160 protein-coding genes, 2 tRNA genes, 3 pseudogenes and 3 riboswitches (1 of these 168 only partly in view) are annotated in these 172,237 nt (G+C 65.6%); of the genes and pseudogenes, 102 read left to right on the top strand and 63 right to left on the bottom strand.

The features are described 5' to 3' along the window. The 8 genes from BLW40_RS04060 to BLW40_RS04025 all read left to right on the top strand — a co-directional run. Positions 1-399: electron transfer flavoprotein subunit beta/FixA family protein (locus BLW40_RS04060; RefSeq protein ID WP_139305481.1), on the top strand; the 399-nt coding region annotated here is incomplete at its 5' end. Position 400: 1 nt separating this feature from the next. Beyond that, positions 401-1,333, top strand: coding sequence for an electron transfer flavoprotein subunit alpha/FixB family protein (locus tag BLW40_RS04055; protein WP_074765758.1), 933 nt, complete (start codon positions 401-403; stop codon positions 1,331-1,333). 52 nt (positions 1,334-1,385) lie between these two features. After that, on the top strand, positions 1,386-2,264 hold the full coding sequence (locus BLW40_RS04050) for a 3-hydroxybutyryl-CoA dehydrogenase (RefSeq protein WP_074765756.1): 879 nt from the start codon (positions 1,386-1,388) through the stop codon (positions 2,262-2,264). Between the two features lie 96 nt (positions 2,265-2,360). Continuing rightward, positions 2,361-3,488: a DNA-processing protein DprA gene (gene dprA, locus BLW40_RS04045; protein WP_074765754.1), complete on the top strand. Its 1,128-nt coding sequence runs from the start codon at positions 2,361-2,363 to the stop codon at positions 3,486-3,488. Between the two features lie 33 nt (positions 3,489-3,521). Then, on the top strand, positions 3,522-6,278 hold the full coding sequence (gene topA / locus BLW40_RS04040) for a type I DNA topoisomerase (RefSeq protein ID WP_074765751.1): 2,757 nt from the start codon (positions 3,522-3,524) through the stop codon (positions 6,276-6,278). Positions 6,279-6,337: 59 nt separating this feature from the next. After that, on the top strand, positions 6,338-9,259 hold the full coding sequence (gene addB, locus BLW40_RS04035) for a double-strand break repair protein AddB (protein ID WP_074765748.1): 2,922 nt from the start codon (positions 6,338-6,340) through the stop codon (positions 9,257-9,259). 71 nt (positions 9,260-9,330) lie between these two features. Continuing rightward, the gene (locus BLW40_RS04030) at positions 9,331-9,999 is read left to right on the top strand and encodes a lipid-binding SYLF domain-containing protein (RefSeq protein ID WP_074765746.1); all 669 of its coding nucleotides are present in this window, start codon (positions 9,331-9,333) and stop codon (positions 9,997-9,999) included. A gap of 35 nt (positions 10,000-10,034) precedes the next feature. Continuing rightward, positions 10,035-12,236 (top strand): mechanosensitive ion channel domain-containing protein, encoded by a 2,202-nt coding sequence (locus BLW40_RS04025; RefSeq protein WP_074765744.1) that lies wholly within the window; start codon positions 10,035-10,037, stop codon positions 12,234-12,236. A gap of 150 nt (positions 12,237-12,386) precedes the next feature. Here the strand turns inward: BLW40_RS04025 and thiC are convergent, their stop codons facing one another. From thiC to BLW40_RS04005, 4 genes are all read right to left on the bottom strand, one after another. Further along, complete coding sequence (gene thiC, locus BLW40_RS04020; protein ID WP_074765742.1) at positions 12,387-14,228, bottom strand: phosphomethylpyrimidine synthase ThiC; 1,842 nt, start codon at positions 14,226-14,228, stop codon at positions 12,387-12,389. A gap of 52 nt (positions 14,229-14,280) precedes the next feature. Next, positions 14,281-14,394, bottom strand: a riboswitch (TPP riboswitch). Between the two features lie 85 nt (positions 14,395-14,479). After that, on the bottom strand, positions 14,480-16,168 hold the full coding sequence (locus BLW40_RS04015) for a methyl-accepting chemotaxis protein (RefSeq protein WP_074765740.1): 1,689 nt from the start codon (positions 16,166-16,168) through the stop codon (positions 14,480-14,482). 171 nt (positions 16,169-16,339) lie between these two features. Next, the gene (locus BLW40_RS04010) at positions 16,340-18,091 is read right to left on the bottom strand and encodes a SpoIIE family protein phosphatase (protein WP_244511036.1); all 1,752 of its coding nucleotides are present in this window, start codon (positions 18,089-18,091) and stop codon (positions 16,340-16,342) included. 12 nt (positions 18,092-18,103) lie between these two features. Beyond that, a complete protein-coding gene (locus tag BLW40_RS04005; RefSeq protein WP_074765739.1) occupies positions 18,104-18,646 on the bottom strand; it encodes a regulatory protein RecX in 543 nt (180 codons plus the stop codon). Between the two features lie 15 nt (positions 18,647-18,661). Here BLW40_RS04005 and BLW40_RS04000 point away from each other — a divergent pair, with 15 nt between their 5' ends. From BLW40_RS04000 to BLW40_RS03980, 5 genes are all read left to right on the top strand, one after another. Beyond that, positions 18,662-19,477 (top strand): ABC transporter permease, encoded by an 816-nt coding sequence (locus BLW40_RS04000; protein ID WP_074765737.1) that lies wholly within the window; start codon positions 18,662-18,664, stop codon positions 19,475-19,477. 180 nt (positions 19,478-19,657) lie between these two features. Continuing rightward, positions 19,658-20,836: an aspartate aminotransferase family protein gene (locus tag BLW40_RS03995; protein ID WP_074765735.1), complete on the top strand. Its 1,179-nt coding sequence runs from the start codon at positions 19,658-19,660 to the stop codon at positions 20,834-20,836. Further along, positions 20,833-21,750 carry an ornithine carbamoyltransferase gene (gene argF, locus BLW40_RS03990; protein ID WP_074765733.1) on the top strand — a complete coding sequence of 306 codons (918 nt, stop codon included), beginning with the start codon at positions 20,833-20,835 and terminating at the stop codon, positions 21,748-21,750. The genes BLW40_RS03995 and argF overlap by 4 nt, the downstream gene beginning before the upstream one ends. Then, positions 21,747-22,679 carry an Hsp33 family molecular chaperone HslO gene (hslO, locus tag BLW40_RS03985; RefSeq protein ID WP_074765731.1) on the top strand — a complete coding sequence of 311 codons (933 nt, stop codon included), beginning with the start codon at positions 21,747-21,749 and terminating at the stop codon, positions 22,677-22,679. Before argF ends, hslO begins: the two co-directional genes overlap by 4 nt. 62 nt (positions 22,680-22,741) lie before the next feature. After that, entirely contained in the window at positions 22,742-23,341 is a 600-nt protein-coding gene (locus BLW40_RS03980; RefSeq protein WP_074765729.1) for a hypothetical protein, read from the top strand. Between the two features lie 372 nt (positions 23,342-23,713). Here BLW40_RS03980 and pyrF read toward each other — a convergent pair whose 3' ends face one another. From pyrF to metX, 9 genes are all read right to left on the bottom strand, one after another. Beyond that, positions 23,714-24,430, bottom strand: a complete 717-nt coding sequence (gene pyrF, locus BLW40_RS03975; protein ID WP_074765727.1) for an orotidine-5'-phosphate decarboxylase — start codon at positions 24,428-24,430, stop codon at positions 23,714-23,716. 25 nt (positions 24,431-24,455) lie between these two features. Further along, entirely contained in the window at positions 24,456-24,752 is a 297-nt protein-coding gene (locus BLW40_RS03970; protein ID WP_074765725.1) for a LapA family protein, read from the bottom strand. Further along, positions 24,749-25,042, bottom strand: coding sequence for an integration host factor subunit beta (gene ihfB / locus BLW40_RS03965; protein ID WP_074765723.1), 294 nt, complete (start codon positions 25,040-25,042; stop codon positions 24,749-24,751). The genes BLW40_RS03970 and ihfB overlap by 4 nt, the downstream gene beginning before the upstream one ends. 95 nt (positions 25,043-25,137) lie before the next feature. Continuing rightward, positions 25,138-25,635, bottom strand: a complete 498-nt coding sequence (locus tag BLW40_RS17320) for a hypothetical protein (RefSeq protein ID WP_074765722.1) — start codon at positions 25,633-25,635, stop codon at positions 25,138-25,140. A 2-nt stretch (positions 25,636-25,637) separates the two neighbouring features. Then, complete coding sequence (locus BLW40_RS03955; RefSeq protein ID WP_074765719.1) at positions 25,638-26,639, bottom strand: NAD(P)H-dependent glycerol-3-phosphate dehydrogenase; 1,002 nt, start codon at positions 26,637-26,639, stop codon at positions 25,638-25,640. A 68-nt stretch (positions 26,640-26,707) separates the two neighbouring features. Continuing rightward, complete coding sequence (locus BLW40_RS03950; protein WP_074765717.1) at positions 26,708-27,676, bottom strand: glycosyltransferase family 2 protein; 969 nt, start codon at positions 27,674-27,676, stop codon at positions 26,708-26,710. A 24-nt stretch (positions 27,677-27,700) separates the two neighbouring features. Beyond that, positions 27,701-28,129 carry a cobalamin biosynthesis protein gene (locus BLW40_RS03945; RefSeq protein WP_074765715.1) on the bottom strand — a complete coding sequence of 143 codons (429 nt, stop codon included), beginning with the start codon at positions 28,127-28,129 and terminating at the stop codon, positions 27,701-27,703. A 2-nt stretch (positions 28,130-28,131) separates the two neighbouring features. Beyond that, positions 28,132-28,758, bottom strand: a complete 627-nt coding sequence (metW, locus tag BLW40_RS03940) for a methionine biosynthesis protein MetW (RefSeq protein ID WP_074765713.1) — start codon at positions 28,756-28,758, stop codon at positions 28,132-28,134. Next, the gene (gene metX / locus BLW40_RS03935) at positions 28,755-29,948 is read right to left on the bottom strand and encodes a homoserine O-acetyltransferase MetX (RefSeq protein WP_074765834.1); all 1,194 of its coding nucleotides are present in this window, start codon (positions 29,946-29,948) and stop codon (positions 28,755-28,757) included. Before metX ends, metW begins: the two co-directional genes overlap by 4 nt. Before the next feature lie 142 nt (positions 29,949-30,090). On the opposite strand from metX, the gene BLW40_RS03930 reads away from it, so the two are divergent. The 12 genes and pseudogenes from BLW40_RS03930 (at position 30,091) to BLW40_RS03875 (ending at position 47,199) form a co-directional block, all read left to right on the top strand. Further along, entirely contained in the window at positions 30,091-30,972 is an 882-nt protein-coding gene (locus BLW40_RS03930) for a chorismate mutase (RefSeq protein WP_074765711.1), read from the top strand. 38 nt (positions 30,973-31,010) lie between these two features. Further along, positions 31,011-32,120 (top strand): histidinol-phosphate transaminase, encoded by a 1,110-nt coding sequence (gene hisC / locus BLW40_RS03925; protein ID WP_170834518.1) that lies wholly within the window; start codon positions 31,011-31,013, stop codon positions 32,118-32,120. Beyond that, positions 32,117-33,004, top strand: coding sequence for a prephenate/arogenate dehydrogenase family protein (locus BLW40_RS03920; protein ID WP_074765709.1), 888 nt, complete (start codon positions 32,117-32,119; stop codon positions 33,002-33,004). Before hisC ends, BLW40_RS03920 begins: the two co-directional genes overlap by 4 nt. A 63-nt stretch (positions 33,005-33,067) precedes the next feature. After that, positions 33,068-35,224, top strand: a complete 2,157-nt coding sequence (ligA, locus tag BLW40_RS03915; RefSeq protein ID WP_074765707.1) for an NAD-dependent DNA ligase LigA — start codon at positions 33,068-33,070, stop codon at positions 35,222-35,224. Beyond that, positions 35,221-36,384 (top strand): cell division protein ZapE, encoded by a 1,164-nt coding sequence (gene zapE, locus BLW40_RS03910; RefSeq protein WP_074765704.1) that lies wholly within the window; start codon positions 35,221-35,223, stop codon positions 36,382-36,384. Before ligA ends, zapE begins: the two co-directional genes overlap by 4 nt. A 232-nt stretch (positions 36,385-36,616) precedes the next feature. Continuing rightward, positions 36,617-37,576 (top strand): malate dehydrogenase, encoded by a 960-nt coding sequence (mdh, locus tag BLW40_RS03905; protein ID WP_074765702.1) that lies wholly within the window; start codon positions 36,617-36,619, stop codon positions 37,574-37,576. Between the two features lie 15 nt (positions 37,577-37,591). Further along, positions 37,592-38,797, top strand: a pseudogene (gene sucC / locus BLW40_RS03900) (ADP-forming succinate--CoA ligase subunit beta); the annotation flags it as partial. A gap of 2 nt (positions 38,798-38,799) precedes the next feature. Further along, a complete protein-coding gene (sucD, locus tag BLW40_RS03895) occupies positions 38,800-39,675 on the top strand; it encodes a succinate--CoA ligase subunit alpha (RefSeq protein ID WP_074765698.1) in 876 nt (291 codons plus the stop codon). A 156-nt stretch (positions 39,676-39,831) separates the two neighbouring features. Further along, a complete protein-coding gene (locus tag BLW40_RS03890) occupies positions 39,832-42,780 on the top strand; it encodes a 2-oxoglutarate dehydrogenase E1 component (protein WP_074765696.1) in 2,949 nt (982 codons plus the stop codon). A 36-nt stretch (positions 42,781-42,816) separates the two neighbouring features. Continuing rightward, the gene (gene odhB / locus BLW40_RS03885; RefSeq protein WP_074765694.1) at positions 42,817-44,004 is read left to right on the top strand and encodes a 2-oxoglutarate dehydrogenase complex dihydrolipoyllysine-residue succinyltransferase; all 1,188 of its coding nucleotides are present in this window, start codon (positions 42,817-42,819) and stop codon (positions 44,002-44,004) included. A gap of 5 nt (positions 44,005-44,009) precedes the next feature. Continuing rightward, entirely contained in the window at positions 44,010-45,419 is a 1,410-nt protein-coding gene (lpdA, locus tag BLW40_RS03880; protein WP_074765692.1) for a dihydrolipoyl dehydrogenase, read from the top strand. Positions 45,420-45,825: 406 nt separating this feature from the next. After that, positions 45,826-47,199, top strand: coding sequence for a DNA recombination protein RmuC (locus BLW40_RS03875; RefSeq protein WP_074765690.1), 1,374 nt, complete (start codon positions 45,826-45,828; stop codon positions 47,197-47,199). Positions 47,200-47,239: 40 nt separating this feature from the next. Here BLW40_RS03875 and BLW40_RS17865 read toward each other — a convergent pair. Next, a pseudogene (locus BLW40_RS17865) lies at positions 47,240-47,560 on the bottom strand (integrase core domain-containing protein); the annotation flags it as partial. On the opposite strand from BLW40_RS17865, the gene BLW40_RS17310 reads away from it, so the two are divergent. Further along, positions 47,553-47,861 carry a hypothetical protein gene (locus tag BLW40_RS17310; protein ID WP_139305479.1) on the top strand — a complete coding sequence of 103 codons (309 nt, stop codon included), beginning with the start codon at positions 47,553-47,555 and terminating at the stop codon, positions 47,859-47,861. The pseudogene BLW40_RS17865 and the gene BLW40_RS17310 sit on opposite strands and share 8 nt — an antisense overlap. A 72-nt stretch (positions 47,862-47,933) precedes the next feature. Here BLW40_RS17310 and glgC read toward each other — a convergent pair whose 3' ends face one another. Further along, the gene (glgC, locus tag BLW40_RS03865) at positions 47,934-49,217 is read right to left on the bottom strand and encodes a glucose-1-phosphate adenylyltransferase (protein ID WP_074765829.1); all 1,284 of its coding nucleotides are present in this window, start codon (positions 49,215-49,217) and stop codon (positions 47,934-47,936) included. A 227-nt stretch (positions 49,218-49,444) separates the two neighbouring features. Between glgC and BLW40_RS03860 the strand changes: the two genes are divergently transcribed. Genes BLW40_RS03860 through BLW40_RS03845 form a run of 4 tightly spaced genes read left to right on the top strand, consistent with a single transcriptional unit; the run spans position 49,445 to position 52,185 of the window. Beyond that, positions 49,445-49,861 (top strand): bacteriohemerythrin, encoded by a 417-nt coding sequence (locus tag BLW40_RS03860; protein ID WP_244511035.1) that lies wholly within the window; start codon positions 49,445-49,447, stop codon positions 49,859-49,861. Beyond that, positions 49,849-50,856: an alpha/beta hydrolase gene (locus BLW40_RS03855; protein WP_074765685.1), complete on the top strand. Its 1,008-nt coding sequence runs from the start codon at positions 49,849-49,851 to the stop codon at positions 50,854-50,856. Before BLW40_RS03860 ends, BLW40_RS03855 begins: the two co-directional genes overlap by 13 nt. Before the next feature lie 58 nt (positions 50,857-50,914). Next, a complete protein-coding gene (locus BLW40_RS03850) occupies positions 50,915-51,541 on the top strand; it encodes a hypothetical protein (RefSeq protein ID WP_244511034.1) in 627 nt (208 codons plus the stop codon). Between the two features lie 5 nt (positions 51,542-51,546). Continuing rightward, on the top strand, positions 51,547-52,185 hold the full coding sequence (locus BLW40_RS03845; protein ID WP_074765681.1) for a hypothetical protein: 639 nt from the start codon (positions 51,547-51,549) through the stop codon (positions 52,183-52,185). A 14-nt stretch (positions 52,186-52,199) separates the two neighbouring features. On the opposite strand, the gene BLW40_RS03840 is transcribed toward BLW40_RS03845, so the two are convergent. Further along, positions 52,200-53,459, bottom strand: a complete 1,260-nt coding sequence (locus BLW40_RS03840) for a DUF3422 family protein (protein WP_342027650.1) — start codon at positions 53,457-53,459, stop codon at positions 52,200-52,202. Positions 53,460-53,604: 145 nt separating this feature from the next. On the opposite strand from BLW40_RS03840, the gene tldD reads away from it, so the two are divergent. Continuing rightward, on the top strand, positions 53,605-55,038 hold the full coding sequence (gene tldD, locus BLW40_RS03835) for a metalloprotease TldD (RefSeq protein WP_074765677.1): 1,434 nt from the start codon (positions 53,605-53,607) through the stop codon (positions 55,036-55,038). Positions 55,039-55,213: 175 nt separating this feature from the next. Here tldD and pgi read toward each other — a convergent pair whose 3' ends face one another. Beyond that, positions 55,214-56,860: a glucose-6-phosphate isomerase gene (pgi, locus tag BLW40_RS03830; RefSeq protein ID WP_074765675.1), complete on the bottom strand. Its 1,647-nt coding sequence runs from the start codon at positions 56,858-56,860 to the stop codon at positions 55,214-55,216. Positions 56,861-57,002: 142 nt separating this feature from the next. Next, a complete protein-coding gene (gene mtnA, locus BLW40_RS03825) occupies positions 57,003-58,103 on the bottom strand; it encodes an S-methyl-5-thioribose-1-phosphate isomerase (protein ID WP_074765673.1) in 1,101 nt (366 codons plus the stop codon). A gap of 121 nt (positions 58,104-58,224) precedes the next feature. Between mtnA and cmk the strand changes: the two genes are divergently transcribed. From cmk to BLW40_RS03810, 3 genes and pseudogenes are all read left to right on the top strand, one after another. Then, a complete protein-coding gene (gene cmk, locus BLW40_RS03820) occupies positions 58,225-58,863 on the top strand; it encodes a (d)CMP kinase (protein ID WP_074765671.1) in 639 nt (212 codons plus the stop codon). A gap of 136 nt (positions 58,864-58,999) precedes the next feature. Continuing rightward, positions 59,000-60,700, top strand: coding sequence for a 30S ribosomal protein S1 (gene rpsA, locus BLW40_RS03815; protein WP_021132533.1), 1,701 nt, complete (start codon positions 59,000-59,002; stop codon positions 60,698-60,700). A 189-nt stretch (positions 60,701-60,889) separates the two neighbouring features. Continuing rightward, positions 60,890-61,105: pseudogene (locus BLW40_RS03810) on the top strand (transposase); the annotation flags it as partial. Between the two features lie 14 nt (positions 61,106-61,119). Here the strand turns inward: BLW40_RS03810 and BLW40_RS03805 are convergent. The 5 genes from BLW40_RS03805 to BLW40_RS03785 all read right to left on the bottom strand — a co-directional run bounded on the left by BLW40_RS03805 (position 61,120) and on the right by BLW40_RS03785 (position 65,754). Beyond that, entirely contained in the window at positions 61,120-61,650 is a 531-nt protein-coding gene (locus tag BLW40_RS03805; protein ID WP_074765669.1) for an invasion associated locus B family protein, read from the bottom strand. 95 nt (positions 61,651-61,745) lie between these two features. Continuing rightward, a complete protein-coding gene (locus tag BLW40_RS03800) occupies positions 61,746-62,780 on the bottom strand; it encodes an OmpA family protein (RefSeq protein WP_074765667.1) in 1,035 nt (344 codons plus the stop codon). Positions 62,781-62,999: 219 nt separating this feature from the next. After that, positions 63,000-63,803, bottom strand: coding sequence for a CDP-diacylglycerol--serine O-phosphatidyltransferase (gene pssA, locus BLW40_RS03795; protein ID WP_074765665.1), 804 nt, complete (start codon positions 63,801-63,803; stop codon positions 63,000-63,002). Continuing rightward, positions 63,803-64,684, bottom strand: coding sequence for a phosphatidylserine decarboxylase (locus BLW40_RS03790; protein ID WP_074765663.1), 882 nt, complete (start codon positions 64,682-64,684; stop codon positions 63,803-63,805). The genes pssA and BLW40_RS03790 overlap by 1 nt, the downstream gene beginning before the upstream one ends. A gap of 140 nt (positions 64,685-64,824) precedes the next feature. After that, positions 64,825-65,754, bottom strand: a complete 930-nt coding sequence (locus tag BLW40_RS03785) for a LysM peptidoglycan-binding domain-containing protein (RefSeq protein WP_074765662.1) — start codon at positions 65,752-65,754, stop codon at positions 64,825-64,827. 153 nt (positions 65,755-65,907) lie between these two features. On the opposite strand from BLW40_RS03785, the gene BLW40_RS03780 reads away from it, so the two are divergent. From BLW40_RS03780 to ychF, 4 genes are all read left to right on the top strand, one after another. Next, positions 65,908-66,606 carry a cytochrome b/b6 domain-containing protein gene (locus BLW40_RS03780; RefSeq protein WP_074765660.1) on the top strand — a complete coding sequence of 233 codons (699 nt, stop codon included), beginning with the start codon at positions 65,908-65,910 and terminating at the stop codon, positions 66,604-66,606. 233 nt (positions 66,607-66,839) lie between these two features. Continuing rightward, positions 66,840-67,460: a 50S ribosomal protein L25/general stress protein Ctc gene (locus BLW40_RS03775; RefSeq protein WP_074765657.1), complete on the top strand. Its 621-nt coding sequence runs from the start codon at positions 66,840-66,842 to the stop codon at positions 67,458-67,460. Between the two features lies 1 nt (position 67,461). Continuing rightward, entirely contained in the window at positions 67,462-68,178 is a 717-nt protein-coding gene (pth, locus tag BLW40_RS03770; protein ID WP_074765655.1) for an aminoacyl-tRNA hydrolase, read from the top strand. Positions 68,179-68,184: 6 nt separating this feature from the next. Beyond that, the gene (gene ychF / locus BLW40_RS03765; RefSeq protein WP_074765653.1) at positions 68,185-69,288 is read left to right on the top strand and encodes a redox-regulated ATPase YchF; all 1,104 of its coding nucleotides are present in this window, start codon (positions 68,185-68,187) and stop codon (positions 69,286-69,288) included. A 206-nt stretch (positions 69,289-69,494) separates the two neighbouring features. Here ychF and BLW40_RS03760 read toward each other — a convergent pair whose 3' ends face one another. Next, complete coding sequence (locus BLW40_RS03760) at positions 69,495-69,692, bottom strand: hypothetical protein (protein ID WP_074765827.1); 198 nt, start codon at positions 69,690-69,692, stop codon at positions 69,495-69,497. 61 nt (positions 69,693-69,753) lie between these two features. On the opposite strand from BLW40_RS03760, the gene BLW40_RS03755 reads away from it, so the two are divergent. The 7 genes from BLW40_RS03755 (at position 69,754) to BLW40_RS03725 (ending at position 74,980) form a co-directional block, all read left to right on the top strand. Continuing rightward, positions 69,754-71,340, top strand: coding sequence for a peptide chain release factor 3 (locus BLW40_RS03755; RefSeq protein WP_074765651.1), 1,587 nt, complete (start codon positions 69,754-69,756; stop codon positions 71,338-71,340). Between the two features lie 128 nt (positions 71,341-71,468). Then, entirely contained in the window at positions 71,469-72,176 is a 708-nt protein-coding gene (locus BLW40_RS03750) for a DUF2076 domain-containing protein (RefSeq protein ID WP_074765649.1), read from the top strand. 270 nt (positions 72,177-72,446) lie between these two features. Next, complete coding sequence (locus BLW40_RS03745; protein WP_074765825.1) at positions 72,447-72,800, top strand: AtpZ/AtpI family protein; 354 nt, start codon at positions 72,447-72,449, stop codon at positions 72,798-72,800. 12 nt (positions 72,801-72,812) lie between these two features. After that, positions 72,813-73,556, top strand: coding sequence for a F0F1 ATP synthase subunit A (locus BLW40_RS03740; protein WP_074765647.1), 744 nt, complete (start codon positions 72,813-72,815; stop codon positions 73,554-73,556). 54 nt (positions 73,557-73,610) lie between these two features. Then, on the top strand, positions 73,611-73,835 hold the full coding sequence (locus BLW40_RS03735) for an ATP synthase subunit C (RefSeq protein WP_002730311.1): 225 nt from the start codon (positions 73,611-73,613) through the stop codon (positions 73,833-73,835). A 120-nt stretch (positions 73,836-73,955) separates the two neighbouring features. Continuing rightward, a complete protein-coding gene (locus BLW40_RS03730; protein WP_074765645.1) occupies positions 73,956-74,450 on the top strand; it encodes a F0F1 ATP synthase subunit B family protein in 495 nt (164 codons plus the stop codon). Continuing rightward, positions 74,447-74,980: a F0F1 ATP synthase subunit B family protein gene (locus tag BLW40_RS03725; protein ID WP_074765643.1), complete on the top strand. Its 534-nt coding sequence runs from the start codon at positions 74,447-74,449 to the stop codon at positions 74,978-74,980. The genes BLW40_RS03730 and BLW40_RS03725 overlap by 4 nt, the downstream gene beginning before the upstream one ends. A gap of 294 nt (positions 74,981-75,274) precedes the next feature. On the opposite strand, the gene BLW40_RS03720 is transcribed toward BLW40_RS03725, so the two are convergent. The 4 genes from BLW40_RS03720 to BLW40_RS03705 all read right to left on the bottom strand — a co-directional run bounded on the left by BLW40_RS03720 (position 75,275) and on the right by BLW40_RS03705 (position 81,794). Next, the gene (locus BLW40_RS03720) at positions 75,275-78,745 is read right to left on the bottom strand and encodes a chromosome segregation SMC family protein (protein ID WP_074765641.1); all 3,471 of its coding nucleotides are present in this window, start codon (positions 78,743-78,745) and stop codon (positions 75,275-75,277) included. A 21-nt stretch (positions 78,746-78,766) separates the two neighbouring features. Next, positions 78,767-79,375: a DsbA family protein gene (locus BLW40_RS03715; protein WP_074765640.1), complete on the bottom strand. Its 609-nt coding sequence runs from the start codon at positions 79,373-79,375 to the stop codon at positions 78,767-78,769. Between the two features lie 69 nt (positions 79,376-79,444). Next, positions 79,445-81,157 carry a stimulus-sensing domain-containing protein gene (locus tag BLW40_RS03710; protein ID WP_425283697.1) on the bottom strand — a complete coding sequence of 571 codons (1,713 nt, stop codon included), beginning with the start codon at positions 81,155-81,157 and terminating at the stop codon, positions 79,445-79,447. Then, positions 81,096-81,794: a response regulator transcription factor gene (locus BLW40_RS03705; RefSeq protein ID WP_074765639.1), complete on the bottom strand. Its 699-nt coding sequence runs from the start codon at positions 81,792-81,794 to the stop codon at positions 81,096-81,098. The genes BLW40_RS03710 and BLW40_RS03705 overlap by 62 nt, the downstream gene beginning before the upstream one ends. 75 nt (positions 81,795-81,869) lie before the next feature. Then, a riboswitch (cobalamin riboswitch) is annotated at positions 81,870-82,093 on the top strand. 89 nt (positions 82,094-82,182) lie between these two features. Here BLW40_RS03705 and BLW40_RS03700 point away from each other — a divergent pair. The 6 genes from BLW40_RS03700 to grxC all read left to right on the top strand — a co-directional run bounded on the left by BLW40_RS03700 (position 82,183) and on the right by grxC (position 85,785). Continuing rightward, positions 82,183-82,836 carry an energy-coupling factor ABC transporter permease gene (locus BLW40_RS03700; protein ID WP_074765637.1) on the top strand — a complete coding sequence of 218 codons (654 nt, stop codon included), beginning with the start codon at positions 82,183-82,185 and terminating at the stop codon, positions 82,834-82,836. After that, entirely contained in the window at positions 82,833-83,108 is a 276-nt protein-coding gene (locus tag BLW40_RS03695) for an energy-coupling factor ABC transporter substrate-binding protein (protein WP_074765635.1), read from the top strand. Before BLW40_RS03700 ends, BLW40_RS03695 begins: the two co-directional genes overlap by 4 nt. Beyond that, positions 83,105-83,839, top strand: a complete 735-nt coding sequence (gene cbiQ / locus BLW40_RS03690; protein WP_074765633.1) for a cobalt ECF transporter T component CbiQ — start codon at positions 83,105-83,107, stop codon at positions 83,837-83,839. Before BLW40_RS03695 ends, cbiQ begins: the two co-directional genes overlap by 4 nt. Beyond that, positions 83,827-84,618, top strand: coding sequence for an energy-coupling factor ABC transporter ATP-binding protein (locus tag BLW40_RS03685; protein ID WP_074765631.1), 792 nt, complete (start codon positions 83,827-83,829; stop codon positions 84,616-84,618). Before cbiQ ends, BLW40_RS03685 begins: the two co-directional genes overlap by 13 nt. Further along, a complete protein-coding gene (locus tag BLW40_RS03680; protein ID WP_074765630.1) occupies positions 84,615-85,352 on the top strand; it encodes a ComF family protein in 738 nt (245 codons plus the stop codon). Before BLW40_RS03685 ends, BLW40_RS03680 begins: the two co-directional genes overlap by 4 nt. A gap of 166 nt (positions 85,353-85,518) precedes the next feature. Next, a complete protein-coding gene (gene grxC, locus BLW40_RS03675) occupies positions 85,519-85,785 on the top strand; it encodes a glutaredoxin 3 (RefSeq protein ID WP_074765629.1) in 267 nt (88 codons plus the stop codon). A 137-nt stretch (positions 85,786-85,922) separates the two neighbouring features. Here grxC and BLW40_RS03670 read toward each other — a convergent pair whose 3' ends face one another. The 4 genes from BLW40_RS03670 to BLW40_RS03655 form a co-directional block, all read right to left on the bottom strand. Beyond that, positions 85,923-86,855, bottom strand: coding sequence for an L-lactate dehydrogenase (locus BLW40_RS03670; RefSeq protein WP_074765627.1), 933 nt, complete (start codon positions 86,853-86,855; stop codon positions 85,923-85,925). A gap of 199 nt (positions 86,856-87,054) precedes the next feature. After that, positions 87,055-89,049, bottom strand: a complete 1,995-nt coding sequence (rpoD, locus tag BLW40_RS03665; protein ID WP_074765625.1) for an RNA polymerase sigma factor RpoD — start codon at positions 89,047-89,049, stop codon at positions 87,055-87,057. 82 nt (positions 89,050-89,131) lie between these two features. Then, entirely contained in the window at positions 89,132-91,000 is a 1,869-nt protein-coding gene (gene dnaG, locus BLW40_RS03660; protein ID WP_074765623.1) for a DNA primase, read from the bottom strand. A gap of 63 nt (positions 91,001-91,063) precedes the next feature. Next, positions 91,064-91,522, bottom strand: a complete 459-nt coding sequence (locus tag BLW40_RS03655) for a GatB/YqeY domain-containing protein (RefSeq protein ID WP_074765621.1) — start codon at positions 91,520-91,522, stop codon at positions 91,064-91,066. A gap of 285 nt (positions 91,523-91,807) precedes the next feature. Between BLW40_RS03655 and carA the strand changes: the two genes are divergently transcribed. The 7 genes from carA to BLW40_RS17305 all read left to right on the top strand — a co-directional run bounded on the left by carA (position 91,808) and on the right by BLW40_RS17305 (position 101,811). Then, positions 91,808-93,013 carry a glutamine-hydrolyzing carbamoyl-phosphate synthase small subunit gene (gene carA, locus BLW40_RS03650; RefSeq protein ID WP_139305476.1) on the top strand — a complete coding sequence of 402 codons (1,206 nt, stop codon included), beginning with the start codon at positions 91,808-91,810 and terminating at the stop codon, positions 93,011-93,013. A 38-nt stretch (positions 93,014-93,051) separates the two neighbouring features. Further along, a complete protein-coding gene (carB, locus tag BLW40_RS03645; protein ID WP_074765619.1) occupies positions 93,052-96,309 on the top strand; it encodes a carbamoyl-phosphate synthase large subunit in 3,258 nt (1,085 codons plus the stop codon). 65 nt (positions 96,310-96,374) lie between these two features. Continuing rightward, positions 96,375-96,848: a transcription elongation factor GreA gene (greA, locus tag BLW40_RS03640; protein WP_074765617.1), complete on the top strand. Its 474-nt coding sequence runs from the start codon at positions 96,375-96,377 to the stop codon at positions 96,846-96,848. Between the two features lie 99 nt (positions 96,849-96,947). Further along, the gene (locus BLW40_RS03635) at positions 96,948-98,192 is read left to right on the top strand and encodes an AAA family ATPase (RefSeq protein WP_074765615.1); all 1,245 of its coding nucleotides are present in this window, start codon (positions 96,948-96,950) and stop codon (positions 98,190-98,192) included. 7 nt (positions 98,193-98,199) lie between these two features. After that, a complete protein-coding gene (locus BLW40_RS03630; RefSeq protein WP_074765613.1) occupies positions 98,200-98,838 on the top strand; it encodes an RloB family protein in 639 nt (212 codons plus the stop codon). Positions 98,839-98,953: 115 nt separating this feature from the next. Beyond that, positions 98,954-100,654, top strand: a complete 1,701-nt coding sequence (locus BLW40_RS03625; protein WP_074765611.1) for a heparinase II/III domain-containing protein — start codon at positions 98,954-98,956, stop codon at positions 100,652-100,654. Between the two features lie 47 nt (positions 100,655-100,701). Continuing rightward, positions 100,702-101,811 (top strand): PLP-dependent aminotransferase family protein, encoded by a 1,110-nt coding sequence (locus BLW40_RS17305; RefSeq protein WP_074765609.1) that lies wholly within the window; start codon positions 100,702-100,704, stop codon positions 101,809-101,811. Between the two features lie 5 nt (positions 101,812-101,816). Here the strand turns inward: BLW40_RS17305 and BLW40_RS03615 are convergent, their stop codons facing one another. Both BLW40_RS03615 and BLW40_RS17585 read right to left on the bottom strand, forming a co-directional pair. Continuing rightward, entirely contained in the window at positions 101,817-102,890 is a 1,074-nt protein-coding gene (locus BLW40_RS03615) for a site-specific DNA-methyltransferase (RefSeq protein ID WP_074765819.1), read from the bottom strand. A 31-nt stretch (positions 102,891-102,921) separates the two neighbouring features. After that, positions 102,922-103,071: a hypothetical protein gene (locus tag BLW40_RS17585; protein ID WP_170834516.1), complete on the bottom strand. Its 150-nt coding sequence runs from the start codon at positions 103,069-103,071 to the stop codon at positions 102,922-102,924. A 223-nt stretch (positions 103,072-103,294) separates the two neighbouring features. On the opposite strand from BLW40_RS17585, the gene BLW40_RS03610 reads away from it, so the two are divergent. Further along, complete coding sequence (locus tag BLW40_RS03610; protein ID WP_074765607.1) at positions 103,295-104,350, top strand: flagellar basal body P-ring protein FlgI; 1,056 nt, start codon at positions 103,295-103,297, stop codon at positions 104,348-104,350. A gap of 6 nt (positions 104,351-104,356) precedes the next feature. On the opposite strand, the gene BLW40_RS03605 is transcribed toward BLW40_RS03610, so the two are convergent. Further along, positions 104,357-104,884 carry a hypothetical protein gene (locus BLW40_RS03605; RefSeq protein WP_074765605.1) on the bottom strand — a complete coding sequence of 176 codons (528 nt, stop codon included), beginning with the start codon at positions 104,882-104,884 and terminating at the stop codon, positions 104,357-104,359. Between the two features lie 60 nt (positions 104,885-104,944). Between BLW40_RS03605 and BLW40_RS03600 the strand changes: the two genes are divergently transcribed. The 4 genes from BLW40_RS03600 to BLW40_RS03585 all read left to right on the top strand — a co-directional run bounded on the left by BLW40_RS03600 (position 104,945) and on the right by BLW40_RS03585 (position 108,101). Continuing rightward, positions 104,945-106,393 (top strand): cryptochrome/photolyase family protein, encoded by a 1,449-nt coding sequence (locus BLW40_RS03600; protein ID WP_074765602.1) that lies wholly within the window; start codon positions 104,945-104,947, stop codon positions 106,391-106,393. Between the two features lie 31 nt (positions 106,394-106,424). Beyond that, entirely contained in the window at positions 106,425-107,198 is a 774-nt protein-coding gene (locus tag BLW40_RS03595) for a formylglycine-generating enzyme family protein (RefSeq protein ID WP_170834515.1), read from the top strand. Positions 107,199-107,321: 123 nt separating this feature from the next. Further along, positions 107,322-107,408, top strand: a tRNA-Leu gene (locus tag BLW40_RS03590). 81 nt (positions 107,409-107,489) lie between these two features. Then, on the top strand, positions 107,490-108,101 hold the full coding sequence (locus BLW40_RS03585) for a ribonuclease D (RefSeq protein ID WP_074765600.1): 612 nt from the start codon (positions 107,490-107,492) through the stop codon (positions 108,099-108,101). Positions 108,102-108,633: 532 nt separating this feature from the next. On the opposite strand, the gene BLW40_RS03580 is transcribed toward BLW40_RS03585, so the two are convergent. Both BLW40_RS03580 and BLW40_RS03575 read right to left on the bottom strand, forming a co-directional pair. Further along, positions 108,634-109,149 carry a hypothetical protein gene (locus BLW40_RS03580; RefSeq protein WP_139305475.1) on the bottom strand — a complete coding sequence of 172 codons (516 nt, stop codon included), beginning with the start codon at positions 109,147-109,149 and terminating at the stop codon, positions 108,634-108,636. Between the two features lie 10 nt (positions 109,150-109,159). Next, the gene (locus tag BLW40_RS03575) at positions 109,160-109,837 is read right to left on the bottom strand and encodes an endonuclease/exonuclease/phosphatase family protein (RefSeq protein ID WP_139305474.1); all 678 of its coding nucleotides are present in this window, start codon (positions 109,835-109,837) and stop codon (positions 109,160-109,162) included. A 674-nt stretch (positions 109,838-110,511) separates the two neighbouring features. Between BLW40_RS03575 and BLW40_RS03570 the strand changes: the two genes are divergently transcribed. From BLW40_RS03570 to BLW40_RS03550, 5 genes are all read left to right on the top strand, one after another. Further along, entirely contained in the window at positions 110,512-112,113 is a 1,602-nt protein-coding gene (locus tag BLW40_RS03570) for a recombinase family protein (protein ID WP_074765595.1), read from the top strand. A 101-nt stretch (positions 112,114-112,214) separates the two neighbouring features. Next, positions 112,215-112,511: a type II toxin-antitoxin system TacA family antitoxin gene (locus tag BLW40_RS03565; RefSeq protein WP_074765594.1), complete on the top strand. Its 297-nt coding sequence runs from the start codon at positions 112,215-112,217 to the stop codon at positions 112,509-112,511. A 7-nt stretch (positions 112,512-112,518) separates the two neighbouring features. After that, a complete protein-coding gene (locus tag BLW40_RS03560; RefSeq protein ID WP_074765592.1) occupies positions 112,519-113,049 on the top strand; it encodes a GNAT family N-acetyltransferase in 531 nt (176 codons plus the stop codon). A 195-nt stretch (positions 113,050-113,244) separates the two neighbouring features. Then, complete coding sequence (locus BLW40_RS03555) at positions 113,245-116,397, top strand: type ISP restriction/modification enzyme (RefSeq protein ID WP_074765591.1); 3,153 nt, start codon at positions 113,245-113,247, stop codon at positions 116,395-116,397. A 309-nt stretch (positions 116,398-116,706) separates the two neighbouring features. After that, the gene (locus tag BLW40_RS03550; RefSeq protein WP_074765589.1) at positions 116,707-118,422 is read left to right on the top strand and encodes a hypothetical protein; all 1,716 of its coding nucleotides are present in this window, start codon (positions 116,707-116,709) and stop codon (positions 118,420-118,422) included. Between the two features lie 168 nt (positions 118,423-118,590). Here BLW40_RS03550 and BLW40_RS18045 read toward each other — a convergent pair whose 3' ends face one another. Next, on the bottom strand, positions 118,591-118,722 hold the full coding sequence (locus BLW40_RS18045) for a hypothetical protein (RefSeq protein WP_280139890.1): 132 nt from the start codon (positions 118,720-118,722) through the stop codon (positions 118,591-118,593). A gap of 79 nt (positions 118,723-118,801) precedes the next feature. Beyond that, positions 118,802-118,877, bottom strand: a tRNA-Glu gene (locus BLW40_RS03545). A gap of 138 nt (positions 118,878-119,015) precedes the next feature. On the opposite strand from BLW40_RS03545, the gene murJ reads away from it, so the two are divergent. The 6 genes from murJ to BLW40_RS03515 all read left to right on the top strand — a co-directional run bounded on the left by murJ (position 119,016) and on the right by BLW40_RS03515 (position 124,966). Beyond that, a complete protein-coding gene (murJ, locus tag BLW40_RS03540; RefSeq protein WP_074765587.1) occupies positions 119,016-120,566 on the top strand; it encodes a murein biosynthesis integral membrane protein MurJ in 1,551 nt (516 codons plus the stop codon). Between the two features lie 60 nt (positions 120,567-120,626). Beyond that, a complete protein-coding gene (gene trpS / locus BLW40_RS03535) occupies positions 120,627-121,625 on the top strand; it encodes a tryptophan--tRNA ligase (protein WP_074765585.1) in 999 nt (332 codons plus the stop codon). Then, a complete protein-coding gene (locus BLW40_RS03530; RefSeq protein WP_083386601.1) occupies positions 121,622-122,638 on the top strand; it encodes a DUF2333 domain-containing protein in 1,017 nt (338 codons plus the stop codon). The genes trpS and BLW40_RS03530 overlap by 4 nt, the downstream gene beginning before the upstream one ends. A 128-nt stretch (positions 122,639-122,766) precedes the next feature. Next, positions 122,767-123,699, top strand: a complete 933-nt coding sequence (locus BLW40_RS03525; protein WP_074765583.1) for a sulfite exporter TauE/SafE family protein — start codon at positions 122,767-122,769, stop codon at positions 123,697-123,699. After that, positions 123,696-124,478, top strand: coding sequence for a TIGR02186 family protein (locus BLW40_RS03520; protein ID WP_074765581.1), 783 nt, complete (start codon positions 123,696-123,698; stop codon positions 124,476-124,478). The genes BLW40_RS03525 and BLW40_RS03520 overlap by 4 nt, the downstream gene beginning before the upstream one ends. Positions 124,479-124,498: 20 nt before the next feature. Then, positions 124,499-124,966: a universal stress protein gene (locus BLW40_RS03515; protein ID WP_074765578.1), complete on the top strand. Its 468-nt coding sequence runs from the start codon at positions 124,499-124,501 to the stop codon at positions 124,964-124,966. 56 nt (positions 124,967-125,022) lie between these two features. On the opposite strand, the gene BLW40_RS03510 is transcribed toward BLW40_RS03515, so the two are convergent. After that, a complete protein-coding gene (locus BLW40_RS03510) occupies positions 125,023-125,667 on the bottom strand; it encodes a hypothetical protein (RefSeq protein ID WP_074765576.1) in 645 nt (214 codons plus the stop codon). Positions 125,668-125,972: 305 nt separating this feature from the next. On the opposite strand from BLW40_RS03510, the gene BLW40_RS03505 reads away from it, so the two are divergent. The 9 genes from BLW40_RS03505 to BLW40_RS03465 all read left to right on the top strand — a co-directional run bounded on the left by BLW40_RS03505 (position 125,973) and on the right by BLW40_RS03465 (position 132,515). Beyond that, on the top strand, positions 125,973-126,434 hold the full coding sequence (locus tag BLW40_RS03505; RefSeq protein ID WP_139305473.1) for a hypothetical protein: 462 nt from the start codon (positions 125,973-125,975) through the stop codon (positions 126,432-126,434). A gap of 6 nt (positions 126,435-126,440) precedes the next feature. Next, on the top strand, positions 126,441-126,803 hold the full coding sequence (locus tag BLW40_RS03500) for an HMA2 domain-containing protein (RefSeq protein WP_211656706.1): 363 nt from the start codon (positions 126,441-126,443) through the stop codon (positions 126,801-126,803). A gap of 26 nt (positions 126,804-126,829) precedes the next feature. After that, positions 126,830-127,096 carry a hypothetical protein gene (locus BLW40_RS03495; RefSeq protein ID WP_074765573.1) on the top strand — a complete coding sequence of 89 codons (267 nt, stop codon included), beginning with the start codon at positions 126,830-126,832 and terminating at the stop codon, positions 127,094-127,096. Next, positions 127,093-127,434, top strand: coding sequence for a hypothetical protein (locus BLW40_RS03490; protein WP_074765571.1), 342 nt, complete (start codon positions 127,093-127,095; stop codon positions 127,432-127,434). Before BLW40_RS03495 ends, BLW40_RS03490 begins: the two co-directional genes overlap by 4 nt. Then, positions 127,409-127,729, top strand: coding sequence for a hypothetical protein (locus BLW40_RS03485; protein ID WP_083386600.1), 321 nt, complete (start codon positions 127,409-127,411; stop codon positions 127,727-127,729). Before BLW40_RS03490 ends, BLW40_RS03485 begins: the two co-directional genes overlap by 26 nt. After that, a complete protein-coding gene (locus tag BLW40_RS03480; RefSeq protein ID WP_074765568.1) occupies positions 127,726-129,858 on the top strand; it encodes a heavy metal translocating P-type ATPase in 2,133 nt (710 codons plus the stop codon). The genes BLW40_RS03485 and BLW40_RS03480 overlap by 4 nt, the downstream gene beginning before the upstream one ends. Positions 129,859-130,015: 157 nt before the next feature. Next, complete coding sequence (galU, locus tag BLW40_RS03475) at positions 130,016-130,888, top strand: UTP--glucose-1-phosphate uridylyltransferase GalU (RefSeq protein ID WP_074765566.1); 873 nt, start codon at positions 130,016-130,018, stop codon at positions 130,886-130,888. Positions 130,889-130,908: 20 nt separating this feature from the next. After that, entirely contained in the window at positions 130,909-132,216 is a 1,308-nt protein-coding gene (locus tag BLW40_RS03470) for a UDP-glucose dehydrogenase family protein (protein ID WP_074765564.1), read from the top strand. Positions 132,217-132,251: 35 nt separating this feature from the next. Further along, positions 132,252-132,515 (top strand): hypothetical protein, encoded by a 264-nt coding sequence (locus BLW40_RS03465; RefSeq protein ID WP_074765562.1) that lies wholly within the window; start codon positions 132,252-132,254, stop codon positions 132,513-132,515. Positions 132,516-132,546: 31 nt separating this feature from the next. Here BLW40_RS03465 and folE read toward each other — a convergent pair whose 3' ends face one another. From folE to metZ, 3 genes are all read right to left on the bottom strand, one after another. After that, complete coding sequence (folE, locus tag BLW40_RS03460) at positions 132,547-133,185, bottom strand: GTP cyclohydrolase I FolE (protein ID WP_074765560.1); 639 nt, start codon at positions 133,183-133,185, stop codon at positions 132,547-132,549. A gap of 20 nt (positions 133,186-133,205) precedes the next feature. Then, positions 133,206-133,598: a Co2+/Mg2+ efflux protein ApaG gene (gene apaG / locus BLW40_RS03455; protein ID WP_074765558.1), complete on the bottom strand. Its 393-nt coding sequence runs from the start codon at positions 133,596-133,598 to the stop codon at positions 133,206-133,208. A 117-nt stretch (positions 133,599-133,715) separates the two neighbouring features. Continuing rightward, the gene (metZ, locus tag BLW40_RS03450) at positions 133,716-134,921 is read right to left on the bottom strand and encodes an O-succinylhomoserine sulfhydrylase (RefSeq protein WP_074765556.1); all 1,206 of its coding nucleotides are present in this window, start codon (positions 134,919-134,921) and stop codon (positions 133,716-133,718) included. A 76-nt stretch (positions 134,922-134,997) separates the two neighbouring features. Beyond that, positions 134,998-135,076, bottom strand: a riboswitch (SAM riboswitch). Between the two features lie 129 nt (positions 135,077-135,205). Between metZ and BLW40_RS03445 the strand changes: the two genes are divergently transcribed. Then, the gene (locus tag BLW40_RS03445) at positions 135,206-136,294 is read left to right on the top strand and encodes a TRAP transporter substrate-binding protein (RefSeq protein ID WP_074765554.1); all 1,089 of its coding nucleotides are present in this window, start codon (positions 135,206-135,208) and stop codon (positions 136,292-136,294) included. A 49-nt stretch (positions 136,295-136,343) separates the two neighbouring features. Here BLW40_RS03445 and BLW40_RS03440 read toward each other — a convergent pair whose 3' ends face one another. After that, on the bottom strand, positions 136,344-137,795 hold the full coding sequence (locus BLW40_RS03440) for a TRAP transporter large permease (protein WP_139305472.1): 1,452 nt from the start codon (positions 137,793-137,795) through the stop codon (positions 136,344-136,346). Continuing rightward, positions 137,792-138,355, bottom strand: a complete 564-nt coding sequence (locus tag BLW40_RS03435; RefSeq protein ID WP_083386599.1) for a TRAP transporter small permease subunit — start codon at positions 138,353-138,355, stop codon at positions 137,792-137,794. The genes BLW40_RS03440 and BLW40_RS03435 overlap by 4 nt, the downstream gene beginning before the upstream one ends. A 260-nt stretch (positions 138,356-138,615) precedes the next feature. Here BLW40_RS03435 and BLW40_RS03430 point away from each other — a divergent pair, with 260 nt between their 5' ends. Then, positions 138,616-141,390, top strand: a complete 2,775-nt coding sequence (locus BLW40_RS03430; protein ID WP_074765549.1) for a [protein-PII] uridylyltransferase — start codon at positions 138,616-138,618, stop codon at positions 141,388-141,390. Between the two features lie 25 nt (positions 141,391-141,415). Here the strand turns inward: BLW40_RS03430 and BLW40_RS03425 are convergent, their stop codons facing one another. The 4 genes from BLW40_RS03425 to BLW40_RS03410 are packed head-to-tail and all read right to left on the bottom strand — an operon-like array spanning position 141,416 to position 146,520. Continuing rightward, positions 141,416-142,975 carry a sensor histidine kinase gene (locus tag BLW40_RS03425; RefSeq protein WP_083386598.1) on the bottom strand — a complete coding sequence of 520 codons (1,560 nt, stop codon included), beginning with the start codon at positions 142,973-142,975 and terminating at the stop codon, positions 141,416-141,418. Positions 142,976-143,007: 32 nt separating this feature from the next. Next, on the bottom strand, positions 143,008-144,900 hold the full coding sequence (gene cobT / locus BLW40_RS03420; RefSeq protein WP_074765547.1) for a cobaltochelatase subunit CobT: 1,893 nt from the start codon (positions 144,898-144,900) through the stop codon (positions 143,008-143,010). A gap of 4 nt (positions 144,901-144,904) precedes the next feature. Next, a complete protein-coding gene (gene cobS / locus BLW40_RS03415; RefSeq protein WP_074765545.1) occupies positions 144,905-145,906 on the bottom strand; it encodes a cobaltochelatase subunit CobS in 1,002 nt (333 codons plus the stop codon). 38 nt (positions 145,907-145,944) lie between these two features. Next, complete coding sequence (locus tag BLW40_RS03410; protein ID WP_244511032.1) at positions 145,945-146,520, bottom strand: J domain-containing protein; 576 nt, start codon at positions 146,518-146,520, stop codon at positions 145,945-145,947. Positions 146,521-146,707: 187 nt separating this feature from the next. Here BLW40_RS03410 and pstB point away from each other — a divergent pair, with 187 nt between their 5' ends. Both pstB and phoU read left to right on the top strand, forming a co-directional pair. Beyond that, positions 146,708-147,487, top strand: a complete 780-nt coding sequence (gene pstB / locus BLW40_RS03405; RefSeq protein ID WP_074765541.1) for a phosphate ABC transporter ATP-binding protein PstB — start codon at positions 146,708-146,710, stop codon at positions 147,485-147,487. A 12-nt stretch (positions 147,488-147,499) separates the two neighbouring features. After that, positions 147,500-148,228 carry a phosphate signaling complex protein PhoU gene (gene phoU, locus BLW40_RS03400; RefSeq protein ID WP_074765539.1) on the top strand — a complete coding sequence of 243 codons (729 nt, stop codon included), beginning with the start codon at positions 147,500-147,502 and terminating at the stop codon, positions 148,226-148,228. A 146-nt stretch (positions 148,229-148,374) separates the two neighbouring features. Here the strand turns inward: phoU and BLW40_RS03395 are convergent, their stop codons facing one another. From BLW40_RS03395 to hisB, 6 genes are all read right to left on the bottom strand, one after another. Then, positions 148,375-148,740 carry a histidine triad nucleotide-binding protein gene (locus BLW40_RS03395; protein WP_074765537.1) on the bottom strand — a complete coding sequence of 122 codons (366 nt, stop codon included), beginning with the start codon at positions 148,738-148,740 and terminating at the stop codon, positions 148,375-148,377. 32 nt (positions 148,741-148,772) lie between these two features. Beyond that, a complete protein-coding gene (locus tag BLW40_RS03390) occupies positions 148,773-149,105 on the bottom strand; it encodes a phosphoribosyl-ATP diphosphatase (RefSeq protein ID WP_074765535.1) in 333 nt (110 codons plus the stop codon). Between the two features lie 105 nt (positions 149,106-149,210). Further along, entirely contained in the window at positions 149,211-149,969 is a 759-nt protein-coding gene (gene hisF / locus BLW40_RS03385) for an imidazole glycerol phosphate synthase subunit HisF (RefSeq protein WP_002729137.1), read from the bottom strand. 6 nt (positions 149,970-149,975) lie between these two features. Beyond that, the gene (gene hisA, locus BLW40_RS03380) at positions 149,976-150,695 is read right to left on the bottom strand and encodes a 1-(5-phosphoribosyl)-5-[(5-phosphoribosylamino)methylideneamino]imidazole-4-carboxamide isomerase (RefSeq protein WP_074765533.1); all 720 of its coding nucleotides are present in this window, start codon (positions 150,693-150,695) and stop codon (positions 149,976-149,978) included. Positions 150,696-150,698: 3 nt separating this feature from the next. Beyond that, a complete protein-coding gene (hisH, locus tag BLW40_RS03375; protein WP_074765531.1) occupies positions 150,699-151,349 on the bottom strand; it encodes an imidazole glycerol phosphate synthase subunit HisH in 651 nt (216 codons plus the stop codon). Continuing rightward, on the bottom strand, positions 151,346-151,945 hold the full coding sequence (gene hisB, locus BLW40_RS03370; protein ID WP_074765529.1) for an imidazoleglycerol-phosphate dehydratase HisB: 600 nt from the start codon (positions 151,943-151,945) through the stop codon (positions 151,346-151,348). Before hisB ends, hisH begins: the two co-directional genes overlap by 4 nt. A 175-nt stretch (positions 151,946-152,120) precedes the next feature. Between hisB and BLW40_RS03365 the strand changes: the two genes are divergently transcribed. The 3 genes from BLW40_RS03365 (at position 152,121) to trmB (ending at position 155,230) form a co-directional block, all read left to right on the top strand. After that, positions 152,121-153,149: a DUF3426 domain-containing protein gene (locus BLW40_RS03365; RefSeq protein ID WP_083386607.1), complete on the top strand. Its 1,029-nt coding sequence runs from the start codon at positions 152,121-152,123 to the stop codon at positions 153,147-153,149. A gap of 163 nt (positions 153,150-153,312) precedes the next feature. Then, positions 153,313-154,506 carry a methionine adenosyltransferase gene (gene metK / locus BLW40_RS03360; protein ID WP_425283696.1) on the top strand — a complete coding sequence of 398 codons (1,194 nt, stop codon included), beginning with the start codon at positions 153,313-153,315 and terminating at the stop codon, positions 154,504-154,506. Between the two features lie 10 nt (positions 154,507-154,516). Further along, a complete protein-coding gene (gene trmB, locus BLW40_RS03355; RefSeq protein ID WP_074765527.1) occupies positions 154,517-155,230 on the top strand; it encodes a tRNA (guanosine(46)-N7)-methyltransferase TrmB in 714 nt (237 codons plus the stop codon). Positions 155,231-155,308: 78 nt separating this feature from the next. Here the strand turns inward: trmB and BLW40_RS03350 are convergent, their stop codons facing one another. Then, the gene (locus tag BLW40_RS03350) at positions 155,309-156,379 is read right to left on the bottom strand and encodes a MaoC family dehydratase (protein ID WP_074765525.1); all 1,071 of its coding nucleotides are present in this window, start codon (positions 156,377-156,379) and stop codon (positions 155,309-155,311) included. Further along, complete coding sequence (locus BLW40_RS03345) at positions 156,376-157,272, bottom strand: HpcH/HpaI aldolase/citrate lyase family protein (RefSeq protein ID WP_074765523.1); 897 nt, start codon at positions 157,270-157,272, stop codon at positions 156,376-156,378. The genes BLW40_RS03350 and BLW40_RS03345 overlap by 4 nt, the downstream gene beginning before the upstream one ends. Before the next feature lie 105 nt (positions 157,273-157,377). Between BLW40_RS03345 and pdxY the strand changes: the two genes are divergently transcribed. Together pdxY and BLW40_RS03335 are read left to right on the top strand one after the other, a co-directional pair. Then, positions 157,378-158,241, top strand: coding sequence for a pyridoxal kinase PdxY (pdxY, locus tag BLW40_RS03340; protein WP_074765521.1), 864 nt, complete (start codon positions 157,378-157,380; stop codon positions 158,239-158,241). A 73-nt stretch (positions 158,242-158,314) separates the two neighbouring features. Further along, entirely contained in the window at positions 158,315-158,944 is a 630-nt protein-coding gene (locus BLW40_RS03335; RefSeq protein ID WP_074765519.1) for a LysE family translocator, read from the top strand. A 167-nt stretch (positions 158,945-159,111) separates the two neighbouring features. Here the strand turns inward: BLW40_RS03335 and gluQRS are convergent, their stop codons facing one another. Further along, positions 159,112-159,933: a tRNA glutamyl-Q(34) synthetase GluQRS gene (gene gluQRS, locus BLW40_RS03330; RefSeq protein ID WP_074765517.1), complete on the bottom strand. Its 822-nt coding sequence runs from the start codon at positions 159,931-159,933 to the stop codon at positions 159,112-159,114. Between the two features lie 121 nt (positions 159,934-160,054). On the opposite strand from gluQRS, the gene BLW40_RS03325 reads away from it, so the two are divergent. Together BLW40_RS03325 and BLW40_RS03320 are read left to right on the top strand one after the other, a co-directional pair. Further along, the gene (locus BLW40_RS03325; protein WP_074765515.1) at positions 160,055-160,735 is read left to right on the top strand and encodes an alpha/beta hydrolase; all 681 of its coding nucleotides are present in this window, start codon (positions 160,055-160,057) and stop codon (positions 160,733-160,735) included. A 77-nt stretch (positions 160,736-160,812) separates the two neighbouring features. After that, positions 160,813-161,373, top strand: coding sequence for an HNH endonuclease (locus BLW40_RS03320; protein WP_074765513.1), 561 nt, complete (start codon positions 160,813-160,815; stop codon positions 161,371-161,373). Between the two features lie 3 nt (positions 161,374-161,376). Here the strand turns inward: BLW40_RS03320 and rlmH are convergent, their stop codons facing one another. The 5 genes from rlmH to BLW40_RS03295 form a co-directional block, all read right to left on the bottom strand. Next, positions 161,377-161,835 carry a 23S rRNA (pseudouridine(1915)-N(3))-methyltransferase RlmH gene (gene rlmH, locus BLW40_RS03315; RefSeq protein ID WP_074765511.1) on the bottom strand — a complete coding sequence of 153 codons (459 nt, stop codon included), beginning with the start codon at positions 161,833-161,835 and terminating at the stop codon, positions 161,377-161,379. After that, complete coding sequence (gene rsfS / locus BLW40_RS03310) at positions 161,835-162,182, bottom strand: ribosome silencing factor (RefSeq protein WP_280139892.1); 348 nt, start codon at positions 162,180-162,182, stop codon at positions 161,835-161,837. The genes rlmH and rsfS overlap by 1 nt, the downstream gene beginning before the upstream one ends. Before the next feature lie 67 nt (positions 162,183-162,249). Next, positions 162,250-162,891 carry a nicotinate-nucleotide adenylyltransferase gene (locus BLW40_RS03305; RefSeq protein WP_074765507.1) on the bottom strand — a complete coding sequence of 214 codons (642 nt, stop codon included), beginning with the start codon at positions 162,889-162,891 and terminating at the stop codon, positions 162,250-162,252. Between the two features lie 3 nt (positions 162,892-162,894). Next, positions 162,895-163,368: a DnaJ domain-containing protein gene (locus BLW40_RS03300; protein ID WP_074765805.1), complete on the bottom strand. Its 474-nt coding sequence runs from the start codon at positions 163,366-163,368 to the stop codon at positions 162,895-162,897. Positions 163,369-163,411: 43 nt separating this feature from the next. Further along, positions 163,412-163,714, bottom strand: coding sequence for an STAS domain-containing protein (locus BLW40_RS03295; protein WP_074765505.1), 303 nt, complete (start codon positions 163,712-163,714; stop codon positions 163,412-163,414). A gap of 154 nt (positions 163,715-163,868) precedes the next feature. On the opposite strand from BLW40_RS03295, the gene pip reads away from it, so the two are divergent. From pip to lysA, 8 genes are all read left to right on the top strand, one after another. Next, positions 163,869-164,810: a prolyl aminopeptidase gene (pip, locus tag BLW40_RS03290; protein ID WP_083386596.1), complete on the top strand. Its 942-nt coding sequence runs from the start codon at positions 163,869-163,871 to the stop codon at positions 164,808-164,810. Positions 164,811-164,927: 117 nt separating this feature from the next. Further along, complete coding sequence (gene rfaD, locus BLW40_RS03285; RefSeq protein ID WP_074765804.1) at positions 164,928-165,914, top strand: ADP-glyceromanno-heptose 6-epimerase; 987 nt, start codon at positions 164,928-164,930, stop codon at positions 165,912-165,914. After that, positions 165,911-166,723, top strand: a complete 813-nt coding sequence (gene lgt / locus BLW40_RS03280) for a prolipoprotein diacylglyceryl transferase (protein WP_074765501.1) — start codon at positions 165,911-165,913, stop codon at positions 166,721-166,723. Before rfaD ends, lgt begins: the two co-directional genes overlap by 4 nt. A 161-nt stretch (positions 166,724-166,884) precedes the next feature. Continuing rightward, entirely contained in the window at positions 166,885-167,976 is a 1,092-nt protein-coding gene (locus tag BLW40_RS03275) for a class I SAM-dependent methyltransferase (protein WP_074765499.1), read from the top strand. Then, a complete protein-coding gene (gene pgeF, locus BLW40_RS03270; RefSeq protein WP_074765497.1) occupies positions 167,973-168,743 on the top strand; it encodes a peptidoglycan editing factor PgeF in 771 nt (256 codons plus the stop codon). The genes BLW40_RS03275 and pgeF overlap by 4 nt, the downstream gene beginning before the upstream one ends. Before the next feature lie 6 nt (positions 168,744-168,749). Then, entirely contained in the window at positions 168,750-169,577 is an 828-nt protein-coding gene (locus BLW40_RS03265) for a hypothetical protein (RefSeq protein ID WP_139305471.1), read from the top strand. 66 nt (positions 169,578-169,643) lie between these two features. Continuing rightward, on the top strand, positions 169,644-171,059 hold the full coding sequence (gene argH / locus BLW40_RS03260) for an argininosuccinate lyase (RefSeq protein WP_074765493.1): 1,416 nt from the start codon (positions 169,644-169,646) through the stop codon (positions 171,057-171,059). Positions 171,060-171,261: 202 nt separating this feature from the next. Beyond that, positions 171,262-172,237: the 5' portion of a diaminopimelate decarboxylase gene (lysA, locus tag BLW40_RS03250; RefSeq protein WP_074765490.1), read on the top strand. Its footprint extends 296 nt past the window's final position; only the first 976 of its 1,272 coding nucleotides appear in the window; its start codon is at positions 171,262-171,264; its stop codon lies off the right edge, out of view.

Below are 172,237 nucleotides of genomic sequence, written 5' to 3'. Positions count from 1 at the left end.
CAGGCGATCGACGACGATTCGAACCAGACCGGCCAGATGCTGGCGGCGCTGCTGGGCCGTCCCCAGGGCACCTTTGCCTCGAAGATCGCGGTCGCCGACGGCACGGTGACGGTGACCCGCGAGATCGACGGCGGCCTGGAGACGGTGGCGCTCGAGCTTCCGGCGGTGGTGACCGCCGATCTGCGCTTGAACGAGCCGCGCTATGCCAGCCTGCCCAACATCATGAAGGCGAAAAAGAAGCCGATTGCGACGATGGCGCCGGAGGATTTGGGTGTCGATGTCGCGCCGCGCCTGATCACGCTATCGGTCGAGGAACCGGCGAAGCGTCAGGCCGGGATCAAGGTGGCCGACGTCGCCACCCTGGTCGAGAAGCTGAAGTCCGAAGCGAAGGTGATCTGAGATGAGCGTCCTTGTCCTCGCCGAACACGAAGCCGGGGCGCTGAAGCCCGCCACGCTGAACACCGTCACCGCCGCCGCCCGGCTGGGGGGCGAGATTCACCTGCTGGTCGCCGGATCGGGGGTTGGTCCGGTTGCCGCCGCCGCCGCCCAGGTCGCGGGAATCGCCAAGGTGCTGGTGGCCGAGTCCGAGGCGTTGGCCCATCCGCTGGCCGAGCCGCTGGCGGCGCTGATCGTCGCGCTGGCCCCCGCCTACGCCCACATCCTGGCCCCCGCCACCACCACCGGCAAGAACGTGCTGCCCCGCGTCGCCGCCCTGCTCGACGTCGCCCAGGTGTCGGAAATCGTCGCGGTGGTCGCGCCCGACACCTTCGTCCGTCCGATCTATGCCGGGAACGCGCTGGCGACGGTGCGCTCGACCGATCCGATCAAGGTCGTCACGGTGCGCTCAACCGGGTTCGAGCCCGCCGCCGCCACCGGCGGGGCCGCCGCGACCGAAGCGGTTGCGGTGCCGGGCTTGCCCGCCCAGTCGCGCTTTGTCGAGGCCCAATTGTCGAAGTCGGAGCGGCCCGAACTGACCAGCGCCCGGATCGTGATCTCGGGCGGTCGCGGCATGCAATCGGGTGACAATTTCCACCTGCTCGAAGCGATCGCCGACAAGCTGGGTGCCGCCGTCGGGGCCTCGCGCGCCGCCGTCGATGCCGGGTTCGTTCCCAACGATTTCCAGGTCGGCCAGACCGGCAAGATCGTCGCCCCCGACCTCTATATCGCCGTCGGCATTTCCGGCGCGATCCAGCATCTGGCGGGCATGAAGGATTCGAAGGTGATCGTCGCGATCAACAAGGACGAAGAGGCCCCGATCTTCCAGGTCGCCGATTACGGCCTCGTCGCCGATCTGTTCAAGGCTCTGCCCGAGCTGTCGGCCGCCCTCGACTAACCACCCACTCACCCCACCCCAGCCAACGCCCCTTGCGCGGGAGAACATGTCCATGGCCGTCATCAAACATATCGGTGTCATCGGTGCAGGCCAGATGGGCAGCGGCATCGCCCAGGTTTGCGCCGCCTCCGGGTTCGACCTCGTCCTGCTCGACATCAGCGACGAGGCGTTGGCGAAGGGAATGGCGGTGATCGGCCGTAATCTCGACCGCGCCATCTCGAAGGGCAAGATCACCGAGGCCGACAAGACCGCCACCCTGGGGCGGATCAAGACGACGCGGGATTACGCCGATTTCGGCACCTCGGATCTGGTGATCGAGGCGGCGACCGAAGACGAGAAGATCAAGCGGGCGATCTTCCAGCAATTGTGTCCGATGCTGCGGCCCGAGACGTTGGTTGCCACCAACACCTCGTCGCTGTCGATCACCCGCCTGGGCGCATCGACCGACCGGCCGTCCCGCTTCATGGGCATGCATTTCATGAACCCGGTTCCGGCGATGCAACTGGTCGAACTGATCCGCGGCATCGCCACCGGCGAGGACACCTTTGCCCAGGTCCGCGAGATGACCCTGACGCTGGGCAAGAAGCCGGTCGCCGCCGAAGATTTCCCCGCCTTCATCGTCAACCGCATCCTGCTGCCGATGATCAACGAGGCGGTCTATACCCTGTACGAAGGCGTCGGCTCGGTCAGCAGCATCGACACCGCGCTGCGCCTGGGGGCCAACCACCCGATGGGGCCGCTGGAACTGGCCGATTTCATCGGGCTCGACACCTGCCTCGCGGTGATGCAGGTGCTGCATGACGGTCTGGCCGACACCAAATACCGCCCCTGCCCGTTGCTGGTGAAGTATGTCGAAGCCGGTTGGCTTGGCCGCAAGACCGGGCGCGGCTTCTACGATTATTCGGGCGAGACCCCGGTCCCGACCCGCTGATTGCGACGGGGGACGGGCCAGCCCCGTCCCCCTGCGTCACCCCCACATCCCATCCGCCCCCTTGACCGCCTCCATCCCCTCGGCCATGCTCGCCGGATGGATGTGACGCCCCGCGTACTCTCGGCCACTGAACGACTGGACTGGTTGCGTCTGATCCGCAGCGAGAATGTCGGCCCGCGTACCTTCTCCCGATTGCTGGAACGGTTCGGTTCGGCTGCCGCCGCGCTCGATGCCCTGCCCCATCTGGCGGCCAAGGGTGGTCTGCGCCGCGCCATCCGGCTGTGTCCCCGCGCCGAGGCGGAACGCGAAATCGCCGCCGCCGAACGGATCGGTGCCCGCCTGATCGCCTGGATCGAACCGGCCTATCCCCGCCTGCTGGCCGAAATCGACGATGCGCCGCCGCTGATTTCGGTGATCGGTGCGGTCAGCCTGCTGAACCGGCCGACGGTAGCGATGGTCGGTGCCCGCAACGCCTCGCTGAACGGTCGCAATCTGGCCCGCCGCCTTGCCGCCGATCTGGGACGGGCCGGTCTGGTGGTGTCGAGCGGTCTGGCGCGGGGCATCGACACCGCCGCCCATGAAGGCGCGCTGGGCACCGGCACGGTGGCGGCCCAGGCGGGCGGCGTCGATATCGTCTATCCGCCGGAAAACGCCGGTCTGTGGAAACAGATCGCCGAGGCCGGAGCGCTGGTTTCGGAAATGCCGCCGGGGACCGAGCCGCAGGCCAGCCACTTCCCCCGCCGCAACCGGATCATCTCGGGCCTGGCCCTTGGCGTGGTGGTGGTCGAGGCCAACGCCCGCTCCGGCTCGCTGATTACCGCCCGGCTGGCCGCCGACCAGGGGCGCGAAGTATTCGCGGTGCCGGGCTCGCCGCTTGACCCCCGCGCCGCCGGTCCGAACGATCTGATCCGCCACGGCGCGACCCTGACCGCGTCGGCCGACGACGTGATGGCGGTGCTGTCCGACCTGATCCGCCGTACCCTGTCCGAGCCGGATCGGGGCGGATTTCGTCCCGCAACCGCCCCGCCGCCGGGCGAGGACGAGGCGGCACAGGCCCGCCTGTCGATCACCGAGCTGTTGGGTCCGACTCCGGTGACGGTTGACGAAATCATCCGCCAGTGCCAATTGTCTCCCTCCGTGGTGTCTTGGGTGCTGCTGGAATTGGAACTAGCTGGCCGCCTCGACCGCCACCCCGGCAATCGGGTGTCGCTTTTGATCGGGTGATCCGGGCGGCCTTGCCAAGGTGATTGGGTTCGGATGAAAATCGTCGTCGTCGAGTCTCCGGCCAAGGCCAAGACAATCAACAAGTACCTGGGAAGCGATTTCCAGGTGGTGGCCTCGTTCGGCCATATCCGCGACCTTCCCGCCCGTGACGGCTCGGTCCGTCCCGACGAGAATTTCGCGATGGATTGGGAGATCGACCCCAAATCCGAACGCCACGTCAAAGAAATCACCTCCCTGGTCAAGGGCGCGGATCATCTGTTCCTCGCCACCGATCCGGATCGCGAGGGCGAGGCGATTTCGTGGCATGTCAAACGGGTGCTGGAAGACCGCAAGGCGCTGAAGGGCGTCGAGGTCAAGCGGGTGGTGTTCAACGAGATCACCAAGACCGCCGTGCTCGACGCGATGCGCAATCCGCGCGACATTGATCAGGAACTGGTCGATGCCTATCTGGCCCGGCGCGCGCTGGATTATCTGGTCGGCTTTACCCTGTCGCCGGTGCTGTGGCGCAAGCTGCCGGGCTCGCGTTCGGCCGGGCGAGTGCAATCGGTGGCGCTGCGGCTGATCTGCCAGCGCGAATCCGAGATCGAGAGCTTCACCGCCCGCGAATATTGGACGCTGGCCGCCGACTTCCTGACGCCGAAGGGGGCGCTGCTGTCGGCGGGTCTGACCCATCTCGACGGGCGCAAGCTCGACAAGTTCGATCTGCCCAACGAAACCGCCGCCCGTGCCGCCGAGGCCCGCGCCGCGACCGCCGCCTACAAGGTGTCGGAGGTCGAGCGCAAGCGGGCCAAGCGCCATCCCTTCCCGCCCTTCACCACCTCGACCCTGCAACAGGAAGCCAGCCGCAAGCTGCATCTTGCCGCGGCGCGGACGATGCAATTGGCCCAGCGCCTGTACGAAGGCGTCGATATCGGCGGCGAGACGGTCGGTCTCATCACCTATATGCGTACCGACGGCGTCCAGATGGCCGCCGAGGCGATCGCCAGCGCGCGGGCCGTGATCGGGGCGACCTTTGGCGATGCCTATGTCCCCTCGGCGCCCCGCGTCTACAAGACCAAGGCCAAGAACGCGCAGGAAGCCCACGAGGCGATCCGCCCGACCGATCTGTCGCGGCGCCCCGAGGACGTCGCCCGTCATCTCGACCGCGACCAGTTGCGGCTGTACGAACTGATCTGGAAGCGGACCCTGGCCAGCCAGATGGCCTCGGCCGAACTCGATCAGGTCGCGGTCGATATCGACGGCGACAACCGCGCTGTGGTGTTCCGCGCCACCGGTTCGGTGGTGGTGTTCGACGGCTTCTTGAAGGTCTATCGCGAAGACCGCGACGATTCCGACGACGAGGACGCCGAGAAGCTGTTGCCCGACGTCACCGAGGGCGATGCGATGGAGCGCAAGGATCTGCGCGCCGAACAGCATTTCACCCAGCCGCCGCCCCGCTTCACCGAAGCCAGTCTGGTCAAACGGCTGGAGGAATTGGGGATCGGGCGTCCCTCGACCTATGCCTCGATCATTTCGGTGTTGCAGGACCGCGATTACGTCCGGCTCGACCAGCGTCGCTTCGTGCCCGAGGATCGCGGCCGTCTCGTCACCGCCTTCCTCGAAAGCTTTTTCGGCCGCTACGTCGAATACAATTTCACCGCCGAACTGGAAAACCAGCTCGACGACGTCTCGGGCGGACGGATCGACTGGAAGACGGTGCTGGAGGGCTTCTGGAAGGCGTTTTCCGCCTCGGTCGAGGACACCCGCGACCTTCGCGTTGCCCAGGTGCTCGACGCGCTCGACGAATTGCTGGGGCCGCATTTCTTCCCCGACGACGGGTCGGGTAAAGACCCGCGCGCCTGCCCGACCTGCCATACCGGCCGCCTGTCGCTGAAGCTGGGCAAGTTCGGCGCCTTCATCGGCTGCTCGACCTATCCGGAATGCCGCTTCACCCGCCCGCTGACCTCGGGCGGCGACGGCGAGGACGAAGTCCGCGAGGGGCCGAAGGAACTCGGCACCGATCCGGCCAGCGGCCTGCCGGTGACCCTGCGCAAGGGGCCTTACGGCCATTACGTCCAGTTGGGCGACGAGGCCAGCCTGAAGGCGCTGGCCCCGCCCGAGCCCGCCCCCGAACCGGACGTGGTCACCGAACCCGATGCCGCCCCGGCCAAGGGCAAGGCGAAGACCAAGGTTGCCAAGGCCCCGAAGAAGCCCAAGGCGGCCAAACCCGCCGCAGCGCCGAAGCCGAAGCGGGTGTCGCTCTATCGCGGGCTGGAACCGGCCGACGTGACGCTGGACATTGCCTGCCGCCTGCTTGAGTTGCCGCGCCAGATCGGAACCCACCCCGAGACCCAGAAGACGATCAGCGCCGGGGTCGGACGGTTCGGCCCCTATCTGCTCCATGACGGTGTCTATAAATCGCTGACCAAGGACGACGACGTCCTGGCGATCGGGATGAACCGCGCCGTCGAATTGCTGGCCCAGCCCAAGGGCGGACGCGGTGCCGCCGCGCCGTTGAAGACCCTGGGCGAGATGGACGGCAAGCCGGTGACCCTGCATCAGGGCCGCTATGGACCCTATGCCTCGTGCAACGGTGTCCACGCCACCCTGCCCAAGGACAGCCCGGCCGAGTCGGTGACGCTGGACGAAGCGATTGCCCTGATCCGCGCCAAGGCGGCCAAGGGCCCTGCTCCCAAGGGCGCGGCGGCAAAGAAACCGGCGGCGAAGAAGGCTGCCCCGGCCAAAGCCGCGACCGCGAAGAAACCGGCCGCGAAAAAGGCTCCGGCCAAGAAGACGACCGAACCGGCCTGATCGCCCCAGGCGGCGGGAGCGGAAGGACCTGACCACACTGGATTCGGAGGGAACCTCTCGTGACCGCCGTTTTCACCCTTCCGCCCGGCCTGCCTTTCGTCGAGTCCCTGGCCGCGTCCCTGCTGGCCGAAGCCGGGGACGATCCGCTGGTGCTGGCCGGGTTCGAGGTTCTGCTGCCGACCAGGCGCGCCTGCCGCGCCTTGTCCGATGCTTTCCTGCGCCTGACCGAGGGGCGGCCGCTGCTGCTGCCGCGCCTGACCCCGCTCGGCGACCTTGAGTCCGACGAGCCCGACCCGGCCGGAGCGGCCGAAGTGCCCCCGGCCCTGCCCGCGCTCGACCGCCGCCTGATCCTGACCCGGCTGGTGCTGGCGATGCAAGCGGGCCGGGGCGGCCAAACCCCGTTGCCCGATCAGGCGCTGCGGCTGGCAACCGAACTGGCCCGGCTGCTCGACGAGATCGGGGCGGAGCGGCTGGACCCCGCCGGGCTGGCGGCGCTGGTTCCCGAAGAACATGCCGCGCATTGGCAGGTCACCCTCGATTTCCTCTCGATCCTGACCGAGGTCTGGCCCCAGATCCTGGCCGAACGCGGCGCGATCGAGCCTGCGGAGCGGCTGAACCGGATCGTCGCCGCCCGAATCGCCGCCTGGGCGCGGACCCCGCCCACTCACCCGATCATTGCCGCCGGATCGACCGGATCGAACCCGGCGATCGCCGATCTGCTGGCCGCGATTGCCGCGCTGCCGCAAGGCCGGGTGGTGCTGCCCGGCCTCGACACCGAGATCGACGAGGCGAGTTGGACCGCACTCGATCCCAGCCATCCCCAATATGGCTTCAAGGCAGTACTGAGCCGGATCGGGATCGCGCGAAGCGCGGTGCGGCCGCTGCTCGCCACTCCCGACCCGCGTGCCGAGCGGGTGCGGCTGCTGGCCGAGGCGCTGCGCCCCGCCGCCACCTGCGAGGCGTGGCGCGATCTGGTTGCCCTGCCGCCCGAAACCGTCGCGGGGGTGACCCGGCTTGATGCCCCCGGCCCGCGCGAGGAAGCGGGTGCGATCGCCCTGATGCTGCGCGAGGCGCTGGAAATCGAGGGCCGCACCGCCGCCCTGGTTACCCCCGACCGCGCCCTGGCCCGGCGGGTCGCCGACGAACTGGGCCGCTGGAACATCCGCATCGACGATTCGGCCGGCCGCCCGCTCGGCCTGACCGAGCCGGGGGCGTTCCTGCGCCTGTCGGCCCGGATGGTGGCCGAGGATTTCGCCCCGATCGAGTTGCTGGCCTGTCTCAAACATCCGCTGGCGGCGGGCGGGCGCAATCCCGCCGCCTTCCGCGCCCTGGTGCGGCGGCTGGAGATCGCGGTGCTGCACGGCCCCCGCCCCGCCGCCGGAACCGCCGGGCTGCGCGCCGCGCTGAAGGACAAAACCCCGGCGTTGACCGGGCTGATTGACGATCTGGAAATTCTGGCCGGGCCGTTCGTCACCCTGCTGGAAGCCCCCGAAGCGACGCTGGCCGACCTTGCCCGCGCCCATCTCGACTTCGCCGAGGCACTGGCCACCGCCGACGACCGGCCCGGTCCGTTGCGGCTGTGGGGCGGCGAGACCGGAGAGGCCGCCGCCCGCTTCGCCGCCGAGTTGGTCCTGGCCGCCCCGGCGCTGGGAACCGTCGCCGGGCGGCATTATCCGGCGCTGCTGGAAGAAGTGATGGCGGGCGCGGTGGTGCGCTCGGCCTGGGAGACCCACCCCCGCCTCCACATCTGGGGACCGCTCGAAGCGCGGCTGCAACAAGCCGATCTGCTGATCCTGGGCGGGCTGAACGAGGGCACTTGGCCCGGCGCCGCCGAGGCCGATCCGTGGATGAGCCGCCCGATGCGGGCCGCCTTCGGCCTGCCTCCGCCCGAGCGACGGATCGGACTGGCCGCCCATGATTTCACCCAGGGCTTCGCCGCCCCCCGCGTCGTGCTGACCCGGGCGCGCCGGGTCGAGGGCACGCCGACGGTGCCGTCGCGCTGGCTGACCCGACTCGACGCGGTGATGGCGGCCTGCGGGCTGTCCTTTGCCGAGGACACCAGCCAATGGCTGGACTGGCACGACCGGCTTGACCGCCCCGGGGCCTGGGTCCGCCCCAGCCCGCCCGCGCCGCGTCCGCCGCTCGATGCCCGGCCCCGGCACTTGTCGGCGACCGAAATCGAGACCTGGATGCGCGACCCTTACGCGATCTATGCGCGGCGGATTCTGTCTCTGAAAATTCTGGACCCGATCGATGCCGACCCCAGCGCCGCCGAATACGGCACCATCGTCCACGAGGCACTCGAACGATTCCTGAAGGCGTTTCCCGACCGGCTGCCTCCCGACCCCGTCGCCGAACTGATCGCAATCGGGCGGGCACGATTCGCCGAAGCGGCGGTCTCGCCCGCGGTGGCGGCGTTCTGGTGGCCGCGCTTCGTCGCCATCACCCAATGGGTCGCGGCGCGCGAGGTCGAGCGGCGGCCCGATCTGGCCGCGATCCATCCCGAGGTCAAGGGGGCGCTGGAGATTGATGCCCCCGCCGGACCGTTCACCCTGACCGCCAAGGCCGACCGGATTGATTGCCGCAAAGACGGGACGCTGGACCTGATTGATTACAAGACCGGCCAGCCGCCGACGATCCGCGAGGTTGCCGCAGGCTATGCGCCGCAATTGCCGCTGGAGGCCGCGATCGCCCGCCATGGCGGCTTTGCCGGGATTGCCGCCGCCGAGACGGCCCGGCTGCTGTACTGGCGGCTGAAAGGCGGCGAGCCGGGCGGCGAGGAGCGCTCCGCCGGAGCCGACCCCGCCACCCTGACCGACGAGGCGCTGGACGGTCTGCGCGCGCTGGTCGCGGTGTTCGACGACGAGAGCACGCCCTATGCCGCCCGCCCGCATCCCGACCACGCGCCGAAATATTCCAATTATCTGCACCTCGCCCGGGTGCGCGAATGGGCCAGCGGCGGCGAAGAAGACGGGGAATAGGCGAAATTTACCTTTTGCTAACCCTGACCGTGCTTGCTGTATCCTCTCGATCCAAAATGTGGAGAACGACGATGCGGCGAGTGATCGCGTTGGCGCTGGCTTGCTGGCTGTCGCCGGTAGCGGCGATGGCCCAGACCGTCACCGACCAGAGCGTGATGGTCAATCGGGCGGTAACGACGGTGGAACGGCTGCGGGCCGATCCCAGCATGGCCGACTCGATGAACGACCTGCTGCCCAAGGCGCGGGGCGTGCTGGTTATCCCCGATCTGGTCAAGGGCGGCTTCTTCCTTGGCGCGCAATACGGCACCGGCCTGTTGCTGGTCCGCGACCGCAACGGCGGCTGGAGCGCCCCCGCCTTCTTCTCGATCGCGGCAGGCAGCTTCGGTCTCCAGATCGGGCTTCAGGACGCCGAGGCGGTCTATGCCATCATGACCGACGGCGGCTTGAACGCGGTGCTGGAAAACCGCTTCAAGACCGGAGCCAGCGCCGGTGTCGCGGTGACCGTCGTCGGCGCCGGAGCCGAGGCGGCGACCACCACCCATGTCGGCGCCGACATCTATGCCTTTTCCCGCGCGGTCGGGCTGTATGGCGGCCTGACCCTCGACGGCGCCGGAATCCTGCCCCGCCATTCCTGGAATGCAGCCTATTACGGCGGCAACCCGACGATCCAAGACATCTTGTACAACCGCGCGGTCAACAATCCCCAATCCGACCGTCTGCGCTCCATCCTCTCCCGTTAAGTTCGCCTTTTCCCGCCTCCAGGACATTTCCCCTCATGGTCCATCGTCCCTGTTTCGCGCCGCTGCGGCGGCTGTTTTCTATGCTGACATTGGCGGTTCTGCTGGCCGGTCCGGTCGCCGCCCTCGCCGCGGAGTCCAATCCGGCCGACACCCGCGACCTCGAACGGCTGGTCTCGACCCTGGAGGACGAGTCCGCCCGCGCCCGGCTGGTCAGCCAGTTGAAGACCCTGATCGCCGCCCAGAACGCGACCGACGACGAGACCGAGGATTCCCTACTCGGCCGCTTGACCGCGCAGGTCGGCGCCTTTGGCGATCAGGCGATGGAGGCGGTCGATAGCGTCCGCGACGCCCCCGAACTGGCCGCCGCGATCGGTCAGCGTCTGGCCGACCAACTGACCCGCCAGCGGATGGGACAGATGCTGTCGCTGCTGATCGGGCTGCTGGCGGCGGGCATTTTCGCCGACCGGATGGTGGCTTTCGCGATTCGCCGCTGGCGCAAAGCCCATCCGCCCGGTCCCGTCGGTCCCGGCCTCGCCCCCGTCCTCCATGCCCTGACCGGGCGATTGCTGCGCGACCTCGCCCCGCTGGCCGCCTTCGGTCTGGCCGCCTGGGGAACGGCCTGGGCGATGGAGATGAAGGGCAACGCCGCCAACGCCGCCCAGACGGTGATGGTGGCCTACGCCTCGGTGCGGCTGGTCAATATCGCGGCGCGGCTGGTCCTGTCGTCGCGCAGCCCGCTCAGGCGGCTGGTGTCGTTCGACGATGAGACCGCCGAATACGTCAAGATCTGGGTCCAGCGGGTCACCGTCGTCGGCGTGTTCGGCCCGCTGGCGGCCAGCGCGCCCCGATTGCTGGGGATGCCCGCCGGGGCTGCCTTCCTGACCCTCAAGATCATCGGGCTGGCGATGACCGCCCTGGTGGTGATCTTCATCCTGCAAAACCGCCGCGCCGTCGCCGCCCTGCTGCGCCGCAGTTCGGACGAGCCGATGTTCGGCCAGCATGTCCAGATGCTGAGAACCCGGCTGGCCGACATCTGGCATGTGCTGGCGATCTTGTGGGTGGTGGCGATCTATCTGGTGTGGGCGATCCAGGTCAAAGGCGGCTTCGAGTTCATGCTGCGCGCCACGATCCTGACCCTGGTGATCCTGGTGGTGGCCGGGCTGGTGACCTCGCTGCTGCGCCGCGTGATCGAGCGCGGCTTCGCCGTCAGCCAGGAGGTGCGCGAGCGCTATCCCCTGCTCGAAGCCCGCGCCAACCGCTATCTGCCGCTGATGCACCTGCTGCTGCGCGGGACGGTGGCGGTGGTGACGGTTCTCGCCCTGGCCCAGACCTGGGGGCTGCAATCGCTGAAGCTGCTGACCTCGCCCGCCGGGCGTCAGGTGCTGTCCTCGGCAATCAGCATCACCCTGGTGCTGGTGGTGGCGCTGGTGCTGTGGGAGACGCTGAGCAGCGCGATCGAGCGCTATCTCAGCGCCACCGATTCCGATGGCAACCAGCTCCAGCGCTCGGGCCGCGCCCGCACCTTGCTGCCGCTCGCCCGCAATGTGGTGATGGGCGTCCTGGTGATCGCGGTCACCCTGATCGTGCTGTCCGAACTGGGGGTCAACATCGCCCCCCTGCTGGCCGGTGCGGGCGTGCTGGGCATCGCGATCGGTTTTGGCTCGCAAAAACTGGTGCAAGACATCATCACCGGAGCCTTCATCTTGTTCGAGGACACCATCGCCGTCGGCGATGTGGTCAAGATCGGCGAGCATTCCGGCGTGGTCGAGGCGATCTCGATCCGCGCCATCCGCCTGCGCGACGTCCAGGGCTCGGTTCACACCATCCCGTTCGGAGCGGTGACGACCGCGATCAACCTGACCAAGGGCTTCAATTACGCTCTGTTCGACATCGGGGTGTCGTACAACGCCGATTGCGACCGGGTCGGCGTGGTGCTGTCGGACATCGCCGCCGAGATGCGGGCCGAGCCGCGCTGGCAGAGCGCAATCATCGACCCGATGGAGGTCCAGGGGATCGACCGCTTCGATGCCTCGTCGGTGGTGATCCGGGCCCGGCTGAAGACGGTGCCGGCAGAGAAATGGGCGGTGATGCGCGAGTTCCACCGCCGCCTCAAGAAGCGGTTCGAGGTGGAGGGAATCGAGATCCCTTTTCCCCAGCAGCAGATCTGGATCGGTCGCCAGGACGCGGCCGAGCCATCGGTGGCGATCCCCGCCGTCCCGATGCCCCCGGCGCGCTGAGCCAGGAGCGGAAACGAAACCAGCCCCGGGACGCGGTCCCGGGGCTGCCCGTCACGATCAGACTGTAATACATGCGGTACGGATCGAACCAGATCGCCGGGATTGCCTCAATCGCCGAGACGCCGCCATCCCTTTCCCCGCCCGAAGCGGTTACTCCGCCGCCGGTTTCTCGGTTTTGTAGATCTCCCCGCCCTCGGCGAGGAATTTCTCGCTCATGCTGTCCATTCCGGCCACCGCCTCCGCCTCGGCGTTGGCGGCGTCGCGGACTTCCTGGCTGATCTTCATCGAGCAGAATTTCGGCCCGCACATCGAGCAGAAATGGGCCAGCTTGGCCCCGTCGGCGGGCAAGTGCTGGTCGTGGAAATCCTGGGCCTTTTCCGGATCGAGCGACAGGTGGAACTGATCCTTCCAGCGGAACTCGAAACGGGCGCGGGACAGCGCGTCGTCACGCAGGCGGGCGGCGGGATGTCCCTTGGCCAGATCGGCGGCATGGGCGGCAAGTTTATAGGTCACGACGCCTTCGCGGACGTCCTGGCGGTCGGGCAGGCCGAGATGCTCTTTCGGGGTGACGTAACACAGCATCGCGGTGCCGAACCAACCGATCATCGCCGCGCCGATCGCACTGGTGATGTGGTCGTAGCCGGGAGCAATATCGGTCACCAGCGGCCCCAGGGTGTAGAACGGCGCTTCGCCGCACAGGGCCAGCTGCTTTTCGACATTGACCTTGATCTTGTGCATCGGCACATGGCCGGGGCCTTCGATCATCACCTGGGCATCAAGCGCCCAGGCGCGGTGGGTCAGTTCGCCCAGCGTTTCCAACTCGGCGAACTGGGCGGCGTCGTTACCGTCGGCGATCGAGCCGGGGCGCAGCCCGTCGCCCAGCGAAATGCCGACGTCATAGGCGGTCAGCAGCTCGCACAGCTCGTCGAAATGGGTGTAAAGGAAGTTTTCGCGGTGGTGAGCCAGACACCACTTCGCCATGATCGAGCCGCCCCGGCTGACAATCCCGGTGACCCGCTTCGCGGTCAGCGGAATGTGGGCCAGCCGCAACCCGGCATGGACGGTGACGTAATCGACCCCCTGCTCGGCCTGTTCGATCAGGGTGTCGCGGAAAATCTCCCAGGTCAGATCCTCGGCCTTGCCATCGACCTTTTCCAGCGCCTGATAGATCGGCACGGTCCCGATCGGCACCGGGCTGTTGCGGATGATCCATTCGCGGGTAGCGTGAATGTGCCGCCCGGTCGATAGATCCATCACGGTGTCGGCGCCCCAGCGGATCGCCCACACCATCTTCTCGACCTCTTCCTCGACCGAGGACGCGACGGCGGAATTGCCGATATTGGCGTTGATCTTGGTCAGGAAGTTGCGGCCGATGATCATCGGCTCGGCTTCGGGATGGTTGAGATTGGCGGGCAGAATGGCGCGGCCGCGCGCGATCTCGGAGCGGACGAACTCAGGCGTGATGATGTCGGGAATCTCGGCCCCGAAGGATTCACCGTCGCGCGGTCCACTGGCGATCGCGTCGGCCCGGCGCAGGTTTTCGCGGATCGCGACATACTCCATTTCAGGAGTCACGATCCCGGCGCGGGCATAGGCCAGCTGGGTCGGACGCAGGCCCGGCTTGGCCCGCAACGGCAGGCGGCCGCCGCGATCGAAGACCGGAACGCCGATGGTTTCGCCCGGCTTTAACCCGTCATCCTCGGGGCGGTGGGGACGGCCGGGATAGGTCTCGACGTCGCCCCGTTCGGCGATCCAGGCCGCGCGCAACGGCGGCAGGCCACGGGTGATATCGACGCTCGCCGCCGGATCGGTGTAAGGCCCGGAACAATCGTAGAGGCGGACCGGCGGTTCCGCCGCATTGGGGGCCAGATCGATCTCGCGCATTGCGACCCGCAGGTCGGAACGCGAGCCCTCGACGTGAATCTTCCGCGATCCCGGCAGGGGGCCGGTGGTGACCCGGGGAGAGACCGGGGGGGCAGCTTGGTCGGACATCCTCGCCTCTTTCCTGTAACGGATGTTGCGGGTCGGGCGGCGAAGTGGGGAGGATGGCGGTGATTCCGATCCCTTCGCCGGCATGACCCGGATCAGGTTCCAAGGGTCGCCGGCGCATCTGCCGACCTCTCAGCCTCCCATCGCGGAGGCTCCCCTTCGGTCTGTCAGGCAAGAGTGCGTGGCGGGCCGGGCCAAAGTCAAGCCCGGCGCTCGCCCTGGGGGTTTCCCCCGTCCGTCCGCGCCCGATCGGATCAGGCGCGGATCCCGTCGAGGAAGCGGGCCACCGCCTGTTTCAGAGCGGCGGAATCCCCCGCCAATTGTCCGGCCTGAACGCGGACGTCCTGGGCCGACTGCCCGGCTTTCGAGACGGCGGAGGCGACCCGCCCAACCGTCTGGGTGACGATTCCGGTGCCGGTCGCCGCCTGTTGGGTGTTGCGGCTGATTTCCTGGGTCGCCGCCCCCTGCTGCTCGACCGCCGAGGCGATCGCCGCGCCGATCCGGCTGATTTCCTCGATGGTGCTGGCGATGCCGCTGATGGCGGTCACCGCCTCGCGGGTGGCGCCCTGGACGCCAGACACCTGCTGGGCGATTTCGTCGGTGGCGCGGCCGGTCTGGTTGGCAAGGTGCTTGACCTCACCCGCGACGACGGCAAAGCCCTTGCCGGCGTCACCGGCGCGGGCGGCCTCGATGGTGGCGTTCAAGGCGAGCAGGTTGGTCTGCGAGGCGATGTCGTTGATCAGATTGACGACGTCGCCGATCTTCTGTGCCGCCTCGGACAGACCGCGGACGATGCTGTCGGTGTGGCGGGCGGCATCGACGGCGGCGCTCGAAATCGCCGCCGACTGATTGACCTGACGCGAGATTTCGGTGATCGAGGAACTGAGCTCCTCGGTGGCGGCGGCGACGGTCTGGACGTTGGCCGAGGCCTCTCCGGTGGCGGTGGCGACAGTATCGGACTGGCGGGTGGCATCGTCGGTGTCCGCCGCCATGCTTTCGGCGGTCGAACTGAGACGCCCCGCCGCGTTCGACACGTCTTCGACCACCCGGTTGACCGAGCGTTCGAATTCCTCGGCCAGCGACAGCAGCAGGGCGCGGCGCTGGGATTCGGCCTGACGCTGCGTTTCCTCCTGGGCTTCGGTGAGGCGGCGGATTTCGGCGGCATTGTCCTTGAAGATCTGGACCGCGGCTTGCATTTCGCCGATTTCGGCTCCCTGGTCGCGGGTAATCTCGACCGAGAGGTCGCCCCCGGCCAGGCGGCGCATCTCGCCGGTCAGAGTCCGCAACGGGCGGGCGATGGCGCGGCCGATCAGCGCGGCGAGCAGGACCAGCAGGGCCAGTTCGGCCAGGGCGCGCGCGCCTTCGCGCAGGGTCAGCGCCTGCACCGTCGCGGCGATGTCGTCGGTATAGACCCCAGTGCCGATGGCCCAGCCCCATTCGGGGATGCCCTTGACGAAGCTCAGTTTGGGTTCGGGAATGCTCGACCCCGATTTGGGCCAGTGATATTCGACCGAGCCTTCGCCCTTTTCGCGGACCACCTTGATCGTTTCGGCGATGAAGGCGATTCCGTTGACGTCTTTGAGGCCGATCAGGTTCTTGCCGACCAGCCCGTCGTTCGAGGGTTGCAACTGGACCACGCCGTCGAGGCTGACGATGAAGACGTATTCGTTCCCGGCGTAGCGCAGATCGTGGATCGCGGCCTTGGCGGCCTCCTGGGCCGCCTCGGTGGTCATTTCCCCCTTCGCGGCGCGGGCGGCGAAGTTGGCGGCGATCGAATGGGCCGCTTCCACCGCGGTCTTGACCCGGTCGAGGCGCGCGCTGTGGATCATGTCGGAATATTGTCTCAGGCTGCCGACCAGATCGAACATTGTGATGACGACAGCAACGATGACGATCAATCCAAGGCGGATATAAATAGGCATCCGCCGCAATTCGATAGCCATAAAGTGTGCTCCCCCGAAACGCGACATCCTGCGGTAGGGTTGCATATCATTCAGGTCACGGCTACCAGACCTTGCTGCATATGTAATCAGGGATAGTCTTGTGCGCGGATATTAGACATCGCCAATAAGTGCGGCGATTATTAATCTAAATATTAGATGTAATTTTACCTTTTACCGTGCGGCCTCGGGCGGGGCGTCATCAGTCTTGTGCGGACGGAAGGCGACGAAGGTCATGTCGTCGCGGCGCGGCTGCTCGCCCCGCCAGAGGTCGAGTTCGGCCAGCAGGAAGTCCTTTTGTTCCTCCAGCGGCCGGTCGCCGCAGCGGGCCAGTGCGTCTTGCAGGCGCTGCCGTCCGAACAGGCGGCGGCTGGGACCGCCGATCTGATCGGTGACGCCGTCGGTGTAAAGATAGAAGGTGCTGCCCGGCACGATCTCGACGACATGGCTGGTGAAGCCGCGCACCGGGCGGGTTTCGCGATAGCCCAGACTGCGGCGGTCGCCCCGGATCGAGCGGATGGCGCCGTTCTCCCAGATCGTCAGCGGCAGGTTAGCCCCGGCGAAGGACAGGCGACGGCCATCGGAATCCAGAACGCAGATTGCCGCGTCCAGCCCGTCGTCGGCGGGGCCGTCGCCGCGATCCTGACGCAACGCGGTGCGGACCAGCCCGTCGAGCAGGCCGAGGATGGTGGCGGGATCATCGTGGCCGTGATGGTGAAGGATGCGGGCGAGGATCGACGACACCACGGCGGTCATGAAGGCTCCGGGCACGCCATGGCCGGTGCAATCCATCACCGCGATTACCGCTTTGTCGCCGAAACGGCCGATCCAGTAATAATCGCCGCCGACAATGTCGAACGGCCGCCAGCCGATCACGATCTCATCGACCAGACCTTCGAGCGCGGCCGAGTCCGGCAACAGCGCTGTCTGAATCCGGCTGGCATAGCGGATGCCGTCGGAAATGAAGCGATTGGCCTTTTCCAGTTCGGCGTTGGCCCGCTCCACCCCCTGCTTTTCGCGCTCCAGTTCGGCGGTGCGGTCGACCACCCGGCGTTCAAGATCGCGGGCCAGCGCGGCCAGTTCGGCCTCGGCGGAATCGCGCTGGTCCAGACCGCGCTGCGACGCCGACAGCAAAGCGTTGACCGTCTCGCCCAGCCGCCCCAGCTCGTCATTGTGGTGACGGCGGGGCAATTCGATCGGAAACGCGCCGGGCCGGGCCGGATCGACCCGGGCGATCATGGCAATCAGCCGCAGCAGGGGCTGGGTGATCAGCCCATAGAACACCGCGACCACCAGCAGGCACAAGACGATGGTGCGGGCGGCTCCGGCGGCGGCGTTGCTGGCGATATGGCCGAGATAGCGGTTGAGCAGCCGACCGGGATCGAGCCGCAGGTCAAGCCGTCCGACCTCGGACATCGCTCCGCCGGTTCCATTGCGTAAGCCCAGCGAATGGGGGACCAGATCGCCGAACAGGGTTTGGGCCAGTTTGGGAAACGCCACCGACTCGGGCGGGCGGACATGCAGGGCCAGCACGCCGCCGAAATTGTCGGTGATGCGGATTTCCGCCGCCAGCGGGTCGAGCGACAGGCCATCGACGACCTCGCGGGCCAGATCGCCGTTCAGCATGAAGGCGGCTTCGGCGGCCATGCCGCGCACCAGCGCCATCTCGGCGGCAACGCCGGTGGAGACATCGGCGCGCAGGCGGCGGTAATCCGACACCATGTCCCAGGCACCGGTCACCACCCCCAACCCCAGGGCGATCACCAAGGTCGCCACCGCCTGTTTGAACGACAAACCGCGCCAGACCGCAACGGGACGACGGAGAGGGGAAGGTGGGGGAGGCGTCTCGGTCACCGGCATGATCCCGTAGAGGTCAATCGTGTCGGCGTCCATGATAGACCGGGTGGCGGCGCTGTCACGCCCCAAGCTGAGCTTTCTCTAGTTAAAATCGGGTTCGGTCCCGTCGCCGTCGATCACGGCGCGGGCGATCTCCCATGAAAATCCGGCGCGGCCCAGCGAGGCGAGATCGCGGTTGCGATGATCGGCGCGGGCCTCGGGCTGGCGGAAGGGGCCAAGGCGACGGCGGCGGGCAAAGGCCAGGGCGGCGGCGCGATCGGGATCGGGGCCAAGCTCGGTCAAGGCGGCGGCGACGGTTTCGGACTCGACCCCCTTGGCCGACAGCGTGGCGCGGATGGCGCGGACCGAACCGCCGCGCCGGGCCAGCCCGCGCACCTTGAGATCGGCATAGGCGGCATCGTCGAGATAGCCAAGCCCCATCAGGCGGATGATCGCCGCATCGACGATCGCCTCGGCCTCGGCCATCTCGCCGCCCCAATGGGCCAGCGAGCGCCGCACCTTGCCCATCAGCACCCGGCGCAGGTTGGCTCTGGACGAGGCGAAGCGTTCAAGATAATGCATCGCTGCATTCTCGATGTAGGATGCGGTGATCTGGGGCGGTATCCGCCCGGCCCTGCCGGTCATGGAGATGATCCTAACATGAATGACGACCCGACGCGCGGCCTGCCGCCCTGTCCCCGCCGTTACGGCGCGGTCAACTGGCTGGGCACCTGGACCCTGTTCATGAAGGAGGTCCGCCGTTTCCTCAAGGTCCATTTCCAGACGATCACCGCGCCGGTGGTGACGACCCTGCTGTTCCTCGCCGTGTTCACCCTGGCGCTGGGGCCGGTGGCGGCCCGCGTCGGCGGGGTCGATTTCACCGAATTCCTTGCCCCCGGTCTGGTGATGATGGCGATGGTGCAAAATTCCTTCGCCAACACCTCGTCCTCGCTGATCATCGCCAAGGTTCAGGGCAACATCGTCGATATGTTGATGCCGCCTTTGACCGGGGCCGAGATGACCGTCGCGATCGCGGCGGGTGGCGTCGCCCGCGGTGTGCTGGTCGGGCTGGTCGTCGCCCTGGCGATGGCGCTGTTCGTGCCGATGCACATTCATTCGATCGGGCTGATCCTGTTTCACGCGGTGATGGGCTCGTTGATGCTGTCGCTGCTCGGCATGATCGGCGGCATCTGGGCCGACAAGTTCGACCACATGGCGGCGGTGACCAATTTCGTGGTGACGCCGCTGTCGTTCCTGTCCGGCACCTTCTATTCGATCGAGCGGCTGCCCGAGCATTTTCACGCCTTCGCGCTGGCCAACCCGTTCTTTTATATGATCGACGGCTTCCGCGCCGGGTTCATCGGCCATGCCGACGGATCAATCGCGGTCGGGCTTGCGGTGGTGACGCTGACCGATCTCGTCCTTGGCCTGGTGACCTGGAAGATGCTTGCCAGCGGTTACAAGCTGCGGGGATAGCCCGGCCGGACCGGGCGGCGACGGGGGAAAAACGACAGGTCAGCGCCGCTGTCTTGGTCACAATGATTGACAGAACGGGAATTCGCGCCGATATTCTGCCGCTTTCCATGAGCGCGTCGGCTATTCCGCTCTCGCAGCGGGGCTACCGGCATTGCGGAAGGAGCGTTCCGGAGAGCTGCCATGGTTGCTGTCGTTCTGCCGACCTATGCGCGGGCCGATCTCGCCTTTGACCGGGGTGAAGGGGCCTACCTGATTGCCACTGATGGCCGTCGCTATCTCGACTTCGCTGCCGGAGTCGCGGTCAACGCGCTCGGACATTGCCACCCGCGCCTTGTCGCGGCGCTGACCGCCCAGGCGGGAAAGCTGTGGCATTGCTCGAACCTGTACCGCGTGCCGGGACAGGAGCGGGTCGCCACCCGTCTGATCGAGGCGAGCTTCGCCGACACCGTCTTTTTCTGCAATTCCGGCGCCGAGGCGATGGAATGCTGCATCAAGATGGCGCGGCGGTATCATTATGTCGGCGGCCATCCCGAACGCTATCGCATCATCTGCGCCGAGGGGGCTTTTCACGGCCGGACCCTGGCGACGATCGCCGCGGGCGGGCAGAAAAAGCATCTGGACGGCTTTGCCCCGGCGGTCGAGGGATTCGATCACGTTCCGTTTGGCAACCTCAACGCGCTCCGGGCCGCGATCACCGCCGAGACGGCGGCGATCCTGGTCGAGCCGGTGCAGGGCGAAGGCGGCATCGTTCCGGCCGAGCCCGACTATCTCCGCCGCCTGCGCGAGACCGCCGACGAGTTCGGCATCCTGCTGATGTTCGACGAGGTTCAGACCGGCATCGGCCGTTCGGGCAAGCTGTTCGCCCATGAATTGTCGGGGATCACCCCCGATATCATGGGGATCGCCAAGGGCCTGGGCGGCGGCTTCCCGGTGGGCGCCTGTCTGGCCACCGAAGCGGCGGCGCGCGGTATGACCGCCGGTACCCACGGTTCGACCTTCGGCGGCAATCCGCTGGCGATGGCGGTGGCCGAAACGGTGCTGGACGTGGTGCTGGAACCGGGCTTCCTGGCCGAGGTCGATCGGATCGCCGCCCTTCTGCGCCACGAGATCGAGGCGGTTGCCGCCCGCTTCCCCACCCTGATCGAGGATGTGCGCGGCCTGGGGCTGATGCTGGGGATCAAGCCCCGCATCCCCAATGGCGAGCTGATCGCCCGGTTGCGCGCCAACGGATTGCTGGCCGTCGGGGCTGGCGACAATGTGGTGCGGCTGGTGCCGCCGCTGATTATCCGCGAGGCCGAGGTCGCTTTGGCGGCCGAGATCCTCTCCCGCACTCTGAGCGAGCTGGTGGCCCCCTCATGACGTCCCAGACCAAGGCTGGCGGCCCTCGCCATTTCCTCGACCTCGACCGCTTCGAGTCCCAGACCCTGCGTCAGCTGATCGACCTCGGCAAGGCCTACAAGGCCGGTCGTACCGTCAACCGCCCGCTGACCGGCAAGTTGCTGGCGATGATCTTCGAAAAGCCCTCGACCCGCACCCGCGTGTCGTTCGAGGCCGGGATGAAGCAATTGGGCGGCGACGTCATCGTGCTGACCCGGGGCGATACCCAATTGGGCCGTGGCGAGACCGTTGCCGACACCGCGCGGGTGCTGTCGCGCTTCGTCGATGCGATCATGATCCGCACCGACAGCCCGGCCAAGCTCGACGATCTGGTTCGTTACGCGACCGTGCCGGTCATCAACGGCCTGACCGACGAATCCCATCCCTGTCAGGTGATGGCCGACGTGATGACCTATGAAGAGCATCGCGGCACCCTGGCCGGGAAGGTGGTGGCCTGGATCGGTGACGGCAACAACGTCGCCGCCAGTTGGATTCACGCCAGCGCTCATTTCGGCGCGACGATCCGCCTGGCCTGTCCCGACTCGCTGATGCCGTCGGAGAAGGCGGTGGCGTGGGCGCGCGAACGCGGCGGCCGGGTCGATCTGATGACCGATCCTGCCCAGGCGGCGGCGGGGGCCGATCTGGTCGTCACCGATACCTGGCTGTCGATGGGGTGCGGCGACGAGAACCGGGCGAAGATTCTCGCCCCCTATCAGGTCAACGAAGCGCTGATGGACCGTGCCGCGCCCGATGCCCTGTTCATGCATTGCCTGCCCGCCCATCGCGGCGAGGAAGTGACCGACGCGGTGATGGACGGTCCCCGCTCGGTGGTGTGGGACGAGGCCGAGAACCGGATGCATGTCCAGAAGGCGATTCTGACCTGGTGTCTGGCGTGACCGGCGCGGCCGCCGTAGCGACGGCGACCGCCGATCTGGTTTTGCCGTTCACGATCGAGGACGGTCTGGTGCGCGGTCGGCTGGTCCGGCTGGGACCGGCGCTCGACTCGATTCTCGACCCGCGCCACGATTACCCGCTGCCGGTGGCGACCCTGCTGGCCGAAATCTGCGCCCTGGCCGCCGCTCTGGCGGCGATGCTGAAGTATGACGGCGTCTTTACCCTTCAGGTCCAGGGCGACGGCCCGGTGCCGCTGGTGGTCGCCGACGTCACCAGCGAAGGGCGGCTGCGGGCAATGGCCCGTTTCGACGCGGTCCGGGTCGCGGCCGTTGCGGCCGAGGCTCCGGCGCGGGCCCTGCTGGGCCAGGGACACCTTGCCTTTACTGTCGATCAGGGCGCGGGCACCGAGCGCTATCAAGGCATCGTCGCGCTGGAAGGCGAGACCCTGGCCGATGCGGTCGGCACCTATTTCCGCCAGTCGGAACAGCTCGATACCGCCGTCGTCACCGCCGTCCGTCCCCCTGCTGACGGCTTGGGCTGGGCTGCCCAGGCGGTGATGATCCAGCGTCTGCCGCCCGGATCGGGCCGGGCTCCGATCCTGCTGGCCGAAGAGGCCGACGAAAGCTGGCGCCGCGCCGAAATCCTGCTCGGCAGTCTGACCGTCGCCGAAATGCGCGATCCGACCCTGATGCCGGAACATCTGCTCTATCGGCTCTATCACGCCGAATCGCTGGTGCTGTTCGATCCGCGCCACCTTGTCGCCGCGTGCCGCTGCTCGCGCGAGCGGGTGGTCGAGACCCTGGCCTCGCTGCCCGCCGACGAAGTGCCGTCGCTGGCCGATGCCGAGGGCAACATCACGGTGACCTGCGAATTCTGCCGCACCGACCATGTCGTCGCCTTGACCGAACTGGCCCCCGCCGTCTCGCCTTGACGTCGGCGGGTCCGCCGCAGACAATGTCCTCTGGACGTCCTCCAGCCAAGGGAACCCTCGCGATGCGCGCACGGCACTTTCGTCTGGCGGTAGCTCTCGCCGCCGCCCTGGCCGCCACCGCTTGCCAGAACGCCCCGCCGATGCAGAAGCTGCCGCCGATCAGCTTCGCCGACCGTCAGCCTTTCCGCCTCGACGTCGCCGAGTTGGAAATCCTGTCCGATTATCAGCCGCCGGGACGGTTGCCCAACATCGAACACCTGATGCCGGTCTCGCCCGGCGCGGCGATCGAGCGCTGGGCTCAGGACCGGCTGCGGCCGATGGGCCAGCGCGACAGCGGCTCGGCCCGGGTCGTGATCCGCGACGCCCGCGTCGTCGAAGTCCCGCTGAAGACCGACACCAGCATTTCCGGCGCCTTCAAGAAAGAGCAGGAGATGCGCTACGACGCGACGCTTCAGGTCGCGGTCGAGATCCTCGACGCCCGGCACATGACCGTTGCCGACGTCGTCGCCACCGCCCAGCGCTCGCGCACCGTGCCCGAGGGTCTGACCGTCAACGAGCGCGAACGGATTCAGTACGACATCACCGACGGTCTGGCCCGCGATATCGACCGCCAGATGGAACAATTGATCCGCAATTATCTCGGCCGCTGGCTGATCCGATAACGGTTCCAGACCGGGAGCACGACGAAAAACAGGGGCCGCACGGCCCCTGTTTTGTTATGCGCGGGCGAGTTGGTCAGTCGGTCGTGAAAAAGTCCTTCGGCCTTTGGCCTCAGTGTACTTTTCCCCGGTCCAAAAAGAATCCCCGTGCTCAATCAAGCTTTCCGCGCGGGGATGGATTTGGTTTCCTCCGAAGCCGATGGGCTTTGCCCACGGCATCGGAGGCGGGTTTTCACCAGATTTGCGCGCTTGTGCTTCGCAAAGCTGGTGAAACGAATGACACGAAAAATGGGCGCAGGGCCGCCCCTAGCCCATTTTTCTCCTTTTAGTCCAACGGGAAAAAGTACAGCGAGGGACTTTTTCACGGGAGACTGGTCAGGACAGGCCGAGTTCGTCGAGAATCCGTGCCGCGGCGGCGGCGGGATCGGCGGCGGTGGTGATCGGGCGACCGATGACCAGGACGTCGGCACCCGTGTCGCGGGCTTCGGCCGGGGTCAGGAACCGCTTCTGATCGCCGGTTTCGCTCCAGGCGGGGCGAATGCCGGGAACGACCAGGGTGAAGTCCGGGCCGCATTCGGCGCGGACGGCGGCGATTTCCAGCGGCGAGCAGACGATGCCGTCGGCCCCGTTTTCCTGGGCGAGACGAGCGAGGCGGCGGACCTGATCATTGACCGCACCAGAGAAACCGACCGCTTCGGCGGCGGCCTGGTCAAGGCTGGTCAGGATCGTCACCGCGATCACCTGGGGCCGGATCACGTTGTATTTGGCCGCGGTCTCCGTGGCGGCATCGGCGGCGGCGCGGATCATCTCGGCCCCACCCGAGGCGTGCAGGGTGGTGATCGAGACGCCGAGGCGGGTAACCGAGCGCATCGCAGCGGCGACGGTGTTGGGAATGTCGTGCAGCTTGAGGTCGATGAACAGCGGCAATCCAAAATCTTGGATTGCGGACAGACCGGCCGGGCCGTTGGCGGTGAAATATTCCAGTCCGACCTTCAGACCGCCGACCTTTCCGGTCAGGGTGCGGGCCAAAGCGGCGGCGGAGTCGGGCTCGGTGGTGTCGAGGGCGACGAAAACGGGATTGGCGGCGGTCATCTCAAATACTCGAAGGAAGGGGGGCTCAACCGCCGTCGGGACGGCCTTTGATCGCGCCAAGCTGACGTTCCAGGCTTTCGATCCGACGGGCCTGTTCGCGGGATTTGCGACGGACCGGGGTGGCGGCAAGCCAGGACAGCGTCATGCCGCCGATCAGCCCGAGGGCGAGGGGGATCAGCACGACCAGGAAGGCGGGCAACGCGACCGGTTCAATCGGCAACGGCCACAATTCCAGGGGAACCGAGGTGCGGTTGGAAATCGCGAACACGGCCGCCAGCAGGCCCAACGGCAGCCCGATCGCCCAACCGAGGAAACGGTTCATTCGCCGTCTCCGCCGACATTGAGGCGTTCGCGCAATTGCTTGCCGGTCTTGAAGAACGGAACGGTCTTGGATTCGACCGCGACGGCTTCGCCGGTGCGGGGGTTGCGGCCTTGGCGCGGATCGCGCCGCTTGACCGAGAACGCGCCGAAGCCGCGCAATTCAACCCGGTCGCCCCGGGCCAGCGCATCGGCGATTTCGTCGAAGATGGTGGTAACGATGCGCTCGACATCCCGCTGATACAGGTGGGGATTGCGCTCGGCCAAACGGGCGATCAACTCCGACTTGGTCATGGGTCAAGATCCTCGCATGCAATCGGACAATCTCGGGCAGAGCATGCCCCAGCCCCCTGATGCCGTCAAGTCAAGTCATTGAGGTCGAACGGTTTTTACTTCTGTTCGACCGGTGGGGTCACCACCTCCCAGGTGCCGTCGCCGCCCTGGCACGCGACGACGTCGCGGACAAAGGCGGGGCGGGTTCCGTCCTCGCCCCCGGTTTGCTGGCGCAAGGTGCGGCAGGCCCGGCCGCCCGCGTCGGTCCAGCCCGCGCCGATCATCGTCACCAGACCGCGATGGTCGCGCAGGCTCCACGCCACCGGCTCGCCGGGACGGGCGGCTTCGGCGGCTTCGATCGTCGCGGCGGCCCACATCCGGCTGGGGGGCGGGTCGATATATTCGCCGATCGCGTTGCCGACCGCCGCTCCGGCGACCAGCCCCGACCCGGCGAAGACCCAGGGGTATTGCGTGCCGATCGCGGCGGCGCGGCCGATCCCGGCCCCCAATCCGCCCCCGGCGGCGGTGCCGATCATCTGTCCGTCGGTGGGCTCGGCGCATCCGGCCAGCGACGCGGCGACCAGGACCAGCGCGAGCGTCCGGCTCAATCTCATCCTCACACTCCTTCGCTGCGGAAGGGCCGGGCCAGCAGGGCGCGGATCGCGCCGTCGAGATCGGCTCCGCGATTGAGCACGGCATCAATCGCGGCGCAGATCGGCATCTCTATTCCGGCCGTCGCCGCCATGCCCAGGACCGCGGCGGCGGAATGAACCCCCTCGGTGACCGAATGGCGGCCGCCGAGGATCTCTTGCAAAGTTTGCCCTTCGCCCAGGGCGAATCCCAGCGAATAGTTGCGCGATTGGGTTGAAGAGGCGGTCAGGATCAGATCGCCCAGCCCGGACAGTCCCATCAGGGTCTCGCGCCGTCCCCCCGCGGCCATCGCCAGCCGGGTCATCTCGGCCAGACCGCGGGTGATCAGAGCGGCACGGGCATTATCGCCCAGGCCGCGCCCCTCGACGATGCCGCAGGCGATCGCCAGGACGTTCTTGACCGCGCCGCCGATCTGAGCCCCGACCGGATCGTCGGACAGATAGGGGCGGAAGCTGGGGGTGCCCAACGCCTCGACCAGCGCCTGGCCCAGGCCGGGATCGGCGCAGGCCAGGGTGACGGCGGTCGGCAATCCGCGCGCCACCTCGATCGCAAAGGTCGGACCGGACAGCACCGCGATGGTCGCCTCGGGCAATTCATCGGCGACCACCCGCTCCATCAGGGCGCAGGTCGAAAGCTCGATTCCCTTGGAACAGATCACCGCCGGGGTGCCTGCCCGCCAGAACGGGGCCAGGGCGCGGCAGCCGGCGCGCAGATGCTGGGCCGGAGTCACCAGCAGCACCGCGTCGGCGCTAGCGGCCTCGGCCTGATCGGCGGTGGCGCGGATGCCGGGATCAAGGGTGATGCCCGGCAGAAACAGATCGTTGGTGCGGCGGGTGTTGACCGACTCCACCACTTCGGGCTCGCGCGCCCACAGCGTCACCGACAGACCGGCACGGCGGGCCGTCAGCGCCAGCGCGGTTCCCCAGGCCCCGCCACCCATCACTCCGATTCGCTCGAACCCACCCATCACCGTCCCCTCTCAGCCTAGACTGTCCGGTTTACCCTGTCGGTCGGGATGGGGCAAGTCGGGCGTGGTCAGGCCGGGCCGTCCGGCTCGTAAAGGCGGCGGACGATGAACAGCGGCCGCCCCTTGACCTCGTCGAACACCCGGCCGAGATAGTCGCCGATGATGCCGAGCGTCAGCAATTGCATCCCGCCCAGAAACAGCACCGAGACCAGAATCGATTCATAGCCCGGAACGTCGATCCCCCAGACCAGGGTGCGGACGATGCGGAACAGGATATAGAAGAAGGCCAGCGTCGAGATCACCGCGCCGATGACGCCCCAGACCTTAAGCGGGAAGTTCGAGAACGAGGTCAGGCCGTCGAAGGCAAAACGCAGCAGCTTCAGCGAACTGAATTTCGACAGACCGGCCGCCCGCTCGCCCTGGTGGTAGAGGATTTCGGTGTGGTTGAAGCCGACCCAGGCAAAGATGCCTTTCATGAAGCGCGAGCGTTCCGGCATCGCGTTGATCGTCTCGACCACCCTGCGGTCCATCAGGCGGAAATCGCCGACCTCGCGCGGCAGCCGGACGTCGGACAGATGGTCGAACACCCAATAGAACCCGTGGGCGAAAGTCCGCTCCTTCAGGCTCTGGCCGGTGCGGGCGTCGCGGCGGGCGAAGACGACGTCCCAGCCCTCGCGCCACTTCGCCATCATCTCGCCGATCACTTCGGGCGGGTGTTGCAGGTCGGCGTCCATCGGCACCACCGCCTGGCCCCGGCTGTGGGCCAGCCCGGCCGACAGCGCCTTCTCCTTGCCGAAATTGCGCGACAGATCGACGATCCGCAACGCCGGTTCGCTCTTTTGCATCGCCAGCAGGCGGGCCAGGGTGTCGTCGCTTGAGCCGTCATTGACGCAGATCACTTCGACCGTGACCTCCAGCGCCTTCAACGCGGGCATCAGCCGCCCGAACAATAACGGGACGTTCTCGCCCTCGTTGTAACAGGGGATCACCACCGACAGGACCGGGGCGGAGTCGATTTCGTTGTGTTGGGTCGTCATCGCTGGGTCCGCCGCTGGTCTTGGTCAAGAAAGGGGAGCATCGCACCCTCTGCCCGTCAGAGCAACGCGCGCGCCAGCCAGGGCGAAGGTGACCTGTCCGGCGGCGGTGCGCTTGGGCATCACCAGCACCGCTTCAGGTCCGGCGGCGGCCAAAGCGGCGGCTTCGGCGACGCCATGACAGCCGGTGGTGGCGAAGACGGCGTCCGAGGGGTGATGCAGGCGCGGCGTCTCACGCTCCAATTGCTCGGCGGAAAAGGAGAGCAGCGGGAGGTCGAGAGCGGCGGCGAGCGCGACCAGCGCCGGTTCGGCGGCGCGGCGATCAAGGCTGGCCAATCCGGCCAGTGCCGTCGGCGACAGCGCCTGCGCCGTCAGCATCTCGGCGGTGAGGCGGAGCAACTCGGCCGGGGCAAGGCCGGAGCGGCAGCCGATCCCCAGCCACAGCCCCCCCTGCATGGTCAGGCGTCCCGCGACAGCACGAACAGGGCCTGATCGGCGAACAGATTGGCGATCCCGGCGGCGCGGGGCAGCGGCAGCACCCGTCCGTCGCGGTCGAGCGCGATCGCCTTCTCGACCCGGACGTTCATCTCGCGGCACAAATCGAGGAAGTCGCGAATCGTGCAGAAATGGATGTTGGGGGTGTCGTACCACTGATGGACCAAGGTGTCGGTGACCGGCATCGTGCCTCGGAACAGCAGGTGGGCGCGGACCCGCCAATGGCCGAAATTGGGAAAGGACACGATCGCGTGCCGCCCGATCCGCAGCATGTTTTCCAACACCTTGCGCGGTTCGTGGGTGGCCTGGAGAGTCTGGCTGAGGATGACGTAATCGAACGCCCCGCTGGGATAATCCTTGAGGTCGGTGTCGGCGTCGCCCTGGATCACCGACAGGCCGTGGCCGACCCCGGCCGAGACGCCTTCCATCGACAGTTCGATGCCGCGCCCATCGACGCCGCGATGGCGGCCCAGCCAGTCGAGCAGGGCGCCTTCGCCGCAGCCGACATCAAGCACACGGGCGCCCGGCTCGACCATCTCGGCGATCAGCTTCAAATCGACGCGCAACGAACCGTTGGCCAAGGTCATCATCGTCCGTACCGCCTTTGTCCGGTCGAGGGCGGCAAGCCCCGGTGAGCGGCCGCGCCGTCGAGGAAGCCAGCGAGGGTGGCGTGGAATTCCGGCTCGTCGAGCAGGAAGGCGTCGTGTCCCTTGTCCGAGCGGATCTCGACGAAGCTGACATTGGCCGCGACCGCGTTCAAGGCGTGGACCACGGCCCGGCTTTCCGGGGTGGGGAACAGCCAGTCGCTTGAAAACGACACGACGCAGAAGCGGGTGCGGGTGCCGCGAAAGGCGTTGGCCAGCACCCCGCCATTTTCCGCGGCAAGGTCGAAATAATCCATCGCCCGGGTGATGAACAGATAGGAATTGGCGTCGAAACGATCGACGAAGGTCGAGCCCTGGTGACGCAGATAGCTTTCGACCTGGAAATCGGCGTCGAAGCCATAGGTGAAGCGGTCGCGGTTCTGAAGGTTGCGGCCGAATTTCTGGTGCAGCGCCGGTTCCGACAGATAGGTGATGTGGGCGGCCATCCGCGCCACCGCCAGACCGCGCTTGGGCCGCAATCCGTGGCTTTGGTAATCGCCGTCGCACCAATCGGGATCGGCCATGATCGCCTGACGGCCGACTTCGTTGAAGGCGATGTTCTGGGCGGAATGGCGGGCGGCGCTGGCGATCGGAATCGCCGCGAACACCCGGTCGGGGTGGCTGTGCGCCCATTCCAGCACCTGCATCCCGCCCATCGAGCCGCCGATGACGCAAAACAACTGGCCGATACCAAGATGGTCGATCAGCCGGGCCTGGACCTCGACCATGTCGCCGATGGTGATCACCGGAAAGGACAGCCCCCACGGCCGCCCGGTGGCGGGGTCGATATCGGCCGGGCCGGTGGTGCCCATGCAGCCGCCCAGCACGTTCGAACAGATCAGGAAATAGCGGTCGGTGTCGAGCAATCGTCCCGGCCCGACCAGATCGGCCCACCATCCCGGCTTGCCGGTGATCGGATGAGGGTCGGCGACGTAATGGTCGCCGGTCAGGGCATGGCAGATCAGAATCGCGTTGGAGCGGTCGGCGTTGAGCTGACCATAGGTGCTATAGGCGACGGTTACCGATGCCAGCTCGACACCGCAATCGAGCCGGATCGGACGGTCAAGCCCCAGTTCGACGCGCCGGTCATTGGCCAAGGCGGGATCGGTGGGGGAAGGGGTGTCTGCTGCGCTCATCAGGTCGCTTATCATTTTCGCGCGGAGGCGGGCAACGATTAGCTAGGTTCGCCATTCTCCAGTGTCAATGTTTTCTTTGATTTCCGGGCGCGGGGGCACTAAACCTATCCCCCTTGAACAGGATTCCGATCACCGCTTCGCCATGACCCAGGACAGCGCCAGTCTCGACCAGCTTCGCCGTGAAATCGACCGTATCGACGAGTCGATTCACGATTTGTTGATTCAACGCTCGGCGTTGGTCGAACGGATCGCCAATGCCAAGGGCGAAACGATCACCGTGCTTCGTCCCGGGCGCGAGGCCGAGATTCTGCGCCGTCTGCTCGCTCGTCATCGCGGTCAGTTCCCCCGCATGGCCCTGGTGCGAATCTGGCGCGAGATGATCGGCGCCCTGCTGGCGATCCAGGCTCCGTTTGCCGTCGCGGTTCAATCCACCGGCACCGGACCGGGAACCGATTTCATCGAACTGGCCCGCAATCATTTCGGCGTGGTGGTGCCGCTTCAGATCTGCCGTACCGCCGGTCAGGTGGTGCGCGCCGTCGCCGACGGCGAGGCCTCGGCCGGTCTGGTGCCGATGCCGGCCGGGCTCGAACTGGCCGACGAACCCGAACCGTGGTGGGCCAGTCTGGCCGTCGGCAGTGGCGAAGCCCCCCGCGTCGTCGCCCGTCTGCCGTTCGTTTCGCCGCCGCAATCGACCGGCGCGGCCGAGCCGACCCAGGCGTTGGTAATCGCCTGTCGCGATCATGACGAGACCGGCGACGACCGCACCCTGGCGGTGCTGGAAACCGGCCCCGATGTCAGCCGCGACCGCCTGCGCGCGGCGATGAGCGCGGGTGGTCTCGAATCGGCGGGATTGCTGGCGATCTGTCGTCGCGGCGACGTCTGGCTGCATCTGATCGAGATTCACGGCCATGTCGCCGTGGGCGATCCCCGGCTGGCGCGGCTGGCCGCGTTGCGCGAACCGGTCGCCCATGTCTCGGTGATCGGTGGCTATGCCACGCCGCTTCCCCCCGAAAGCATCGCCTGAGGTCACTTAAAACCGTTTTTGTGCCGTAACCAGGAGTTATGCCCGTGTCCGCTCCCGCGCCCCGTCCCGGCATCATGGATATCCGTCCTTATGTCGGTGGCGAATCCGCCCTTCAGGGCGTTAGCCGCGTCATCAAATTGTCCTCGAACGAGGGTGCCCTGGGGCCGAGCCCCAAGGCGATGGAGGCGCTCGCGGCGCTGGCTCCCGACATCCACCGTTATCCCGATGGCGGTGCCGAGGAATTGCGGGCCGCGATTGCCGCCCGCTTCGGCTTCAAGGCCGAGCAGATCGTCTGCGGTGCCGGGTCGGACGAGTTGCTGGGCCTGCTGTGCCGCGCCTATGCCGGTCCGGGCGACGAAGTGGTGTATTCGGCTCACGGCTTCCTGATGTACGCGATCGCCGCGAAAAGCTGTGGCGCGACCCCGGTCGCCGCGCCGGAAATCGACCTGACCGCCAGTGTCGATAACCTGCTGGCGGCGGTGACGCCGCGCACCAAGATCGTGTTCCTGGCCAATCCCAACAACCCGACCGGCACCTATCTGCCGAAGTCCGAGGTGGCCCGGCTGCGCGCCGGCCTGCCCGACGAGGTGTTGCTGGTGATCGACGCCGCCTATGCCGAGTTCGTCTCGGAGCAGGATTATTCCTGCGGCAAGGAAGTCGTCGATGCGGGCGACAACACCGTGGTCTGCCGCACCTTCTCGAAGATTTACGCGCTGGGCGGCCTGCGTCTGGGCTGGGCCTATTGCTCGCCCACGATCGCGGGTGTGCTGAACCGGGTGCGTGGGCCGTTCAACGTCTCGTCGGCGGCGCTGGTTGCCGGTCTGGCCGCCTTCAACGACACCGAGCACTATGCCCGCGCCAAGTCGCACAACGAATCGTGGCGCGCCTGGCTGACCGAGAAACTGACCGCGCTGGGTCTGACCGTGGTGCCCAGCGTCGCCAACTTCCTGCTGGTCCGCTTCCCGCAGGAGGCCGGGCGCGATGCGAGCGCCGCCGATGCCTATCTGCGCGGCAAAGGCATCATCGTGCGCGGCATGGTCGGCTATGGTCTGGGCGATAGTCTGCGGATCACCATCGGCAATGCTGAGGAAACCGAGGCGGTGGCCGAGACCCTGGCCGCGTTCTTTGCCGACGGACCGGCGGGATGACCGACGAGCCGTCCTTCGACACCGTCTGTCTGGTCGGGATCGGGCACATCTGCGCCTCGCTGGCGCTGGCGTTGCGCGGCAACGGTCTGGCCCGGCGGCTGGTGGCGTTGGAGATCGACCCCGACGCTCGCCGCGTCGCCCTGGAAATGGGGCTGGTTGACGAGGCCACCGACGATCCCGCCCGGGCGATCCCCGGCGCGGGGCTGGTGGTGGTCGGCGTGCCGGTCGGCGCGATGGACGCGGTCGGTGCCGCGATCGGGCCGCATCTGACCGCAGGCACGATCGTCACCGATACCGGCTCGGTCAAGCAGGCGGTGGTGCGCGACCTGGGGCCGCATATTCCCGACGGGGTGCATTTCATCCCCGGCCACCCGATCGCGGGCACCGAGCATTCCGGGCCGGGGAGCGCCGTCGCCGGTCTGTTCGTCGGGCGCTGGCAGATTCTGACTCCGGTGCCCGGCACTGACGAGGCGGCGCTGGAGCGTCTGGCCGACATGTGGCGGCGGATCGGCTCGGACGTCGAGATCATGGACCCGCAGCATCACGACAAGGTGCTGGCGATCACCTCGCATCTGCCGCATTTGATCGCCTATACCATCGTCGGCACCGCCAGCGATCTCGAAGGCCACCTTCAGCACGAAGTGATCAAGTTCTCGGCCTCGGGCTTTCGCGATTTCACCCGTATCGCCGCTTCCGACCCGGTGATGTGGCGCGACGTCTTCCTCAGCAACCGCGAGGCGGTGCTGGAGGTGATTCAGCGCTTCACCGAGGATCTGACCGCGTTGCAGCGGGCGATCCGCTGGGGCGAGGGCGACATTCTGCAACAAAAATTCACCGAGACCCGCGCGATCCGCCGGGCCATCATCGATGCCCGTCAGGCGTGAGGGCGGCGCGGGCCGCCAGCCGCCGGGGGGGTCCCATCCTTACGCAACGTGAAGCGCACTGGCATGACTGGCACCGATCTTAATCTCGATACCCTGACCCCGCTTGAAGCGGCGAGCGAACTGGAGCGGCTGGCCCGCGAGATCGCCCGTCATGACAACGCCTATCACGTTCTGGCGTCGCCGCTGATTGATGACGGCGCGTATGACGCCCTGGTTCGGCGCAACGCCCGGATCGAGGCCCGCTTTCCCGACCTGATCCGCGCCGACAGCCCGTCGCGCCGGGTCGGCGCGCGGGCGGCCGAGGGCTTTGGCAAGGTGGTGCACCGCACCCCGATGCTGTCGCTCGACAACGCTTTTTCCGAAGCCGACGTGACCGAATTCGTCCAGAAGGTCCGCCGCTTCCTCGGGCTGGCTGCCGACGACGCGCTGAGCTTTGTCGCCGAGCCGAAGATCGACGGACTGTCGATCAATCTGCGCTACGAGAACGGACGGCTGGTCCAGGCAGCGACCCGAGGCGACGGCGCCGAAGGCGAGGACGTGACCGCCAACATCCTGACCCTGGACGACGAAGAACTGCCGCGCGAGTTGCCCGACGACGCCCCCGCCTCGATCGAAATCCGGGGCGAAATCTATATGGCCAAGGCCGATTTCCTCGACCTCAACCGCCGCCAGGACGAGGCGGGCGACAAGCCGTTTGCCAATCCGCGCAACGCCGCCGCCGGATCGCTGCGCCAGCTCGATCCCACAGTGACGGCGGAACGGCGGCTCAGCCTGTTCGCCTATGCCGTCGGCGAGGTGTCCGAACCGTTCGCCTCCAGCCATTGGGAAGTGCTGACCCAATTGAAGGATTGGGGCTTCAAGGTCAATCCGCTGGTGCGCCCGTGCGGATCGGTCGCCGAACTGATCGCCTTTTTCCAGGTGCTGGCCGAACACCGCTCCAAGCTGGACTACGAGATCGACGGTGTCGTCTATAAGGTTGACGATATCGACCTGCAACGCCGCTTAGGGATGGTCAGCCGCTCGCCGCGCTGGGCGATTGCCCACAAATTCCCCGCCGAGCAGGCCACCACCCGGCTGGAGCGGATCGAGATTCAGGTCGGTCGTACCGGGGCGCTGACTCCGGTGGCGATCCTGGCCCCGGTGACGGTCGGCGGCGTCGTCGTCTCCCGCGCCACGCTCCACAACGAAGATGAGGTCGCGCGCAAGGGCGTCCGCGTCGGCGACATGGTGATCATCCAGCGCGCCGGTGACGTGATCCCCCAAGTGGTCGGCGTGATCGAGGGATTGCGGCCCGAAGGAACCGAAGCGTTCGTCTTCCCCACGGTCTGCCCGGTCTGCGGCTCCCATGCCGAGCGGCCCGAGGGGGAGGTGGTGCGCCGCTGCGTCGGCGGGCTGACCTGCGAGGCCCAGGCCAAGGAGCGTCTGCGCCACTTTGCCGCCCGTACCGCCTTCGACATCGAAGGGCTGGGCGAAAAGAACGTCGAGTTTCTGTGGGATCGCGGTCTGGTCCGCCAGCCCGCCGACATCTTCCGGCTGGAAGCGACCGATAGCGCGTCGCTGACCCGGATCGAGAATTTCGACGGCTGGGGCAAGAAATCGGCCGACAAGCTGTTTGCCTCGATCCGTGGCCGCGCCCGGATCGGGCTGGAACGCTTTATCTTCGCGCTCGGCATCCGCCAGATCGGCGAGGCCACCGCGCGGCGTCTCGCCCGCCATTACGGTACGCTGGAGGCATGGCGGGCGGCGATGGTCCAGGTCGGCCAAGGCGACGAGGAAGCCCGTGCCGAACTGACCTCGGTCGAGGATATCGGCCCGTCGGTGGCCAAGGATCTCGCCGATTTCTTCGCCGAGGCCCACAATCTGGCGGTTCTGGACGATTTGATCGCGGCGATGATCGCGCTGGGCGGCGGGATCGACCCCGCCCGCAAGATCGAGGCGGCGGATTCGCCGCTGTCGGGGCGGACCCTGGTGTTTACCGGCACCTTGACCCGGATGACCCGCGACGAGGCCAAGGCCCGCGCCGAAACGATGGGGGCCAAGGTGGTGGGACGGGTGACCCGCAAGACCGATTTCGTCGTTGTCGGCGCCGATGCCGGATCGAAGGCCACCGCCGCCCGCGATCTCGGTCTGGCGCTGTTGTCCGAGGATGAGTGGCTGGCTCTGTGCGGAGCAAACGGCTCCGCCCCGTCCGGCCGCCCGGACCCCGTTTCGGACGCATGAGCGGCGGTCCGCTCTCCGCTTATCGCGAGCGGGTGGCCGCGGGCGCGATCAAACCCGACATCGCCCAGGAAGTCGCGATCGAGAAGCTGCACGAGCTTCACCTCGCTCTGACCGGCTATCGCCCGGCCTTGGCCGGGACCGGCTGGCTGGCCCGGTTCGGGTTGCGGCGGGGGCGTTCGCTGCTGGGGGGCGACCGCTCCCGGCCCTATCAGGGCATCTATATCTTCGGCGAGGTCGGGCGCGGCAAGTCGATGCTGATGGACCTGTTCTTCGAAACGGCAACGATTCCCGGCAAGAAGCGGGTCCATTTCCACGAATTCATGCGTGATCTCCATGTCGAGATTCACCGCTGGCGTCAGGCGGCCAGCCGTCGCGACGCCGACCCGATCCCCAAGCTGGCCCGCGCCATCGCCGCCGAGGCGTGGCTGTTGTGCCTGGACGAATTGCAGGTCACCGACATCGGCGACGCGATGATCGTCGGGCGACTGTTCCAATGCATGCTCGACGAGGGCGTGGTGATGGTGATCACCTCGAACCGGCCGCCGTCGGACCTGTACAAGGACGGCTTGCAGCGCGACCGTTTCCTGCCCTTCATCGCCCTGATCGAGCAGCGCTTTGAAATCCTTGAGCTGAAATCCGAGCGCGATTACCGGTTGGGGCGCAAGCGCGGGCTGCGGGTGTTCCACTCGCCCAATGACGAAGCCGCCGAATCCGCGCTGGAACTGGCCTTCGCCCGCCTGACCGAAGGCGTTACCGCCGTCCCCCACAGCTTTGAAGTCAACGGCCACCCGGTGCGGGTGCCGCTGGCGGCGGTGGGCGTCGCCCGCTTTTCCTTCTCCCAATTGTGCGGAACCGCGTTGGGGCCGTCGGATTATCTGGCCCTGGCCGAGCGCTATCACACCCTGATCCTGTCCGACATCCCGATCCTGTCGCCCGCCAATGCCGACAAGGCCCGGCGCTTCGTCACCCTGGTCGATGCCCTGTACGAACGCCGCGTCACCCTGATCTGCTCGGCCGCCGCGCCGCCCGAGCATCTGTACCCGGACGGAGTCGGCGCGTTCGAGTTCCAGCGCACGGTGTCTCGCCTGATCGAGATGCAAAGCGAAAGCTGGATCGGGCGCGACGAGCGGGAAAACGCTGGACTCGGCCCCATCCTTTAGGGTGGCGAAAACCCCTCCGGGTAGGGTATATTCGAACGAGTCCAGTCATTGCGGACCGGTTTGCTGCAAGCGCGTTGGAATGAACGATATTTCGTAGGAGTTCGCCCTTCGGCAATGTCCTTGCCCTTGGGCTGAAAACGGGGTACCAAGGCCGACCGACGGTGTTTGCGGCGGCTGTTTTGCGCCCACCCGTCAGAGCAATTTGTTACCACGTTCGAGGGAATTTCCCATCATGGCTCGCAAGAAGATCGCTCTCGTAGGGTCCGGCAACATCGGCGGCACGCTCGCCCATCTGATCGGCCTGAAGGAACTGGGCGACGTCGTCCTGTTCGACGTCGTTGAGGGCGTGCCGCAGGGCAAGGGACTGGACATCCAGGAATCGACCCCGGTCGAGGGTGTTGACGTCCGCTATACCGGCGCCAACGACTATGCCGCGATCAAGGGCGCCGACGTGGTGATCGTCACCGCCGGTGTCGCGCGCAAGCCGGGGATGAGCCGCGACGATCTGGTCGGCATCAACCTCAAGGTGATGAAGGCCGTCGGCGAAGGCATCCGCGCCAACTGCCCCGACGCGTTCGTGATCTGCATCACCAATCCGCTCGACGTGATGGTGTGGGCGTTGCAGCACTTCTCGGGCGTGCCCGCCAACCGCATCGTCGGCATGGCCGGCGTGCTGGATTCGGCCCGCTTCCGCACCTTCCTCGCCGAAGAATTCAACGTCTCGGTCGAAGACGTCACCGCCTTCGTGCTGGGTGGCCATGGCGACACGATGGTGCCGCTGGTGCGCTACTCCACCGTTGCCGGTATCCCGCTGCCTGACCTCGTCAAGATGGGCTGGACCACCCAGGAGCGTCTCGACGCGATCGTTCAGCGCACCCGTGATGGCGGTGCCGAGATCGTCAATCTGCTGAAGACCGGTTCGGCCTTCTATGCCCCGGCTGCGTCGGCGGTGGCGATGGCCGAATCCTATCTGAAGGACAAGAAGCGGGTGATGCCCGTCGCGACCTTGGTCAAGGGCGGCACCTACGGTCAGCCCGACGACGTGTTCGTCGGCGTCCCGGTGGTGCTGGGCGAAGGCGGCGTCGAGCGGGTGGTCGAGATCAATCTCGATGCCGCCGAACAGGCTGCCTTCAATAAGTCCGCCGACGCCGTGCGGGGACTGGTCACGGTCGCCAAAGGCCTGATCGGCTAAAAAAAACACAGGGAGCAAACACGAATGAATATCCACGAGTACCAAGCCAAGCAATTGCTGGCCCGGTACGGCGTCGCCGTGCTGAAGGGGGGGGTGGCTTACACCCCCGCCGAGGCCGGTCAGGTCGCCGAAGCCCTGGGCGGCCCGGTCTGGGTCGTCAAGGCGCAGATTCATGCGGGCGGTCGCGGTAAGGGCCACTTCCTGGGCGACAGCTCGGGCAAGGGCGGCGTCCGCGTCGTCAAGTCGATCAAAGAGGTCGAAGAGACCGTCAACGCGATCATGGGCAAGGTGCTGGTCACCGCCCAGACCGGCCCGGCCGGTCGCGAGGTCAAGCGCGTCTATGTCGAGCAGGGCTGCGACATCAAGCGCGAACTGTATCTCGGCATGCTGATCGACCGTGCCACCTCGCGCATCACCATCATGGCCTCGACCGAGGGCGGCATGGAGATCGAAGAGGTTGCCGCTCATCACCCGGAAAAGATCACCAAGGTCGCGATCGACCCGGTCCAGGGCTTCCAGGCCTATCACGGCCGTCAGATCGCTTTCAGCCTGGGTCTTGAAGGCAAGCAGGTCAATTCGGCGGTCAAGTTCATCGGTGCGCTGTACAAGGCGTTCGTCGATCTCGACATGTCGATCGCCGAGATCAACCCGCTGGTCGTCTCGGGCGACGGCGACGTGATCGCGCTCGACGCCAAGATCAATTTCGACGACAACGCCCTGTTCCGTCACAAGGAAGTCGAAGAGCTGCGTGACGAGGCCGAGGAAGATCCGGCCGAACTCGAAGCGGCCCGTCATTCGCTCAATTACATCAAGCTCGATGGCTCGATTGGCTGCATGGTCAACGGCGCCGGTCTGGCGATGGCGACAATGGACATCATCAAGCTGTATGGCGGCTCGCCCGCCAACTTCCTTGATGTCGGCGGCGGGGCGACCAAGGAGCGCGTCACCACCGCGTTCAAGCTGATCCTGTCCGATCCCAACGTCGAAGGCATTCTGGTCAACATCTTCGGCGGCATCATGCGCTGCGACGTCATCGCCGAGGGCGTCATCGCCGCCGCGCGCGAAGTCAGCCTGAATGTCCCGCTGGTGGTTCGTCTCGAAGGCACCAACGTCGAACTGGGCAAGAAGATCATGGCCCAGAGCGGCCTGCCCATCATTGCCGCCGACAATCTGGCGGATGCCGCCGAAAAGGTGGTTAAGGCCGTGAAGGAGGCTGCGTAATCATGGCCGTTCTCGTTAATTCCGAGACCAAGGTGATCTGCCAGGGCTTTACCGGCGCTCAGGGCACCTTCCATTCCGAGCAGGCGATTGCCTACGGCACCAAGATGGTCGGCGGCGTCACCCCGGGTAAGGGCGGCACCTCGCACCTCGACCTGCCGGTGTTCAACACCGTCGCCGAGGCCAAGGCCCGCACCGGCTGCAACGCGACCGTGATCTATGTCCCGCCGCCGTTCGCCGCCGACGCCATCCTTGAGGCGATCGACGCCGAGATCGAGCTGGCCGTCTGCATCACCGAAGGCATTCCGGTCGCCGACATGCTGGCGGTCAAGCGCGCCCTGGTCGGCTCGAAGACCCGACTGATCGGGCCGAATTGCCCCGGCGTCATCACGCCTGGCGAGTGCAAGATCGGCATCATGCCCGGTCACATCCACCGCCGCGGCAAGGTCGGTATCGTGTCGCGTTCCGGCACCCTGACCTATGAAGCGGTGGCGCAGACCACCGCTGCCGGTCTGGGCCAGACCACCTGCATCGGCATCGGTGGTGATCCGATCAACGGGACCAACTTCGTCGATAGCCTGGAAATGTTCCTGGACGATCCCGAGACCGAGGCGATCATCATGATCGGCGAAATCGGCGGCGACGCCGAGGTTCGGGGTGCCGAGCTGCTGCGCGATTCGAAGATCAAGAAGCCGACCGTCGGCTTCATCGCCGGTCGGACCGCGCCTCCGGGCCGTCGCATGGGCCATGCCGGTGCGGTGATCTCGGGCGGCAACGACACCGCCGACTTCAAGATCGACGCGATGCGGTCGGCCGGAATCGCCGTCGCCGAATCCCCGGCGGCGCTGGGCTCGACGATGCTGGCCCTGCTGAAGGGCTGATCCCGTTCCTCCCCGGTCCGACGACGTCGGAATGTCGGGCCGGGGGGTCCATCGGCCACGCCGATGGTTCGAGACGCAGGCCAGGGCGGCGTCCCGGCGGCGCCGCTCCGCCCAACCGTGAAAGGGGCGCGGGCGATCCCCGCGTTGATTCCCAGGATGTCCAGATCCTCCGAGGAAATGTCCTTTCTGAGCGGCGGTAACGCCGTTTTCATCGCCGAACTCTATGGCCGTTATCTTGACGATCCGGCCTCGGTTGACCCGTCCTGGGTCCGCTTCTTCCACGAATTGCACGACGATCCCGGCGCGCTGGCGGGCGATTTCAAGGGTCAGGGCGCGCTCAAGCGCGACCTCAAGGTGATCGGTGCCGCCGATCCCGACGCCCCCCCGCCCGCCAAGAAGGATGCCAAGGCCGCGTCCGCCGCTGCGGCTGCGTCGTCCGATCCGGCGGCGATCCGTCAGGCCCAGCTTGATTCGATCCGCGCCCTGATGCTGATCCGCTCCTATCGCGTTCGCGGCCATCTTCAGGCCGAGTTGGACCCGCTGGGGCTATCGACTCCCGAGCCGCATCCCGAACTCGATTACCGCACCTATGGCTTTACCGATGCCGATCTCGACCGCGAGATCTTCATCGACAACGTGCTGGGGCTCGAAACCGCCAGTCTGCGCAAGATCATGCAGGTTCTGCGCGACACCTATTGCGCGCGCATCGGTGTCGAGTTCATGCACATCCAGGACCCGGACCAGAAGGCCTGGATTCAAAAGCGCATCGAATCGATTCACAACCGCACCGACTTCACCCCGCGCGGCAAGCAGGCGATCCTGGAACGGCTGACCGAGGCGGAAGGATTCGAACGATTCCTTCAGCTCAAATATACCGGGACCAAGCGATTTGGGCTGGAAGGCGGCGAGACGGTGATCCCCGCGCTGGAGCAGATCTTAAAGCGCGGCAGCCAGCTTGGCCTCAACGACGTGGTGATGGGGATGGCCCATCGCGGCCGCCTCAACGTGCTGGCCAACTTCCTGAAGAAGCCCTATCAGGCGATTTTCTCGGAATTCCAGGGCAACGCCGCCCATCCCGAGGACGTCCAGGGCTCGGGCGACGTCAAGTACCACCTTGGCACCTCGGGCGACCGCGATTTCGATGGCAAGGTGGTCCACCTGTCGCTGGTGCCCAACCCGTCGCACCTCGAGGTGGTCGGGCCGGTGGTGGTCGGCAAGGTCCGCGCCAAGCAGACTCATCGCGGCGATACCGAGCGGACCAGCGTGCTGGGGATCATCCTGCATGGCGATGCCGCCTTCGCCGGTCAGGGGATCGTACCGGAAACCTTCCTGCTGTCGCAATTGAAGGGCTATGCCACCGGCGGCACCCTCCACATCATCATCAACAACCAGATCGGCTTTACCACCGCGCCACAATATTCGCGCTCCGGCCCTTATTGCTCGGACGTCGCCAAGGGCTTCCAGGCCCCGGTGTTCCACGTCAATGCCGACGATCCCGAAGCGGTGGTGCACGTCGCCCGCATCGCGATCGAGTTCCGCCAAGAATTCAAAAGCGACGTCGTGATCGACATGCAATGCTATCGTCGCCAGGGCCATAACGAGGCGGACGAACCCGGCTTCACCCAGCCACTGATGTACCGCAAGATCGGCGGCCATCCGACGACGCGGGCGATCTATGGGGCCAAGCTGGTCGCCGAGGGGGTGATGAGCGCGGACGAGGTCGAGGCCCTCTACGCCGATTTCCAGGCGTTGCTGGAGCGCGAGTTCCAGGCCTCGAAATCGTTCAAGGTCAACAAGGCCGACTGGCTTGAGGGCAAATGGCAGGGCATTGTCCAACTTGCCGACGAAGAGGAATTCCGCGAGGAAAAGACCGGGGTTCCGATCGATCTGCTGCGCGAGGTCGGCGAGGGGCTGGCCCGGGTGCCGGACGGCTTTGCCGTCAACCGCAAGGTGCTGCGCCAGCTTGAGGCCAAGCGCGAGATGATCGCGACCGGGGCGGGCATTGATTGGGCCACCGCCGAGGCGCTAGCGTTCGGGACTCTGCTGGTCGAGGGCAATCCGGTGCGGCTGTCCGGCCAGGATTGCGGACGCGGCACCTTCTCGCAGCGTCATTGTCGTCTGGTCGATCAGGAGACCGAGTCCCGGATCGAGCCGCTCAACCATCTGCGCGCCGAACAGGCCCGGTTCGAAGTGATCGACAGCCCGCTGTCGGAAGAGGCGGTGCTGGCGTTCGAATACGGCTATTCCCAGGTCGAGCCGAATTCGCTGGTGATGTGGGAAGGCCAGTTCGGCGATTTCGCCAACGGTGCCCAGGTCATCATCGACCAGTTCATCACCTCGGGCGAGTCGAAGTGGCTCAGAATGTCCGGTCTGGTGCTGCTGCTGCCGCACGGCTATGAGGGCCAGGGTCCGGAACACAGTTCGGCACGGTGGGAACGCTATCTGCAATTGTCGGCCGAAGACAATTGGCTGGTCTGCAATGTCTCGACCCCGGCCAATTACTTCCACGCCTTGCGCCGCCAGTTGCGCCGCAATTACCGCAAGCCGCTGGTCATCATGACTCCGAAATCGCTGCTGCGGCACAAGCTGTGCGTCTCCAACCTCGACGAGTTCCAGGCCGGAACCCGGTTCTATCGGGTGCTGGCCGAAACCGGCCACCTGATCCCCGACGCCAAGGTGCGCCGGGTGCTGCTGTGCTCGGGCAAGGTCTATTACGACCTGCTGGAGGAACGGACCAAGCGCGCTCTCGACGATGTCGCGATCATCCGGGTCGAGCAGCTTTATCCCTGGCCGAAGGATGCGATCAAGCATCAGCTTGCCCGCTATCCCAACGCCGAATTGCTGTGGGTCCAGGAGGAACCGGCCAATATGGGGCCGTGGACCTTCGTCGATCGCCGCATCGAATTTATCTGCGAAGAACTCGATTTGAAGGCGAAGCGGGCGGTCTATTGCGGCCGCAAGGCGGCGGCCTCGCCCGCCAGCGGTCTCTACAAGACCCACGTCGCCGAGCAGCAAGCGATCGTCGAGAAAGCCCTGGTCGGCGATCTGGCCGATCTGTTCCAGCCGTTCCGCCGCGCCACCAAGCTGTCGCGCCTGCACGCATAGAAAATAAAAGACAATAGGATCAAGGGAAGCACCACCATGTCGACCGAAATCAAGGTTCCCACACTGGGCGAATCCGTCACCGAGGCCACCGTCGCCAAATGGTTCAAGGCGGTCGGCGACACCGTCCGCGCCGACGAATCGCTGGTCGAACTGGAAACCGACAAGGTGACCGTCGAGGTGCCGTCACCGGCCTCGGGCGTTCTGACCGAGATCATTGTCGCGACGGGTGCCACCGTCGGCGTCGGCGCGGTGCTGGGCTTGATCGGCGAGGCGGGAACCCAGCCGATCGTGCCTGCGACCAAGCCCGCCGCCGCTCCGGCTCCGGCTCCGGCGGCTCCCGCCGCTGCCGCTCCGGCCGCTCCGGCGGTGATGCCCTCGGCCAAGAAGATCGCCGCCGATGGCGGGCTCGATCCCGCCAGCCTCGACGGGACCGGCAAGGGTGGCCGGGTGACCAAGGGCGACGTGCTGTCGGCGCTGGCCGCCCCGGTTCCGGCGGCGGCTCCCGCTCCTGCCGTGACCGAAGGCCGCGAGGAACGGGTGAAGATGACCCGCTTGCGCAAGCGGATCGCCGAGCGTCTGAAGGACGCGCAGAACACTGCCGCGATGCTGACCACCTTCAACGAAGTGGACATGACCGCGCTGTTCGACCTGCGCAACCAGTACAAGGACGCGTTCGAGAAGAAGCACGGGACCAAGCTGGGCTTCATGTCCTTCTTCGTCAAAGCCTGCGTCGCCGCGCTGAAGGAATGGCCGGCGGTCAATGCCGAGATCGCGGGCGACGAACTGGTCTATAAGAAATATTACGATATCGGCGTTGCCGTCGGCACTCCCCAGGGTCTGGTGGTGCCGGTGGTGCGCGGCGCCGACCAATTGTCGTTCGCCGGGATCGAACAGACGATTGCCGGGCTGGGCAAGAAGGCCCGCGACGGCAAGCTGACGATGGCGGACCTGAGCGGCGGTACCTTCACCATCTCCAACGGCGGGGTCTATGGCTCGCTGATGAGCACGCCCATCCTCAACCCGCCGCAATCGGCGATCCTGGGGATGCACAAGGTGCAGCAGCGGCCGATGGTGATGCCGGACGGCAGCATCGTCGCCCGTCCGATGATGTATCTGGCCCTGTCCTACGATCACCGCATCATCGACGGCCGCGAAGCGGTGTCGTTCCTGGTTCGGGTCAAGGACGGGATCGAGGATCCGTCGCGTCTGCTGCTGGAGGTCTAAGTCCGATGTCCGACTCTTCTTTCGATCTCGTCGTCATCGGCGGCGGGCCGGGCGGCTATGTCGCCGCGATCCGGGCCGCCCAATTGGGATTGTCGGTCGCCATCGTCGAAAAGCGTCCGACCTTGGGCGGCACCTGCCTCAATGTCGGCTGCATTCCGTCGAAGGCGCTGCTGACCGCCTCGCACCATTACCACACCGCCGCCCACGGGCTGGGAGCCTTTGGCGTCAAGGTCGCCGGGGTCGAACTCGACCTGCCCGCGATGATGGCCCACAAGGACAAGGTCGTCGCCGACAACACCAAGGGCATCGACTTCCTGCTGAAGAAGAACAAGATCACCCGGATCCTCGGTGCCGGTTCGCTGGCCGGGAACGGTCAGGTGACGGTGACCGCGCCGGACGGGGCGGTCTCGACCGTGGCGGCGCGCGCGATCGTGCTGGCGACCGGGTCCGAAGTGACTCCGCTGCCCGGCCTTACCATCGACGAAGAGGTGTTCGTCTCCTCGACCGGGGCGCTGGCGCTGCCCCAGGTGCCGAAGCGGCTGGTGGTGATCGGCGGCGGCGTGATCGGGCTGGAACTCGGCACGGTGTGGAGCCGTCTGGGGTCCGAAGTGACGGTGGTCGAGTATCTCGACCGCATCCTGCCGTTCCACGACCTTGAAGTGTCGAAGACGATGACCCGTCTGCTCGGCCAGCAGGGGATGAGCTTCAAGCTGGCGACCAAGGTGGTCGCGGGCGAGCGCAAGGGGGCGGGCGCGGTCCTGACCCTCGAACCCGCCGCAGGCGGAGCCGCCGAAACGCTGGAGGCCGATATCGTGCTGGTGGCGATCGGTCGCCGTCCCTATGTCGAGGGATTGGGGCTGGAGACGGCGGGGGTTGACCTGACCAAGCGCGGCTTCGTCAAGATCGACGGCTCGTTCCGTACCAGCGTTCCCGGCATCTATGCGATTGGCGATGTCGTCGGCGGCGCGATGCTGGCCCACAAGGCCGAGGAAGAGGGCGTCGCCCTGGCCGAAATCCTGGCTGGTCAGCACGGTCACGTCAATTACGAGGCGATCCCTTCGGTGGTCTATACCTGGCCGGAAGTGGCCTCGGTCGGTCGCACCGAAGAGCAATTGAAGGAGGCCGGGATTGCCTACTCTGTCGGCAAATTCCCCTTCCTCGCCAACGGCCGGGCCCGGTCGATGAACGACACCGACGGCTTCGTCAAGATTCTCGCCGATGCCGCCACCGATCAGGTGCTGGGTGCCCATATCATCGGTCCCAATGCGGGCGATCTGATCGCCGAGATCGTGCTGGCGATCGAGTTCGGCGCGGCGGCCGAAGACATCGCCCGGACCTGCCACGCCCACCCCACTTTGTCCGAAACGGTCAAGGAAGCGGCGCTGGCCGCCAATGGGCGGGCGATCCACGTTTGATCCTTGGTTGGGTGGGGACAGGGAGCCGACCGCCCCTTGTCCACGCCTGACCGGACCAACGCATCGCCGATGCCGCCCTGCCCGGGTTTGACACCGGCATCCTCGCGGAGCGGGCTCGATCAGAACCTCTTGCTATTCGTGGCGTCTGGGGGAATTTGAGGGCCGGCGAGGAACCGGCAATCCGACTTGCAGTTCCTCGCCGCCCTGGTCGATTCGCACGTCGCAAGGGGGGGCTGCGGGGCGTGCGGATCGATGTGCCCGGTCCGCCAGGGGGGGTGGCGGATGAGGCGAAACCTCGGGGACGCAGGGTGGACTTTACGTCCCGTCGGTCTCTATGTAAGTAGAATAATTCTTATTTGATGCATCCGCAACACCTTTTTTAAGCCGCGCGAACGGACCTGTCGCCATGATCGTCGAAATCGCTGCCGCCATCGCCGCCGTGGCGTCGCTTGTCACCTTGGTCGCCGTATTGTGGACGGGGCGGCGCGGCGGCGAAAGCGAGCGGCTGGACTGGATCGAACGCAGCCTGCGCGAGGATTTCGCGGCGCAAGCCCGGCTGGGCCGCGAGGAAATCAGCGGACAAATCCGCGCCTTCGAGGCCGAAGCCCGTGCCGCCGCCGAACGGACCCACACCGACCTGCGTTTGCTGATCGAACAGAAGCTGGCCGAGGCGCGCACGGATCAGGCGGCGCAGGGGCGGGCATTGCGCGAAGAGGTCGCCACCGGCTTGAAGCAAGTCGGCGACGGGATGGCGGCAACCCTGCGCGAGCGGCTCGACACCGTTTCCAAAGCGGTGAGCGAGCAGACCCGCACCATTGCCGATCAGCTTGAGCGGATGCGCGGCGACAATACCGCCAAGCTCGAACAGATGCGCCAGACCGTCGATGAGAAGCTTCAGGGCACGCTGGAAAAGCGGCTGGGCGAGTCCTTCAAGCTGGTCAGCGACCGGCTGGAGCAGGTGCATAAGGGGCTGGGCGAGATGCAGACCCTGGCCAGCGGGGTCGGCGATCTGAAGCGGGTGCTGACCAACGTCAAGACTCGCGGCACCTGGGGCGAGGTCCAGTTGGGCGCGCTGCTCGACCAGATTTTCCGCCAGGACCAGTTCATGCGTGAGGCCAATTGCCGCAAGGATACGGCCGAGCGGGTCGATTACGCGATCCGCCTGCCGGGCAAGGGCGACGACGAACCCGAAGTGCTGTTGCCGATCGATTCGAAATTCCCCAACGAGGATTACGAACGGCTGCAACTCGCGGTCGAACGTGCCGATCCCGAGGCGGTCGAACAGGCCGCCCGGGCGCTGGAGACGCGGGTTAAGCAGTGCGCCCGCGAGATTCGCGATAAATACATCAATCCGCCGGTCACCACCGACTTCGCGATCCTGTTCCTGCCGACCGAGGGGCTGTATGCCGAGGTGTTGCGCCGCCCCGGCCTGATTGATCTGATCCAGCGCGATTACAAGGTCGTCGCCGCCGGTCCGACCACGCTGGGGGCGATCCTCAACGCGGTGCAGATGGGCTTTCGCACCATGGCGATTGAAAAGCGCTCGAGCGAGGTGTGGGAAATCCTGGGCGCGGTCAAGACCGAGTTCGGCAAGTATGGCGAGGTGCTGGACAAGGTGCAGAAAAAGCTTCAGGAGGCGTCAAAGACAATCGACGACGTCGCGGTCCGGAAGCGGGCGATCGACCGCCAGTTGCGCGCCGTCGAAGCCGCGCCGGAGACCGGAATCGCCGCCCTGTTGTCCTTCGACGATCCCGCCGAAGGAGAGGGCGGGGGGGCCTGATCCCTTTATTCCAAGCCTGGATTGATCAAATGACCTCAGATCAAGTGGCAGTCGGCACGGCGGCCCTGACCGGAGGGGTGTGGGACATCCGCCCACGGGTGATCGCCCAGGCGATCGAGATCACTGAACGGGTGCTCCCCCACCATTTTCGTCCCCGCTTCGCGGCGAAGGCGGCGGGAGTCTGGTATCCGAGGCCGCTGTGCGGGCGCTCCTCGTTGTAGTGGCGGCGCCACATCTCGATGATCCGGCGAGCCTCGGCCAAGCTGGAGAACCAGTTTTCGTTCAGGCATTCGTCGCGGAACTTGCCGTTGACGCTCTTGCCATAGCCGTTCTGCGTGGGTTTGCCTGGCTGGATGAGCCTAGATTTTGACGGTATCGCCTTTTGGGGCCGTCACCCCCGGGCCTGGACCCGGGGGTCGGGCTGGACCGAAAAGTCATTGGAAACATTATATTGGACGGCGCCATGGGGATGGCCGGGTCGGGAGTTTTCCCTTAACCCGGACAAACTTCCGGTCTTCGGCGACCACAGGCACAAGGCCTTGCTGGTGAATTTCCGCCGCGACACCATGCTCCATTTCTTCGAGCAGGCCGATCCCGCGACCGTCGGCATGGAAGCGTGCCCGGGGTCACAATGGCTGACACGTTATACCAAGCGGCAATGAGGTTCCCTCAATGCCGCTTGGTATCACATAACGACCGGGACCGGGAGCTTTCCCCCGCTCCCGGTGCGCCGATCAGACCTCGCCGTTCTCCATCGCCTTCAGCTTGGCGGCGGTGATCAGGGTGATCCCCTTTTCGGTGCGGTAGAAGCGGCGGGCGTCGAGCACGGGATCTTCACCGACGACCAGACCGGGCGGCACCACCACATCCTGATCGACGATGCATTTGGTGAGACGGGCGTGGCGACCGATGTCGCAGCCGGGCAGCACCACCGAATCCTCGACCAGGCAATAGGAATTGACCCGGACGTTCGAGAACAGCATCGACCGGCGCACCACCGCGCCCGAGATGATGCAGCCGCCTGCCAGCAGGGAATCGACCGCCATACCGCGCCGGTCGTCGGAATCGAACACGAACTTGGCGGGGGGCACCTGGGGCTGATCGGTCCAGATCGGCCAGGAATCGTCATAGAGGTTGAGCGACGGGGTCACCTTGGTCAGATCGACATTGGCTTCCCAATAGGCGTCGATGGTGCCGACGTCGCGCCAGTAATGCTCCTGGGCGCCCTCGTGCATCACGCAGGAATCGCTGAAATGATGGGCGACGACGTTATGGTTCTCGATCAGAGCGGGGATCAGATCCTTGCCGAAATCGTGCGAGCTTCCGGCAAAGCTGGAATCCGTCTCGAGCAGATCGAACAGCAGCGAGGCGTTGAAGATGTAGATGCCCATGCTGGCCAGGGCCAGATCGGGATGACCGGGCATCGGCGCCGGATTGGCGGGCTTTTCGTCGAAGCGGACGATACGGTTCTCGTCGTCGATCGCCATCACGCCAAAGCCCGTCGCGATCTCGCGCGGGACCGCGATGCAGGCGACCGTCACGTCGGCCTTGCTGGCAAGGTGCTGGGCCAGCATGCGACCGTAATTCATCTTATAGACGTGATCCCCGGCCAGGATCAGCACATGCTCGGGGCGGTGGGCGCGGATGATGTCGAGGTTCTGATAGACCGCGTCGGCGGTCCCGCGATACCAGTTGCCGCCCTCGGTGCGCTGCTGCGCCGGCAACAGCTCGATGAATTCGTTGAATTCGCCGCGCAGGAAGCCCCAGCCGCGCTGGATATGCTGCAACAGAGAGTGAGCCTTGTACTGCGTCAGAACGCCGATGCGGCGAATGCCCGAATTGATACAATTCGACAGCGCAAAATCGACGATACGGAACTTACCGGCAAACGGAATGGCCGGTTTTGCGTGCCAGTCGGTGAGATCCATCAGCCGGGAACCGCGCCCCCCCGCCAGAATAAGCGCCAAGGTCTTGCGTAACCTCTGATTTACTTCTAGATCAACACCTCTGTCCGACAGATCGTTCGTCAAAACATGCTCCCCTCATCGCGCCCATTGCCACCGGGAAATCCTCCCCCGGGTTGAGGCTGACCCTGCCACAAAACGCAGTGCGGCGACAACGACGCGCGAGAGAAATCTTGGTAAAACCAGCGTAAGGCCTAGCCGACATTGCCATCTGCCAAGACCGCCTCTACTGTTGGCGACTTGGGTTTATGTCCGGCGTGGTGGACTGATGGGAGACCGGGGTGGGCGTTTGGCATGACGGGATGAAGGTCGGCATCGAACAGATCGACGACGACCACCGTGGGTTGTTCGCGATTTTGCGGGAACTCGACCTTGCCATCCATGCCGGGACTGAGGTCGGGGCCGAGGTGCTGGGCGACATCCTCACGCGGATGGAACGCTACGCGAGCGAGCATTTCGCCCGCGAGGAAGAAATCCAGCAGGAGGTCGGCTACGAGGGCTACGAGGAGAACCGCCGCCACCACGTCGAACTGCTGCGCACCTTGAACGCGTTCATCCTGCGCTTCCAGGCCGACCCAAGCGACGATCCCCGCGTTACCGCCGAAACGATCCGCTCGTTCCTGATGGTGTGGATTTCCGAGCACATCGTCAAAGTCGATTGCAAGATGCGCGGACGCATCCTGCCATGGTGCGGTTAGCCGCCGCCCTGCTCCTGTCCGCCGTCCTGTTGGGCGGCTGCATCGCGAGTCTGAACCCGGCCGGACCCCAGCGGACGGATCCGATCTTGACCGCCGAAACGATCCGCACCGCCGACGGAGCCGAACTGCCGCTGCGGGTCTGGTCCCCGCCCGACCGCCCCCCCCGCGCGGTGGTGCTGGCGCTGCACGGGATGAACGATTATTCCAACGCCTTCGCCACGGTCGGCCCGGCGCTGGCCGCCCATGGCCTTGTCACCTATGCCTATGACCAACGCGGATTCGGGCGCGGCCCCCATCCCGGCCAATGGTCGGACAAGGCGGCGATGGCCGCCGACGCGATCGCCGCCGCCCGTCTGTTGTCCCGGCGCCATCCCGGCCTGCCGCTGTTCCTGCTGGGCGAAAGCATGGGCGGCGCGGTGGTGATCGAGGCGCTGACGATGGCTCCGCCGCCGCCCGCGATCGCAGGCGCGATCCTGTCCGCCCCGGCGGTGTGGGGGCGCGCGTCGATGGGACCGCTCCAGCGCTTTGCCCTGTGGCTGACCAACGCCCTAGTCCCCGGCCTAACCCTGACCGGGCGTGGGCTGGAGATTCAGCCGTCGGACAATATCGAGATGCTGCGCGCTTTGTCGCGCGATCCGCTGGTGATCAAGGAGACCCGGATTGATGCGATCTCCGGGCTGGTCGATCTGATGGACGCCGCCCAGGCCGATATTGCCCGCCTGCCGGTCGCCGCCCTGGTGCTGTATGGCGAGAAGGATCAGGTGATCCCACCCGATCCGATGTGGGAGGCGATCGCCGCCCTGCCGCGGCGAGGACACGACCAACGCGCCGCTCTCTACCCCGAGGGCTGGCACATGCTGTTGCGCGACCTTCAGGCGGCACGGGTGCTCGACGACATCGCCGCCTGGACCGCCGATCCGACGGCACCGCTGCCGTCGGGGGCCGACCGGCTCGCCGACGCGAAATCGGGTCAAACCGCCGCCAACACCCGGTGACGACATCGCGGCACCGTGCCATACTCGAAGATGTGACGTCATCGTGAAAGGAAACGCCATGCCGGCTCGGATCTGGCTGGCCTTGATGCTGGTTTTTTCGCTCGCCTCCCCGCTCTGGTCAACGGGAGCCTTGGCCGACCAGCGGGCGCTTTCGGCGCTGGCCCCCGGCCTGCCCAACCTGGGCACCCGGCTCGACGATGTCCGGACGATGGCGCTGTCCGAAGGCCAGCGACTGGTCTGCGACACCGACGAGGACGTTCCCAAACTGGCCGATCCGCTGTTGCTGAAGCGTCAGAACAGCCGCGACTCCACCCGGGTCAAGCTCTGTACGATCCTCGCCCCCGGTTCGGGCGCGGGATGGGAGTTGTCCTCGATCCCCAGTCTGGCCGGTCCGGCCCGGATGTGGCTGCTGTTCGTCGAACAAGGGGGCGGCGGACGCCACCGTCTGGCCCGGGTCAGCCTGTGGGCTCACCGCGACGGCTGGGACCGGGTGGCGGCGGCACTGACCGAACTGTTGGGCCGACCCGATGCGGGCGGCGACAGCCTGTTGATCTGGGAGGACGAACAGCACGAAACCCTGATGTTCCTCGACCCGAAAAGCCTGGACGAATTCGCCGTCGCCGTCGCCGATCTGCGCCTGCGCAAGCTGCTGAAATCGCCCGGCTTCTCCACCCGAAGCGACTAGCCCCGATGCCGCGCCCGCTGCCGGTCGTCCTCGCCCTCGCCCTGCTCGCCGCCGCCGCCCTGCCCGCTGCGGCCGATCCGCCGCCGCCACGCCCGTTCGATATCGGGCTGGCCCAGATCGGGATGCGGCTGAACCAATTGCGCTTCGCCGCCTTCCCCGCCAATACAAGGCTGGTCTGCGCCCAGGATCAGGAACGCCCCCCCGGAGCCGACCGCACCCCGCTGGCCCTGCCCGGCGCGATGCTCGCCGCCCGGGTCAATCGGTGTGCCCTGTTCACCGATGCGGGCAAGGACGATTGGGTCCAGCGCCAGGTGGTGCTGGCGGGCACGCCGACCGATTTCTGGTTCATGTCGATCGAGGACGAAAACGGGTCCGAGCGGATTTTCCAGATGACCGGCCGCCAGCCGCGCGAGGCGTTCGACAAGACCGCCGCCGCCCTGATCGAGCGGTGGGGACCGCCCGCGCTGAAGACCGCCCATTATATCCGCTGGATCAACGGGTCGATCGAGGCCCAGATGGCCGACGATAACGAGGGAACGGTGCTGTTCCTGATGGACACCAAGATGCACCAATTGCTCGAGTCGCGGATGCCCAAGCCCAAGCCGAAAAAAGAGAAGGACAAGAAGGAGGAGAAAAAGGAATAGAGGGACTCTGCCCTCTATTCCTTGTGCTGATCGGTCAGGGCCTTGCGCAGACGGCGCACCCCCAGCCACACCGCCCCGGCGACCAGCGGCACCGCCACCAGTTCGACGAAATCGTAGCGGAGAGGAACCCCGATATCGGCCAGCCCGCGGGCAAGATAGCCGATCACCCCCAGCAGGTAATAGGTGATCGCGACCACCGACAGCCCTTCGACCGTCTGTTGCAGGCGAAGCTGCAATTCGGCGCGGCGGTTCATCGATTTCAGCAGATCGCGGTTCTTTTCTTCGAGGGCGATATCGACCCTGGTGCGCAGCAGATCGCCCGCCCGCGACACCCGCGTCGCCAGCGATTGCTGACGCCGCGCGGCGGCCTCGCAGGTCTTCATCGCCGGACCGAGGCGGCGCTCGGTGAATTCGGCGATCGTCTGCAAACCGACGATCCGTTCCTCGCGCAATTCGCCGATGCGCGATTTGACGATGTTGAAATAGGCTTTGGCGGCGGCAAGGCGGAAGCTGGTGGTCGCGTCCAACTGCTCGGCCTCGGCGGCCAGCCGGGTCAGGCTGTCGAGCAGATCGCGATCGTTCTGCACCACCTTGGGATCGGCCAGTTCGGTGACGATGTCGGCCAGTTCGCGGTCGATCCGCCCGGTCTCGTTATTGGCGTAGCGGGCCAGCGGAAAGGCCAACAGCGCCATCATCCGATAGGTCTCGATTTCCAGCACCCGCTGCACCAACCGACCGGTCTGGCTGGGACTGAGACCGAAATCGCGCAGGACAACCCGGCCGAACCCGTCGCAATGGAGGCGGAAATCGGTCCACAATTCGCCATTGCCACCGGCAACCTTGCTGCCGACCATCGGATTGCCGCCGAACAGCGGGGCCAGATCGTCGGTCAGATTGCGGTTGGCGACGACATGGACGGCGGCCAGCAGCTCGCCCGGCAGCGCTTCCAGCCAGCCAACCGGCAGCAGGTCGAGCGCGGTGACCTCGAACGGCGCGGTGAAGGGATCGCTACGCGACACGGTATAGGTCGAGAACTCGCTGTGACGCTCCCAGCGCAGCCGGAAACCGCCCAGTTCGCGGCTGAAATAATTGCTCTCCGACGCCAGCAGTTCGGACCCGTGAACGGCAAGCAATTCCGACAGGTGCGCCCGTTCGGCGGCAGCGTCGGCATGAACCAGGGCCAGATGCGAAACGCGCAGCGGGCTCGACAGCAGGTCGAACGGGCGGGCGTGAATCTCACCCGCCAGGATACGGCGTTGTGCATGCTCACGCATGGCAATCGGTCGGAGTGGCAGAGCCTCGGCCATTGCCCATATATCCCTAATGGTGGATGTTCTACGTGGAAACCTTTACACACTTCCCGCCCGTCTGCCAATCACCACATCTAAACGTCACCGCACCGTCATTGCCGGAGTTCCCATGCCCCACGCCGCCCAGGCTCACGATCTGCTCTTTGTCCGCGCCGGTCTCGACCGTTCCCGCCTGACCCGCATCGTCGCCGACGCTCTGGCCGGGGCCGACGACGGCGAGCTGTTTTTGGAATATCGCCAGTCGGAAACGGTGGTTCTCGATGACGGCCGGATCAAGAGCGCCAATTTCGACACCGCCCACGGCTTCGGCCTGCGCGCGGTGGCGGGCGAAGCTCACGGCTATGCCCACGGCTCGGACCTCAGCGAAGACGCGATCACCCGCGCCGCCGCCACGGTCAAGGCGGTCCGCTCGGGCCATGCGGGACAGTTGGCCTTGGCCCCGGTCGGCACCGGCCGCCGCCTTTACGCCGATTTCAACCCGCTGACCCAGATGGCGTTCGAGACCAAGGTCGCCCTGCTGGGCGAGATTGATGCCTACGCCCGCTCGCGCGATCCCCGCGTCACCCAGGTATCGGCTTCGCTGTCGGGCTCGTGGCAGGCGGTGGCGATCCTGCGGGCCGACGGCTCGCTGGCCGCCGACATCCGGCCGATGGTGCGGTTGAATGTCAGCGTCGTTCTGTCCGAGGGCGGACGGATGGAAACCGGTGGGCACGGTCTGGGCGGCCGGATCGGCTATGACGACATCACCAGCCCCGCCACCTGGCGAAACAGCGTCGATGAGGCGTTGCGCCAAGCCAACGTCAATCTTGGCTCGATCCCCGCCCCGGCCGGAGAAATGCCGGTGGTGCTGGGGCCGGGCTGGCCCGGCGTGATGCTGCACGAAGCGGTCGGCCACGGGCTGGAAGGCGATTTCAACCGCAAGGGAACCTCGGCCTTCTCGGGCCGGATCGGCGAGCGGGTCGCCGCCCCCGGCGTCACCGTCGTCGATGACGGCACCCTGCCCGACCGGCGCGGCTCGATTTCGATCGACGACGAAGGCACGTCATCGGGCCGCACCGTGCTGATCGAGGACGGCATCCTCACCGGCTATCTCCAGGACCGCCTCAACGCCCGGCTGATGGGGGTCGCCGCCACCGGCAACGGCCGCCGCCAATCCTTCGCCCACCCCCCGATTCCCCGGATGACCAACACCTTCATGCTGGGAGGCGAAGCCGATCCGGCGGAAATCCTCGCCTCGGTCGAACGCGGTCTTTACGCCGTCAATTTCGGCGGCGGTCAGGTCGATATCACCAACGGCAAGTTCGTCTTCTCCGCCTCCGAGGCCTATCTGATCGAGAACGGCAAGATCGGCCCCGCCGTCAAGGGCGCCACCCTGATCGGCAACGGCCCCGACGCGATGAGCCGGGTGATGATGATCGGCAACGATCTGGCGCTTGATCCCGGCATCGGCACCTGTGGCAAGGACGGCCAGGGCGTCCCGGTCGGCGTCGGCCAGCCGACCCTGCGGATCGACGGGCTGACCGTCGGCGGTACGGCGATGTAGGAGCGGGGGTTCGTCACCCTGGACGATCCCCCACGTTGGGCTCTCGCCCAAACCCGCTCTGATCCCCGGAGCCCTGATGCGCCGGGCGGGGACACTTGCCTCCCGCGCCATAAGGCACGCGGCCCTTTGGGCCTAAACCTGCGACGCAATGAGGTCCGCTCAATGCCGCGTGGTCTTATCCTCCGGTGCGCAGGGCGCGGATCGTCGCGATCAGCCCGGCGGTCGAGGAATCGTGCGGGTTGGCCGCCGCTTCGCCCGACAGTTCGGGCAGGATCGCCTTGGCCAGCGCCTTACCCAACTCGACCCCCCATTGATCGAAGCTATTGATGTCCCAGATCACGCCCTGGACGAACACCTTGTGCTCGTACAGCGCCAGCAGCATCCCCAGGGTGCGGGGATCGAGGCGGCGATAGAGCAGGGTGTTGCTGGGGCGGTTGCCCGAGAACAGCCGGTGCGGCAATTGCGCCTCCAACTCATCCCCCGACAGACCGGCGGCAATCAGTTCGGCGCGGGCTTCGGCCTCGGTCTTGCCGCGCATCAGCGCCTCGGCCTGGGCCAGCACGTTCGACAGCAGCAGCAGATGGTGGTTGCCCAGCGGATTGTGCGTCTCGGCCGAGGCGAGGAAGTCGCAGGGAACCAGCCGGGTGCCCTGGTGGATCAATTGGTAGAAGGCGTGCTGGCCGTTGGTGCCGGGCTCGCCGAACAGGACCGGGCCGGTCGTCCAGGTCACCGGGGCACCGTCGCGGCAGGTCGATTTGCCGTTGCTCTCCATGTCGAGCTGCTGGAGATAGGCGGGCAGGCGGTGCAGATATTGATCGTAGGGCAGCACCGCGATCGCTTCGGCCCCCAGGAAATTGGCGTTCCACACCCCGACCAGGGCCATCAGCACCGGCATGTTGGCTTCAAGCGGCGCGGTGCGGAAATGCTCGTCCATCGCGTGGGCACCGGCCAGCATCTCTTCGAAGCGGTCGAAGCCGATTGCCACCGCGATCGACAGGCCGATCGCCGACCACAGCGAATAGCGGCCGCCGACCCAGTCCCAGAACGCGAACATGTTGTCAGTGTCGATGCCAAAGGCGGCAACCGCCTTGGCATTGGTCGAGAGCGCGACGAAATGGCGCTCGACCGCCGCTTCGCCCAGCGCCGAGACCAGCCAGTCGCGGGCGGTGTGGGCGTTGGCCAGCGTCTCCTGGGTGGTGAAGGTCTTTGAGGCGACGATGAACAACGTCGTTGCCGGATCGCACAGCTTCAGAATCTCGGCGGCCTGGGTGCCATCGACATTCGACAGGAAGTGCACCGCGAGGTCGGGGCTCTGATAAGGCTTCAACGCGTCGGCCACCATCGCCGGGCCAAGGTCCGAACCGCCGATGCCGATATTGACGACGCTGCGGATCGGCTGGCCGGTGGCACCCAGCCACGCACCGCTTCGCACCTGCTCGGAAAAGCTTTTCATCCGCGCCAGCACCGCCCGGATTTCCGGCATCACGTCGGTCCCGCCGACCCGGATCGCCCGGTCGGAGCGGTTGCGCAGCGCGACATGCAGCACGGCGCGGTGTTCGGTCAGATTGACCTGATCGCCGCCGAACATCGCGTCGCGGGCGGCCTCGATCCCGGCCTCGCGGGCGAGGTCGATCAGCAAGGCGCGGGTGGCGCGGTCGATCCGGTTCTTCGAATAATCGAGCAGAACGTCGTCTAGTCGGAGGGAGAAATCGGCGAACCGGTCGGGATCGGCGGCGAACAGGTCGCGCAGCGACGGCATGGTCTGCGGATCGGCCTTGTCCGCCAAAGCCTGCCAGGCCGGAAGTGTGGTGGGATGGGTCACGACGTCTCTCCCCCTACGAGCGTTCAAGCGGGGCGGACTGTACTCCGGTTCGGCCCCGCTGTCGCCCGCTTCGCTGTCGGGGACGCGATGAAACAACGATGACAAAAAGGGGGGCCAAAGCCCCCCCTGTCGTCTCGTCCTGTTATCCCCGTTCGGGGAACAGCGTCTTCAGTCCCTCGGGACTGGCCGGGCACACGCCGCGCTCGGTGATCAGGCCGGTGATCAGCCGGGCCGGGGTGACATCGAAGCCGTAATTGATCGCGGGCGAGCCGTCGGGAGTGACCTGAACTTCGGTGACGGTCCCCGCCTCGGTCTTGCCGAAGATGTGGGTCTGTTCGCGGGCCGAGCGCTGCTCGATCGGGATTTCCTTGACCCCGTCGGCGACGGTCCAGTCGATCGTCGGGCTGGGCAGGCCGACATAGAACGGGACATTGTTGTCCTTCGCCGCCAGCGCCTTCAGATAGGTGCCGATCTTGTTGCAGACATCGCCGTTGCGGGTGGTGCGGTCGGTGCCGACGATCACCAGATCGACCAGCCCGTGTTGCATCAGATGGCCGCCGGTATTGTCGGCGATCACGGTGTGGGGGACGCCGTGCCAGTTCAGTTCGCGCGCGGTCAGGCTGGCGCCCTGGTTGCGCGGCCGGGTCTCGTCAACCCAGACATGGATCGGGATACCGGCATTGAACGCCTTGTAGACCGGAGCCAGCGCGGTGCCCCAATCGACGGTGGCCAGCCAGCCCGCATTGCAATGGGTCAGCAGATTGATCCGCTCACCGCCCGCCGCCTGCTTCTTTTCCCACAGATCGGCGATGATGCGGCAGCCATTGTCGCCGAGCGCGCTGTTCATCGCGACGTCTTCGTCACAAATCTCGGCGGCGCGGGCATAGGCGGCGGCAACGCGCTCGGCCACCGGCAGCGGCGACAGGGCGGCGATCATCTCGTCTAACGCCCATTTCAGATTGATCGCGGTGGGGCGGGTGGCGTGCAGCCGGGCATAGGCGGCGGCCAGACCGGCATCGGAGGCATCCTCGCGGGTGGCCAGCGCCATGCCATAGGCGGCGGCGGCACCGATCAGCGGCGCGCCGCGCACCCACATGTCGCGGATCGCGGTTTCGGCATCGGCCAGCGAGCGCAGGGTCAGGACGACGAAATCGTGCGGCAGACGGGTCTGGTCGATGATCTCGACCCCGATGCCGTCGGCGGCAAGCCAGATGGTGCGGTACGATACGCCGTCAATCTTCATGTCTGTCCCCCGATCCTAAGAAGGCGCGAACTGTAGCCCATGGTCCCGGCGGTGGACAAGAGGGGGGCCGACAGGTAAACGACAGTGCACCACGACGTTAAGATCAGAGGGAGCTCGGTTCGTGACCATCATCGCCATCGACGGCCCGGCGGCGGCCGGGAAGGGAACGCTGGCCCGGCGGCTGGCTGCCGAACTGGGGTTCGATTACCTCGATACCGGCTTGATCTATCGCGCGGTGGGGATGAACCTGCGCCGCGCCGGAACCGATCCGGCCGACGAAGCCGCCGCCGAGGCGGCCGCCCGTGCCCTGGCTCCAGTCGATCTGGCCGCGACCGATCTGCGCGGCGACGACGCAGCCCAGGCGGCGTCGAAAGTGGCGGCGATTCCCGGCGTTCGCGCCGCTCTGCTCGACTTCCAGCGCCGCTTTGCCCACACCCCTCCGGGCGGAAAAGGCGCGGTGCTGGACGGACGCGATATCGGCACCGTGGTCTGCCCCGACGCCGAAGTGAAGCTGTTTGTCACCGCCTCGCTCGAAAAGCGAGCCGAGCGACGGTTGAAGGAGTTGCAGGCGGCGGGCCGGGGAGGTATACAGAGCGCCGTCCTTGCCGACATGAAGGAACGCGACGACCGCGACCGTAACCGGTCCGTCGCTCCCCTAAAGCCGGCGGATGGTGCCATCGTGCTGGATACCTCCGACCTCGACGCCGATCAGGCTTTTGTCCTCGCGCTGTCGTACATTCGGACCGGTGCTCCGGAATAACGCGAGACCGGCACCTGTAACAGTTTCGCCCGCCGTCCCGGATTTGCCTGGGCGGTGGGTTTCGTTTGCTTCGTAAAGACCGCCGGATACAACCGGCTGGCCAGTAAAAATACGACTCGAAAGGAACTTCAATTCCATGACCAATTCCCCCATTGACGCGGGCGATGATTTCGCCTCCCTGCTCGACGAGACTCTCGGCGTCGGCGGCACGTTCGAAGGCTCGGTGATCCGTGGCCTGATCGTCACCATCGACGGTGACCATGCGGTGATCGACGTTGGCCTCAAGTCCGAAGGCCGCGTTCCGCTGAAGGAATTCGCCACCGCTGGCCGCGCCGCCGAGATTAAGGCTGGCGACCGCGTTGACGTCTTCATCGAACGCTACGAGGACAAGAACGGCGAAGTCGTTCTGTCGCGCGAGAAGGCCAAGCGCGAAGAAGCCTGGACCCTGCTCGAGAAGTCGTTCCAGGACCAGCAGCGCGTCAACGGCGTCATCTTCGGCCGGGTCAAGGGCGGCTTCACCGTCGATCTGTCCGGCGCGGTGGCGTTCCTCCCCGGCTCCCAGGTCGATATCCGCCCCGTGCGCGATATCACCCCGCTGCTCGGCACCACTCAGCCGTTCCAGATCCTCAAGATGGACCGCTCGCGCGGCAACATCGTCGTGTCGCGTCGCGCCGTTCTCGAAGAGACCCGCGCCGAACAGCGCAGCGAGCTGATCGAGAACCTGAAGGAAGGCCAGATCCTCGAAGGCGTGGTCAAGAACATCACCGATTACGGTGCGTTCGTCGATCTCGGCGGCGTCGATGGTCTGCTCCACGTCACCGACATCGCCTGGAAGCGCATCAACCACCCGTCCGAGGCGCTGCATATCGGCCAGACCGTCCGCGTTCAGGTCATCCGCTTCAACCCGGAAACCCAGCGCATCTCTCTCGGCATCAAGCAGCTTGACGCCGATCCGTGGGAGGGTGTCGAGGCCAAGTACCCGGTCAGCGCCAAGTTCACCGGCCGCGTCACCAACATCACCGACTACGGCGCGTTCGTCGAGCTGGAGCCCGGTGTCGAAGGTCTGGTCCACGTCTCCGAGATGTCCTGGACCAAGAAGAACGTCCACCCCGGCAAGATCGTTTCGACCTCGCAGGAAGTCGAAGTCATGGTGCTGGACGTCGATCCGCAGAAGCGCCGCATCAGCCTCGGCCTGAAGCAGACCATCTCCAACCCGTGGGAAAGCTTCCTCGAGCGCTTCCCGTCGGGCACCATCGTCGAAGGCGAGATCAAGAACATCACCGAATTCGGTCTGTTCATCGGTCTGCCCGGCGATATCGACGGCATGGTTCACATGTCCGACCTCGATTGGGAAAAGCCCGGCGACGCCGCCATTCAGGACTTCAAGAAGGGCGACGTGGTCAAGGCGAAGGTTCTCGACGTCGACGTCGAGAAGGAACGCATCTCGCTCGGCATCAAGCAGCTGTCGTCCGATCCGTTCCATGACGCCATCGCTTCGATCAAGAAGGGAGACGTCGTGACCTGCACGGTGACCCATGTCACCGAAAACGGTATCGAAGTCACCGTCGAGGGTCTGACCGGCTTCATCCGCAAGAGCGACCTGTCGCGCGAGCGGTCCGAGCAGCGTCCCGAGCGTTTCGCCATCGGCGAAAAGATCGACGCCAAGGTCACCGCGCTCGAGAAGGGTGCCCGCAAGGTCAGCCTGTCGATCAAGGCCCGCGAAGTCGAAGAAGAGAAGCAGGCGATGGCCGAGTACGGTTCGTCCGACTCGGGTGCTTCGCTCGGCGACATCCTCGGTGCCGCGATGCGCAAGGCCCAGGCCAGCGAAGACAAGTAGTCTTCGTCAGCGCCTGACCGAATGAGGAAGGCCCGGAACCGCAAGGTTCCGGGCCTTTTTCTTTGATTGCCGTTTCGTGAGGCGGGGCGGTTGCTCCGACCCCGCTTGGAGGCCAAAGCCTCCAAACCACTGTTGGCCCATACCGGCTCTCGAAGAGCAGTCCTCATCGGGGGTTGGATAGGCCAATGAGGCCGCGCCTTCATTCGCGGCGGACGGGCCAACGTCCGTCAGGCGCTCTACATGCCCGCCCTCGTCGCGGCTCGCTTCAATCCCGATCTCAAAGCCAAATACGACGCTCTCGTCACAACCGGAAAACCCGCCAAGGTCGCCATCATGCGAAAGCTCGTCGTTCTGGCAAACGCCCCGCTCAAGGCAGGGCGTCTCTGGATGCCAAAAACCGCTTGATCAACACGGATACTCTAGCGCTTGATCCCGCAGGCCTTGTCGGCAGCGGCCAGCGCGTCGCTAAAGCCGCCGAGGGTAAGGGAGGCGGTCAGGTCGGCTCCCTTGGCCGGGCTGGCGCGCAGGCTGGCGTCCTTGCCCTTGCGCATCACGGCGATGATCGCCTTGTCAGTGGCGGCGTCGCGCGCCCAGGCGCGGTCACCACGGGTGAACAGGGCGAATTTCATCGCACCGATCTGAAGCTCGACCTCGGACTCCTTTTTGAAGCCATAGGCGCCGTTGAGGCTGATCTCGTCCTGTCCCTTGGCACCGGGGCGATGGGTGACGATCAGATAGGTGGTGGTTTTCCCTTTTTCTCCACCGACGACCTTGTCGGCGGCGGCGGCGAGATAGCAGGTCTTGGCGGCACCGTCGCCATAGGTAAAGGATTCCCAGGCCCCGAATTTCCCCAATCGTTTGGTGGCGTCGGCGGCGGCGGTAGCGGCGACGGCCGGGCCATGGAGAAGGAACGTGGCCGCCAGGGCGGCAGCGGCAAGACGGAACGTCATCGAATCCTCGTCATCAAACAGATATCGGAACAGGAATCGAAAAGGGCCCAGCCTCGCGGCGGGGCCCCTCTCGTGACTGTCGTGCCGACCCCCAATTACGGGAGGACGATCTCGACGCGGCGGTTCTGCGGCTCGCGGACGCCATCGGGAGTGGCGACCAGCGGGTCGGACTTGCCCTTGCCGACGACGTCGATCTGAGCAGCCGGGATGCCGAGCTTCACCAGTTCGGCCTTCACGGCATTGCCGCGCTTGATCGACAGAGCCTGGTTGTAACGCTCGCTGCCCGACAGATCGGTGTGGCCGGTCAGGTCGATGCGGGTGACGGCGGTGCTCTTGGAGGTACCGGCGGCCTGCTGGATGATGCGAGCGGCTTCCGGGGTGATCACGGCCTTGTCGAAGTCGAAGAACACGATGAAGTTACGCTTCGCCGCAACCGGCTTGACGGGGACCGGAGCCGGAGCCGGGGCCGCAACCGGGGCCGGGGCAGCGTAGACCGGAGCCGGAGCCGGCGGCGGGTTGAACTTGTAGGTGAAACCGACCAGCAGAGCGTGATCGCGATACTCGTTGTCGATCTTGCTGCCGTTGGCGACGGACTTGGTGTCGTAATCGAGGGTAGCGAAGTAACGATACTGCGCCTTCAACTCGACATTGCGGCTCACGTCGTAACCGACACCGGCGAAGCCCTGATAAGCGAACTGCCAATCGTCGCCCTTGTACTGATCGACACCGCCGACGGACACCTTGCCCGCATCGACGTTGGCGATACCGATACCGGCACCGACGAAGGGATGCCACTTCGACTCGGGCAGGAATTCATAGATACCGTTGGCCATCGTCGCCAGAGCGGTGGTGCTGCCATGGGCCTTGGCGCCGTCGTACTTGTTGACGCCGTTGTCGCGATAGCTCAGTTCGCCTTCGACCTTCCACGGGCCGAACGCATAACCGATCTGACCCTGGGCCAGCCAGCCGATGTCCGACGACGCCTTGTGGCTGCCATCGGTGGCCTTCATCTTGTTTTCCTCAAGAATGCTGGCACCGGCATCAACGCCGACATACCACTGAGCGTGGGCCAGAGTCGGCATCGTCGTAGCGACCGCCGCAGCGGCGAGCAGAATCTTAAGGTTTCGCATTTGGGGTAACCTTCCCGTTCAAATTAGTTGCCGCGAGTGCGGACGGCTATTGAGCAGATTTATAACGTGTGAGGGAGGGAGCGGCAAGGACACCCCCGTCCCGTGTGTCGCTTCGTCGGCAAGCGTTGCCAATAAGCAACAGTTTGCGCAAAGTACCTAGTCCCTGCCGCGACAATCGCGGCAGGGACGAATTCGGTACAATCGCCCGATCGGTCTGGATCAGGGTCCGGCCGGACTTACCGGCTCGGACGGGTTTGCTGCGGTTTCAGCCTGCGTCTTCAGCCGGTGAAGCGCGCTGATCGCCATCGGGATCGTGGCCAGATACAGCCCTCCCAATACCGACAGGGTCAGCCACGGCTCGGTGACCAGAAACGCCGCCGCCAGCCCGACGAACAGCAGGATCGGCAGCACCCATTTATGGGGAATCCGCACCTTCTTGAACGAGAAGGTCGGAAGCTGGCTGACCATCAGGAACGAAACGCCCATCAGGAAGACCGCGACGATGATCGGCTTGTCGAAGAAGCCCGACCCGAACTGGATGGTCAGGATCAACGGCAGCAGCACCAGACCGGCGGCGGCCGGAGCCGGAACGCCGGTGAAGAAGTTCGATGCATAGGGCGGCAGATCGGGTTCGCCGATCATGGTGTTGAAGCGGGCCAGCCGCAGGGCGCAGCAGACCGAGAACAACAGCACCAGCGCCCAGCCGAACCCTCCAGCGTCGCGCATCGTCCAGAAATACAGCACCATCGCCGGGGCGACCCCGAAGCTGACGAAGTCCGACAGCGAATCGAGTTCCGCCCCGAATTTCGAGGTGCCGTGGAGCAGCCGGGCGACCCGCCCGTCCAGCCCGTCGAGGATCGCGGCCAGCACGGTGGCGATCACCGCTTCCCGCCACAGGCCGTGAACCGCGAACCGGATCGAAGTCAACCCGGCGCAAAGCGCCAGCAACGTCATCACGTTGGGTATCAGCCGCTTTACCGAAAGGCCGGGAATGCGGGGCTGGCGCTTGCGACGGAAGATCATCAGCGAGTCTCGAACGGACGCGCCGCCTCGGTCGAGGCAAGATCGGCCACCACGGTTTCACCGGCGACGATCAACTGACCGGCGGCCACCAGAGCAACGCTCCCGGCGGGCAGGTAGAGATCGAAGCGGCCATGGAGATGGCTGCCGCACTGGCAGAGCGAGGCACCCTGGCCGGTCAGGCAGGATTTGAAGTTGCACGCCTTCAGATCGCACGCCTTGAACGAACCGTCGCACAGCGCGATCTTCTCGCCCTTGAAGAAGCGGCGATAGAGCTTGTCGGCCAACTGCTTGGCCGGTTCGATGTTGAAGCGAAGCACGCCGAAACGCTCGCCGGCGGCGACCGTCTGGCCTTCGGTCAGATCGAACCCGACGTCACGGGCAATCGCACCGGCATACTGCACCACCGCGATCTTGGCCCCGTTGGCCCGGTTGAACACATAAGCGGCGCGCGTGTTTTCGGTTTCAGCCTGGGGCTGCGACACCAGATGGAAGGTGCCTTCGGTGAACACGGCCTTCGACACCGTCGCATCGGTGGGCACGCGGGCGATCTGGACCGCAGCCAGGCTGCGCAGAACGGTGACGCGCGGCAGCGGCGCATCGCCCAACCCCAGTTCGGCGGGCGGAACGGCGCTATCGACCGCGCTGACGGTGCCGTCGGCGGCGGCGACGATCAGACCGTCACGGGTGGGGGTGACGCGCTTGGGGTCTCGGAAGAACCACACGGTCCACAGGGTGGCGAAGAAACCGAGCCAGCCCAAAAAGCCCCAGATGTGGCCGAGAATGTAGGCGACCACCGCCACGGCGGCGATGAACGGCCAACCGGCGCGGTTGATGGGGAACGACAGATACTTTGTCAGAGATGAGAAGTCCTGGGTCTGCATTGACACCCTCCGGATCATGGGCCCGGCCTTTCCGGCCGGGACATTGCCCCCTTATACCGCCGCCCCCGAGCCATTTCACCCCGAAAACACTACGAATCGTGGGGAGAATGACCCCGCTCGGGGCCAACGGCGTGCGGAATTCATCGTTGGGGAAGAGTAAAGACCTGCCCTGGGTAAATCAGGTCGGGATTGCTGATGCGGTCGCGGTTGGCGGTGAAGATCGCGGTGTAGGCGACCCCTTCGCCGTAAACCCGCCGCGCGATCCGCCACAACGAGGTGCCGGGAGAAACCACCACTTCGCCCGCACCGAGACGAGCCAGCGGCGCGCCCGGGGTCCAGGGGGTTTCGATCCGCGCCAGCACCTTGCCCTTGGGATCGACCAGATCGACCCGCAGCCGGTGGGACTCGCCGTCCGGGCGCGTACCGGCGATCCGCCACGCCCCCTCGGCATCGGCCTCGGCGCGGCCGATAAAACGATCGTCGATATAAAACTGGACCCGCCCACCCGCCGGAGCCTTGCCCGACGCGAACAGGCGGCCCTTATCGTCGTGATCGACCAGATCGAGCGACAGCGCGCCACTGGTCAGCCCGCCCGGTCCTTGCAGCAGCGTGGTCCCCCCGGTCGGCGCGGTCTTCAGCGCCAAAGCGGCACCACCGCCGCGCTCGGGCACCACCAGCACCACCGGATCGCCGGATTCCAGGACTTCACCATCGGGATTGACCGCGCGCAACCGCAATTCGCGGCCGCCCGGCGGCAAAGCCCCCTCGGGCACGAACACCCATTCGCCCCGGGGATCGGCGGTGACCCGCCCCAATTCGGTCCCGCCGTCCAGAATGATGACCTGTGCCCCCGGCTGGGCGCGACCGGCCAGCACCGAATTTCCCTCGGTACCGATACGGACGACGTCGAAGCTGGGGCGGCGGGCATCGGGGATCGGCGCGGCGGCGGGCGCGGCGACAGGGGCCGACGCCGTGGGCGCGACCTCTTCGCGCTCGTGCTCGAACGCGAGCAAGGCCGCGACGATCGCAACGGCAAGTCCGAACAGGGCGACTAGGGTTGGCCGGGTCAAAGGAGCCTCGAAGGCTATGACGGAACGTAGCGAAGCCTATCAGGTCGGCACCCCGCTGTCACGGCCATGCGACGGCATAGGACTTTCCCTGACTGGAAAAGACCATGAGGTGGCACTACTTTATAGACCCCCTATGGAATAAGGAGTGCCCCGATGTCCGAGACCGTTCCAACCGCCGGTCCGACCCAGCGGGTTCGCGTATGGGATTTGCCGGTGCGGCTGTTTCACTGGTCGCTGGCCGCCCTGTTCGCCGTGCTGTGGATCAGCGGCTATAACGGCCAACTCGGCCTGCATATCAGCGCCGGGGCCTTGATCCTCACCTTGTTGCTGTTCCGGTTAGCCTGGGGCGTCACCGGCAGCCCCACCGCCCGCTTTTCCGACTTTGTCCGCGGGCCGGGGACGGTGCTGGCCTATCTGCGCGGCGGCAAGGAATCCGGCGTCTGGTCCGGGCTGGGTCATAATCCGCTGGGCGGCTGGAGTGTCTCGATCCTGATCGGGTTGCTGCTGTTTCAGGCGGGCACCGGCCTGTTCTCGGCCGACGATATCGCCACCGACGGACCGCTGGCCTGGGCGGTGTCGAGTGCGACGGTGAAGTCGCTCTCCTCGCTGCACCGGCTGACCGGCTGGGTGCTGCTCGGGCTGGCCTCGCTCCACGTCGCCGCGATTCTCTATTACCGCTTTGGCAAGAACGAGGATCTGATCACCCCGATGATCGGCGGCGACGTCGATCTCGATCCCGCCACCGCCGCCCGCGCGCCCAAGGAGCCGTTCGCCAGCGGGCAAAAGGCCCTGGGTCTGCTGATCCTGGCCGCGTTGCTGGTGTATGGCGGGCTGGCGATCTGGGGGCGGTGATCCTTCATACCAACCGGCCAAAGACTTGGCCGGTTGTATTGTCCCTTGGCCCAAGCGCTCGCCTCCGCTCGCTTGGCCGCCGCCGCAATGGCGGCCGGATACCGGCCAGTCGCTTAAGCCGAGGCTTGGCCGGTATCTTTCCTTGCCAAAACGAGGTCGGACGGTGTAAACGACCCCCTTTCAAGCGCGGCACCCCTGGAGGCCGCGCCTTTTGTCCTGTCAGGAGTAAATCCATGTCTGATGCGATCTCTATCGTCGCTGAATTGCGCGATCGGAGCGGAAAGGGGGCCGCCCGTGCCGTTCGTCGTTCCGGTAAGGTGCCCGGAGTTATTTACGGCGAAAAGCAGGCTGCCGTCCTCGTCCAGTTCGATCCCCGCGTTCTGTGGGCCCAGCTGAACAAGCCCGGTTTCTACACCCAGCTGTTCGACATCGATCTCGGCAACGGCAGCCGCGAGCGCGCCCTGGCCCGCGACGTCCAGTTCCACCCGGTTTCGGACCAGCCGGTCCACGTCGATTTCCTGCGCGTGTCGGCCGACCATGCCATCCACGTCAAGGTGCCGGTCCACGTCGCCAACGAGCTGAAGTCCCCGGGCGTCAAGAAGGGCGGCGTCGTCAATATCGAACTGCACGAAATCGAGCTGGTGTGCAGCCCCGATGCGATCCCGCACGGCCTGACCGTCGATATCTCGGCGCTTGAGATCGGTCATTCGGTCCACCTGAAGGACATCGCTCTCCCCGCCGGGGTGAAGCCCTACCACCTGTCGCCCGAGGTCACCGTGATCTCGATCTCCGCGCCGACCGTGGCTCTGGCCGCGGCCGAGGGCGAAGCGGCGGCTCCGGCCGCTGCCGGCTGACATGCTGTTACTGGTGGGACTGGGCAATCCCGGCCCGGACTACGCCAGGAATCGGCATAATATCGGCTTCATGGCGGCGGACCTTCTGGTCCGCCGCCATTCCTTCGGACCTTGGCGGTCGCGCTTCCAGGGCGAGACCGCCGAGGGAAGCATCGGCGGCGAGAAGGTGCTGGTCCTCAAACCCGCCACCTTCATGAACCTGTCCGGCCAGTCGGTCGCGGCGGCGGCCCGCTTCCTCAAGATTCCCCTGTCCGACATCGTCGTGCTGCATGACGAACTCGATCTGCCGCCCGGTCGGCTGCGGGTCAAGACCGGCGGCGGGGCCGGGGGCCATAACGGCCTCAAAAGCATCGATTCCCATCTCGGCAAGGACTATCGCCGGGTCCGGCTCGGCATCGGCCATCCCGGCGACAAGGATCGGGTGGCGGGCTATGTGCTGTCCGATTTCGCCAAGGCCGACGAAAGCTGGCTGCCGCCGCTGCTCGACGCCGTGGCTGAGTCCTTGCCGTTGCTGCTCGGCGGCGACGAGGCCGGTTTCATGAACCGCGTCAGCGTCCTGACCCAGCCGCCCAAGCCCAAGACCCCGCGCCCCCCCGCGCCCGCGCTCCCGTCGGGAGCCGCGCCCGTCGCGCCTCCCTCCGAACCGCCCCCGCCCCCCGGCGGTGCCTTGGCCGAGGCGCTGCGTGCGGCGATGACCAAACCCTTCAGGAAGGATTAGACCCAAATGGGCTTCAATTGCGGCATCGTCGGCCTGCCCAACGTCGGCAAGAGCACCCTGTTCAACGCGCTGACCCAGACCGCGGCGGCTCAGGCGGCCAATTACCCCTTCTGCACCATCGAGCCGAATGTCGGCCGCGTCGCCGTGCCCGATCCCCGGCTCGACCGGCTGGTCGCGATCGCCAAGAGCCAGAAGGAAATCCCCACCCAGCTTGAATTCGTCGATATCGCCGGTCTGGTGCGCGGCGCCAGCAAGGGCGAAGGGCTGGGTAACCAGTTCCTCGCCAACATCCGCGAGGTCGATGCGATCGTTCACGTCCTGCGCTGTTTCGAGGATGGCGACATCACCCATGTCGAGGGCAATGTCGATCCGGTCCGCGATGCCGAGACGATCGAGACCGAGTTGATGCTGGCCGACCTCGATTCGCTCGAACGCCGCTTCACGCCGCTCGAGAAGAAAGCGAAGAACAACGACAAGGACGCCAAGGCCCAGGTCGAAGTGATGGCGCCGCTGCTGGCCGCCCTGCGCGAAGGCAAGCCCGCCCGCACCGTCCGCTTCGACGACGAGGAACAGCGCCGGATCGTCCGCACGCTGGGCCTGATGACGACCAAGCCGGTCCTTTATGTCTGCAACGTCGATGAGGCCAGCGCCGCCACCGGCAACGATTTCTCGGCCAAGGTCGCCGCCTTTGCCGCCGCCGAGGGCAACAGCCATGTCGTGATCTCGGCGGCGATCGAAGCCGAAATCGCCCAGATCGGTTCGGACGAAGAGCGGACCGAGTTCCTCGAAACCCTGGGGCTGGGCGAAACCGGCCTGACCCGGGTGATCCGCGCCGGGTACGAGTTGCTCCACCTCGTCACCTTCTTCACCGTCGGTCCCAAGGAAGCCCGCGCCTGGACGGTGCAGAAGGGGGCCAAGGCTCCCAACGCCGCCGGGGTGATCCACACCGATTTCGAACGCGGCTTCATCCGCGCCGAAACCATCGCCTATGACGATTTCATCGCCTGCGGTGGCGAGGCCGGATCGAAGGAAGCAGGCAAGATGCGGCTGGAGGGCAAGGAATACGTCGTCCAGGACGGCGACATCTTCCACTTCCTGTTCAACGTCTAGATTGTTGGGGGCGTTTGCCCCCAAACCCCTAATCGGGAGGCTTTGGCCTCCCGAACCCTCCGGATATCTAGCGTTTTGGGGTCGTCACCCCCGGGCTTGACCCGGGGGCCGGCCATGACGGGTCGGCTGTTTCTAAATCATTGAAATAAAAAGAAACGGGTCCGGGCGGTCGCCCGGCCGCGCAGCGGAATTTGTCCGCTCCGCCTTCAATCGATCCCGTAATCCTGGATACGGACGACGTAATCGGTGCTGCCGCCCAACTGGCTGCGCAAGGTGGCGGCGTCCTCGCAATCAATGACGAAGGTTCGGATCGCGTCGAGCGCGCATTCCTCGGGTTTGCGGCCCAGAGTCCGGGCGGCAGCGTACAAGCGCTGGGCGAGATCGAGGGGGATGTCGATACGCACCGACAAGGCTCCTTTGCTATTTTCTTGATTCTCGCTCCGGTTCCGACGAAAACCCAGCACCATGAGCTCGCTGACCGACCATATCGCGCTTCGGCGCACTTTCGCCATCATCTCCCACCCCGATGCGGGTAAGACCACGCTGACGGAAAAGCTGCTGCTGTTCGGCGGAGCGATCCAGTTGGCCGGTGCGGTGCGTGCGCGCGGCGAACAGCGCCGCACCCGCTCGGACTGGATGGCGATCGAAAAAGAGCGCGGCATTTCGGTGTCGGCCTCGGTGATGACGTTCGAGCATGAAGGGCTGACCTTCAACCTGCTCGACACCCCCGGCCACGAAGACTTTTCCGAGGACACCTACCGCACCCTCACCGCCGTCGATTCGGCGATCATGGTGCTGGACGCGGCGAAGGGCATCGAGACCCAGACCCGCAAGCTGTTCGAGGTCTGTCGTCTGCGCGACGTGCCGATCGTCACCTTCATCAACAAGGTTGACCGTGAAGGCCGCGAGACCTTCGACCTGCTCGACGAGATCGAGAAGACGCTGGCGCTCGACGTCTCGCCGGTGACCTGGCCGATCGGGATGGGGCGCGATCTGAAGGGCGTTTACGACCTGACCCGCGACCGCGTCATTCTGTTCGATCCCGGTCGCGGCGATCACATCGCCGAAATCGGCCTCGACGCCACCCTGGATTCGCCCGAACTCGACCGCGCCGTCGGCAAGGTGGCGGCGGAAAAGCTGCGCGAAGAGGTCGAACTGGTCCGCGCCGGCTTCCCCGAATTCGATATCGAGGCGTTCCGCGCCGGCCACCAGACCCCGGTGTTCTTCGGTAGCGCGCTGAAGACCTTCGGCGTCGCCGAATTGCTGCGCGGCGTCGGACGGTTGTCGCCGCCGCCGATGGCGCGCAAGGCCGCGACCCGCACCGTCGCTCCGGACGAGGCCAAGGTCACCGGCTTCGTGTTCAAGGTCCAGGCCAACATGGACCCCAACCACCGCGACCGGATCGCCTTCTTCCGCATCTGCTCGGGCACCTTCCGGCGCGGCATGAAGCTGCGCCACATCCGCACCGGCAAGGCGATGGCTCTGGTCAACCCGGTGTTCTTCCTCGCCCGCGACCGCGAACTGGCCGAAGAGGCGTTCCCCGGCGACATCATGGGCATCCCCAATCACGGCCAGTTGCGGATCGGCGACACCTTGTCGGAAACCGAGGATCTGAACTTCCTCGGCATCCCGACCTTCGCCCCCGAAGTGCTGCGCCGGGTCCGCCTCGACGATCCGATGAAGGCCAAGCAGCTGAAAAAGGCGCTGGAGGATCTGGCCGAGGAAGGCGTCAGTCAGGTGTTCAAGCCGCAGGACGGCTCGACCTGGATCGTCGGCGTGGTCGGCCCGTTGCAGTTCGACGTGCTGACCACCCGGATCGAAAGCGAATATTCGATCAAGGCCGGGTTCGAGGAAGCACCGTTCGTCACCGCCCGCTGGGTCGCCTGCGACGACGACGCGATGTTGCGCCGCTTCATCGATTCCAACAAATCCAACATGGCCGAGGATCGCGACGGCGGGCTGGTCTATCTCGCCCGCAATTCGTGGCAATTGACCCGCGCCCAGCAGGATTTCGAAACCGTCCGCTTTACCGCGACCCGCGAGCAGCACTAACCGAACGGATTAGGGCGACCGTTGAAATCAAAGGTTCGCCGAAATCGAACACGGACGGCACTGGACGGGGGGCGATTCGCCCCCCAGATTGTGGGCGGTTTGTCGCAACCATCTCTAAGGCAAAGACCATGACCCCCCAGGAACGATCCTTGATCCAGAGCGTCTTCGACCGGCTGGCGCGTCTGGCCGGCTCCCCCAAGGATTCCGAGGCCGAGGCGCTGATCCTCGCCTCGATCAGACAGATTCCCGACGCCCCCTACCAGTTGGTCCAGGCGGTAGTGGTGCAGGAGCAGGCCCTCACCGAGGCCGAGGCCCGCATCGCCGAATTGCAGCGCCAGTTGGCCGAGGCCCAGGCCCGCGCCGCTCAGCCCGCGCCGCAGCCCGCGGGCGGGGGATTGTTCTCCGGCCTCAACCCGTGGGGCCGCTCGCGGGTGCCGCAGACCCCCGCCGCCCCTCCTCCCAACTACGGCCAGCCCGGCTTTGGCGGCGGTCAGCCCGCCTATGGCCAACCCGGCTATCCCCAGCCCGGTTTCGGTCAGCCCCAGCAAAGCCCGTGGGGCGGCGCGCCGTCGGCGGGCGGCAGCTTTCTTAGGACCGCAGCAGGAACCGCTGTCGGCGTCGCGGGCGGCGTGATGCTGGCCGAGGGACTGTCCAACATGTTCGGTGGCGGCCATGCCGCAGCGGCGGCCGCTGCGCCCCATGTCCCCCCCGCCGCCGATCCTGCGGCTGCTCCGGTGTCCTATGACACCCAGGTCGCCGATACCGGCGGCTATGACGGCGGCGGCGATTTCGGCGACAGCGGCTTTGACGGCGGCTTCGACGACAGCGCGTTTTGATCCAATCGCGGGCGCTCGCTGACGGGGAACCGATCGGCGGGCGCCTTTTCGCGACGGGGCCAAGCCCCCGCGCCACCCCTTCGGGTTGGGCGCCTCGCCCCACCCCACCCGGCTTTCCCCGGAACCGTCACCAAATCGAAACGAATTAAGGCTGACATTACAGGATGTTAGCCCGAATGGTTTCCGGCCTTGACACGGGTGGGCCTACCCCTTATGGTGCCCGCGCTTTTGGCACCGTCGGGCCAATGGGGGCTTTTCGAGGATTACGGCATGGCTGACCCCGAGACGACCCCGTCCCTGGACGAATTCGAGTCCCGTCTGCGCGAAGCGCGGAAACGGGAGGAAGAAGATTCCGGCCGGGAGGCGGAGCGCAAGGGCGGCCCCACCAGCATGGGGCTGGGCTTTCGCATCGGCATCGAACTCGTTGTCGGGCTGGTGCTGGGGACGGGGCTTGGCTGGGTGCTTGACCTGTGGCTGAGAACCGGTCCTTGGCTGATGCTGCTGTTTCTCTTCCTGGGAGGAGCAGCCGGTATCATGAATGTTCTCCGCGTCATGCGCGGCCTGGATCAGACGGTCGGTTTCGGCCAGGCGCAACGGCGCGCCGGACAGGCGCAGGACCATTGAAAGAGGCGTGCAGTGGCTAATCCAATCGAACAGTTCAAGATCCTGCCGTTGGTTCCCCTCAAGGTCGCGGGCGTGGACATCTCGTTCACGAACTCGGCGGCGATGATGGTGCTGGCGGTCTGTCTGACCACCCTGTTCCTGACGCTGTCGGTCCGCTCGCGCGCCCTGGTTCCGGGGCGCTGGCAGTCGTTGGCGGAAATTTTCTACGAATTCATCGCCGGAATGTTGCGCGACAATGTCGGGTCCGAAGGGCGACGCTATTTCCCCTTCATCTTCACCCTGTTCATGTTCGTGCTGTTCGGCAACGTGCTGGGGCTGCTGCCGATCCCCGCGATCGGCTTCACCTACACCAGCCATATCATCGTCACCTTCGCCCTGGCGGCGGTGGTGTTCGTCGGTGTGACCCTGATCGGCTTCTGGCGTCACGGCTTCCACTTCCTGCGGATGTTCTTCCCGGAAGGGGCGCCGCTGGTGACCGCGGTCGTGTTGGTTCCGATCGAGATCATTTCGTATCTGTCGCGTCCGATCAGCCTGTCGGTCCGACTGTTCGCGAACATGACCGCCGGGCATATCATCTTGAAGATTCTGGGCGGCTTTGTCGTCACCCTGGGGTCGATGTATATCCTGCCGGGCGTTCTTCCCTTCGCCTTCCTGTCGGCGGTGACGGTACTGGAAATCGGTATCGCCCTCTTGCAGGCTTATGTCTTCACCGTGCTGACCTGCATTTATCTGCACGATGCCATCCACATGCATTAAAGCCGGCGGCGGGTCCGAGGCTTGATTTTCTGTCCTTGAAGGAGCTTGAGGAACATGGATTACGAATCTGCGAAAGTGATCGGTGCTGGTCTGGCCGCCATCGGTGTGATCGGTTCGGGTGTCGGCGTCGGCTCGGTTTGGTCGTCCCTGATCGCTACTGTTGGCCGCAACCCGTCGGCCAAGTCTAACGTCGAGCTTTATGCCTGGATCGGCTTTGCGGTGACCGAAGCCATCGCGCTGTTCGCCCTGGTCATTTCGCTGATGATCCTCTTCAAGTAGGACGGCGGTTCTCCTCGGAGGACGGGAACGGCGCCGCGCAGGGATTTCCCGGTCGCGGCCCACCCCGTCTTCGGGGGGGAGAAAAGCTCGCTCGTCCCTCATTCTCCAGGAGCTTCCGGGATGCCCCAGTTCGACCCGGCATTGTTCACGCCGCAGCTATTCTGGCTGTTGCTCACCTTCATCGCGCTCTATGCGTTGATGGCCCTGGTGGCCCTGCCCAAGATCGGCGCCGTTCTCGACGAGCGTCAGCGCAGGATCGACGACAACCTCGACAAAGCCGCGCAGCTGAAGGCCGAAGCCGACGCCGCCGTGGCCGCCTATGAAAAGGCGCTGGCCGAGTCCCGGGCCCAGGCCCAGAAAGTCATTCGCGAAGCTGCCGACCGTCTCGCCCGTGAGGCCGACGAACGCAGCCGAGCCCAGGCCGCGCATCTTGCCGACCTGATCAAATCCGGCGAGCAGCGCATCGCCGCCGCCAAGACCCAGGCCCTGGCCAACGTCCGTGCCGTCGCCATCGACGTCGCCGCTTCGGTGGTCGAGCGTCTGGTCGGACAGGCGGCCGATCCGGCCCGGCTGGACGCTTCGGTGACCGCCGCGTTTAAGGAGCAGGGCCGATGATCTCCACCGCTTATGCCGCGAGCGAGGCCGCCGCCCACGCCGGTCCGTTCTATACCGAGGCCCATTTTTGGGTCAACGTCTCCTTCCTGCTGGTGATCGGTCTGGCTTGGCGTCCGGTGGCCCGCGCCATCGCCGCCGCCCTCGACGCCCGGTCCGCCAAGATCAAGGGCCGGATCGACGAGGCTCATCGCCTGCGCGAGGAAGCGCAGGAGCTGCTCGCCACCTATCAGCGCAAGCAGCGCGACGCGATGCGCGAGGCCGAGGAAATCATCGCCCACGCCAAGGCCGAAGCCGAGCGTCTGGCCCATCAGGCCGCCCGCGATCTGGAAATCCAGATGAAGCGGCGCGAACAGATGGCGCTTGACCGCATCGCCCAGGCCGAAGCCCAGGCGCTGAAGGAAGTTCAGCACACCGCCGTCGATATCGCGATCGCCGCCGCCACCAGTGTGATCGGCGACAGCCTGTCCGCCGCTCAGCGCGGCGCTCTGGTCGATCAGTCGATCGGTGGCCTCCAGGGCAAGCTGCACTAAGCACGCGCGCCTAGGAATACGCTTTGCGACAGGGCGGTCCGCACCAGCGGGCCGCCCTGTTCGTTTGAGGCTCGCCCTACCCCGTCGGTCGTGAAAAAGTCCTTCGGCCTTTGGCCTCAGTGTACTTTTCCCCGGTTGAAAAAGAATCCCCATGCTCAATCAAGCTTTCCGCGCGGGGATGGATTTGGTTCAACACGAAAAATGGGCGCTGGGCCGCCCCTAGCCCATTTTTCTCCTTTTAATCCAACGGGAAAAAGTACACCGAGCGACAGCGAGGGACTTTTTCACGGGCGACTAACCCGCCAGAGCGGTCTTGTCGCGCAATTCCTCGGCCTGGGCCAGATCGACCGAGACCAATTGCGACACCCCGCGTTCGGCCATGGTGACGCCGTACAGGCGGTCCATCCGGGCCATCGTCATCCGGTGATGGGTAACGATCAGGAAACGGGTGCGGGTGGACGCGGCGATACTGTCGACCAGGGTGCAGAAGCGATCGACATTGGCGTCGTCGAGCGGGGCATCGACCTCGTCCAGCACGCAGATCGGGGCCGGGTTGGTCATGAACACCGCGAACAGCAGGGCCAGCGCGGTCAGGGCCTGTTCGCCCCCCGACAACAGCGACAATTGCTGCATCCGTTTGCCGGGCGGGCTGGCCATGATCTCCAGCCCGGCGTCAAGCGGATCGGCGGATTCGGTCAGGGCCAGATGAGCCCGCCCACCGCCGAACAGCCGGGCGAATAATTGGCGGAAATCGCGATCGACCGCCTGGAACGAGGCCAGCAGTTTGTCGCGGGCCTCGCGGTTCAGTTCGCCGATGGCGTGGCGCAACCGGGCAATCGCGGCGACCAGATCGTCTTTTTCCGCCTGCATCGCGGCAATCCGCCCTTCCAGGTCCGTCGCTTCCTGTTCGGCGCACAGATTGACCGGCCCCATCTGGTCGCGTTCGCGAGTCAGCCGGTCGAGGCGGCGTTGCAGATCGGGCGGATCGGGCCGCTCGTCTTCGAGTGTCGTCACCAACGCGCGCAATTGCTCGGGCGTCACCTCCAGCCGCTCGGCGATCCGGGCGGCGACGGCGCGGCAGGCCTGATCGGCGGCGGAAACGGCGGCCTCGCGACGGATGCGCTCCTCACGGGCGGTGGCGACCGCCTGCTCGGCGGCGCGGGCCGCGCGATCGGCTTCGGCCAAACCATGCTCTGCCGCCTGAACCCGGTCCTCGGCGGCATGGGCGGCGGCATCGGCGGTTTCGGCGCGGTCAAGCAAATCGGCGCGGCGGCGGTCGAAGCTGTCGGGCAGACTGGCGAGGCGCTCGATCTCGAACAGCACCGTCTCGCGCCGTTCCTCCAATTCCTCGACATGCTGACGGGCGGATTCGGCCCGGGTGCGCCACGAGAGCAGATCGGCCTCGACCGCATCGCGGCGACGGCCCCGGTCGGCGGCGTCGCGGATGATCCGGTCAAGCCCGGCCTTGGCCTCGATCAACCCGGCCCGCAATTCGGCCAGAGTGGCGCGCAGGCTCGCGATCTGGCCGCGCCCATCGTCGGCTTCGGGAAAAGCGGCGGCGGCGGCATGCGCCTCGGCCAGTTCGGCTTCGGCCTGGGCCAGATCGTCCTCGGCCGCCGCGCATTGCTCGGCCACCGCCTCCAGCCGGGTCTCATGGGCGGCGGCACGCTGGGCGAGGCGGCCATGGGCGTCGCGGGCGCGGGCGGCCTCGGTTTCGGCGCGGCGCACCGCATCGCGGGCGGCCCGTTCGGCCTCGGCGGCGCGTTCGGCGTCCATGATCGCGGCCCCGGCCTCTTCCTCGGCGGCCTCGACCCCAAGATCGGCATCTTCCAACCGGGCATCGAGGTCGCGCAGACGGTTGCGCTGGGCCAGACGCAGCGCCATCGGGCTGGGCGCCCCCGCCCGCGCGGTATAGCCGTCCCAACGCCACAGATCGCCCTGGGGCGTCACCAGCCGCTGCCCCACCGCCAAGGCATGGCGGCGGATGTCCCCCTCGGCCGCGTCCTCGACAACCGCGATCTGGGCCAGCCGCCGCGCCAGTACCGGCGGCGCGGTGACGAAGGCGGCAAGCGAACGGGTACCGGGCGGCAGCGGCGGACCGGACTCGACCGGGCCGAGATCGTCCCAACGCACCGGGGCGGCCGGATCGGTGGGAGCCGCCAGATCCTCGCCCAACCCCGCCGCCAGCGCCGGTTCGTACCCGGCCAGGGCGGAGACGTCGTCGAGCACGGGGCGGAACCCGGCGCTGCGGCCCTGGGCCAGCACCTGACGCAACGCATCGGCCTCGGCGTGGAGGCGGTCGCGGGCGGCAATCGCGGCGGCGTGGGCATCGCGGGCGCGGTCGCGGGCAGTCTGGGCCGCGCCCCGCTCGGCATCGGCGCGTTCGGCCTGCTCGCGGGCTTCGAACAGGAATTCCTCGGCCCCCTCCAGCTCCATTTCGAGCGCGGTAAGATCAGCGCGGTCGATCGCTTCGGCCTCGATTTGCGCCCGCTGCGACAGCGCCAGGGCGGCACGGTCGCGCAGACGGTCGCGGCGATTCTCGGCCTCCTGCAACCGGCGCAACGCGGCGGCGCGCTCGGCATCGGCGGCGGCGACCTCTTCCATCCGCGCCGTCAGCGCCTGATCCGCCGTCGCAACCTCGGCGGCGGCGGCGGCGACCCGCGCCTCGGCCTCCTGCCGGGCGTCGTTTTCTCCGGCGGCCTCCTCGGCCAGGGCCTCGCGCTCGGCCTCCAGCCGGGCCACCGCCTGATCGGCATCGGCGGCGCGGGCATGTTCGCGTTGCAGGTCCGAGCCGACCTGGGCCAGCCGGGCATCAAGGTCGCGCCGCATCTCGGCCATCCGCCCCGCCTCGGCCTCCAATTGCTCGCGCTCGGTCAGCAGCGTCCGCACCTGCTGGCGGGCCTCGTCAAGGGCGGAACGCAGCGGCGGCAGATCGGCGGCCAGGGCAATCGCACGAGCAGCAGCGGCGGCGGCGGCGGCGGTCGCATCCTCGACGCCGGTTTCGATCTGGCGCAAGGCGACGCGAGCAGCATCAATCGAAGTCAGCGCGTCCAGCCAGCCGAGATAGAGCAGCCGGGCCTCCAGCGCGCGGATCTGTTCGGACAAGGTGCGATAGCGCGCCGCCTGCTTGGCCTGCCGCTGGAGCGCGCGCAATTGTTCGGCCAGAGTGGCAAGAACGTCGTCAAGCCGCTCCAGATTGCCTTCCGCCCCTTTCAGCCGCCCCTCGGCCTCGTGGCGGCGGGCGTGCAGCCCGGCGATCCCGGCGGCTTCTTCCAGCAACAGGCGGCGGTCGGCGGGGCGGGCGTTGATCAGGGCACCGACCCGGCCCTGGCTGACCAGACCGGACGAGCGCGCCCCGGTGGCGGCGTCGGAAAACAGCAATTGGACGTCGCGGGCGCGGGTCTCGCGGCTGTTGACCCGATAGGTCGAGCCGTTGCCACGCTCGATCCGGCGCGACACCTCGATCTCGTCCTGGTCGTATTGCGGCGGGCCGGTGCGGGCGGCGTTGTCGAGGGTGACCCCCACTTCGGCGATGTTGCGGGCAGGCCGTCCGGCGCTGCCGCCGAAGATGACGTCGTCCATCTCGCCGCCGCGCATCTGCCGGGCCGAGGTCTCCCCCATCACCCAGCGCAGCGCCTCGATCAAATTCGATTTGCCGCAGCCGTTGGGACCGACGATGCCAGTCATTCCCGGCTCGATCCGCAATTCGGCGGGATCGACGAACGACTTGAACCCCGAAAGGCGCAGCCGGGAAAACTGGAGCACCGCCGCCCCCTTAAGCGGGCGTTACTTCGACGCCGCCTTCAGGGCCTTGTCGATCTCCTCGAACGGTCGGGCTCCGGGCAAGACCTTGCCGTCGATGATGAAGGCGGGGGTGCCGTCGATGCCGCGCTTCTCGAACGCATCGCGGGCGCGCGCTTCCAGCGCGTTGGCGAGATCCTGACGGCGCAGGCATTCATCGACCTTGTCCTCGCCCATCCCGGCCAGCTTCGACAGCTTCTTCAGTTCGGCCAGCGGATTGGCCGACCCCATCCAGCGTTCCTGCTGGTCCATGATCAGCCCCAGCAGCCCGAAATAGCGATCCGGCCCGGCGCAGTGCGGAATCATCGACGCCCCCAGCGACAGAGCATGCGGCCCGGTCGGGTAATCGCGGAAGATCAGCTTGGCGCGGCCGGTGTCGATCCATTCCGCCTTCACCCGGGGCAGCACGGTCTTGTTGAAGGTGGCGCAATGGCCGCAGGTGGTCGAGGCGTATTCGATGATCGTCAGCGGCGCGTCGGGCCGCCCCAGCACCTGATCGGTCGGATAGGTCTCCTCGGCGGCACGGGCCGTCGGAGCGGCGGTCAGCACGACAAAAGTGGCAGCGGCGGCGAACAGGCGGGCGAGCGTCTTCACCGGAAATCTCCCTCGCGGATAATGGTTCGAACGGATATTAGGGCGGTTGCCCCGGGAATGGAATAATCCTTAGCGTTGTGAAGCAACACCCGCGCCGGTGTCGGGCAGATCGACGGTGAAGCGCGCCCCGCCGCCCGGGCGGTTCTCGGCGCGAATGCGGCCGTTATGCGCCTCGACGATCTGGCGCGAAATCGACAGGCCCAACCCGGAATGGGTGCCGAACTTTTCGCCCTCGGGCCGTTCGGAGTAAAAGCGGTCGAAGATCGCGTCCAGCTTGTTGTCGGGAATGCCGGGACCGTCATCCTCGACGACGATGCTGACCCAGCCGCCGTTGCGTTCGGCGGTCAGGTGGATCGCGCCACCCGGTGGGCTGAACGACATCGCGTTGGCGATCAGGTTACGCAGCACCTGGACCAGCCGGGATTCGATCCCATTGACGATCAGCGGATCGCCGGGGGGCCGGTCGAGGGTAAAGGTCGGCCCCGTCTCGCCACCGGTGACCCGATAGACGTCGGCCAGGGCGTCGAGCATCGCCGCGACCGCGACCGGAGCGCTTTCGGCCCGCGACATCTCGGCGTCGATCCGCGAGGCGTCGGAAATATCGCTGATCAACCGGTCGAGCCGCCCGACATCGTCCAGCACAATCGCCATCAGACGGCGGCGCTGGTCGGGATTGTCGATCCGGGCGGCGGTCTCGACCGCCGAGCGGAGCGAGGTCAGCGGGTTCTTGATCTCGTGGGCGACGTCGGCGGCAAACGCCTCGATCGCGTCCATCCGCCGCCACAGCGCCTCGGTCATCTCCTTCAGCGCCACCGACAATTCGCCGATTTCGTCGCCGCGCCGCGACAGATCGGGGATCAGCAACGTGCGGCCCTGGCCGTGGCGGACCCGCTCGGCGGCCAGAGCCAGCCGCCGGATCGGCCGGGCGATCGTGCCTGCCATATACAGCGACAGAGCGATGGTCAGGCCGAGCGCGACGGCGAAGACCTGAAAGATGGCAAGGCGGACCTGGAACAGAGCGCGGGTGACGTTGGTGCCGTCGGCGGTGATCAGCACCGCGCCGCCGACCTGCTTGTAGCGCTGGACCGGCACCGCGACCGACAGGACCAGACCGCCGCCCGAACGGGTGCGGACCTGGGCTCCGCTGCGGCCGTCGAGCGCGGTGGCGACTTCGGCAAAATCGCTGGCGCGGGCGCGGGGCCGGTCGCGGTAGAGCGGCAAAGCGCGGTCGAAGCGCATCCAGTGCGCGGTACGCTCCCACCATTGGCGCACCTCGTCGGACCAGTTCGGCTCACGGGGCGGCGGCAGCATCTCGACATGGACGACGCCGTTGGCCCCCAGGCGGAAGCGCGAATCCGCCACCAATTCGCCGTCCGAGCCAAACAGCCGGACCCGCAGTTTGGCCGGTTCGGCCAGACGGCGCACCATCTGGCGGGCGGTGTCGGCGTTGAATTCCAGCCCTTCGATCTCGCCTTCGACCAGCGCGCCTTCGCCGACGGCGGCGGCGACCATCTCGGCCTGGGTCGCCAGCCCCTCCAATTCAGAGCGGATCAGCGCCTGTTTGTAGCGGTCGAGATAGAGCAGACCGCCGACTAGCACCACCGGAGCCAGCAAATTGACCGCGAGAATCCGACGGGTCAGCGGCGAGGCGAGCAATCGCCAGCGCGGCCAACGGCGGCGGGTCTCGACCGGTGCGAGCGGGACGTCGCCCCCGGCCGCCTCACTCTTCACGATAGCGGTACCCGACGCCGTACAGGGTCTCGATCTGGGCGAAATCGTCATCGACCTCGCGGAACTTTTTACGCAGCCGCTTGATGTGGCTGTCGATGGTGCGGTCATCGACATAGATCGATTCGCCATAAGCGGCGTCGATCAACTGGTCGCGGCTTTTGACATGGCCGGGCCGGGCCGCGAGCGATTTCAGCAGCAGGAACTCGGTGACGGTGAGATCGACCCCGGCTCCGTTCCAGGTGCAGACGTGGCGGGCGGGATCGAGCACCAGCGGCCCCCGCGTGATCACCTCGCCCGCCGGTTCGTCGGGACCGGCGGCATTGGCCTCGAGACGGCGGATCAGGGCGCGAATCCGCTCGATCAGCAGCTTTTGCGAGAACGGCTTCTTGATGTAATCGTCGGCTCCCATCCTGAGGCCGAGCAATTCGTCGATCTCGTCATCCTTCGAGGTCAGAAAGATCACCGGAATCGAGGATTGCCGCCGCAACCGCTGCAACAGTTCCATCCCGTCCATCCGCGGCATCTTGATGTCGAGCAGGGCCAGATCGGGCGGCTGGGCGGTCAGGCCGCGCAATGCCTCGGCCCCGTCGGTATAGGTCCGCACCTTGAAGCCTTCGGCTTCCAGGGCCATCGAGACCGAGGTCAGGATGTTGCGGTCGTCATCGACCATCGCGATGGTATGGGTCAAAAGGAGTGCCTCCGCTCGGACGTTCGGCTACCAGGATAGCAGGACGATACGGGTTTGCATCGGGATCGTGGCGAAATTATAGTGACCGATGATGGTTCCCTGCCGGTCACGATCCCGGCAGGGTGAAAATGGGAACACGGTACGGCCCCGATCCGGGACCAAAGCCGGGACTGCCCCCGCAACTGTAAGCGGAGAGGGTCCGACCCCGAAGGCCACTGGCTCCCTTGTGCGGGCTGGGAAGGCAGGGTCGAATCCGACGACCCGCAAGTCAGGAGACCTGCCATCACGAGAGTCGTCGCGAGCCTGCCGGACGGGGTGTGCCGGGAGGTTTGAACCAGGGTCCGTTTCGCGACGACAGCGATCTCTCGACGAACGGAGTCTGCCCGCTATGCATATTATGGAAGGTTTTTTACCTGCGGCTCATGCCGTGGCCTGGAGTTGCGTTGCCGTCCCCTTTGTCGCGGCGGGCGCATGGAAGCTGAAGAAAATCGTCGTCGAGCGCCCCGAGGCGCGGCTGCAACTGGCCGCCGCCGGGGGATTCGCCTTCGTTTTGTCGGCCCTGAAACTGCCCAGCGTCACCGGATCGTGCTCGCACCCCACCGGCACCGGCTTGGGCGCGGTGCTGTTCGGCCCCTCGGTGATGGCGCTGCTCGGCTCGATCGTGTTGCTGTTCCAGGCCCTGTTGCTGGCCCATGGCGGCCTGACCACGCTTGGCGCCAACATCGTCTCGATGGCGGTGGTCGGCCCCTGGGTCGCCTATGGCCTGTGGCGGGCCTCGACCGCGCTGGGCTTGCCGATGGCCGTCGGCATCGCGCTGGCCGCGACGCTGGGCGATCTCGCCACCTATGTCGTCACCTCGGCCCAATTGGCCCTGGCCTTCCCTGACCCGGTTTCGGGCTTTGTCGGCGCCTTCGGCAAATTCGCCGGGATCTTCGCCCTGACCCAGGTTCCGCTGGCAATCGCCGAAGGTCTGGTTACCGTCGTCGTGATCAACGCCCTGGTCGGGCGCGGCTTCCTCAAGACCGAAGGGGTGAAGGCATGAACGCCCGTCTCAATTATGCTCTGATCGGTCTCGCCGTGCTGATCGTCGCCGCGCCGCTGGCGCTGACCCCCAACGCCGAGTTCGGCGGCACCGACGATGCCGCCAAGGATGCCGTCGCCGCCGCCAATCCGTCCTATGTCCCCTGGGCCGAACCTTTGTGGGAGCCGCCGGGCAAGGAAGTCGAAAGCCTGCTGTTCGCGCTTCAGGCGGCGATTGGGGCCGGTCTGGTCGGCTATGCCATCGGACGTCGTCACGGTCGCGGCGAACGGTGAGCCTCGCCATCGACCGGCTGGCGCAATCCAGCCGGTGGCGGCGACGCTCGACGACGGAAAAGGCGGTTCTGGCCCTGGGCCTGTTGGCCCTGGCGCTGGCTTTGCCCCCCTGGCCGGGAGCGGTCCTGGTGCTGCTTGTTACCTGGACCGCCGCTTTGGCCGGAGCCCGGATCGGCTGGCGCGACTGGCTTAGGCTGGTCGCGGCACCGCTGGGCTTTGCCCTGACCGGGGCGGCGGCGCTGGCGGTCGAGATCGGCCCGGACGGGGTGGCTCTCGCCCGCGACGGCGGCAGGGCCGCGCTTTCCGTGATCCTGCGCGCGGCGGCGGCGTTGTCCTGCCTGCTGCTGCTCGCCGTCACCACGCCTGCCCCCGATCTGGTGCGGGGGGCTCGCCGGTTGGGTCTGTCGCCCGAAATCACCGAAATGGCTCTGCTGATCTGGCGGTTTCTGTTCCTGCTGCTGGAGTCCGCGATCGCGATCCGCCACGCCCAGGAGGCGCGGTTGGGCTGGCGCGGCTTTCGCCGTTCGATCCGCTCGTTGGGATTGCTGGTGGCGCTGCTGCTGCCCCGCGCGCTCGACCGGGCGAGACGGCTGGAAACCGGGCTGGCGGCACGCGGCTTCGACGGCTCGTTGCCGATGCTGTCGCCCCGCCAGACGGTATCCACGTATTTTATCGCCGCCACGCTGGGGCTTCAGGCGGCGGTGCTGGGGGTTGGTCTATGGTGGAGTTAAGTCTGGAGGCCTGCGGGCTGGTCTTTTCCTGGCCCGGCGGGGGGCGGGCGCTCGACGGCCTCGACCTCGCGGTGCGGCGCGGGCGGCGGCTGGCGGTGCTTGGCCCCAACGGTGCTGGCAAGAGTACCCTGTTGCTGCATCTCAACGGCACGCTGCGGCCCGAAGCGGGCGAGGTCCGGGTCGATGGCGCCGCCCCCGGCTATGGCCGTGCCGCCCTGGCCGGGTGGCGCAAGCGGGTCGGGCTGGTGATGCAAGACCCCGACGATCAAGTGTTCGCCGCCACCGTCGCCGAGGATGTCTCGTTCGGGCCGCTCAATCTCGGCCTGTCCGAGGCCGAAGCGGCCATGCGGGTGGCCGAGGCGCTGGACGCGCTCGGCATCGCCGATCTGGCCGAGCGCGCCACCCACCACTTGTCGTTCGGACAGAAAAAGCGGGTGGCGATCGCCGGAGCGTTGGCGATGCGGCCCGAGGTGCTGTTGCTCGACGAGCCACTGGCCGGGCTGGATCATCGCGGCGGAATGCTGCTGCAAGGGGTTCTGGCCCGATTGGCCGAGGCGGGAACCACCCTGGTGCTGACCACCCACGACGTCGATCTGGCCTATGCCTTCGCCGACGAGGTGGCGCTGTTTTCGAACGGACGGACACTGCGCCAGGGCGAGGCCGCCGCCGTGCTGGGCGACCGCGCCTTGACGGAAGCGGCCGGGCTGGAAACGCCGTTGCTGCTTGAGCTGGGCGTCCGCGACCGCGCCGAGGCGCTGGCCCGGTTCGGGCGGCGATGAGCCTGATCGGGCCGATCCGGCAGGGTCTGCGCGTCCTCCTCGACGCGATCCTGCCCCCGGTCTGTCTGCGCTGCCAGACCCTGGTGGCCGATCCCGGCACGCTGTGCCCGGAGTGCTGGGGCAAGATCGCCTTTGTCTCGGCGCCGCTCTGCGCGGTGTGCGGGCGGCCGTTCGAGATCGATCCGGGGGCACAGATGGTGTGCGGCGCGTGTCTCGCCACACCGCCCCGTTTTGCCCGCGCCCGCGCCGTGCTGCGCTATGACGACGAGACGAAGCCGCTGATCCTGCGCTTCAAGCATGGCGACCGGCTGGAGGGAGCCCCGGCCTTCGCCCGCTGGCTCGCCCGCGCCGGGGCCGACCTGCTGGCCGACGCCGATTTTCTGGTCCCGGTGCCGCTCCATCGCTGGCGGCTGGCGGCGCGGCGCTATAATCAGGCGGCAGTGCTGGCCCAGGCGTTGGCCCCGCTGGCGGGACTCGAATCCGTGCCCGATCTGCTGGTCCGCCGCCGTCACTCACCGTCGCAGGGGCATCTTGGCCCCGATGCCCGCCGCCACAACGTCGCCGGGGCGTTCGAGTTGCCGCCGCGCCACCTTGACCGCGTCAAAGGTCGCCGGATCGTGCTGATCGACGATGTGATGACCACCGGGGCCACCGTCAACGAATGCGCCCGTGTCCTGCTGCGCGGCAAAGCCGCGGCGGTCGATGTCCTGACACTGGGTCGGGTCGTGCGCTAAATATATCCCCCTCGCCGGGCGTGCCCTCCGGGCACTTGGCCGCGGCCGCAATGGCCGCAACCGCATCGTGCGTCATGCATGACACACGATGCGCTAAAGGACTCTGGTCAAATCGGCCCGCCGACCTCATATATCGATCAATCCACCCCTAACCACCCCGGGGATCATGACTGAAATCGATATCTACACCACCAGAGTGTGCCCCTATTGCGTCCGGGCCAAGCAATTGTTCAAGCGCAAGGGCGTTGCTTACACCGAAATCGACGTCAGCAACGACGAAGCCTTGCGCAACGCGATGGTCGAGCGCGCCGGAGGTCGCCGCACCGTGCCGCAAATCTTCATCAACGGCCACCATGTCGGCGGCTGCGACGATCTGTACGATCTCGACCGCAAGGGCGGCCTCGACCCGCTGCTGGCGGGCGCGGCGGAATAATACCGGCCGGGAGGCCCCGCCTCCCGGCCCCTCCCCTCGATTTTCTCACATCAATCACAGGGGTGTTTGCGGGCTCGCCCGCAAGCGGGCCAGGGCGGCAGCCCGGTCGCGACAGCGACACTCCCCCCCACACGGCCTTACAGTTTGACGCTGTCGGCGGCTTCGCGCAGCACCAGGGCCGAGCGGCGCAGCGCTCCCCGTTCCTCGTCCGAAAACGCGGGATTGAGGGTTTCCAGCACGCCGCCAGCCCCGACGATCCGCGGCAGCGACAAGGTAACGTCGGCGATCCCCTCGATCTCGGGGGTCAGCGCCGACACCGACAGCAGCAGGCGCTCGTCCTTGTTGATAGCGCGGATAATCCGGCTGAGACCGGCCCCGATGCCGAACCAAGTCGCGCCCTTGCCGTCGATGATGCGATAGGCGGCGCGGCGGACCGATTCGTCGATGGTGGCCCGCGCCGCGTCGTCGAGCGGGCGGCCAAGCTGGGCCGCGACTTCGGCCACCGGAATTCCGCCCGCCGTCGCCCCCGACCACCACAGCACTTCGGAATCGCCGTGTTCGCCCAGGACATAGGCATGGACCGAGGTCGGCGAAATCCCCAGATGCTCGGCCAGCAAGGCACGGAAGCGGGCGCTGTCGAGGATGGTGCCCGATCCGAACACCCGTCCCGCCGGCAAGCCCGACAGGCGGGCGACGATATCGGTGACGACATCGACCGGGTTCGAGGCGACCAGCAGGACCGCGTCCGGAGCATTATCGAGGACGGCGGGGACGATCTGGCGGAACACGGCGGCGTTGCGTTCCAGCAGGTCGAGACGGCTGTCGCCCGGCCGTTGCGCCGCTCCGGCGGCCAGCACCACCACCTGCGACCCGTCCAGATCGGCATAGCCCCCGGCGCGGACCCGCGACGACCAGGCGAAGGGGGTGGCGTGCTGGATGTCCTGGGCCTGGGCCTCGGCCAGCTTGGTGTTGAGATCGACCAGGACGATGTCGCTGGCGGTTCCCTGGAGGACCAGGGCATAGGCGGCGGTGCTTCCCACCGCGCCCGCTCCGACGATGCCGACTTTCATGTGCGTCGTTCTCCCGTTTCAGGCGTTGACCCGTATTGTAGGCCAGCCCCGCAAGAGGGGGAAGACGATGCTGAGACATTTACCGCGACGGGGGGATAATGACTTAATCGGTAACATACGGTCGGAATAAAACAAAAGCGAAGGAGAGAGGCTCTCCTTCGCTTTGCCGGACATGCCTTATTTAGGCTGCATTTCCACGCTAGGTATCGAGGAAGCTCCGCAGCTTGCGCGAACGCGACGGATGCTTCAGCTTGCGCAGCGCCTTGGCTTCGATCTGACGGATACGTTCGCGGGTGACGCTGAATTGCTGCCCGACCTCTTCGAGGGTGTGGTCGGTATTCATGCCGATGCCAAAGCGCATCCGCAGCACCCGCTCTTCGCGGGGCGTCAGGCTGGCCAGCACGCGGGTGGTGGTTTCGCGCAGGTTGGCCTGGATCGCGGCATCGAGCGGCAGCACCGCATTCTTGTCCTCGATGAAGTCGCCGAGGTGGGAATCCTCCTCGTCGCCAATCGGGGTTTCGAGCGAAATCGGCTCCTTGGCGATCTTCAGCACCTTGCGGACTTTTTCCAGCGGCATGCTGAGCTTTTCGGCCAGCTCTTCCGGGGTCGGCTCGCGGCCGATCTCGTGCAGCATCTGGCGCGAGGTGCGGACCAGCTTGTTGATCGTCTCGATCATGTGGACCGGGATGCGGATGGTGCGGGCCTGATCGGCGATCGAGCGAGTGATCGCCTGACGAATCCACCACGTCGCATAGGTCGAGAACTTATAGCCGCGGCGGTATTCGAACTTATCGACCGCCTTCATCAGGCCGATATTGCCTTCCTGGATCAGGTCGAGGAATTGCAGGCCACGGTTGGTGTATTTCTTCGCGATCGAGATGACGAGGCGGAGATTAGCCTCGATCATTTCCTTCTTGGCCTTGCTGGCCTCGCGCTCGCCCCTCTGCACCGTCTGGACGATGCGACGATATTCGGTGATCGGCAGCCCGGACTCGCCCGAAATCCGCGAAATGGTGGCGCGGATATCGGCGATCTCGGTGGCGTGGCGGGCCGAGAATTCTTTCCAATGCTTGCCGCGCACCGCGACATGCTCGACCCAATTGGGGGCCAGTTCCGAGCCGTAATAGGCGTCGAGGAAGTCGGGACGCTTGATCCGGCAGGATTCGGCCAGACGGAGCAGGCGGCCTTCCTGGGTCATCAGGCGACGGTTGATCCCGTTCAACTGCTCGACCAGATGTTCGATCCGGGCATTGTTGAGGTGAATGCCCTGCATCAGCTTGATCAGCTCGGTCTTGAGCTTGTCGTATTTCTTTTCGATCGCGGGGGTGGCGGCCTCGCCCTTCGACAAAGCGGCGAGGCGCTGTTCCTGGACCTTCTCCATCTTCTGATGGGTGGCGGCGATCGCCTGGAAGGTCTCCAGCACCTGGGGCAGCAATTGCAATTCCATCGCGGCGAGCGAAATCGAGTTTTCCTCGCCTTCCTCGGCTTCGCCCTCGCCCTCGACCTCGGGCAGCGCGGGGTCGCGCTCTTCGCCTTCGACGACGGGGGCGGCGGGATCGCCCGGCTCGGTCGGCTCGGCCGGACCGCGCTCCAATTCCTCTTCGGACAATTCGCCGCCGGGACCGGCGCCATAGGTGGCGTCAAGGTCGATGATGTCGCGCAGCAGCATCTTGCCCTCGACCAGGGCGTCGTGCCACTCGACGACGGCGCGCAGCGTCAGCGGGCTTTCGCAGATGCCGCCGATCATCATGTCGCGACCGGCTTCGATCCGCTTGGCGATGGCGATTTCGCCCTCGCGGCTCAGCAGTTCGACCGAGCCCATTTCGCGCAGATACATCCGGACCGGATCGTCGGTGCGGCCCAGATCCTCTTCGTCGACGTTGCCCGCGCCGGAATAGCCCTCGGTCTCGGTGGCTTCTTCCTCGCCCTCGGGCTGGGCCTCTTCGCCGTCTTCGCTTTCGACGACGTTGATGCCCAGTTCCGACAGCATCGCCATCGTGTCCTCGATCTGCTCGGACGAGACTTCCTCGGGCGGCATGGCGGCGTTCAGTTCGTCATAGGTGACGTAGCCGCGCTCCTTGCCGCGCGCCACCATCTTCTTGACGGCGACCCCCAGGGTGTCGAGCAAAGGCCCATCCATCGACTCGTCCTGGTTCTCCGAGACTTCCGCCGTATTCGTCGATTTGGTCGCCATGAAAACCGTTACTCCTGAAGTCTCCGGCCCCGTCCCCCCGACGACGCCGAACCGGCCGGGGCGAGAGCCCCTGACCTTTATTTTATTCCGTCCGGGACGGTGGGGCCTCGGTCCCCGCCGCCTCGTCGTCGCGGGCCGATGCCGAGCGTTCCTGCCGTTTGACCGCCTGGAAACGGGTCCAGGCCGCCGGCGACGCCTCTTCAGCCAGCCGCGCGTTGGCCTCGCTCACGTCTGCCTGCAAATCCTTGCGGGTATAGCGGTGGTAGACATCGTTCCAGAGAGCCCGCGCGTCCTCGATCCTGTCATAGCCACGGACCGAGTGCATTCGCCGTTCGCTCGCATCCAGCAAGGACTCCAGAACCGGGGATAATCCATCCGCCCGTAGATGGGCGGCAAGCTCGTCCGCGTCAAGCCCGCGCCCGGTCCCAAGGTGCTTTAGAATCCCGCGTCGAAGGTTGTCAAGCGACTCATTTGAAAACAAGCATCGTCCCAGCTCTTCGTGAATCGGCTCGACCAGCCCCGGATTCGCCAAGGCAAGGGCCAGCATCACCCGTTCCTGCCGTTCGTAGGGGGGCCGCAGCCCCGAAGGCGCGCCGACTCCGACCAGCCGTCCGTCCTGACCGCGCATCCGCCCCGGCTGGGCCCGGCCGCCCTTGCCGGTCCACGGCAGGGGCGCGGGCCGCGGCGGACGGAACGCCTGCCACAGCCGGTCGCGAAAGGCCCGGACGTACTGCCAGCGCACCGTTTCGTCGGCAATGGACATTGCACGGTCCATCAGGGCCTGTTCCAGCGCAGCCCGACGTTCCGGGGTGTCGATGGCGCGGCCCTCGGCCTCCAGCCGCCACACCGCCTCGACCAGCGGACGCGCCTGCTCCAGCACCTGGGTCATCGCCGCCCCCCCCCGGTCGCGCAGCAGCGAGTCCGGATCGTCGCCGCCGGGCAGGATCGCGAAGCGCAGGCTGTGCCCCGGCTTCAACAGCGGAAAGGCCCGCTCCAGCGCCCGGCCCATCGCCCGCTGACCGGCGCTGTCGCCGTCCAGGCACAGGGTCGGCTCGGGAGCGAGACGCCACAATTCCTCGATCTGCGCCTCGGTCACCGCCGTTCCCAGCGGCGCGACGGCATGGGTGAAGCCCGCCTGATTGAGGGCGATCACGTCCATATAGCCTTCGACCACCACCACCGCGCCCCGGTCGCGGGCGGGCTGACGGGCCAGGGCCAGCCCGAACAGGACGTGCCCCTTGTGGAACACCGGGGTCTCGGGCGAGTTCAGATATTTCGGCTGACCGTCGCCCAGGGTGCGGGCGCCAAAGCCGATCACCCGGCCGCGCCGGTCGGTGATCGGAAAGATCACCCGGCCGCGGAAATAATCGAAGGCGGCACCGCCGCCTTCGGGGCGACGCAACAACCCGGCCTCGACCAGCAGGCTTTCCGGCAGGCTGGCACTCATCAGCGACGAGCGCAACGCTTCGCGCGCATCCGGTGCCCAGCCGAGACGGAAGCGGGCAATCGTCTCGTCGGTCAGCCCGCGCCCGCGCAGATAGGCCAGTCCCTCGCGCCCGCCCGGCTTGCGCAGATTGGCCTCGAACCAGGCGCAGGCGGCTTCCAGCGCCTCGTGCAGCCCGGCGCGGCGGGTCTCGCGGGCACGCTCCTCGGGGCTGGCGCGCGGTACCTCCAGCCCGGCCTCGGCCGCCAGCCGCTCGACCGCCTCGGTAAAGGGCAGGTTCGAGATCCGCATCTCGAAGCCGATGACGTCGCCATGCGCCCCACAGCCGAAGCAATGGAAAAAGCCCTTGTCCTCGTTGACGGTGAAGGACGGGCTTTTTTCGTTATGGAAGGGGCACAGGCCGGAATGTTCGCGGCCCTTGCGGGTCAGCTTGACCCGCCGCCCGATCACCGACACCAGAGACAGGCGGGTCCGCAGCTCTTCGAGAAAGGACGGGGGAAAGGCCATCGGGCCGGTGTCCTGCTGTTGCCGCCGCTGAAAGACCGGGGAAAGACGACGGACTGCGCCCGGTCAGCCGCCCAGGGCCGACTTTACCACCACGCTGGCGCGGGAAAAATCCATCAGACCGGCATGGCGCTCCTTGAGCGCGGCCATCACTCTCCCCATGTCCTTGATACCGGTGGCACCGATATCGGCGATCACCGCCCGGATCGCTTCGGCCACTTCGTCGGCGTTCATCTGACGGGGAAGGAAGCGTTCGATGATAACGATTTCCTCGGCTTCCCGTTCCGCCAGTTCCAACCGCCCACCTTGTTCGTAGATGGTAATGCTCTCGCGCCGCTGCTTGATCATCGACTGGAGCATCTGGAGGATCTCCGTGTCGGGGATGCCATCGGCCAGCCCGTTCGGCCGCGCCGCAATGTCCCGATCCTTCAGCGCCGCCAGGATCAGCCGCACCGTCGACACCGTGCGGGCGTCCTTGCCCAGCATCGCCGTCTTCAGCGCATCACTCAACTCCTGCCGCAGCATCGCATCCCCCTGTCAGCCGTTCCAATCCCCCTATTCGCGGGAAAGGGAACAAGCTAGCGCAAATCGGCCCCGAAGGAAAGTCCTGCACCCCCGGGCCAAACAGTTGAAATCTTGTGGATTTTACCCGGACACGGGAAGGCTTGACTTCCCTCCTGGCCCTCTTTATAAGCCCCGCAACCACCTGCCGCCGACCGGGCGCACCCTGCCCAACTGTTCCCCGGGCATCCCGCGCGTTGCGAGATGATCCGGCGCTTGTCTGCGGCCGCGCCAGACGAAGGAACCATCATGCCGAACCTTGACGCCTCCGCACTCAGCCCCACCGGCGAGGGGCCGGGTATCGTTGCGACGCGCCCGCCGGGTGCCACCGGGGTTCTGGTCCTGGCCGACGGCACCGTGCTGTGGGGCAAGGGAATCGGCGCGACCCGCAGCCAGGTCGGCGAAGTGGTGTTCAACACCGCGATGACCGGCTATCAGGAGACGCTGACCGATCCGTCCTATGCCGGGCAGATCATCACCTTCACCTTCCCGCATATCGGCAATGTCGGCACCAATCCCGAGGATCTGGAAACGCTGACCCCCGCCGCCCGCGGCCTGATCCTGCGCGCCGACATCACCCAGCCCGCCAACTGGCGCTCGGCCAAGCCGCTCAACGACTGGCTGATCTCGCACGGGATCAGCGGCCTGTGCGGCATCGACACCCGCGCCCTGACCCGCCGCATCCGGACCCACGGCGCCCCCAACGGGGTGGTCGCCCACGCTCCCGACGGTCAGTTCGACCTGCCCGCGCTGGCCAAGATCGCCGCCGAATGGCCCGGCCTGAAGGGAATGGACCTCGCCCGCGAGGTGACCTGCGCCCAGTCGCACGTCTGGACCGAGACCGAGTGGGATCTGCGCAACGGCTATGGCCAGCAGACCGAACCGAAATTCCACGTCGTTGCCGTCGATTTCGGGGCCAAGCGCAACATCCTGCGCTGCCTCGCCGCGTCGGGCTGCAAGGTGACGGTGCTGCCCGCCGAATCCACCGCCGAGGACGTGTTGCGCCACCAGCCGGACGGGGTGTTCCTCTCCAACGGTCCGGGCGACCCCGCCGCGACCGGCCGCTATGCCGTGCCGATGATCCAGGGCGTACTGAACGCCGGAACCCCGATGTTCGGCATCTGCCTCGGCCATCAGATGCTGGCGCTGGCGCTGGGCGCCAAGACCTTCAAGATGGACACCGGCCATCGCGGCGCCAACCATCCGGTCAAGGATCTGGCGACCGGCAAGGTCGAGATCACCAGCCAGAATCACGGCTTCGTCGTCGATGAGGACTCGCTGCCGGCCGGAACCGCCGTCACCCACCGCTCGTTGTTCGACGGCTCGGTCGAAGGCATCGCCGTCGCGGGCAAGCCGGTCTTCTCGGTCCAGTACCATCCCGAGGCCAGCCCCGGCCCGCAGGATGCCCATTACCTGTTCGAGCGCTTCATCGAGACGATCGCCGCGTCGAAATAGTGTCTGTCTGAATTAAGAAAACCCGGGAACCCGCCGCCATGCCCAAACGTACAGACATCAAGTCCATTCTCATCATCGGCGCCGGACCGATTGTCATCGGCCAGGCCTGCGAGTTCGATTATTCCGGGGTTCAGGCGTGCAAGGCGCTGAAGGAAGAGGGCTACCGGGTCATCCTGGTCAATTCCAACCCGGCGACGATCATGACCGATCCCGGGCTGGCCGACGCGACCTATGTCGAGCCGATCACCCCCGATTTCGTCACCCGCATCATCGAGAAGGAGCGTCCCGACGCCCTGCTGCCGACGATGGGCGGCCAGACCGCGCTCAACACCGCGATGAAGCTGGCCGACATGGGCGTGCTCGAGAAGTACGGCGTCGAGATGATCGCGGCCAAGCGCGACGTCATCGCCAAGGCCGAGGACCGGCTGCTGTTCCGCGACGCGATGGACAAGATCGGGCTGGACAGCCCGCGTTCGCGGCTGGTCCGCACCCTGGCCGAAGCGCGCGAGGCGATGCCGATCATCGGGCTGCCCGCGATCATCCGCCCCAGCTTCACCCTGGCCGGGACCGGCGGCGGCATCGCCTATAACGTCGCCGAGTACGAACAGATCGTCGCGGGCGGTCTTGCCGCCAGCCCGGTGCACGAGGTTCTGGTCGAGGAATCCGTCCTCGGCTGGAAAGAGTACGAGATGGAGGTCGTCCGCGACCGCAAGGACAATTGCATCATCATCTGCTCGATCGAGAACGTCGATCCGATGGGAGTGCATACCGGTGACTCGATCACCGTTGCCCCGGCGCTGACCCTGACCGACAAAGAATACCAGATCATGCGTAACGCCTCGATCGCGGTGCTGCGCGAGATCGGGGTCGATACCGGCGGATCGAACGTCCAGTTCGCGGTCAATCCCAAGGACGGCCGGATGACCGTCATCGAGATGAACCCGCGCGTGTCGCGCTCGTCGGCGCTGGCGTCGAAGGCGACCGGCTTCCCCATCGCCAAGATCGCGGCCAAGCTGGCGGTCGGCTACACCCTGGACGAGTTGGCCAACGACATCACCGGGGTCACCCCGGCCTCGTTCGAGCCGACGATTGATTACGTCGTCACCAAGATTCCGCGCTTCACCTTTGAAAAGTTCCCCGGCGCCGATACCAACCTGACCACCTCGATGAAGTCGGTCGGCGAGGCGATGGCGATCGGCCGCACCTTCCAGGAAAGCCTCCAGAAGGGCCTGCGCTCGATGGAAACCGGGCTGACCGGTCTCGACGATGTCGAAATCCCCGGCTCGAACGCGGGCGACATGAAGGACGCGGTGAAGAAGGCGCTGGCCCAGCCGCGCCACGACCGCATCCTGGTGATCGCCCAGGCGTTCCGGCTTGGCCTCACCATCGACGAAGTCCATTCCGCCTGTTTCTACGACAAGTGGTTCCTGGGTCAGATCAAGGGCATCATCGATGCCGAGGAAGAGGTCCGCGCCCACGGCCTGCCGATCGACGCCCCCGGCCTGCTGCGGCTGAAGAAGATGGGCTTCTCCGATCAGCGCCTGTCGCAGCTGTCGGGCAAGACCCTGACCGAGACCGCGTTCCGCCGCGAAGTGTTCAACGTCAAGCCGGTCTATAAGCGGATCGACACCTGCGCCGCCGAGTTCCCCTCGTCCACCGCCTATATGTATTCCTGCTACGAGGGCGACGGGGTCAACCCGGCGGAATGCGAATCCGAACCGACCGGCCGCGACAAGGTGGTGATCCTGGGCGGCGGGCCGAACCGGATCGGCCAGGGCATCGAGTTCGATTATTGCTGCGTCCATGCCGCCTATGCCCTCGAAGAGGCCGGCAAAGAGACCATCATGGTCAATTGCAACCCGGAAACGGTCTCGACCGATTACGACACCTCGGACCGGCTGTATTTCGAGCCGCTGACCGCCGAGACGGTGATCGACCTCGTCAAGGTCGAGCAGCGCAACGGACGGGTGCTGGGCTGCATCGTCCAGTTCGGCGGCCAGACTCCGTTGAAGCTGGCCCACGCGCTGGAACAGGCCGGGATTCCGATCCTGGGCACCAGCCCGGATTCGATTGATCTGGCCGAGGACCGCGAGCGCTTCCAGCATCTGTTGCAGGATCTCAACCTGAAGCAGCCCGCCAACGGCACCGCCCGCTCGCTCGACGAGGCGAAGGTGATCGCCGAGCGGATCGGCTATCCGGTGGTGATCCGCCCCAGCTTCGTGCTGGGCGGCCGGGCGATGCAGATCGTCTATGACAACGAAGCGCTGGAACGCTACATGCGCGAAGCGGTGGTGGTGTCGGGCGACAATCCGGTGCTGATCGACCTGTATCTGAAGGACGCGATCGAGATCGACGTCGATGCGCTGTCGGACGGCACCCAGGTCTATGTCGCCGGGATCATGCAGCATATCGAGGAAGCGGGCATCCATTCGGGCGATTCCGCCTGCTCGCTGCCGCCCTATTCGATCGACCACGCCACCATCGAGGAATTGGAGCGTCAGACCGTCGCCCTGGCCAAGGCGCTGGGCGTCATCGGTTTGATGAACATCCAGTACGCGATCAAGGACGGGGTGGTTTACATCCTGGAAGTCAATCCGCGCGCCTCGCGCACCGTCCCCTTCGTCGCCAAGGCCACCGGCGTTCCGATTGCCAAGATCGCGGCGCGGGTGATGGCGGGCGAGACGCTGGCTTCGTTCGGCCTGACCACCCGCCCGGTGATGAAGCATGTCGCGGTCAAGGAAGCAGTGTTCCCGTTCGCCCGCTTCCCCGGCGTCGATATCCTGCTTGGGCCGGAAATGAAATCGACCGGCGAAGTGATGGGGATCGATTCGGACTTCGCCCGCGCCTTCGCCAAAAGCCAGCTTGGGGCCGGAACCAACCTGCCGATCGAAGGCGGCGTGTTCCTGTCGGTCAAGGAAGGCGACAAGCCCTCGATGGTCGATATCGCCCGCCGCCTGCTGGGGATGGGCTTTACCGTGATGGCGACCGAGGGAACCGCCCGTTACCTGCGCGAGCACGGCATCCGCGACATCGGCATCCTCAACAAGGTGCTGGAGGGGCGGCCGCATTGCGTCGATGCGATGCTGAACGGGCAGATCCATCTGGTGGTCAACACCACCGAGGGAAGTCAGGCGGTCAAGGACAGCTTTTCGATCCGCCATACCGCGCTGATGAACAACATTCCGCACTACACCACCGTGGCGGGTGCACGTGCCGCGGTCGAGGCGATCGAAGCGCTTCGGTGCGGCACACTTGATGTAGCGCCGTTGCAGTCGTATTTTGGGTCTTCGTTCTAGGGAGCGGCTAGGATGCGGCAGCCAGGGGGCACCGCCATACGGTCCCGTCTGACCGGGGTTTGTTAATGGAAAAAATCCCTATGACTCCCGCCGGGCTGGCCCAGCTGGAGGATGAATTACGGACACTCAAGACGATTGAGCGTCCGGCCGTGATTCGTGCGATCGCAGAGGCGCGCGAACATGGCGATCTGTCGGAAAACGCCGAGTATCATGCCGCGCGTGAACGCCAGAGCTTTATCGAAGGGCGCGTCGCCGAGTTGGAGGACGTCATCTCCCGCGCCCAGGTGATCGACGCCTCGACCCTGACCGGGGATCAGGTGCGCTTCGGCGCTACCGTGACCCTGGCCGACGAGGATTCCGACGACGAGGTGGCCTATACCATCGTCGGCGCCCACGAGGCCGACATCAAATCCGGCAGAATGTCGGTCCAGTCTCCGCTGGCCCGCGCTCTGATCGGCAAACATGTCGGCGATGCCGTCGAGGTCACCACCCCCGGCGGGTCGAAATCCTACGAGATCGTCAACGTCCGCTTCGGCTGACCGGAGAGACGGAAGGAACCGACTAAGCTTTCTTTTTGCTGGAATCCTGCAAATCACCTCCGTAAAATGCACGCCTGTGCATTCGGAGGTGATTTTGTCATGCTGCTACGCTTCCGGGCCAAAAATCACCTTTCCCTCCGAGATGCCGAAGAAATTTCACTGGTTGCATCGACAGCTATTGATGACGATCCAGATGGATTGATCGCCTGCCCAGCAATCCATGGTCATGTACTTCCGGTCTCGGTGATTTATGGCGCCAATGCCTCGGGTAAAAGCAATTTTATCCAGGCACTTCGCTTCATGTGCTCCGCAGTCCTTTTCTCACACAGCAAATGGGATCCAGGTGGGATTGTTCCCAGGCACACATTCGCGCTTGACCCCGAACTTCGGTCAACTCCAAGCCAATTCGAAATCGACTTCGTCGTCGAAGGCGTGCGCCACCATTACGGTTTCATCGCCACCGATGACACTTTTACCGCAGAATGGCTGTTTGCCTTCCCTAAAGGGCGTCGCCAAATTTTATTTGACCGAAATGAGCAGAAATTTGATTTCGGAAGAAATCTAAAAGGGAAAAACAAATCTATTGAAGAAGTCACTAGACCTAATAGCCTCTTCATATCTGCTGCCGCTCAAAATAACCACCAAACAATTTTGCCGATAATCAGCTTTTTCCGTTCAATTTATGGCGTAACGACTGTATCGGCATCCCCGGCGCATGTTTCAAATGCGCTGCAAAACGCAGAGATGGATCAGCGCGTCATTCACTTTCTTTCTCAAATGGACACTGGCGTTACATGCCACACAAAGATTGACATAGATATTCCCGATGAGATGCGAAATTTTGAAAATGAAGTTACTCTCGCCGCTAAAAAAGCGGGAGTTGACATTCAGATAGGTAAACACAAACATATTATTAAACTTGGACACAATACACGCGACGGGAGCACAGCTTTTTTTAATCTTGACCAAGAAAGCGAAGGGACACGCCGCCTCCTCATACTAATGACGTCCGTTTTTAATTCCCTTGATAACGGATCACCTCTCGTAATAGATGAGCTTAACGCAAGCCTTCACACCTTGGCATGCGAGTCTATCTTGGGCTTGTTTAACTCTTCATCTACAAACCCACGAGGTGCGCAATTGATTGCCACTACTCATGACACCAATCTATTACGGTCGGCTCACTTACGCCGGGATCAGGTGTGGTTTGCGGAAAAGGATCACGACGGCGCAACGCACATTTATCCATTGACCGACATGCGTACACGCAAGGGCGATAATTTAGAAAAGGGGTATTTACAAGGTCGCTTCGGCGCAGTTCCGTTTTCTGGCCCTATGCCCTAAAGGTCAAATGATGGCACGGGATCGCTCTTTTTCACTCAAACGCAAACCGGCGATTCGTGACCCCAAGCATCGTTTTTTCATTTTCTGTGAAGGTGAAAACACCGAATACGCTTATTTTTCGGCACTCAAACGTGATTTTCCTGGCGCATTGATTGAACTAAAAATAATTGCGCCAGCAGGCGCTGCGTACACCTGTGCTGAAAAAGCAACCAGCGCTGTCCACAAGCGTGGATACGCTCGAGATTCATTCGAAAAAAACGATCAAATTTGGGCCGTGTTTGATAGAGATGAGACTGACCGTTACCAGGATGCCGTGTCCTTATGTCAGCGCTCTAATGTTGGGATCGGACGATCCAATCCTTGCTTCGAAATTTTTCTGATTTTGCATATCGAAAATTTCAACAAAGACTGCACAACACGTGATGTCGAACGATATCTTCAGAAAATTCACCCAGCCTACAACGCTGACCGAAAGAAGATACCGGACTGTCAGGCATTGGTTAAAGAGATCGAAATAGCGGAACGCCGCGCGGAGGACCAATTAGCAGAGCGAGACCGGGAGGGAAATTCTTTTGGCGCACCATCGACTACCGTCTTTCTTTTGACACGGGCAATCCGCTCTGCTGCAAAAAAATCGGCGAGGTGATTGTATAGGGAAGTTTCCCAAAATCTACGCTGTCCAAAAGGCACTTGTGTCAATCGCACATACCCCCCCGATCCCCGCTGGTTTCCGGCTCCGGTCTCGGCTAAAAAGCAGGACCATGCTTCCCGCGCTTCTCCGCAAGACCCGTTCCTTGAGCGCCGATCCCGTGTTGCGGCGGTGGCTGGGAGCGCGTCTGCTGTTGCGGACGCCGGGAGAACCCGCCTTCACCGCCCATCGTCCCCCGGTATTGGGGGCGTCCTGGGCCGGATTGCCGCTGGAATCCCCCCGCGCCGCATTCCCCCCGCTCCCCCCCGGCCCGCCCGACCGGCCGATCCGGCTTAGGCTCCCCGGCACCACGGTGACGTTGGAGCCCGGCGCGGCGACGTCGCTGTTCGAGCGGAAGTTCGCCGATCCCGAAGCCGAACGCGGCCTGCACCGCTTTGGCTGGGTGCCGCTGATGGACCCAGGCGACGACCCGCGCTGGGTCGGCGCGATCTGGGCGGCGTGGCGAGCCCGGTTCGGCGATGCCCCGTCGCTGGCGGCATGGCGGGCCGATGTCGCCGCCGACCGCGCCGCGACCCTGCTGACCTTTGCCCAGACCCACGGCCTGCCCGGCCCGGCCGCCGATACCCTGGCGGTGCTGGCGGCGCATGGCCCGGCGATCGCGGCGCGGCTCGATTATTTTGGCCCGCGCCGCACCACCAGCCGCCTGTTCAAGAACGGGCGGGGCCTGTATCGGCTGGGACTGGCGCTGGGACTGCCCGCCGCCACCGATGCCGGAGCGCGGCTGATGCTGTCCGAGGCCGAGCGGATCTTCCGCCCCTCCGGGATGCTGGACGAGGGCTCCAGCCACGACCATCTGCTGATGACCCGCGCTTTGGCCGACGTCTGGCTGGCGGCGACCGCGCATGGTCGGCCCGAGGCCGTCCCGTTCGAAGCCCGGCTGCGCGCCGCCGCCGGGCATCTGGTCCATCTCTGCCTGCCGGGCGGACTGCCGCTGATCGGGCGGATCGCCGCCGACGCCCCGCCCGCGCATCTGGCCTGTCTGCTTCCCGGCGGCGACCGCGATTCCGGCTGGATGGCGACCTTGCCCCGGCCCGACCGCGACCGCCTCGCCACCCTGCTCGACGGGCTTCCGCTTGGCCCCGGCGCAATCGACGATGGCTGGCTGTCGGCCCGCTTTGGGGCGTGGTCGGGACTGTGGCACGCCGATCCCGAGGGCTGGGGCTCGCTGTCCGGCCATGGTCACCAGGATTGCGGCGGGTTCGAACTGCATCATCAGTCCGAGGCGATCCTGATCGATCTCGGCAACGGCCCGGACAGCGCCGCCGATGCGACCGCCTCGGCTCATAACGGGCTGACGATCGACGGGGCCGATCCCTATCCGCTCAACCGCCCCTGCTATGCCCCCGCCTTTCGCGACAAGATCGCCGGACCGGCGGTGCTGGCGCTGGACGACAGCGGCGTCGCTCTGGCCCATCACGGCTTTCGCCGCCTGCGCAATGTCGGCATGACCGAGCGGCGCTGGCTGTTCTCGGGCGACCGGGTGGTGATCCGTGACCGCATCGACGGCCGCGACCGCCATACCGTGGTGCGGCGGCTCTACACCCCGTGCGCGGTCGAGCGGGCCGAGCGCGGAGTGATCCTGACCACGGCCAGCGGTCGCCGCTTTCACCTCGCGGCGGGCGATGCCCCGCTGCTGCCCAGCCCCTGCCGCCGCTGGCTGGCCCATGGCGAGTCCGTCCCGGCGACCGGGCTCGTGCTGTCGCTGTTCCCCCAGCTTCCCTGGACCGGAACCCTGACCATCGAGGCGCTGTAACCGATGCCGCCGCCCCCCGATCGCCGTTGGTACGAAGGACTCCGTCGATGATTTCTCAGCTTCCGTTGCTGGATCAGGGGATGCTGGCCCGCGCCCGGCGTCCCGCCTTCGGCGATGCCTCGCTGATCGCGCCATGGCGGCGGCCAGAGGACGAAGCCCGCCTGATCGACCGCTCCGCCCATGGTCTGGCGGCGCTGGCCCGCGCCCTGGCCGAACGGCTGGGTCGCTCGCCCCGGGTTGCCCTGCCCGGCTGGATTGGCAGTCAGGCGTTGGAGCCGCTGCGCCACAGCGGAGCCGGACTGACCTATTTGCCGGTTTCGGCCAAGACCGGCCAGATTGATTGGGAGGTCGCCGACCGCTGCGGTCCGTTCGATATCCTGGTGGTGGTCCACACCTTTGGCCAGCCGGTCGATCTGGAACCGGCCCGCGCCCTGTGCGCCCGTCACGAGTGCCTCCTGGTCGAGCAATGCGACCATGTCCTGGCCCCCGCCGCCGGTCTGGGCGACGCGGGCGAGGTGGCGCTGTTCAGCCCGCACCTGCTGTTCCCCCTGCCCGAGGGCGCGGTGATCAGCCTGACCGGTGCCGCGCGCGACTGGGCCGACGATCTCGACCGCGCGCTCGGCCGCCCGCCGCTGGCCGAGGACGACCGGGTCTGGCTGAAACGACGGTTGTTCCACGACGCGGTGCCGGATTCGCTGCGCCGCTTCGTCCCGCAAAGCGGGCCGTCGCGCTTCGAGGCCGATCCGCCGCTGTCCGATCCGCCCGCGCCGATCTCACCCACCGATCTTGCCCGCCGTCTGCTGGCGGCGGTCGATCTCGCCGAGGAAGCCCGCCGCCGCCGCGACAATGCCGAGGCGCTGGCGAAGGTAGTCGCCCGGCTGAAGGACGTCCGCCTGCTGTTCCCCCACGCGACGGCAGTGCCCTATCGTCTGGCGCTGCGGGCCGACAGCGCCCAGGTGGCGGCGGCGCGCTTCGCCGCCCTGCGCGAGGCCCATCTGCCGGTCGAATCCTGGCCCGATCTGCCGCCCCGCGTCGTCGCCGATCCCAACCACGCCGCAGGCGCGATCGCGCTCCGCAACACGGTTCTGCTGTTGCCGGTCCATGGCAGCCTGCTCACCGACGAGCTTGCCCGCGCCTATCGCCGGGTTCTGAAGTAGGAGCCCTATAAGTTCGCGCGGATTTGATCGCGTAGCCGGTCGATCGGCGACAGAGCGCCGCTATCGTCCTCGTAATGCCAGAAGGTCCAGCCGTTGCAGGCCAGCGCCTCCTGCACTTGGGCGCCGACCTTGTGGATCGAGCCGCGCAAGGCGCCGCTGCACAACGACCCGTCGGCGGCGATGATCGCGCTATGCGCCCGCCGCGCGCCTCCGAACAAAGTCTGGCCGACCGTCAGCAGCCCGGCCTCGAGCAGCGCCCCGAACGGGATGCGCGGCTCGGTGCGGCGCGACGGCGTCAGCAACAGGGAGGGATCGGGGGCGGGACCGATCTCGGCCAGCCGGGACCGGGCGGCCTTGATGTAGTCGGGATCGCGTTCGAAGCCGACATAATGCCGCCCCAGCTTCAGCGCCGCCGCCCCGGTGGTGCCGGTGCCGAAGAACGGGTCGAGCACGACGTCGCCCGGCTTCGTCGTCGCCAGAATAACGCGGTACAGCAGGGATTCCGGCTTTTGGGTCGGGTGGGTCTTGCGCCCATCGGTCTTTAGCCGCTCTGGCCCGATGCACAGCGGCAACATCCAGTCGCTGCGCATCTGGAGATCGTCGTTCAGCGCCTTCATCGTCGCGTAATTGAAGGTCGGCCGCGCCTCGGCCGAGCGGGCACACCACAGCAGGGTCTCGTGGGCATTGGTAAAGCGGGTACCCATGAAGTTCGGCATCGGGTTGGTCTTGCGCCAGACGATGTCGTTCAGCAGCCAGAAGCCCTGATCCTGGAGGATCGTGCCGACCCGGTGGATGTTGTGGTACGAGCCGATCACCCACAGCGCGCCGTCAGGCTTCAACACCCGTCGCGCCGCCGCGACCCAGTCGCGGGTAAAGCAATCGTAGGCGGCAAAATCGGCGAAGCGATCCCAATCCTCGTCCACCCCATCGACTCGGGTGGCGTTGGGACGGATCAGATCGCCGCCGAGTTGCAGATTATAGGGCGGATCGGCAAAGACCAGATCGACCGAACCGGCTGGCAACCGATTCATTCCGGCGATGCAATCGCCCTCCAGGATGGTATCGAGAGGAAGGGACATCGGGCCAATGTCGGCGAAGGCGACGGTGGCGTCAACCCCGAGCCTCGGCGACGGCAAAGGCGCGATGGATCCCGGCGCAGGCAGTCCACAGATCGCACAGACGGCGGTCGGCGCACCGGCACCCATCCTCGACCAGGGCGGGAACATCGCAATCGGCTCCCCGGCACAAGGCCGCCATCATTGCCTGGACTCGCTGCGGTAAGCAGTCTCTGGTTCCGCTGTGCATCGGTCGTGCCCCCTCTGCCAGTTCGACGCAAGTGTACCTGCGCGCATCGCGAGAGAAAAGCATCTATTGATGTCACCCTGTGGCAAAGTGATCCTCATCCGGGGCTGGCTCGCCCCACCCGGCCCGGCGCATGATGGGAAGGCTGGAAAGAGTGCAGGACAGGGAAAGGACCGCCGCCATGATCGCCCGTGCCAGTGTGACGCTGCTGACCGCCCTGCTGCTGGCCGCCCCCGCTCTGGCCCAACAGGTCCGGGTCAAGGACATCGCCAGCGTCGGCGGGATGGCCGAAGCGGGCTTTTCCGGCTTTGGCATGGTGGTCGGCCTCGCCGGAACCGGGGATTCGCGCCCTGCCGCGCCGGGGGGAGCCTTCCCGTCCGGGCGCAATTCCGCGATGGTGATGGTCACGGCACGGCTGGCCCCGGGCCTGCGCGCCGGAAGCCGGGTCGATGTCACCGTCGCCGCCACCGGCGACGCCCGCTCGCTGGCGGGCGGCACCCTGGTTCCTACCGCGCTGGAAGGCGGCGACCGCCGCATCTATGCCGTTGCCGAAGGCCCGGTCTCGGCCGCCGGATCGTGGGCGGGCGGAGCCAGCGCCTCGGTGACGCGGGGCAGCCCGAGCAGCGGCACCATTCCCGGCGGAGCGACGATCGAACGCGACCTGCCCCAGACTCTGGGGGCCGAGGGCGAGGTGCGCTTTCTGCTGCGCCGTCCCGATTTCACCACCGCCCGGCGGCTGGCCGAGGCGATCAATAGCGCATTGGGGCGGAAACTCGCCCGCCCGCTCGACAATGCGGCGGTCGCGGTCGCGGTGCCGCCCGATTATCCCGATGGCGCGGTAGGACTGGTCGCCACCGCCGAGAACGCGCTGCTGACCCCGGATCGGGGCGGGCGCGCGGTGGTGATCGACAGCCGGACCGGGGCGGTCGTCGCCGGGCTCGACATCCCGCTGGCTCCGCTGGCGATCAGCCATGGCGACCTGACCGTCCGGGTGCGGGAAACCCCGCAAGTGTCGCAACCGGCACCGTTCTCGTCGGGCGGCAAGACGGTGGTGGTGCCGCGCAGTTCGATCGAAATCGACGAGGCCGACCACAGCGTGACGATTCCGCCGGGCGGCACCGTCGGCGACCTGTTGACCGCGTTGAGCAAGGCCGGGATGTCGGCCCTGGACCGGATCGCGGTGCTTCAGGCGGTCCGGGCCGCCGGCGGCTTCGACGCCGAGTTGGTGACGCGCTAAAGCGCCTTACTTTCCAGGCGTCCAGTCGGACCAGCCGCCCCCGGCCAGCGGCGCACGGCAAAAGCCGATGTCCCAGGTCTGGGTGCTGACCTTGGGATGGACGCTGTCGAAGGTGAAACCGCCGTCCTTGATCGCGGGCAGTTCTTCCGAGACGGTGACGGTGACGCGGTTATCGACGCAATCCTGCGATTCGGTGGTTTCGTGGCGGGTGGTGCGGACGACGACACGCAAGGTCGCGTGCTTTTCCTCGGCCGCCGCTTCCGACGACTTGCCGGGCACGCTGTCTTCGAGGTTGGACACCCGATTGCGGATCGCCTTCAACGCCAGATCCTTGGCCACGCCGCTGGTCAGGCGGTTGGCCGGGCCATTGGGAGCGGCGTAGAAAGCATCGACCCGGGCGAACGTGCTCTCGACCACCGCGACCGGAAGCTTCGTCTCGCGGGCGACGTCCGAGGCATCGGAGGCCAGCGCCGGAACGGCAAGAACGGCCAGGACCGCCGTCAGCGGCAAAATTGATCTGGAAGCGACGGGCATGATTAAAGTCCTCCTTGGGGGTTCGGACGGGACGCGACACTGTGACGAAGGAGAGGTGCGATGACAAGACCGGCGATCGTCTGGTTCCGCCGCGACCTTAGGCTGGCCGACAACCCCGCTTTGGCCGAGGCGGCGGCGAGCGGATTGCCGCTGATCCCGCTCTATATCGACGAGACCGGGCGGCCGGAGTCCGAAGCCGACGGCGCGGCCACCCGCTGGTGGCTGCATCATTCGCTGGCGGCGCTGGGTCGTGATCTCGCCCAATTGGGCGCGCCGCTCTGTCTGCGCCGGGGCGAACCGCTGGCGGTGCTGGGCGCGCTGATCGCCGAGACCGGAGCCGCGCGGGTGCTGTGGAACCGCCGCTATACCCCGCACGCAATCGCCACCGACAGCCGGATCAAGGCCGCCCTGACCGAGCGGGGGATCGAGGTCCGCTCGTTCAAGGCCGGATTGCTGTTCGAGCCGTGGGAGATCGCCACCAAGGGCGGCACCCCGTTCCGCGTCTTCACCCCGTTCTGGCGCGCCTGCCTCGCCGCGCCTCCGCCCGAGCCACCGCTCGCCGCCCCCACCGCTCTCTGCCCCTGCCCCGACGCGCCCTCCGCTGACGCGCTGGACTCCTGGGGGCTGCTGCCGACCAAGCCGGATTGGGCCGGGGGGCTGGCGGCGGAGTGGCAGCCGGGCGAAGCCGGGGCCGAAGCGCGGCTGCGGACCTTCCTCGATCACCGGATCGAGTCCTATGCCGTCGCCCGCGACCACCCCGGTCAGGCGGGCACCTCGCGCCTGTCGCCCCATCTCGCTTTGGGCGAACTCTCGCCCCGCCGCGCCTTTCACGCCGCCCGTGACAAGGCGGTCGAGGGAGCCGGGCTCGACCGCTTCCTGGCCGAGTTGGGCTGGCGCGAATTCTGCGCCCATCTGCTGTTCACCCAGCCCGATCTGGCCGACCAGCCGCTCCGGGGCGAGTTCGCCGCCTTTCCCTGGCGCGACGATCCGGACGGGCTGCGCGCGTGGCAGCGGGGCCGCACCGGCATTCCCCTGGTCGATGCCGGGATGCACGAATTGTGGACGACCGGATGGATGCACAACCGGGTGCGGATGGTGGTCGCCTCGTTCCTGGTCAAGGATCTGCTGCTGTCGTGGCAACACGGTGCCCAATGGTTCCACGACACCCTGGTCGATGCCGACCCGGCCAGCAATGTCGCCAGTTGGCAATGGGTGGCCGGGTGCGGGGCCGATGCCGCTCCGTTCTTCCGCATCTTCAACCCGACGCTTCAGGGCGAGAAATTCGACCCCGACGGAGCCTATGTCCGCCGCTGGTGCCCGGAACTGGCCGGACTGCCCGACCGCTGGGTCCATCAACCGCACCGCGCCCCCGAGGCGGTGCTGCGTCAGGCCGGACTCAGCCTGGGCCGGACCTATCCCCGGCCGATCGTCGATCACGATGTCGCCCGTCGCCGCGCCCTGGCGGCAATGGAGAATTGTCATGGCGGCGAGGACGGGCGAGGACGCTAGACTCGTCGAAACCATCTTTCAGGAGAGCCCCATGAGATTGCGAACCGTTGCGATCGCGCTGCTGCTGGCCGGAGGGCTCGCGGCCTCGACCCCGGCGCGGGCCGAACCGGCGGCGGGAACGCTCTGGACCGATCCCGCCACCGGCATCGCCTTCGTCTGGGTGCCGGGCGGCACATTTGAAATGGGCTGTGGGGCGGGCCCCGGCTGCCCCGAAGCCGAGTCGCCCGCCCATTCCCGCCGGGTCGGCGGCTTCTGGCTGTCGCGGACCGAGATCACTCAGGGGCAATGGAGCCGCCTGATGGAGACCAACCCGTCGAAATTCCGCAAGGGCGACGATTACCCGGTCGATCAGGTGACCTGGGAAGACGCTCACGCCTTGATCGCCAAGATGAACACGCGCGGCAGCGGCACCTTCCGCCTGCCCAGCGAAGCCGAGTGGGAATATGCCTGCCGCGCTGGCAACCCCACCGATCCCTATTGCGGCGGCACCGCCCCCGACGCGGTGGCGTGGTTCAATGCCAATTCGAAAATGGCGACGATGCCGGTGGCGACCAAGGCGGCCAACCGCTTCGGCCTGTTCGATATGAGCGGCAATCTCTACGAATGGGTCGAGGATTGCTGGCACGACAGCCATGCCGGAGCCCCCGCCGATGCCAGCGCCCGCACCGGCGGCGAATGCCTGTCGCGGGTGCTGCGCGGCGGATCGTGGGGAAATTACCCGACCCTGGTCCGCGTCACCACCCGGCGCAGCGACAGCGACGTCAAATGCCCGTTCATCGGTCTGCGGCTGGTTCGCGAGCGGTAGGGCGGGTGAAATCGGAAGCGGACGAAAAGATTTTATCGAACCGTAAAAAACAGCGTTGACAGGGAGAGCGCCCTCGAATATTTCTCTGGGCCTCGGACGGCAGCGGTCGTTCGCAGGCTACCTGCCCAGGTGGCGGAATTGGTAGACGCGCTAGATTCAGGTTCTAGTGGCCGAAAGGTCGTGGAAGTTCGAGTCTTCTCCTGGGCACCATCGCCTTGGTCTTCGGATCAAGGTCGGATGGATAAAAATGGACGCGGTGCCGCTCCTCCCTGATTTTCATAGGAGCAGCCCGTGTCCTTTTTTTATTACCGTGACGATCTTCCCGCCGATCTCGATCTCGGCCCGGTGGTCGCCATCGACACCGAGACAATGGGGCTGAATCTGCATCGCGACCGCCTGTGCGTGGTGCAATTGTCGTCTGGCGACGGCAACGCTCATATCGTCCATTTCCCCGAACCGCGCTGGAACTCGCCCAACCTGACCCGGCTGTTCGCCGATCCCACGGTCACCAAGCTGTTCCACTTCGCCCGCTTCGATCTGGCGATGATCCGCCGCCATTTCGGCGTGCGCTGCCAGCCGGTCTATTGCACCAAGATCGCGTCGCGGCTGACCCGCACCAACACCGACCGCCACGGCCTCAAGGATCTGTGCCGCGACTTGGTCGGAATCGAGCTGTCGAAGCAGCAGCAATGCTCGGATTGGGGCGCGCCCTCCCTGACCGAGGAACAGATTGCCTATGCCGCCTCGGACGTGCTGTATCTGCACCAGATGCGCGCCCGCCTCGACGATTTGCTGGCGCGCGAAGGCCGCACCGAGCTGGCGCGGGCCTGCTTCGACTTCCTGCCCGACCGCGCCGAGCTCGATCTGGCCGGTTGGCCCGAGGAAGACATCTTCGCGCATTAAGACATGCGGTAGTCCGGGGGGCTGCTCTCCCCAGTGCGATCAGCGATGATCGGATTGGAGAATAAGGCAAGGGAGAGCGGCTCGATGACGCCGTTTCTGTGGCACGGTTTGCGGCCACAGGGTTTTGCGGTGGTGTGCCCTGACGCGCGTTGAGCGAAGAAGGCTCTGTCGCCGAATCCGGTGGCGAGAGACGAGGTTCTGACCATGGTGACCGAGACCTTGGTGGCGGCCATGGCCGATCTGGAGAAACGGATCGAGGTTCTGGACAAGCGGTTGCGGGCACCGGCGAAAGGAATGACGGAGGTCCGGTCCGCCGCCTGATGTCGGTGCTTATCTGGGGAGGGCTGGTTCATCCCCGCAGGCGCGGGGAACGGGCCTGGGCCGAGGAATTCGCCCGCATCGACGCCGGTTCATCCCCGCAGGTGCGGGGAACGGTCATGGGGGCATCCCCGGCAGTATTTCGTGCACGGTTCATCCCCGCAGGTGCGGGGAACGGATCGAGGCCGGGATGCGCGGCTTGGACGGGGGCGGTTCAGATTGGCGCCGGCGGGGCGACGTCCGCCTCGGACGCCAGGTAGGGGAGTTGTACGCCGGTGCCGCTCAATCCCATGACATTGCCCAGTGTGCCGACGATGGCCGTGGCGTCGAACGGGGCATCGGGCAGGCCCCGGCCCCAGGCTCCGGTCTGGGCACAACCGTTATAAGCAGTGGACAGATCGCTCATAAGGGCCTGCAACTCGGAGCCAGCCGCTGTCCAGGTGTCGGTGCGGTCGATTTTCAGCTTCTCGAAAATGTCGGCCAGCAAGACCGGAGTGGTGCCCGGCAAGCGGCCGAGCAGGGCCAGGAAGTTGGGATTGTAGTTCTTCGCGAACCCCGTGTTGATCAGGGCCAATGCCCCGGTCACGTTGCTGATAAAGGCCACTGAAGTGGGCAGCAGCGCATCGCGATAGGCCAGTAGCCAGCGGATGGTGGCATAGGACTGACCGTTCGCTCCGGCGACAACGACGAAGGTTTGGAGAAATTGCAGATGCAACAATAATGTGGGCATGAAAGCTCTCCTACCACCCCAGGTCGATTTCGGCGATCATGGCGAAATGAACATCGCTTTTGAAGGGCGCGGGGATGGCGACGTCCTGCACGCCCACGTTGCTCAGGATGGCGTCAAGGTTGTCGGTCACCGCATTCCATCCGGGAAAGAAGGGATTGCGCAGCGCAGTCTGGGCCGGAACATTGAAGTCCCCGACGATCACATCCGTCGTCGCTGTGCCGATATAGGTGTTATGCAGCCCGGCCATGCTCAAGGTCGCCCGTGCACCGGCTTCGTTGTGCCAGACCGAAAAGCGGCAGTTGGCCGTATTGGCGACGTTGCGTATCGAACAGGCCACCGGCGGCCGCGATTGTGCGGCGCCCCGCAGGGGCACAAAATTTGTCGGCATGAGGAAGTCAAGGGCTGTGGTCGGAACCACCCGTGCCGCGTTGTAGAGCACCACATAGCCGACTGTGGTCGCGCTGGCCGGGGCGGGATTGGCCGGGGTCGGCGGGTATTCCGAATTCATCGAAAGCGTGGTCCAACCGGGCGCGGCAATGGCCAGGGCGCCGGTCGGCACCTCTTGGAACCCGATAACATCCACATTGACAGTTGCACAGTATGCGGCAAATGCCGTCATCCGCGCATCTGGCGTCATCCCGGCGAGGGTGCCGTTGTATACGTTCCAGTTTGCAATACGTAGTGGCATATTACCCCCATAACATTTTAAAATCGTGCGCCATTTCATGGCGCTATTAAACATTTTGGTAAATAGCGGTGACGCAATCATAGCTATAAGGCGCATTATAATCAACCCATTAAATTGCATTTCGTCACATTGTATCATGTAATACGATTAATATGCCGCGCATACTCGATTATTGGGATAAATTTATGCGCAAATATCAGGTAAATAGTGCACAAAAAGAGTGCCGATGGAGATTCGGAGGGTCGCCCGAGAGGCCGTGTCGGAACTCCAAGTCGCACGCCGAATTGGTCCATCAGGACGTGTAAGGGGAGCGACCCATCGGGGGCGGCCCGAGGCAAACATTTGCCGGCAGCGAATGGAGCAGGACGAAGAGGGAGTGCCGTCCCGCATGGGTTTCCGGAGGCGTCCTTCTGCCGACGGCCAGACCGATCAGGCCGTAAGGCCCGCCGTCTTCGCGTTGAGCCCCCGAAGGGTGCGAATAAGCCCAGAGCCCCCAAGGGGCGACGCGTGGTGGGCCCACCACGCCTATCCTGCCCAAGCACGACAGGAGAATGTTCGGCTCAAGTAAGGGAAACTACGGAAAATTTAGGGAAAGATAGGGAATGACAAACATAGGTCATAGTCTGCCGGTAATCATATTGCACGACTGAACTGGCGTTGTGATAACCATTTTTATGAAGCCAGATATCCCTCGTCGAATTGCGATCTATGCTCGCTATTCGAGTGACCTTCAAAACCCATCTTCAGTTGATGACCAGATCGACCTGTGTTGTCGGATCGTTGCGGACCAACTGCAAAGCGACCCGGATCAGGCTTTGGTTTTTTCCGACGCGGCGATCTCCGGTGCAACGATGGAGCGCCCGGGATTCAATCGGCTCCTGGCGGCGGCCAAGGCCGGTCGGATCGACCTAGTGGTGGCTGAAGGGCTCGATCGCCTGTCTCGCTCGTTAAAGGACATCGCGAGCGTCTATGAGACATTGAGCTATCATGGGGTGGGTATCTGGACCGCTCATGAGGGCCGGATCACCGAACTGCATATCGGGCTGAAGGGGACGATGAACGCCCTGTTCCTGCGCGACATGAAGTCCAAAGTCAAACGCGGACACCGGGCCCGGATCGCGGCGGGGTTCGCCGCCTCGTCCTGTGCCTATGGCTACAAGGTCGTGCGAGGTGTGGTTGACGCGAAGGGGCGCAACGTCAATGGCGTGCGCGAGATCGACGCGGCGGCGGCAGTGGTGATCCGCCGGGTCTATGAGGAATTCATCGGCGGTCGGACGGTCTTGCAAATTGTCGAGGGATTGAACCGCGATGGCATTCCGGCTCCCAATGGCGGGCTGTGGAAGCGTAACGCCCTGATGGGCGGAGCCAAAAAGCAGGAAGGCATCCTGCGCAACGAAATCTACCTGGGAAAGCTGATCTTCAATCGGTCCCATGTGGTCCGTGATCCGGTCACCAACCGGAAGCGGTTCATCCTCAATCCGGAATCCGAATGGACCAAGGTGGACGTCCCCCATTTGCGGATCGTTTCCGACGAGATGTGGACCGCCGTGCGCGAGATGGACCTGCGCAAGCCGCCTGGTCAGAAAAAGCAGGAGCCGGAGGAGCCCCGAATCCTGACCGTCCACAACCAGCACGCTTTGACCGGTTGGGTCAAATGCGGCTGGTGTGGCGGTTCAAAGTCGCTGGCCAACAATTCGCGCTATCTCTGCTCGACCCATCGCTATGCCAAGAAGTGCCGCAACTCGCGGGGAACGCGGGAGCCGGTGCTGATGACGGCGGTGTTTGAAGCTCTTTACGAGCGACTGAGGGGCGGGCAGGCGTTGCGGCCCCAACTCGTCAGGGCGTTCGCCCGCGAGGCCCGACACGGAGAGAAGCTCCGCAAGAAGGAAGCTGATCTCCTGGCCCGGATCGAACGCCTGCTGGATGCCGTTGAGCGTGGCGTCGATACCGAGAGTGCGACCCAGCGCATCCTCGTCCTGCAGAACCAGTTGAAAACAGTCCTCCAGGACATCCAGTGCGACCTTCCGGCCGAATTGCCGGATGAGGCGACGATCCGGAGCACCCTGGTTCGAGCCCTCCAGGCAATCGAGGTCGGCGATGATGTCAGGCGCACACGGTTGATGTTTCAGTGCCTGCTTGCGGAAATCGTGCTGACTCCGATCCCAGGGAGCTCACGGGGTGAAACCTGCGACATCACCTTGCGGGAAGAGGGGTGGTCGGAGTTCTGGCGGATGGTAATGGACGGACTGGCTTACGTTCCACGTCACCCGAGATAGCATTACCTTGACGGCGAAAACCCAGCCCCGATGCTCCGATGTATTGCAAAATGCGATACATCGGAGCATCGTATCGGTCTGGTTCAAAGGAGATTTCGACCATGGCCGTCACCGCTCCTCGCAAAGACCATCCGTTATCGATGCGCCTGCCCGATGCCGATCTGGCGATCATTGATCGGGCGGCCCGGTTACGGGGACGCTCGCGGACAGATTTCGTCCGCGACGCTGCCGTGCGAGCGGCCGAAGACGCGCTGATGGAAACCGGACTGGTGCGAATGAGCGAGGACGGATTCGCCGCCTTCATGGCGGCGTTGTCCGCGCCAGCCGCGCCGGTGGAGTCGATGGTCGAAATCCTTCAGCGCCCGTCACCGTGGGACACGGACAGCGGGCAAGGCTGATCACACCATGCCGCTGTCCGCGCCGGAGCCGCTGAACAAGACCCACGACGTTTCGACGTTCTCCTGCGGCAAGCCCGCGCTCGATCACTGGCTTCGCACCCGCGCCCTGTCCAATCAGGAAAAAGGGTTCACCGTGGTGATGGTTGTTCACGATGGCGGTCGGGTGGTCGGGTATTACGGCCTCGCCCCCACGGCAGTCGTTTCGACGATGTTACCTCGGTCGATCAAAACCGGTCAGCCGCCCGATCCGGTTCCGTGCCTGCTGCTGGGGCAGTTGGCGACCGATCTCGACTGGGCGGGGCATGGTATCGGAACCGGTCTTCTCCGCCACGCCTTGATCCGCTGCGTCCAGGGTGCCCGATTGATCGGTGGCCGCGCCCTGATGGTCAATGCCATCGATCCCGAGGCCGCTTTGTTCTGGCAGCGGCGCGGGTTTCTGCCGTCCAACGACGATCCGCTGATCCTGTTCCGGTCGATTGCCGACATCGCCGCGTCGGTGGCGAGGGCCGGGATCGGGATGCATGCCCCCGATTCTTGAGCGGTCTTTGCTCCAATGAGGTCCACCAGGAACGACGGCTTCGCACCCAAGGTGGATGGTCAGTGGACCTGCCTCTTCTCCCGATAACCGACTTTGCCCAGAGTCCACCCACAACCTACATCGAACAACACGAATCTTCCCGCCCCTTCCCTTCCATGCAATAACATCAAAAAGTGATAGGTTGGGGAGGCGTCAGTGTCCCGGATTTCAGATTTTATTACAAAGGTTCAAAGCGTCTATCAGACCCGTGCCGCAACCGAGCACTCGTATCGCTCAGCGCTTGAGACGCTGCTTGACGGGCTCGAACACGACGTGACAGCCATCAACGAGCCTAAGCGCGTCGCTTGTGGTGCGCCGGATTTCATCGTGCAGAAAGGTGATATCGCTATTGGACATGTCGAAGCCAAGGATATTGGCGTTAGTCTGCGGGGTATGAAAGATACAAACAAGGCGCAGCAGGATCGCTACCGGAAGGCTCTTTCGAACCTAATTTATACGAATTGCCTGGATTGGGATTTCTACCGTGACGGCGCATTGGTCGCCTCCGTGACGATTGCTGACTTGCTCACGGGCATTCAGCCTATCCCCGAGAAATACGAAACACTTGAAAATCTGCTAAAAAATTTCATTGCGCAACAACCGCAAACAATCACCAGTCCGCGTGACCTGGCTGAGCGTATGGCGGGCAAAGCGCAACTTATCAAGGATGTCCTGCAAAACACTTTGAAGGACAAAAGCTCGCCGAGAACTGAACTGGCCGATCAGTATGAAGCGTTCAAAAAGAACCTGATTCACGACATTACGCTGGAAGACTTCGCCGACATTTATGCCGAAACCATCGCTTACGGCATGTTCGCGGCGCGGTTGCACGATACGACGCTTGATACGTTCAGCCGACAGGAGGCTCTGGAACTCCTGCCGAAGTCCAACCCGTTCCTGCGCAGTCTATTCACCTTCGTCGCAGGCTATGATCTTGACGGCCGTATCGCATGGATCATCGACGATCTGGCGCAGGTCTTCCAAGCCTGCGATGTCGCCAAGCTGATGGAGGGCTTCGGCAAACTCACAGGCCAACAAGATCCATTTCTACACTTCTACGAAACCTTTCTTGCCGCCTATAACCCATCGAAACGAAAGGCGCGCGGCGTCTGGTACACGCCAGAACCAGTCGTCAACTTCATCGTCCGAGCGGTCGATGAGGCGCTCAAAACGGAATTTGGGCTTCCCGACGGCCTTGCTGACACATCCAAAGTCACAATCGACTGGGACACCGGCCAGCGTGCACGGACGAGAAAAGGCGATTTCAGAAAAGATGGCGCGAATGTCATCGAAAAGCGAGACGTCCATCGTGTTCAAATTCTCGACCCTGCAACTGGCACCGGCACGTTTCTCGCCGAGGTCATCAAGCAGATTGCGCCAAAGGTGAAAGACGTCGCGCCTGGAATGTGGTCACAATACATCGAGAAGGATCTGATCCCGCGCGTTCACGGGTTCGAGCTTCTAATGGCGTCCTATGCCATGTGTCACATGAAGCTGGATATGATCCTGACCGAGCTAGGCTACCAGCCGACATCGACACCACCGCGGCTGTCAGTCTTTCTGACTAACTCGCTGGAAGAGGGCGAACCGGCAAATCAGACGCTACCTTTTACCCAATGGCTCAGCCGCGAGGCGAAAGGAGCAAACACGATCAAGCGCGACATGCCGATCATGTGCATTGTGGGAAACCCCCCGTATTCGGGTATTTCCCAAAATATGGGAGAATGGATTTCCGAAAAAATTGAGAGTTACAAGTACGTTGATGGCCAGCATTTCGGCGAGAAAAAACACTGGCTTCATGACGACTATGTTAAATTTATTAGATTATCAGAATCACTTATCGAGAAGAACGGAGAGGGCATTCTTGGTCTCATTACAAATCACGGCTATTTGAGCAATCCCACTTTTAGGGGCATGCGCAACCATCTCTTAAAGACCTTCGACAAAATTTTTATTTTTGATTTGCACGGCAATGCCAATCGAAAAGAGATATGCCCGGACGGGACTAACGATCAAAACGTATTCGATATTCGACAGGGCGTAGCGATCATCATAGCTATCCGGAATCGAGGCGAAGATTCAGGTCAGGCGCGGGTATATCGCCAAGACCTGTGGGGTCGTCGCAGCAAAAAATACGAAGAACTATTCGCCAAGCGCATTGACACGTCAACTTGGACAGAAATTGCGCCATTTGCACCGTACTATATGTTCTATGAAGTCAGTAAGTCTGAGTTGGAAGCATATGAGAACGGAACGCCCCTAACGGAAATATTTTCTGAGTACTCAGTTGGCGCGGTGACCGGACGAGATGGAATAAATGTTTCATTCTCAATGGATGAAGCCATAGACAAGATATCAAGATTAAAAAGCCAAAGTGAATATGAGCTCCGGCGCTATTTCGGATTGAAAGAAAATGATGCCCGAGATTGGAAGCTCCCTAACGCGATTAGGGACGCCAAGACGGCCGAATCCAATTGCTTTCGAGTTATGAGCTATAGGCCATTTGATGAACGGATTACCTGCTATACAGGAAATTCGCGCGGCCTATATGCCAGCCCGCAAAAAAGGGTTCTGAGCAATTTTCTATCAAACGATAATATTGGCCTATGCTTTAACAAAACAATAGAGCAGGATCGACCATTTTCCGACTGCTTCGTTTTTTCCAACTTGATGCAGCACCACTCTCTGAGCCTAAAGGAGGTTAATTACATTGCCCCGCTATATATTGTCAATGCCGGCAATGGAATTGGCTTCGATAGGGCGTCGAACATCAAGCCTAAATATATTCGAGAATTAAGAAGAATTGTGCCGGAGCTAAGCAAGTCTGGTGGACAAGAAGAATTGACTGTATTTGATTTTATTTACGGCATTCTGCACTCACAGGATTTCAGAAATCGCTTTCACGAATTCCTTCGGATCGATTTTCCGAAGATCCCTTGGCCTTCTAGCCCGGATGAATTTTGGGAAATTTCCAGTGCTGGATCGCAGTTGCGAAAGCTACACCTCATGGACCCTTCGATGATAGGCCAGACGCCATACCCTTTTGTTGGGGACGGAGACAACGTAGTATCTACAACGAACTTCAAGGACGGCAAGGTCTGGATCAACAAGACCCAGTACTTCGACAACGCTCCCGACGTTGCTTGGGATCTCTACATTGGTGGTTACCAGCCAGCGCAAAAGTGGCTTGTGGACCGCAAGGGCCGAGCGCTTAGCTTCAGTGACGCGAAGCATTATCAGCGTATCTTGAAGGTTCTCGCCGAAACCGACCGGATCATGAAGGCAATCACCGTGACGCTCGAAATGTAGCGATACCGCCGCCAACGGATAACTGTGCCGAAGCCGCCCTCGTTGGCGGTGTCCGCTTATCCCCTTTCCTCATTGAACAGAGAACCTTCCGCTGTCGGCCCATCCGACCCATAGGCGCAGGCAACCGATCGGCACCAAAACGGTCGCCGATGCTCGCTTCCAACACCTCCCTTCTCCCTGAACGCGACGATTCATCGTATCATCGACCGCAACCGTTCGAAGGGCCAGTGCTTCCACTCAGGTCCCGTCGGGGGTTGAGGTGAGTCGGACGACTCATCGTTCGGTGTTTTTCGTTTCAGGGGAGGGGGTATGAGCTTCGAATACGGCCAGCGGGATGGAAGGCTGACTCTCCCCAATCCCCTCAAGACACATAATTATTTCCTGGCGGCGGCGTCCGCGTCTCTTTTCCTCGGTGCCATGGTCCTTCTCTTCGATCTTCGAAGTGAACTCCAGACCGGGGCGCGGCCGTATGCCGCTCTGGCTCTTGCCGTGGTGATGTTGGGTGCGTCGATCCGCTACCTTTACACGTGCCTGAGCCAGCTTAGATTTTATTTCGGACGCGGTCGGCCGGTGGGACTTGCCCCGGTTCTCACCGACGATTCTTTTGGCACCAGCTATGAAGCTGATAAAGTCGTCAAAGAGACAATGCGTCAGCAGGCGATCGAATATCCGGAACCCGTGGGGCCGATTTCAACCCTCCTCCATTCCATTGTCCCCAATCTCATCTATGCCCCGCTTCCCTTGCGCCGTTTCGCGGAGTGGCAATTCAAGGGCATGATTACCCTCTTCGTACTTCTGATCGGGTTGGGCGCAACTCTGTTGCTCGGCGCTCCGGGCCAGACCTCCAAAGGACTTCTCGACTGGATCGGCCTTGCCTTCGTCATCATCGGAGCCTGGACTCTCGTCCGTCCTTCGGACGCCGCTTTGTCGGCACCGAATCCGTCTCTTCTCTCCGTTCGCTGGATGACCCTCCTTGTCGCGTTCTCCGTCGTGGGGCCCGTTATCCTTTCGTTTTTAGGACCAACTCTGCCCAAGCCTTTCTTCGTCGATCCTTACCCTCACGTCTTCATTCTTCTCTCACTGGGGCTTGCCGCGCATGCCCTGTTCTTCTTCGCCATCGTTGGGCAACTTCTTCCGCCACCCCCCACCGCAACCAAGATGATCCAGGACACCTGGAATATTTCGAACTCTCCCGCCCTGGTAATCGGCGAGTTCATGCGGGCGATGCAGGAATCATGGCCAGATAAAATCCCGAACCGACGTTATATCCGTATCGACCCCGTGATCGATCTCACGGCCGAAACCGGATCGTTCAAAGGGGAGATCATGGAGGAAACGCAACCGTTTCCGATTCGCCTGAGCGAAGAAGCCACCCAGGTCCACCCTTCGGGAGTTCCTGCCCTGATCCTCGCGCTCGACGCAGTGGGGGTCGCTTTTGTCCTCGCTGCGACTGTCGCATCCGTCCAAATCGGCTCCGGGCTGGCGCATCAGCTGGGTTTTCCATCAACGGCCGCGCTTTACGCTCTGTTCTGCTGGGCTCTTGGCAGTTTCGCGTTGGAAGCCGCCCGGCACCTTCTGCTTCGGTTCGACTTCAAATCCCTCGTTCACTGGCTCGAACTGTCCGGCATCTACGTTTCCGGTCGAGTCGATCAAGGGAACGTGATCAGCGGGACCCTGCGTTCCACGAGCTCGGTGGTGCAGGTCGAAAGCATGACCTTCCGCCTTTGGTCCGCTCAGCTCCATACCGTCGCCTTCGGCAAAGATGCCCCGCGTCACATCGTCGCGATGGCTGGAGCACCGGACGAAGCCGAAGCCCTGGCCGCGCGCCTGAAAGCGTTCGCCACCAATCAGGCTGTGGTGACAAATCTTTCGAACGCAGCCAATGCGGAACGAATCTATGGCAACTCAACCTTGGCGGCGAACGCGGCTCAGGCTGGAGCGTCGGCTCTCGGTGCCCCAGAGCTCAACGCGGCGCTTCAGGTATCTTCTGTCGTCGCCGAGGGTGAGTCTGTTCCCCGGGTCTGATGGCGGACTTCGGCATGTCCGCCAAGGGGATTGCCGCTGGAATTGGCCGGTGTGACGTGCCGCGTCACACCGGACTCCCCACCCAGGGCTGCGACCCAGACCAGGACATCGACCAGTCGGATGAGGCCGTTACGGCTAATCCGGGAGCCCTTCGCGGACTTCGCGACCTTAGGGGCGTCCGATACGGCGATTGGGGCGTCCGACCAGTGCGGCGGGTGTAACCATGCGGAAGCACCATCCGGTGCCCAGGCCGCGCGGCTGGAACAGGAAGAGGGTGTCGAGCATATCGTCGTCAGTCATGCCCGCGTTGTACATCGTGGACAACGGGCTGTTTAACAACGTGCCGAATTTTTCTTTGAAATCAACGCCTTAACGGAATTGGCGTCCCCAAGGGGATTCGAACCCCTGTTACCGCCGTGAAAGGGCGGTGTCCTAGGCCTCTAGACGATGGGGACGGCGCGAGGCGAGGGCGACTGAATACCCGCGCTGAAAAATAAAATCAAGGCCGCTGTCGCATCTTTTTTAAAAAATCGTCATCGACGCCGCGCGGGGCGAGGTGGTGGCGACGGCGCATCTCGGTTACAAAGACGTCCATGTCTCTCCTGCGCTCCGTCGCCACGGTTGGTGGCCTGACCCTGTTATCCCGCATCACCGGACTGATGCGCGAGATGATGATCGCCCACTATCTGGGAGCGGGCGCGATCGCCGACGCCTTTTTCGTCGCCTTCCGCTTTCCCAACCTGTTCCGCTCGCTGTTCGCTGAGGGAGCCTTCAACGCCGCCTTCATCCCCCTGTTCACGAGCAAGCTGTCCTGCGAGGGACAGGCCGAGGCCCGGCTGTTCGCCGAACGCGCCTTTGCCGTGCTGGCGCTGACGCTGACCCTGTTCGTCATCGCGATGGAACTGGCGATGCCGTGGGCGATGCGCGGGCTGGCCCCCGGCTTTGACGCCACCCCGGACAAGATGGAGATGGCGGTCGCCTTCTCGCGCATCTGCTTCCCCTATCTGCTGTTCATCTCGCTGGTGTCGCTTCAGGCTGGCGTTCTGAACGCGCTGGGCCGCTTTGCCGCCGCCGCCGGAACCCCGGTGCTGCTCAATTTGACCTCGATGGCCGGGCTGTGGGCGCTGATGCCCTATACCCCCACCGCCGGGCACGCGATGGCCTGGGGCACCTTTGCCGCCGGGATCGTTCAGTTCCTCTGGCTGGTGGTCGGGCTGCGCCGGGTCGGGATGATGTTACGCCCGGCGATGCCGCGCCTGACCCCCGAGGTCCGGCTGTTGTTCCGCCGCATCGTGCCGGGTGCGGTCGGAGCCGGGGTCTATCAGATCAATCTGGTGATCAACACGATGATCGCCTCGACCGTCGCCGACGGCGCGGTCAGCTATCTCAATTACGCCGACCGGATCAACCAATTGCCGCTCGGCGTGGTCGGGATCGCGATCGGCACCGCGTTGCTGCCGTTGCTGTCGCGGCAATTGCGCGACGGCGAGGACGCCCAGGCCCAGGACAGCCAGAACCGGGCGATGGAATTGGGCCTGCTGCTGACCCTGCCCGCCGCGGCGGCGTTCATGGTGATCGCCCATCCGGTGGTCCAGGTCTTGTTCGAGCGCGGCAGTTTCGGCCCGGCCGAGACCGCCGCTACCGCCGCCGCCTTGGTCGCCTTTGCCATAGGGCTGCCCGCCTATGTCCTGGTCAAGGTGCTGGCGCCGGGCTTCTTCGCCCGCGAGGATACCGCCACCCCGGTCAAGATCGCCGGGCTGTGCATGGCGCTGAACGTCGCGCTCAACCTGTCCCTGGTCGGCACGCTGGCCCATGTCGGGATGGCGCTGGCCACCGCGCTGGCCGCCTGGGCCAATGTCGCCCTGCTGGCCTGGGTGCTGTGGCGGCGGGGCTTCCTGGTGCTGGATGCCCGGCTGAAGCGCCGCGCGCCGCGTATTCTTGCCGCCGTGCTGGTGATGGCGGCGGTGCTGTGGGGCGGACGCACCGCGCTGGCTCCGCTGGCCGGGAGCGGGAGTTTGGCGGCGTTGGGGACGCTGACGGCGACGATCGCGGCGGGCGGTCTGGCCTATGCCGTCGCGGTTCTGCTGTTCGGCGGAGCGAATCGGGCCGATATCAAGGGGATGATCAGGCGGCAGCGTTCTTGACGCCGCGACGCGGCAGGGTATAGGTGAAACCCTCGTTATCCTCCCGGAGTGACAGGGGCCATGCAGCGCATTTTTTCCGGCGTTCAGCCGACCGGAAACCTTCATCTCGGCAATTATCTGGGCGCGATCCGCAACTGGGTCCATCTCCAGCATCAGTATGAATGCATCTTCTGCATGGTCGACATGCATGCGATCACGCTGTGGCAGGATCCCAAGGACCTGATCCGCAACACCCGCGAGGTCGCGGCCGGGATGATCGCCGCCGGGATCGACGCCGAGAAGCAGATTCTGTTCAACCAGTCGATGGTCCCCGCGCACGCTCAGCTGGCCTGGGTGTTCAATTGCGTCGCCCGGATCGGCTGGCTGAACCGGATGACCCAGTTCAAGGACAAGGCGGGCAAGCACAAGGAAAACGCCTCGGTCGGGCTTTATGCCTATCCCAACCTGATGAGCGCCGACATCCTGATCTACAAGGCGACCCACGTTCCGGTCGGCGAGGATCAGAAGCAGCACCTGGAACTGGCCCGCGACACCGCGCAGAAGTTCAACAGCGATTACGGCGTCGAGTTCTTCCCCCTGCCCGAACCGCTGATTTTCGGTGCGGCGCGGCGGGTGATGAGCTTCCGCGACGGCACCAAGAAGATGTCGAAATCGGACGAGTCCGATTACTCGCGCATCAACATGACCGACGATGCCGACACCATCGCCCTGAAAATCCGCAAGGCCAAGACCGATCCGCTGCCCCTGCCCGAGACGATCGAGGGATTGACCGAGCGGCCCGAGGCCGACAATCTGGTCGGCATCTTCGCGGCCCTGTCCGATCTGGAGAAGGCCGCCGTGCTGGAGCGTTTCGCGGGCAAGCCGTTCTCGGAATTCAAGCAGGATCTGACCGATCTCGCCGTTTCGGTGCTGGGGCCGATCAATGCCGAAATGAAGCGGCTGATGGCCGACCCCTCGCATATCGACGCGGTGCTGCACCGGGGCGCCGAGCGCGCCAACGCCATCGCCGAGCCGATCCTGAAGGACGTCTATGACATCGTAGGATTCCTGCGCCCGTGACTGTTCCGGCCACCGTCTCCGCCCTGATCGTTAACCTGGGTCGCCGCGCCGCCGTGCTCGGTGCCCAGGTACGCGATATGCCGCGTCGGCGCTGGCCGTTGATCGGGGTTGGGGCCTTGCTCCTGACCCTGGTTGTGATCTTCCCGGTGACGATGCTGTTCATCAGCCGGGTTGACGACAATCTTCAATTTACCCCGCCGCATTCCAGCCTGGGCCAGCCCCACGCGCTGGAGGTGACGGCGGCACTGATTACCCGCGAGCTTGAGGTCAACAAGTGGCGGGCCAACGATCCGTTCTTCATTCCTGGTGGCTGGCTGCGGGCGATGCCCGCCTTCCAGATCGGGATGGTCACCGCGCTGGCTCACATCACCGGGGCGATGGCGGCGGAAAACGGCGCGGGATGGGGTCCGAACGGCTGCGAGGTCAACCTTGAACACGCCGCCGGCCTGTTGAAATATCCCGGCACGGTGTGGAAGTTCGACACCCGCAAATCGTGGATGCCGACCGCCTCGTCGGAAAAGCAGTACCGCAATGCCCAGCGCGGGATTGACGCCTACAACGCCAAGGTCGCATCCGGCATCGCGACCTATAACCGCAGCCCCGAGGCCCTGGCCCTGGTGGTCACCGCGCTGATCGGCGATCTGGACGACACCACCTCTGCAATTAACTCCCACATGGAAAAAGACCTTTCGGTGGCCCTCGATTTCTCGATCACCAAGGTGTTTTACCGCAACAAGGGACGGCTTTACGCCAACGCGGTGGTGATGCGCGACATCGGCCGCGATTTCGAAGCCGTACTGGCGCAAAACAACCTGACCGAGAATTGGGTCAAGATGGTCGAGTATCTCGCCATCGCCGCCCGGCCCAAGCCGTCGGTGGTGTGGGGAGCGCGGCCGGAATCCGGGTTCTTGCCGAACCACCTGATCGCTCAGGGCTATCCGACGCTTCAGGCCCGCCAGCTCGCGACGGGTATTCTGGCGACCCTGAAAAGCCGGGCGGCGCAGCAGCCTTAAGCGCGGCCGGGGATCGGAGCGGCCACCGCCTGGGCCGACCCGATCCTTGCGGGATCGAGACCGCTCTGAAATGATCCTCTCTGCCGGATCGTTCCAGAGATCCCGCGGCAAGCGAGAGACGGGCGCGGATGCAGATCTATCTTCCCATCGCCGAGATGTCGGTCAACGTCTTCGTCATCCTGGCGGTCGGCTCTGGGATCGGCTTTCTGTCCGGTCTGTTCGGAGCCGGGGGGGGCTTTCTGCTGACCCCCCTGCTGATCTTTCTGGGTGTTCCCCCCGCCGTTGCCGTCGGCACCGGCAGCAACCAGATTGTCGCCTCGTCGGTCTCGGGAGCCATGGCGCAATGGCGGCGCGGCAATGTCGATCTGCGGATGGGACTGATCCTGATCCTGGGCGGTCTGGTCGGGTCGGGGTTGGGGGTGATGCTGTTCCACTGGCTGCGCCGCCTCGGCCACATTGATCTGGTGATCTCGGCCAGCTATGTCGTCCTGCTGGGCAGTATCGGCGGCCTGATGGTGGCGGAAAGCATCCGCGCCCTGCTGCGCCGCCGCGCTGGAGCCGAGGCCCAGCCGATGGCCCGCCCCCACGCCCGGGGCTGGATCGACCGGCTGCCGCTGAAGGTCCGCTTCCGCCGCTCGCAGCTTTACATCAGCGCCCTGCTGCCCGCTTTGGTCGGTGTCGCCGTCGGCATCATCTCGGCGGTGATGGGAGTCGGCGGCGGCTTCGTGCTGGTGCCCGCGATGATCTATCTGCTGGGGATGCCGACCGCGGTGGTGATGGGCACCTCGCTGTTCCAGATCGTCTTCGTCACCGCCAACGCCACCTTCCTCCATGCCACCGTCAACCACACCGTCGATGTGGTGCTGGCGCTGGTGCTGGTGCTGGGAGGGTCGGTCGGAGCGCAGTTCGGGGTGCGGGTCGGCGCCCGCCTCAAGGGCGAGCACCTGCGCGCCCTGCTGGGGCTGCTGGTGCTGGCGGTCGCGGTCAAGCTGCTGGTCGATCTGCTGCTGCCGCCGACCGAGCCGTTCTCGCTGGCGGCGACGGTCGGGAGCCTGCGGTGAGACGCCCCCGCCTCCGAATCGCGCTGGGCGTGCTGCTGGCCGGGCTGGCGCTGCTACTGGCGGTCCCGCTGACGGCGCGGGCGGCCGAGGAGCCGCTGGCGGTCGATCTGTCGCGCCATCTGGTCGAGATCACCACCGGCTTCGCCGGGACCGACCTGTTGCTGTTCGGCACCGCCGAGCCCGGACGCGGTCCCGCACCCGCCGATATCGTCGTGGTGGTGAGCGGGCCTTACATCGCCGAGACGATCCGGCGCAAGGATAGCGTCGCCGGTCTGTGGCTCAATACCGGCTCGGCCCGGATCGAGGGAGCCCCCGCATTCTACCGCGTCGCCTCGACCCGTCCGCTGGAACAGGTCGCCGCGCCCGCCCTGCTGCGGCGGCTGGGGATCGGGCTGGACCAGCGCGCCATCGCGATCGAGGTCGAGGACAAAGGGGCCGATGCCGCCGCCTATCGCGCCGCGCTGATGCGGCTGATGCAGGCGCGCGGCCAATATGACGAAACCGTCGGGTTGGTGTCGCGGCCGGGACGGCGGCTGTTCCGCACCGAAATCCACGTCCCCGCCACGGTGCCGGTGGGGATCTACAAGGTCGAAATCCATCTGATCGGCCAGGGACGGCTGATCGGAACTCAGGAAACGCCGCTGGCGGTCGATCGGGTCGGGCTGGGGGCCTCGATTCACGATTTCGCCTATCGCCAGTCCGGTCTGTACGGTCTGGCCGCCGTGGTGCTGGCCGCCTGTGCCGGATGGCTGGCCGCCTGGATCTTCCGCAAGGGATAAGTCTTCGAAGGGGGGATCGAATGTCGAATCGCCGTGTCTTCCTGGTCGTCGTCGATGACACGCCGGAACAGGTCGCCGCTTTGCGCTATGCCAGCCGTCGTGCCCGTGCGACCGGCGGGCGGGTGGCGCTGTTGCGGGTGATCGAACCGGCGGAGTTCCAGCAATTCGCCGCGATCGGCGCACTGATGCGCGACGAGGCCCGCGCCGAGGCGGAAATGCTGCTGACCCGGCTTGCCGCCGAGATCGAGGCGCTGTCGGGCGACATTCCCGCCCTCTATGTCCGCGAGGGCGACCCCCGCGACGAGGTGATCCGCCTGATCGCCGACGAACCGTCGATCTCGCAATTGGTGCTGGCCGCCGACCCCGGCACCAGCGGACCGGGGCCGCTGGTGACCGCCCTGACCGGGCGCTATGTCGGACGGCTGCGGGTGCCGGTCACCATCGTTCCCGGCAGTCTGACCGATCCGCAGATCGACCAGATCACATAAAAGCGCATTCCCCTCAAACGAAGTCGCAGAGGAATGCGCGACAAGCCCGAGCGACTCTAGAAGCGATAGCCCATGCCCGCGCCGAACATCACACCGGGATAGGCCCCGGTTTCGCTGCCGGTCGGGCTGAAAGCCTCGGCGACGCCCCCCAGGCTGAAGGTCGGGGTGACCTGATGGCGCAGACTGAGGCTGAGGTTGAGGTCCGACGTCCGCGACGCGGGCGGAGTCATCGTCGCCAACCCCAGCGATTGGGCCGGATTGGGGCTGAACCCGCCCGAGAGCTGATTGCGCCAACGCGCGCCAAGGCTGACCGCAGCCGTGGCGTCGGAGCCGATCATCCCGCCGCTATAAGCGGCGGAGATGTCGGCGACGGCCAAGGCCCCGTCGCTGCGTAACGACGAGGACAGGCTGGTCTCGCCGCCCAGGCTATAGGCGACATAGCCGCCGACCGCCAGCGATCCCCGCCCGCCGGAGAAAGGCAGCGCCCCGGCCGGACGCGGCGGTTCGGCGACAAGGCCAACCGAATAGCCGCCGGAACTGTGCAGGGGAAGACGGGTTTCGGCCAAGGTGCTGCGGAAAGGATCCGGACTGCGGACGGCGGGGGCTCCCCCCGGGACAAGACGGTTGCCGTTCTCCAGCGCGATGGCAGGCAAGGCCACCGTGAGAAACGCCAAAGCAAGAAGAGTCCGAACGGGAGACATGATACGCCACACTAAATCGACCAAACTTTACCATAGCGCATCCGACCGATTTTGTGAAGACGCACGAGCGGGACAACGGCGACACTCTCAGCGCGGGAAAGATGGTCTGCGGTCCGTCTCGGTCTGGGGTTGAACGGCACCAACCCAGTCACTACCTAGCGCTCATTGCGATTTGTCATACGGCTGCAATATGACGCTCAAACGTCACGGACGGGGTTGACCCCCCTTTGCCCCGCCGCTATCGTCTCGGTGCGAATGCGTCTGCGATTTATTATCGCCGACTCTGACAGAAGGATTGCAATGACATGGCAGCGATTGCCTCAGCCCTTCCCGGACGCTTGAGACTGCACGACCCGGCATGGCGCCTGCCGAGCCGGAACGAGGCGCTCCGGGCCGAACTGGCCGGATGGGACAAGGTCCGCTCGGTCGAGGGCAACCCGCGCGGCGGCAGTCTGCTGCTGCGCTACGATCCGGCCGAACTGGCCCCGTCCGAGATCGAGGCCCAGGTCACCGCCCGCTTTGCCATTGCCCCCAAGACAGCGAAGACCGCCGCCGCCCCCCGCGCCGCCTGGTCGAGCGATGGGCTCATCGACAGCCTGGCGACGCGCGAGGCCAACAAAATCTCCAAAATCGGGCTGCTGGCCTCCACCGCCGTGATGCTGGCCAGTCTGGGGTTCAGCAAGCGTCTGCACGCCGCCGCCGGTGGGGTCAATCTGGCCCTGCTGCTGGTCCACCTTGCCTATAACCGTCAGAAGATGCTGAGGTAGTCCCGGATGTCCTCTCCCGCCTCCTGCGCCGCCGAACCGACCGATGATTCGTGGGAGATCGCCCGCCATGCCATCTGGCTGCGGGTCGCCCATCACATCCCCGGCCGGATCCGGCTGAAACTGGCATCGGAAGTCGAAACCGGCCTGCGCGACGCCCTGGCCGAGGTAAAGCGTTTCGTTTCCGCCGCCTCGACCGCGCCCGGCATCCGCTCCGTCTCGCTGAACCTGCTGGCGCGCTCCTGCCTCGTCGAATACGACCCGGCGCAAATCGCACCGACCGCCTGGACCGATCTGATCGCGGGCACCCGCTCGGACGAGGCCCTGGCGCTGACCCACCGGCTGGCCGGATCCAGCCGCCTCTCCGCGTGACTCTTAGCCCGAAAGGACCTCCGGACATGCATCCCGTTCTGCTTTTCGCCACCGGTCTGGTGACCGGAATTATTGGCGTCCGCGCCCTCAAACACAGCGGCAAGGGCGAAGAGACCCTGTCCGCGCTGGGGCACAAGACCCGTCACGGCCTCGATCAGGCCAAGAGCGGCCTGCGCGACGCCACCGTCTCCAGTCTCGCCGCGATCGAGAAATCCTCGGCCAACCTGCGCGGCAAGCTGGCCCCGGCCGCTCCGGCCGCCGCCGAGCCGCCCGAAAGCGGAACCGCGCCGTGAAACGGGCCAAGGGCAAGGCGAAGCGTCAGGCCGAGGCCGAGGCGGCGGTCGCCTTCGCGCGCGGCTTCGTCGCCACCGGATTGTTGAGCCTGTTTCAGGACCGGCTGGAGCCGGTTCGGTCCCGGCCCAACCCCCGCAAGATCCTGCGACACGCCCTTCAAGGCGGCGCGGCGCTGTCGGCCGCGACCCTGCTCGCCGAGGCGCTGCGCCGCCGCGATTATGCCACCGTTGCAACCGCAGCCGCGTTAGGTGCGGGCGGCGTGCTGGCGGCGGAATACCTGCTGACCCACCGATCGAACGAGGAGGCCGACCTTGGCCAAGAAGAAGAAAAAATCTAAGAAAAACAAATACGGCAAGCGCGGCGTCCCGATGGGATATGTCCCGGCCGGCAATGGCGGCGTGTTCGCCGGTCTGGCCCGGATGCTGCCGTCGGGACGGACCGAACAGTTCCTGCTGGGGGCCGCGATCGGAGCCGCCGCCGCCTATATCCTCAGCGACGAGGACTTGCGCGGCAAGCTGATCAAATCCGGGGTCAAGCTCTATGCCGGTCTGGTCGGCGGACTGGAGGAAGTCAAGGAGCAGGTCGCCGACATTCAGGCCGAGTTGCAGGCCGAACAAAGCGGCGCTGCATGAATCGGGCCGTCGGCGGAGACATCGGCGCGGTGGAGGTGATCCACCGCGTCCCCGGGCGGGTGCGGCTGCGCTATCGTTGTTCGGACGGCCCGGTCGCTGCCCAGCCGTTGCAGCGGGCCGCCGCGACGCTGGACGGCGTCACCGCCGCGCGGATCAATCCCAAGGTGCGCGCGCTGATCCTGACCTACGACCCCGCCGAGACCGATGCCGATCAGTTGCGGACTCAGGTCGCCGCCTTGCTTCCTTCGGTCCAGGTCAAAGGGGCCGCGCCCCTCGCGCCGCCCACCTCGTCCGGTCTGGGCAGCAGTCTGGCGACCCTGTTGATGACCCCGCTGCTGCCGCTGCCGCTACGGCTGCCGGTGGCCCTGGCCACCGCCATACCGCTGCTGCGCCACGCCTTTCACGATTACGCCGAGAACGGGGTGACCTCGCACGGGCTTGAAGCGATGGCGGTCTCGATCTCGCTGGCGCGGGCCGATTACACCGCCGCCAACACCACCACCTTCTTGCTGGCGCTGGGCGAACATCTCGAACATTCGGTCGCGCGCCGCTCCGACGATTTGCTCAAGCATCTGCTCCGCCCGGCCTGCACCGAAATCTGGGTGATGCGGGGCGACGAGGAAGTGCTGATCCCCGCCGCCGAGGTCGCCGTCGGCGACACCGTGATCGTCGGCACCGGCACGGTGATCCCGGTCGATGGCACCGTTCTGGCGGGTGAGGCCACCGTCAACGAGGCGGCGATGACCGGCGAAAGCGTCTCGGTCGAAAAAAGCCGGGGATCGCTGGTGCTGTCGGGAACGCTGGTCGAAGAGGGCCGGTTGTCGATCTATGCCGAGCAGGTCGGCCGCCGCACCGCCGCCGCCCGCATCGCCGATTACGTCGAGCAATCGCTGGTGGCCAAGAGCGAAGCGCAGTTGGAGGCGTCGCGGCTGGCCGACCGTCTGGTGCCGCTGGTGCTGAAACTGGCCGGAGGAGCCTTCGCCGTCTCGGGCGACTGGCGCCGCGCCGCCGCCGTGCTCCAGGCCGATTATTCCTGCGCCCTGAAGCTGGCCACCCCGGTCGCCTTCAAATCGGCGATGTACGGCGCGGCGCGGGCGGGCATCCTGGTCAAGGGCGCCACCGCGCTGGAACGCCTCGCCCAGGCCGACACCTTCGTGTTCGACAAGACCGGCACCTTGACCACCGGCCTGTTGCAGGTGACCGACGCGATCGCCTTCGATCCGACCTTCACCCCCGACGACCTGATCTGCCTTGCAGCCTCGGTCGAGGAACATTACTTCCACCCGCTGGCGATGGCGGTGGTTACCGCCGCCCGCGCCACCGGGCATCATCGCCATTTCGATCATCAGGAAGTGCAATTCATCGTCGCCCACGGCGTCGCCAGTGTCATCGACGGCCAGCGGATCGTCGTCGGCTCGCGCCATTTCGTCCAGGAAGACGAAGGGATCGACATCGCCCCACAGGCCGAGTTGATCGACCGGCTGTACCGCGAGGGCAAGACCCTGCTGTTCATCGGCTTTGGCGGACGGCTGCTCGGCGTCATCGCGCTCAAGGATTCGCTTCGCCCCACCACCGCCGCGACGCTGCGCCGCCTGCGCGACTTGGGGGTCCGCCGCATCTTGCTGCTGACCGGCGATCATCGCGACCGGGCCGCCGAACTGGCCGAGGAATTGGGCCTGGACGAGTGCCATGCCGAGTTGATGCCCGAGGACAAGGCCAGCATCATCGAAACGCTGTCGGCCCAGGGAGCCCGGATCGCCTTTGTCGGCGACGGCATCAACGATGCCCCCGCTTTGGCCGGGGCTCATGTCGGCATCGCGATGATGAAGGGAGCCGACATCGCCCGGCTGACCGCCGACGTCGCCCTGCTCGAAGACGATATCGAATGCGTCGCCGACGCCAAGGCCGCCGCCAACGCCGCGATGGACCTGATCGCCACCAATTACCGCCTGACCGTCGGCCTCAATACCGGCATCTTGTCGGCGGCGGCGCTGGGGATGCTGTCGCCGGTCTCGACCGCGATCCTCCATAACGGCACTACGCTCGGCATCTTGCTCAACGCGCTGCGGACGCGTCCCTTGCGCCAAGACCGTCACCCGCCCCCCCAGAAAACGATTATGGCGGGATAAGGGTCGCAGCAAACCTGCGGCCCTGCTTCCGGCGCAGAGCGCTTCGGTTCAGCCCGCGATTGCGTCGGACCACCGACCATGGCACAACTGCGCGGCTGGGACCGGCGGCTCGCGCCCGCTGGCCGGCAGGCAATTCCGGCGCGAAGGAGTGGTTTTGATGGCTCGTCATGTGCGCAAGGCCGTATTTCCCGTTGGCGGCATGGGCACCCGCTTCCTGCCCGCCACTAAGGCGATGCCCAAGGAAATGCTGCCCGTGGTCGACAAGCCGCTGATTCAATACGCGGTCGAAGAAGCCGCCGCCGCTGGCTGCGAACACTTCATCTTCGTCACCGGGCGCGGCAAGAACGCGCTGGAGGATCATTTCGACCACGCCCCCGAGCTGGAGCGCACCTTGAAGGAGCGCGGCAAGTTCGATCTGGTCGAGGCGGTCACCAGTTGGATGCCGAAATCCGGTCAGATTTCCTATACCCGCCAGAGCGAGCCGCTGGGTCTCGGCCATGCGGTGTGGTGCGCCCGCGATCTGGTCGAGGACGAACCGTTCGCGGTTCTGCTGCCCGACGATCTGATCTTGTCGAAGACGCCCTGCCTGCGCCAGATGGTCGCGGTTCACACCGAAGTCGGCGGCCATGTCGTCGCCGTGTCCGATGTTCCGCGCGAACACACCAAGCGCTATGGCATTCTCGACGTCGAGACCGATAACGGCCGCATCGCCAAGGCGCGCGGTCTGGTCGAAAAGCCCGATCCCGAACTGGCTCCGTCGACCCTGTCGATCATCGGCCGCTATATCCTGCATCCGATCGTGTTCGAGGTACTCGACCGCAAGGAAAAGGGGGCTGGCGGCGAAATCCAGTTGACCGACGCGATCAGCCAGACGATCGGAACCGTTCCCTTCCACGGGCTGCGCTTCGAAGGCAACCGCTACGATTGCGGCGACAAGGTCGGTTGGCTCGAAGCCAACGTCGCCTTCGCGCTCGACCGCCCGGACATCAGCGAAGCGGTCCGTTCGGTGCTGCGTCCGTTCCAGTTCTGACCCCAGGGAGCCTTCGCGTCATGCGTATCGCCATGATCGGCACCGGCTATGTCGGGCTTGTGTCGGGTACCTGCTTCTCCGAGTTCGGCATTCAGGTCGTCTGCGTCGATAAGGACGCGCGCAAGATCGACCTGTTGCGCCAGAACGTGATGCCGATCTACGAGCCGGGGCTGGACGAACTGGTCGCCGCCAATGTCGAGGCGGATCGGCTGTCCTTCACCACCGATCTGAAGACGGCGGTGGCCGAGGCCGACGCGGTGTTCATCGCCGTCGGCACGCCCTCCCGCCGTGGCGACGGTCACGCCGATCTGTCCTACGTCTATGCCGCCGCCGAGGAAATCGCCGACGCGCTGAACGGCTATACCGTGATCGTCACCAAATCGACGGTCCCGGTCGGCACCGGCGACGAGGTCGAACGGATCATCCGGGCGCGGCGCCCCGATGCCGAGTTCGACGTCGTCTCCAACCCGGAATTCCTCCGCGAAGGCTCGGCGATCAACGATTTCCTCCGCCCCGACCGGGTGGTGATCGGCACCGAATCCGAGCGCGCCCGCAAGGTGATGAAGCAGCTTTACCGGGTGCTCTATCTGATCGAGACCCCGATCGTCTTCACCTCGCGCCGCACCTCGGAACTGATCAAGTACGCGGGCAATACCTTCCTCGCCACCAAGATTTCGTTCATCAACGAAATCGCCGATCTGTGCGAGAAGGTCGGCGCCGACGTCCACGACGTCGCCAGGGGGATCGGGCTGGACGGCCGCATCGGCAAGAAGTTCCTTCATCCCGGTCCGGGCTATGGCGGGTCGTGCTTCCCCAAGGACACCCTGGCCCTGGTCCAGACCGCGCGCGATTTCAACTCGCCGCTGTCGATCATCGAGCAGGTGATCGCGGTCAATGACCGGCGCAAGAAAAGCATGGCCGAGCGGGTGGTCGCCGCCTGCGGCGGCTCCGTCTCGGGCAAGACCATCGCCGTGCTGGGCCTGACCTTCAAGCCCAACACCGACGATATGCGGGATTCGCCCGCGATCGACATCGTCGCCGGGCTGGTCGAGGCCGGGGCGACCGTCCGCGCCTTCGATCCCGAGGGCATGGGCGAGGCGAAGGCGCTGCTGCCGTCCCAGGTGATCTATTGCGACGATGCCTACGCCACCATGCCGGGGGCGGAATGCCTGGTGATCGTCACCGAGTGGAACGAGTTCCGCGCCATTGATCTCGACCGGATCAAGACGCTGCTCGCCGCGCCCCGGATCGTCGATCTGCGCAACGTCTATGAGCCGACCGAAATGCACGAACTCGGGTTCGAGTATCGCTGCATCGGTCGGGGGTAGAGGGAACCGCCCCGCCGCTTCGCCAAGGAACCGCCATGAAACGAATCGTTTTGCGTGTTGGTATCGCCCTGGCCCTGATCGTCGCGATCGTTGTCGCGCTGGCTCTGCGCCAGCAGAGCAGCGATCCGGCCCCGGCGGCGGCGAGCGACCCCGCTTTGCGCATCACCGGCACCTATGCCGACGATTGGCAGGGCAATTGCGGCCCGCTGACCGGCCCAGACCAGACCGCCTGCACCGACCGCCTCAACGCCAAATATGGCCATACCGAGGATGCTCCGGTGCCGAAGGCGGACAAGTAGGCGAGAGGGTCGCCCCCCAGAGCGGGCGGACTCAGCCCAATCCGCGCCGCGACTGAATCAGCGCCATGAACTCGCGCCTTGTTTCCGAATCGTCGCGGAACACGCCGAGCATCCGGCTGGTGACCATCGTTACCCCGGCCTTGCGGACGCCCCGCGTCGTCATACATTGGTGGGCTGCCTCGATCACCACCGCGACGCCCTTCGGCTGCAACACCTCGTTGATGGTGTTGGCGATCTGGGCGGTCAGCTTTTCCTGAATCTGAAGCCGCCGAGCATAGACCTCGACAACCCGGGCCAGCTTGGAAATCCCCACGACGCGACGGTCGGGCAGATAGGCGACATGGGCAACGCCGATGATCGGCACCATGTGGTGCTCGCAATGGGATTCGAGGCGGATGTCGCGCAGCAGCACCACCTCGTCATAGCCGTCGGTTTCCTCGAAGGTGCGGTGCAGGATATCGACCGGATCCTGTTCGTAGCCCGAGAAGAATTCCTCGTAGGCGCGGGTAACCCGATCGGGGGTGCCGACCAACCCTTCGCGCTCGGGATCGTCACCCGCCCAGCGGATCAGGGTACGGACTGCCGCTTCGGCCTCGGCGCGGGAGGGCCGCGACAAAACCGTCGCAACGGGAGAGGAAAGCGGACGCCGGGGGGTGTCGTCTGCGGTCACGGGAGAGAACCTCCGTACAATCAGTTAAGGCTGGGCCGGTCGTGCGGGCTGTCCAGCGAAAAGGCGGGGATGACGATCTCGAAGCGTTCGCCCCCCTCGCTTTCCATTTCGTAGCTGCCGTGCATGATCCCGGACGGAGTCGCGAGCGGCGCGCCGCTGGTATATTCGAAACTCTCGCCGGGGCGAAGCACCGGCTGGGCGCCGACGACGCCCGCTCCGCGGACGTCCTGGCTGCATCCGGCGGCGTCGGTGATGATCCAGTGGCGGTTGAGCAATTGGACGGTGCGCGGGCTGAAATTCTCGATGCGGATACGATAGGCCCAGACATAGCGGCCCTCGTCCGGAGCCGATTGCTCTTCGAGAAAAAACGGACGCACCGTCACCGTGATGTCGCGGGTAGTGTGGCTGTACATGGCGGGGGGAGCCTCCTCGAACCGGACGGGGCCAAGCGGGGATGAGGCGGCGGCACCCCGCCAACTCACCCCCTCCACTCTATTCTTTTGTCCGGTTCCAACCCAGCCTTATCGGTATCAGCCCAGGGCTGAATCGAGCGCGGCCCCTAGATCGGCGGTCAAATCGACGACGTCCTCGAGCCCGACCGACAAGCGCAGCATCCCCTCGCCGATCCCCATCGCCAGCTTGTCCTCGGCGGTCAGGCGCTGGTGGGTGGTGGTCCAGGGATGGGTGATCAGGCTTTTGGCGTCGCCCAGATTGTTCGAGATGTCGATCAGGCGGAGCGCGTCAAGCAGCCGGTAGGCCGCCGCCTTGCCGCCCTTCAGCTCCAGCGCGATCATCGTCCCGCCGCCCCGCATCTGCCGCATCGCCAGATCGTGCTGGGGATGGCTGGCCAGAGCGGGATACAGGGCACGGGCGACGGCAGGATGGCCGTCGAGCAACTGGGCCAGGGCCAGGGCGTTGGCGGACTGACGCTCGACCCGCAGACCCAGCGTCTCCAGCCCCTTCAACAGCAGCCAGGCATTGAACGGCGACATCACCGGGCCGGTATGGCGCAGATACGGCCCCAGCACATCGTTGCAGAAGGCGGCATCGCCCAGGATCGCGCCACCCAGGCAACGGCCCTGGCCGTCGATATGCTTGGTGGCGGAATAGACGACGACATCGGCCCCCAGCTCCAGCGGGCTTTGCAGGATCGGGGTGGCGAAGACGTTATCGACCACCAGCCGTCCCCCGGCACGGTGGGTCAATTCGGCCACCGCGGGAATGTCGATAATCTCCAGCGTCGGGTTCGACGGCGTCTCGATCAGCACGCAGGCGGTGGGGCGGGACAGCGCCCGTTCCCAGCCGGGCAGATCGCCGCAATCGACGAACTCGCGCTCGATCCCGAACCGGGGCAGCAATTCGTCGATGATCCATTGCGACGAGCCGAACAGCGAACGGGACGCCACCAGCCGGTCGCCCGCCTTCAACTGGCACAGCAGGGCACAATGCACCGCCGCCATCCCCGACGCGGTGGCGCGGCAGGCCTCGGCCCCCTCGATCGCGGCCAGACGGTCCTCGAACGCCGCCACCGTCGGATTGCGAAAGCGGGAATAGACCATCCGATCGCGCGTCCCGTCGAAGCTCTCTTCGGCTTCCTGGGCGCTGTCATAGACATAGCCCGAGGTCATGAACAGGGCTTCGGACGTCTCGTGAAAGCCGGTGCGGGACAATCCGGCGCGGATGGCACGGGTCTGGGGGGTCCAGCTTTTCGGATCGGGGGGAAGTCGGTCGCTCATCGGTCTTGCCTCCTTAAGGCATGCACATTCTGCTGGTCTGACCGGCAAATGGCCGCGCTCTGAGGCACCGTGGCTCCATAATCGGAGCCGGACCTCTTTAGCGGTTTTTTTAACGTGGCCGCAATCCGGTCGGACAAATCACCACGGGTTCAGTGATAGACCTCCGCCGACCCGGCCGTCAAGCGCCTCTGCTGGCGAAGCGCGTGCGTTGCTGTAGGATGGGGGATGCTTGAACCGGGGCCGCTTCGCTGCGTCCCGGAACGACGAAATCGAGGAGACGTTGGATGGAACGACGGACTTTTCTGACCTCTGCGGCGTTGGGCGCGGCGGCAAGCACGCTCGCCGCCCCGGCACTGGCCCAGACCCAGCCCGAGATCAAATGGCGGCTGGCATCGAGCTTTCCCAAAAGCCTGGAAACCCTGTTCGGCACCGGCGAATACATCACCCGGCGGGTCGCCGAGGCCACCGACGGCAAGTTCCAGATCCGCAGCTTTGCCGCGGGCGAACTGGTCCCCGGCCTTCAGGTGCTCGACACCGTCCAGGCCGGAACCGTCGAGTGCGGCCACACCGTCAGCTATTACTATGTCGGCAAGGATCCGACCTTCGGCTTTGAATCGACGATGCCGTTCGGCTCCAACACCCGGCAGCAGAACGCCTGGCTGTATCAAGGCGGCGGGCTGGAACTGATGCGCGATTTCTTCCGCGCCTACAACGTCATCAACTTCCCCGCCGGGAATACCGGAACCCAGATGGGCGGTTGGTTCCGCAAGGAAATCAAAACCGTCGATGATCTGAAGGGGCTGAAGTTCCGGATCGCTGGCTATGCCGGACGGGTGCTGACCAAGCTTGGCGTCGTGCCGCAGCAACTGGCGGGCAGCGACGTCTATCCCGCTCTGGAAAAAGGCACCATCGACGGCGCCGAATGGGTCGGCCCGGCCGACGACGAGAAGCTCGGCTTCTACAAGGTCGCGCCCTATTACTACTATCCCGGCTGGTGGGAAGGCGGCCCGACCGTGACGATGCTGGTCAACATCGCCGCGTGGGAAAAGCTGCCCAAGACCTATCAGGCGATCTTTGAATCCGCCTGCGCCGACGCCAACCTGCATATGAGCACGAAGTACGATGTGCTGAATCCGCCCGCGCTGAAGCGGCTGGTCGCCAACGGGGCCAAGCTGCGCCCGTTCTCGAAGGAGATCATGCAGGCCTGTTACAAGGCGGCGCAGCAGACCTATGCCGAGGATGTCGCCAGCAATCCCGCCTTCAAGAAGGTGTTCGAGCATTGGAGCGCGTTCCTGGAGGAACAGCGCTCGTGGTTCCGCGTCGCCGAATACGGCTTCGACAATTTCGTCTTGAACGGAATTCCGAAGAAATAGGCACGGCAAAAGCAGACGAGGGAGCCGGGGTCCGGCTCCCTCGCTGTTTCTATTGCGATTCGGCGGGGCTGCCGCCGTAATCTTCCTGCTGAATTTCGATCTGCACCTTCGAGGCATCGACCGCCTCGGCCTTGTCGATCGAGCCCAGCACCAGATTGGGGAAGGCGATCACCAGACCGACCATCACCAACTGGATCAGCACGAACGGCACCGCCCCCCAATAAATCTGGCCGGTGGTGACCTTGGGAATCAGCCGCCCGGTGATCTTGTCGATCGTGTCGGTGCGCGGCGCGACGCTGCGCAGGAAGAACAGGGCGAACCCGAACGGCGGATGCATGAACGAGGTCTGCATGTTGACCGCCAGCAGCACCCCGAACCAGATCAGGTCGATCCCCAGCTTGTCGGCGACCGGGGCCAAGAGCGGCACCAGGATGAAGGCCAGTTCGAAGAAATCGAGGAAGAAGGCCAGCACGAAGATCAGCAGATTGGTGACGACCAGAAAGCCGACCGCGCCTCCCGGCAGGGCGGTCAGCAGATGCTCGACCCAAAGGTCACCGTTAACGCCCCGGAACACCAGACCGAACACCGTCGAGCCGATCAGGATGAACAGCACGAAGGACGACAGACGCGCCGTGCTCTCCATCGCCTGGGACAGCCGCGCCCAGCTTAACTTCCGCCGGATCACCGCCAGCCCCAGGGCTCCGGCCGCGCCCATCGCGCCGCCTTCGGTCGGGGTCGCGATGCCGAGGAAGATCGTCCCCAGCACCAGGAAGATCAGCACCAGCGGCGGCAGCAAAGCGGTGACCACCCGCCCGACCAGCGGCAGACCGTGCAGGGTGCGGGCCGACAGCGGCAAGGCCGGTACCGCCTTGGGATAGACGACACTGATCAGCAGGACATACCCGGCATAAAGCGCGGTCAGCAGCAGGCCGGGAGCCAGCGCGCCCTGATACATGTCGCCGACCGAACGGCCCAACTGATCGGCCATGATGATCAGCACCAGCGAGGGCGGAATGATCTGGGCCAGCGTGCCTGAGGCGGCGATCACCCCAGTGGCGACGCGAGCGTCATAGCCATAGCGCAGCATGATCGGCAGCGAGATCAGCCCCATCGAGATCACCGAGGCCGCCACCACCCCGGTGGTCGCCGCCAGCAAGGCCCCGACCAGGATCACCGCATAGGCCAGCCCACCGCGAATCGGGCCGAACAACTGGCCGATCGTGTCGAGCAGATCCTCGGCCATCCCGCTGCGTTCGAGGATCAGCCCCATGAAGGTAAAAAACGGCACCGCCAGCAGGGTGTCGTTGCGCATGATCCCGAACACCCGCTCGGGCAGGGCCTGGAACAGCGAGGGCGTCAGCAGATCGAGCCCGATCCCGATCAGGCCGAACAAGATACCGTTGGCGGCAAGCGCAAAGGCGACCGGATAGCCGAACAGCAGGAACAGCACCAGCGCCCCAAACATCAGCGGCGCGATATTGGCGATGATGAAGGCGGTCACAGCGCGCCTCCCGCCGTGGGGCTGGCCGGGCCGGGATCGGACGCGGCCGGATCGGGACTATGCCCGGTCAGGATCGCCGCCTTTTTGATCAGTTCCGACAGACCTTGCAGCAGCAGCAGCGCGAACCCGGCCGGGATCAGCAGCTTGACCGGCCAGCGCAGCAGGCCGCCCGCGTCGCTCGACACTTCGCCTTGCAGATACGACGCCGTCACCATCGGCCAGGACAGGACGATGATGATCGTCGCCATCGGCACCAGGAACAGCACGGTTCCGATGATATCGACCCAGGCTTGGCCGCGCCGGGTCAAGCGCTGGGACAAGATGTCGATCCGGATATGCTCGTTACGCCGCAAAGTGTCGCCCGCTCCCAGCAGAAACACTGCCGCGAACAGATACCATTGCACTTCAAGCCAGGCGTTAGAGCCGACATTGAACAGATAGCGCATCATTGCGGTCGCGGCACACACCACCACCATCGCCAGAATCAGCCATCGGACGCTACGTCCGACCCGCTGGTTGAGCCCGTCGATCAACGCGCTGCATGACATTAAAAGGTTCACCGGACTTACGTCTCCCCAAGCAGCAGCGAAGAGCCGCCGCACTCCCTTGTCGGGGCTTTATCCCCGAACCCGCCACAAGCTATCGTTTTTAGACCCGGCTTGCGAGGGGCTGATACCGGACGATAAAGTCGGTCGTGAAAAAGTCCTTCGGCCTTTGGCCTCGGTGTCCTTTTCCCAGGTTCAAATCGATTCGGCTGGCGGGCAGGGTACGGCGGTTCCTATACTGCCCCGTTGATTTCCCCGGACGAAACGCCCCAGCCATGCCCCGCATCATCTCTCAGCGTGCCATCATCAACCGCCGGGCCGTCTTGGCCCGGCTCGACGCGTTGGCGTTGGACGATCTGCCCCGCAACCGCCGCCGGGGGAAGGTGCTGGAATTATTCAAGCAGGTGCTGGCCGAGGGTAGAACCGAAATCCGCCGCCGGTTCGACCAGAGCGGCGACGGGTCGCAGACGGTGCGCGAAGGCTGTTTTCTGATCGACCAGTTGGTCCGGCTGATCCACGATTTCGCCGCCGACCACGAATTTCCCCAAAGCGTCCGCACCCTGGGCGAAACGATGACCCTGGTCGCGGTGGGGGGCTATGGACGGGGCGAACTGGCGCCCCATTCCGACGTCGATCTGCTGTTCCTGCTGCCCTATAAGCGGGTGCCCTATCACGAGCAGATGGTCGAGTTCATTCTTTACATGCTGTGGGATCTCGGGCTGAAGGTCGGCCAATCGACCCGCTCGGCCGAGGAATGCATCCGCGGTGCGAAGGAAGATCTGACCGTCCGCACCGCGCTGCTGGAAATGCGCTGGCTGTGGGGCGACCAGGATCTGTTCGCCGAGTTGCAGGCCCGCTATCGCGCCGAGGTGATGTCCAATTCCGGCGTCGAATTCATCGAATCCAAGCTGTCCGAACGCGATGCCCGCCACGCCCAGATGGGCGATTCCCGCTATGTGCTGGAACCCAATATCAAGGAAGGCAAGGGCGCCCTGCGCGACCTGCACACCCTGTTCTGGATCGCCCGCGACATGTACGGCGTGGCCGGAATCGACGAACTGGCCGAAGCCGGGATCATCAGCGCCCAGGCCGCCAGCCATTTCGCCAAGGATCAGGCGTTCCTGTGGACGGTGCGCTGTCATCTCCATTATCTGACCGACCGGCCCGAGGACCGGCTGACCTTCGACGTTCAGCCCGAAATCGCAAGGCGGATGCAATATGTCGATCGCCCCGGCTCGCGCGGGGTCGAGCGCTTCATGAAGCATTACTTCCTGATCGCCAAGGATGTCGGCGATCTGACCCGGCTGGTCTGCGCCCTGGTCGAGGAGCGGCACCGGCGCAAGCCCCGTCGTCTGCCGTTCCGGCGGCTGTTCGCGCGCAAGACGATGCTGGATGGCTTCGTTCAGGAAGGGGGACGGCTCGATGTCGCCGCCCCCGATCAGTTCGAGACCGATCCCGGCGCGATGATCCGGCTGTTCCATGCCGCGCTGGAAAACGACGTCGATATCCACCCCCGGGCGCTGGAATTGATCCACCGCAATCTGAAGCGGATCGGCTCGACGTTGCGCTTCGATCCCGACGCCAACCGGCTGTTCGTCGAGATGCTGACCTCGCGCAAGAATCCCGAGGTGGCGCTGCGCCATATGAACGAGGCCGGGGTTCTCGGCCGCTTCCTGCCCGATTTCGGTCGGGTGGTGGCGCAGATGCAATACGACATGTACCACGTCTTCACCGTCGATGAGCACACCCTCCAGGCGCTGGGCATCCTCCATTCGATCGAGAGCGGCGACCTGACCGAGGAGGCCCCCGCCGCCTCGGAAGTGATCCACCAGATCAGCTCGCGCAAGGCGCTCTATGTCGCCACCTTCCTCCATGACATCGCCAAGGGACGCGGCGGCGACCATTCCCAGATCGGGGCCGACGTCGCGCTGAAGCTGGGGCCGCGCCTGGGCCTGACCGACGAGGAAACCGAGACCGTCTCGTGGCTGGTGCGTCACCACCTCGCCTTCACCCGCGTCGCCTTCAAGCGCGACATCGACGATTCCAAGACGATCCAGGATTTCGTCGCCCTGGTGCAATCACCCGAACGATTGCGGCTGCTGCTGTGCCTGACCGTCGCCGACATCCGCGCGGTGGGGCCGACGGTGTGGAACGCCTGGAAAGCCGGGCTGCTGCGCGAACTGTTCCACCGCACGATGGAGGTGATGACCGGCGGTCTGGCCGGGCTGGCCCATTCCACCCGGGTCAAGGCGGCCCAGGACGCGTTGCGGGTCGAATTGCTGCGCCAAGGCTGGCCGCAGAGCGAGATCGAGGCTCATCTGGCCCGGGGCTATCCCGGCTATTGGACCGGCTGCGACACCGCCACCCAATGCCGCCACGCCCGTCTGGTGCGCGAGGCCGAGATCACCGGCGCGCCGCTGACGATCGAACCCCGGATCGACGCCCAGCGCGCCGTCACCGAAATCGTGGTCTATACCGGCGACCATCCCGGCTTGTTCTCGCAGATCGCCGGGGCGATGGCGGTTTCGGGAGCCAATATCGTCGATGCCAAGATCATCACCCTGACCAACGGGATGGCACTCGACACCTTCTTCATCCAGGATTCCGAGGGGTCGCCGTTCGACAGCCCGGCCAAGCTGGAGCGTCTGGCCGGAACGATCGAACAGGTGCTGTCCGGCCGCCTGCGACTGGCCCAGGAACTGGCCGCGCGCAAAGGCAACCTGCCCAGCCGCGCCCACGTCTTCAAGGTGCCGCCCCGCGTGCTGGTCGATAACAAGCCGTCGCGCTCGCACACCGTGATCGAGATCAACGGTCGCGATCGGCCGGGCCTGCTGTATGACATCACCTCGGCAATGACCCAGTTGGGGCTGCAAATCTCGTCGGCCCATATCTCGACCTATGGCGAGCGGGTCGTCGATGTCTTTTACGTCAAGGACGTGTTCGGCCATAAGGTCGAGCACGAGCGCAAGCTGGAGCGTATCCGCGTCACCTTGCTCGCGGCACTGAAGGAACAGCGCAGCGCCGACCCGAAATCGCGGGCGGCAGAGTAGCGGGGAAGGCGAGACGGGGACTCCGTCAGGCCGGGAAGTCGATCGTAACCATCGTCCCACCGCCCGGTACGGCGGCGAAATCGACCGTGCCGCCCAATTGCCGCGACAGGGCGCGGATCAGACCGAACCCGATGCCGCGCCCCGGCTCGTCGGGAATGCCGCTGCCATCGTCTTGGACCACCAGCCGCCAGCGCCCGCTGTCGCGATGGAGCGACACCCGGACGATGCCGTGACGGCCGTCGGCGAAGGCATGTTTCAACGCGTTCGACAGCGCCTCGTTGGCCAGCATCCCCAGCGGCACCGCCCGTTCCAGTTCCAGAGTCCCGCTGGCATCGACCTCGACGGTGACGCCGCCCTTGCCCGAACCGTAGCTGCCCGCCAGCGCCTCGGCCAACCGACCGAAATAGGCGCCGAGATCGACATTGGCGGCCAGATTGCGCTCGTACAGGGTTTGATGGACCAGCCCCATCGAATGAATGCGGTCAAGCGCGTCCTTTAAGGTGTTGCGGGCGACCTCGTCACGGACATGGAGCGACTGCATCGTCAGCAGGCTGGAAATCACCTGAAGATTGTTTTTGACCCGGTGATGGACTTCCTGGAACAGCACGTCTTTGTCGGCCAGCGCGGCGGCCAGTTCGTCGGCCTTTTGCTTGACCGAGCGGAGCAGGCGGAATTCGTGGCGCATGCTTTCATCCGCCACCGCCGTCAGCCCCAGCACGAACAGCAACGCCACCGCCACCAGCGCCGTCGCGTGCTGGGTCCGCACCTGCCAGCCATGGAACACGGTATCGACCAGCAGCCCGGCGGTGACCACCAGATCGAGATCGGGCAAAACGCGGTACGAGGCCAACCGCTCGCCGCCATCGACCACCGACACGGCGCGGTACACCCCTTCCGAAGTCTGGGCGAATTTGGTGAAGGGATGGATCGCGCTGTCGAGCCGGTTCACCCCGGACATCATCGGATAGCGGGCGATCACCATCCCGTCGCGGCGCAGAACCGAGAACACCGCGCCGGGCGGCGGATTGAGACCGCGATACATATCGTTGAAATAGGACACCGACACCAGAATCCGCGCCACCCCCAGCGCCCGACCGGACGGACCGGAAAAGGCGCGGGTCAGCACGATGGTATGCCCGCCGGAGCGGGCTTCGGGCGGCAAGGTGCCGATCACCGTCCGCCCCGGCTGCGACAACGCGGTGCGGATGTCGGCCAGTTCGATCTCGCTGGGCGGCAACGCATTGTCGGTCGAGATGATGGGATCGCCCTTGGCGTTTTCGATCCGCACCGCCTCGATATAGGGGACGTCCTCGACCAGAGTCGCCAGCCAGGGCCTGATCCCGGACCCGCTGGGATTGTGGAGATAATAATCGCCGATCCGGGCCAGAACCTCCTGCCCGGCCTGGTTCAAGGCGCGGACATGGCTTTCGGCCAGCCGCGACGACAGCCGCAACCGGTCGCTGGCTTCGGCCAAGGTCGCCTCGCGGTCGAGCCAGGAAATGGCGACAAGGCCGCCAACCCCACCCAGCAGGGTAACGATCGCGACGATGGCAAGCAAAATCCTGGGACGTGGAAGTACGACCATTCCGCTAGAATCACTCCCGCTTCCGCCGCTGTCTACCGGATTCGGCGCCCCCCAACCGCCTGCCCGTCATTGAACAGGTCAGCCAGTTGTTGCATCATCGTTCCGCCCAATTCCTCGGCATCGGTGATGGTGACGGCGCGACGGTAATAGCGTGTGACGTCGTGGCCGATTCCGATCGCCGCCAGTTCGACCGGCGAGCGGGTCTCGATCGTCGCGATCACCTCGCGCAGATGCTTTTCGAGAATGTTGCCGGAATTGGCCGACAAAGTGGAATCATCGACCGGGGCACCGTCCGAGATCACCATCAGGATCTTGCGCAGTTCGGGCCGTCCCAGCAGCCGGTCGTGCGCCCACAGCAGCGCCTCGCCGTCGATGTTCTCCTTCAAGATGCCTTCGCGCAGCATCAGGCCCAGATTGCGCCGCACCCGCCGCCACGGCGCATCGGCCGCCTTATAGACGATGTGGCGCAGATCGTTGAGGCGACCGGGCGTGGTGGGTTTGCCCTCGGCCTGCCACGCCTCGCGGGCCTGACCGCCCTTCCACGCCTTGGTGGTGAAGCCCAGCACCTCGACCTTGACCCCGCAGCGTTCCAGCGTCCGGGCCAGGATGTCGGCGCTCATCGCCGCGACGGTGATCGGGCGGCCCCGCATCGAGCCGGAATTGTCGATCAGCAGCGAGACGACGGTATCGCGGAACTCGGTTTCCTTCTCGACCTTGAACGACAGCGAATGGGTCGGGTTGGCAACGATCCGGGCCAGCCGCCCGGTATCGAGGATTCCTTCCTCAAGGTCGAAGGCCCACGACCGGGTCTGCTGCGCCATCAGCTTGCGTTGCAACCGGTTGGCCAGCTTCGACACCACCCCTTGCAGCCGGGCCAGATGCTGGTCGAGTTGGCTGCGCAAACGGCCCAATTCCTCGGCATCGCACAAATCCTCGGCCCCCACCACCTGGTCGAACCGGGTGGTGTAGGGACGATAGGGCGCGTCTCCCGCATTCGCCGCGCCCAGATCGCGCCGTTCCCGCGACGGGCCGCCGGGATCGTCCATTCCGGCCCCGGTCAAGGTCAGTTCGTCGCCGCTTTCGCCGCCCTCGTCCTCGTCGGCCTCGCCTGCCGACCCCGGCGCCTCGGCGTCGGTGCCATCGGACGGCGCGTCGCTGCCCTCGCCCTGATCGTCGGATTCCTTACCCGCCGCCGCCTCGGGACTGTCCGCTTTGCTTTCGCTCTCGCCGTTCTCGCCGGACTCGGACTCAAGGTCGCCGCCGACCTCCAGTTCGCGCAAGAGGTCGAACAGCCCACGCGAAAAGGCGTCCTGGTCGCGCAGCAATCCGCTCAGCCGGTCGAGCGCCGCGCCCGCCTTGGTCTCGATCTCGGTCCGCCACAGATCGACGGCATGACGGGCCGACGTGGGCGGAACCTGACCGGAAAAACGCTCGCGGGCGATCAACGCCACCGCTTCGGCCAGGGGAACCTGATCGCGGCGGGTGACGCGGTCCAATCCCTCGGCCAGAATCCGGCTTTCCAGCAACTCGCCCAGATTGGCGGCAACCCCGGCCATCCGCCGCGTCCCCAGCGCCTCGACCCGGGCCTGCTCGACCGCCTCGTAGACCTGCCGGGCCTCGGGCTGGCGCGGCATCCGACGCAGATGCAGGGAATCGTCGTGATAGCGCAGCCGCAGCGCCACCATGTCGGCGGTGCCGCGCAGCCGGGCCAGATCAGAGGCCAGCACGGTGCGCGGCAACGCCGGCAAGCGAACCTCGGCACCGCGCACGCTGCCCTGTCCGGCGCCGTAATCGACCTCGACATCAATGCGGCCGGACACCGCCTTCAGCGTCGCGGCGGTGGTGCGGCGGATCAGATCGGCCGGGCTTTCGCTCTGCCCGGTGGCGATTTTCGGCCCGTCGGTACGGTGCGGGGGGACGGTCATCGCGTCAGGCCAATTGCCGCGCCGGTCCCTCGGGCAGATCCTCGCCGAAGCAACGCTGGTAATATTCGGCCAGGACCGGCCGCTCGATCTCGTCGCACTTGTTGAGGAAGGTGACGCGGAAGGCAAAGGCGCGGTCGCCGAAAATCCGGGTGTTCTCGGCCCAGGTGATCACCGTGCGCGGGCTCATCACCGTCGAGATATCGCCGTTCATGAAGCCGGTACGGGTGAGATCGGCCAGCATCACCATCTTCGACACCAAGGCACGGCCCGCCTCGTTATCGAGCTCGGGCTGGTTGGCGACGATGATCGCGCATTCGGCGTCGTGTTCGAGATAATTCAGCGTCGCAACGATGTTCCAGCGGTCCATCTGGCCCTGATTGATCTGCTGGGTGCCGTGATAGAGCCCGGTGGTGTCGCCCAGACCGACCGTGTTGGCGGTGGCGAACAGACGGAAGGCCGGATGCGGCCGGATCACCCGGTTCTGGTCGAGCAGGGTCAGGCGGCCTTCGACTTCCAGCACCCGCTGGATCACGAACATCACGTCGGGGCGACCGGCATCGTATTCGTCGAACACCAGGGCGCACGGATGTTGCAGCGCCCAGGGCAAAATCCCTTCGCGGAATTCGGTGATCTGCTGGCCGTCCTTCAGCACGATCGCGTCCTTGCCGATCAGATCGATCCGGCTGACATGGCTGTCGAGATTGATGCGAATACAGGGCCAGTTCAGCCGCGCCGCCACCTGCTCGATGTGGGTCGATTTGCCGGTGCCGTGATAGCCCTGGATCATCACCCGGCGGTTATAGGTGAATCCGGCCAGAACCGCGCGGGTCGTATCGGGATCGAAACGGTAGGACGGGTCGATTTCGGGGACATGCTCGCTGCCCATGCTGAAGGCGGGCACCAACATATCGGTGTCGAGACCGAACACGTCACGCGCGGAAATCTCGATGTCGGGCTCGGCCATCGGATGGTCCGAGGCGAGCGGGATCTGGGTTTTGCAGGTCATGCGATCGTCCTTGAGGGGAATCGTCCGGCTGGGCGCGGTCAGACGTCCAGGCTGGTCTTCAGGATTTGATAGGCTTGGTTGATCTGTTTGAAGCGTTCCTCGGCATCCTTGTCGCCGCCGTTGGCGTCGGGATGGTGACGCTTGACCAGGGCCTTGTAGCGGGCTTTCAGCCCCTCGGCGGTCAAGGGCGGCCGCAGGTCAAGCAGCTTCATCGCGTCGTCCTCGGGCGTTGCCGCCGCGCGGGCCTTGCGCGTCTGGGCCTCGGCCTCGGCGTCGTCGAACAGGTCGAACGGATCATCGACAACAAAGGAAAACCGGCGATTGGCCCCCTGACGTCCCAACGGCCAGGTCGGGCGCTGCCAGGTGCTGTCGCGGCGCAATTCGGCCTCGATCGCCTCGGGCGGCATCCCGGCATAGTAATCCCAGGCCGAATTATAGGCGCGGACGTGATTGAGGCAGAACCAGTAATACTCGTCGAGCTGGTCGCGCGAGCGCGGAGCCCGATGCTCGGCCGTTTGATCGCACCCAGGGTGGTCGCAACGGCGGGCTTCGGGCTGGGGGGACGTCTCGGCGGTGGCGTGGCGCCAGGAGCGGCGCGTGTTGGCAGCTTTCATCGTGTTACACATAATGAGGGCTGGCGTCGCCCAAGGCAAGGTAGGGCAAGGTCGTATGTCACCCGCCGATTCCCGGTGCCCCGAATCGCTTTGCCATGAATCCTTCACCTTTTTCGAATTGCGTCCGGTCCGATGCCCGCTATAACCGGGCGTGACATCGTCACCGCGAGGATCAAAGGAACCCGGCATGCCCGACCAAGGGCCCCCCTCCCCCAAGATGACCGCCCGCCATCTGGCCGTCCGCTATGGCGGCAAGCTCGCCCTGAAGGACGTCGATCTCGACATTGCCGCCGGACGGGTGACGGCGTTGATCGGCCCGTCGGGCTGCGGTAAATCGACCTTCCTGCGCTGTCTCAACCGGATGAACGACACCATCCCCGGAGCCAGCGTCACGGGCGAGGTCACCCTGGACGGCGAACCGGTCTATGGCCAAGGCGGTCTTGATCCGGTGCTGCTGCGCGCCCGCGTCGGCATGGTGTTCCAGCGCCCCAATCCGTTCCCCAAAACAATCTATGACAACGTCGCCTTCGGTCCCCGCCTGATGGGGCTGTGCCGCGAAGGGGCCGACATGGATGCGGTGGTGCAATCCAGCCTGGAAAGCGCCGGATTGTGGAACGAGGTCAAGGACCGGCTCGGCACCAAGGGGACCGGCCTGTCGGGCGGTCAGCAGCAGCGTCTGTGCATCGCCCGCGCCATCGCGGTCGGGCCCGAGGTGATCTTGATGGACGAGCCCTGCTCGGCGCTCGACCCGATCGCCACCGCCAAGATCGAGGAACTGATCGATTCCTTGCGCGATCATTATACCATCGTCATCGTCACCCACTCGATGCAACAGGCGGCGCGAGTCTCGCAGATCACCGCCTTCTTCCATCTGGGGGCGATCATCGAAGTGGGGGCGACCGAACAGGTGTTCACCGCCCCCGCCAAGGAACTGACCCAGGGTTATATTACAGGCCGATTCGGCTAAAGGACGGGCGCAATGACCATCGGCGAGCAGCATATCGTCAAATCCTACGACGTCGAACTCGGCAAGCTTGGCGACGCGCTGGCCCGGATGGGCGGTCTGGCCGAAACCCAGTTGGCAAGCGCGATCCAGGCGCTGGAGAACCGCGACGGCGAACTGGCTGGCGAAGTCGTCGGCGGCGATTCCCGCATCGACAGCCTCGACACCTTCATCAACGAGCAGGCGATCAAGGTGCTGGCGCTCCGCGCTCCCGTCGCCGACGATCTGCGTACCGTCGTCACCGCGCTCAAGATCGCGGGCGAGGTCGAACGGATCGGCGATCTGGCCGCCAATGTCGCCAAACGCTCGCTGGTGCTGAACCAATTGCCGCCGGTGGCGCAGACCCGGTCGGTCAGCCGCCTCGGCCGTCTGTCGCTGGCGATGGTGAAGGACGTGCTCGACGCCTATCTCGGCGGCGATGCCGAGCGGGCGCTGGTGGTGCGCGACCGCGATCAGGAACTGGACGAAATCCACTCTGCCCTGTTCCGCGAAATCCTCACTTATATGATGGAAGACCCCCGCACGATTACCCCGTGCAGCCACCTTCTCTTCATCGCCAAGAATCTGGAACGGATCGGCGACCACGCCACCAACATCGCCGAGATGACCCACTTCCGCATCACCGGCAAGGCCCTGTCCGAAGAGCGGATCAAGTGCGATACCACCGCCAGCCTGACCGGCATGCCCGGTCACGACGAACTCTGACGCCGACGCCAAAGCCTGCGCCGCGTGCGTTCGTCAGAGTTTCCCGTGTCGCCGTTTGGTTCCGTCCCCCCCGGGCTTGACCCGGGGGTCGGTGCGGCCAGGACGGGCAGGGGGACGCACGCCCCCCGGATGCCGACGCGGCCTTTTTAAACCGGCTTGACGATCATCGGCCCCAGCTTGCGGCCGCCAAAGACGTGGATATGGAGGTGGGGGACTTCCTGTCCGCCATTGATCCCGACATTGGACAGCAGACGCCAGCCTTCGACGGTAACGCCCGCGATCTCGGCAACCTTCGACACGGCGCGGAACAAGGCGGCGATCTCGCCATCCGAGGCGCGCTCGGTGAAATCCATCATCGAGATGTAAGCGCCCTTGGGGATCACCAGGATATGGGTCGGTGCCTGGGGATTGATGTCGTGGAAGGCGAGGGTATGCTCGTCCTCATGAACCTTGTGGCAGGGAATTTCGCCCCGCAGGATGCGGGCGAAGACGTTATTGTCGTCATACACCATCACCGGTCTCCCCCTTCGTCCCCGTCCCAGCCTCAGCTTTTCTTGGCGCGGGACTTCTTCTCGTCGATGCCCGAAGTGCCGAGGCGGCGTTCCAGTTCGGCCCACACCTTGCCCGGTTCCACGCCGCAATCGGCCCACAGCACCAGCAGATGATACAACGTATCGGCGCTTTCGGCCGCCAGTTCGTCGCGGCCCTCGGACAAAGCGGCGACGATGGTCTCGACCGCTTCCTCGCCGAACTTTTGGGCGATCTTGCCGCGGCCGCGCGAAAACAGCTTGGCGGTATAGGATTTGTCGGCATCGGTGCCACGGCGGCTGAGGATGACCTTGTACAGTTCGTTCAGAATTTCAACGTCTTGGGCCATGCGTCTCGCCCCCTGATTGAATTTGGCACCGGGTGCCAGTGTCTATTGTCTGGGTTGGTAGCAGATGCGGTCGGTCCTGTCACCCCCGGACCTATGACCGATGGGTTAAGGCCGCACCGGAATCCCGGCGGCGGCAAGATGGGCCTTCGCCTCGGCGATCGAAAACATCCCGAAATGAAAGATCGAAGCGGCCAGCACAGCGGTGGCGTGGCCGTCGCGAATGCCTTCGACCAGATGGTCAAGGGTCCCGACCCCGCCCGAGGCGATCACCGGTACCGTCACCGCGTCGGCGATGGCCCGGGTCAGCGCGATGTCGAAGCCCTGGCGGGTGCCGTCGCGGTCCATCGAGGTCAGCAGGATTTCGCCCGCGCCGTTCTCGACCATCCGCCGCGCCCAGCCGACGGCGTCGATCCCGGTGGGGGTGCGGCCGCCATGGGTGAAGATCTCGAACTTGCCGGGAGCGACCTGCTTGGCGTCGAGGGCGACGACGATGCACTGGCTGCCGAACTTTTCCGCCGCCTCGCGGACGAAATCGGGGCGGTGAACCGCGGCGGTGTTGATCGAGACCTTGTCGGCTCCGGCCAGCAGCAGCTTGCGGATGTCGTCATTGGTCCGCACCCCGCCGCCGACGGTCAGCGGCATGAAGCATTGCTCGGCGGTGCGGCGGACGACGTCATAGATGGTGTCGCGATTATCGACGCTGGCGGTGATGTCGAGGAAGGTCAGTTCATCGGCCCCGGCGCGGTCGTAAATCCGCGCCTGCTCGACCGGATCGCCGGCATCGACCAGATCGACGAAATTGACTCCCTTGACGACCCGCCCGTCCTTGACGTCGAGACAGGGGATGATCCGCATCTTCAGCATGATGCCTCAGCCTTTCAGCAGGGCGATGGCGGCGGCCAGATCAATGCGGCCGTCATACAGGGCGCGACCGGAGATCACCCCTTCCAGACCCGGAACGGTTTTCAGCGCGCGCAGATCGTCCAGCGACGACACCCCGCCCGAAGCGATCACCGGAATGCGGATCGCGGCGGCCAGTGCCGCAGTGGCGGCGACGTTGGGACCGGCCAGCACGCCGTCGCGGTCGATATCGGTATAGATCAGCGCGGCGACACCGGCGTCCTCGAACTTGCGGGCGAGGTCGAGCACGGTGATATCGGCAGTTTCAGCCCAGCCTTCAACCGCGACCTTGCCGCCCTTGGCGTCGATGCCGACCGCGACCCGGCCGGGAAAGCGGCGACAGGCGTCTTTGACCAGATCGGGATTTTTAAGCGCGACGGTGCCGAGAATGACCCGGCGCACCCCCTGCTCCAGCCAGGATTCGATCGTGGCGAGATCGCGGATGCCGCCGCCAAGCTGGACCGGAACCGAAACGGATTTCAGGATCGCCGCGACGGCGGCAGAATTGACCGGCTTACCAGCAAAGGCGCCATTCAAATCGACGACGTGAATCCACTCGGCCCCGGCGGTGGCAAAGGCGACCGCCTGGGCGGCGGGATCGGTGTTGAACACCGTCGCCTCGTCCATCAGGCCGAGCTTCAGGCGGACGCAGGCACCGTCCTTGAGGTCGATGGCGGGAAACAGAAACATCGCTCACGGCCTCCAGGTCAGGAAATTCTCGATCACCCGCAACCCGGTCGCCTGGGACTTTTCCGGGTGGAATTGGGTGCCGACGATGGTGTCGCGGCCAATCAGCGCGGTGACCGGCCCGCCATACTCGACATGGGCGAGACGGTGAGCGGGATCGGCACAGGCGAAGCGGTAGGAATGGACGAAATAAGCGTGGGCTCCCACCGGCAGACCGGCCAGGATCGGATGGTCGGGCCGGTCGGCGACCAGTTCGTTCCAGCCCATGTGCGGCACCTTCAGCCCGGTCTCTTCGACCGCCAGCGGCAGCACTTCGCCCGCGATCCAGCCCAGCCCGCGATGCTCGCCATGCTCGCGCCCGGTGGTGGCCAGCAATTGCATCCCGACACAGATGCCGAGGAAGGGACGGCCCCGACGCAACACCGCCTCTTCCAGAGCCTCGACCATGCCGGGCAGGCGGTCGAGCCCGGCCTTGCAATCGGCAAAGGCACCGACGCCGGGCAGGACGATCCGCTCGGCGGCGGCGATGTCCTCGGCCCGCGCGGTGACGATGATCTCTTGCCCCTGGCCACGTTCCGCCGCGACCCGTTCGAACGCCTTGGCGGCCGAGCGCAGATTGCCCGAACCGTAATCAACGATAGCGACGCGTCCGCTCACAGGCTCCCCCCCAGCGTCCCCTTGGTCGATGGCACCGCATCGGCCTTGCGGGAATCGATCTCGATCGCCTCGCGCAGGGCGCGGGCCAGCGCCTTGAAGCAGCTTTCGGCGATGTGATGGTCGTTTTCGCCATACAGGCATTCGACGTGCAGGGTCACCCCGGCGGCCTGGGCGAACGCCTGGAACCACTCGCGCACCAATTCGGTGTCGAGCGTGCCGAGCCGGTCGCGCGAAAACGCCACCTTCCACACCAGATAGGGCCGGTTGGACAAATCGAGCGCGACGCGGGTCAGGGTCTCGTCCATCGGGACGTAGGCCGACCCATAGCGACGAATGCCCTTGCGTTCGCCCAGCGCGCGCGCCACCGCCTGGCCGAGCGCGATGCCGATATCCTCGGTGGTGTGATGGGCGTCGATATGCAGGTCGCCCTTCGCCTCGACCACAAGGTCAATCAGCGAATGCCGCGACAATTGTTCCAGCATATGGTCGAGGAAGCCGATGCCGGTTGCCACCTGATAGCGTCCGCCGCCGTCGAGGTCGACCGAAACGGCGACGGCGGTCTCGGTGGTGGTGCGCTCGATCTTTCCCTGGCGCATACTAGCCTCCTGATCGCAAGGGCCTCGGTTTAGCAGGTCTCGGCGGCGGCCTCAAGCACTTGACGGACGGGAGCTTTTCGAGCCCGTCCGGCACCGTTGCGAAAGGGCCTTGCTTGTGTTGGCCGCGCGCGCGGCCTATAAGTCTAAAGCGTCCCCCCTCGCGGTCATCGTCAGCATGCTGATCACCTGCCCCAATTGCGGAACCAATTTCTCGATCCCCGATGCTGCGCTCGGCACCGATGGGCGCAAGCTGAAGTGCGCCAAGTGCGGGCACAAATGGTTCCAGACGCCTCTGCGTCTCGAGATCGAAGAGAACGACGTCCTCGACCTCGACTTTATGCCCCAGCGAGAACCGGCCGCCGCGCCGTCTTTCTCTTCCCTGGAGGCGGACGACCCTTTCCCGCCCCAGCCGCGCCCGGCCTTTTCCTCTTTTCCCGACCTCGAACCGCCGCCGGTGCCAAGCTTCGGCTCGCGCCTGCCGCCGGAACGGTCGCCGGAGATCGACCTGTCGCACGGGCTGCTCGACGAGGATCAGAGCCCGGTGCCCGATGTCTTCGCCACCCATCACGAAAAAAGCCGGGGCGGCACCGCCGCTTTGTGGGTGGTGCTGGTCCTGCTGGTGCTGGGCGGATTGGGAGGCGCCGCCTATTACTTCCAGGATCATATCGTCGATCTGGTGCCCGAAGCGGGTGACCTGCTGACCCAGGCCGGGCTGCGCAACGAAAAGCCCGGCGCCGGGCTGGAATTGCGCAAGGCCGGAACCCCGGAACGCTTTGTCCTCAACGATGTCGATGTCTTGGTCGTGCGCGGCATCATCGCCAATATCAGCGACCGGATTCGCGCCGTGCCGACGATGAAGCTGGTCCTGCTCGACAAAGCCGGCCAGCCGGTGCAGGAAAAGCTGGCCCGGCCGCCCGCCACCGCGCTCGACCCCCAGGGCACCACCAGCTTCAAGATTTTGCTGGAACGGCCCGATCCCAGCGCGGTTGAAGTGGTGGTGGTGTTCGTCGAATCCGCCGATGCCGCCGCCCTGCCCGCAGCCAGGCCCGCCGCGCCGTCGTCTGCTCCCGCTCCGATTGCTCCGCCGCCTGCCTCTGCGCCGACCGTTCCGGCTCCGGCTCCGGTGGTAACGCCGACTCAACCCGCGATGACGCCGCCGCCGCTTCCGGTTCAACCGACTCAACCGGCACAACCTGCCCCCTAGCCCGGCTTAGTCCTTGACGGTTTCGTTCCTGGCTGTCAGAAGAACCCCCCGGAGCGGGTGCCCCGTTCCCGTGGAGATTTTGACCGCTTGCCGCCACGCCAAAACGGCTAAGTGGGTGCATCACGATGGCGACGTTCCCAGCGTCTGATGCCCCTGGTCCCCTATGTATTGGGTCGAGGAGGGCTTGCCCGTGTCCAAAAAGAATTTCCTTTTCACCAGCGAATCGGTGTCCGAAGGGCACCCGGATAAGGTCAGCGACCGCATCTCCGATGCCGTGGTCGATGCCTTCCTCGCCGCCGACCCCCAGTCCCGGGTCGCGGTCGAAACGCTGTGCACCACCAATCTGGTCGTTCTGGCCGGTGAAGTGCGCGGCCCGGCGTCGGTCACCAAGGATCTGCTGATCGAAGCGGCGCGTCACGCGATCAAAGACATCGGCTACGAGCAGGACGGCTTCCACTGGAAGAACGCCGAAGTGCAGTATCACGTCCACGCCCAGTCGGCCGACATCGCCGTCGGCGTCGATGCCGCGGGTGACAAGGACGAAGGCGCGGGCGACCAGGGCATCATGTTCGGCTATGCGGTCGATGAGACCGAGACCCTGATGCCGGCCCCGATCTATTATTCGCACGAAATTCTGAAGTCGATGGCCGAGGCCCGTCATTCCGGTGCCGCGACCCAGTTCCTGCCCGACGCGAAGAGCCAGGTCACCCTGGAATACCGCGACGGCAAGCCGGTCCGCGCCGCGTCGGTGGTCGTCTCGACCCAGCATATCGAAGCCGCCACCCAGGCCGAGATTCGTGAACTGGTCCGTCCCCACGTCCAGAACGTGCTGCCCGAGGGCTGGTTCCCCGACGAAGAGCATTTCTACGTCAACCCGACCGGCCGTTTCGTCATCGGCGGTCCCGATGGCGACACCGGCCTGACCGGCCGCAAGATCATCGTCGATACCTACGGCGGCGCCGCGCCGCATGGCGGCGGGGCTTTCTCGGGCAAGGATCCGACCAAGGTCGATCGTTCGGCGGCCTATGCCGCCCGCTATCTGGCGAAGAACGTCGTCGCCTCGGGTCTCGCCACCCGGTGCGTGATCCAGCTCAGCTACGCGATCGGCGTGTCCAAGCCGCTGTCGGTCTATGTCGATACCTTCGGCACCAACCAGGTCGATGAGGACAAGCTGTCCTCGGTGTTGCAGCAGTTGGTCGATCTCAGCCCGCGCGGCATCCGCACCCATCTCGGCCTCAACAAGCCGATTTACGCCCGGACCGCCGCCTATGGCCATTTCGGCCGCGCCCCCGAGGCCGATGGTGGCTTCTCGTGGGAACGGACCGATCTGGTCGATGCGCTGAAGCGCGCTTTCTGACGTCGGTGTGATGGCCGAGGATAAGGATAAAAGCGGCGCGGCCGGAGATCGGCCGCGCTTCTTCGGACGGCGCAGCGGGAAATCCCTGCGCCGCACCGCCCTCGGCCTGATCGACGGCCTGCTGCCCCGTCTCGCCATCGCCATTCCGGGACCCGGCGAGCAGATCGACCCGGTCACCCTGTTCCCGTGCCCGGTCGAGGATATCTGGCTGGAAGTCGGATTCGGTGGCGGCGAGCATCTCGCCACCCTGGCCGAAGATCATCCCGATATCGGAATGATCGGGTGCGAGGTCTTTCGTAACGGTATCGCCAGCCTGCTCGGCTATGTTCAGGCCCAGGAACTGGATAACGTCCGCGTCTTCCCCGACGACGCCCGCTTGTTGCTGCCCGCCTTGCCCGACGCGACGCTGGGCCGCGTCTTCGTGCTGTTCCCCGATCCCTGGCCGAAATCGCGCCATTCCGAGCGCCGGTTCATCAATCCCGACAATCTCGACCAGATCGCCCGCGTCCTCTCCGACGACGGCGAATTGCGCGTCGCCAGCGACGACCCGATCTATGTCGCCTGGGCCACCCGCCAGCTTGACGCCCACCCCGCCTTTCGCCGCGAGCAATTGACCACCCAGCGCGCCACCTTGCCGCCCGACTGGCCCGCGACCCGCTATGAGGTCAAGTGCCTCGCCGGTCGCGAACCCACCTTCTTCCGCTATCGCCGCCTTCCCCGCTAAGGCGTCTGGTCGATCCCGTTGCGGGCTGCCGCGGTGAGGTAGGCCCTAGCGGGTGCAAGGCGCGGAGCCCTGCTCATTTTATCCTTTCCGCCTTGGGATCAGCACGGTGTAATCGAAATCGAGCACGACGGCCGGGTCGGTGTCGCGACCATTGTCGGCGAGCAAGGGGAAGTCGGCACACGGGCGGTCGCGGGTGGCGATCAGACGCAGGCGCAGGGCACCGACATCGTCGCGACCGGGAAACTCGATCCGCTCCAGCACTTCGGACCAGGCGAAGATGGTATCTCCGGCGAAGGTCGGGTTGGCGTGGCGGCCGCCATTGATCGCGACCAGCTTGAAGGCGTTGCCGAGACCGTTGAACGAGAGCGAGCGGGCCAGCGAGATGATGTGACCGCCATAGATCAGGCGGCGACCGAACCGGCCCTGTCCCTCGGTGAATTGGTTGAAATGGACCCGGGCGGTGTTCTGCCACAGCCGGGTTGCCATCATATGCTCGGCTTCTTCGATGGTGCAGCCATCGACATGGTCGATCCGCTCGCCCGGACTGTAATCGTCCCACAGATAGGGGCTTCCGGCCAGGACGGCATCGTAGCGTTCAAGCTGCAATTCGGCGGGCAGGATCAGATCGGCGGCGGCAACGGCGATGGGAAAATCCGGCACCAGGGTTTCGGGCAGGCTTGCCGCCGGGTCGCGTTTGCGCACCATCACCCAGCGAATATATTCGAGCACGGTTTCGCCGCGCTGGTTGAGGCCGGTGGTGCGGACATAGACAACGCCGCTCTGGCGGTTCGAATTTTCCTTGATCCCGATCACGGTCGAGATCGCCGACAGGGTGTCGCCGGGAAAGACCGGGACACCGAACCGTCCGGCGGCATAACCGAGATTGGCGATCGCGTTGAGGCTGATATCGGGAACGGTTTTGCCGAACACGATATGAAAGGCGAGCAGATCGTCGATGGGAGCGCGACCCTTTTCGGCCAGCCCGATCGCGCTGGCGAATTTCGCCGAGGATTGGGGGGCAAAGCGCGAGCCGTAAAGCGCGATGTACAGGGCGACGTCGCCCTCGGTCACGGTGCGCGGCGTGGCGTGGCGGATCACTTGGCCGAGGCGGAAATCCTCAAGGAAATTGCCTTGATTGGTTTTGCTCATGACGACGAATCTTTCAAAGCGGATTCCAGACGGGCGATGCGGGCGGCCAGATCGACCAATCGGCGGGCGTTTTCAACGTGGAGAAGCTCGATCAGCCGACCGCCGACGACAACGACGCCCTTCCCGGCGGCGACGGCCTCGGCATGGGCGGCGATGATCGCCTTCGACCATTCGATTTCCTTTTCGGTCGGAGCGAACACCCGGTTGGCGGTGGCGATGGTCTTGGGATGAATCAGGGTCTTGCCGTCGAAGCCAAGCTCCTGGCCCTGGCGGCAGGAATGTTCGAACCCTTCGTCATCGTCGAGATCGAGATGAACCCCGTCGAGCGCCGCCAATCCGCTGGCCCGCGCCGCGAGCAGACAGAGCCCGAGCGCGGTCAGCATCGGCTGGCGGTCGCGGGTGTGGGCGCAGTGGAGATCCTTGGCGAGATCCGAGGTGCCCAGCACGAACCCGGCCAGACGCGGAGTCGAATCGGCGATTTCGGCGGCGCGCAGCACACCGCGCGGGGTTTCGATCATGCACCAGATCGCCATCGCGGCAGGCGCACCGGCGGCATTCATCGTCGCTTCGACCTGACGGACCATGTCGGCGCTTTCGACCTTGGGGATCAAGATCGCGTCGGCGCCCGATTTCGCGGCGGCGACGATGTCGCTTTGTCCCCAGGGCGTGGCCAGACCGTTGACGCGAACCAGAAGCTCGCGGTCGCCATAGCCGCCCGCCATCAGCGCCTCGACCACCTGTCGGCGGGCGTCGTCCTTGGCGTCGGGAGCGACGGCGTCTTCGAGATCGAGGATCAGTCCGTCGGCGGCCAGGGTCCGGGCCTTGTCGAGCGCGCGCGGGTTCGATCCCGGCATATACAGAACGGAACGGCGGGGCCGGGTCGTGGCGGCCATGAGGAAGATCCTCCGATCATGATAAAAAGGGTGTGAAGGGTAACAATCTTGCCCTGGGATGGCAAGGTTGCGGCGCAACATTGCGTCCTATATACCGGGGGGACGATGAAAATTGTTTCGCTTCAATCCGCCGTCGCCTACGGGCATGTCGGCAATTCCGCCGCGTTGCTGCCGTTGCAGCGGTTGGGACACGAGGTCTGGCCGGTCGATACCGTCCAATTCTCCAACCATCCGGGGTATGGCGTCTTTGACGGGATGCGGTTTCCCGCCGCCCATCTGATCGCGATGGTCGAGGGGTTGGCGGCGGTGGGGGCGCTGGATCAGTGCGACGGCCTTCTGACCGGCTATCTGGGCGAAGCCGCGACGGTCGAGGCGGCGGTTCTTGCCGCCGGCCTGATCCGGTCTAGGCGGCCCGACGCCCTTTATCTATGCGATCCGGTGATGGGGGACGCACCGCGCGGCCTGTATGTCGATCCCGCTCTGCCCGAGGCGTTTCGAACCCGCCTGCTGCCGCTGGCCGATATCGTCACCCCCAACCGGTTCGAACTGGAATGCCTGACCGGGCGCGCGGTGGGCGATCTGGCCGACGCGGCGGCGGCGGCGCGCTCGCTGTTGGCTGGGCCGGACCGGCGCGGGCCAAGGCTGGCGCTGGTCACCGGACTGGAAGACGGACGTGACGGATTGATCGTGCTGGCGGTGACGGCGGAGCGGATCTGGCAGGTTCGCACGCCCCGTCTGCCTTTTTCGCCCGAGCCAAGCGGAACCGGCGATCTGCTGGCGGCGCTGCTGCTCGGGCGTCTTTTGTCGGGATATGCGGTGCCCGAAGCGCTCGATCTCGCGGTGTCGGGCCTGTTTGCGGTGCTGGAGCGGACCTGGGTCGAGCGGCGGCGCGAACTGGCGCTGGTCGCGGCTCAGGACGCAATGATCGCGCCGTCCCGCCGCTTTGCCGCCGATCCGGTCGAGCCATGAACCAAGGAGGTTGCCTTGCGCGGCCAATTGGTTTTTGCTGACGCCCGCATCGTGACCGCAAAGGTTTCCCATCTTGGACGTCAATGTCGATCTGATCACGTTCCTGCGCGGCATCGCGATCGGCTTTGCCGTCGCCGCGCCGATCGGGCCGGTGGGAATTCTTTGTATCCGCAAGGCGCTGGCAGAAGGTCGGCTGGCCGCGTTCGTCGCCGGACTGGGGGCGGCGTTGGCCGATACCTTGTTCGGGGCCGTCGCGGTGCTGGGAATCGGGGCCATCGTTGAAGGTCTGCAAGGTCAGACCGCGACGTTAAAGCTGGTCGGCGGCCTGTTCATGATCGGACTGGGCGTGCATACCTGGCGCAGCGCCGCCTTTGACGTCGGTCCGGATGGCGAGACAGCGGGGAAGTGGCGCGATTTCGTCACCACCTTCTTCATCACCATCACCAATCCCGGCACCATCTTGGGCGTTGCCGCCGTGTTCGCCGCGTTGGGACCATCGACCCGCACCGAGGGACAAGTGCAGTCCTGGCTTTTGATCGCCGGAATTTTCGTGGGCTCGGCGCTGTGGTGGCTGGTGCTGTCGGCCGCCGCCGCCGCCGCGCGCGGCCACGTTACACCGTCGCGAATGACGCTGTTCAATCACGGGTCAGGCGCGATGCTGATCGTTTTCGGTGCCGCCGCGATGGGTAGCCTGCTGCTGTAGAAAAGCTTCGCTATCGCGACAGGGTGGGGAACCGAGTCCTTAGGCCATCTCCGGCAACGGAGCCGGTCAAGCGGAGGACAGGGGTGTGCAGGCCGTAACGCAAGTGAACCTATTGAGCCTCGAAAATTCGCGCGGGAGCCGACCGAGAGCCCGCCCCGCATCGACTGTCACAGTCCCACCAGGGCTCGCACCTCGGCAGCAGAGCACCCCTGTTCGCGCAACGAGCGCAGCGTCTGGGCACGGTCGCGCTTGGCGAGGCGGCGGCCGTCGGGGCCGGTCAGCAGCGGATGATGGCGATAGTCCGGCACCGGCAGATCGAACAGCGCCTGAAGCAGGCGGTGGATATGGGTTGCCTCGAACAGATCAACTCCCCGCGTTACCAGCGTCACCCCCTGGCGTGCATCGTCGAGGGTGACGGCGAGGTGATAGCTGGTCGGGCACTCCTTGCGGGCCAGCACGACGTCTCCGAACAGATCGGGGCGGGCGACCACCGCCCCGGCATCCTGGTCGTGCCAGAGCAGCGGCCCGACCCGCCGGATTGCCGCCGCACAATCGAGGCGCAACGCGAAGGGCTGGCCGGACTGGCGCCGTTCCGTCCGCTCCGACTCCGACAGGGTGCGGCAGGTGCCGGGATAGAGCGGGCCGTCGGGGCCGTGCGGGGCCTGACCGGCGGCGGCGATATCCTTGCGGCTGCAAAAACAGGGATAGAGCAAGCCCTCGGCGGCAAGGCGGTCAAGGGCTGAGCGATACTCGTCGAAATGCTCGGATTGCCGCCGCACCGGCTGCTCCCAGACGAGGCCGAGCCAAGCCAGATCGGTCAGGATCGACGGGGTGAAAGCCGGGCGGCAACGGCCCTGGTCGATATCCTCGATCCGCAGCAGGAACCGCCCTGCCGCCGCCTGGGCCGCCGCAAAGGCGGTCAGAGCGGAAAAGGCATGGCCGAGATGAAGCTCTCCGGTCGGGCTGGGGGCGAAACGAGTCACGATCATGAGCGAACGCGCGGATTGGTCCTTCACAGGCGGCGGCGGGGCATGGTCTTATTGCCGCCCCGTTCCGGTTCCGGCCCAGTCTAGCATGGCCGGAGATCGGGCGCGCCTTGTTGGAGGTGTCATGACCGAACCGTCCCCGACCTTGCCCCCGCTGACCGGCCCCGAGGTCGCCCCCGCTTCCGGCGGACCGGCGGCACAGTTGGTGGTGCTGCTGCACGGAATCGGCGTCGATGGCTCCGATCTGATCGAATTGGCCCCGTTCTTCGCCTCGGTACTGCCCGACGCCGCTTTCGTCGCCCCCGACGCGCCCGAGCCGTTCGACCTCGCCCCGTTCGGGCGGCAATGGTTCAGCCTGCAAGACCGCAGCGGTCCGGCAATCTCGGCCGGTCTGCGCGCCACCGCGCCCCGGCTCGATGCCTATCTCGATGCGCAATTGGAACGCTGGGGGGTCGGCGACGGCGATTTGGCCCTGATCGGCTTTAGCCAGGGGGCGATGATGGCGCTGCATGTCGGCCTGCGCCGGGCGAAATCCCCCGCCGCGCTGATCGGCCTGTCCGGTGCGCTGGTCGATGCCGGGTCGCTGGCGGCCGAAATCACCGTCCGCCCCCCGGTGCTGCTGGTTCACGGCGAAGAGGACGAGGTGGTCAACCCCGCCAGCCTCGCCAATGCCGAGCGGGCATTGATCGCGGTGGGGGTGCCGGTGCTGGCCCAGCTCCGCCCCGGCCTCGGCCACGGCATCGACGATTCGGTCGCCCGGCTGGCCCAAGCCTTCCTGGCCCAGACCTTCGGCTGCACGGCTTAAAGGAAACGTCACGACGTTAGCATGGATTATCCAGGGCAAAACGGCTATCGTTTCTCAACCCGTGAAGGGAGAGGCGTTTGGTCGCGTTCGAAAGCCATCCTGCCCTGGTGCTGAATGCCGATTTCCGGCCGCTCAGTTACTTCCCGTTATCGCTGTGGTCGTGGCAGGACGCGATCCGGGCGGTCGTGTCCGACCGTGTCTGCGTGGTGTCGGAATATGACCGCGAGATTCGCTCCCCCACCTTCACGATGCGGTTGCCCAGCGTCATTTCGCTGAAGGAATATGTCCCCACCACCCGGCGGCCAGCCTTCACCCGCTTCAACGTCTTCCTGCGCGACCGCTTCAGCTGTCAATATTGCGGCCAGTCGTTCCCCACCCACGAACTGACCTTCGATCACGTCGTGCCGCGCGCCCGGGGTGGCCGGACCACCTGGGACAATGTCGTCACCGCCTGTTCGCCCTGCAATCTGCGCAAGGGATGTCGCTCGGCCCGCGCCGCCGGAATGACCCTGCTGACCCGACCGGAACAGCCGACGACGTTCCAGCTTCAAGTCAACGGCCGTTCGTTCCCGCCCAATTACCTGCACCAATCCTGGCGGGACTTCCTGTATTGGGATACCGAACTGGAGCAGTTTTAAGCGCTATACCCGGTGATAGGGATGGCCGGACAAGATCGCCTGGGCTCGCCACAATTGCTCGGCCAGCAGGGCACGGACCAGCATATGCGGCCAAGTCATCGGACCGAACGAGAGCAGCAGATCGGCGCGCGACCGCACCGCCTCGCCATGACCGTCGGCACCCCCGATCAGAAACACCAGATCGCCGCAGCCGGACTCGCGCCAGCCTTGCAGCCGGGTGGCAAACGCCATCGAGCCCAGCGCGCCGCCACGTTCGTCGAGCGCCACCGCCACCGCGCCCGGCGGGACGCAGCCGAGCAGAAGCTCGGCCTCGCGCGCCTTGAGACGGTCGGACGGCAGCGGTCGGCGTTCCTCGACCTCGCGCAGGGTCAGCGGCGGGGTCAGGCGGCGGACATATTGCTGGAACAGATCCAGCTCCGGACCGGGACGAGCCCGGCCCACCGCCGCCAGGGTCACCCGCATCAGACGCCCGGTGCGGCCTGGGGACGCGGGGCGGGAGCAGCGGCGATCTCGGCCGGACGGGCCCAGATCTTTTCCAGATTATAGAAGGCGCGGACTTCGGGCCGGAACAGGTGGACGATGATGTCGCCGCCATCGACCAGAACCCAGTCGCATTGCGGTTCGCCCTCGGACGAGACATGGTATCCGGCCTGTTTCAGCGCGCGGCCGATATGGTCGGCCATCGCGCCGACCTGACGCGACGACCGCCCGCTGGCGATCACCATGCCGTCGGCGATCGAGGTACGACCGCGCAGGTCGAAGGCAACGATGTCTTCGGCCTTGAGATCTTCCAGAGCGGCGGTGACCAGGGCGATCAGATCGGTCGCCGGGGTGGACTCGGAAGGAAGAGGCTGGGTAATGGCGGGCTCCTGTCGCTTAGGCCTGACTTACGGGAATGGGCGCGGCCGCTCGCAGCGCGGTGGAGGAAGCGGGGTGACGCCGAATGTGGAGAAACACCCAGGCGGGAAGCTGCTTCCGCCCAAGCCCGCGCGCCGCCCCCGAAGGGCAACGGAAGCGGGCGAATCGCCGCGATGCCTTTGCGGCCAAGGCTGCTTCAGAATACGGTTCCCGCGCCAGAATCGCAACTGGAACCGTGCGAAAGATCGCGGTCCAGCGGGTCCAGCGGTGAATTTGGGCCAGATTGTCGGCCCCCATCAGCCAAACGAAGTCGATCCGGGGAAAGCGGCGGACCAGGGCGGTCAGGGTATCGGCGGTGTAGCGGGTGCCCAGGCTGGTTTCCAGCGCGGTGACCCGCAAGCCGGGATGACCGGCGGCGATCGCCCTGGCCGACAAGACCCGGCTGGCCAGCGGGCGGGTCTCGGCAGCGGATTTCAGCGGGTTTTGCGGGCTGACCATCAGCCAGACCTGATCGAGACCCAACAGCCGCATCGCCTGAAGCGCGACGTGACGGTGCCCGTCATGGGCGGGATTGAACGAGCCGCCCAGCAGCCCGACCCGGGCCCGGCAGCGACTGCCCCACGGATTGGGCGGCAGAGGAAGGGGAGACAGCGGGGCCATGTCCTATCCCAGCAGCAGGTCGCGGGCCTGATTGAGCCGGGCGGCAATCCAGGTCGAACCGCCCCGATCGGGATGGTTGGCCTGCATCAGCCGCAGGTGAGCGGCGCGGATTTCCTCGCGGCTGGCATGGGGAGGCAGCCCGAGAATTTCATAGGCCTGGGCTCGGGTCAGCGCGCTGTCGCCCGACGATGACGGCGGCGGCGGAGCCGACCGGGCCGAACGGCCCCCCCGGAGCAGCCGCCAGATCTGGTGCAGCCGGGTCGCCCGCGACAGCCAGGGCGACAGACCGGCGATCAGGGCGACCAGACCGGCCAGCCGACCGCTGAGCAGCAGGGCCAGCCCGACCGCCGCCACCGTCAGCATCGCGACGGCGATCAGCGCGGATTTGACCTTTCCCGGCGGCTGGCGGGTCAGCCAGCCCAGACCGGCCAGACCCAGCAGAACCCCCGCCGCGCCTAGAAGAATCCAGGCCAGCATCGCCATCCTCGTCCAATCGGGGGGAGAACGCAGAGCGGCGCGGTCATTCGATCTCGAACACCTGATCGCTGCCGGTCAGCACGAACAGACGCCGCACCGCCGGGCAGGCTCCGCGCAAAGTCAACCGCGCCCCGATCCCGGTGACGGCATCGCGGACCAGATGCAACATACCCAGCCCGACCGAATCGACCCGCGCCACCAAGCTGAGATCGACGATGACCCGGCTGGCCCGAATCGGGGCGATTTCGTCGATCAGATGTTGCCAGGAGCTTCCGGCGGTGTGATCGAGGCTGCCGTCCAGCGAAACGGTCAGAATGGACTCGGCGTGCGACAGATGAGCCTTCATGAGTCCTCGGGACCGGGGAGAGGGGGGATACTCGGAACCGAGTATGCCCTCAGACGCGCCGCTTCTCCAGACTCTCGTGCGGCGAGCGTCTGGTTCCCCCTTCCGTCACATGTCATACTTGAGTCCGGGTTCTTCTTCGCACTGTCGAGGCGTCATGGAGCTGTTTCCTCCGATCGATCCCAGACAGATCGGGCTGCTGCCGGTCGGCGACGGCCATCAGCTTTATTGGGAGGTGTCGGGCAACCCCTCCGGTCCGGCGGTTTTGTTCGTCCATGGCGGACCGGGAGCAGGAACCCAACCGGCCTATCGCCGCTTTTTTGACCCCGTCTTCTGGAAGATCGTGCTGGTCGATCAGCGCGGCTGCGGCCGTTCGCTGCCCGAAGCCTCGGTCTTCGCCAACACCACCGCCCATCTCGTCGCCGATCTCGACGCGTTGCGGGACCATCTCGACATCCCGCGCTGGCTGCTGTTCGGCGGATCGTGGGGCAGCACCCTGGCCTTGGCCTATGGTCAGGCGTTCCCCGAACGCTGCCTCGGCTTTGTCCTGCGTGGGGTGTTTCTGTTCTCCGCCGCCGAAATCGAGTGGTTCATGAGCGGGATGGGGCGCTTCTTCCCCGAGGCCGGGCGGCGCTTCGCCACCTTTCTGCCGCCGCCCGAGCGCGCCCAGCCGCTGGCGGCGTGGCTGGCGCGGCTGAACGATCCCGATCCGCTGGTCCATCTGTCGGCGGCGCGGGCGTGGTGCGCCTATGAGGAAGCCTGCGCCCGGCTGCTCCCCCGCCCCGACGACGGCGTCCCGGTCGGACCGGGCGTCTTGTCGATGGCCCGGCTCGAAGCCCATTACATGGCCCATGCCGGGTTCCTTGCCCCCAACCAATTGTTGGACGGAATGGGAGCGATCGGCCACCTCCCCGCCATCATCGTCCAGGGCCGTTACGACGTGATCTGTCCGCCGGTCACCGCCTTCGACCTTGCCCGGGTCTGGCCGGGGGCGGTGCTGCGGATCGTCCCCGATGCCGGGCACGCCGCGATGGAGCCGCCGTTGCGGGCCGCCTTGGTCGAGGCAGTCGAACAGATGAAAGCCGTTGCCATCGCGTAACGGTCCAGACGAAGCGGCGAAGGTGTCCAAACATCACCGTCACGGTTCCGCCGCTTGCGGAAGCCGCGGCGGCGGGCCTATAACCGCGAGAGTCCCCCAAAGGTCGCGGAGCGTGCGATGATTTTAGTCACCGGCGGCGCCGGCTTCATCGGGTCGAACATCCTGGCCGCGCTGGAACAGCGCAAGGCGGGAAAACTGGTGGCCTGCGATCGGCTGCGCAGCAACGACAAATGGCGCAACATCGCCAAGCGCGAGCTGGCCGACATCGTCCATCCCGAGCAATTGTTCGATTTCCTTGAGGCCAATCGCAAGAGCATCGAGGTCATCTTCCACATGGGCGCGATTTCGGCCACCACCGAGACCGACGCCGACAAGATTGTCGCCAACAATTTCTCGCTGACGCTCGCACTGTGGAAATGGTGCGCGATGAACAACGTGCGGATGATCTATGCCTCGTCGGCGGCGACCTATGGCGACGGCAGCAACGGCTTCGACGACGATGCCTCGATCGAGCATCTGGCCAAACTGCATCCGCTCAACGCCTATGGCTGGTCGAAGCATCTGTTCGACCGCCGCGTCGCCCGCAAGCTGGCGGTCGGGTCGCGCCGCCCGCCGCAATGGGTCGGGCTTAAATTCTTTAACGTCTATGGCCCCAACGAGTATCACAAGGGCAACCAGCAGAGCGTGGTGGCCCAGATTTACCCCCACGCTGTCGCTGGCGCGGCCTATCAATTGTTCCGCTCGCACAATCCGAAATATCCGGACGGCGGCCAGTTGCGCGACTTCATCTGGATCGGCGACGTCGTCGACGTGATGATGTGGGCCTACGACAATCCCCAGGTCAATGGCCTGTTCAATGTCGGCACCGGCAAGGCCCGCTCGTTCCTCGATCTCGCCACCTCGGTCTATCGCTCGGTCGGGCGCGAGCCGCAGATCAAGTTCCGCGACACCCCGATCGAGATCCGCGACAAGTACCAGTACTTCACCGAGGCGCGGATGGAGCGGCTGCGCGAAGCGGGCTACGACCGCCCCTTCACCGGGCTGGAACAGGGCGTCGAGACCTATGTGAAGCAATATCTGGCCGCAGCGGATTCCTACCGATGAGCTTCGCCCTCACCTATCCCCAGATCGACCCGGTGGCGCTGCAACTGGGGCCGTTCGCGATCCGCTGGTATGCCCTGGCCTATATTTCCGGGCTGCTGCTGGGCTGGCGCTATGTCAAGGCGCTGGCCGCCCGCCCGCCCCACGCGATGAGCGAGACCGAGGTCGATGACTTCCTGGTCTGGGCGACGTTGGGGGTGATCCTGGGGGGACGGCTGGGCTACGTCCTGTTCTACAAGCCCGCCTATTTCTTCGCCAATCCGCTGGAAATCCCGATGCTGTGGCATGGCGGAATGTCGTTCCACGGCGGCGCGCTGGGCGTGATCCTCGCCATCGTCCTGTTCGCGAGGCTGCGCAAGCGCAACCTGTTCCTGATCGGCGACGCGATCTGCTGCGCCGAGCCGATCGGCCAGTTCTTCGGTCGCATCGCCAATTTCATCAATGGCGAATTGTTTGGCCGCGTCGCCCCCCCCGATCTGCCGTGGGCGATGGTGTTCCCCCATGGCGGCCCCGAACCGCGCCATCCCAGCCAGCTCTACCAGGCCGGTCTCGAAGGCGCGGCACTGGGGCTGACCCTGTTCCTGCTGTGGCGCTTCACCGGTATCCGCCACCGTCCCGGCGCGCTGTCCGGGGTGTTCCTGGCCGGGTACGGTCTGGCCCGGATGGTGGGCGAGGTCTATCGCCAGCCCGACGCCCATCTCGGCTTCCTGTGGGGCGGCTTTACCATGGGCCAGTTGCTGTCGGTGCCGCTGGTGCTGGCGGGCGCCGGTCTGATCGCCGCGGCCTATCGGGGCAAGACCGCCACGACGTAAGACCACCCGGCCAAGGACTTGGCCGGGTGTATTGCCCCTCGCCGGGCGCGGGCATCCGCCCGCTTGGCCGCCGCCGCAATGGCGGCTGGAAAGCGGCGAACAGGTCAGGTCGCGGGTTGGCCGGTATCAGACGCCGCCCGTCTACGAGCCAAGGTGACATCATGACCCAGGCATTGGCGCGCATTCTGGCCGAGACGATCCGCGAGCAGGGGCCGATTTCGGTCGCCGATTACATGGCGGCGGCGCTGGGTCACCCCGAGCACGGTTATTACACCGGGCACGACCCGTTCGGGCTGGGCGGCGATTTCACCACCGCGCCGGAAATCAGCCAGATGTTCGGCGAACTGATCGGGCTGTGGTGTCTGCTGGCGTGGCAGGCGATGGGATCGCCCGAGCGGCTGGTTCTGGCCGAGATCGGGCCGGGACGCGGCACGTTGATGGCCGACCTGCTCCGCGCCGCCCAGATCCGCCCCCCCTTTGCCGCCGCTCTCACCGTGGTGCTGGTCGAAACCAGCCCGGCGCTGCGCAACCGTCAGGCCCAGACCCTGGCCGAACACAAAATCGCCTGGGTCGAGCGGGTCGAGGATCTGCCCCCCGGCCCGCTGCTGGTTGTCGCCAACGAATTGTTCGACGCCTTGCCAATCCGTCAGTTCGAGCGCCGGGGCGGACTCTGGCACGAACGGCGGATCGGGCTGGACCCGGACGGCGGTTTTGTCTTCGTCGCCGGACCGCAGACCGACCGCACCGATCTGCCCGCCGAAGCCGACGACGGCGCGATTGTCGAAATCGGCGAGGCCGGTCTGGCCCTGGCCGGATGGCTGGGGCAGCGGGTGGCCGACACAAGCGGGGCCGCCCTGATCGTCGATTATGGCCACCAATCGGGCGGAATCGGCGACACCTTCCAGGCGGTGCGCCGCCACCGCTATCACCCGGTGTTGCGCGATCCCGGCCATGTCGATCTGACCGCCCATGTCGATTTCGCCCGGTTGGCGGCGGCGGCACGCAGGGCGGGAGCCCGGGTCGATGGGCCGGTGTCCCAGGGTCTGTTCCTGTCGCGGATGGGGCTGGAGGAACGGGCGAGGATGTTGATGCAGATGGCGACGCCGGAGCAGGCCGCCGCCCTGGCCGCCGGTGCACGGCGCTTGATCGATCCCGGCGAAATGGGCACCCTGTTCCGTGTTCTGGCCTTGGCCTCTCCTTCCCTGCCCATGCTTTCTGCTCTGGACGTGCCTCAAGGATCATCCCCCCCATGATCACCCTATCGATTCTGAACGAGATTTCGTGCCTGCGGCACGGCTTCTTCACCCGCGAAGGGGGCGTTTCGACCGGTCTTTACGGATCGCTCAATTGCGGTCCCGGTTCGAAGGACGACCCCGCCGCGGTCGCGGAAAACCGCGCCCGCGTGATGGCGATGCTGGACCAGCCCGCCGACGCATTGTGCACGCTGTATCAAGCCCACACCGCCGAGGTGGTGGTGGTCCGCGACAAGTGGGATCCGGCCCATCCTCCGGTCGCCGATGCGATGGTGACCGACCGTCCCGGTCTGGTTCTGGGCATCCTCACCGCCGATTGCGCTCCGGTGCTGCTGGCCGACGGCCGCGCCCAGGTGATCGCCGCCGTCCATTCCGGATGGCGCGGCGCGTTGGGCGGCGTGCTCGACAACGCCGTCGCCGCGATGGTCGGCCTGGGAGCGAAACACGACCGCATCGTTGCCGCGATCGGCCCCTGCATCGGCCAGCGCAGCTATGAAGTCGGCCACGATTTCCCCGAACCCTTCATCGATTCCGACATCATCAACGCCGATTTCTTCGCGCCCTCGCCCTTTACCGAGGGACGCTATTTGTTCGACCTGCCGGGCTATGTCTCGCGGCGGCTGTCGCGGCTGGGGGTGACCGAAGTGTCGCGGGTGCCCGCCGACACCAATCGGGACGAGACCCGCTTTTTCAGCTATCGCCGCGCCACCTTGCGGGGCGAGCCGGATTACGGCCGTCAACTCTCGACCATCCTGCTGGAGGGCTGATCCTAAGTGCGCCTCGCGATGCTGGTGCTGCCCGTGGTGCTTGTTCTGACCGGCTGTGGCGACCTCCCCAAGCCGTTCCGCCACGACGGCCCCAATGTCGCCCTGGCCCCGATTGCGGCCCGCGCCGTGCTGGTGCGGCGGGTCGGCGACGATCCGCAGGGCGCGATGCTGGCCGACGCGGTGGTCCGCCGCCTGCTTGAGGCCGAAATCCCCGCCACCACCCGCAGCGGCGGCGGCGGCGGCTGGACCCTGGTCGCCGACGCCGAAGAGAGCGCGGACTCGATCCGTCTGCGCTGGCGGCTGCTCCGCGCCAATGGAGACAGCGCCGCCGAGCAGACCCAGACCGTGCCCGCCGAGGCGTGGCGCCGCCCCTCGCCCCGGCTGATCGACGGACTGGCCGCCGATCTGGTCGTCACCCTGATGCCGGTGTTGAGCGGAACGCCGCCCACCCCCGCCACCCCACCCCCGCCGCCGCCGATCACGGTGCGGCTGACCCCGCTGTCGGGCCTGCCCGGCGACGGCAATCTCGCCCTGGGCAGCGCGTTGCGGCGGCTGCTGGAAAAGTCCGGCTTCAAGCCGGTCGAGGGCGACACTGCCGCCGATTTCGTCGTGCGGGCCCAGGCGACCGTCATCCCCGCCGCCGGGGGACAGGAGACCCTGACGATGGTGTGGATCGTCGGCGGCACCGATGGAGCCGAATTGGGGCGAGTGTCGCAACAAGGCGCGGTGCCGAAGGGACGTCTGTCCGGGTCGTGGGGCTCGCTCGCCTCCGACATCGCGGCGGGCGGCGTCGAGGGGATCACCGAGCTTGTCCGCACCGCGACGCGCAAGTAACGCCCCTTCCCGCCCGGAAGCGGCGGGTGTAGGGTGTCGGCCAGTTTTCAGACCCACGGAATCCTCATGACCGATAACGACAGCAAGGCCGCCGCGTCCAAAATGTGGGGCGGCCGCTTCGCCGGTGGCCCGGCCGCGATCATGCGGCGGATCAACGCCTCGATCGATTTCGACCGCCGCCTCTATGCCCAGGACATCCGGGGCTCGCAGGCGCATTGCCAGATGCTGGTCGCGCAGAAGATGATTGGCGCCGACGATGCGGCGGCGATCCTGGGCGGGCTCGACACGGTGCTGGCCGAGATCGAGGCCGGAACCTTCCCCTTCCGCGCCGAACTCGAAGACATCCACATGAATGTCGAGGCAAGGCTGGCCGAACTGATCGGCGAACCGGCGGGACGGCTGCACACCGCCCGCTCGCGCAACGATCAGGTGGCGACCGATTTCCGCCTGTGGGTCCGCGATGCGATCGACGGAATGGAGGCCGGGCTGAAGGAACTGGTCGAAGCCCTGCTCGACCGTGCCGAGGAGCATGCCGCGACGGTGATGCCGGGCTTTACCCATCTTCAGGCGGCCCAGCCGGTGACCTTTGGCCATCACCTGATGGCCTATGTCGAGATGATCGGCCGCGACCGCAGCCGCCTTGCCGACGCCCGCAAGCGGCTGAACGAATCCCCGCTGGGTTCGGCGGCGCTGGCCGGAACCTCGTTCCCGATCGACCGCGAGGCCACCGCCCGCGCCCTGGGTTTCGAGCGGCCGATGCGCAATTCGCTGGACGGGGTGTCGGATCGCGATTTCGCGCTGGAATTCCTGTCGGCCGCGTCGATCTGTGCGGTGCATCTGTCGCGGCTGGCCGAGGAACTGGTGATCTGGACCAGCGCGCAATTCCGCTTCGTCTCGCTGTCCGACGCCTTCACCACCGGCTCGTCGATCATGCCGCAAAAGCGCAATCCCGACGCCGCCGAACTGATCCGGGCCAAGACCGGGCGGGTGATCGGCGATCTGGCCTCGCTGCTGATCGTGATGAAGGGCCTGCCGCTGGCCTATTCGAAGGACATGCAGGACGACAAGGAACCGGTGTTCGAGGCCGCCGACACGATGGAACTGGCGATCTCGGCGATGACCGGGATGATCCGCGACCTCACCGCCAACGAAGCGGTGATGGCAGCCGCCGCCGGAGCGGGCTTTACCACCGCCACCGACATCGCCGATTGGTGCGTCCGCGCGCTGGGGATGCCGTTCCGCCGCGCCCACCATGTCGCAGGCTCGCTGGTCAAGCTGGCCGAGGACAAGGGAGTCGGGCTGGAAGACCTCTCGCTCGACGAGATGCGGGCGATCGAGCCCGGCATCACCGCCGAGGCCCAGGCGGTGCTGACCGTCGCCTCCTCGGTCGCCAGCCGCACCAGCCAGGGCGGCACCGCCCCGGTGCGGGTGCGGGCCGCGATCGCCGAAGCGCGGACCCGGCTGGCGGAGGAAGGGCGGTGACCCGGCGCGGGCTGCTCGGACTTCTGGCGGTCGGGCTGGGGACGTCGCTCCTCGGCGGGTGCGGCCGCCGGGGCAAGCCCGAAGAGCCCGAGGGGGCGACCTACCCGACCACTTATCCCTACACGCCCTATCCCGGACGCAAGCAGACGCCCCGGAACAGCGAGGCTGGCTCATCGCCCGCCCCAGAAACGGACCTGACCCGATGAACCATTTCGACTATCAGGGCGGCATACTGTTCGCCGAGGACGTTGCGATCCCCGCGATCGCCGCCGAGATCGGCACCCCGTTCTATTGCTACTCGACCGCGACGATCGAGCGCCATTACGCCGTCCTGGCCGACGCCCTGGCGGCGGCAGGACTGGAAACGACGATCTGTTTCGCCTGCAAGGCCAATCCCAACCTGGCGGTGATCCGGACCCTGGCCCAGCTTGGGGCCGGAGCCGATGTCGTCAGCGAGGGCGAGTTGCGCCGAGCCCTGGCCGCAGGCGTTCCCGCCGAGCGGATCGTCTTTTCCGGAATCGGCAAATCGCGCGAGGAACTGGCCTTCGCCCTTGACGCCGGGATCATGCAGATCAACGTCGAGTCCGAGCCGGAACTGCTGATGCTGTCCGAGCTGGCGGTCGCGGCGGGCCGGGTGGTCGAGGTGGCGCTTCGGGTCAATCCCGACGTCGATGCCAACACCCACGCCAAGATCACCACCGGCAAGAAGGAAAACAAGTTCGGCATCGAATGGACCCGCGTCCGCGAGGTCTATGCGATCGCCCGCGCCCTGCCGGGGATCGCCCCGGTGGCGGTGGCCTGCCATATCGGCTCGCAATTGACCGAGATCGGCCCGTTCCGCGAAGCCTTCCTGCGCCTGCGCGATCTGGTCTCTGACCTGCGCGCCGACGGCACCGAGATCAGCCGCCTCGATCTCGGCGGCGGTCTGGGCGTGCCCTATGATGGCGAGACTCCGCCCTCTCCCGCCGTCTATGCCGAAACGATCGCCCAAACGCTGGGCGATCTCGGCTGCCGCTTCATCGTCGAGCCCGGCCGGTTGCTGGTCGGCAATGCCGGTCTGTTGGTCTCGTCGGTGGTGCGGGTCAAGCGAGGGGCCACCCGGACCTTCGTCGTCGTCGATGCGGCGATGAACGATCTGATGCGCCCGGCGCTGTACGACGCGTTCCACGCGATCAGGC

It is taken from the genome of Magnetospirillum fulvum, from assembly GCF_900108475.1.
Taxonomy (GTDB): domain Bacteria; phylum Pseudomonadota; class Alphaproteobacteria; order Rhodospirillales; family Magnetospirillaceae; genus Phaeospirillum; species Phaeospirillum fulvum_A.
Note: the sequence above shows the minus strand (reverse complement) of the source record. Positions and strands in the feature narration are given on the sequence as shown.

What these genes read in the sequence shown, in the direction of transcription:
- BLW40_RS03685 (WP_074765631.1), top strand. Translation starts at nt 83,827, where the DNA reads ATGGTGGAGTTAAGTCTGGAGGCCTGCGGGCTGGTCTTTTCCTGGCCC.
- BLW40_RS03735 (WP_002730311.1), top strand. Translation starts at nt 73,611, where the DNA reads ATGGATTACGAATCTGCGAAAGTGATCGGTGCTGGTCTGGCCGCCATC.
- BLW40_RS03595 (WP_170834515.1), top strand. Translation starts at nt 106,425, where the DNA reads ATGAGATTGCGAACCGTTGCGATCGCGCTGCTGCTGGCCGGAGGGCTC.
- BLW40_RS03700 (WP_074765637.1), top strand. Translation starts at nt 82,183, where the DNA reads ATGCATATTATGGAAGGTTTTTTACCTGCGGCTCATGCCGTGGCCTGG.
- BLW40_RS03980 (WP_074765729.1), top strand. Translation starts at nt 22,742, where the DNA reads ATGCGCGCACGGCACTTTCGTCTGGCGGTAGCTCTCGCCGCCGCCCTG.
- BLW40_RS03855 (WP_074765685.1), top strand. Translation starts at nt 49,849, where the DNA reads ATGGTGCGGTTAGCCGCCGCCCTGCTCCTGTCCGCCGTCCTGTTGGGC.
- BLW40_RS03365 (WP_083386607.1), top strand. Translation starts at nt 152,121, where the DNA reads ATGCTGATCACCTGCCCCAATTGCGGAACCAATTTCTCGATCCCCGAT.
- rpsA (WP_021132533.1), top strand. Translation starts at nt 59,000, where the DNA reads ATGACCAATTCCCCCATTGACGCGGGCGATGATTTCGCCTCCCTGCTC.
- BLW40_RS04000 (WP_074765737.1), top strand. Translation starts at nt 18,662, where the DNA reads ATGAATGACGACCCGACGCGCGGCCTGCCGCCCTGTCCCCGCCGTTAC.
- BLW40_RS17305 (WP_074765609.1), top strand. Translation starts at nt 100,702, where the DNA reads ATGATTTCTCAGCTTCCGTTGCTGGATCAGGGGATGCTGGCCCGCGCC.
- argF (WP_074765733.1), top strand. Translation starts at nt 20,833, where the DNA reads ATGACGTCCCAGACCAAGGCTGGCGGCCCTCGCCATTTCCTCGACCTC.
- BLW40_RS03680 (WP_074765630.1), top strand. Translation starts at nt 84,615, where the DNA reads ATGAGCCTGATCGGGCCGATCCGGCAGGGTCTGCGCGTCCTCCTCGAC.
- BLW40_RS03390 (WP_074765535.1), bottom strand. Translation starts at nt 149,105, where the DNA reads ATGGCCCAAGACGTTGAAATTCTGAACGAACTGTACAAGGTCATCCTC.
- BLW40_RS03500 (WP_211656706.1), top strand. Translation starts at nt 126,441, where the DNA reads ATGTCCTCTCCCGCCTCCTGCGCCGCCGAACCGACCGATGATTCGTGG.
- BLW40_RS03780 (WP_074765660.1), top strand. Translation starts at nt 65,908, where the DNA reads ATGTCCGAGACCGTTCCAACCGCCGGTCCGACCCAGCGGGTTCGCGTA.
- BLW40_RS03430 (WP_074765549.1), top strand. Translation starts at nt 138,616, where the DNA reads ATGCCCCGCATCATCTCTCAGCGTGCCATCATCAACCGCCGGGCCGTC.
- BLW40_RS03995 (WP_074765735.1), top strand. Translation starts at nt 19,658, where the DNA reads ATGGTTGCTGTCGTTCTGCCGACCTATGCGCGGGCCGATCTCGCCTTT.
- BLW40_RS03480 (WP_074765568.1), top strand. Translation starts at nt 127,726, where the DNA reads ATGAATCGGGCCGTCGGCGGAGACATCGGCGCGGTGGAGGTGATCCAC.
- BLW40_RS03695 (WP_074765635.1), top strand. Translation starts at nt 82,833, where the DNA reads ATGAACGCCCGTCTCAATTATGCTCTGATCGGTCTCGCCGTGCTGATC.
- BLW40_RS03325 (WP_074765515.1), top strand. Translation starts at nt 160,055, where the DNA reads ATGACCGAACCGTCCCCGACCTTGCCCCCGCTGACCGGCCCCGAGGTC.
- BLW40_RS03875 (WP_074765690.1), top strand. Translation starts at nt 45,826, where the DNA reads ATGATCGTCGAAATCGCTGCCGCCATCGCCGCCGTGGCGTCGCTTGTC.
- BLW40_RS03945 (WP_074765715.1), bottom strand. Translation starts at nt 28,129, where the DNA reads ATGCAGGGGGGGCTGTGGCTGGGGATCGGCTGCCGCTCCGGCCTTGCC.
- BLW40_RS03790 (WP_074765663.1), bottom strand. Translation starts at nt 64,684, where the DNA reads ATGCAGACCCAGGACTTCTCATCTCTGACAAAGTATCTGTCGTTCCCC.
- BLW40_RS04005 (WP_074765739.1), bottom strand. Translation starts at nt 18,646, where the DNA reads ATGACCGGCAGGGCCGGGCGGATACCGCCCCAGATCACCGCATCCTAC.
- BLW40_RS03725 (WP_074765643.1), top strand. Translation starts at nt 74,447, where the DNA reads ATGATCTCCACCGCTTATGCCGCGAGCGAGGCCGCCGCCCACGCCGGT.
- BLW40_RS03730 (WP_074765645.1), top strand. Translation starts at nt 73,956, where the DNA reads ATGCCCCAGTTCGACCCGGCATTGTTCACGCCGCAGCTATTCTGGCTG.
- ychF (WP_074765653.1), top strand. Translation starts at nt 68,185, where the DNA reads ATGGGCTTCAATTGCGGCATCGTCGGCCTGCCCAACGTCGGCAAGAGC.
- BLW40_RS03755 (WP_074765651.1), top strand. Translation starts at nt 69,754, where the DNA reads ATGAGCTCGCTGACCGACCATATCGCGCTTCGGCGCACTTTCGCCATC.
- pstB (WP_074765541.1), top strand. Translation starts at nt 146,708, where the DNA reads ATGCCCGACCAAGGGCCCCCCTCCCCCAAGATGACCGCCCGCCATCTG.
- BLW40_RS04025 (WP_074765744.1), top strand. Translation starts at nt 10,035, where the DNA reads ATGGTCCATCGTCCCTGTTTCGCGCCGCTGCGGCGGCTGTTTTCTATG.
- apaG (WP_074765558.1), bottom strand. Translation starts at nt 133,598, where the DNA reads ATGTACAGCCACACTACCCGCGACATCACGGTGACGGTGCGTCCGTTT.
- BLW40_RS04015 (WP_074765740.1), bottom strand. Translation starts at nt 16,168, where the DNA reads ATGGCTATCGAATTGCGGCGGATGCCTATTTATATCCGCCTTGGATTG.
- dprA (WP_074765754.1), top strand. Translation starts at nt 2,361, where the DNA reads ATGGATGTGACGCCCCGCGTACTCTCGGCCACTGAACGACTGGACTGG.
- BLW40_RS03615 (WP_074765819.1), bottom strand. Translation starts at nt 102,890, where the DNA reads ATGTCCCTTCCTCTCGATACCATCCTGGAGGGCGATTGCATCGCCGGA.
- ligA (WP_074765707.1), top strand. Translation starts at nt 33,068, where the DNA reads ATGACTGGCACCGATCTTAATCTCGATACCCTGACCCCGCTTGAAGCG.
- trmB (WP_074765527.1), top strand. Translation starts at nt 154,517, where the DNA reads ATGGCCGAGGATAAGGATAAAAGCGGCGCGGCCGGAGATCGGCCGCGC.
- BLW40_RS03465 (WP_074765562.1), top strand. Translation starts at nt 132,252, where the DNA reads ATGAAACGAATCGTTTTGCGTGTTGGTATCGCCCTGGCCCTGATCGTC.
- hisC (WP_170834518.1), top strand. Translation starts at nt 31,011, where the DNA reads ATGCCCGTGTCCGCTCCCGCGCCCCGTCCCGGCATCATGGATATCCGT.
- phoU (WP_074765539.1), top strand. Translation starts at nt 147,500, where the DNA reads ATGACCATCGGCGAGCAGCATATCGTCAAATCCTACGACGTCGAACTC.
- BLW40_RS03505 (WP_139305473.1), top strand. Translation starts at nt 125,973, where the DNA reads ATGGCAGCGATTGCCTCAGCCCTTCCCGGACGCTTGAGACTGCACGAC.
- pyrF (WP_074765727.1), bottom strand. Translation starts at nt 24,430, where the DNA reads ATGACCGCCGCCAATCCCGTTTTCGTCGCCCTCGACACCACCGAGCCC.
- pdxY (WP_074765521.1), top strand. Translation starts at nt 157,378, where the DNA reads ATGAAAATTGTTTCGCTTCAATCCGCCGTCGCCTACGGGCATGTCGGC.
- galU (WP_074765566.1), top strand. Translation starts at nt 130,016, where the DNA reads ATGGCTCGTCATGTGCGCAAGGCCGTATTTCCCGTTGGCGGCATGGGC.
- thiC (WP_074765742.1), bottom strand. Translation starts at nt 14,228, where the DNA reads ATGTCCGACCAAGCTGCCCCCCCGGTCTCTCCCCGGGTCACCACCGGC.
- gluQRS (WP_074765517.1), bottom strand. Translation starts at nt 159,933, where the DNA reads ATGATCGTGACTCGTTTCGCCCCCAGCCCGACCGGAGAGCTTCATCTC.
- ihfB (WP_074765723.1), bottom strand. Translation starts at nt 25,042, where the DNA reads ATGACCAAGTCGGAGTTGATCGCCCGTTTGGCCGAGCGCAATCCCCAC.
- BLW40_RS03560 (WP_074765592.1), top strand. Translation starts at nt 112,519, where the DNA reads ATGCCGCTGTCCGCGCCGGAGCCGCTGAACAAGACCCACGACGTTTCG.
- BLW40_RS03775 (WP_074765657.1), top strand. Translation starts at nt 66,840, where the DNA reads ATGTCTGATGCGATCTCTATCGTCGCTGAATTGCGCGATCGGAGCGGA.
- BLW40_RS04050 (WP_074765756.1), top strand. Translation starts at nt 1,386, where the DNA reads ATGGCCGTCATCAAACATATCGGTGTCATCGGTGCAGGCCAGATGGGC.
- cobT (WP_074765547.1), bottom strand. Translation starts at nt 144,900, where the DNA reads ATGACCGTCCCCCCGCACCGTACCGACGGGCCGAAAATCGCCACCGGG.
- metX (WP_074765834.1), bottom strand. Translation starts at nt 29,948, where the DNA reads ATGAGCGCAGCAGACACCCCTTCCCCCACCGATCCCGCCTTGGCCAAT.
- BLW40_RS04055 (WP_074765758.1), top strand. Translation starts at nt 401, where the DNA reads ATGAGCGTCCTTGTCCTCGCCGAACACGAAGCCGGGGCGCTGAAGCCC.
- BLW40_RS03510 (WP_074765576.1), bottom strand. Translation starts at nt 125,667, where the DNA reads ATGTCTCCCGTTCGGACTCTTCTTGCTTTGGCGTTTCTCACGGTGGCC.
- hisB (WP_074765529.1), bottom strand. Translation starts at nt 151,945, where the DNA reads ATGCGCCAGGGAAAGATCGAGCGCACCACCACCGAGACCGCCGTCGCC.
- BLW40_RS03655 (WP_074765621.1), bottom strand. Translation starts at nt 91,522, where the DNA reads ATGCTGCGGCAGGAGTTGAGTGATGCGCTGAAGACGGCGATGCTGGGC.
- BLW40_RS03745 (WP_074765825.1), top strand. Translation starts at nt 72,447, where the DNA reads ATGGCTGACCCCGAGACGACCCCGTCCCTGGACGAATTCGAGTCCCGT.
- BLW40_RS03495 (WP_074765573.1), top strand. Translation starts at nt 126,830, where the DNA reads ATGCATCCCGTTCTGCTTTTCGCCACCGGTCTGGTGACCGGAATTATT.
- BLW40_RS03840 (WP_342027650.1), bottom strand. Translation starts at nt 53,459, where the DNA reads ATGCGTGAGCATGCACAACGCCGTATCCTGGCGGGTGAGATTCACGCC.
- BLW40_RS03710 (WP_425283697.1), bottom strand. Translation starts at nt 81,157, where the DNA reads ATGACGATTTCGCCCAGATCGAGACCCTGTACGGCGTCGGGTACCGCT.
- BLW40_RS03635 (WP_074765615.1), top strand. Translation starts at nt 96,948, where the DNA reads ATGCTGCTACGCTTCCGGGCCAAAAATCACCTTTCCCTCCGAGATGCC.
- BLW40_RS03410 (WP_244511032.1), bottom strand. Translation starts at nt 146,520, where the DNA reads ATGAAAGCTGCCAACACGCGCCGCTCCTGGCGCCACGCCACCGCCGAG.
- BLW40_RS03850 (WP_244511034.1), top strand. Translation starts at nt 50,915, where the DNA reads ATGCCGGCTCGGATCTGGCTGGCCTTGATGCTGGTTTTTTCGCTCGCC.
- BLW40_RS03350 (WP_074765525.1), bottom strand. Translation starts at nt 156,379, where the DNA reads ATGAGCAAAACCAATCAAGGCAATTTCCTTGAGGATTTCCGCCTCGGC.
- BLW40_RS03670 (WP_074765627.1), bottom strand. Translation starts at nt 86,855, where the DNA reads ATGAAAGTCGGCATCGTCGGAGCGGGCGCGGTGGGAAGCACCGCCGCC.
- BLW40_RS03890 (WP_074765696.1), top strand. Translation starts at nt 39,832, where the DNA reads ATGTCCAGATCCTCCGAGGAAATGTCCTTTCTGAGCGGCGGTAACGCC.
- topA (WP_074765751.1), top strand. Translation starts at nt 3,522, where the DNA reads ATGAAAATCGTCGTCGTCGAGTCTCCGGCCAAGGCCAAGACAATCAAC.
- grxC (WP_074765629.1), top strand. Translation starts at nt 85,519, where the DNA reads ATGACTGAAATCGATATCTACACCACCAGAGTGTGCCCCTATTGCGTC.
- BLW40_RS03345 (WP_074765523.1), bottom strand. Translation starts at nt 157,272, where the DNA reads ATGGCCGCCACGACCCGGCCCCGCCGTTCCGTTCTGTATATGCCGGGA.
- trpS (WP_074765585.1), top strand. Translation starts at nt 120,627, where the DNA reads ATGCAGCGCATTTTTTCCGGCGTTCAGCCGACCGGAAACCTTCATCTC.
- BLW40_RS03580 (WP_139305475.1), bottom strand. Translation starts at nt 109,149, where the DNA reads ATGCCCACATTATTGTTGCATCTGCAATTTCTCCAAACCTTCGTCGTT.
- BLW40_RS03525 (WP_074765583.1), top strand. Translation starts at nt 122,767, where the DNA reads ATGCAGATCTATCTTCCCATCGCCGAGATGTCGGTCAACGTCTTCGTC.
- BLW40_RS03805 (WP_074765669.1), bottom strand. Translation starts at nt 61,650, where the DNA reads ATGACGTTCCGTCTTGCCGCTGCCGCCCTGGCGGCCACGTTCCTTCTC.
- BLW40_RS03630 (WP_074765613.1), top strand. Translation starts at nt 98,200, where the DNA reads ATGATGGCACGGGATCGCTCTTTTTCACTCAAACGCAAACCGGCGATT.
- BLW40_RS04030 (WP_074765746.1), top strand. Translation starts at nt 9,331, where the DNA reads ATGCGGCGAGTGATCGCGTTGGCGCTGGCTTGCTGGCTGTCGCCGGTA.
- BLW40_RS03515 (WP_074765578.1), top strand. Translation starts at nt 124,499, where the DNA reads ATGTCGAATCGCCGTGTCTTCCTGGTCGTCGTCGATGACACGCCGGAA.
- pip (WP_083386596.1), top strand. Translation starts at nt 163,869, where the DNA reads ATGGAGCTGTTTCCTCCGATCGATCCCAGACAGATCGGGCTGCTGCCG.
- argH (WP_074765493.1), top strand. Translation starts at nt 169,644, where the DNA reads ATGACCGATAACGACAGCAAGGCCGCCGCGTCCAAAATGTGGGGCGGC.
- BLW40_RS03605 (WP_074765605.1), bottom strand. Translation starts at nt 104,884, where the DNA reads ATGCCCGTCGCTTCCAGATCAATTTTGCCGCTGACGGCGGTCCTGGCC.
- mtnA (WP_074765673.1), bottom strand. Translation starts at nt 58,103, where the DNA reads ATGAAGATTGACGGCGTATCGTACCGCACCATCTGGCTTGCCGCCGAC.
- greA (WP_074765617.1), top strand. Translation starts at nt 96,375, where the DNA reads ATGGAAAAAATCCCTATGACTCCCGCCGGGCTGGCCCAGCTGGAGGAT.
- BLW40_RS03750 (WP_074765649.1), top strand. Translation starts at nt 71,469, where the DNA reads ATGACCCCCCAGGAACGATCCTTGATCCAGAGCGTCTTCGACCGGCTG.
- carA (WP_139305476.1), top strand. Translation starts at nt 91,808, where the DNA reads ATGCCGAACCTTGACGCCTCCGCACTCAGCCCCACCGGCGAGGGGCCG.
- hisA (WP_074765533.1), bottom strand. Translation starts at nt 150,695, where the DNA reads ATGTTTCTGTTTCCCGCCATCGACCTCAAGGACGGTGCCTGCGTCCGC.
- BLW40_RS03970 (WP_074765725.1), bottom strand. Translation starts at nt 24,752, where the DNA reads ATGAACCGTTTCCTCGGTTGGGCGATCGGGCTGCCGTTGGGCCTGCTG.
- BLW40_RS03305 (WP_074765507.1), bottom strand. Translation starts at nt 162,891, where the DNA reads ATGGCCCCGCTGTCTCCCCTTCCTCTGCCGCCCAATCCGTGGGGCAGT.
- BLW40_RS03930 (WP_074765711.1), top strand. Translation starts at nt 30,091, where the DNA reads ATGACCCAGGACAGCGCCAGTCTCGACCAGCTTCGCCGTGAAATCGAC.
- BLW40_RS03955 (WP_074765719.1), bottom strand. Translation starts at nt 26,639, where the DNA reads ATGGGTGGGTTCGAGCGAATCGGAGTGATGGGTGGCGGGGCCTGGGGA.
- lgt (WP_074765501.1), top strand. Translation starts at nt 165,911, where the DNA reads ATGAGCTTCGCCCTCACCTATCCCCAGATCGACCCGGTGGCGCTGCAA.
- rlmH (WP_074765511.1), bottom strand. Translation starts at nt 161,835, where the DNA reads ATGCGGGTGACCCTGGCGGCGGTGGGCCGGGCTCGTCCCGGTCCGGAG.
- BLW40_RS17585 (WP_170834516.1), bottom strand. Translation starts at nt 103,071, where the DNA reads ATGATGGCGGCCTTGTGCCGGGGAGCCGATTGCGATGTTCCCGCCCTG.
- tldD (WP_074765677.1), top strand. Translation starts at nt 53,605, where the DNA reads ATGCCCCACGCCGCCCAGGCTCACGATCTGCTCTTTGTCCGCGCCGGT.
- pgeF (WP_074765497.1), top strand. Translation starts at nt 167,973, where the DNA reads ATGATCACCCTATCGATTCTGAACGAGATTTCGTGCCTGCGGCACGGC.
- pssA (WP_074765665.1), bottom strand. Translation starts at nt 63,803, where the DNA reads ATGATCTTCCGTCGCAAGCGCCAGCCCCGCATTCCCGGCCTTTCGGTA.
- hisF (WP_002729137.1), bottom strand. Translation starts at nt 149,969, where the DNA reads ATGCTGAAGATGCGGATCATCCCCTGTCTCGACGTCAAGGACGGGCGG.
- pth (WP_074765655.1), top strand. Translation starts at nt 67,462, where the DNA reads ATGCTGTTACTGGTGGGACTGGGCAATCCCGGCCCGGACTACGCCAGG.
- BLW40_RS03600 (WP_074765602.1), top strand. Translation starts at nt 104,945, where the DNA reads ATGACAAGACCGGCGATCGTCTGGTTCCGCCGCGACCTTAGGCTGGCC.
- BLW40_RS03470 (WP_074765564.1), top strand. Translation starts at nt 130,909, where the DNA reads ATGCGTATCGCCATGATCGGCACCGGCTATGTCGGGCTTGTGTCGGGT.
- BLW40_RS03550 (WP_074765589.1), top strand. Translation starts at nt 116,707, where the DNA reads ATGAGCTTCGAATACGGCCAGCGGGATGGAAGGCTGACTCTCCCCAAT.
- BLW40_RS18045 (WP_280139890.1), bottom strand. Translation starts at nt 118,722, where the DNA reads ATGACTGACGACGATATGCTCGACACCCTCTTCCTGTTCCAGCCGCGC.
- BLW40_RS03625 (WP_074765611.1), top strand. Translation starts at nt 98,954, where the DNA reads ATGCTTCCCGCGCTTCTCCGCAAGACCCGTTCCTTGAGCGCCGATCCC.
- BLW40_RS03395 (WP_074765537.1), bottom strand. Translation starts at nt 148,740, where the DNA reads ATGGTGTATGACGACAATAACGTCTTCGCCCGCATCCTGCGGGGCGAA.
- metZ (WP_074765556.1), bottom strand. Translation starts at nt 134,921, where the DNA reads ATGAGCGACCGACTTCCCCCCGATCCGAAAAGCTGGACCCCCCAGACC.
- murJ (WP_074765587.1), top strand. Translation starts at nt 119,016, where the DNA reads ATGTCTCTCCTGCGCTCCGTCGCCACGGTTGGTGGCCTGACCCTGTTA.
- BLW40_RS17320 (WP_074765722.1), bottom strand. Translation starts at nt 25,635, where the DNA reads ATGAGATTGAGCCGGACGCTCGCGCTGGTCCTGGTCGCCGCGTCGCTG.
- BLW40_RS03575 (WP_139305474.1), bottom strand. Translation starts at nt 109,837, where the DNA reads ATGCCACTACGTATTGCAAACTGGAACGTATACAACGGCACCCTCGCC.
- BLW40_RS03275 (WP_074765499.1), top strand. Translation starts at nt 166,885, where the DNA reads ATGACCCAGGCATTGGCGCGCATTCTGGCCGAGACGATCCGCGAGCAG.
- zapE (WP_074765704.1), top strand. Translation starts at nt 35,221, where the DNA reads ATGAGCGGCGGTCCGCTCTCCGCTTATCGCGAGCGGGTGGCCGCGGGC.
- BLW40_RS03565 (WP_074765594.1), top strand. Translation starts at nt 112,215, where the DNA reads ATGGCCGTCACCGCTCCTCGCAAAGACCATCCGTTATCGATGCGCCTG.
- BLW40_RS03845 (WP_074765681.1), top strand. Translation starts at nt 51,547, where the DNA reads ATGCCGCGCCCGCTGCCGGTCGTCCTCGCCCTCGCCCTGCTCGCCGCC.
- BLW40_RS03445 (WP_074765554.1), top strand. Translation starts at nt 135,206, where the DNA reads ATGGAACGACGGACTTTTCTGACCTCTGCGGCGTTGGGCGCGGCGGCA.
- BLW40_RS03570 (WP_074765595.1), top strand. Translation starts at nt 110,512, where the DNA reads ATGAAGCCAGATATCCCTCGTCGAATTGCGATCTATGCTCGCTATTCG.
- rfaD (WP_074765804.1), top strand. Translation starts at nt 164,928, where the DNA reads ATGATTTTAGTCACCGGCGGCGCCGGCTTCATCGGGTCGAACATCCTG.
- cobS (WP_074765545.1), bottom strand. Translation starts at nt 145,906, where the DNA reads ATGACCTGCAAAACCCAGATCCCGCTCGCCTCGGACCATCCGATGGCC.
- rpoD (WP_074765625.1), bottom strand. Translation starts at nt 89,049, where the DNA reads ATGGCGACCAAATCGACGAATACGGCGGAAGTCTCGGAGAACCAGGAC.
- metW (WP_074765713.1), bottom strand. Translation starts at nt 28,758, where the DNA reads ATGATGACCTTGGCCAACGGTTCGTTGCGCGTCGATTTGAAGCTGATC.
- BLW40_RS03610 (WP_074765607.1), top strand. Translation starts at nt 103,295, where the DNA reads ATGATCGCCCGTGCCAGTGTGACGCTGCTGACCGCCCTGCTGCTGGCC.
- lpdA (WP_074765692.1), top strand. Translation starts at nt 44,010, where the DNA reads ATGTCCGACTCTTCTTTCGATCTCGTCGTCATCGGCGGCGGGCCGGGC.
- BLW40_RS03295 (WP_074765505.1), bottom strand. Translation starts at nt 163,714, where the DNA reads ATGAAGGCTCATCTGTCGCACGCCGAGTCCATTCTGACCGTTTCGCTG.
- metK (WP_425283696.1), top strand. Translation starts at nt 153,313, where the DNA reads ATGTATTGGGTCGAGGAGGGCTTGCCCGTGTCCAAAAAGAATTTCCTT.
- BLW40_RS03425 (WP_083386598.1), bottom strand. Translation starts at nt 142,975, where the DNA reads ATGGTCGTACTTCCACGTCCCAGGATTTTGCTTGCCATCGTCGCGATC.
- odhB (WP_074765694.1), top strand. Translation starts at nt 42,817, where the DNA reads ATGTCGACCGAAATCAAGGTTCCCACACTGGGCGAATCCGTCACCGAG.
- mdh (WP_074765702.1), top strand. Translation starts at nt 36,617, where the DNA reads ATGGCTCGCAAGAAGATCGCTCTCGTAGGGTCCGGCAACATCGGCGGC.
- sucD (WP_074765698.1), top strand. Translation starts at nt 38,800, where the DNA reads ATGGCCGTTCTCGTTAATTCCGAGACCAAGGTGATCTGCCAGGGCTTT.
- BLW40_RS03800 (WP_074765667.1), bottom strand. Translation starts at nt 62,780, where the DNA reads ATGCGAAACCTTAAGATTCTGCTCGCCGCTGCGGCGGTCGCTACGACG.
- carB (WP_074765619.1), top strand. Translation starts at nt 93,052, where the DNA reads ATGCCCAAACGTACAGACATCAAGTCCATTCTCATCATCGGCGCCGGA.
- BLW40_RS17310 (WP_139305479.1), top strand. Translation starts at nt 47,553, where the DNA reads ATGAGCCTAGATTTTGACGGTATCGCCTTTTGGGGCCGTCACCCCCGG.
- dnaG (WP_074765623.1), bottom strand. Translation starts at nt 91,000, where the DNA reads ATGGCCTTTCCCCCGTCCTTTCTCGAAGAGCTGCGGACCCGCCTGTCT.
- BLW40_RS03950 (WP_074765717.1), bottom strand. Translation starts at nt 27,676, where the DNA reads ATGACGACCCAACACAACGAAATCGACTCCGCCCCGGTCCTGTCGGTG.
- BLW40_RS03300 (WP_074765805.1), bottom strand. Translation starts at nt 163,368, where the DNA reads ATGCTGGCCTGGATTCTTCTAGGCGCGGCGGGGGTTCTGCTGGGTCTG.
- BLW40_RS03920 (WP_074765709.1), top strand. Translation starts at nt 32,117, where the DNA reads ATGACCGACGAGCCGTCCTTCGACACCGTCTGTCTGGTCGGGATCGGG.